This is a genomic window from Streptomyces polyasparticus, assembly GCF_014493765.1.
GTDB lineage: Bacteria > Actinomycetota > Actinomycetes > Streptomycetales > Streptomycetaceae > Streptomyces > Streptomyces polyasparticus.
The window spans coordinates 115,027-307,337 of sequence record NZ_JACTVJ010000002.1 but is presented as its reverse complement, the minus strand read 5'-3'; the positions used below and the strand labels follow the sequence as shown (position 1 = coordinate 307,337).

Sequence of the window (192,311 nt, the reverse complement as noted above, 5' to 3'; positions counted from 1 at the left end):
GTGGCGCCTGCGGGTCCGTTCGGGCTGGGTGGGTGGCGCCTGCGGGTCCGTTCGGGCTGGGTGGGTGGCGCCTGCGGGTCCGTTCGGGCTGGGTGGGTGGCGCCTGCGGTCTCGTTGCCGAGTGCGGGCCGGTTGCGCCTGCGGCGGGCGGATTTCCCCTACCCGCCCCTTCCCGAAACCGGGGGCTTCGCCCCTTGCCCCCACTGGGGGCTGCGCCCCCAGACCCCGCCTGCTCAAACGCCGCAGGGGCTGAAGTGGAGCTGAAATGCTCACCCCTTCTCCAGGTACTGCTCCCGCTCCTTGTCCACCAACGCATCCAGCGCCGTCCGCAGCTCCGGGTAGTGGGCCAGCTCCGGGTCCTTGGAGACCAGAGTGACCGCTTCCTCGCGGGCTTCCGCGATGACCTCCTCGTCCTCGATCACCGCGAGGACGCGCAGCGAGGAGCGGACGCCCGACTGGGCCTGGCCGAGGACGTCGCCCTCGCGGCGTTGCTCCAGGTCGATGCGGGAGAGTTCGAAGCCGTCGAGGGTCGAGGCGACTGCGCTCAGGCGGCCGCGGGCAGGGCTCGCCTCCGGCATCTCCGTGACGAGGAGGCACAGGCCCGGGGCCGAGCCACGGCCCACGCGCCCGCGCAGCTGGTGGAGCTGGGAGACGCCGAAACGGTCGGCGTCCATGATCACCATGGCGGTGGCGTTCGGCACGTTCACGCCCACCTCGATGACGGTCGTGGCGACCAGCACGTCGACCTCGCCCGCGGCGAAGCGGCGCATCACGGCGTCCTTGTCGTCCGGTGCCATCCGGCCGTGCAGGATCTCCACCTTCAGCCCCGCGAGCGGTCCCGCTGCCAGCTGCTCGGCCACCTCGACGACGGCGAGGGGCGGACGCTTCTCGGCCTCGTCCTCCGCGGACTTCTTCTTGGCGCTCGCCTTGTCGTCGAGGTCGTCGCCGATGCGCGGGCAGACCACGTACGCCTGGTGCCCGTTCTCCACCTCCTCGCGCACGCGCTCCCAGGCGCGCGCGAGGAAGTGCGGTTTGTCGGCGGCGGGCACGACGTGGGTGGCGATCGGCGAGCGCCCGGCGGGGAGTTGGTCGAGAACCGAGGTCTCCAGGTCGCCGAAGACGGTCATCGCGACCGTGCGCGGGATCGGGGTCGCGGTCATGACCAGGAGATGCGGGGGCTGCTTGCCCTTGCTGCGCAAGGCGTCGCGCTGCTCCACGCCGAAGCGGTGCTGCTCGTCGACCACGACCAGACCCAGATCGTGGAACTGCACCTTGTCCTCGATCAGCGCATGCGTGCCGATCACGATCCCGGCCTCGCCGGTGGCCAGGTCGAGCAGGGCCTGACGGCGGCCGGCCGCGCCCATGGAGCCGGTGAGCAGGACCACCTTGGTGGCGTGCTCCGTGCCGCCGAGCATGCCTCCCTCGGCCAGCTCGCCCATCATCTCGGTCACCGAACGGTGGTGCTGCTGGGCGAGCACCTCGGTGGGCGCCAGCATCGCGGCCTGTCCCCCGGCGTCCACGACGGCGAGCATCGCGCGCAGGGCCACCATGGTCTTGCCGGAGCCGACCTCGCCCTGCAGCAGCCGGTGCATCGGGTGCTCGGTGGCGAGGTCGTCGAAGATCTCCTTGGAGACCTTCTCCTGGCCCTCGGTCAGCGTGAACGGGAGCTTCGCGTCGAAGGCGTCGAGCAGCCCGCCCGGCTGCGGCCTGCGGGCGACGGCCGGGAGCTGGGTCTCCGCGTACCGCCTGCGGGCCAGCGCGACCTGCAGGACGAAGGCCTCGTCCCACTTGAGACGGTCCTTGGCCTCGGCGATGTCGCCCTTGCCGTGCGGCCGGTGGATCTTGAGCAGCGCTTCGGGGAGCGTGACGAGACCGCGTCCGTCGCGCAGCGAACGGGGCAGCGGGTCGACCGCCTCCTTGGCGCTCGGCAGCACCGCGTCCACGGCCTTGGCGATCTTCCAGGACTCCAGCTTGGCCGTGGCCGGATAGATCGGGATCAGGGCTCCGGCCCAGCTGTCCACCGCCTCCGAGCTGTCGCCGCGCAGCAACTCGTATGCGGGATGGGCCAGTTGGAGCTTGCGGTTGAAGGCCGATACCTTGCCCGCGAACATCGCGCGGGTGCCGGGCAGCAGGTCCTTGTGCGGCTTGTGGATGCCCCGGCCGAAGAACACCAGCTGGAGCTGGCCGCTGCCGTCGGTGATGGTCACTTCGAGGCGCTGGCCGCGCCCGTTGTTGAACTTCAGGATGCGGGCGGTGGCGACCTGGGCGACGACCGTCACATGCTCGTCCAGCGGCAGGTCGGACAGCGCGGTGAGCTCACCCCGCTCCGCGTACCGCCGCGGATAGTGGTGGAGCAGATCCCCGACGGTGTGCAGGTCGAGATGCTCGGCCATCACCTTCGCGGTGGCGGGGCCGAGCAGTTTCTTCAGCGGTTCTTCGAGCACGGGCACGCGGTCCATTGCACACCACGGGACTGACAGGCGGGGCGACCTGTGGACAACTCCGGTCCAGGTGCCGTGCCCGGCGGGGCTATTCGACCCCGATCAGGAGCAATGCCGACTTCCGCCCGCCGCGGTACACCACGGTGTCCACCGCGAGATACGCCTCGCGTACGTGCTCTTCGAGCGTCGCGGCCACGTCCTCGGGGACCTCGTCGCCGACCACCAGGGTCACCATCTCGCCGCCCGCGGACAGCATCCGGTCGAGGACGGAACGGGCGGTGACCGTGAGGTCCGCGCCGATCACGGCCACGTCCCCGTCGATCAGGCCGAGCATGTCCCCGGCCTGGCAGATGCCGGCCATGGTCCACGACTGGCGTTCCGCCACGGCCAGTTCGCCGTAGCGGGTCGCGCCGGCCGCGGCCGTCATCGCGACCACGTCCTCGTCGAAGCGCCGCTCGGGTTCGTGCACGGCGAGCGCCGCGATGCCCTGGACCGCCGAGCGGGTCGGGATCAGGGCCACCCGTACCCCTTCGGTGCGCGCCTGCTCCGCGGCCGCGGCGGCGGTGTGCCGCAGATCGGCGTCATTGGGAAGCAGCACCACCTCACGCGCGTGCGCGCGCCGGACCGCCTCGACCAGCTCACCGCTCGCGGGCGGCTCCCCCGGGCGTGCGAGCACGGTGGTGGCGCCGGCTTCCGCGTACAGACCGGCCAGGCCCTCGCCCGGTACGACGGCCACGATCGCGCGCTGCGCCTTCTCGCGCTGCGGAGCCACGAAGCCCGCGCTGTGCGCGTCCTCGGCCCCGAAGTGCGTGATGCGGATGCGGTACGGGCGTCCGGCCTCCACTCCCGCCTCGACCGCGGCACCCGCGTCGTCCACATGGACATGGACGTTCCACAGACCGTCGCCGCCGACCACGACCAGGGAGTCGCCGAGCGCGTCGAGGCGGGTCTTCAGGCGTTCGACCCGTGCGTCGTCCTCGGCCTCCAGGAGGTAGATCACCTCGAAGGCGGGCCCGCCGGAGGGTTCCGGACCGCAGACCTCGGCCGGCGTCCCGAGCGGGCCGCCCTCCGCGTGCACGCGAGCGCCGGAGTCCACCGGTCCGTACGCGGCGACCACCTGTCCCGACACCGCCTCCACGAGCGCACCGAGCACCGCGACCAGGCCGCGTCCGCCGGCGTCCACGACGCCCGCGCGCCCGAGCACGGCCAGCTGTCCCGGCGTCCGCTCCAGCGCGGCACAGGCCCCGTCGTACGCGGCCCTGACCACGGCGGAGCAGTCGTCCGGGGCTTCCCCGGCAGCCTCGGCGGCAGCGGTCGCCACGGAGAGCACCGTGCCTTCCACGGGGTGGGCGACCGCCTGGTAGCCGGACGCCGCCGCGTGCCGCAGGGCTTCCTTCAGGCGCCGGGCCCGCGCCTCGGATGCTTCTCCCGCCTCGGAAGGCTCGGAGGTCCCGGAAGGCTCGGAAGTCCCGGAGGTCTCGGACGCCCCGTGAGAAAGGTCACCCTCCCCCGCGAGCACCTGCGACATCCCCCGCAGCAGCTGCGCCAGGATCGTCCCGGAATTGCCCCGCGCCCCGATCAGGGCGCCGTGCGCCATCGCCCGTACCGCCTCGGCGAGCGAAGGCCCATCGGGAGAACCGGCCGCCTCGTGCGCGGCGAAGATCGCCTCCACGGCGCCGGCCGCCGATTCCACGGTCAGATAGAGGTTCGTGCCCGTGTCCGCGTCGGCCACGGGATAGACGTTGATGGCGTCGATCTCCTCGCGCGCCCGCCCGAGGGCGTCCAGCGCGAGTCCGCACCAGCCGCGCACCACGAGTGCGTCGGGGGTCTGCGGCACTGTGCCTCCTGTGAGCAGCGGGATCATTCGCAGACTAGTGCTGCCCGGTGCCGAGGAGGACCAAGGACCGGAGCTGGGGCCGGGCGGGACATGGTAGTTTTCTTGTACCGACGCAGCCGATGTATGCTGCTTCGGTTGCCCGATTCGAATCGGGCCATTCCCTGGCAGTGCCACTCAGATCCTTCGCGGAACTCGACTCGGCATGGCCGGGTTTCAACCGTAAGAGCATCTGAAGTCTTTGGAGTGACCCGTGGCTGCCAACTGCGACGTCTGTGGCAAGGGCCCGGGCTTCGGCAACAACATCTCGCACTCGCACCGCCGTACGCCGCGCCGCTGGAACCCGAACATCCAGCGCGTTCGTACCGTGGTCGGCGGGACGCCGAAGCGCGTGAACGCTTGCACCTCGTGCATCAAGGCCGGCAAGGTCTCGCGCTAATCGCAGCGCGGCCACCTAGCTGGTTGCTGCAAGAAGCCGGTCCACCTCGGGTGGACCGGCTTCTTGCTGTTCGGTGACACCTTTCCGTGATACGTGAAGGGGGCCTGAGCGCACCCGCTCAGGCCCCCTTCACGTATGCTCACGCTTCGCGCAGCCGCCACGCATGGTCGACCGGACCGATACCCGCACCCAGCGCGAACCCCGCCGCGATCGCCCCCGTCACATAGTCCTTGGCGGCCGTCACCGCCTCCGGTACGTCCAGCCCCTTCGCCAGACCCGCCGCGATCGCGCTGGCCAGGGTGCAGCCGGTGCCGTGGGTGTGGCGGTTGTCGTGGCGCGGGGCGCGCAGCCACAGTTCCTCGGAGCCGTCCGTGAGGAGATCGACGGCCTCGCCCGTCAGATGGCCGCCCTTGATCAGAGCCCACCGGGGGCCGAACTCCAGCAGAGCCGCCGCGGCCCGCCGCAGATCACCTTCGCCGCGGACCTGTACGCCCGTGAGCTGGGCCACCTCGTCCAGGTTGGGCGTGGCGACGGTGGCGACCGGCAGCAGCTTCGTCCGTACGGAATCGAGCGCCGCCTCCGCGAGGAGCGAGTCGCCGTGCTTGGACACACCCACCGGGTCGACCACCGCCGGCGCGTCCGTGCCGGCCAGCAACTCCGCGACCGCCTCGACCAGTTCGGGCGAGGCCAGCATGCCGGTCTTCACGGCCTGTACGCCGATGTCGTCGACGACGCTGCGGTACTGGGCGCGTACCGCTTCGACCGGAAGTTCCCAAACCCCTTGGACGCCCAGGGAGTTCTGCGCGGTGACGGCGGTGAGCACGCTCATCCCGTGCGTACCGAGCGCGAGCATCGTCTTGAGGTCGGCCTGGATGCCGGCGCCACCGCCGGAGTCCGAGCCCGCGACGGTGAGCACCAAGGGCGGCCGAGTCACGACTCGTCGTCCCCGCCGAAGTGGTCCCAGCCCTTGCTCGTCCAGGGCGCGCCGTCGACGGTCACCTGCGGAAGCGCGGAGGGGTTGAGCACCTCGCCGATGACCTTCCAGCGGGCCGGCAGCTTCACGTCCGCGGGGAAGGTGGCCACGATCGCGTGGTCCTCGCCGCCGTTGAGCACCCACTGCATCGGGTCGACGCCGACGGCCTGGCCGATGTCGTTCATCTGCGAAGGCACGTCCATCGCACCGGACTTGATGTCGATACGGACCTTGCTGGCCTCGGCGATATGGCCGAGGTCGGCGATCAGTCCGTCGCTCACGTCGGACATCGCGGTCGCCCCGAGCCCGGCCGCCGCGGGACCCGCGTGGTACGGGGGCTCCGGGCGGCGGTGCGCCTCGACGAACGCGCGCGGCGAGCGGAAGCCCCGCGAAAGGACCGCGTGGCCTGCGGCGGACCAGCCGAGCCAGCCCGTGTACGCGACGACATCGCCGGGCTGTGCGCCGCCGCGTGTCACCGGTTCGTGGTTGCGCAGATCGCCAAGTGCCGTGATCGACACGGTGATCGTGTCACCGCGTACGACATCGCCGCCCACCACGGCCGCGCCCGCGACCTGGCATTCGTCGCGCAGGCCGTCCATCAACTCCGTTGCCCACGTGACCGGGAGGTCCGCGGGGACCACAAGTCCGAGCAGGAGCGCGGTCGGTACGGCGCCCATCGCGGCGATGTCGGCGAGGTTCTGCGCGGCCGCCTTGCGGCCGACGTCGTAGGCCGTGGACCAGTCGCGGCGGAAGTGCCGCCCTTCGAGCAGGATGTCGGTGCTCGCCACGACCCTGCGGTCCGGCGCGGACACGACCGCGGCGTCGTCGCCGGGCCCGATCCTGACCGCCGGAGTGGTCGTGAGCCGGGAGGTGAGCTCTCTGATGAGCCCGAACTCGCCGAGCTCCCCCACGGTGCCCTTCATCCCATCGCCCTTTCTGCGCCATTGCCCTTGCGGTAGCGGGCCCCATCGGCCGCGGGTACCGTCAACGAATACGTCAACTTCTTGTGTGCGCACCCCGAGGCACGCACAGGTGCACCGTCCCCGGCATACGTACCTGCGGCCCCGCGGGTCTCCCCGCGGGATGCGGCAACGCGATACCGTGGCGTCCCTTTCCCCCGCATGATCCCCGCGATCCCCGCGTTGATCCTCGTGGCCGCCCTGGAGGTTCCGTGGTACAGGCGTACATCCTGATCCAGACCGAGGTCGGCAAGGCGTCGACCGTCGCCGAACTCATCGGCAAGATCCCCGGCGTGCTCCAGGCCGAGGACGTCACCGGTCCCTACGATGTCATCGTCCGCGCGCAGGCGGACACCGTGGACGACCTCGGTCGCATGGTGGTTGCCAAAGTCCAGCAAGTGGACGGCATCACCCGCACCCTGACCTGCCCGGTCGTGCACTTGTAGTCCCCGTCTACGCTTGGCCGGTGAACTTCTTCCTTCGCCGGCTCGTCCCACTCCCCGCCCTCGGCGTACTGCTGTTCGCCACAGGCTGCTCATGGACGGACGACGCGGTGACGGTCTCGGTTCCCTCCCCCGACTCCCGGACGTCCGGCCACTGCCGGAAACTGCACGAGGCACTGCCCGAGCAGCTGGACGGCCTCGACCGGAGCGATCCCGAGCCGGACTCGGAGTTCACCGCGGGGTGGGGAGGCTCGGCGATCATACTGCGCTGCGGAGTCACGCAACCCCCGAAGATGCAGGAGCCGAACCCGCCGACCACCACCGTGGACGGCCTCGGCTGGCTCATAGAGGAACCGGGGGACGGTTCGTACCGGTTTACGAGCGCTCTGCGCGAGGCCTATGTCGAGGTCACCATCAGCAAGGAGCACGCGAAGCAGGGTGCGGGCTCGCTCGTGGACCTCGGGCGCGTGGTCAAGAAGACCGTGCCCGAAGGCGTCGCCACCTGACAGGACAGAAAGCCGGGCTCCGCACCATGTGCGGAGCCCGGCTTTCGTGTGGGGCGTGCGTGACGGCTAGCGCAGCCCGGTGGAGCGCCGCAGCGCCGCCTGCACCAGGCGGTCCACCAGCTCCGGGTACGAGACGCCGCTCTCCTGCCACATGCGCGGGTACATGGAGATGGGCGTGAAGCCGGGCATCGTGTTGATCTCGTTGATCACGAACTCGCCGTCCTCGGTGAGGAAGAAGTCCGCGCGCACGAGGCCCTCGCAGCTGGCCGCGTCGAAGGCCGCGACCGCGAGGCGCTGCACCTCGGCGGTCTGCTCGGGGGTCAGCGGCGCCGGCACGAGGCCGGAGGCCGAGTCGATGTACTTGGCCTCGAAGTCGTAGAACTCGTGGTCGGTGACCGGCGGGATCTCCGCGGGCACGCTGGCGCGCGGGCCGTCCTCGAACTCCAGGACGCCGCACTCGATCTCGCGCCCGCGAAGCAGCGCCTCGACGAGGAACTTCGGGTCGTGGCGCCGGGCCTCCTCGATGGCCTCGTCCAGGCCGTCGAAGGAGTCGACCTTGGTGATGCCGAAGGAGGAGCCCGCGCGGGCCGGCTTGATGAAGAGCGGCCAGCCGTGCTCACCGGCGAACTCGGCGATCTTCTGACGGGCGTCGGCCCTGTCGTGCTCCCACTCGCGCGGGCGGATCACCAGGTACGGGCCGACGGGCAGGCCGAAGGAGGTGAAGACGCGCTTCATGTACTCCTTGTCCTGGCCGACCGCGGAGGCCAGGACGCCGGAGCCCACGTAGGGCGTTCCGGAGAGCTCGAGGAGTCCTTGGAGGGTGCCGTCCTCGCCGTACGGACCGTGCAGCATCGGGAAGACGACGTCGACCTCGCCGAGCGCCTTGGGCACGCTGCCCGGCTCGGTGTAGACGACCTCGCGGTTGGCGGGGTCGACCGGCAGGATGACGCCGCCCTCGCTGTTCTCGGCGACCTGTTCGACGGTCGGCACCTTGCGGTCGGCGATGGCCATCCGCTCGGGTTCGTCGGCGGTCAGCATCCACCGGCCGTCCGAGGTGATGCCGATCGGCAGCACGTCGTACTTGGTGCGGTCGATGGCGTTCAGGACCGCACCGGCCGTGACGACCGAGATGCCGTGCTCGGAGCTGCGTCCGCCGAACACGACGGCCACACGCGGCTTGCGTACATTCCCGCCGTTCCCACCGGAGGAGGCGGGGACGGGGCTCTGGGAGGAGGTCTCGCTGCTCATATCGCGTTGAGACTACCTTGCGTGACCGCGCCCCTGGGAGCCCCGGCGCGCAGGCCCTGCCGGTGTCACGGACCGTGACGCCGCTATGACATGGAGGTCAGTGGCGCTCGGCCTTCGCGGTGCGCGACATGAGTTCCTTGACGGCGACCAGCGGCGGCTTCCCGTTGTGCACGATGTCCACGACGGTGTCCGTGATCGGCATCTCGACCCCGTGCCGCCGGGCCAGATCGGCAACGGATTCACAGGACTTGACGCCTTCGGCGGTCTGCTTGGTGACCGCGATGGTCTCCTCGAGGGTCATGCCCTTGCCGAGGTTCGTACCGAAGGTGTGGTTGCGCGACAACGGCGAGGAGCAGGTGGCCACGAGGTCGCCCAGACCCGCGAGTCCGGAGAACGTGAGCGGGTCGGCGCCCATCGCGAGCCCGAGCCGGGCGGTCTCGGCGAGGCCGCGGGTGATCAGCGAGCCCTTGGTGTTGTCGCCCAGGCCCATGCCGTCCGCGATACCAACGGCGAGACCGATCACGTTCTTGACGGCGCCGCCGAGTTCGCAGCCGACGACATCGGTTTCGGTGTACGGGCGGAAGTACGGGGTGTGGCAGGCAGCCTGGAGCCGCTTGGCGACCGCTTCGTCGCTGCAGGCCACGACCGCTGCCGCGGGCTGCCGTGCGGCGATCTCGCGGGCCAGGTTGGGGCCGGTGACGATGGCGATGCGCTCGGCGGGTGCCTTGGTGACATCCGCGATGACCTCGCTCATGCGCATGGCCGTGCCGAGCTCGACGCCCTTCATCAGCGAGACGAGAACGGTGTCGGGGGCGAGCACCGGCGTCCACCGCGTCAGGTTGGCGCGCAGGGTCTGCGAGGGCACCGCGAGCACCGTGAAGTCGGCGTCCGCCGCGGCTTCGGCGGCATCCGTCGTCGCCTTTACCCGCTCGGGGAGTTCGACGTCCGGGAGGTAGTCGGGGTTCCTGCGCGTGGAGTTGATGGCCTCGGCGAGCTCGGGCCTGCGCCCCCAGAGCGTCACCTCGCAGCCCGCGTCCGCGAGCACCATCGCGAAGGCCGTCCCCCACGAACCCGTACCGAAAACGGCCGCCTTCACCGGTGCACTCACTTCTTCTCGCCCTCACCTTCGCGTTCGGCCAGCTTGCGGCGCTGCTCGATCCGCGCCAGACGCGGGTCGTACGGCTTCTCGGGGGCCTTCTCGCCGCGCAGCTCCTCGAGCAGTGCGGTGATGTGGCGCATGATGACCTCCGTTGCCTCCTGCAGGAGTTCGGGGGTCATCTCCCGGTCGTAGAAGGCCGAAAGGTCCACCGGCGGACCGGCGAGCACACGGCTGGTCTTGCGCGGGAAGAGGTCGGGCTTCTTCGCGTACGGCGGGAGCAGTTCGTTGGCGCCCCACTGCGCGACGGGAATCACCGGGCACTTGGTCTGCAGCGCGACCCGGGCGGCGCCGGTCTTCGCGGTCATCGGCCACTGGTCCGGGTCACGGGTGATCGTGCCCTCCGGATAGAAGGCGACGCATTCCCCGCGCTCGACGGCGTCGATGGCGGCGCGAAAGGCGCTCAGCGCATCGGTGGACTCGCGGTAGACGGGGATCTGTCCGGTCTCCCGCATCATCAAGCCGACAAAACCACTCTTGAAAAGCCCGTGCTTGGCAAGGAAACGCGGCACACGTCCGGTGTTGTACTGATAGTGCGCGTATGCCAATGGGTCGACATGCGAATTGTGGTTCACCGCGGTGATAAATCCGCCCTCGGCCGGAATGTGTTCCATCCCGCGCCAGTCCCGCTTCAGGAGAACAATCAGCGGCGGTTTGGCGATGACCGCCGCAAGGCGGTACCAGAAGCCGATTCTGCGGCGGGGCACTCGGACACCTTCCTCTACGGACCTGTGCATGCTCGGGTGGGCGGCCGCACAAGTGTCGCCCCAGGTCCCCGGTCTGTCGAGAACACCGTACGCCCACGTCCCCGAGCGCACCGCCCCTGCATGGGCCCCTCGGGGCCCGCTCCGGCGGACCCCGGGCCAGAATGGGCGCGATGCGCACCGACAACGGCCGGCCCACGCCGCTCGCGTGGACCCTGGTCATACCCCTGAAGCCCCTGGCGCGGGCGAAGAGCAGGCTTGTGGGGCCGTTCGCCCGGCAGGAGACGACGCCCTTGCGCCCTTCGCTGGCCCTGGCGTTCGCCCAGGACACAGTGGCGGCGGTGGCGGCCTGTCCCGCCGTACGGGATGTGGTGGTCGTCACGGACGACGAGCTGGCCGGAAGGGAACTCGGGGCGCTCGGCGCCCTGATCGTGCGCGACGAACCCGCCACCGGCCTGAACGCCGCGCTCAGGCACGGGGAGCGGGCCGTGCGGGCCCTGCGGCCCGAAGCGGCCGTTGCGGCCCTCAACGCCGATCTGCCGGCACTGCGCCCGGAAGAATTGACCGCGGTACTCGACAATGCGGCCCAATTTCCGCGGGCATTTCTCGCGGATGCCGCCGGAATCGGTACGACGCTGCTCTCGGCCGCCCCCGGAACGGAACTGGCCCCGGCTTTCGGCGGCGCCTCACGCGCCCGCCACACGGCGTCGGGAGCGGTCGAGATCGCTCTCGCCGGGGTCGAGAGCGTCCGTCAGGACGTGGACACCTGGGAGGACCTCGAAGCCGCCCACCGGCTTGGCCTCGGGCCGCGCAGCGCCGAGATGTTCAGAAGGTCTGCAGAGTCACCAGCGTGATCCGCCGGCTCCCGCCTTCGCCCTCGACCTCGATCCGTACGCGCTGACCCGGCCTGAGCAGCCTGAGCCCGCCGGCGTCGAAGGCCTCTGCGGGGAAGTCGAGGGGGGTGCCGTCGTCGAGGAGGACACTGCCGCTGCGGGTCTCGGAGTCGTACGTGTACGCGGTGGCCTGCATGCCCGCAGCGTATCGGCCCGCGAACGCACCGCGGGCCGGTCCCCCCTTGGAGGGGAACCGGCCCGGCGCGTGAGTGAGCCCTGCAGAGGGCGGCGGCATCCAGCTGCGCCGCCGCTCGTCACTTCTTCCTGGCGGTGGCCTTCTTGGCGGTGGTCTTGCGCGCCGTCGACTTCTTGGCGGGCGCCTTCTTCGCCACGGCCTTCTTGGCGGGGGCGGTCTTCTTCGCCGTCGCCTTCTTGGCCGGAGCCGCCTTCTTGGCGACGGTCTTCTTGGCCGTGGCCGCCTTCTTGGCGACGGTCTTCTTGGCCGTCGTCTTCTTGGCGGTGGCCTTCTTGGCGACCGTCTTCTTCGCGGTGGTCTTCTTCGCCGCGGTCTTCTTGGCGGGGGTGGCCTTCTTCGCCGTGGTCTTCTTGGCGGTGGCCTTCTTGGCCGCAGCCTTCTTGACCGTCGCGGAAGCGCCGCCGGACAGGCTGCCCTTGGGCGCCTTCTTGACCGCCACGTCGTTCTTCGGGAGCTTCTTGGAGCCGCTCACGAGGTCCTTGAAGCCCTGGCCCGCGCGGAAGCGCGGCACCGAGGTCTTCTTGACCCGCACGCGCTCACCCGTCTGCGGGTTGCGGGCGTAACGGGCCGGACGGTCGACCTTCTCGAACGAGCCGAAGCCCGTGACCGATACGCGGTCACCGTTGACCACGGCACGGACGATGGCGTCCAGTACGGCGTCGACGGCGTCGGAGGCCTGCTGACGGCCACCGACCTTGTCGGCAATCGCTTCTACGAGCTGCGCCTTGTTCACGTCTTCCCCTTCGGAGACATTGCCGGAACGAATCTGTTCTGGCTTTTTCGCACGTTAGGCAGATATATACCGCAAATCAAACACGAAACGGGCGAATCACCCACGTGCCGCAGCGAACTGGGCCTTCAACCGCAGCAAACTGGGGGCTTCAAGGAGTTCCGTCCGTGGATCCGCCATCGGATAAGGCCCTTGCGTCCAGCTCATCCATGAACTGCCCAAGGCGTCTTGCCGCATCGGCGAGATCGTGTTTGGCCGCGGCCGTAATGACCAGCAGCTTCCGGGTCAGCGCCATCCGTACGCTCTCCGGTACTTGCAGTTCACGCACCTTGCGGTGCGCCTCTTTCAGCTGGTCCGCGACCTCGCCGTAGAGCTCGAGTTGGCGATCGCGTTCCATGCACCGATTGTGCCATCTGGCCTGAGTTGTCGCCTCACGAGGTCTCAGCGTGCCGCGCAGAAGGGGATTTCGGGACGGCCGCACCCCTGAAGTCGCCTCTCGCGCGGGGCCCTCGGCACGTACGGCGGCGGGCGCCAACTCGCCCTGGTGCAGGTGGACTTGCCGCCCTCGGGGCCCAAAACGCCGAACCGCGGCCTGCACGCAGACCGCGGTTCGGAAAAGTTGCCGGGCTCACTTGCCCGAATGGCGCATCACACCTGGACGGTGCGCGGCTTGTAGGCGGGGCGGTCCGCCTCGTACGCCGCGATGTCGCCCTCGTTCTGCAGGGTGATGGAGATGTCGTCCAGGCCGTTCAGGAGCCGCCAGCGGGCGTTCTCGTCCAACTCGAAGTCGGCGGTGATGCCCTCGGCGAGAACCTGGCGTTCCCGCAGGTCGACGGTGATTTCGGCGGTCGGGTCCTGCTCGGTGAGCTCCCAGAGCGCGTCCACGACCTTCTGGTCGAGCACCACGGTCAGGAGGCCGTTCTTCAGCGAGTTGCCGCGGAAGATGTCTGCGAAGCGGGAGGAGATGACCGTCTTGAAGCCGTAGTTCTGCAGGGCCCAGACGGCGTGTTCACGGGAGGATCCGGTGCCGAAGTCGGGTCCGGCGACCAGGACCGTGGCGCCCACGCGCTCCTCCTTGTTGAGGATGAACTCCGGGTCCTTGCGCCAGGCCTCGAACAGGCCGTCCTCGAAGCCGTCCCTGGTCACCTTCTTGAGCCAGTGGGCGGGGATGATCTGGTCGGTGTCGACGTTGCTGCGGCGCAGCGGCACGGCCCGGCCGGTGTGCGTGGTGAATGCTTCCATGGCTGATCAGACTCCAGCGGGCGTACGGGCGTCGGCTTCGGACAGGTCGGCGGGCGAGGCCAAGTGGCCCAGTACCGCGGTGGCGGCGGCGACCTGGGGCGAGACCAGGTGGGTGCGGCCGCCCTTGCCCTGCCGGCCTTCGAAGTTGCGGTTGGAGGTGGACGCGGAGCGCTCGCCGGGGGCGAGTTGGTCGGGGTTCATGCCCAGACACATCGAGCAGCCCGCGTGCCGCCATTCGGCGCCGGCCTCCTTGAAGACCTTGTCCAGGCCCTCGGATACGGCCTGCAGGCCCACGCGAGCGGAGCCGGGCACGACCAGCATCCGTACGCCGTCGGCGATTTTGCGGCCTTCGACGATCGCGGCGGCCGCGCGCAGGTCCTCGATACGGCCGTTGGTGCAGGAGCCGACGAAGACGGTGTCGACCTTGATGTCGCGCAGCGGCTGGCCGGCCTCAAGACCCATGTACTCCAGGGCCTTCTCGGCCGCCAGGCGCTCCGAAGCGTCTTCGTACGAAGCAGGGTCGGGGACGCTGGCCGACAGGGGGGCACCCTGGCCGGGGTTGGTGCCCCAGGTGACGAACGGGGCCAGTTCCTCCGCCTTGATGACGACCTCGGCGTCGAATTCCGCGTCCTCGTCGGTCTTCAGGGTCTTCCAGTACGCCACGGCGGCGTCCCAGTCCTCGCCCTTCGGGGCGTGGTCGCGGCCCTTGATGTACTCGAAGGTGGTCTCGTCGGGGGCGATCATGCCCGCGCGGGCGCCGGCCTCGATCGACATGTTGCAGATGGTCATGCGGGCTTCCATCGAGAGCTTCTCGATGGCGGGGCCGCGGTATTCGAGGATGTAGCCCTGGCCGCCGCCGGTGCCGATCCTGGCGATGATGGCCAGGATCAGGTCCTTCGCCGTGACGCCCTCGGGCAGTTCGTCGCCCTCGACCGTGATGGCCATCGTCTTCGGGCGGGCCAGCGGCAGCGTCTGCGTGGCGAGTACGTGCTCGACCTGCGAGGTGCCGATGCCGAACGCCAGGGCGCCGAAGGCACCGTGGGTGGAGGTGTGCGAGTCGCCGCAGACCACGGTGGTGCCCGGCTGGGTCAGACCCAGCTGCGGTCCCACCACGTGGACGACGCCCTGCTCGACGTCGCCGAGCGAGTGCAGCCGTACGCCGAAGTCCGCGCAGTTCTTGCGCAGCGTCTCCAGCTGGGCGCGCGAGACCGGGTCGGCGATCGGCTTGTCGATGTCGAGGGTGGGGGTGTTGTGGTCCTCGGTGGCGATGGTGAGGTCGAGCCTGCGCACCTGGCGGCCGCTCTTGCGCAGGCCGTCGAAGGCCTGCGGGCTGGTCACCTCGTGCAGCAGGTGCAGATCGATGTAGAGGAGGTCGGGCTCGCCCTCGGCGCGCCGGACGACGTGGTCGTCCCAGACCTTCTCCGCGAGTGTCCTACCCATCGCTTTCCCTCCGGCCGGCGGTGTGCGCCCGGCTCAACTAGAGATGTATGACGGCTACGTCCGTTCCCCACGTACCGGACGTCGGCCGTCTGACCCGCCGAGTCCTGAGTGACCGCGGGCCGTCGTCCGTACAGGGTGGCAAGTTCCCGGAAAAATTGAACTTGCGTTTCACAGAGTGAGACGCGAATATCGACGCATGGACAACTCTAGCGGCGTCGGCGTTCTCGACAAGGCGGCTCTGGTCTTGAGCGCTCTGGAGTCCGGTCCGGCCACCCTGGCAGGGCTGGTCGCGGCCACCGGACTGGCACGACCCACGGCACACCGCCTTGCCGTGGCCCTTGAGCACCACCGCATGGTGGCGCGTGACATGCAGGGCCGTTTCATTCTCGGCCCCCGGCTCTCCGAGCTCGCGGCCGCGGCCGGCGAGGACCGTCTGCTCGCGACGGCGGGCCCGGTGCTCACGCACCTGCGGGACGTGACGGGCGAGAGCGCCCAGCTCTACCGCCGCCAGGGCGACATGCGCATCTGTGTCGCCGCGGCCGAGCGTCTGTCCGGCCTGCGGGACACCGTCCCGGTCGGCTCCACGCTCACCATGAAGGCCGGCTCCTCGGCCCAGATCCTGATGGCCTGGGAGGAGCCCGAGCGCCTGCACCGCGGCCTCCAGGGCGCCCGCTTCACGGCCACGGCGCTCTCCGGCGTACGCCGCCGGGGCTGGGCCCAGTCGATCGGCGAGCGCGAGCCGGGCGTGGCCTCGGTCTCGGCGCCGGTGCGCGGCCCGTCCAACCGCGTGGTCGCAGCCGTCTCGGTCTCCGGACCGATCGAGCGCCTGACCCGCCACCCGGGCCGTATGCACGCCCAGGCCGTCATCGACGCGGCCGCCCGGCTCTCCGAAGCGCTGCGCCGCTCGGGCTGAGTCCGCTCCCCTACGCGAGGAAGGTCCGCCTCAACGCCGCGGCGGACCCTCCGAGTCGGCGCCCCACCGTCCATGGGGCGCCCCTGCTTCCCGTACGAACTCGACAGACGAAAAACCCTTACGCCACCTTCAGCCGGTCGGCCGCGCGGTCTCCGCGACGGCCGACCGGCTGAGTGCCGTATGCGGCCCCGAGTCCGAACTCCGGCATGTTCACGTAGATGTTCTCGTAGCGGCCCGCGGGCACCAGATACGTCTCGTGCCAAATGCCCGCCGCAGCACCGGCGTTGCGCGCGCTGCGGTTGTACGCGGTCCACGCCGGCCGGTGCTTCCTGCCGGTGTCCTTGGCGTACTCGAGGAGCTTCTCCTTCGACTCCCAGTACTGCACGACCGTGAAGAGCCGCGGCCCGCCGAGCATCAGCCGGTAGCCGAGCAGCCCGGACTCCTTGTCCTCGGACAGCTCGCGCAGCATCTTCGGCATGGCGAGGAACACCGGCAGCCAACTCCGCACCTTGCGCAGCTTGTTGATCCGCATCCCGATGAGGAAGACGACGACATCGCCCTCGGCGGCGGCGACCCTGCGCTCGGCGATCACTTCGGTGCTCATGGGGCTCCCCTTCCCACTCATTGGATAGCGCCACTATCCATGTTTAGATAGTCGCACTCTCCAACGGAAGGCGCAAGGGGAATGAAACTCGCGGAGCTGAGCGAGCGCAGCGGCGTCTCGACGGCCACGATCAAGTACTACCTGCGCGAGGGGCTGCTCCAGCCGGGCCGCCGGGTCACGGCCACGCAGGCCGAGTACGGCGAGGAGCATCTGCGCCGGCTGCGGCTGGTGCGTGCGCTGATCCAGGTGGGCCGGGTCCCGGTGAGCACGACCCGCGAGGTGCTCTCCGCGCTCGGCGACGAATCCCTCGACCAGCACAGCCGGATCGGCGTCGCGGTCGAGGCACTCCCCCACGCGCCGCTACCCGTCGAGGACGATCCGGCTACCGAGCGCGCGCGACACGAGGTGGCGAAGCTCCTCGACCGGCTCGACTGGGACGACTCCCGTGGTTCCGGGCCGAGTTCACCGGCGTACGGCACGCTGGTGACGGCGGTGGCGGCGCTGACCCGGCTCGGATACCCATGCGGGGTCGAGGAGTTGCTGCCGTACGCCCGCGCGGTGTCCCAACTGTCGGTGACGGAGCTGGACTTGGTGGCGCGCTTCCCCGAGGAGGAGCGGGTGGAGGCGGCCGTCGCGCTCACGGTGCTCTACGAGCCCGTGCTGCTCAGCCTGCGCCGGCTCGCGGAAACGGATGAATCGGGGCGCCGCTTTATGAATACGGAGTAAAGCGAAGAACAAGCCCAAAAGGAAAAGGCTCCCTTCCCGGAGGAAAGGAGCCTTTTCTCATTGCGTACCCCCGACCGGATTCGAACCGGCGCTACCGCCTTGAGAGGGCGGCGTGCTAGGCCGCTACACAACGGGGGCTTGCGATACTGCAGTTACTGCGCTGGGCTACCAGGACTCGAACCTAGAACAAAGGAACCAGAAACCTTCGTGTTGCCAATTACACCATAGCCCACTGGTGGTCTAGACCACCTGAGTACCCCCGACCGGATTCGAACCGGCGCTACCGCCTTGAGAGGGCGGCGTGCTAGGCCGCTACACAACGGGGGCCCTAGCGATCCTGCATTGAGATCAGGGGGAGCTACCCACACTGTCCTCACGGGAAGGATCTGTACCCCCGACCGGATTCGAACCGGCGCTACCGCCTTGAGAGGGCGGCGTGCTAGGCCGCTACACAACGGGGGCCTTGCGGATCAAGATCCGCGGGTTGCAGATGAGCTCTGCGAGCTGGCCTACCTGGACTCGAACCAAGACTAACGGAACCAGAAACCGTCGTGCTGCCAATTACACCATAGGCCAACAAAACGCAACCCCCGTAAGGGATCTTGTTCTGTGGTGTGCGTCTCCCGCCGGGCTTTCCCCCTGCGAGCGGCGCAGGAAGAACATTACCCGAAGGAGTCCGGCGCTCCAAAACGGGTATTGCCCGCGAGCACGGCCGGGAGCTGGTCGAGGCCGGTGATGCGGACGAGTTCGGGCCGGCCGCCCAGTCCGGTGCGATCCAGCCAGATGCCGGTCAGGCCCGCCTCGACCGCTCCGCGCGCGTCCGTGTCGGGCTGGTCCCCCACGTACGCCACCTCGTGCGGTGCGAGCCCCAGGGCGTCACAGGCCGCGTGGAAGGCGGCCGCCTCGGGCTTGGCGACGCCCAGTTCGGCCGCGCACAGGACGGCCTCGAAGCGGTCGCGTACGCCGAGGGTGCGGAGCTTGTGGTCCTGGTTGACGAGCGAGGAGTTGGACAGGATGCCGTGCCGGTAGGTGCCGGCGAGGGCGTCGAGCGCGGGGATCGTGTCGGGGAAGAGAGCCCAGGCCGACTTGAAGTGATGGAGGTAACGCTCGAACCACGCGTCGGCCTCGGCGTCGGAGAGTGCCTGTCCGGTGAAGTCGCGCGCACGGTCGCGCCGCTGCCCCTGGAAGTCCACCAGGCCCTCTTCGAAACGCCTCCAGTGCTCGCGGGTGATCCGCTTCCAGTCGTCCAGGGTGCGGGTGGTCAGGCCCTCGGCCGCGAGATGGGCCTGCAGGCCGACGGTGTCGGCCGAGGCGTAGTCGAAGATCGTGTCGTCGATGTCCCAGACGATGGCCTTGAGCATCGGGCTCCCGTCCTCGGTGGCAGGGATTCGAACGTATGCGAAAAGGCCCGGAGACCGTGATGGTTTCCGGGCCTTTTGGCGACCTATCGCTTATGCGGCCTGCCGTACGCGATGCGCTTTACGCGGCGAGCTCCGCCAGGGCGGCTTACGCGGTGAGCTTCGCCAGGGCCGCGTCGATACGGGCCAGCGAGGCGTCCTTGCCGAGGATCTCCAAGGACTCGAAGAGCGGCAGACCGACCGTGCGGCCGGTGACGGCGACGCGGACCGGGGCCTGGGCCTTGCCGAGCTTGAGGCCGTGCTCCTCGCCGGCGGCCAGGACCGCGTTCTTGAGGGACTCCGGGTCCGACCAGTCGGCGGCGTCGAGCTTCGCGCGGGCCGTGGTGAGCAGCGCGGCCGGGTCGCCCTTCATCGCCTTGGTCCAGGAGGCCTCGTCCTCGACCGGCTCCTTGAGGAACAGGAAGTCGACGTTGGCCGTGATGTCCGAGAGGACCTGCACGCGGGTCTGGGCGTGCGGGGCGATGGCCTCCCACTTGGCCTGGTCGAAGTCCTCGGGCGCCCAGTTGGCGTGCGGGGCCTTCAGCCAGGGCTCACAGGCGGCCGTGAAGGCCTTCACGTCGAGCATGCGAATGTGGTCGGCGTTGATCGCCTCGGCCTTCTTGAGGTCGAAGCGGGCCGGGTTCGCGTTGACGTCCGCGATGTCGAACTTCTCGATCAGGTCCTGGACCGAGAAAACGTCCTGGTCGGCCGAGAAGGACCAGCCCAGGAGGGACAGGTAGTTGAGCAGGCCCTCGGGCAGGAAGCCGCGCTCGCGGTACAGGTTGAGGCTGGCCTGCGGGTCGCGCTTGGAGAGCTTCTTGTTGCCCTCGCCCATGACGTACGGGAGGTGGCCGAAGGCCGGGATCGTCTTGGCGACGCCCAGCTCGATCAGCGCCTTGTACAGGGCGATCTGGCGCGGGGTGGAGGAGAGCAGGTCCTCGCCGCGCAGGACGTGGGTGATCTCCATCAGGGCGTCGTCGATCGGGTTGACGAGCGTGTAGAGCGGGGCACCGTTGGCGCGCAGGATGCCGTAGTCGCTGAGGTTCTCCGGCTGGACGGTGATCTCACCGCGCACCAGGTCGGTGAAGGTGGTGGCCTCGTCGGGCATGCGGAAGCGCACGATGTGGCTCCGACCCTCGGCCTCGTACGCCTGCTTCTGCTCGTCCGTGAGCGTGCGGCACTGGCCGTCGTAACCGGAGGGCTTGCCGGCGGCGCGGGCGGCCTCGCGGCGGGCGTCCAGCTCTTCGGTGGTGCAGTAGCAGGGGTACGCGTAGCCGGCGGCCTGCAGCTTCTCGGCGACGTCCCTGTAGATGTCCATCCGCTGCGACTGGCGGTAGGGGGCGTGCGGGCCGCCCACTTCCGGGCCCTCGTCCCAGGTCAGGCCGAGCCAGCGCATCGAGTCGAGGAGCTGCTCGTACGACTCCTCGGAGTCGCGCGCGGCGTCGGTGTCCTCGATACGGAAGACCATGGTGCCGCCGTTGTGCCGGGCGAAGGCCCAGTTGAACAGGGCGGTGCGGACCAGACCCACGTGCGGGTTGCCGGTCGGCGAGGGACAGAAACGGACGCGGACAGAGGCGTCCGGAGTGTTAGCCACGCTTGATCACCTTGTTGGTGAGAGTGCCGATGCCTTGGATGGTGACGGCGACCTCGTCGCCGACGTTGAGGGGACCGACGCCCGCGGGGGTGCCGGTCAGGATGACGTCGCCCGGGAGCAGGGTCATCGCCTCGGTGATGTTGACGATCAGATCCTCGATGGAGTGGATCATCTGGCTCGTCGAGCCGAGCTGACGCTGTTCGCCGTTGACCGTGCACTGGATGGCGAGGTCGCTCGGGTCGAGCTCCGTCTCCACCCAGGGGCCGATCGGGCAGGAGCTGTCGAAGCCCTTGGCCCGGGCCCACTGCTTCTCGCGCTGCTGCACGTCACGGGCGGTGATGTCATTGGCGCAGGTGTAGCCGAAGATGACGTCCTTGACGCGTTCGCGCGGGACCTCGCGGCACATGCGGCCGATGACGACGGCGAGCTCGGCCTCGTGGTGCAGCTCGCTGGAGAAGCTCGGGTACTCGATGGGGTCGCCGTCGCCGACCATCGACGTGGTCGGCTTGAAGAACGCCCACGGGGCGTCCGGGACCTCGTTGCCGAGCTCCTTGGCGTGGTCCGCGTAATTGCGGCCGAACGCGACGATCTTGTTGCCGATCACCGGCGGCAGCAGGCGGACCTTGCTCAGCGGGACCTTGACGCCGCTGAGCTCGAAGTCCGCGTACGGGATGCCCTTGATGATGTCGAGCACCGGGCCCTCGGGGCCCTCCTCGACCGCGCCGAAGGCGACATTGCCGTCGATGGAGAATCTGGCGATGCGCACGGAAGCCTCTTGATTCCTGCTGGGGATCCTCGACCCGGGGGTATGGGCCCCGGGTCGTCAGTCACTGAGGCTTCAGGCTAACGCGATCAGGCCTTCGCGACCGCGCCGGCGACGGTGATGACGACCGGCTCGGGGGTGGCCGGTGCGTTCTGCAGAACCGTGCGGCGGGGGTTGGCCGTGTTGGTGGGCAGCTCCGTGGTGTGCTCGGCGGGCTGCAGGCCGTCCAGCTCCGTCGCGTCCGCGAGGTGCACGAGGGTGGTGCGGCGCGGGTTGGCTATACGGAGCATCGGGCTCGTCGCGTTCACAGTCTTCACGGCTGGACTGACCTCTGGTCTCTGCTGGTGCGGTTACCTACCTGTGCGACCGCTTGTCGAACAGGCCATCCCTGTAAAGCGTCAGGCTAAACATCCACATTCCCCGCACTGCCGGTATCCGGCCTTGATCAGCGTGTGAGTTTGCTCACCAGGGAGCGGACGAATCGGTCATAACGGAGCGTCAACTCAGGGCCAAAGAACGGACATTACATAGCTGAACCCATCATTCCGATTCTGATCATGGCGACTGGGACACCCCCGCCCCGTAAGCAATTGCTAAGGAAATGTCCGCTATGCAGCAGATCCCGCTCTACGCCTGGTGACACGACCCTCACACGGCGTCACGCAGGTCACAGGCCGATACCTGGCCCTTGTTGGAGATCCGGCACTGTGCTGGAATTCCCGGGACCGCCGCGGATATGAGCCGGCGCGCATGGCGCAACAACAGCGTCGAGCGGCGGCGGGAGAAGGGGGAGACGCGCCGGTCACTGACGACCACCGGGGCTTCCTCGCCCCAAAACGCCGACACCGTCCCGCCGTTCACGCGGGGGGACGCCTGGTCCAGAGGTTGCGACGCTAGTGCAGGGACGTTTCAAGAGGGATGGCTCGGGCTCTGCCCAGGGCCGCCAGACCGGAGGGGTGGCCGAGCCGGAGCTGCGCGCCGGGACCGGCCCCACCACAGGCAACTCCGCACCCCCGCACGCCTCGGGTTCCTCACCGGCCGGTGATGCCGAGCGCCCCACGGGAGGTGCTGCGGCAGGCGGTGCGACCGCCCCTGCCCCGCTGGGGGAACGAAAGGGCCCCGGACCGCGAATAGCCCTGCGCAACTGGCGTATCTCCACGCGACTCGTCTCGCTGCTCGCACTGCCCGTGGTCGCGGCCACGTCGCTCGGCGCGCTGCGGATCAACGAGTCGATGAACGAGATCGAGCAGCTCGACAACATGAAGCTGCTCACGGAGATGACCAAGAGCGCGACCGAGCTGGCGAACGCGCTCCAGGAGGAGCGCGACAAGTCGGCGGGACCGCTGTCCACCGATACCTCCGTCAAGGCGACCGAGATCGTCGGCCTGCACGACCGGACGCAGTCCGAGCAGGAGCAGTTCCTCAAGGCCACGCTGGACTTCAACGAGAACCGCAGCGACCCCGCGCTGCGCGCGATCCGGCAGGACCTGACGCAGATCGCCGGCCAGCTGGCGCGCCTCAAGGACATCCGCAGGGAGGCGTACCAAGGGGACGCCCCCAGCTCTCAGACGATCCAGCGCTACAACCGTCTGATCGAGCAGCTCCTCGACCTCTCCCGTGACATGGCGCTCGCGACGAGCAACCCGGAGATCATCCAGCGCACGCGCATCCTCGCGGCCTTCTCGTCCGCCAAGGAGTACGCCTCCATCCAGCGCGCCGTCATCGCGGCCGCGCTGCCGGACAACGACAGCAAGCGCGGCGAGATCTCCGAGACCGACCGCCTCTACGGCTACGCGGCCTTCGACAGCGAGTCGGCCGCGCGCAGCAGTGTGACGCGGGCCTACGAGGACGCCGGCGGCGACGCCGGTGAGCTGATGCGGACCTTGCAGAACGGCCCGGCGGACATCAAGGAGTCCGAGTCGTACGCGAAGCGCGTCCTCGAGAGCTCCAGTGGCATCAAGACCGAGGAGCCGCGCTCCTACAAGGACTGGACCGACCAGGCCGACACCAAGCTCGGCCAGATGCGTCTCATCGAGACGTCGCTCCTCAACGAGATGGAGCAGGAGGCCCGTAACCTCCGTAACGAGTCCGAGCAGTCCGCCATCCTCAACGGTGCGGTCATCCTGCTCGTCCTCGGCATCTCGCTGATCGGCGCCTTCGTCGTGGCGCGGTCCATGATCCGCTCGCTGCGCCGGCTGCAGGACACCGCGACCCGGGTCGCCCAGGACCGGCTGCCAGAGCTGGTCAAGCAGCTCTCCGAGGCCGACCCGCAGGACGTCGACACCTCCGTCGAGTCCGTCGGTGTGCACTCGCGGGACGAGATCGGCCAGGTGGCCGCGGCCTTCGACGACGTGCACCGCGAGGCCGTCCGCCTCGCCGCCGAGCAGGCGCTTCTGCGAGGCAACGTCAACGCGATGTTCACCAACCTCTCGCGCCGTTCGCAGGGCCTCATCCAGCGCCAGCTCTCGCTCATCTCCGAGCTGGAGTCGCGCGAGGCCGACCCGGACCAGCTGTCCTCGCTGTTCAAGCTCGACCACCTCGCGACCCGCATGCGCCGTAACGGTGAGAACCTCCTCGTTCTCGCCGGTGAAGAGCCCGGCCGCCGCTGGACCCGCCCCGTCCCGCTGGTCGACGTGCTCCGCGCCGCCGCCTCCGAGGTGGAGCAGTACGAGCGCATCGAACTGGCCGCCGTGCCCTCGACCGAGGTCGCGGGACGCGTGGTCAACGACCTCGTGCACCTGCTCGCCGAGCTGCTCGAGAACGCCACCTCGTTCTCCTCGCCGCAGACCAAGGTCAAGGTCACCGGTCACGCGCTGCCCGACGGCCGCGTCCTGATCGAGATCCACGACACCGGTATCGGTCTCTCGCCCGAGGACCTCGCGGCGATCAACGAGCGGCTCGCGTCGCCGCCCACCGTGGACGTCTCGGTCTCGCGCCGCATGGGTCTGTTCGTGGTCGGCCGTCTGTCGCAGCGTCACGGCATCCGTATCCAGCTGCGTCCTTCGGACTCCGGCGGTACGACCGCGCTCGTCATGCTGCCCGTCGATGTCGCCCAGGGCGGCAAGAAGGGCCCGTCCTCGCCGGGTACCGGTGCGGGCGGCGGCATCGCCCAGGCGGCCGCCGGTGCGGCTGCCGCGCGTCAGCAGACGGCGGGCAACCAGTCCGCGGGACGGCTCGCCGCTCCCCCGCAGCGCAGCCAGGTCGCGGGCTCCGGTCCGCGGGCGGCGCTTCCGGGACGCGACGGCGGTCCGGCCGCACCCCGGCCGAACACCCCGCAGGGCAACCCCCAGCAGGGCAACGCCTTCGGCGGCCCCTCGCAGGGCGGCCAGCAGCAAGGCAACGGCTTCGGCGGCGGCCAGCAGGGCAACAGCTTCGGCGGCCAGCGCGGTGGCGCGCAGGGCGGCCGCGGCGGCAACGCCCCGCAGCAGCCCGCCGCTCCCCAGCAGCAGCCGCAGCGCGCCCGCGGGGACAACCGTCCCCAGGACGGCCGTCAGCTGCCGCCCATGGGCGGACCGCGTGCCGAGCTGCCCGGTGGCAACCCCCAGGGCCGTACGCCGAGTTGGGGCAAGGACATTCCGCAGGAGCACCCGCGCGGGCACGAGGAGCCGGAGTCCCCGGGCCTCTTCGGCCGTCCCGCCGCGGGCCAGGGCGACCGGCAGGGCTCGCAGGGCCCCGGCTCCACGGCCCAGTTCGACCGGCCCGACTTCAACGGTCCGCGCCCGGCCGGGATACCCAACCCGCCCGCGCCGGTGCGCCCCCAGGCGCCGCAGCGGCCGCAGGGTCCGGAGAGCACCGGCCAGTTCGCTCAGCCCGGCATGCCCGAGCGTCCGCAGGCGCCGCAGGGCGGCCCCGGTCAGCGGGACACCGCCGACTTCGCCGTACCGCGTCCGCCGGCCCCGCGCCCGGTGCAGCCGCAGCAGCCCGTGCAGCCGCCGGCTCCCGCCCGTCCGCAGCAGTCCGACAACGACACCTGGGCGCTGCCGCCGGCGAGCGGTCCGGGTGACGGCCGTACTCCGCTGTACGACACGCTGGAGACGAACTGGTTCCAGCAGCAGGGTCAGCAGCAGAACCAGGCTCCGCAGCAGCCGCAGGCTCCGCAGCAGTCGCAGCAGCAGTCACCTCTGCCGCCGCGTCCGCAGCAGGCGCCGGCCCAGAGCGCCACATGGCGCAACTCCCCCAATGACGAGCTCGGCCGACAGGCCGAGCGGGTGCGTCAGCCCTCCGCGGGCGGCGTCACCACTTCCGGTCTGCCGCGCCGTGTGCCCCGCGCCAACCTCGTGGCGGGCACGGCCGAACAGCAGCAGCACCAGGGCGGCCCGCAGGTCTCCCGTCGTCCCGACGACGTTCGCGGGCGGCTCACGAATCTGCGGCGCGGCATTCAGCAGGGCCGGCAGGCGGGCTCCGGTGACACCGGCAGCTTCCCCAGCCCCTCTCACCAGCAGGAGCGATAGTTGAGTCCGATGAGCCAGGCGGCACAGAACCTGAACTGGTTGATCACCAACTTCGTGGACAACACCCCCGGGGTGTCGCACACGGTGGTGGTCTCCGCCGACGGACTGCTGCTCGCCCTGTCCGAGGGTTTCCCGCGTGACCGCGCCGATCAGCTGGCGGCGGTCGCATCGGGCCTCACTTCGCTGACCGCGGGTGCGTCGAGGATCTTCGAGGGCGGCGAAGTCGCCCAGACCGTGGTGGAGATGGAGCGCGGCTTCCTCTTCCTCATGTCGATTTCCGACGGCTCGTCCCTCGCCGTTCTCGCCCACCCCGACGCCGACATCGGCCTCATCGGGTACGAGATGGCGCTGCTCGTCGACCGCGCGGGCACGGTCCTCACCCCGGATCTGCGCGCGGAACTGCAAGGCAGCCTGCTGCACTGACGGCCGCCTGGTCCCTACGAACCGATTCCGTCCGGCCGCCCCCGCGATCCCCCCACCGGCCACATCAGACGGCACCGACAACTTGCTGTCCCGCCCGGAGGATTCATGACCCCGCCCACCGCCTCTCACGATCCGTACGGCGCCCAGGCCGACTACGGCATGGAGGCCGAGCAGCCGCTGGTGCGCCCGTACGCGATGACGGGCGGCCGGACCCGGCCGCGCTACCAGCTGGCCATCGAGGCCCTGGTGAGCACCACGGCCGATCCGATGCAGCTGCAGGGTCTGCTCCCCGAGCACCAGCGCATCTGTCATCTGTGCCGTGAGGTCAAGTCGGTGGCGGAGGTCTCCGCGCTGCTCTCCATGCCGCTCGGGGTGGCCCGGATCCTGGTCGCCGACCTGGCCGAGGCCGGGTTCGTGGCCATCCACCAGCCCGGCGGCGACGAGAACGCCGGCGGCCAGCCTGACGTAACACTGCTCGAGAGGGTGCTCAGTGGACTTCGCAAGCTCTGACGGCGAGGCCGTACGTTCCACCACCAGCGCGAAGATCGTGGTGGCGGGCGGCTTCGGCGTGGGCAAGACCACGTTCGTCGGCTCCGTCTCGGAGATCAACCCGCTGCGTACCGAGGCCGTGATGACCTCGGCATCGGCCGGGATCGACGACCTCACGCACACCGGGAACAAGACGACCACCACGGTCGCCATGGACTTCGGCCGTATCACCCTGGACCAGGACCTGATCCTGTACCTCTTCGGTACGCCCGGTCAGGACCGCTTCTGGTTCATGTGGGACGACCTGGTCAAGGGTGCGATCGGCGCCGTGGTCCTCGTGGACACGCGCCGCCTCGCGGACTGCTTCCCGGCCGTGGACTACTTCGAGAACTCGGGGCTGCCGTTCGTCATCGCCCTGAACGGCTTCGAGGGGCACCAGCCGTACCAGCCGGACGAGGTGCGCGAAGCGCTGCAGATCGGTCCGGACACCCCGATCATCATGACCGACGCGCGACACCGTGCAGATGCGAAGTCCGCGCTGATCACGCTGGTCGAGCATGCGCTGATGGCACGTCTGAAGTAGTCGCGTACGGGCGCCAAGTGGTCCTGGACATACGGAAGTTGCCGTAAGTTGTCTAGGGACTTGTGTGTGCATGCTGTGTCGTTTGACACGATCCGCCCGTGTGTTCATAACGTTTCGACAGAGAATTCCGGGCCCACCGACACCGCATGCTGTCACTCGGTACCGCTGCGCTCACAAGAGCCCCGCCTTTTGGCGGGGCTCGCTCTTTATGACCGTTTTATCTGAGGCACACATCACCCGGAATCAATTCTTCCGAACGTTTGGAATCGCCTGCGCTGACGTGCTGGAATGCGCTGAACTGCCCAGTAGTACCGGGCTGGACGCACTGCCCCGAACCCGGGCTGGAAGACGACAGCGGCACAGCGTAGGTGCCGACGCCGAGAGGTTGTTGGTCGAGTGAGGCGAAGCAAGAACAGTCCCGAGCCGTCGGCACGGGGCAACTTCACCCCGCCCCAGCGGGAGGCCATGGCTCCCGCGCCCATGCCGGGCCCCGACCCCGCGCCGTCCGGCGGCGGGGGACGGATGTCCCCGCGCAACTGGCGTGTGCCCGTACGCCTGAACGCGATTCTCCTCATACCCGCGCTCGTCGCCCTCGTCATGGGCGGCTTCCAGGTGAAGGGCTCCATCGACACCTGGTCCGAGGCGCAGGACGCGGAGAAGACGGCGCTCGTCGTGCGCGCGGCCGCGGACTACAGCCAGGCACTGCTCAACGAGCGTGACCTGTCCGCACCCGACCTGCTGCTCCGCAAGGGCGAGACCGAAGAGGTCAAGACGCTGCGCGAAGCCACCTCCGAGGCCAAGAAGAAGTTCGACGCCGCCGTCGCGGACATGCCGCAGAACCAGGGTCTCGAGCGGCGCCTCAAGCTCTTCAAGGCCAATGAGAGCAACCTCGCGGACATCCGCGACAAGGCCTACACCCGGTCCCAGGACCCGCTGAAGACCGAAGAGGCGTACACCGACGTCCAGCACTTCCTGATGGAGTTCGCCAACGAACTCAGCCTCGGGTCGGGCAACGTGACGAGCTACGGCCGTACCGTCTACGCCGTTTCGCTCGCCAAGGCCTCCGCGTCGCTGCAGCGCGCCATCGGTACGCACATGCTCGTGCGCCCCAACCCGAAGGCCCTGCAGGACCAGCTGCGCCAGCTGTCCACCTACCGCTACCTGGAGAGCATCGCCATCGGCGAGTACGTCTCCGGCGGCTCCGAGGCCGACGTGAAGGCGCTCGAGAGCGAGATGGCCAAGCGTCAGAAGGCCACGGGCGTCGAGGCGGACGGCGACACCGGTCTGCAGAGCCGCCAGTACAGCCCGCTGCCGGCGATGGACATCACGCTGACGAAGATGGCCGCGGCCTTCCAGTCCTCCGACCCCAAGGCGGCTCTCGCCGAGGCCGGTATCGACGCCAAGGTCTGGCAGGAGCTCGGCACCGCCAAGATGGACGGCTACGGCGCCGTCGAGACCAAGCTCATCGACAAGGCCGTGTCCGACGCCGCGCAGATCTCCTCCGACGCCGAGCGCGACGCCTACATCAACGGCGCGATCGTCGTCGTGGCCCTGCTCGCCGCGTTCATCATCGCCGGCCTCATGGCCCGCCAGATGTCCCGCTCGATGCGCCGTCTGCGCACCGCCGCCTTCGACGTCGCCGAGCAGCGCCTGCCGATGCTGGTCGACCAGCTCTCGCGCACCGAGCCCGGCCGAGTCGACACCCGGGTGCAGCCCATCCCGATCACGTCCACCGACGAGATCGGCGAGGTCGCCCGCGCCTTCGACCAGGTCCACCGCGAGGCCGTGCGACTGGCCGCCGAACAGGCCCTGCTCCGCGGCAACATCAACGCGATCTTCACCAACCTGTCGCGCCGCAACCAGTCTCTGATCGAGGGCCAGCTGACCCTGATCACCGACCTGGAGAACAACGAGGCCGACCCGGACCAGCTGGAGAACCTCTTCCGCCTGGACCACCTGGCGACCCGTATGCGCCGCAACGGCGAGAACCTCCTGGTCCTCGCCGGCGAGGAGCCCGGCCGCCGCTGGGACCAGCCGGTCCCGCTCGTCGACGTGCTGCGCGCCGCCTCCTCCGAGGTGGAGCAGTACGAGCGCATCGAGCTCACCGGTGTCCCGGAGGCCGAGATCCACGGCCGCGCCGTGACCGACCTCGTGCACCTGCTCGCCGAGCTCCTGGAGAACGCCACCACGTTCTCCTCGCCGCAGACCAAGGTCCGCGTCACCGCGACCCGGCTGCCCGACGGCCGCATCATGATCGAGATCCACGACAAGGGCATCGGCCTCACCGCCGAGGACTTCGCGGACATCAACCACAAGCTGGCCAACCCGCCGACCGTGGACGCCGCGATCTCCCAGCGCATGGGCCTGTTCGTGGTCGGCCGCCTGGCGGACCGGCACGGCGTCCGCGTCCAGCTGCGCCCCTCGGGCGAGCAGGCCGGCACCACCTCGCTCGTCATGCTCCCGGACGTCATCACCCACGGTGGTGGTGGCTCCCAGCTGCCCGAGAGCGAGTTCACCGTCTCGCAGATGATCCCGCAGCAGCCGTCGTACGAGGCCGCCCCGCTGCGCACCGCCGCCGAGCTCGGCTTCGACGACACCCGCTACGAGCCGGGGGCCCTCACCGAGGAAGCCGTACGCGAGCTCGACCCGGTGGGCCGCTCGCTGATGCGCGAGGAGCGCCGCGCGGCGCTCGAGGCGCAGGCCTCCGACGGCGGCCGCCCGCTCTTCCGCGACGAGGTCGGCCAGGACGGCGAGTACGACCAGCAGGGTACGTACGAGCAGAACGGTACGTACGAGCAGGACGGTTCGTACGAGCAGCAGTACGACCGGAACTACGCGCAGGACCAGAACGGCTACGCACAGCAGGACGGCTACGAACCGGCCGTACAGGGTGCGTACGCGAACCAGGACGGTTACCAGGAATCCGGCTATACGGAACCGGGTTACGGCGACCGCAACGGTGCTCCGCAGGACGGCTACGGCGACTACGCCGGCCAGGGCGACTGGCAGAACCAGGGCGGCTACCAGGAGTCGTACGAGGGTGGGTACGGAGCCGAAACGGAATCCGTTCCGGACGCTCCCGCGGGCGACCGCGACCGCGTAGGCTTCGACCGGCAGAGCACCCAGGGCCCCTCGCCGAGCACCGTCCACGAGACCACCGACGCCGGCCTTCCGCGCCGCGGCACCACCGGCGGCGGCAACGGTCAGCAGTGGGGTGCGGGACAGGGCCAGGGCGGTCTGCCGCAGCGTCCGCTCCCCGGCGGCGCACGGACCGACGGTCCGTCGGCCAACGGTGACAGTGCGGGCGGCAGCGGCAGCGACGACTGGCAGTCCGCCAACGACGCTCGCTGGCAGCGCGCCGAGCAGCTGAAGCAGCCGAGGGCGGGCGGGGTCACCCAGTCCGGCCTCCCGCGCCGGGTGCCCCGGGCCAATCTGGTCGAGGGCACCGCGGAGCAGACCCCGCAGGGCGGCCCCCAGGTCTCCCGCGACCCCGAGGAAGTACGGGGCAGGCTGAGCAACCTGCGCCGCGGCGTGCAGCGTGGCCGCGACGCGGGCAGCGGGCCCTCGAACGACAGCAACGGCCAGGGCTTCGGCTCGGGCAGCAGCAACTACAACCAGGAGCGTTAGTGTGAGCCCGATGAGCCAGGCGGCGCAGAACCTGAACTGGTTGATCACCAACTTCGTGGACAACACCCCCGGGGTGTCGCACACGGTGGTGGTCTCCGCCGACGGACTCCTTCTGGCGATGTCCGAAGGCTTTCCGCGCGACCGCGCCGACCAGCTGGCGGCCGTCGCCTCCGGTCTGACCTCGCTGACCGCGGGGGCCTCCCGGATCTTCGAGGGCGGCAGCGTGAACCAGACCGTTGTGGAGATGGAGCGGGGATTCCTGTTCATCATGTCCATCTCGGACGGTTCCTCGCTCGCCGTTCTTGCACACCCCGAGGCGGACATCGGCCTCATTGGGTACGAGATGGCCCTTTTGGTCGACCGCGCGGGTACGGTCCTCACCCCGGACCTGCGTGCGGAGCTCCAGGGGAGCCTTCTCAACTAACAGACAGGCAGTGCGAATTCGCGTCCCGTGGCCTTAAAGTTTCGGGACGCGGCTCCACATGATGGTTCCGGGTAAGTCGGAGGAGGAAAGCACGTGGCAGGTCCCACACCGCGAGACGGTTCAGCATCGGGCAACTGGTCGTACGGCCAGGGCCAGAACGACCCCTCGCAGAACAACCGCTACAACTTCCCCTCCGCGCCCAGCCACCAGGAGCGGTTCGCACCGCCGCAGCGGCCGCGTGACCCTTACGAGCAGCAGCAGGCGCCCCGGATCCAGCCGGTGCAGCCCCCGTCGCGCTCACCCGAGGCCGCACCCGGCCGCGCCGCGCACAACCCTCTGGTCCGCCCGTACGCCATGACGGGCGGCCGGACCCGGCCGCGTTACCAGCTCGCCATCGAGGCACTGGTGCACACGACCGCGCAGCCGCACCAGCTCCAGGGCCAGTTGCCCGAGCATCAGCGGATCTGCAACCTGTGCCACGAGATCAAGTCGGTCGCCGAGATCTCGGCACTTCTCTCCATCCCCCTCGGCGTGGCCCGGATCCTTGTCGCCGACCTGGCGGAGGCCGGCCTTGTGGCCATCCACCAGCCCGGCGGCGACGAGAACGCCGGCGGCCAGCCTGATGTGACACTGCTCGAAAGGGTGCTCAGTGGACTTCGAAAGCTCTAGCGGCGGTGCGGCCCGCTCCACCACCAGCGCGAAAATCGTGGTGGCAGGCGGGTTCGGCGTGGGCAAGACCACGTTCGTGGGCGCCGTCTCGGAGATCAACCCGCTGCGTACCGAGGCCGTGATGACGTCCGCGTCCGCGGGTATCGACGACTTGACCCACACCGGGGACAAGACGACGACGACCGTGGCGATGGACTTCGGCCGTATCACGCTCGACCAGGACCTGATCCTGTACCTCTTCGGTACGCCCGGTCAGGACCGCTTCTGGTTCATGTGGGACGACCTGGTGCGCGGTGCGATCGGTGCGATCGTGCTCGTGGACACCCGTCGTCTGGCGGACTGCTTCCCGGCCGTGGACTACTTCGAGAACTCCGGTCTGCCGTTCGTCATCGCCCTCAACGGCTTCGACGGCCAGCAGCCGTACCAGCCGGACGAGGTCCGCGAGGCGCTGCAGATCGGTCCCGACACCCCGATCATCACGACCGACGCGCGACACCGTGCGGACGCGAAGTCGGCGCTGATCACGCTGGTCGAGCACGCGCTGATGGCGCGGCTTCGGTAGGTCCTGCCGGGCTGATGCCCGTCGGCCCCGTTCCCCTGGTGGGGGACGGGGCCTTTGCTTTTTCTCCTACGGAGCATCTCCTACGGGGACTTCGCGGGCTTCGGGACCGTCAGCGACGCCACCGCACCGAGCACCGCCCCCGCCGCGATCCACCAGAACACCGCCCGAAGACCATCGGCGGTGGCCACCCGCAGCGCCTCGCCGGTGCGGCCGGCAGTGGACCGTCCGGCGACCGCCACAAGGACCGCGAGGCCCCCGCCCGTCGCGGCCTGCAGGACGGTCGAGGCCATGCCCGATGCGGTGCCCTGCTCGTGCGGGGCGATTCCGGAAGCGGCGGCGATCCACATGGTGTTGAAGGTGATCCCGCAGCCGAGGCCGTAGACCGCGACCCCGGCGAGACCGCCCGCGAACGAGCCGTCGGGACCCGTCGCGAGAGCTGTCAGCGCGGCGCCCGCCCCGCCGAGGGCGAAGCCCGCAACGAGCGCCGACCGCGTCCCGATCCGGGCCACGAGCCGCTCCCCCGCCAGGTTCCCCACGGTGATCGACAGGGTCGGCGTGAGGAAGGCGAGGCCGGTGGCGAGCGCCGAATAGCCCAGCACCAGTTGGTAGAAGAGCGTCAGGAAGTACGGGACCGCCTGCAGCGTCGCCCCGAAGGCGAGGATCGCCAGCATCGCGGGACCCAGGCTCCGGTGCCGGAACAGCCGCAGCGGCATCAGCGGTGCGGCCGTGCGCGCCTCCACGGCGGCGAACGCCGCGAGCAGCAGCGCCGCGGCGCCCGCAGCGCCGAGCACCCCCGGCGAGGTCCAGCCCCACTCGGGGCCCTGCGCCACCGCGAACACGAGGAGCGTGATGCCGGCGGTGCTCAGGACGGCGCCCGGGACGTCGAACGTGGCGCGCTCGCCGCCGAGTCGACCGCCGCGCTCTCCGTCTCCCGCTCCCCCGGGCAGCAGCCGGAACGCGCCGGCCGCGCAGAGCGCCACGAGCGGCACGTTCACGTAGAACACGGCCTCCCAGCCGAACGCCCCCGTCAGAACCCCGCCCGCCAGTGCGCCCAGGCTCAGTCCGGCCGCCCCCGACACCGCCCACACGGTGAGCGCCCGGTTGCGCGCCGGGCCTTCGGCGAACAGCGAGGTCACCAGGGAGAGCGTCGCAGGGAACAGCGCGGCGCCGCCGAGCCCCTGGACCACCCGGGCCGCGATCAACAGCTCCGGCGAGGGCGCGAGTCCGCCGAGCAGAGAGCCGGCCCCGTACAGGAGCAGCCCGGTGACGAACACCCGTCTGCGGCCCACGAGGTCCGCGGCCCGTCCGCCGAGCAGCAGGAAGCCGCCGTAGACGACCGCGTACGCGCTCACCACCCACTGCAGCCCGTGCGGCGAGAAGCCCACCTCGGCGGCGATCTCCGGCAGCGCCACGTAGACGATCGTGAAGTCGAGTGCCGTGATCAGGCCGGCCAGGCCGAGCAGCGCGAGGCGCAGGCCCGGCCGTACCGCGGCCGCCGGCGGACGCATGGTCAGCGTCATGGGTCTCCCCTGGTCATCAAGGTGCCGGCGGGCGGATCCCGCCGTCACCGAGAAGCCTCCGCGCAGGGACCGGCGCCACCCAGCCCCGGCCTGTGCGTACTCAAGCCGTGAGCACCCAGGGCCGGATGGGCGGCAGGCGGGATTACGCTCGCCGCTGTGGACTCCCGTACGGAACTGAGCGCCTTCCTGAAGTCCCGGCGTGCGCGGCTCACCCCGGCCGACGTCGGCCTGCCCGACTACGGCAGCACGCGCCGCGTCGCCGGCCTGCGGCGTGAGGAGCTCGCGCGGATCGCAGGCGTCAGCGTCGCGCACTACACGCGCCTGGAGCAGGGCAACACCCGCAGCGTCTCGAGCAGCGTGCTCGACGCCATCAGCCGGGCGCTGCGCCTGGACGCGCACGAGACGGCCTATGTGCACCGGCTCGCCCGGCACCGGCCCGGCAAGGCGGTCGTGGAAACGTACGCGCCGCCGCGGGTCAGGCCCGCCCTGCAGCATCTGCTCGACTCGATGGAGCACACTCCGGGCCTGATCATCGGTCACCACGCGGATGTGGTCGCCTGGAACCGGGCCGCGGCCGCGCTCTTCGCCGACTTCGCCGCGCTGCCGCCGCAGCGGCGCGACTTCTCCCATCTGCACTTCTTCGACGAGGAGTTCCGGGCGCTGCACGGCGCCGGGTGGCGCGAGGTCGCGCATGCGCATGTCGCCCATCTGCGGGCGCTGACCTCACGGGCCCCGGTCTGTCCCGACCTCCTCGCGCACGTCGACCGGATGCGCCGCGACAGCGCCGAGTTCCGGGCGCTGTGGGCCGACCGGGACGTGGTCGTGGTCTCGCACCGGATCTTCCGGCTGCGGCACCCGCTGGTCGGCGCCCTGGAGCTGGAGGCCGAGCGCGTGGAGCTGCCCGGCGACTGCCACCTCACGGGCATGGACCTCTTCACCGCCGCGCCCGGCTCCCCCACCGACGCCGCCCTGCGCCGGCTCGCGGCCTCCACGGACCGCCGCGCCAGCGCCTCGTAACGAGCGAGAAGTCCCACGGGAACGCACACCGCGCCGATTCCTCGTAGCAGCGGAAACGCACGACGTCCCGCACCCCACCAGGGGTACGGGACGTCGGGAAGCGGAGGGGCTCAGCCCTGCCAGGAGTGCGGCGCCCGGAAACCGGGGGTGCGCTCCAGGCGGCGCCAGCCGGCCTTGTCGCGGCCGCGGGACGGGGCCGGCGCCTCGGGGGCGGCGGCCGCGCGGGCCAGCAGGATCGCCGTGATGGCCGCGAGCTCTTCCGGCTCGGCGTGGCCCTTCTCGACGCGGAGGAGGTTCTCGGCAGGAGAGGTCATGGGGTTCGGATCTCCGTAGGTGATCAGGCAGGAAGTCGGAGGCACCGCGTCACTGCGGCGGGTTGCCGTGCTTACGGGACGGCAGGTCGGCGTGCTTGTTGCGCAGCATCGCCAGCGACGAGATGAGCACCGACCGGGTCTCGGACGGGTCGATGACGTCGTCCACGAGGCCGCGCTCGGCCGCGTAGTACGGGTGCATCAGCTCGGCCTTGTACTCCTTGACCATGCGCGCCCGCATCGCCTCCGGGTCCTCGGCCGCCGCGATCTGCCGACGGAAGATGACGTTGGCGGCACCCTCGGCGCCCATCACCGCGATCTCGTTGGTGGGCCAGGCGTAGGTGAGGTCCGCACCGATGGACTGGGAGTCCATGACGATGTAGGCACCTCCGTACGCCTTGCGCAGGATCAGGGAGATCCGGGGCACGGTCGCGTTGCAGTAGGCGTAGAGCAGCTTGGCGCCGTGGCGGATGATCCCACCGTGCTCCTGGTCGACGCCGGGCAGGAAGCCGGGCACGTCCAAAAGGGTGACGATCGGGATGTTGAAGGCGTCGCACATCTGGACGAAGCGCGCGGCCTTCTCGGAGGCCTCGATGTCGAGGACACCCGCCAGGGTCTGCGGCTGGTTGGCGACGATGCCGACCACCTGACCATCCAAACGCGCGAGGGCACAGACGATATTCCGCGCCCAGCGCTCGTGGATCTCGAGGTAGTCGCCGTCGTCGACGAGCTCCTCGATGACCTTGTGCATGTCGTACGGGCGGTTGCCGTCGGCCGGGACGAGGTCCAGGAGGACGTCCGAGCGGCGGTCCGCCGGGTCCTCGGAGTCGACCGTCGGCGGGTTCTCGCGGTTGTTCGAGGGCAGCATCGAGATCAGGTAGCGGACCTCGGCGATGCAGGTCTCCTCGTCGTCGTACGCGAAGTGCGCGACGCCCGAGGTCTCGGCGTGCACATCCGCGCCGCCGAGCCCGTTCTGCGTGATCTCCTCGCCGGTGACCGCCTTCACGACGTCCGGACCGGTGATGAACATCTGCGAGGTCTCACGGACCATGAACACGAAGTCGGTGAGGGCCGGGCTGTAGGCCGCGCCGCCCGCGCACGGGCCGAGCATGACGCTGATCTGCGGGATCACACCGCTGGCCCGGGTGTTGCGCTGGAAGATGCCGCCGTAGCCGGCGAGCGCGGAGACGCCCTCCTGGATACGGGCGCCGGCGCCGTCGTTGAGGGAGACCAGGGGCGCACCGGCCGCGATGGCCATGTCCATGATCTTGTGGATCTTGGTGGCGTGGGCCTCGCCGAGGGCGCCGCCGAAGATCCGGAAGTCGTGCGCGTAGACGAAGACCGTACGGCCCTCGACCGTGCCCCAGCCGGTGATGACACCATCGGTGTAGGGCTTCTTGTTCTCCAGGCCGAACCCGGTGGCCCGGTGCCGGCGCAGCTGCTCGACCTCCTGGAAGGAGCCCGCGTCCAGGAGCAGCTCGATGCGCTCGCGCGCGGTCAGCTTGCCCTTGGCGTGCTGGGCCTCGGTCGCCTTCTCGCTCGGTCCTGCGACGGCCTTGGCACGGATCGCGTGCAGCTCGGCCACGCGTCCGCGGGCGTCGGTGGGCTCGCCGCCCGAGAGAGCAGCCTCATCCAAAACGGTCATGTAGCGACCTTACGAAGGACCCATGGCGAAACGGTCCGTCGACTTCGCACAGTCTCCGGCCCGTTTTCCTGGTAGCCCCGGACAGAAGCCCACTTCAGTGCAGTGCAACCGACTGCTCAAGGGGTGGCCGCGTTGTAGAGGTCACACAATGGCCCTAGGGAGGGTCGGCCCGCGGGCACGTTACGCCATGCGGGTCGCATCGTGGAGCCCTCCGGCGTAGCTGTTGAAACTTAAACCAAATGGGTCTACTGTCGAAGACATCAGGGACCGGCCCCTCCGACCGGCCCGCACCCTCCCGCCCCCGGCAGACCACCGTGGGCGCGTCCCCCAAGGAGCACCGTCATGGGCATCTTCGGCCGCAAGAACGACACCGAGACCACCTCCGCCCCCGCCCCGGTCAACCCGGAGCTGGCCGGCCTGACCGGCGACTACGCGATCGACCCGGCGCACACCTCGCTCGGTTTCACGGCCCGCCACGCGATGGTCACGAACGTCAAGGGCGCCTTCCTCGACTTCGAGGGCGCCCTGCACCTCGACGGCAGCGACCCCGCCCAGTCCACCGCGTCCATCGACGTGAAGATGGAGAGCATCGAGACCGGCCAGGGCGACCGCGACGGCCACCTCAAGAGCGGCGACTTCTTCGATGTGGAGAAGTTCCCGCTGATGACCTTCCGGTCCACCTCCGCCGAGGCGCTCGGCGGCGAGGACTACCGGATCACCGGCGACCTCACCATCAAGGACGTCACCAAGCCGATCACCATCGACCTGGAGTTCAACGGCGCGGCCAAGGACCCCTTCGGCAACGAGCGCGTGGGCTTCGAGGGCAAGGCCGAGCTGCTCCGCTCGGAGTGGGGCCTGACCTGGAACGCGGCCCTGGAGACGGGTGGCGTGCTGGTCTCCGACAAGATCAAGCTGACCTTCGACATCTCGGCGATCCGCCAGGGCTGATCCCCAAACCCTTGCTGCGGCAGGTCGGTTGACGCAGACTCGCGTGATGCTGATCCACTTCCTGACCCAGTCCGCAGACGGCTACATCGAAGGACCGGACGGAGAGTTCGACTGGCCCCACATGGGGCCCGAACTCTCCGCCTACTCGCAGGCACTCGGCGACAAGGCCGACGCGTTCCTGTACGGGCGCAAGGTGTGGGACATGATGTCCGGCTTCTGGCCGAAGGCCGAGGAGTACTCGGACGACCCGCACGATCTGGCCTTCGCCCCCATCTGGCGCGCGATGCCCAAGTACGTCGTCTCGCGCACGCTCGAGAAGGCGGACTGGAACACCGAGGTGATCTCCACGGACGTGGCCGCCGAGGTCGCCGCGCTCAAGGAGGGCGGCAAGCAGATCATGATGTTCGGCGGCAGCGAGCTGGCCACCGAGCTGACCGACGCCGGTCTGATCGACGAGTGGGTCCTGGTGATCAACCCGGTCTTCCTCGGTGGCGGCAAGCCCGCGTACGGCCCGATGGCCGGGCGCACCCGGCTGCGTCAGGTGGAGTCCCGAGTGATGGACGGGAAAGTGACGCTGCTGCGTTTCGTACGCGAGAACGAAGCCGGATAGGTCCGGGCCAAGCTGCACAAGCGGATCACAGCGGTCCTGTTGTCGGCGCCCCCGAGCGGTGACAAATGTGGACGGCATGACGTCCACCGACGAGATCCACCCCTTCCGCATCGACGTACCTCAGGCCGATCTCGACGACCTGAACGACCGTCTCGCCAGGGCCCGTTGGACCGACGACGGGCCCGGCGAGCCGGGTGAGTACGGGACGAGCACCGATCTGGTGCGGCGGCTCGCCACGTACTGGCGCGACGGCTACGACTGGCGCGCATGGGAAGCGAAGATCAACGCCCATCCGCAGTTCACGACGGAGATCGACGGGCAGCGGATTCACTTTCTGCACGTCCGCTCCCTCGAACCGGACGCCTTCCCGCTGATCCTCACGCACGGCTGGCCCGGCTCCTTCGTGGAGTTCCTCAACGTGATCGGGCCGCTCACCGACCCGGCGGCGCACGGCGGCGACCGCGCGGACGCCTTCCATCTGGTGATCCCGTCCCTCCCCGGCTACGGGTTCTCCGGGCCCACCAAGGACAAGGGCTGGGGCATCACCCGTACGACCAAGGCGTGGGCCGAGCTCATGCGCCGGCTCGGCTACGAGCGGTACGGGGCCGTGGGCAACGACGGCGGGTCCTTCATCTCGCCGCAGCTCGGCCGGATCGACCCCGAGCATGTCGCCGGTGTCCATGTCACCCAGGTGTTCTCGTATCCCTCGGGCGATCCCGCGGAGTTCGAGCGGCTCTCGGACTCCGAGCGGGAGGCGATGGGGATCCTGCAGTGGTTCATGGAGAACAAGATCTCCTTCAACACCCTGCAGTCACAGCAGCCGCAGACGCTGGCGCACGCGCTTGCGGACTCGCCGGTGGGGCTGCTCGGCTGGAATGTGCAGCTCTTCGCGGCCGGTACGCCCGGGGAGGTCGTGCCGGACGACGACTTCATCCTCACGAACGTCGCCCTGTACTGGCTTACGGGGACGGCCGGTTCGGCCATGCGCTTCTACTACGAGATGGCGCACGAGGAGGTGCCGACCACGGGTGGGGCGGCTGCGGAGCCGACGACCGTGCCGCTCGGGGTGGCGTCGTTCGAGGGGGACATGCGGCCGTTCCGTACGTTCGCCGAGCGGGATCACGCGAACATTCGGCAGTGGAATCTGTACAAGGAGCCGGGTGGGCATTACGCGGCCCACCTGGAGCCGGAGGTTCTGTCGCGGGACATCCGGGGGTTCTTCCGCGGGTTGCGGTGAGGGGTGCCGGCTCGGGGGGCGGGGTGGGGGCTCCTGCGGCGGGCTCTTCTCCCCGCCCCGCCCCTTCCCGAAACCGGGGCTCTGCCCCGGACCCCGCATCCGAGCTTCGCTCGGATCTGCTCAAGCGCCGCAGGGGCTGATTTAGAAACCCCCGCCGAAGTCGCCGCCGCCCCCGCCGAAATCTCCGCCTCCGCCGAAGTCGCCGCCGCCGAAACCGCCGCCGAAATCGTCCGTGTTGAAGTCCGAGCCGGAGTCGCCCGCGCCGAGGGAAGGGTCGGAGTAGGCGTAGGCGGGGCTGGACATCATCGAGCCGAGCATCGTGCCGACCAGGAGGCCCGGCAGGATGCCGCCGCCGAAGTAGCCGCCCGCCCACGGGCCGTAGGCCGGGCCCGCGTCGTAGTACGGGCGGCGGCCCTGGTCGGTGTCGACGGTGCGGACCGCCGGGTCCTCGCCGTCGTCGATACGGGCCTTGTCGGCCGCGCACACCGGGACGTCACGGGCCGGGCCGCCGGGCGGTGCCCAGGAGACGTCGGCCACGGACGGTCCGTGCCGGGGGTCGAAGAAGCAGGGCAGCCGGCGCTCGGGAAGGGGCCGGCCCTCGCGGCGCGCGGCCAGGACCGCGAGCGAGTAGCGGCCGTCCTCCAGGGCCTGGGTCACGCCCTTGACGTCCTCGGGGCGCTGGGCCGAGGCCATGATGGATTTGGCGGACTCGTACGAGTCGAGACCCCGCTCGTAGTCCTCGCGCATCGCGTCCGTCGCGCCCTTCTCGCCCGGGTGGAAATCGAGGCGTTCGAGCTCCTCGCCGAAGGCCGTGATGTCCTCGTCGACGACCACGCGCAGCTTGTCGAGCGCGGCCCGCTGCTCCTCGGCCTTCTTGCGCTTGTTGCGCCTGACCAGGGCGTATGCCCCGGCGCCACCGGCCACGGCGACCGCGCCGAGGCCGATCAGGGCGCCGGTCGAGACGCCGTCGTCGGCTGCCGCGCCCCAGGAGGCGGGGGCGCTGCCGTTGGCGTCGCGGGTCGCCGCGTTCACGTACGCGTCGAGACCGGCCGTCTCGCCCAGGGTCTGCAGATTGCGGGTCTCGTTCGAGTTCAGCACCGACGGGTCGGCGCGCACCGAGAAGGTGTCGCCGCGCTGGACGCCGTACACACCGGGGTCGCCGACCGCCGCTCGTAGCGCCTTGAAGTCCTTCGACGTGACCGGGAAGTCCGCCGGCAGCACCGCCAGGAACACCGGTTTGCCCGAGTCCTTGATCTGCTGGGCCAGCTTGTCCGCGTCCGCCGACGACAGCTGCCCGGAGGCCGCCGGGTCCACGTACACCGGACTCTTCTCCAGCGCGTTCGCCACAGTCGAGATGTCCGAAGCGGCCGCAGCCCCGGGTGCCGCCGCGAAGGCGGTTCCCAGGGCCAGCAGCAGTCCGGACAGGGCGACCATGATCCGCCTTGTCCCCTTGATCCGCTTCGTAAGCTTTCTCATACTTCGAAGCTAACTCAGCGGGCCGCCCGATGACGGGCCCGAAGGTGCCGGCGTCCGGCAACCGTAAGGACTACTCCGCGGGCTCGACTCCGGCCCGCAGCAGCCCGTAGGTGTACGCATCCTCCAGGGCCTGCCAGGACGCGGCGATCACGTTGGCCGCGACGCCGACCGTGGACCACTCCCCCTGGCCGTCCGCGGTGGAGATCAGGACGCGGGTGGTGGACTCGGTGCCGTGCCCGCCTTCGAGGATGCGAACCTTGTAGTCGACGAGCTCGAACTTCGCGAGCTGCGGATAGATCCGCTCCAGGCCGCGGCGCAGGGCGTTGTCGAGCGCGTTGACCGGGCCGTTCCCCTCACCGGTGGTGACGATCCGCTCGCCCTTGGCCCACAGCTTCACGGTGGCCTCGTTGGCGTGGGTGCCGTCGGGCAGGTCCTCGACGATGGCGCGCCAGGACTCGACCCGGAAGTAACGGCGGGCGCGGCCCTCGACCTCCTCCCGGAGCAGCAGCTCGAAGGAGGCGTCGGCGGCCTCGTACGTGTAGCCCTTGAGCTCGCGCGCCTTGACCCGCTCGACCACGCGGCCGACCAGTTCGCGGTCGTCGCCGAGGTCGACGCCGAGCTCCTTGCCCTTGAGCTCGACGGAGGCGCGGCCCGCCATGTCGGAGACCAGCATGCGCATGGTGTTGCCGACGAGCTCGGGGTCGATGTGCTGGTAGAGGTCCGGGTCGACCTTGATCGCGGAGGCGTGCAGGCCCGCCTTGTGCGCGAAGGCCGAGACACCCACGTACGGCTGGTGCGTGGAGGGGGTCAGGTTGACGACCTCGGCGATCGCGTGCGAGATCCGGGTCATCTCCTTGAGGGAGCCCTCGGGGAGCACCTTCTTGCCGTACTTGAGCTCGAGCGCGGCGACGACCGGGAAGAGGTTGGCATTGCCGACGCGCTCGCCGTAGCCGTTGGCCGTGCACTGGACGTGGGTCGCGCCCGCGTCCACGGCGGCGAGGGTGTTGGCGACCGCGCAGCCGGTGTCGTCCTGGGCGTGGATGCCGAGCCGGGCGCCGGTGTCGGCGAGCACCGTGCCGACGACGGCCTGGACCTGGGCGGGGAGCATGCCGCCGTTGGTGTCGCAGAGGATGACGACCTGGGCGCCCGCCTCATGCGCCGTACGGACGACGGCCTTCGCGTACGCGGGGTTGGCGCGGTAGCCGTCGAAGAAGTGCTCGCAGTCGACGAAGACCGTGCGGCCCTGCTCGCGCAGGTAGGCGACGGTGTCGGCGATCATCGCGAGGTTCTCGTCGAGGGTGGTGCGCAGCGCGAGTTCGACATGGCGGTCGTGGGACTTGGCGACCAGGGTGATCACCGGGGCGCCGGACGCGAGCAGCGCCCTGACCTGCGGGTCGTCCGCGGCCTTGGCGCCGGCCCTGCGGGTGGCGCCGAAGGCCACGAGCTGGGCGTTCTTGAACGTGATCTCCTCGGCGGCGCGCGCGAAGAACTCGGTGTCGCGGGGGTTGGCGCCCGGCCAGCCGCCCTCGATGAAGCCGACGCCGAACTCGTCCAGGTGCCGTGCGATGGTCAGCTTGTCCGCGACGGTGAGGTTGATGCCCTCGCGCTGCGCGCCGTCGCGCAGCGTCGTGTCGAAGACATGGAAGGCGTCGCGCGGGCCGAAGGGCCCGTCGGTATCTCCGTGCTCGACAGAGGAAGCTTCCGTGGCTCGGTTCATGCTGCTGGCTCCTGATTCGGATCTCGGTCTACCGGAAGGACCGGCTCCGCCGTCCTCCTATGATCCCCGGTGCTCCGTGTCCGGCTGCGGGTGGGCCGGAAAACGAAAAAACCCCTCGCGGGTGCGAGAGGTCTGCGCGCGGGTCGAGGACGACGGTGTCCGCCCGTACGTCGGTAGGTACGGGACGGTCACTGCGGACCGGCGCGCCTGCTGCCAATAATCATGGCGAACGAGAGCACGGTCGCAGTCTTGCACAATCCGGGGCGGCCGCCGCGGGTGTCTCAGGATGCGAACGTCCTTGCCGCGGTGCGGGCTTCGGGCCTTGCTGCGGCGCGGGCTCCAGGTTTCCTCGGCGCAGGCGTCAGGCTCCGCAGCTCCGGCCCCAGCCCCCTCCCGCGCCTCAAGGCCCTCTTGTCCCCCACAGGTCCATACCTCCACACTGCTAGCGCTCCACAGATCTGATCTGTACACGACACCCCACATGTCGGGAGGCAGTACGTGAAGCGCACCCTTGCCCTGGCCGCGGCCCTCGCCGCGTTCCCCCTCACCCTCGGCTCCGCCGCCGTCGCGGCGCCCGAACCCACCCCCACCGCCGCGGTCACGGCCGACGCGGAGACGTATCGGCTGAGCAGCACCCTCAAGAGCGAGCTGGGCGCGCGCAGCGCGGGCAGCTATCTCGACGCCGACGGCGAGCTGGTCACGACGGTGACCAGCGAGGCCGACGCCGCCCTCGTCAGGGCCGAGGGCGCGCGGCCCGAACTGGTCACGCGCAGCGGCGCCGAGCTGCGGTCCGCGCAGCAGGCCGTGCTCGACAAGGCCTCCGTGGCCGGTACGTCGGTGGGCATCGACCCCCGGCGCAACCAGGTGGTCGTGGAGGCCGACTCGACCGTCTCGAAGGCGGAGCTCAGACGGCTGCAGCGGGCGGCCGACGCGCAGGACGGTGCGGTACGGGTCGTCCGTATCGCGGGAGTGTTCAAGGAGGAGGTCGCGGGCGGTGACGCGATCTACGGCGGCGGCTACCGCTGCTCGGCCGCCTTCAACGTCTCCTCCGGCTCCACCCGCTACTTCCTCACGGCCGGCCACTGCACCAACGCGGCCACCGAATGGCGCGCCACCAGCGGCGGCCCGGTGATCGGACAGCGCCACGGCACCAGCTACCCGACCAACGACTACGGCATCGTGCGCTACACCGACGGCTCGGCTCCGGCCGGGAACGTCAACCTCTACAACGGCAGCTACCGGGACATCACTTCGGCCGCCGACCCGGTCGTCGGCCAGGCCGTCAGCAAGAGCGGCTCGACGACGAAGGTCACCTCGGGCACGGTCACGGCGACCAACGTCACGGTCAACTACGGCAGCGGCAACATCGCGTACGGGATGGTCCGTACGACGGTCTGCTCCGCGGGCGGCGACAGCGGCGGCGCCCACTTCTCGGGGTCGACCGCGCTCGGCATCCACTCGGGCAGCGGCGGCTGCAGCGACGGGGTCAACGGCTCGGCGATCTTCCAGCCCGTACGTGAGGCGCTCACGGCGTACGGGGTGAATGTGTACTAGGCGGTACCGGGGGTGCCTGCGTCTCGCTTCGTGTGCGCAGGCACCCTACGGCTTGCCCGCCGCCAGGGACTCGTCCAGGAACTCCCGTACGTGGGTGAGGACTTCGGCCCGGTTCGAGCCCGGCAGGCCGACCGCCACATGGACGGACAGACCGTCGAGGAGGGCGCGCAGGCGGATGGCGAAGCGCTCCGGGTCCAGGGCGCGGAACTCGCCGCGCGAGACGCCCTCGGCGAGCAGCGCGACCAGATCGCGGTGCCAGGCGGACTCGATGGCCACCTGGCGGCGGCCCGCTTCGACGGCGGGGTCCGTGTACGGGGAGCGGTTCCAGACCTCCATCCACAAGGTCCAGTGCGGGTCGCGCGGGCCTTCGGGGACGTAGAGGTCGACGTACGCGTCGAGGCGTTCCCGTACGGAGGAGGGGCCCGAGAGCAGGGCGCGCCGCTCCTCGCCGAGGCGGCCCTCGCTCCACTCCAGGGTCTGCAGGAGCAGCTCGTCCTTGGTCTTGAAGTAGTAGAGGAGATGCCCGCTGCTCATCCCGACCGCACGGCCGAGCGCGGCCATGGTCAGCCGGTCGAGCCCACCGTCGGCAACCATGGCCATGGCGGCGGCGAGCACGTCCTCGCGGGGCGGGGCGTGCTTGCGGGAGCGGGCTGAGGGGCTCATGTCGTCCTGGTCGTCTCGGGGGCGGCGCCGACCGGTTCCGCCCCGGTCCGTGCTGCGGGAGTACGCGATCTCGCCGGGCCTAGGATCGTACGATGATCCGCCGCCTCGGATGTGTTCTCGCGCCGCTCCTCGGGGCGTTGGCCGCGCTCTGCGGTGTCGCCCTGGTGTCCCGGATGTGGGCGGCCTGCGATGTCGGCGTCGGCGCGGGGGCGAACGCGGGGGCGCTTCTGCTGCTCGCCGTCCCGCTGTTCCTCGTCACGTCGGCCGGCTCGGCCCTGACCGTGGCCGCGGTCGGGCGGCGCAGCGGGGCCCTGGCCCTCGCCGGGTCCGTGGCTGTCACGCTGCTCGCCATCTGGCTGTTCGTCGCCCTCCTGCACAGCCCCGGAGACTATCCGGCGCCCGTGTGTGCGCCGGACAACCTGCCTCCGTGGTGGCCGGGGTGGCTGCCCGTGTGAGCGGGCGGCTCAGCCCCCGGTCCGCGGCTGCTGCTGCGTGATGCAGTGGATGCCGCCGCCGCCCGCGAAGATCGTGCGGGCGTCGACCGGGGTGACCGTGCGGTCGGGGAAGAGGCGGCGGAAGGTGCCCGCCGCGAGTTCGTCGCGCGGGTCGTCGAAGGCGCAGAGGACGACGCCGCCGTTGCAGAGGTAGTGGTTGATGTAGGAGTAGTCGGCCCAGCCGCCCTCCTCGTCGCGGGTCTTCGTCGGGGCCGGGATCTCGACGACCTCGATACGGCGGCCCTTGGCGTCGGTCTGCGTGCGCAGGAACTCGACGTTCTCGCGGCACAGTTCGTGGTCGGGGTGCGCGGGGTCGGGCTGCGTGTGGGCCACGATCACGCCGGGGCCGGCGAAGGCCGCGACGATGTCGACGTGGCCGAGCGTGCCGAAGCCGTGCGGCGGGTAGTCGGCGGTCAGGCCGCGCTTGAGCCAGATGGCCTTGGTCGTGCCGAGCTTGGCGTGGATCTCCGCCTCGACCTGCTCGCGCGACCAGCCCGGGTTGCGCTCCGGGCCCAGCTGCACCGTCTCGGTGAGCAGCACCGTGCCCTCGCCGTCGACGTGGATGCCGCCGCCCTCGTTCACCAGAGGACTGCTGTGCACGGGTACGCCGGCGAGATCGGCCACGTACGAGGCGATCTTGGAGTCGTGCTCCCAGCTCGCCCAGTCCTGGGCGCCCCAGCCGTTGAACACCCAGTCCACGGCGGCCAGTTCACCGTCCGCGGAGACCACGAACGTCGGGCCGATGTCGCGCATCCACGCGTCGTCCAGCTCACGCTCGACCAGGTCGATGTCCGGGCCGAGCAGGGCGCGGGCGGAGTCCGCCTGGCCTGGGCCGTGCACCACGGTGACCGGTTCGAAGCGGCGAACGGCGCGGGCCACCGATGCCCAGGCCTCGCGGGATTCGGCGAGCTCCTCGGCGGAGGCGAAGGTGGTGTTGGGGCCGGGCCAGGCCATCCAGGTGCGCTCGTGCGGGGCCCATTCGGCGGGCATACGGAAGGTCATCGTTCTCAGCTCACAGGAAGTAGAGGCGGTTCAGGGATACGGAGTCGGCGGGGTCCGAGCGCATGGGCCGGCCGTCGAGGGTGACGAGGCCGCTGCGGGCGTCCACGTCGACGGCGCCGATACGGGAGTTGAGGAGCAGGTCGCCCGGGCCGATGCCGCGCGTGCCGCGCACGCCGACCCTGCGCCTGCGCGTGGGCATCCGGTCGCCTTCCAGCGCGGCGGCCGCCTGCGAGACGAAGGCCACCGAGAGGTCGGCCGCCGTGGCGCCGTGCGCACCGAACTGCGGTCCCAGGACGAGGGGTTCGCAGGTGTCGGTGGCCGCGTTCGGGTCGCCGGTGACCCCGTACGCGGGGAAGCCGGACTTGAGGACGAGCTGGGGCTTCGCGCCGAAGAAGGCCGGCTGCCAGAGCACGATGTCCGCCATCTTTCCGACCTCGATCGAACCGATCTCGTGCGCGAGACCGTGGGCGATCGCCGGGTTGATGGTGAGCTTGGCGATGTAGCGCAGGACGCGCGCGTTGTCGTCGTGCGCGCCGTCGCCCTCCAGCGGGCCGAGCTCCGCCTTCATCTTGCCCGCCATCGCGAACGTACGGCGGACCGTCTCGCCCGCCCGTCCCATGCCCTGCGCGTCGGAGGAGGTGATGCCGATCGCACCCAGGTCGTGCAGGACGTCCTCGGCACCCATCGTGCCGGCGCGGATCCGGTCGCGGGCCATGGCGGCGTCGCCCGGCAGGTCGGTCTTGAGGTCGTGGACCGAGACGATCATCCCGTAGTGCTCGGCGACCGCGTCGCGGCCGAAGGGCAGGGTGGGGTTGGTGGAGGAGCCGATGACGTTCGGGACGCCCGCCATCTTCAGGACGTTGGGGACGTGGCCGCCGCCGCAGCCCTCGATGTGGAAGGCGTGGATGGTGCGGCCGTCGAGCACGCGCAGGGTGTCCTCAACGGACAGGCACTCGTTCAACCCGTCGCTGTGCAGGGCGACTTGGACGTCGTACTCCTCGGCGACCCGCAGCGCCGTGTCGAGCGCGCGGGTGTGCGCGCCCATGTCCTCGTGCACCTTGAAGCCGGAGGCGCCGCCCTCGGCCAGGGCCTCGGTGAGGGGTGCCGGGTCGGAGGACGAACCGCGCGCCAGGAAGCCGATGTTGACCGGCCAGGCGTCGAAGGCGTTGAAGGCGTGCTTGAGGGCCCAGGGCGAGTTGACGCCGACGCCCCACACCGGGCCGAACTCCTGGCCGATGACCGTGGTCACGCCGGAGGCGAGCGAGGCCTCCATGATGCGCGGGGACAGCAGGTGGACGTGGGTGTCGACGGCTCCGGCGGTGGCGATCATGCCCTCGCCGGAGACGATCGAGGTGCCGGTGCCGACCACGACCTCCACGCCGTCGAGCGTGTCGGGGTTGCCCGCCCGCCCGATCGCGTGGATGCGGCCCTCGCGGATGCCGATCGAGGTCTTGCGGATGCCCTGCACGGCGTCGATCACCAGCACATTGCTGATCACGACATCGCAGGTCTCTCTGACGGCGGCCGCCTTGAGATGCAGCCCGTCGCGGGCGGTCTTGCCGAAACCGGCGAGGAACTCGTCGCCGTACGCCTGGGAGTCGGACTCCACGCGCACGACGAGGCCGCTGTCGCCGAGGACGACGCGGTCGCCGGCGCGGGGGCCGTGCGTGGCCGCGTACTCCTGCGGGGTCAGCCGGCGGGCTTCGGCGGGGTGTCCTCCGGGACGGCTCATCGCCCGGCCTCCTCTTCCTTCGGGTCGGCTGCGGGGCCGTGGGTGCCGGTGGCGCCGCGCTCGTCCAGGGGTTCGGCTCCGAGATAGCCGCAGGCGGCGGCGCGGCGCAGCGCCTCCTCGCGGGCGCCGGGCGCGTCGAGCGGCCCGTCGACCAGGCCCGCGAACCCGATCGCGATCCGCTCGCCACCGATCGGCACGAGTCCGATCTCGGCCGACTCGCCGGGCCCGAACCGTACGGACGCCCCGGCCGGGATCGCGAGCCGCATGCCGTACGCCGTGGCGCGGTCGAAGTCGAGCCGCGGGTTGGCCTCGAAGAAGTGGAAGTGCGAGGTGATGCTGACGGGGACGGACGCGGTGTTGCGTACGGGGATACGGACGGCCGGCGCGGGCTCTTCGTGGGCGGGGCCGGGCAGGACCGCACCCGGCGCCTCGGGGCCCAGCGATCCTCCGGCCAGCGGGTCGGAGACCACCGCGAGCCGCGAGCCGTCGTCGAAGACGGCCTCCACATGCACCTCGGTCACCACGTCCGTGACGCCCGGCAGGACGTCGTCAGGACCGAGCACGGACCTGGCCCGCTCGATCGCCTCGGCCAGGCGCAGACCGTCACGGGCCGCCTCGCACACGGTGTCGGCGATCAGCGCGGTGGCCTCGGGGACGTTGAGTCTCAGGCCGCGGGCCCGGCGGGCGCGGGCCAGCTCGGCGGCGCCGAACAGGAGCAGGCGGTCGCGTTCGGTGGGGGTGAGTCGCATGGCCGGGCGCTCCCTCGATCAGGTTTAGAGCTTCACTCTAAACCGACACTTCCATGAACGGAAACATTGACCTGCGAGCTTGATGTCCGTCACATTCTTGGGAGCCGCCGCTTTGAGCGGCACTCAAACCATGCGCCACGACCGCAAGGGGAGCCCGCCCATGCCGATAGAACAGCGCGGAGTCGACACCATCCCGGAGGAGAGGGGGGTACCTCCCCGCTCGAACGAAGTTGAGCGCTAGGGGGAGGGCGAGCGGTCCGCGCGACCTGATCTCGATCCTGCTCGGCTCCAACCTCTGCCTCGGCGTGATCGTCTTCGGCTGGCTGCCGCCGTCCTTCGGGCTCGGCTGGTGGGCGTCGGTGTCGGCGATCGTGGCGGGCACGGCGGTGGGCGTCGCGGTCACCGCACCGCTGGCACTCGTGTCCCTGCGGACGGCGACGAACCTCTCCACGTCGAGCGGCGCGGCCTTCGGTGTACGGGGACGGCTCATCGGCTCCGTCGTAGGGCTGCTTCTGTCCATCGGCTACACGGCGCTGACGCTGTGGATCGGCGGGGACGTCATGATCGGCACGCCGGCGCGGCTGACCGGACTGCCGGACAGCGGCCCGGTGCACGGCCTCGTCTACGCGCTGCTCGCGGGCGCGACCGTGCTCGCGGCGGTCTACGGCTACCAGCCTCCTGCTCCGCCTCTCGAAGGTGCTCGCCCTCGGCATGACGGCCCTGCTCCTGCTCGGACTGTTCGCGTACGCGGGCGAGTTCACCACGGCCGCACCGCCCGACACCCCGTATCTCCTGGGCTCCTTCTGGCCGACCTGGGCCCTGGCCGCAGTCGCGGCGGGGCTCAGCGGACCGGTCGCCTTCATCACCCTCCTCGGCGACTACACCCGCTACATCTCCCCGGCCCGCCACTCCTCCCGCTCGGTCCTGCGGGCCACCTGCGTGGGCCTGACCGTGGGTCTTCTCCTGCCCCAACTCTTCGGCACCTTCACGGCGTTGGCGGCCCGCGCGGGCCTCGACTACGCGGGCCCGCTGGTGGACGCGGCGCCCGGCTGGTACCTGCTGCCGCTGCTGCTCGCGGCGACGGCGGGCTCGGTGGGCAACGCCGGTCTGATGCTGTACTCGATGGGCCTCGACCTGGACGCGATCGTGCCGCGCGCGTCCCGCGTACGGGCGACGGCTCTGGTCGCCGTCGTCGCCACGGGCTTCGTCTTCGCGGGGCACTTCGCCTGGGACGCGCAGTCGGCGATGACCTCGTTCGTGCTGCTGCTCACGGCGGTGGGCACGCCCTGGGCGGTGATCACGCCGATCGCGCACGTCCGGCTCGGCGGCTCCTACGACCCGGAGGCCCTCCAGGTCTTCAACCGGCGCTCGCGGGGCGGGGCTTACTGGTTCCGGTCCGGCTGGGAGCCGCGGGCCGCCTTCGCCTGGGCGGCGGGCGCGGCGGTCGGGCTTGCGGCGGTGTCGACGCCTCTGTACGAGGGGGTGCTGCTGGGGCTGACCGGCGAGGTGGACTGCAGCTTTGTGTTGTCGGGGGTGGTGGGTGGGGTGGTGTACGTGGCGCTGCGGCCGCGCGGCGGTCAGGCCCCCTCGGCTCCTTCGGCCTCCTCGGCCAGCCGCCAGGAGCGCGCCTCGGTGTCGTAGCGGAGGGTGCCGCGGATCAGGTTCAGGTCCAGGGCGGCGAGTTGCCGGTACGCCTCGTCGCCGAGGTCGGGGGTGAGGTGGGCGCGGACGCCGGTTTCGGTGTCCTGCACGGCGACGGGGCGCGACGCCGTCCGCCGGATCGCATCCTTGAGCTTCCGGTACGCGTCGTCGGCGAGCTTGCCGCCGAGGCTGCCGAGGAAGGCGTGCAGGGGGAGGGTGATGAGGATGAGGAGTTCCAGGCTTCTTTGTACGGGGACGGCTTTGACCTGGACGGTGAGACCGAGGCCCTGGAGGGCCTCGACGAGGGGTTGCTCGGTGCCGGGGGCGTCCTGTTCGGGGATGAAGAGGGCGGCTCGGTGCGGGGGCTCGGCTGTCATGTCCGCCTTCCGTCAAGGGGCTCAGGTGAGGTGGAGGAGCAGGACTTTGGTTCCCTCGATGACGGCCAGCAGGCTGCCATCGCGGCTGAAGGCGATAGCTCTCGTCCCCGAACGGGCGTCCGATGACTCCCCGCCCGCAGGCGGAGAGCGGTGCTCCCACGAGTCGATTGCCCTCTGCTCCCCCCATACAGTCGAGAACATTTCATCCCGCATGGCGACCGCCTTCGGCCTCCGCCATACCGTGGCGCCCCAGCGGTGGGCGACCGCGATCGTCAAGCCGTCCGGACCGAAGGCGAGGTCCTGGACCTCGGCCCGCTGCGGAATCTCGATGACCCGCCGCCCCGTGCGGAGGTCACGGATGCATACGGAAGCACCGCTCGCCGTCGCAAGGCGGCCGCCGTCCCGGCTGAAGGCGACGGCTCGCACACTGTCGTCATGGGGCAGCCGCAGCAGTTCACCACCCGATGCCCCATCCCAGACCAGCACCTCGCTGTGGCGGCGCGCAGTCTTGTAGCCCCATTTCGCCTCGCACACCGCCGCGAGCAAGGTGCCGTCCACGGAGAGCGCCAAGGTCTCCACGTGACCGGCGACCTGTAGCGTCCGCGTCCTGTCCCCGGGACCGGTGAGTCTCACCCGGCCGTACTCACCGGTGGCGACGACACGACCGCCGTCGGCCACCGACGCGACGTCGAAGATCCCGCCTGCGGCGAGATCGCGCCTGGTGAGGGAGGCGCCCGTGCCGCAACTCCAGGTGTGCACCGAAGCTCCGGCCACGGCCGCAAGGGCGCCGTCGGCGGCGTCGAAGGCCACCGCGAGGACCCGGTCCTGATACCGGAAGGACGAAGGAGCCGCCTCGGGCACCTGCCCCCCGGGGCGCACTCGGCAGACGCGTTCGCCGGCCTGGTCGACCACCACTGCGACCCGTCCGTGACAGCCGATGGCGAGCAGTCGGGAATCATCACTGAACGCCAGTGAACTGGGGTACTTGACGCCTCCGACCGAGGTCGCACGAGGCTGTCGCGGGCCGATCAGGGTGCGCTTGCGCGGGGAGGACCATGCACCCAGGCCACGCTCCGAGTCGGCACCTGCGAACGTCACGCCATGGAAGAACCGGCTGAAAGCCAAAGCCTTCGAGTCAGCACCTCCGGCCCTCCGGTCACGGAAGTACCGGCCGAGATCTGCCCGTACGGACTCATCGGTCCGCACGGGCCCGGGGCTCACCGGCTCGGTCCCGGTCCCACCGGACTGGGCGCTCACCCCTGCGGCCCGCCCGGCCACCGCGATGTCCCCGACCTCCCCGGCCTCGAACAACACCCCGTCCACTGCCCGCATATGGAGCACAGGCGTCCCCCACTCCAACGTCCCCGGCAGCGCGAGCCGGATCGCCTTCCGCGCCTCCGTCACCGTCGCATCCACCGGCACCCGGTGCGCGAGGCCCTCGTAGAAGGTGCGGCCGAACTCCACCGCCGCACGGTCCGAGATCGCGTACTGCATCGTGAGGGCCGCCGGGACCCCTGCCCGCAGTAGCGCCCCGCCCATGCTGGAGAAGGGATCGCCGGCCGCCGAGCGGCCCGTCTCGCAGGCGTTCAGGACGACCAGGCGCAGGGAGCGATGGTCGTCGAGCATCATCGCGAGGTTCTCGGCGCCCAGTTGATACGTACCGCCGTCCTCGCCCGCGAGCGCGAGGGTGACCTCTTGGGCGACCGGGTCGAAGCCGCCGTGGCCGATGAAGTGCAGGGCATGCCACGGGCCCCGCCGGGTGAGCGCTGTGCGCAGCGCGCGCCAGGTCTCGCCCTCCACCCAGCCGAGTTCGATGAGTCCGGCCCGTCGCAGGTCGGACAGTGCGTCGCCCAGCCGCTCCCGCTCCGACTGGACCGCGAGCGGATCGAGCCCGTCGGGGCGGGCCGCCATGCACAAGATGCGCAAGGGTGCGGCGACGGTCAAAGGCCGCTGAGGCACGGCCAGTTCGGGTCTGCGCACCAGTGCAACCGTCGTACAGACATAGCTGTTCTCGGCGCTGTCGAAGAGGAACTCCCAGGGCAGTCGCGCCAGTTCCGGTGGCCGCACCCGCAGGACCAGGCGTAAGGACCGATCCGCCTCGGCGGCGCGATGGCGGGCTGTCGCGAACAGTGCACGCCCCTCCCCCGCCATGAGGATGTCGAAGAGGATCCGGCCCAGTTCCTGCACCGGCCGCTCCTCGGGCGGCGCACTGCGGCGGACCACCGCCGACGAGGCGAGGATCGCATCGGGGATCCGCGCGCAGAGCATGCGCAGTTCCTGCGCCCCGACAGGCAGCCCCACGTGGTCCGTGCTCGCCTCGGCGCCGTCCGCGGTCCGCAGCGTGACCTGATAGGCGTCGGGTCCCGCGGGCCCTACATCGGCTTGGAAGTCGACCATGCTCATGGCGCCCACCCCCGTCCCCGCCAGGTGCCAAGCCGACTCCACGATCCCACGGCGCCGTCGGACGGGAGGTGCGAACGCCATGGGCAGAATCCGACTCTCGACAGCAGCGTCTACGCGGCACGGGTGGACTCGCCGCGGACTGCGGCCCGCGTCCTTCGCGAAAGCGTTCGCTCCGGGTCTCCTTGACGAATGATCAGCTGCCCCGCGCCCGCCCGTACCAGCCCACCCATGACCGCGAAGCACCCCGGCGCAGGGCGGTAGCCCCCATGCACATCCTCATCGGCATCGCCGGCCTCGCCGTCTTCCTCTCCCTGGCCTTCCTGCCGTCCCGCGATGTGCGGCTCCTTCGCGTCAAGGCTCCGTACATCGGGCTGATGCTCGTCGTCCAGTTCCTGCTCGGGCTGCTCATGCTGAAGACGAGCCTGGGGCAGAGTGCCGTCAACGGGCTCGCGGACGGGTTCGGCAAGCTGCTCGAATACGCGGGTGAGGGCACGTCCTTCGTGTTCGGGGGCCTTGCCGACCCGGACGCCGAGGGCAATGTGCCGTTCCTGCTCAGCGTGCTGATGCCGATCATCTTCGTGTCGGCGCTGATCGGGATCCTGCAGTACCTGCGGGTGCTGCCGCTGATCGTGAAGTACCTCGGCATCGCCTTGTCGAAGGTCACGGGCGCCGGGCGGCTCGAGTCGTTCAACGCGGTGTCGGCCGCGATTCTCGGGCAGTCCGAGAGCTTCATCGCGATCAAGACGCTGCTGCCCACGCTGACGCCGAAGCGTCTGTACATGCTGAGCGCCTCGGCCATGTCCACGGTGTCGATGTCCATCGTCGGCGCGTACATGACGATGATCGAGCCGCGCTATGTCGTGGCCGCGATCGTGCTCAACCTCTTCGGCGGGTTCATCGTCGTCTGGCTGCTCAATCCGTACGAGCTGACGCCGGAGGAGGATGTGGTCGTCACGCCGGCGCGGAAGAAGAAGACCTTCTTCGAGATGCTCGGCGAGTACATCCTGGACGGTGCGAAGGTCGCGGTGACCGTGGCCGCGATGCTGATCGGCTTCGTGGCGCTGATCGCCCTGATCAACGGGATCGTGTCCGGGCTGACCGGCGGGACGTCCTTCCAGGATCTGCTCGGGTATGTCTTCGCGCCGCTCGCGTTCCTCACGGGTGTGCCGTGGGACGAGTGCGTGGACGCGGGGCAGATCATGGCGACGAAGCTGGTGTCGAACGAGTTCGTGGCGATGCTCGCGTTCACGGATTCCAACCCGGGCGGGAAGATCGAGCTCAGTGAGCGGACGACGGCGATCGTGCAGACGTTCCTGGTGTCGTTCGCGAACTTCAGCTCGATCGGGATCATCGCCGGTGCGGTGAAGTCGCTGTCCCCCGAGCACGGGGACCAGATTGCCCGGTTCGGTCTGAAGCTGGTGTACGGGGCGACGTTGGTGTCGTTCATCAGCGCCACGATCGTGGGGTTGATTTCGTAGGCGGGCCCCGGAACGGGGTGTCCGGCTGCCGGGGTATCGGGGCGGAGCCCCGTCCCCCGGGGTGCGGGTGCGTTGCGCCTGCGGCGGGCTTCCCTCCCCGCCCCGCCCCTTCCCGAAACCGGGGCTCCGCCCCGGACCCCGCATCCGAACTTCGTTCGGATCTGCTCAAACGCCGCAGGGCTGAAGGGTCTGCTCGAGCGCCGCAGGGGCTGACATGAAAGGCCGGGCCTCCCCCGCAGGGAGCCCGGCCTTTCATTTACGTACAGCAGATGCCTAGCCCAGCGTGTGCATCCAGCCGTGCTTGTCCTCGGTCGTGCCGCGCTGGATGTCGAGGAGGGCCTCGCGCAGGCGGAGGGTGACCGGGCCGGGCTCGCCGGCGGACTGGGTCCACTCGCCCGCGTTGCACTTGACCGTGCCGACGGGGGTGATCACCGCGGCCGTGCCGCAGGCGAAGACCTCGGTGAGCGAGCCGTTCTGGGCGTCGCGCTGCCACTGGTCGAGGGAGATGCGGCCCTCGGTGGCCTCGTAGCCCAGGTCACGGGCGACCGTGAGGAGGGAGTCGCGGGTGACGCCCTCCAGGATCGAGCCGGTCAGCTCGGGGGTGACGATCTTGTCGCCGTACACGAAGTACAGGTTCATGCCGCCGAGTTCCTCGACCCACTTGTGCTCGACCGCGTCGAGGTAGCAGACCTGGTCGCAGCCCTTGGAGGCGGCCTCGGCCTGCGCGAGCAGCGAGGCGGCGTAGTTGCCGCCGGTCTTGGCCGCACCCATGCCACCGGGGACGGCGCGCACGCGGTCCTCGGAGAGCCAGATCGAGACGGGCTTCACGCCGCCCGCGAAGTACGCGCCGGCGGGCGAGGCGATGACCATGAAGAGGTACTCGTTGGCGGGCTTGACGCCCAGGCCGACCTCGGTCGCGAACATGAACGGGCGCAGGTAGAGGGACTCCTCTCCGCCGTGTGCCGGGACCCAGTCCTTGTCCTGCTGGACGAGCAGGTCACAGGCCTCGATGAAGGTCTCGACGGGCAGCTCGGGCATCGCCAGTCGACGGGCCGAGGCCTGGAAGCGCTTCGCGTTGGACTCGGGGCGGAAGGTGGCGACGGAGCCGTCGGCCTGCCGGTACGCCTTGAGGCCCTCGAAGATCTCCTGCGCATAGTGCAGGGTCATGTTCGCCGGGTCGATCGAGAGCGGTCCGTACTCCACCAGCTGGCCGTCGTGCCAGCCGCGGCCCTCGGTCCACTTGATGGTCACCATGTGGTCGGTGAAGTGGCGGCCGAACCCGGGGTTGGCCAGGATCGCCTCGCGCTCGGCCGCGGAGAGCGGGTGCGAGGAGGGCTTGAGCTCGATCGTGGGCGTCGTCATGAGTGGATGTCCTTCACCGGTTTCGTGTGTGACGGACCGCGCTCACGTCAGGTTTCCCGGACGACTGAAGCAAAACTGCTACCCGCATACCGCGGCCCCACGTTCGATTATCGCTCGTGGACGGGCGTGGGCGAAACGGGTGTGATGCGGCCCAAGGGTTGATGGTGACACCCGGCGGCGGATACGAGAAGCCGCCGGGTGCCCTGTACGGGCGGCCCGGCGGCTTCTGGAGTGCGATGAGCCGTCGGGCTAGCCCGCTACTCGTACGGCGAGCGCGTCGCCGATTTCTTCGGTGGTACGGGGGGCCGTGCCGCGTTCGCCCAGGTCGGCGGCGACCGCTTCCTCGATACGGGCCGCCTCGGCCTCGTATCCGAGGTGGCGGAGCAGCAGCGCGACGGACAGGACCGTGGCGGTCGGGTCGGCCTTGCCCTGGCCCGCGATGTCCGGGGCCGAGCCGTGCACGGGCTCGAACATCGAGGGGAACTCGCCGGACGGGTTGATGTTCCCGGAGGCGGCGACGCCGATGCCGCCGGAGACGGCCGCGGCGAGGTCGGTGATGATGTCGCCGAAGAGGTTGTCGGTGACGATCACGTCGAAGCGGCCCGGGTCGGTGACCAGGTAGATGGTCGCGGCGTCGACGTGGATGTAGTCGGTGGTGACCTCGGGGAACTCCTTGGCCACCTCGTTGAAGACATTGGTCCACAGGTGGCCGGCGAAGGCCAGCACGTTGTTCTTGTGGACCAGCGTCAGCTTCTTGCGCGGGCGGGCCTGGGCGCGGGCGAAGGCGTCACGGACCACGCGCTCGACGCCGAAGGCCGTGTTCACGGAGACCTCGGTGGCGACCTCGTGCGGGGTGCCCTTGCGGATGGTGCCGCCATTGCCCGTGTACGGGCCTTCGGTGCCCTCGCGGACGACCACGAAGTCGATCTCCGGCTGGCCCGCGAGCGGCGTGGCCACACCCGGGAGCAGCTTGCTCGGGCGGAGGTTGACGTGGTGGTCGAAGAGGAAGCGGAGCTTCAGGAGGAAGCCGCGCTCCAGGACGCCCGACGGCACGCTCGGGTCGCCGATCGCGCCGAGCAGGATGGCGTCGTGGCCCTTGAGCTGCTCCACGTCGGTGTCGGTGAGGGTCTCACCGGTGGCGTGGTAGCGCTTGGCGCCGAAGTCGTACTCCTGCGTCTCGAGCTTCACGTCCTGCGGAAGCGCGGCACGGAGGACCTTGAGTCCCTGGGTCACGACCTCCTGGCCGATGCCGTCACCGGGGATCACTGCGAGATTGATGCGTCGAGACATGTTCGTCACCGTACTCGTGGTCCCAGCTGTTGACATGGGGTGTCCAGCATTCGGACGCTCCGGCACCGGGTTGCTCCGCCGCTCCGCGGCGGTGGGAGTTTCCGGGGGCTGACGCCCCCAGACCCCCGGCTCGCGGCTCCCGGCTCCCGGCCCGACAACCCGGCCCCAGCGACGGCCCCGGCTCCCGGCCCTCAGGCCCTCAGGCCCTCAGGCCCTCAGGCCCAACCGACACCCGACGTTCACCTTCCGGACCCGCGGGAGTTGGACGCCGACGGGAAGTTCTCCCGCATGAGCGACACCCCCCGCGTCGGCATCCCCGAACAGCTCGCCCGGCGCATGAGCATGGCCGAGCAGCACGAGTACCTCCGGGCCAGGCACGCCCGTCCGAAGGTCAGCCGGCGTGCGGCGCTCGCCGGCGGCCTGGGTCTCGCCGGCGCCGCGGGCACGGCCGGCGCGTTGGCCGGGACCGGCGGGACCGCGAGCGCCGGACCGGGCTCCGGCGCCGGGCAGGGTCCCGCGCTCCTGACCTCTCCCGCCACCGCCAAGGTCGACGGCGGCCTCGTCGCTCCCTTCGGCCGGCATCTCGCCTTCGGCGCCGATCCCCGGACGCAGATGCGGATCAGCTGGCAGGTCCCGTTCGCGGTCAGGAAGCCGTACGTACGGATCGGCCTCACGCCCTGGGAGCTGAGCCGGAAGTTCGAGGCCGAGGTCCGCGACCTCGGCACGCCCGCCCTGGGCAGGAAACTGCCCGCGGTCGAGCAGTACTACCTGCATGTCGCGCTCGACGGACTGCGCCCCGGCACCACGTACTACTACGGCGTCGGCCACGAGGGCTTCGACCCCACGCGGCCCGAACGCCTCGGCACGCTCGGCAGTTTCCGCACCGCGCCCGCCGCCCCCGAGTCCTTCGTCTTCACGGCCTTCGGCGACCAGGGCGTCAGCCCGCACGCGCTCGCCAACGACCAGGTGATCCTGGGCCAGAACCCGGCCTTCCATCTGCACGCGGGCGACCTCTGCTACGCGGACAGCAGCGGCCGCGGCAAGGAGTCGGACACGTACGACGCGCGCGTCTGGGACACGTTCCTCGCGCAGACCGAGTCCGTCGCGAAGTCCGTGCCGTGGATGGTGACCACCGGCAACCACGACATGGAGGCCTGGTACTCGCCCCATGGCTACGGCGGCCAGAGCGCCCGCTGGTCACTGCCCGACAACGGCTTCGACGCCACGAACGCCCCGGGCGTCTACTCCTTCACCTACGGCAATGTCGGCGTCGTGGCCCTGGACGCCAACGACGTCTCGTACGAGATCCCGGCCAACAAGGGCTACAGCGACGGCCGGCAGACCGCGTGGCTCGACCGGCGGCTGCGGGAGCTGCGCGCGCACGAGGACATCGACTTCCTCGTGGTCTTCTTCCACCACTGCATGTACTCGACGTCCACGCACGGCTCGGACGGCGGGGTGCGTGACGCGTGGCTCGCGCTGTTCACCAAGTACCAGGTCGACCTGGTGATCAACGGCCACAACCATGTGTACGAGCGGACGGACGCCATCAAAAACGGCGAGGTCGGCAAGCGCGTCCCGGTCGGCGGCTCCACGGACCCGACGCGCGACGGCATCGTCTATGTGACGGCGGGCGGGGCGGGCAAGGAGCTGTACGGCTTCCCCGCGGGGGTCAAGGACAGCCACGAGGGCGCGGTGCGCGACCGCGAGTCGGTACTCAGCTTCCACTGGACCGAGGCGCGCCTGCCCGACCCGGACACGGTCGAGTGGTCACGCGTGCGCTACACCGGCTTCTCGTTCCTCGCGGTGGAGGCGAGCGCCGGGGCGCGCCCGCGGCTGAAGGTCTCCGCGCTCGCCGAAACCGGCGAGCGCGTCGACCACTTCGAGATCGCGCGGAGCGCATAGCTCCACGAGTACGTCAGTGACCTGCGGCTCCGCCGTTGTCACGGCGGTCGAGGGCACGCTGGAGGGCTGCGGCGGCGTTCTTGCGCTCGGCTTCGGCGGTCCGCGAAACGTGGCGGACACGGCGGGCGGCGACGGTCGTCTCGGACATGCTGACTCCTCGGGGCATGAATGGAGTACGAAATGAGGGGTTTTCGAGACGCCGGAGTGGCGGGGAACCAGGGCCCGCAGGGGTTGCCTGCATGGGGGCGCGGCTCACAACCGCCGTTCGCTTGATCGAGCGATTCGTTCGGCTCCTACCAAGCTAGGGCAGGTCAGCCGGTCTGTCTCCACAATTACTCGGACTTCCTAGTATCTGAGACGCCAGGCAAAATCCGTCGCCCGTACGTTTGGTTTTCAGGCGGGCGCCACGCTCCGGTCCGCGCGCAGCTCCCTGATCGCGGCACGGACCGCGAGGGTCCCCGCGAGCTCGGGCGTCGTGACGTAGCCGACCTCGCGTGTCGGGCGCCGCGGGCCGAGATCGCGGATCTCCACCGTGGGCGGCGCTCCGGTCAGGGACAGCGCCGGCATGATCGCCATGCCGTGCCCCGCACTCACCATCGCGAGCACGGCTCCGTCGTCCTCGGTCTCCATGCTCGCCCGCGGGATCCATTCCTGGGCGGCCCACCAGTCCCGCGTAGAGGAGGTGCAGGCCTCCGCCCAGTCCACCAGGGGCAGCGACCGCGGGTCGGGGTGTCCGGCCGGGTGCACGAACGAGTAGGGCTCTTCGAGGAGTACGCCGCCCACGAGTCCGGCCGGTATGGGCGAGCTGGTGCCCATCGTGGCGATCGCCAAGTCGGCGCGCCCCGCGGCCACTTCACCGGCGGTGCCGGGGCCCACTTCGCGTACGACCCGTACCTCGGGCTCGAGGCCGGGATGGGCGGCCCGCAGCCGCGCGAGCACCGGGGGCAGCAGATGCAGGGCGGCGCTGCGGAAGGCGGCGATCCGCAGCGGACCTTCGACCACGCCGGCCGTCGCCCCGCGCGCCTCGGCCGCCAGGGCGTCGAGCAGGCGCAGGATCCGGCGGGCGTGTGCCACGACCCGCTCCCCCGCCGCTGTCGGGCGCGCCCCGGTGCGGCCCCGGTCGAAGAGCACCGCGCCGATCTTGCGCTCACTGCCGCGCACCGAGTGCGAGACCGCGGACTGGGTGAGCCCGAGGGCGGCGGCCGCCGCGGAGAAGCCGCGCTCGCGCTCGACGGCCACCAGGATCCGCAGTTCGTGCGGGGCGAGATCGACGGCGGGGCCGACGGCGGAGTCCCGGGCGGTACCGCGGACTGAACTCCCGGCGGATTCTCCGGTGCGCGGGGCGCTGATGGCGTTCTCACCTCGGCGGGTCATGGCGTTCTCACCTCGGCGTATGAGGACTGTTCATGGAAGGGGCGGTGCCATGAGCGCAACCCTCTGCCCGCCGCCCGCATTCCTTCCTACGGTCGCGTCCATGAACGAGACCGCGCTCACCGTGCAGCAGACCGCCCGCCCCACCGGCTTCCCGACCGCCGGCCACTTCCGCTTCGTGGAGTCCGCGCTGCCCGCGCCCGCGCCGGGCGAGCTCCTGGTCGAGAACCTCTACTGGTCCGTGGATCCGTACCACCGGGAGATGATGGACGGCGCCTTCGCCCTGAACGCCCCGCTCGAAGGCCGCACCATCGGCCGTGTCCTGGAGTCACGCGCCCCGGGAATCGCGGCGGGCGAGCTCGTCTTCCACCGCGCGGGCTGGCGTACGCACTCCGCCGTGGCGGCCGAACAGGTCCGTGTGCTCCCGCAGTTCGAGGGTGTCCCGCTCTCCGCGCATCTCGGCATCCTCGGCGGCACCGGACTGACCGCCTACGTCGGGCTGACGCGGATCGCCCGACTGAAGGAGGGGCAGGACGTGTTCGTGTCGGCGGCCGCGGGGGGCGTCGGCACGGCGACGGGACGCCTGGCGCGGCTGCTCGGGGCCCGGCGGCTCGTGGGCAGTGCCGGGTCGGCGGACAAGGTCAAGTACCTGACGGAGGAGGTGGGTTACGACGCCGCCTTCGATTACCACGACGGGCCCGCGGCCGCTCTGCTCTCCGAGGTGGCGCCGGACGGCATCGATCTCTTCGTCGACAACGTGGGCGGGGAGCAGCTGGGCGCGGCGGTCGGGGCACTGCGGCAGTACGGGCGGATCGTGCGCATCGGCACCATCGGGCAGTACAACAAGCCCACGCTCACGCCCGTACCGTTGGATCTCTCCCAGATCGTCGAGAAGAGCCTGCGTATGGAGGGCTTCCTCGTGAGCGACTACCGGTCCGTGCAGGACGAGTTGTACGCGTTCGCGGTGCCGCATCTGCGCAGCGGCCGGATCCGCTCGGACGAGACGGTCGTCGACGGGTTCGGGCGGATCGTGGAGGCGTTCCTGGGGATGATGCGGGGCGAGAACACGGGGAAGATCATTGTGCGGGGCTGACCGCCTGCGTACGCCGCGTGGGACACCGAGGGGCCGTACTCAGAGGGGATTTGAGTACCCGCGCCGTGTCGGCGGCCCCCGCCCCGGCGGCACAGTCACCCCATGAACGGCCTCTACGCTCTCAAGCCCTGGTACGCCGACCGGCTGGCCGGCGCGCGTGCCGCACTCATCCGTCGCCGGGTGTCGCCCGACGCGCTGACCTGGGCGGGTGTGCTGTGTGCGGGCGGCGCCGCGTTGGCACTCGGGCTGCTGCCCGCGCCGTATGCGGCGCTCCCGGTCGCGGTGCTGCTCGCGGCCCGGCTGGCCTTCGCCAACCTGGACGGTGCACTGGCCCGTGACACGGGACGGTGCACACGACACGGCGCCGTGCTCAACGAACTCGGCGACCGGCTGGCGGACTTGGCGATGCTCGCCGGGTTCCTCTTCGTGGCGCCGTTGTGGCTGGTCGCCTGTGCGGCGCTCGCCGCGACGCTGCCGTCCTGGGTGGCCCTCTCGGGTGCGGCGGCTGGGGCGCCGCGGCGCAACAGCGGGCCGCTGGGGAAGACCGAGCGGTGCGCGCTGGCCGTGGTGGCGGCGGCTTCGGGGTGGTACGCGCCCGTGCTCGTCGTGATCGCGGTGGGGTCGGTGGTCACGGCGGGGGTGCGTCTGTCGTGGCTGTGGCGCGTGCTCGGGGATCCGCGGACGGTCGGTTCGACGCTGGTGAAGGACGCGGATCGGGCGGGTGTGCCGAACGGGTCGGGCGCCAAGACCGGTTGGGGCGCGCAGCCCGGCGCCGAGTCCGCCAGGAGCGCGCGATGAGCACGCTCTCACGCACCGTCCCGGTGGTCACCGGCGCCCTCGGCGCCGGCGGTCTGGCCGTCGCCGCGCTGCCCGCCCGGCTGCGGATGCGGTCCGAGCTGCGCCGGCGGTGGCGTACATGGGCGCTCTCGGCGCCGCTGTTCCTCGGGGCGTTCTGGATCGGGGACGCGGGGGTGGCCGTCTTCGCCGCCGCGCTCGGGGTGGTGGCCGTCGCCGAATACGTACGGATGGCCGGGCTCACCCGGCCCGATCAGGCGGTGCTCACCCTCGCCGCCGTGGCCCTGCCCGCGCTCGCGTGGCTCAGCCCTGAGGTGCTCGGTCCGCAACTCGCGCTCGGCGCGCTGCTGTTGGCGGTCGTCCCGGCCGTTCTCCACGGGGACGCGGCGGCCGGCTTCACCCGCGCGAGCCGCACCCTGTTCGCTCTCGCCTGGATCCCGCTCGCGCTCACGGGTCTCGTCCTGCTCGGCGACATCGCGCTCGCGGTGGGTGTGGCCGTGGCGTTCGGCGATGTGGGGGCCTGGTGCGGGGGCACGGCGCTCGGGCGGCGCGGCCCGCTCGCCCGGCCGCTGTCCCCGCTCTCCCCGAACAAGACCTGGGCCGGAGTGGCCGGTTGCGCGGCAGCGACCGCCGGGGCCCTGGCCTCCGTCGGCGCCTTCACGCCTCTGCTGTGGTCGGCCGTGCTCGTCGGCTGTGTGCTCGGCGATCTCCTGGAGTCGATGGTCAAGCGCGAGTCCGGGGTGAAGGACGCGGGCAGCTGGCTGCCCGGTTTCGGCGGCCTGCTCGACCGCATCGACTCCCTGCTCGTGGCCCTGCTGCTCGTGATGGCGGTGACCTTGTGACACGTGATCGTGAAGGCGGCGACCTCAGGACAACGGCCCGTATCCGCATGCGCCGCCGCTGCGTCCGCGCCGGCTGCGCCCATCTCCCGCTCCCGACCCGTCCCACCCGCCTGACCGCCCGCCTCCGCCGCACCCTGTGGCGCGGCGCCCTCACGCTCACGGGCGGGATCCGCCGCACCGGCCGCCTGCCCGAGGGCGGCTGCGTGGTCGTCGCGAACCACACCTCGCACGCCGACACCGCTGCCCTGCTCGCCGCGCTCGATGCCCGGCACGCACCACGGATCGCGGCGGCCGCGGACTACTGGTTCGCGACGCCCTGGCGGCGCCGGATCTGCCGCCGGCTCGCGGCAGGTTTTCCCGTACGGCGCACGGGCGGCGGGCTGGGCGATCTGCTGGCCATGACCGAGGCGCTGCGGTCGGGGCACGCGGTCGTCCTCTTTCCCGAGGGCACCCGTGCGCGGGACGAGTCGCTCGGCACCTTCCACCGGGGCGCGGTACTGCTCGCCCGCGAGGCGAAGGTGCCCCTGGTGCCGGTCGCGCTGCTCGGCACGGGCGAACTCCTGCCCAAGCACGGCAGGTTGCAGCGGACCCGCCTGACCGTCCGCATCGGCACCCCGCTGCCCGCCACGGTCACCCCGGACGAGGCCCGGGATGCCGTGGCGGCTCTGCTGCGGTAGGGCCTGCTCCGCACGGCAGGCCCGCGCTCAGCGCCGTACGAACTTCACCGCGTCCGCGTGGACGCAGCCCGTACCGCTGGCGGTGAGGGAAACGGCTGCCGTGGTGCCGGAGGCGAAGGTCTGCGTGCCGAGGGAGGTCCAACCTGAGCTGCCCGTCCGCTCGTTGAGCGTACTGGTGGTCACCGAGCCGTTGTTGTCGAGCCGGACCGCGGCCGCGGGGTCGCCGTCGGGCGTGGCGGTCTTGCGCAGGAACACCTCGTAGCTGCCGGCCGCCCGCAGCGTGGGACGCCAGGTCGCCTTCGCGCCCGCCGTGCAGGAGTAGACGACGGGCGAGTCCTTGGTCCAGCCGTCGAGCGCGCTGGGCTGCCAGGTGCCCGAGGTGGTGAACCCGTACGCGGCCGGGCCGTCGTTGTCGACGTAGTAGTCGCGCTGCCAGTAGCGGACGTAGTCGAACTGCGCGCTGGACGGCAGCTTGCTCGCGTCGGGCAGCGAGCCGGTGGCGATGCTGGTCAGCCAGACGTTGGTGTAGTCGTGCATCCACTGGCCCGGGGTGTACGGGGCGGTGTACTTGAGCGTCCCGTCGACATAGAACTTCGCCCCGCTCTCCGACCAGTCGATCCCGTACGTGTGCCACTGGCGCAGGTCGAGGCCGGTGTCATAGGTGCCCGAGCCGTAGGTGAGCGGGCCGTGCACGCCGGAGCCCTCCCAGCCGTGCACGTTGTGCATGGTCCTGGTGGGATTGATCGAGTCGGTCTCGAACCCGTCGATCTCTGTGCGCTGTTCGGCCGGGTAGGTGGTGCTGCCGTCGCCGGCCATCAGCCAGAACGAGGTGTGCCAGCCCGCCCCGTCGTTGATCTTCGCGCGGGTCTCGTAGTAGCCGTAGCGCAGCTTCTTCTTGGAGATCACGCCGCCGCCGGTGAAGGACTTACCGCCGTAGCTCTCCTGCTTGAGGTTGATGGTGAGCAGGCCCCCGGACTGTGTGACGTTCTGCGGCCGCTGGGCGCTGTTGGCCTTCACGTCGGTGCGGTGGTTCCACTTCGCGGTGTCCACGGCCGCGGCGGTGAACTCGTCGGCGAACACCTGGGTCCAGCCCGTGCCGGGCGGTCCCGCCGCCTCCGCGGCGGTATCCGCCGCGGAGACCTGCGGCAGAAGCGCTCCGGTCAGGCAGAGCAAGGCGACGCCCATCCGTTGTGCATTTCTCATCCACATAGCGAGCAGAGTCACCACATGTTGCGAGCCGGTCAAGGCTTCGCGCAGAAGGTTTGCAGATTCGACCGTGCACGAGGGTTGACGCCACCCCGGAATCTGAACAACGATCCCGCATGTTGCAAGCTGGATTCACTGGAGCGTGTATGGCATCCGATCAGGGCAACAACCAGAGCGTGGAACGGGCCGCCTCCGTCCTCGGCGTCTTCCTCGACGGTCACCCCGAACTGCGGGTCACCGACGTGGTCAAGGCCACCGGACTCGGCACCTCGACCACCTCGCGGCTGCTGACCACCCTCGAGTCACTGGAGTTCGTCGAACGCGACGCCCTGAGCGGCCTCTACCGCCTGGGCAGCGCGACGATCACTCTCGGCGGCGTCGCGGTCAATCAGCACCCCGTCCACCGGGAGGCACGTCAGCTCGCCCAGGAACTCGCCGCCCGCCTCGGCCTCGGCGTCAACGTCGCGGTCCGGCGCGGCACTTCACTGTTCTATCTGCTCAACTTCGAGGGCCGGCTCGCCCCGCGCAGCACCGTGCTCACCGGCCAGCGCAAGCCGCTGCACGCCACGGGCCTGGGCAAGTGCCTGCTGCTCGGCCTGGGCCCGGCCGAGCGCAGGGAGCTGCTGCCCGAGGAGACCCTGCACGGCTTCACGCCCCGCACCCTCACCTCGCACACCCGGCTCGACGCCGAGCTGGACGAGGTGCACCGGCGCGGATACGCCACCGAGGTCGAGGAGCTGGCGCACGGGCGCTCCTGTGTGGCGGCCCCGGTGCGCAGCCGGTCCGGCGAGATCGTGGCCGCGGTCTCGATCTCGGGTCCGCTGTCCACGGTGGCCCTCGACAGCCGCGAGGAGGAGCTGGCCAGGGCGGTCGTGGAGGCGGCCGACTCGATCAGCGTGGGGCTCGGCTATGTCGGCCCGCTGGGCAATGCCCCGCACACCTTGGAGGGCACGCGGTCATGAGTACTTCCGCACCTCGGCAGAAGCACGGCGGTCGGCTGTCCAACGGCGCGTTCGCGCTGCTGCTCACCGCACCCGGCCTCGCCCTGTTCGCGGCGATCATCGTCTATCCGCTGGTGTCGGCGCTGTTCACCGGCTTCTTCCGGCAGGATCTGCGGCTGCCGGGCCGCGAGTTCGTGGGCCTGGAGAACTTCACGTACTGGCTGGACAGCGGGTTCGGCACGATCCTGAAGCAGACCCTGGTCTTCACGGTGGGCGCCACGATCGTCCCCTTCCTGATCGGCTTCGCGCTCGCCCTCGCGCTCAACTCCGGCCTGAAGGGCAGCGGTTTCCTGCGCGGCCTGTTCCTCTTCCCCTGGGTGATCCCGGGCGTGGTGGTCTCCTTCCTCTGGATGTGGATCTTCAACGCCAACTACGGGGTCCTGAACGGGATCCTGCTCGAACTCGGCTTCATCGAGGAATCGGTCTCCTGGCTCGGCAAGCCGGGCACCGCGATGCTCGCCGTGATCATCACCAAGACCTGGGCGAGCTTCCCCTGGATGATGGTGATGCTGCTCGCCGGTCTGCAGACCGTGCCCAAGGAGCTGCACGAGGCCGCCGCGATGGACGGCGCGGGGGCGATCCGCCGGTTCTTCGCCGTGACCTGGCCGCAGGTGCGCGGGGTCGCCTCGATCGTGCTGCTTCTCGAATTCATCTGGAACTTCCAGCACTTCGACACGATCTACGTCCTGACCGGCGGCGGTCCCGCGGGCGCCACCGAGACCTTCGCGACCGCCGTCTACCAGTCCGCGTTCAAGGGCTTCGACCTCGGCCGGGCCACCGCGCTCGGCGGTCTGTGGATGCTGCTCCTGCTCGTCCTGGTCGCCGCCTATCTCTGGATCACCGAGCGGAAGGGCGACGCCCGATGACCACCACGACCACCACTCCCCTGCCCCGCGACGAGAAGGCCGCCCCCATGGCCATGACCACACCCCGGCCCGCCCGCCGCCGGCTGCGCAAGGACCTGGTGCGCTCGCGGATCGCCGCCTGGAGCGCGGTCCTGGTGATCGGCGCGTTGGGGATGCTGCCGGTCTACTGGCTGCTGGTCACCGCCCTGAGCACACCGGGCCAGGCCTTTCAGTTCCCGCCGAAGCTGATCCCCACCGAGATCACTTTCAGCAACTTCTCCGCGCTCGCGGAGAACGACCAGCTGTTCACGTACCTGGTGAACTCGATGATCGTGGCCACCATCACCGCGGTCCTGAGCGTCGTCGTGGCCACGTACATGGGCTATTCGTTCTCGAAGTTCCGCTACCGCGGCCGCCGTTCGCTGATGCATCTGGTGCTCGCCTCGCAGATGTTCCCGCAGGCGCTGCTCCTGGTGACGCTGTACACGGTGTTCTCCAGCTTCGGGCTCCTGAACACGTACACGGCCCTGGTCCTGTCCTTCACCACGTTCACGATGCCGCTGTGCGTATGGATGCTGAAGGGCATCTTCGACACCATTCCGGACGCCCTGCTCGAAGCGGCGTCCATCGACGGCGCCTCTCGGTGGCGGACCCTGCACTCGATCGTGGCGCCCCTCGCGGCGCCGGGCATGATCGCCGCCGGCCTCTTCGCCTTCGTGCGCGGCTGGAACGACTTCATCTTCGCCCTGACCCTGGCCGACAAGGAGAAGCAGACCCTGCCGCCCGGGCTCGTCTCCACGTACATCGGTGAATTCCAGACCGCCTGGCCCGAGTTGATGGCCGCCTCGCTCGTGGTGTCCGTGCCGGTGGTCGTCGCCTTCATGTTCCTGCAGCGCTATCTCGTCGGCGGGATGACGGCCGGCTCGGTCAAGAGCTGACCCCCGCCCCGCCCCCTCAACTCCCTCCCACTCACCCGCACTTGGAGTCCCCATGACCACCTCTGGCATCAGCAGGCGCAGTGCCCTTCGGATGTTCGGCATCGGCGCGCTCGGTGTGGCCGGCGCCGGAACGCTGGCCGCCTGCGCCCCGTCCGGCGGCAGCAGCTCGTCCAACGGAGGCGACACCAAGGCGAAGGACTTCGCCTTCACCTCCTGGTCGCTCAACGAGGAGGCCGCCAAGCCCGCCGTCGAGAAGATCATCGCGGCCTGGGAGAAGGCCGAGAAGTCGAAGATCCGCACCGTCTCGTACCCGTACAACGAGTATCTGAGCCAGCTCACCCTGAAGCTGGGCGGCGGCGAGACCACCGGGGCCGTCCAGCTCGACATCGCCTGGCTGGGCGCGGTGGCACAGATGGGCAAGCTCGCCGACCTGAGTGCCGCGGCCAAGAAGGGCGGATACACGGACGTCGGTGTCAAGAGCGGTGTGTACGACGGGGTCCAGTACGGGCTGCCGTGGACCACGGGCTCGATCGGTCTGATCGCCAACTCCAAGCTCCTGGAGAAGGCCGGGATCACCGAACACCCGAAGACCACCGAGGAGTTCGAGGCGGCGCTGCGCGAGCTGAAGGGGCTCGGCGGCGGGGTGGTGCCCTATGCGGCGGCGACGAAGGTCGCGCAGCTGAAGGACATCTTCCCGTGGATGCAGACCTTCGGCTGCACGCTTCTGGACGGTGACAAGGTGACGATCGGGGACGACGCCTCCGTGGACGCCGTCACCTGGTACAAGAAGCTGCACGACGCGAAGCTCATCGCCGCCGATGTGGACCGTTTCGACGCGCGGGCGCTGTTCGGGCAGGGCAAGGCGGCGTTCTACGACGACGCGATCATCGGCAAGGGCGCGACCGCGGCCCAGTCGAAGGACAAGACGCTGGCGGACGCGATGCAGCCGGTGACCCGCCCGGTCCTCACGTCCGGTGACACTCCGCGGGCGCTTCTGTGGGGCCATGTGATCGCCGTGGCGAAGGGCGAGGGCCAGGAGGCCGCCACCGAGTTCGCGCTGCACGCCACCTCCGACCGGGCCACGACGGTCGAGTACTTCGAGACGCTCGCGCTGCCGCCGGCCACGACGCAAGGTCTGGCGGACCCGAAGGTCAAGGACGATGCCTTCACCACCGCCTGGACCGAGCAGATCACCAAGACGGCGACGGGCAGCCCCTTCTGGCAGTTCGCGCAGAACGCCCAGATCGAGGAGGCCGTGGCCAAGCAGGTGCAGGCGGTCCTGGTGGGCGGCGCGAAGCCGAAGGACGCGATGAAGCAGGCCGGCAAGGAGGTCGCCGACCTGATCAAGCGGTGAGGTGACGGGCGGCCGAGCACAGGAACTCGGCCGCCCCGCCGGTCAGTTGAGCGGCAGCGGATCTGGGCGGCAACGGACTTGGGCGGCCGCAGAAGCCGCGTTCAGTTGAGCGGTCGCAGAAACCGCCGCTCGTACCGCTTGATGCACTTGGTCCTGCGCGCCAGCTCGAACGCCTCCTGGCAGTCGGGGTCGGCCATGCTGTCGGTCCGGTAGCGCTCGTACGCGGCGAGGCTGGGGAACGAGAACAGCGCGTACGCGATGTCGCTGTCCCCCTCGCTCGGCAGGAAGTAGCCGTGATGGGAGCCGCCGAAACGGCTGACGAGGTCGACCCAGCGCCGGCCGTACTCCTCGAAGTCCTCGATCCGGTCCGGGTCGATCTCGTACCGCAGATGAATCGTGATCATGCGGTGATGATGCCCGTTGCGGCGCCGGAGGTCACCGCCCGTGCGCTGACCGGACGATGAACCTCAGGCCACGCGGACACGCAGGGCGTTCAGGTCGGCTGCGGTGACGCGGGTGGCCAGCAGGTAGAGATCCGCCAGAGCACCCGTGTCGCTGCGACCATGTCCGCGCAGATCGATGCCCCGAGGTACTCACGTGAGTATGCTGATTGGTATGACGACACGTAAGCGCGTAACGGTGACACTGCCGATAGACGTACTCGACGCGGCGAACAACGAGGCGGGCGGGAACCTGTCCGCCTACGCCGCGAAAGCGCTGATGGCGCAAGCAGTCCGTGATTCCGCTGCCCGTCTGACCGCATGGCAGGCCGGGCGCCTGGAGGTCCTCGCAGACCTCGACAGCATGCAGCTCGACGCCCTCGATGCTCTCGACAGGGGGCCTGCGTGAACGAGAACCTCCCGCCACTCAGGCGTGGTCAGGTGTGGGAGATCCCAGGCCGCAGGAGTGCCCACACACTCCTTGTAGTCCAGGCGGATCCCGCCCTGTCGGTGTTCCCGCGTACTGCCGTGACCGTTCTGGTCGACACCACGGGCACGGCTCCCGACACCCTGCTGTCCGCAAAGATCACGGCACCTGTTACGGGCGACGTGATCAGCACGCAGATCATGACGCTGACGGTATCGGCGATCCAGGCCGGCAAGTACCTCGGCATCGCTGGCGGCGAGGAGATGGCCGCGGTGTCGCGCACACTGCGTATCGCCCTGGATCTCACCGAGTAGCAGGCGGCCCCGGGCAACGACACCGCCCCCGTCCAAGTGTGGGGACCGGACGGGGGCGGGGGCTCAGGGGCTACCGGGGGTCTCAGCCCATGTGCGGGTAGCGGTAGTCGGTCGGCGGGACCAGCGTCTCCTTGATGGCGCGGGTCAGCGTCCAGCGCATCAGGTTCTGCGGGGCGCCCGCCTTGTCGTTCGTACCCGAGGCGCGGCCGCCGCCGAAGGGCTGCTGGCCGACGACGGCGCCGGTGGACTTGTCGTTGATGTAGAAGTTGCCCGCGGCGTAGCGGAGCTTCTCCATCGCGTCGGCCGCGGCGGCGCGGTCACCGGCGATGATCGAGCCGGTCAGGGCGTACGCCGAGACGGACTCCATCTGCGCCAGCATCTCCTCGTACGCCTCGTCCTCGTAGACGTGGACGGCGAGGATCGGGCCGAAGTACTCGGTGGTGAAGACCTCGTTGGTCGGGTCCGAGCACTCGATGACGGTCGGGCGGACGAAGTAGCCCACCGAGTCGTCGTAGGTGCCACCGGCGACGATCGTGCAGCTGTCGTCGGCTGCGGCGCGGTCGATCGCGGCCTTGTTCTTCGCGAAGGCGCGGTCGTCGATCACGGCGCCGATGAAGTTCGACAGGTCCGTGACATCGCCCATGGTGATGGCGTCGACCTCGGCCGCGAACTCCTCCTTGAAGCCGTCGTTCCAGATCGAGGCCGGAACGTAGGCGCGCGAGGAGGCCGAGCACTTCTGGCCCTGGAACTCGAAGGAGCCACGGGTCAGGGCAGTCTTCAGGATCGCGCGGTCGGCGGAGGGGTGCGCGACGACGAAGTCCTTGCCGCCGGTCTCGCCGACGATGCGCGGGTACGAGCGGTACTTCTCGATGTTGTTGCCGACCGTCTTCCACAGGTGCTGGAAGGTCTTGGTCGAACCCGTGAAGTGGATGCCCGCGAGCATCGGGTGCTCGAGCGCCACGTCGGAGACGGCGAGGCCGTCACCGGTCACCAGGTTGATGACGCCCTTGGGCAGACCGGCCTCTTCGAGCAGCTGCATGAGCAGCACGGCGGCGTGGGTCTGGGTCGGGGACGGCTTCCAGACGACCACGTTGCCCATGAGGGCGGGGGCGGTCGGCAGGTTGCCCGCGATCGCGGTGAAGTTGAACGGGGTGATCGCGTAGACGAAGCCTTCGAGCGGGCGGTGGTCCAGACGGTTCCAGACACCCGGGGAGTTGGCCGGCGGCTGCTCGGCGAGCAGGTCACGGGCGTACTTGACGTTGAAGCGCCAGAAGTCGACAAGCTCGCACGGGGTGTCGATCTCGGCCTGCTGGGCGGTCTTCGACTGGCCGAGCATCGTGGAGGCGGCCAGCGTCTCGCGCCAGGGTCCGGCGAGCAGCTCGGCGGCGCGCAGGATGATCGCGGCGCGGTCGTCGAAGGACATCGCGCGCCAGGCCGGGGCGGCGGCGAGCGCGGCGTCGATCGCGTCCTGCGCGTCCTGCTGCGTGGCGTTGCGGTACGTGCCGAGGACGGCCTTGTGGTTGTGCGGCTGCACGACCTGGAACGGCTCGCCGCCGCCCATCCGCTTCTCACCGTTGATGGTCATCGGCAGATCGATGGGGTTCTCGGCCAGCTCCTTGAGCTTGGCCTCGAGACGGGCGCGCTCGGGAGAGCCGGGGGCGTAGCCGTGCACCGGCTCGTTGACGGGAGTGGGGACCTGGGTCACAGCGTCCATGAGTTCCTGTACTCCTTTGTGAGGGGTGTCGAGTCGGGCTGGTTCGTCGAGTCGGGGGGCTCAGCCCTTGGTGAGGATGGACCGGGCGAAGAAGAGGAGGTTCGCCGGCTTCTCCGCGAGGCGGCGCATGAAGTAGCCGTACCAGTCGGTGCCGTACGCGGTGTAGACGCGCATCCGGTGGCCTTCGGCGGCGAGGCGCTCCTGCTCCTCGCTGCGGATGCCGTACAGCATCTGGAACTCGTAGTCGTCGAGCTTGCGGCCTGCGCGGCGGGCCAGCTCCTGGGTGATGGCGATCAGGCGCGGGTCGTGGGAGCCGATCATCGGGTACCCGTCGCCCTCCATCAGGATCTTCAGGATGCGGACGTACGCCTTGTCGATCTCGCCCTTGTCCTGGTACGCGACCGAGGCGGGCTCCTTGTAGGCGCCCTTCACGATGCGGACGCGGGAGCCGGCCGCGGAGAGGCGGCGGGCGTCGTCCTCGGTGCGGAACAGGTAGGCCTGGATGACGCATCCGGTCTGCGGGAAGTCCTTCCGCAGCTCCTCGTGGATGGCGAACATCGAGTCGAGGGTGGTGTGGTCCTCGGCGTCCAGGGTGACCGTGGTGCCGATGGCGGCGGCGGCCTCGACGACGGGGCGGACGTTGGCGAGCGCCAGCTCGTGGCCGCCTTCGAGCGCCTGGCCGAACATCGACAGCTTCACGGACATCTCGGCCCTGGTGCCCAGGCCCAGGTCCTTGAGGCGCTCGACGAGCTCCAGATAGGCGTCGCGCGCGGCGTACGACTGCTCGACGGTGGTGATGTCCTCGCCGACGACGTCGAGGGTGACCTCGAGGCCCTTGTCGGCGGTCTCCTGGACGATCGGGATGACCTGGTCGACGCTCTCACCGGCGATGAACCGGGCGACGACCTGCTTGGTGCCCGGGGCAGCCGAGACGAAACGGCGCATCTTGTCACTGCGGGACGCGGCGAGGATCACGGGACCCAGCACGGGGCACCTCCATTTTTTGCGGGGGGTCAGGGGTGCCGCACCAGGAAACGCCAACGTTTCCGTATCGGCACGGAGAACCTCCGTGAAACTTAAGGATCCCGCCGAATCGGGGCCATCTACAGGTGTCACGCATCCGTGGGCCGGATCTCATACATCTGTACGAGATCCAGCTCTATCCAGCCCCTGCGGCGCTTGAGCAGATCCGAGCGAAGCTCGGATGCGGGGGGTCCGGGGGCGAAGCCCTCGGTTTCGGGAAGGGGCGGGGCGGGGAGAAAAGCCCGCCGCAGGCGCCACCCACCCGCAGGGACGGCGTGGTGCCCCAGAATGGGACCCGTGAAAGGCGACTACCAGGACCTCGTGGACGAGCTGTCCGCACTGCTCGGCGCCCCGGCCACCTTGGAGGACCGGGACTTCGGGCTGATCGCCTTCGGCGCGCACGACAGCGACGACGAGATCGAGATGGATCCCGTACGGACCCGGTCGATCCTGACGCGGAAGTCCACCGCCGCCGTCCGCGCCTGGTTCGAGGGCTTCGGGATCGCCCGGGCCACCGAGCCGGTACGCATCCCCGCGGCCCCCGACGCCGGGGTGCTCAGGTCCCGTATCTGCCTTCCCGTACGGCACCGGGGCGTCGTCCACGGATACGTATGGCTCCTGGACACCGAGCCGGGGCCGGGCGCCGACCAGCTGGCCGCCGCCATGGAGGTGACCGAGCGGATCGGGGTGCTGCTCGCGGACGAGGCGAGCGCGGGCGAGGACGTGGCGCGGGAGCTGCGGGCCGTGCTGACCAGCGGCCGCGGCTGGCAGCGCGACATGGCGGTGGCCGCGCTGCGGGCGGCGCTCGGGCCCGGCGCCGACGAGCTGCTCGCCGTCGTCTGTGTGACGCCCTGGCCGGCCTCGGACAGCAAGGCGACCCGGCCGCCCGGCACCGTGGCCGTGTGCACCGTGCCGCCCTCGTCCCCGGAGGAGGGGCCCGCCGCGTTCGCCGCGCTCGTACGGGTGCGGGCCACGGACAACCTCTCCCCCGCCCACACCGTGGCCACGCGCCTGCTGACCTCGGCGTCCGCGGGAGCGGCCGGTATCGGGGGCGTACGGCGCGGGCTCGCCGAGCTGCCGGAGGCCTGGCGGGAGGCGCTGGCCGCGGCCCGTACCGCCGCCGCGCGCCACGGCGGCAAGGGCCCCGCGTCGCCCCGTACGCACGGGTCATCCGGTCCGCACGGAACATCCGGCCCTCACGGAGCATCTGGTCCGCACGACAAGGCGCCCATCGCCGAATGGTCCGCCCTCGGCCCGTACCGCCTGCTGACCGCGTTGCCGGCGGGCGCGGCCCAGGACCCGGCCGTCACGGCGCTCCTGCGTCACCCCGAACTCGCCCACACCGCCGAGGTGTTCCTCGACCACGCGGGCCAGGCGGGCCGCACGGCGGCGGCCCTCGGCATCCACCGCCAGACGCTCTACTACCGCCTCTCGCGCGTGGAGCAGCTCACGTCCCTCGACCTGGACGAGGGCGAGGACCGCCTCCTGCTGCACATGGCCCTCAAGGCGTCCCGCCTGCAGGGCCGCAGTCCCCGCTCCCGCTGACCACGGCACGGGCCGCTGTCAGTGCGGTGCGCTTCACTGTCCGCCATGGAGCTCACGCAACCTGCTGGGGCAACTCGGCCAGGGGGACGGCTACATGCACCTGCCCGCCGAGGTGAACCCGCAGCAGCTGACCGACCTGCTCAGCGACAGATACGGCGCCCCGCGCACCCTCGTCCTCGACGGCTTCACCGACCCGACGGCCGACGAGAGCAGCGGCGCGGCGCTCCTCGTCCCGTTCGAGGGGCGGGCCGTGACGATACGCGCGTGGGCTTACGGGAATCAGTGGGTCGGCACTGGTACGGCGCGGGACGCGGAGGGCGTCGTACGACCGGTCCTCGCGGTCACCCGCAGGACGCTGCCCGAACCCCTCGCGACCGCCCCCGGCGAGGAACCCGACTGGCTGCGGCGGCTCCTCCAGATCACCGGCTGGACCCAGCCCGCCCAGCGGCCGGGGGTGGACTGGGCGGAGGTCGAGTCCCGTCTGGGTCTCGACCTGCCGAGCGACTACAAGCGCATGGTGGAGACGTTCGGCGAGGGCGCGTTCGACGGATATCTGGGCCTGAATCAGGAGCCGTGGTCGCACTGGCGGGAGGAAGGGCTGCTCGCCTGGGCGGGCACGGAGCACGAGGACACCTACTGCTGGCGGATCGACGGTGACGACCCCGACCGCTGGCCCGTCCTGGTCCGCTCCTTCGACGGCGAGGATCTCGTCTTCGCCTGCGGAACAGCGGAGTTCGTCTGCCGCATCCTCGTCGACCGGCACCACCCGTACACGATGGCCCGGTACTTCGACACCCACTGGTTCCTGAGCTACCGGGACGCGTAGCGCGACGGTTTACACCTCGCCGGCCGCCGCCTTGATCACCCTGCGCAGCCCCTCCGTCAGCTCCTGTGCGGTCGGTGCCGTCTCCGGGGCGAAGGAGTACTGGGCGATGAGGCCGGTCATCAACGTCGTCAGGAACTTGCCGAGCGTCGCGGTCTCCTCGTCCGAGACGGTGGACTCCTCCACACCCATCAGCATCGCGATGAAGCCGCGTCCGCCCTCGCTCTGTGCCTTCGCCAAGTAGTCCCGCACCGTGGGCATCTGGTCGCCCATCGCGATGATCTCGATGCTCAGCCGCCACATGGAGTCCGGCTCGCGCACCGTCGTGATGACGTCCGTCCAGACCTCCTCGAACCGTTCGAGCGAGCCGGGCGGTGACGTGAACCCGGCGACCGGGTCCTCCTCCCAGCGCTCGGACGCCGCGCTGATCAGGGCGATGTACGCCTCCGCGAGCAGCACGTCCTTCGAGCCGTAGTGGTAGCCGATGGACGCGAGATTCGTCCCCGACTCCTTGACGATGTCGCGCGCCGTCGTGCGCATGAAGCCCTTGGCCAGCAGACAGCGCTTCGCGCCTTCGAGCAGATCCTCACGGTGTCCCATGCCGGACAGCCTACCCAGAGCGCAGACGCACGTACAAGACGACCGTTTTACACACTCGTACTAGACAAGCGTTTATGACATCCGTACAGTCGCTGTCATGACGAACTCCCCGAGCACCACCCCGGCGCACGGCCCCGCATCCGAGAACGGTTCCGAGCGGGCAACTCGTAAGGAATGGACCGCACTTGGCGTGCTGATGCTGCCGCTGATGCTGGTCTCGATGGACGTCTCGGTCCTCTACTTCGCGATCCCCCAGATCACCGCGGACCTGGAGCCCTCCGGCACCCAGCAGCTGTGGATGTTCGACATCTACGCCTTCGTGCTCGCGGGCCTGCTGATCACGATGGGCTCGCTCGGCGACCGGATCGGCCGGCGCAAGCTGCTGCTCATCGGCGCCACGGCCTTCGGGGCGGCCTCCCTGCTCGCCGCCTACGCCCACACGGCGGAGGCGCTGATCGCGGCCCGCGCCCTGCTCGGCATCGGCGGCGCGACTCTGATGCCCTCCACGATGGCCCTGGTCAGGAACATGTTCCGGAACTCCGCCGAGCGCGCGAAGGCGATCGGCATCTGGTCGGGCGTGATGGTCTCGGGTATCGCGCTCGGCTCCGTGATGAGCGGCATCCTGGTCGAGCACTTCTGGTGGGGCTCGGTCTTCCTGGTCAACCTGCCCGCGATGGTGCTCCTGCTCGTCCTCGCACCGGTCCTGATCCCCGAGTTCAAGGACCCGAACCCGGGCCGCTTCGACTGGATCAGCGTTCCGCTCTCCATGGCCGCGGTGCTGCCGGTCGTCTACGGCCTGAAGGAGATCGCGGCCGAGGGCGTCGAGCTCCCGTACGTGGTGTGGGTGGCGGTCGGCCTGGTCTTCGCCGCCCTGTTCGTCCGGCGGCAGCGGACCAGCGCCTCGCCGATGATCGCGCCGGACCTGTTCCGCGGCCGCAGCGGCTTCGGCTCGGCCGTCACGCTCAACATGGTCTCAACGCTCGCGATGATGGGCTCCGCCTTCTTCACCACGCAGTATCTGCAGTCGGTTCTCGGCAAGTCCGCGCTCGAAGCCGCCCTTTGGGCACTCCTCCCCTCGGTCCTGATCGGCTTCGCGGCCCCGGTGGCGACGATGCTGGTGCAGCGCGGAGTGCACCGGGCGCATGTGGTGGCGTCCGGTTTCCTGGTCTCCACGGCGGGCTTCGGGGTGCTGCTCCTCGCCGGTACGGACTCGCTGTGGACGGTCCTGACGGCGGCGGGCGTGCTGGCGGCCGGCGCCGTGATCGTCGGCTCGCAACTCACGGATCTGGCCCTCGGCGCCGCCCCGGTGGAGAAAGCCGGCAGCGCCTCCTCGCTGATGGAGACGGGCACGGAGTTCGGCGGCGCGATGGGCATGGCGCTGCTCGGCTCGATCGGCACCGCGGTCTACCGGTCGGAGATCCCGTCCTCCGCCCCGGCGGAGGCCCAGGAGACGCTGGGCGGTGCGCTGGCCGTGGCACAGCACCTGCCGGAGCAGGCCGGATCGGCGCTCCTGACCTCGGCCCGCGAGGCCTTCACCAGCGGGATGCACGCGGCGGCGATCGCGGCGATGGTGCTGCTCGTGGGGGCGGCGGCCGCGGCTTCGGTCGCGCTGCGCCGCGTGCGCGTGCCCGAGCCCGCCGCGGCGAGCGACTGCGCGCTGCCGGCCGCGGACGAGGTACGGGTCTGACGCCGACGGAAAGCAGCCACGTGCACGGAATGCGGAACAGGCCGTCCGATTCTCGCTCTTGACGGCCCGTCACACCCGGCACCACGATGCCGTCACGCATCTCGCACAGCTCCAACGCCCTGCGGCCACAGTGGCCGCAGGGCGTCTCGTACGTTTCCGTCCCTGTCCTGCACGGAATCACGGAATCCGAATCGGAGCCCCCACATGAAGCTCTCCGCTCGCGACCGCACCCCTGGCGCCAGACGCCTGGCGGCCTGCACCCTCCTCGCCCTGGGCGGTCTGATCGCCTCCGCCGCTCCCCCGGCGCTCGCCGCACCCGCCGCCCCGGCACCCGCCGCCCTCGCGCCGAGCGCGCTGGCCGCACCCGACATCCCGCTCGCCAACGTCAAGGCGCACCTGTCGCAGTTCTCCTCCATAGCCGCCGCCAACGGCGGCAACCGCGCCCACGGCCGCACGGGATACAAGGCATCGCTCGAGTACGTGAAGGCCAAGCTGGACGCGGCCGGATTCACCACCTCCGTGCAGCAGTTCACGGCGAGCGGAGCCACCGGCTACAACCTCATAGCCGACTGGCCCGGCGGCGACCCGAACTCCGTCCTGATGGCCGGCTCCCACCTCGACAGCGTCAGCTCCGGAGCCGGCATCAACGACAACGGGTCCGGTTCGGCGGCCGTCCTGGAGACCGCGCTCGCCGTCTCGCGCGCGCAGCTGCAGCCGACGAAGCATCTGCGGTTCGCCTGGTGGGGCGCCGAGGAGCTGGGGCTGCTCGGCTCCAAGCACTACGTCAACAACCTGCCGGCCACCGAGCGTGCAAAGGTCTCCGGCTATCTGAACTTCGACATGATCGGCTCGCCGAATCCGGGCTACTTCGTCTACGACGACGACCCGGCCATCGAGAAGACCTTCAAGGACTACTTCACCGGAATCGGCGTACCGACCGAGATCGAGACCGAGGGCGACGGACGCTCCGACCACGCCCCGTTCAAGAGCGCCGGCATCCCCGTCGGCGGCCTGTTCACCGGTGCGAGCAACACCAAGACCAGCGCCCAGGCCCAGAAGTGGGGCGGTACGGCCGGCCAGGCCTTCGACCGCTGCTACCACTCGTCCTGCGACGGTACGGCGAACATCAACGACACCGCCCTTGACCGCAACAGCGACGCGGCGGCGCACGCCATCTGGACGCTGGGCACCGAACCGGCGGTCCCGCCGGGCGACGTCTACGAGAACACCACCGACGTCTCGATCCCCGACAACGGGGCCGCCGTCACCTCCACCATCACCGTCAGCGGCCGTACGGGGAACGCGCCCGCCACCCTCAAGGCCGGCGTGGACATCACGCACACCTGGCGCGGTGACCTGGTCGTCGACCTGGTGGCACCGGACGGCACGGCGTACCGCCTGAAGAGCTCCTCGTCCAACGACTCGGCGGACAACGTGATCGCCACGTACACCGTGAACGCCAGTGCCGAAGTCGCCAACGGCGACTGGAAGTTGCGGGTGCAGGACGTGGCCGCGCAGGACACCGGCCGGATCAACGGCTGGAAGCTGACCTTCTGACCTGTACGCGAAGGGGCCCGGCCCACCGTGACGGTGAGCCGGGCCCCTTCGGCGTACGGACCGGGAAGCCGGCGTAAGAACTACTCGGCCAGGTTGACCGACCGGGCCGAAACCGCCCCGATCTCCTCGGCCAGCTCCGAGAGCACACCGGCCGGCACCGTGTCGTCCACGGTCAGGACGGCGAGCGCCTCGCCGCCCTCCTCGGCGCGCGAGACCTGCATGCCCGCGATGTTGAGCCCGGCCTCGCCGAGCACACGGCCGACGGTGCCGACGACACCCGGGCGGTCGGCGTAACGCAGCACGACCATGTGGTCCGCGAGGGCCAGCTCGATCTCGTGCTCGCCGATGCCGACGATCTTCTGGTGGTGCTTGGGGCCGGCCAGCGTGCCGGACACGGACACCTCGTCGCCGCCCGAGAGCGTGCCGCGGACGGTGACCACATTGCGATGGTCCGGCGACTCGGACGAAGTGGTCAGGCGCACCTCGACACCGCGCTCCTGCGCGAACAGCGGGGCGTTCACGTACGACACGGTCTCGTCGACGACGTCCTCGAACACGCCCTTGAGCGCGGAGAGTTCGAGCACCTTGACGTCGTGCTGGGTGATCTCGCCGCAGACCTCGACGTCGAGGCGGACGGCCACCTCGCCGGCGAGGGCGGTGAAGATCCGGCCCAGCTTCTCGGCGAGCGGCAGACCCGGGCGTACGTCCTCGGCGATGACCCCGCCCTGGACGTTCACCGCGTCCGGCACCAGCTCGCCGGCGAGCGCGAGGCGCACCGACTTGGCGACGGCGATACCGGCCTTCTCCTGGGCCTCGTCCGTGGAGGCGCCGAGGTGCGGGGTGCAGACGACCTGGTCGAGCTCGAAGAGCGGGGAGTCCGTGCAGGGCTCCTTCGCGTACACGTCGAGGCCGGCGCCGGCGACGCGGCCCTCCTTGAGCGCGGAGTACAGCGCGGTCTCGTCGACGATCCCGCCGCGCGCGGCATTGACGATCCGCACGCTCGGCTTGACCTTGTGCAGCGCCTCGTCGCCGATGAGACCCAGGGTCTCGGGGGTCTTGGGCAGGTGCACGGTGATGAAGTCGGCGACCTCGAGCAGCTCGTCGAGGGTCAGGAGCTTCACGCCCATCTGCGCGGCGCGCGCGGGCTGTACGTAGGGGTCGTACGCCACGATCTTCATGCCGAAGGCCGACATGCGCTGGGCGACCAGGACACCGATCCGGCCGAGGCCGACGACGCCGAGGGTCTTCTCGCTGAGCTCGACGCCGGTGTACTTCGAGCGCTTCCACTCACCGTTCTTGAGCGCGGTGTTGGCCTGCGGGATGTTGCGCGCGGTGGCGACGAGCAGACCGCAGGCGAGCTCGGCGGCGGTCACGATGTTGGAGGTCGGTGCGTTGACGACCATGACGCCGGCCTTGGTGGCGGACGAGACGTCGACGTTGTCCAGACCGACACCGGCGCGGGCGACGACCTTCAGCTTCTTGGCGGCGGCGATGGCCTCGGCGTCGACCTTGGTGGCCGAGCGGATGAGGATGGCGTCGACCTCGGCGATGGCGGGCAGCAGCTCGGCCCGGTCGGCGCCGTTGCAGTGGCGGATCTCGAAGTCCGGACCGAGCGCGTCGACGGTCGCGGGCGACAGCTCTTCAGCGATGAGTACGACAGGTTTGCCGGTGGCAGCAGTGCTCACGTGTGTCCTCGCATGTTCCAGTGCAGGCGGCCGTCCCGTGGCCGCAGGCGGTGGATGAGCCGCGTAGAAGACGCACGACGCTGTGGGCCTGACGCGTATGTAGTTGAGCAGTGTAGTGGGGACTTAGGTCCCCAAATCCGCCAGAGCGTAAGGATCACTCGGACGTGGCTGGACAGCGTGTCCAGTTCTTGTACGAAGGGGCCGGACCCTTAAGGTCCGGCCCCGTCCGCAACAGGTCTTACGCCTCGGTGTCGACCCAGCTCATGAGCTTGCGCAGCTCCTTGCCGGTGGTCTCCAGGAGGTGGTTCTCGTCCTGCTTCTTGTACTCGTTGTACTTCGGCAGGCCGGCCTCGTACTCCTTCATCCAGTTGTTGGCGAAGGTGCCGTCCTGGATCTCGCCCAGGACCTTCTTCATCTCGGCCTTGGTCTGGTCCGTGATGATCCGCGGGCCGGTGACGTAGTCGCCCCACTCGGCGGTCTCGGAGATCGACCAGCGCATCTTCTCCAGGCCGCCCTCGTACATGAGGTCGACGATGAGCTTCAGCTCGTGCAGGCACTCGAAGTACGCGATCTCGGGCTGGTAGCCGGCCTCGACCAGCGTCTCGAAGCCCGCCTTGACCAGCGCGGAGGCGCCACCGCAGAGGACGGCCTGCTCACCGAACAGGTCGGTCTCGGTCTCCTCGGTGAAGGTGGTCTTGATGACGCCGGCGCGGGTGCCGCCGATGCCCTTGGCGTAGGAGAGGGCGAGCGCGAAGGCGTTGCCGGAGGCGTCCTGCTCGACGGCCGCGATACACGGAACGCCGCGGCCCTCCTCGAACTGACGGCGCACGAGGTGGCCCGGGCCCTTCGGGGCGACCATGCAGACGTCGACGTTCGCCGGGGGCTTGATGAAGTCGAAGCGGATGTTCAGGCCGTGGCCGAAGAACAGGGCGTCGCCGTCCTTGAGGTTGTCCTTGATGGACTCCTCGTAGACCTTGGCCTGGATCGGGTCCGGGACGAGGATCATGATGACGTCGGCCTCGGCGGCGGCCTCCGCGGGCGTCACCACGCGCAGGCCCTCTTCCTCGGCCTTCGCCTTGGACTTGGAGCCCTCGTGCAGACCGACGCGGACGTCGACGCCCGAGTCGCGCAGCGACAGCGCGTGGGCGTGGCCCTGGCTGCCGTATCCGATGACCGCGACCTTGCGGCCCTGGATGATGGACAGGTCGGCATCGGCGTCGTAGAACAGCTCGGCCACTTGGGATCTCTCCTTGCAGAATGCGGGTCTTCGCGGGGCGCCCCGGTTCGCACTCACAGTACGCGGGGCGTGGGTTTTTGGGATTTGCAGTCTCGGAATGCGGGCCTTAGGTCCCGGTGGTCGATGACCTAGGGCCCGCTTCCGATCGAGTTCTTCTACGGGCTGACCGGATCCGCCCGTACGGAATGACTCAGGCCGAGCGGTCCAGGGCCCGCAGCGAGCGGTCCGTGATGGAGCGCGAGCCGCGGCCGATGGCGATCGTGCCGGACTGGACGAGCTCCTTGATGCCGAACGGCTCCAGCATCTTGAGCATGGCCTCCAGCTTGTCGCTGGACCCGGTGGCCTCGATCGTGACGGCCTCGGGCGAGACGTCCACGGTCTTGGCGCGGAACAGCTGCACGATCTCGACGATCTGCGAGCGGGTCTCGTTGTCGGCGCGCACCTTCACCAGAACGAGTTCACGGGCGACGGCCGCGCCGGGCTCCAGCTCGACGATCTTCAGCACGTTGACGAGCTTGTTGAGCTGCTTGGTGACCTGCTCGAGCGGCAGGTCCTCGACGTTCACCACGATGGTGATACGGGAGATGTCGGGGTGCTCGGTGACACCCACCGCGAGCGAGTCGATGTTGAAGCCGCGGCGCGAGAACAGCGCGGCGATCCGGGCGAGGATGCCGGGGGTGTTCTCCACGAGAACGGAGAGCGTGTGCTTGGACATGGGTGAAGTTCCTTTATCCCTCTCTGCGTTCTCAGTCGTCCGCGCCGTCGCCGAAGTCCGGCCGGACGTCGCGGGCCGCCATGACCTCGTCGTTGGAGGTGCCGGCGGCGACCATCGGCCACACCTGGGCGTCCTCGTGGACGATGAAGTCGATGACGACGGGACGGTCGTTGATCTCGTTCGCCTTCTGGATGACGGCGTCGAGCTCGGCCGGGTCCTCACAGCGCAGGGCCACACAGCCCATGGCCTCGGACAGCTTCACGAAGTCGGGGACGCGGGTGCCCTTGCGCTCGCCCTCGCTGGCGCCGATCTGGGAGCCCGGGCTGTGGCCCGTCTTCTCGGCGTGCAGCACGGTGTTGGAGTAGCGGCCGTCGTAGAAGAGGTTCTGCCACTGGCGGACCATGCCGAGGGCGCCGTTGTTGATGATGGCGACCTTGATCGGGATGTTGTTCAGCGCGCAGGTGACCAGCTCCTGGTTGGTCATCTGGAAGCAGCCGTCGCCGTCGATCGCCCAGACCGTACGGGTCGGCTGGCCGGCCTTGGCGCCCATCGCGGCCGGGACCGCGTAGCCCATGGTTCCGGCGCCGCCGGAGTTGAGCCAGGTCGCGGGCTGCTCGTAGTCGATGAAGTGCGCGGCCCACATCTGGTGCTGGCCGACGCCCGCGGCGAAGATCGTGTCCTTCGGGGCGAGCTTGCCGATCCGCTCGATGACCTGCTGCGGGGCGAGCGAGCCGTCCTCGGGCTGGTCGTAGCTGAGCGGGTAGGTCTCGCGCCAGCGGTTGAGGTCCTCCCACCAGGCGCTGTAGTCACCGGAGTTGCCCTCGGCGGCCTCGGCCTGGATGGCCTGGATCAGATCGGCGATGACCTCGCGGGCGTCGCCCACGATCGGCACGTCGGCCGTGCGGTTCTTGCCGATCTCGGCGGGGTCGATGTCGGCGTGCACGACCTTCGCGTACGGGGCGAAGGAGTCCAGCTTGCCGGTGACGCGGTCGTCGAAGCGGGCGCCGAGGGCGACGATCAGGTCGGCCTTCTGCAGCGCGGTGACGGCGGTGACCGCACCGTGCATGCCCGGCATTCCCACGTGCAGCGGGTGGCTGTCGGGGAATGCGCCCAGTGCCATCAGGGTGGTGGTGACGGGCGCCTGGGTGAGTTCGGCGAGGACCTTCAGCTCGGCCGTGGCGTGGGCCTTGAGGACACCGCCGCCGACGTAGAGGATCGGGCGCTTGGCCTGGGTGATCAGCTTCGCGGCCTCGCGGATCTGCTTGGCGTGCGGCTTGGTCACCGGGCGGTAGCCGGGCAGGTCGGTCTGCGGCGGCCAGCTGAAGGTGGTCTTCGCCTGGAGCGCGTCCTTGGCGATGTCGACGAGGACGGGGCCCGGACGTCCGGTCGAGGCGATGTGGAAGGCCTCGGCGATGGTGTGCGGGATGTCCTCGGCCTTGGTGACCAGGAAGTTGTGCTTCGTGATCGGCATGGTGATGCCCACGATGTCGGCTTCCTGGAAGGCGTCGGTGCCGATCGCCTTGGAGGAGACCTGGCCGGTGATGGCGACCAGCGGGACCGAGTCCATGTGCGCGTCGGCGATCGGGGTCACCAGGTTGGTGGCGCCCGGGCCCGATGTCGCCATGCAGACGCCGACCTTGCCGGTGGCCTGCGCGTAACCCGTTGCGGCGTGGCCTGCGCCCTGCTCGTGGCGGACCAGGATGTGCCGGACCTTCGTGGAGTCCATCAGCGGGTCGTAGGCGGGCATGATCGCACCGCCGGGGATACCGAATACCGTCTCGGCCCCGACTTCCTCGAGCGAACGGATGAGGGACTGCGCGCCCGTGAGGTGCTCGACGGTGGCGGTCGGCTGCTGTCCAGAGGATCGGGGCCGCGGCTGCGGATGGGCCCCGGTGGCCTGCTCGGTCATCGGCGTCTCTTCTCGATGCTGAGGGTGGTTATGCGAGGTATGTCGAACTTACTGGCGGTGCCTGTGCAACAAAAAACCCCTCGTGCCCGGAGGCAAGCGAGGGGAGCGCGTCGGTGCGTTCGCTGAGCGTTTCTGGGGCTCAGCTTCAGCCGACGCGCTTTCCAAGTACGAGAATTCGGGTGCGCATGGCACTGACCCTCTCTCCAGCGCCTGGGCACTGTCAAGTGGGTGGGACGGCCGTCTCATTATGTGAGCGGACAACTGTCCCTCCTGCGAACACCGGCTCGATCGGACCGTGCGGCAACGGGTAGTGCCCGGCGGCCAGCGCGCGCCGCAGCCGGTACTCGTCGAGCGGTCCGGAGAAGGCCATGCCCTGTCCATGAGTACAGCCCATGGCGCGCAGCGCGACCACCTGCTCGGGCAGATCGACGCCCTCGGCCACGGACTGCAGGCCGAGATCACCCGCGATCTTCAGGAGGCCGCTGGTGATCTTGTGCAGTCTGGCCGACTCGACCACTCCCTCGACCAGGGAGCGGTCGAGTTTCAGTACGTCGACGGGGAGGCGGCGCAGTGCGGTGATGGCCGCATAGCCGTTGCCGAAGCCGTCCAGGGAGATGCGGACGCCGAGGCGGTGCAGGGCGGTCAGGCGGCGCTCAAGCTCGTCGAGCGGGATCCGCGGATCGTGGTCGGCGAGCTCGATGACCAGCGCGCCCGAGGGCAGTCCATGCCTGGTCAGGAGCGCTTCCACCGTGCCGAGCGGCATGGACCGGTCGAGCAGCCGCGCCGCGCTGATCCGTACGGACACGGGCACCGCATGGCCGGTGGCGCCGCGCTCGGCGGCCTGCTCCACGGCTTCCTCGAGCAGCCAGCGGCCGAGCTCGGCGGTGCGGTCGTTGTCCTCGGAGACCCGCAGGAACTCCGCCGGCGTGAACAGGATCCCCTGCGCACTGCGCCAGCGCGCCTGGGCTGCGACCGCGGTGATACGTCCGGTGTCCAGGCGTACGACCGGCTGGTGCAGGAGCGCGAACTCGCCCTCGTGCAGGGCCGATCGCAGCCTGGTGGCGAGCTCGGCCTTGCGGACGACCTCGGCCTTCATCTGGGGTGCGAACAGCACCACGCGGCCCTTGCCCGCGGCCTTCGCGCGGTACATCGCCAGGTCCGCGTTGCGCAGCAGATCGCCTGCCGTGATGCCCGGTTCGGCGAAGGCCACACCGATCGAGGCGGCCACACGGACATTGCTGCCGTCCACCTCGTACGGCTGCGAGAGCGTGAGCCTGAGGCGGTCGGCGAGCTCCTGGATATGGCGCTCGCGGGCGGCGCCGTCCCGGCTGCCGTCGCCCACGATCAGGGCCGCGAACTCGTCGCCGCCGAGGCGGGCGGCGGTGTCCCCTTGCCGTACGGATTCATCGAGGCGGCGGGCGGCTTGGACGAGGAGGTCGTCGCCCGCCTGATGGCCGAGCCGGTCATTGACCGCCTTGAAGCCGTCGAGGTCGATGAAGAGCACGGCGGTGCCGCGGTCGGTGGCCCGCCGGCCGTGCAGGGCCTGGCCCACGCGCTTGGTGAACAGGGCGCGGTTGGGCAGGTCGGTGAGGGGGTCGTGCTCGGCATTGTGCTGCAACTGGGCCTGCAGACGGACCCGTTCGGTCACGTCGCGGCTGTTGAAGAGCAGGCCGCCGCCCTGGTGGCGGTTGACCGTGGACTCCACATTGAGCCAGTCGCCCGTGCCGGACTTGAAGCGGCACTCGATCCGCGTGGTGGGCTCCTCGAGCGGGCTCGCCGTGAGGAAGCGGCGGATCTCGTGCGCCACCCGGCCGAGGTCCTCGGGGTGGATGAGATCGGCGAGCTCGGTGCCCTTGAGCTCCTCCGCACTGCGCCCCCAGACACCGGAGGCCGCCGGGCTGACGTAGTGCAGTATGCCGCTGGGCGCGGCGATCATGATCACATCGCTGGAGCCCTGGACCAGGGAGCGGAAGTGGTTCTCCTTCTGGGCCAGTTCCTGGGTGAGCGTCATGTTGTCGAGGAGCATGATGGCCTGGCGCACGACCAGGGCGAGCACCACCGTGCAGGCCGTGAAGAGCACGACGCGGTCGACGCTGCGGCCGTCGAGGGTGTTGTAGAGGATCCCCAACGTGCAGACGGCGGCGGCCAGATAGGGCGTGAGCGCGGAGATCGAGCCGCCGATGCCGCGCTGCTGGCTGCTGCGCCGCACCACACGCGGATACTCCGGGGCCTGCCCGGGACGGGTCGACACCCAGGGTGCGTACGCGAGGAGCAGGGAGCCCGCGAACCAGCCGGCGTCGAGCAGCTCGCCCGAGCGGTAGGTCTCCTTGAGCAGCGGCGAGGTGAACAGCGCGTCGCACATCACGGTCAGTGCGAGAGCGGCGATCGCGGTGTTGATGGCCGAGCGGTTGGCGGAGGAGCGCCGGAAGTGCAGCGCGAGCACCATGCTCACGAGCACGATGTCGAGCAGCGGATACGCGAGGTCGAGCGCCGCGTGCGGGACGGTGCGGCCGTCCACCTGGGAGTTGTGCGCGAGGGCCAGGCTCCACGACAGCGTGAGCAGCGAGCCGCCGATCAGCCAGGAGTCGAGGGCGAGGCAGACCCAGCCGGCGCGCGTGACGGGCCTCTTGGCGAGGACGAGCAGGCCGACGATCGCGGGCGGCGCGAAGCACAGGAAGAACACATCGGCGATGCTGGGGCTCGGCACCTCGATGCCGAGCACCACCTCGTACCAGCCCCATACGGCGTTGCCGAGCGCGGCCATCGCGGACGAGAGGGCGAAAAGGAGCCAGGCGGGTCGAAAACGGCTCTCCTGGCTGCGTCCGTAGAGGAAGCAGGAGACGGCGGCCGTGGCGGCGGCGGCGCTCAGGCCGAAGTCGCCCATGATCAGAGCGAGTTGGGGCGAGCCCCAGCCGAGGGCGGAGCCGATCGCATAACCCGCGCAGAGCAGCGCGAGCACCAACTGGGACATCAGGCCCGCCCTGCCGCCCCATGGTGCGACACGACGGTTCATCAGCACCCCCGGGGAGCTCACCGGGCCGCCCGGACCGGCCTCGTCGGCCGCGGCGGCCGGGTGCTCGCATCCGGCGTCCGGCTCGCCCGTCTGCGGCCCGTCGGCGCATGCGAGGGCCGTCGTCGGCGGTCCTGCCGCGTAGGAATGATCGTCCATAGGCCGTGCATCGCCCGTCGCCCCCCTCGCAGTTCGGTGCCTTCCGTGTGTCCCCGGCGTCTCCGGCACACGCTGTGCTCTCCCGGGCGGATTCACTGTCCTCTCCCGGTGGTTTCCCGGCGCCGAACGGTCCACGGCGCAGCCCCAGTCGGGACGATACACCAGTCTCGTCACTCAGGGACATAGTTCCTCTACGCTCCGTGACGACCAGCGGCGCAACCGGCACCCGGTGCACGGAAAATGTTGCAGAGCGTACCGAGGTGGGGGCGCTCCGTACGACTCGGGTGCAGTGTGTCCGAACTTCGGTGGCTGTATGGGGTGTTCGGGGGACTTGGGGCGCGCGGGGTGCCGGTTGCGCCTGCTACGCGGTGGACTCGGCGGTCTCCGTGGTGAGCACGACGTTGTCCAGGGGCTCCCCTGCGGCGAACTTGGTGAGCTGACCGGCGAGCAGCCGCTTCGCGCGCGGCTCGAACGCCGAGGTGGAGCCGCCGACATGAGGGCTGATCAGCAGGTTCGGGGCATGCCACAGCGGGTGCCCCGCGGGCAGCGGCTCGGGGTCGGTGACGTCGACCGCGGCCCTGATGCGGCCCGTCTCCAGCTCCGCGAGCAGCGCCTTGGTGTCGACCACGGCGCCGCGGGCGACGTTCACCAGGAGTGCGCCGTCCTTCATGCGCGCGAGAAAGTCCGCACCGGCCAGGTGCCTGGTGGCTTCCGTCAGGGGCGTGGAGAGGATCACCACGTCGGCCTCGGGAAGCAGGCGGGGCAGCTCGCCGAGCGGATGCACGGGGCCGCGCTCCGTGGTGCGTGCGGAGCGCGCGACGCGCGCCACCCGCGCGCACTCGAAGGGCGCGAGCCGGTCCTCGATGGCGGCGCCGATCGAGCCGTAGCCGACGATCAGGACGGACTTGTCGGCGAGCGCCGGATAGAACCCGGACCGCCACTCCTCCTGCTGCTGCCCCTGGACGAAGCCGGGGATACCCCGCAGCGAGGCGAGGACGAGTGCGAGCGTCAGCTCCGCGGTGGAGGCCTCGTGGACCCCCCTGGCGTTGCACAGGCGTACGCCGGGACGCAGTGCGCCGAGCCCGCCCTGCACATGGTCGACGCCCGCGGAGAGGGTATGCACGACCTGGACGGATGCCATCGCGGGCATCGGCCGTACGGCGATCTCGGGGCCCTTCATATAGGGGACGACATAGAAAGCGCAGTCGGCGGGATCGGCCGGGAAGTCCGGGTCGCCGTCCCAGAAGTGGTAGTTCAGGCCCTGCGGCAGGCCTGCGATCTCGTCGGCGGGAAACGGGAGCCATACGTCTGCGGTCATGGTCAGGAGGCTAATCGGCTCGGGGCCGCGGGAGGCGGGCGGGAGGCGGGGGGTTAGTTTGGGGGCCGTCGGTCGAAGGGGAGGCACAGCCAGGTGGAGCGCAGGACGGTCGGCGCGGCGGCACTCGAAGTCGGCGCGATCGGACTCGGCTGTATGCCGATGAGCTGGGCGTACACCGCTTCACAGCAGTACGGCGACGAGTCGTTGCGGGCCGTGCACACCGCGCTCGACGCGGGGGTGTCACTGCTCGACACGGCGGACATGTACGGACCGTTCACCAACGAGCTGCTGCTCGGGCGGGTGTTGAAGGAGCGTCGGGCGGACGCCTTCGTGTCGACGAAGGTCGGGCTGCTCGTCGGCGAGCAGCACATCGTCGCCAACGGCCGCCCCTCCTATGTGAAGCGGGCCTGCGATGCCTCGCTGCGCCGCCTGGGGACCGATGTGATCGACCTCTACCAGCTGCATCGCGCCGACCCCGAGGTCCCCGTCGAGGAGACCTGGGGGGCGATGGCGGAGCTGGTGACCGCGGGCAAGGTGCGCTCGCTCGGGCTGTGCGCGGTGGGGGCGCGGGCCGGACGGCGGCCCGGGGCGCGGCTGCACGACGCGACGATCCGTCAACTGGAGCGCGTACAGCAGGTGTTCCCGGTGAGCGCGGTCGAGGCCGAGCTGTCGGTGTGGTCGCCCGAGGCGCTGGACGCGCTGCTTCCGTGGTGTGCGGCGAGGGGTGTGGGGTTCCTGGCGGCGATGCCGCTCGGGAACGGGTTCCTCACCGGGACGCTGACTCCGGGTTCCGGTTTCGAATCGGACGACGTACGGGCCAGGCATCCCCGGTTCACCGCCGAGATGATGGCCGCGAACCAGCCGATCGTCGCCGGTCTGCGGCGGATCGCCGAGCGGCACGAGGCCACGCCGGCGCAGGTGGCGCTGGCGTGGGTGCTCAGCCGTGGGCGCGATGTCGTACCGGTGCCGGGGACGAAGCGGGCGGCCTGGGCGGCGGAGAACGCCGGGGCCGCGGGGGTGCGGCTGACCGGGGGCGACCTGCGGGAGATCGCGGAGCTGCCGTCCGGGGTGGGGTCCTGGGAGTGAGGCTCCGGGCGTTCCTGGGAGTGAGGCCCCGGACGTTCCTGGGATTGAGGCGCCGGAAGTAAGGGATCGGGCGGGCCCTTGTGAGGCGGCTGTTCGGGTTCGGGATCGGTCGCCGGTTGTGGGAACCCGGGCGGCGTGATCGGTGTATGAACGGTAGGAACTCGATCGCCGAAGGGACCTCCGCTGTGCAACGAACCGCAGTACCCGCCGTGTTGGCCGCCGCAGTGCTGCTGCTGTCCGCCTGTTCGGGAGACGGCGACGATCCGCCCGCCAAGGAGAGCAACTCCGCGTCGAGTCCGGGGAAGGCCGGTGAGTCCTCGCGTCCCGCCGACCCGGATCTGCCGCCGGCCAAGGGCTCGGCGAAGGTGGTCAAGACCCTCGCCAAGGATCTCAAGTCGCCCTGGGGCCTTGCCGCGCTGCCCGACGGAGACCTGCTCGTCTCCTCGCGCGACGAGGCCACGATCACCCGGATCGACGCGGAGAGCGGCAAGAAGACCGAGGTCGGACCGGTGCCGGGGGTGGCGCCCGAAGGCGAGGGCGGACTGATGGGGCTGGCTCTCTCCCCCTCGTACGCCTCGGACCACTATGTGTACGCGTACTTCACGACCGCGTCGGACAACCGCATCGCGCGGTTCCAGTACGACGAGAAGAAGCCGGCCGGCAGCCGGCTGGGCGCTCCGGACACGGTGCTCAGGGGCATCCCCAAGGGGACGAACCACAATGGCGGGCGGATCGCCTTCGGCCCGGACAAGATGCTGTACGCGGGCACGGGCGAGACCGGCGACACCGGGCTCTCCCAGGACAAGTCCTCGCTCGGCGGCAAGATTCTGCGGATGACGCCCGAAGGCGAGCCGGCGCCGGGCAATCCGGCGGCGGACTCGGTGGTGTACTCCTGGGGCCACCGCAATGTGCAGGGCCTCGCCTTCGACAAGGAACAGCGCCTGTGGGCGGCCGAGTTCGGCCAGGACACCTGGGACGAGCTGAATCAGATCGGCCCCGGCAAGAACTACGGCTGGCCCGACGTCGAGGGCAAGGGCGACGAGGGCTCGGAGTTCGTCGATCCCGTCGAGCAGTGGTCGACGAGCGACGCCTCCCCCAGCGGCATCGCGTGGGCCGAGGGCTCGATCTGGATGGCGGGCCTGCGCGGGGAACGCCTGTGGCGCATCCCGCTGGACGGCGCCAAGTCCCTGGCCGAACCGCAGGCCTTCCTCGAGGGCGAGTACGGCCGCCTGCGCACGGTGCTCCCCGCAGGCGGAAACCGTCTGTACGTCGTGACCAGCGAGACGGATGGGCGGGGGTCTGCTGAGGGTGGGGACGACCGGGTGTTGGTGGTGGAGGTGGAGTGAGAGGGGCTGGTTGAGGGGGGTGTCCGTCCTCGTGCCCCTGGCCGCCGCCGAGGGCTTTGCGGCGGGGCTGGTCGTGCTGGGTGCGGGCCTCGTCGCCGTTACGCGGAGTCCTGGTCTTCCGTCTGGGCCGGGACGCGGATGACGACCTTGCCCGAGGTGAGGTCTATCGGGCCCCGGCCGGGGTCGCCGTCATTGAGGTCGACCTTGGTGAGCTCGAGGCGCCTGCGCTCCTCGTCGGTGTGCTTGCGTCCGGGGTTGAAGAGCTCCTCGATCAGGTTGAACATCTGGCCCTCCTCGGGCTCGCCTGTGTCCACCCAACGAACTCCGGACCGCCGAAATTCCCGGGAGCACGGTCGGCGATGAGTTTCGCCGCCTCAAGCCGTCCTACCTGGTGAAGTCTCATTCTTGGCGAAATGCCCGAATCCGAAGTGAAGGTTTCTGGATTCCGGGATCCCCGGAAAGGCGGTTTCCACGATGGACAAGCAGTTCGAGGCGACCCTGCAGAAGAGCCCGGCCAAGGGCGGCTGGACCTATGTCGTATGGCCCGAGTCGGCCACGTTCTTCGGCACGCGCGGCCTGGTCAAAGTGCGTGGCACGATCGACGGTCATCCGTTCCGCAGCTCGTTCATGGCGATGGGCGACGGCACGCACAAGCTGCCGGTGAAGGCGGACGTGCGCAAGGCGATCGGGAAGGAGGAAGGGGACTCCGTGACCGTGCGTCTGGAGGAGCGGCTGGAGACCTGAGACCGCGGCGGGCCGGGGCCTGCGCCCCGGCCTCAGCCCGCAGACGACGGCCTCAGCCTTCCGGCAACCCCGGCCCCAGCCCTCCGGCAACCCCGGCCCCAGCCCTCCGCCCCGCCTCAGCCCGCGAACAACCGCAGCCGGTGCGCGAGCGCCGCCGCCTCCCCGCGGCCGGCGACGCCCAGCTTGGCCAGGATGTTGGAGACGTGGACGCTGGCCGTCTTCGGTGAGATGAACAGGGACTCGGCTATCTGACGGTTGGTGTGGCCCTGGGCCACCAGAGCGAGCACGTCACGTTCACGGCTGGTGAGGCCGAAGGTCTCCAAGGGATCGTCCGCGGCCCGATCCGGGACCGGGACGGTCGCATGGCCCTCCAGGGCGAGACGGGCGCGCTGGGCGAGCAGCGAGATGTCCTCGAGGAGGGGCTTCGCGGACAGCGGTTCCGCCACCTTGCGGGCCGCAAGGAGCAGGTCGGCGGCGCGGGCACGGGTCTCTTCGTCGCCTCCGGCGGACAGCAGCGACTCCGCATGGCGGTAGCGGACGCGGGCCAGACCGAACGGGCGCTCACAGGCCTCGAAAAGCTCGGCCACCTCGGCCCAGTCCTCGGGGGTCGCCCGGTCCTCGGCCCGCAGCAGCTCCGCACGGACCCACCGCTCGTACCCCTGCCACACCGGCACGGGCGTGGCCACGGTCTTCGCGGCGCGGCGGATGATGTCGATCGCCTTGGCCCGGCCGGGCTCGGCGGCGGGCAGACCGCGGGCGTCCGCCTCCGCCGTCGCCCCCACCAGGAGCAGCGGCCAGGCATAGCGCTGGGTGCCGGGGGCGAGCCCCTGCTCCAGGATCTGCGCCAACTCGGCGCGCAGATCCGCGATCCGGCCCTCCCCCGCCGCCACCCCCAGCGAGAGGCGGGCGATCGGGAGGGCGTACTGCGGCTGCGGGGCATGGCTGCCGTACAGCCTGCGGGCCTCGGCGAGATGGGCGGCAGCGGCATCCCACTCGCCGCGGTACAGCGCGAGCCGGGACAGCCGTTCGCTGGCCCCCACCCTCGGCTTGGCGCCGGTGGTGGTGCAGCCGACCTGGGCGACGGCGTCCACCGCCTCGTCCCACAGCCCGTAACTGACCAGTGATTCCGCGAGGTTGGCCCAGACCCAGCCCTCGCCGTCGGACAGACCGTAGCGCCGGCAGAACGCGATGCCCTCGCGGGCGTACGCGATGGCCTCGGCCGAGCGTCCGACGCTCTCGAGCGCGTGCGGCAGGTTGACATGCACCCGGGCGAGATCCCTGGTGAGGTGGCCGCCGGCGATCCGGTCGCGGACGGTCAGCATGCGGGCGATGCCCTTCTCGATGTCGCCGGACTCCACGAGCAGTCCGGCGAGGGTGAGCTGGGCATTGGCCTCGATGTCCTCGGCACCGACCATCCGGGCGTACTCCACGGCCCGTTCGGCCGCGAGCAACGCCTCCGGGCCGGGGGAATGCAGCGCGCCCCAGCTCGCGTGGTGGGTGAGGATCTCGGCGTGCACCGCCGACGGTTCGTGCCCCCGAAGCAGCTCCTCGGCGCGGGTGATCTCCGCCCGGCCGTCGCCGCGTCCCAGGGAGGACATCAGCCAGCCCTTCTGGTTCCAGAACCAGGCCTGGCGCAGCGGATCGGAGTCCTCGTCCAGGAGCCGCAGGGCGCGCTTGGTGATCTTCAGCGCGCGCTCGCGTTCGCCGCAGAAGCGGCCGGCGACCGCCGCTTCCGCCATCAGGTCCAGGTACTGCAGGGGCTTGGTCGCGGGGTCGCAGCCGCAGGGCGGGTACGCCTCCGTGAAGTCCACGGGCCGCAGCGTCGAGCGGACCTCGTCGCCGGCCAGGTCCCAGAGCTCCATGGCCCGTTCGAGCAGCCGCAGTTGCTCCGCGAAGGCATAGCGCCGGCGCGCCGCGACCGCCGCCGTGAGCGTGGCGGGCAGCGCCTTGTTCGCGTCCTTCGCGCTGTACCAGTAGCTGGCCAGGCGCGGGGCGTGCTCGTCGGCGCGGATCAGGGTGGGGTCGGCCTCGAGGGCCTCCGCATAGCGGCGGTTGAGGCGGGAGCGCTCGCCGGGCAGCAGATCGTCGCTGATGGCCTCGCGTACGAGCGAGTGCCGGAAGCGGTAGCCGTCGCCGTCGGGTGCGGCGAGCAGGATGTTGGCGCCGACGGCCGCGCGCAGGGCCTCGATCAGTGCGTCCTCGCCGAGTCCGGCGACGGCGGCGAGCAGCTCGTACTCGACCGTGGAGCCGCCCTCGGCGACCACACGGACCACGCGCTGCGCATGCTCGGGCAGCGCCTCCACCCGTACGAGCAGCAGGTCGCGCAGGGTCTCCGGCATGACGTGGTCGCAGTCGTCCCCGGAGCAGGCGAGCTCCTCGACGAAGAAGGCATTGCCGTCGGAGCGCTCGAACACCCGATCCACCAGGGCCTCTTCGGGCGTGGCCGCGAGAATCCCGGCGAGCTGCCGGCGCACCTCGCCGCGGGTGAAGCGGGAGAGCTCGATGCGCCGCAGGGTGCGCAGCCGGTCGAGTTCGGCGAGCAGCGGGCGCAGCGGGTGGCGGCGGTGGATGTCGTCGGAGCGGTACGAGGCGATGACGACCAGGCGGCCGCTGCGCAGCGTACGGAAGAGATAGGTGAGGAGATGGCGGGTGGAGGCATCCGCCCAGTGGAGGTCTTCGAGGACGAGCACGACGGGCCGCTCGGCGGCCACCCGTTCCAGGAGGCGCACGGTGAGCTCGAAGAGGCGCGCCATACTCTCCTCCTCGCCCTCCTGGGCACGGAGCGGAGTGCCGCGGCCCGGTGCCGACAACTCGGGGAGCAGCCGCGCGAGTTGTTCCTCCTGGCCGGCCGCGGCGGCGGCCAGCTCGTCGGGGAGCTGGCGGAGCAGGGAGCGCAAAGCGGCGGAGAACGGGGCGAACGGGAGTCCCTCCGCGCCGATTTCGACGCATCCGCCCAGCGCCACGACGGCGTGTTCCTTCACCGCGCCGGCACAGAACTCCTCCAGGAGCCTGGTCTTGCCCACGCCCGCCTCGCCGGCGAGCAGCAATGCCTGTGGCTCGCCGGCGGTGGCGCGGGCGAGCGCTTCCTTCAATACGGTCAATTCCCCTGCGCGGCCTACGAACACGGGGCTGACGGACCTGGTCTCCACAGCGCCGAGCATCGCACGCAGGTCCGACAGCGCGGGACCCTCCATGGGCATGACCCCTGTCACCTGCGGTGATACCGCGTTCTCACGTTCCCACGCAGAAGCCCCGCGGTCGGGCCCGTGCTCCGGGCCGGCCGCGGGGCCGGTGTCTGCTGTCGTGCTCATCCGCGTACTCCCCGCCGCTCAGGCGGCGCGTGCGAACCGGAACCTGCGGGCCGCGTGGCTCACCCGCCCCTCGCCATCCTGGTGTGCATGACGGCCCGAGCGGCGGGCCTTGCGGGCCTCGGAGGCCTTGCGACCCTGAGCGGCCTCGCGGAGGAGGTCGGCCTGGCGCAGCTGCTGCATCTCGTACTCGAACATGGTGTTCCCCTTGGGAGTCAGTGGCCGGTTTCCCGGCCTCTCGGCGGCCGGTTTTCGTTTCCGGCCTCTCGCTCTCTGCGATGTCTCAACTCTCTCGTCCCAGGGGGGTCCGCCACATCGGGAGAACGCCGCATCTCCAGGTCCCGGATGCCTTAGGCCTCGGCCTCAGACGCCTTAGACGGGCCTGAGCCCCCTGGATCCGTGGGGATTCAGGGGGCTCAGAGGGCCTTAGGGGGCAGTATGCGGCGGCCTCAGGCGAGTTACGAGGTGGAAGGCAGCCCCATGAAGAGGTCCAGGTACTTGGCCACGGCGAGGAGCAGCCCGATGACGCCGAGCGCCACACCGGCCCAGGCGACGGACTTGACCCACGGTGCCTGGACGACCCGGCCCGGCGCACCGAACGCGGGCCGGGCGAGCACGAACGCGCCGACCAGCAGGGCGAGCAGCGCGAAGGCGCCGCCCACCAGGGCGGTGGCGTGCCAGGCGTTCCCGTACACGGCCTCGACCTGCTTGGCGACACTGGCGGTGCTGGAGGTCTCCAGCTGGCCGACCAGGGAGGCGCGCGCGGAGGCGATGGTGCCGACCCAGCTGCCGGTGAGCGCGACGATGCCGAGCCCCGCGGAGACGACGGCCGCGGCGCCCTGGCCCACGCCCGGGGCGGCCGGGGTCTCCTGCTCGGCGGGGTGGTCGAGGTGCTCGGCGTCGTCGTCGGCAGCGTCCTCCGCCGTGCCGTCAGCCGCCACGGACGCCTCGGCGGACGCCTCGACGCCCTCCTCCGCGTCCGCCTCGACGACCGCCTCGTCCCGCTGGTCCTGCGTCCCGTCCTGCTGGTCCTTCGTCGCGGCGTCCGTCTCGCGCTTCTCGATCTCAGTACTCATGAACCGCACGCTAGGTGCCGCGTCTGAGAGCTTCCTTAACGCTCCCCGCTCAGCTCCACCTCGGAGACGCCGGCCGCCCGCTGTCCGGGCACCACCACACCGCGGCACTCCGGCGGCTCGATGCTGATCCGCGGCAGGATCCGGTCCAGCCACTTCGGCAGCCACCAGTTCGCACCGCCCAGCAGGTGCATCAGCGCGGGCACGAGCAGCGTGCGCAGCACGAACGCGTCCAGGGCGACCGCCGCGGCCAGCGCGATGCCGAACATCGCGATCACCCGGTCCCCGCTGAGCACGAACGCCAGGAACACCGAAATCATGATCACCGCGGCCGAGTTGATCACCCGGCTGGTCTCCGCGAGGCCCACGCGGACCGCACGCCGGTTGTCGCCGGTCTCCAGCCACTCCTCGTACATCCGGCTGACCAGGAAGACCTGGTAGTCCATGGAGAGCCCGAAGAGCACCGAGACCATGATGACCGGCAGGAAGGGCTCGATCGGGCCCGCGCGCCCGAGCCCCATCAGCTCGCTCCCCCAGCCCCACTGGAAGATCGCGACCACGACACCGAAGGCCGAGGCCACGGCGGCCACGTTCATGGCGGCGGCCTTGAGCGGTATCCCGATCGAGCGGAACGCGAGCAGCAGCAGGACGCACCCGAGGCCGATGACCACGCCCACGAACAGGGGCAGCTTGTCGACGATGACCTCGGCGAAGTCGTCGTAACTGGCGGTGATGCCGCCCACGTACACGTCGAGCGAGGTGCCCTGCTCCGCCTTCGGCAGGATTTTCGTGCGCAGCTCGTCGACGAGCGCGCTGGTGGCGGCGGACTGCGGCGCGGAGTCCGGGGAGACCGTCAGCAGCCCGATGGAGCCGGTTTCGTCGTACGTCACCGGCGAGACGGCCGCCACGTTCTTGGTGCCGTGCAGTGTCTCGGCAAGGTGGTCGAGCGCCAGTTTGTCCTCGGCGCCGTGTACGTCGGCGACGATCGTCAGCGGGCCGTTCACGCCGGGACCGAACCCGTCGGCAAGGAGGTCGTACGCCTGCCGGGTCGTCGAGGACTGGGGGTTGTTGCCCTGGTCGGAGGTGCCGAGGCGGAGCGAGAGCGTGGGCAGCGCGAGCGCGGCCATGAGCACGAGCGCGAGGGCGCCGAGCAGCTTGGGCCGCTTCTCGACGAAGGCCGACCAGCGGGCCGCGAATCCGGTGGGCAGTTCGGGCGCGGGTCCGTGCTCGGCGAGCCGGACCCGCTCACGCCGGCTCAGGGCGCGGGTGCCGATGTACGACAGGAGCGCGGGCAGCAGCGTCACCGAGGCCGCGACCGTGAGCACCACGGTCAGGGAGGCCGCGATCGCGACACCGTTGAGGAAGTCGAGGCGCAGGATCAGCATGCCGAGCAGGGCTATGCAGACGGTCGCGCCGGCGAAGACGACCGCACGCCCGGTGGTGGCGACGGCCGTGCGGGCGGCCTCGTCCACGGGCAGTCCGCGCTTCAGGCCGCGGCGGTGGCGGGTCACGATGAACAGGGCGTAATCGATGCCTACGCCGAGCCCGACCAGCATGCCCAGCATCGGCGCGAAGTCGGCGACCGTCATCACATGGCCGAGCAGCACGATCCCCGCGTACGCGGTGCCGACGCTGACCAGGGCGGTCGCGATCGGAAGGAGGGAGGCGGCGAGCGAGCCGAAGGCGAGGAAGAGCACCACGGCCGCGACGACCACGCCGACGATCTCGGCGGTGTGCCCGCCCTTCGCCTCGGTGAGGCCGATCGCGGAGCCGCCGAGTTCGACCTGGAGTCCGTCGGCGGCGGCCGCCTTGGCGGTACGGACCAGCTCCTGCGCCTCGCCCTTGTCGACGTCGGCCGCGGCGTGGTCGAAGGTGACGACGGCGTACGCGGTGTGCGCGTCCTTGCTGATCTGCCCGGCGCCCGCGGCGTGGTACGGGCTGACGACCGAGGAGATGCCGGGAAGTTCGGCGACCTTGTCGAGGGTCTTGGTCATCGTCTGCTGGACGTCCGCCGCGTTCACGGTGGAGCCGGTCGTGTGCCAGACGATGGTGTCGGTGTCGCCGCCGAGATGCGCGAAGCCCTCTTCGAGCAGGGCGGCGGCGCGGCCGGACTCGGTGCCGGGGACCTCGTAGTCGTTGGAGTAGGCCGTGCCCGCCACGGCGGCCGCGGCGCCGACGCCCACCAGGGTGGCGAGCCAGAGCAGTACGGCGGCCAGTCGGTGCGTGATGCACCACCGTGCGAGTGCTGCCACGGAGCTGCTCCCTGGTGCTTGGTGATCTGCGTACGGGAACAGCCCATGCGGAACTCGTGCCCTGCCGGGGCCCAGCGGGCCCTTGATGCGCTCACTCTTGCACCCGAAAAAGATCCATTGTCCGTTTCGTGGCCATCGTCACAGGAGCCCCTCGGGGCTCGCGCCGTTGGTCCCGGGCGCCGCGGGACTGGTCCCGGGCGCCACGGGAAACAGGCCACGACGGCCCGGGACCAAGGTGCGGAGAGCGGGGTCGGCTCAGGACCGAGGAGCGGAATCCGGGGTCAGCCGGAGACGCTCGCGCGCCCGTTCTCCACGTGTCCCATCAGACGGCGCCGGAAGCCCTCGTCGCCCGCAGCCGTGATCTCCAGGTCGTACCAGCCGTGCGCGTCGCCCGCCCGGTGCTCGAAGGTGCGGCTGCGTCCCGGCCGTACGGTGATCTCGCGCGGGCGCTGCTCGCCGTACGCGAGCGGGCGCACGGTGAAGGTCAGCGGCGCGTCCCCGCTGTTGCGCAGCGTGAGGCGCAGCCCGCGCGAGTCCACCTCCGTGGTCACACCCGCACCACCCGCCGCCCGCCCCGCGAACTCACGGCGGAAGCCGTTGGGCCCGGTGACCGTGAACGCATACCGGTCCCCGGCCAGCGGCACCTCCCACAGCGCCCGGTCCTCGACGTCGGTGTGCTGCGGCGCGGCGAACTCCCCCGCGTACGGATAAAGGGCGAGCGGCACGCTGGAGCGCCCGCTGTTCGTGAGCCGGAGCCGGAAGACCCCGCCGCGTACGGAGCCGTACGCGTCCGGCTGGTACGGCAGCGCGCGGGCCGGGCGGCGGCCCGGCTCCTGCTCGGGCATCTTCTGGTCGGCCGGCGGCTCGGGCCGCCAGCGCCCGGTGAACGGCGGGATCGCACCCGGCTGCTCGACCTCCGGCTGGCGGCGGCCGCGCTTGAAGTCGAACGCGCCCGTGAGATCGCCCGTGACGCGGCGCCGCCAGGTCCCGATGTTGGGCTCCTCGATCCCCGTCCACTTCTCCAGGAAACGGATCACCGAGGTGTGGTCGAAGACCTCGGAGGAGACGTAGCCGCCCACCGACCACGGCGAGATCACCAGCATCGGCACCCGGATCCCGAGCCCGGTCGGCAGGCCCTGCCAGTACTCCTCGGGGTCGCCGGCGGGCGGCACCGGCGGCGGTACGTGGTCGAAGAAGCCGTCGTTCTCGTCGTAGTTGATGAAGACGACGGTGTGCCGCCACACCTCGGGGTGGGAGGCCAGCGCGTCGAGCACCTTGTAGACGAGGGTCGCGCTGTGGATGGGCGAGGAGGTGCCGGGGTGCTCGGAGTCGATCGCGGAGGGCACGAGGTAGGACACCTCGGGCAGCTCACCGGCGGCCACATCGTGCGCGAACGTCTCGGCGAGCTTTCCGGTGGGCACCCTGCGCAGCGCGCGCTCGAACAGCGAACGCTCGCTCTCCGTCAGGGTCTTGACACCCTCTTCCAACGTGCTGAGCAGCCGGGCACGCTCGGCCTCGTCCGCCGTGTCCCGCACCTTGGCGTAGAACGCCTCCATGTACGTGAACCCGGTCCCCGCGAGGACCTTGCGCGCGATCGCCTTGAAGGTGGCGAAGAACTCGATCTGGTTGTCGGTGAAGTTCTCCCACTCCGTGTACGTCTTCCAGCTGCGGCCGGCCTGCTCCAGGCGCTCCGGGTACGTGGTCCAGCCGTAACCGGGGTGCGTGCCCTCGGCGTACGCACCGTTGCCCACCGCCCGGTTGCCGTTCGCCTCGTATCCGGTCTTCCCGCTCCACAGGTGGTTGCGGTTGGGGCTGGTCGAGGTGTGGATCGACGAGTGGTAGGCGTCGCAGACCGTGAAGGTGTCCGCGAGCTCGTAGTGCAGCGGGATGTCCTCGCGCGTGTAGTACGCCATCGTGGCGGCGGACTTGGCGCTGATCCAGTTGTCCATCCAGCCGTCGCGCCAGGCCTTGCCGCCGCCCGTCCAGTCGTGGTTCAGATCGCCGATGTACTGCAGATCCTTCTGCTGCGCCGCGGCCGCGTCCCGTACGGGGAAGGGCAGCACGGTGCGCAGCAACGAGGGCTGCTCGAACACGCTCTTGCCGGTGGGCAGTTGGACGGCGTTGCGGTCCCCGAAGCCGCGGACACCGCGCAGGGAGCCGAAGTAGTGGTCGAAGGACCGGTTCTCCTGCATCAGGATCACCACATGCTTGACGGCCTTGAGACCGCCGGACGGCGGCTCGTGCGCCAGGGCCCGGGCGAGCGAGGGCGGCAGCAGGGAACCCGCGGCGGCCGCGCCCAACGCGCCCCCGCCGAGGGCGAGCAGGCGTCTGCGGGATAGGTCCGAGGGCGCGGACCCGGACGGCGCGGACGCAGAGGGCGCGGACTCAGAGGACGTCGACGAGGACAAGGTGGCTGACCTCCTGATCGGGGCTGGTGTACGTCACCGGGGCCACAGGGGCACCGAACGGGGACGTTAGGCCGCGACGGTGGCGAGGAGAAGTCACGGGCACGTATTGACAGTGAACGCCCAAGCCCCCGGTGGAGTCGTCGGTGAACAACCCAAGCCCCCCGGTGGAGTCGTCGGTGAACGCCCAAGGCCGCCGGTGGAGTTGTCAGTGGCGGCTGGCAGGCTCGTACGCATGGAACTCACCGGACCCGCCGCCGCACTCGCCACCCTCGTCGGACCGCCGCCCGCCCCCGCTCCCGCGGTCGACTGGGCGGCCGTCGAGGCCTGGCTCGAAGTCCCGCTGCCGGCCGACTACAAGGCGGTCTTCTCGGCGTACGGTCCGGTGGAGATAGGGGATCCGGCGGGTGTCCGGGTGCGGCTGCTCGGACCGTGCGTGAGCTCGGACGGGCGCTTCGACTACGGGAGCTGGCTGGTGGAGACGCACCGGCATTCGGCGATACGTCCGCGCATGTTCACCCGGGAGCAGCGGGAGTTCCTGCCGCGGGAGGGCGGTCTGCTGGTCTTCGGCGAGACCTCGTCGGGCGACCAGCTCTTCTGGGACACGTCGGTGTCGAAGGATCCGGACGAGTGGCCGGTGGTGCTGCTGACCACGCGTGTGGCGGCGCATGTGGACGAGCCGTGGGTCGCGTACGAGGTGCCGCTCCTGGAGCTGCTGTCGGCGGCGATACGTGGCGGGGTGCCCAACCCGGGTGAGCCGGGCGGACTGCTCGGGCCGCTCGGGCGCGAGGTGCGGGTGTTCGAACCGCTGGCGCGGGCGGGGTCGTGGGCTCCCCCGGCGCCCGGCGTGCACGCCGACGCGCGGCAGCACGCGGCGCTCACGCGGGGGGAAGGTCTGGAGGCCGTGCTCGCGCTGGTCCCGCCGCCGCTCACGCCGTATGTGGGCGAGGGGAGTTGGGAGGAGGTCTTCGAGCGGATCGGCACACGGCTGCCGGCCGACTTCATCCAGCTCTCGGAGCGGTACGGGGCTGGGATCTGGAGCTGGTGGCTGCGCCTGCCTGCGCCTCTCGATCCACAACCGAACGGGCTGGCCGCCGAGGTCGGCTGGATGCTCGACGGATATCGACGGCTCAGGAGCGGACACCCGGACGGCATGCCGCTGCCCACCTGGCCCGAGCCGGGTGGGTTCCTGCCGTTCACGTCGACGATCGACGGAGATCAGGTCGGCTGGTGCACGGAGGGTGATCCCGACGAGTGGCGCGTCGCGGTATACCCACGGCACTCGGAACCGGGACCGCCCTTGCCCGGGAACTTCACGCAGACCCTGCTGAACTGGCTGCGCGGCGGCCGAGGAGACGGCGAGGCGTTCCGTGGGCTCCCGCGCAACCGTGACCCACTGGACGTGATGTTCTTCCAGCCCCACACGCCGTCGCCCGACCCGAGCTGACACGAAAGGGGCGGCGCCCCGAGCCTGAACCCGGAGCGCCGCCCACCTCGATCAACCGAACCGTCAGCCCTCGACGCCCAGTTCCTTGAGGATCAGCTCCTTCACGCGGGCCGCGTCCGCCTGGCCGCGGGTGGCCTTCATGACCGCGCCCACGAGCGCGCCCACGGCCGCGACCTTGCCGCCGCGAATCTTGTCCGCGATGGCCGCGTTGCCCGCGATGGCCTCCTGGACCGCCGTGGTCAGCGCGCCGTCGTCCGAGACGACCTTCAGGCCGCGCTTGTCGACGACCTCGTCCGGAGTGCCCTCGCCCTTCAGGACACCGTCGATGACCTGACGGGCCAGCTTGTCGTTGAGGTCACCCGAGGCGACGAGCTCGCAGACCCGGGCGACCTGCGCCGGGGTGATGTCGAGCTCTTCCAGCGACTTGCCCGACTCGTTGGCGTTGCGGGCCAGTTCGCCCATCCACCACTTGCGGGCCTGGTCCGACGGGGCGCCGGCCTCGACCGTGGCGACGATCGAGTCCACCGCGCCCGCGTTGAGGATCGACTGCATGTCGAACTCGCTGACGCCCCACTCCTCACGGAGCCGGTTGCGGCGTACGCGCGGCATCTCGGGCAGACCGGCGCGCAGCTCCTCGACCCACTCACGGGCGGGGGCGACGGGCACCAGGTCGGGCTCCGGGAAGTACCGGTAGTCCTCGGCGTTGTCCTTGATACGGCCTGAGGTCGTGGAGCCGTCTTCCTCGTGGAAGTGCCGGGTCTCCTGGACGATCTTGCCGCCGTCCTTCAGAACCGCCGCGTGCCGCTGGATCTCGAAGCGCGCGGCGCGCTCGACGGACCGCAGCGAGTTCACGTTCTTCGTCTCCGAACGCGTACCGAACTCCTTGGTCCCGTTGGGACGCAGGGAGAGGTTCACGTCGCAGCGCATCTGGCCCTTGTCCATGCGGGCCTCGGAGACGCCGAGCGCCTTGATGACCTCGCGCAGCTCGGCCACGTACGCCTTGGCGACCTCGGGGGCGCGCTCGCCCGCACCCTCGATCGGCTTGGTGACGATCTCGATGAGGGGGATGCCGGCGCGGTTGTAGTCGAGCAGGGAGTGCGAGGCGCCGTGGATACGGCCCGTCGCGCCACCGACGTGCGTGGACTTGCCGGTGTCCTCCTCCATGTGGGCGCGCTCGATCTCCACGCGGAAGATCTCGCCGTCCTCCAGCTGTACGTCGAGGTAGCCGTTGAAGGCGATGGGCTCGTCGTACTGGGAGGTCTGGAAGTTCTTCGGCATGTCCGGATAGAAGTAGTTCTTCCGGGCGAAGCGGCACCACTCGGCGATCTCGCAGTTGAGCGCGAGGCCGATCTTGATGGCCGACTCGACGCCGATCTCGTTCACGACCGGCAGCGCGCCGGGCAGACCGAGACAGGTCGGGCAGGTCTGGGAGTTGGCGTCCTGCTTCAGCTCCGTGGAGCAGCCGCAGAACATCTTGGTCTTGGTGCCGAGTTCGACATGGACCTCAAGGCCCATGACCGGGTCGTACGACGCCAACGCGTCCTCGTACGACAGAAGTTCGGTGGTCACGGTAAAACTTTCCCTCTCAGCCAAGGAGGACGTCGTCGTCGCCGAGGCGCTTCAGTTCACGCAGGAGCAGCGCCACGCCGGTGACGATCGCGGCGGCCGAGACCGCGGCGTCGACGAGCCGGAGCGTGTCGTGCTCGGTGCGCGCCTTCCTCGCCTGCTTGATGACGCTCAGCGCGCCGAAGGCGGTGGTCCCGATCGACAGGTACGTACCGGTCTTGGACTTCTTGAATCCCTTGGCCTTGTTCATGGCACTCACAGCGACGGAGCCTCCTCGAGGAGCGGGTGTCCCCACTTCTGGACGAACGCAGCTTCGACCGCCGCGCCCACCTTGTACAGACGATCGTCCTTCATGGCGGGCGCGATGATCTGCAGACCGACCGGCAGACCGTCCTCCGGCGCCAGGCCGCAGGGCAGCGACATGGCGGCGTTGCCGGCCAGGTTGGTCGGGATGGTGCACAGGTCCGCGAGGTACATCGCCATCGGGTCGTCGGCGCGCTCGCCGATCGGGAAGGCCGTCGTCGGGGTCGTCGGGGAGACGATGACGTCGACCTGCTCGAAGGCGGCCTCGAACTCGCGGGTGATGAGGGTGCGGACCTTCTGGGCACTGCCGTAGTACGCGTCGTAGTAGCCGGAGCTCAGGGCGTACGTGCCGAGGATGATGCGGCGCTTGACCTCGTCGCCGAAGCCGGCCTCGCGGGTGAGCGCGGTGACGTCCTCGGCGGACTTGGTGCCGTCGTCGCCGACGCGCAGGCCGTAGCGCATGGCGTCGAACCGGGCGAGGTTCGAGGAGCACTCGGAGGGCGCGATCAGGTAGTACGCGGAGAGCGCCAGGTCGAAGGTCGGGCAGTCCAGCTCGACGATCTCGGCGCCGAGCTCCTTGAGCAGCTCGACCGACTCGTCGAACCGCTGCACGACGCCGGCCTGGTAGCCCTCGCCGCGGAACTGCTTGACGACACCGACGCGCATGCCCTCTACGGAGCCGTTGCGTGCGGCCTCGACGACCGGCGGGACCGGGGCGTCGATGGAGGTGGAGTCGAGCGGGTCGTGGCCGCCGATCACCTCGTGCAGGAGGGCCGCGTCCAGGACCGTACGGGCGCAGGGGCCGCCCTGGTCGAGGGAGCTCGAGAAGGCGACCATGCCGTAGCGCGAGACGCCGCCGTAGGTGGGCTTGACGCCGACCGTGCCGGTGACGGCGGCGGGCTGGCGGATGGAGCCGCCGGTGTCCGTGCCGATCGCGAGCGGGGCCTGGTAAGCGGCGAGCGCGGCGCTGGAGCCGCCGCCCGAGCCGCCGGGGATGCGGGTGAGGTCCCACGGGTTGCCCGTCGGGCCGTACGCGCTGTTCTCGGTGGAGGACCCCATGGCGAACTCGTCCATGTTGGTCTTGCCGAGGATCACCACGTCGGCGGCCTTCAGCTTCTTCGTGAGGGTCGCGTCGTACGGCGGGATCCAGCCCTCGAGGATCTTGGAGCCGACCGTGGTCGGGATGCCCTCGGTGGTGAAGATGTCCTTCAGCGCGAGCGGGACGCCGGCGAGGGGGCCGAGCTTCTCGCCCGCCGCCCGCTTGGCGTCGACGGCGCGCGCCTGCGCGAGGGCGCCCTCGCGGTCGACGTACAGGAAGGCGTGCACCTTCTCGTCGACGGCCTCGATGCGGGCCAGGTGGGCCTCGGTGACCTCTACTGCGGTGAGCTCGCCGTCCTTGATCTTCTGGGCGATCTCGGCGGCGGTGAGCTTGATGATGTCCGTCATGGTGGGTTAGTCCTCCCCCAGGATCTGCGGCACCTTGAAACGCTGCTGCTCCTGGGCCGGGGCGCCGGAGAGCGCCTGCTCGGGGGTGAGCGACGGACGGACCTCGTCCTTGCGCATGACGTTCGTCAGCGGCAGCGGGTGCGAAGTCGGCGGTACGTCTTGGTCGGCGACCTCACTGACGCGGGCGACCGCGCCGATGATGTCGTCGAGCTGGCCTGCGAAGTGGTCGAGCTCTTCGGGCTTCAGCTCCAGACGCGCCAGCCGGGCGAGGTGGGCGACCTCCTCGCGCGTGATGCCAGGCATGCGGATCCTCACGGGGTGCGTGTTCTTTGTTTGGGGCAATCCTATGGGGCTCGGAGCCCTGCCCGTGAAACGGTTTCCCCCGGGGCGTACCGGGGCCCGCCGCGGCGTGCTCTTCCGACGGCGTTCACGGGGGCGCCGCCCCCCGGTCCCCCGCTGGCGGCTTTGCCCCCAGACCCCCTGCTTCCTGCCGCCTGCCGCTTTGTGTCCTGCTTCCCGTCGGTGTGCTTTGCCGCCTGCGGTTCGTCTTCTGGGGCGGTGCCGGGGTGGGGTACCTGGTTTTCGGGCAATGTGGTCCGGTACCGAGGGACTCGCGTCGTTGCTAACGGACCGCCCGAAAACCAGGCACCCCACCCCGTCCCCTCCGGCCGGTTCCGCGGCTGCGGGTCGGGTGGGCTTCTGTCCCAGCGGTGTGCGGCTGCGGGCTGGGGGGCTTCTGCCGCAGCGGGTCCCGGCTGTGGGTCGGGTGGGGCTTCTGCCACAGCTGGTCCCGACTGCAAGCCGACGGGCTTCAGCCACAGCAGGGCGCGGCTGCAGGCCGGGGGGCTTCTGCCACAGCAGGACGTGACTGCAGGCCGAGGGGCTTGAGCCCCAGCAGGGCGCGGCTGCAGGCCGAGGGGCTTGAGCCCCAGCAGGGCGCGGCTGCAGGCCGAGGGGCTTCTGCCACAGCAGGACGTGACTGCGGGCCGAGGGGCTTCTGCCACAGCGGGACGTGACTGCAGGCGAGTGGGGCCTCCCCAGCATCCGGTGTGCGGCTGCAGGCGGGGCCCCTCCGCACCCCCAACCCCGTGAACACCCACGCACCCCCTGCGCCCCCAACTCCGCCTGCGCACTCGCGCCTCCCACGCCGACTGTGCTGGGTGAACCGGCTGTGCTGGGTGCGCCGGCTGTGCTAGGTGCGCCGGCTGTGCTAGGTGCGCTGGACGGAGCGTCCAACTCCAGCCCGTCCGGCGTTTGAGGACGAGCGCCGTTCAGGCGCGACAAGGGGGCAAGGGGCGAAGCCCCAAAGAGGCCCACCCACCCGGGTGCTCACAAGAGCCGGGGCTCAGCCCCACGTTGACCCACCCACCCCGGGTGCCCACCCGCCCTGCTTGCCCACCCACCCCGGGACCCACCCGCCCCGGGTGCCCACCCACCCTGCTTGCCCACCCACCCTGGGTGCCCACCCACCCCGGGGGTCCGGGGGCGAAGCCCACGGTTTCGGGAAGGGGCGGGTAGGGGAAATCCGCCCGCCGCAGGCGCAGCGCACCCGCAGACGGCTGCGAACCCCAGGCGGAACGCACCCGGGTAACCGCGCCCCACCCGCAGGCGCCGGAACCCAGACGGAACGCACGCCGCCGAGCCACCGCAGCCACCCGCACGCGCCGGCGGCAGACGGCAGGCCGGAGCTTAGGGAACGACCGAGCTGGACGGGACGTCGCCCGCGTCGGACGGAGGCGGGCCCGCCTCGAGCTCGGCGGGGCGCTGCCACCCACGGGAGCCTCGGGCCAGGAGCCACGCCGTCGTCTCCTCCGCCGGCATCGCCGCCGCGACCAGCCACCCCTGGACCGCATCGCAGCCGAGGTCACGCAGCCGCTCCCAGGTCTCGTCGTCCTCGACGCCCTCCGCGACGACGACGAGGTTGAGCGAGTGGGCGAGGTCGACCGTGCAGCGGACGATCTCCGCGTCCTCGGGGTCGACCGCGAGGCGGGCCACGAAGGAGCGGTCGATCTTGAGCTCGCTCACCGGGAGGCGGCGCAGGTGGACGAGGGAGGAGTAGCCCGTGCCGAAGTCGTCGAGGGACATCTTGACGCCGTGGGCGGTGAGGCCCGCCAGGGTGTCGGCCGCACGCTGCGGGTCCTCGAGGAGTACGTGCTCCGTGATCTCCAACTGCAGGGCGCCCGCGGGCACTCCGTGCCGGGCCAGGCGCGCGGCCACCGCACCGGCGAAGCCCGGGGTGTGGACGTCGCGAGGCGAGACGTTCACCGCGACGGGGACCTTCAGACCCTGCGCGTGCCAGCGCGCGACCTGCGCGAGCGCCGTGTCGAGCACGTACTCCGTGAGGTGGGGCATGAGCCCCGATGACTCGGCGATCGCAATGAACTCGTCCGGCGGGACCTTGCCCCGCTCGGGGTGCACCCAGCGCACCAGCGCTTCGAGGCCCGCCACCTGGCCGTCGAAGCGGACCTTCGGCTGGTAGTGCAGTTCGACGTCGCCCGCGTCGAGCGCGCGGCGCAGATCGCCCAACAGGCCGAGCCGGTCGGGGGTGTTGGAGTCGCGCTTCGACTCGTAGACCTCGACGCCCGTACGGTCCACCTTGGCCTGGTACATCGCCACATCCGCACGGCGCAGCAGACCTTCGGCGTCGAGTGCGTGGTCCGGATAGACCGCGAGGCCCGCGCTCGCCTCCAGGACGAGGGTGAGGCCGTCGAGGTCGAGGGGCGAGGAGAGCTCGGCGACCAGGACGCGCGCGATGCGCTTGGCCGTCGTGGTCGAGTCGCAGGTGGGAAGAAGGACGGCGAACTCGTCGCCGCCGAGACGCGCCGCCTCCGCGCCCTTCGGCAGGGCGAGTTGGAGGCGGTCGGCGATCTGGAGCAGCAGCCGGTCACCGGCGAGATGCCCGAGCGTGTCATTGACCGAACGGAAGCGGTCGAGGTCGATCAGGATGAGGGCGGAACGCGCACCCATCCGTTCGGCATCGTCCAGCGCCGCCCAGGTCCGCTCCAACAGCCACTGCCGGTTGGGCAGTCCGGTCAGCGGATCGCGCAACTGCTCCTCGGCCCGCGCCCGCGCGATCCACAGGGTGGAGTCGAGCGCCACGAGCGGGATCGCGAAGAGCGGAAGCAGTACGGGCATCGCGACGGCGACCACGCAGATCAGGGGCGCGATCCCGAGCAGCGCCACCCCGACGAGCCCTTGGCGGACCATGGCCGTACGGGCGACGGTGGGCAGTCCGGCGGCATGCGGGGCGTGCACGTACCAGAGCAGCAGACGGGTGACGACCAGATAGGCGCCCGCGACCAGCGCGACCTCGGGGAACGCCCACAGGTCCCACTCCTCGGGCGTCCAGGGCTTCTCCACGGTCGGCACCTCGCCGAACGCCGCCATGACCAGGGCGCCCGCACCGATGCCGAGCACGTCGACCGCGCCGTGCAGGAGCCCCTGGCGCCAGCGCCGTCTGCGGGCCGCGCCGACCAGGATGATCACGGTGAGGCTGACCATGCCGGCCGGGACCCAGCCGTAGAGCAGCAGGACCGCAAGGGTGAGGGCGGCACCGGAACCGGTACCGCCCCACCACCGTTCACGGCCGAGCGCGACCAGATGGCCGACGATCACGCCGACGAGCACGGCGAGCGCCCAGCCGACGGTGGAACCCGGGAAGAGCGCGTGGGCCCCGGTCAGTGCGCTGTACACACCCGCGCCGAGCACGACCGCGGCGACGGCCACCACGGCGGTGGGCAGCGCGGGCACCAAAAGCCCGGGCAGCCGTGACACCGGATCGGCGCTCTCGGTCGGTTTCATTCCCGTCCCTCTCACAGCCGGCGGTGCCCACGCCACGCGGCTCCTGTCAAAAAGTCACCGCGTCCGAAACCCATTCCCGCACTCCTGATGAGCGGGGGATGCCCCATCCGCAACTGGACACGGCAGGCGCACACCTCAACAGTAGGCCGCAGAAGGCTTCCACGGGCAGCGGTCGAGCACGGTTGCCCGAATGCGACCCGGCCACCCGTATGCATCTGGTATGCGCCGAACGGGTGGCCTTCAACCGCTACTCGGGTACCGGAAGTGCAACTTCCTGTGCGGCCTCCGGGCCCTGTTCGAGCAGGACGGCGAAGCCTTCCTCGTTCAGAACCGGCACCTTCAGCTGCATGGCCTTGTCGTATTTCGAACCGGGGTTGTCACCCACCACAACGAAGGATGTCTTCTTCGAAACGGAACCGGTCACCTTCGCGCCACGCGTCTGCAGCGCCTCTTTTGCGCCATCACGCGTGTGGTGTTCGAGCGTGCCGGTGACGACCACGGTGAGTCCTTCGAGCGGGCGCGGCCCCTCGTCCTCGCCGCCCTCCTCCTCCATACGGACCCCGGCCGCGCGCCACTTGCGCAGGATCTCGCGGTGCCAGTCCTCGGCGAACCACTCCTTGAGCGCGGCGGCGATCGTCGGGCCGACCCCGTCCGTGTTCGCCAGCTCCTCCTCGCTCGCCTGCTCGATCCGCTCCAGGGAGCGGAACTGCTGGGCGAGGGCCTGGGCGGCGACCGGTCCCACGTGGCGGATGGAGAGCCCGTTGATGATCCGCGCGAGCGGACTCTCCTTGGCCTTCGCGATGTTCTCCAGGAGCGCGACCGCGTTCTTCTTCGGCTCGCCCTTCTGGTTGGCGAAGACCGTGACGATCTTCTCCTCGCCGGTCTTCGGATCGCGCTTGGGCAGTCCGCTGTCCTTGTCGAGGACATACGCCTTGATGGGGAGCAGGTCCTCCATCGTGAGGTCGAACAGATCGCCCTCGTCCACCAGCGGCGGGGTCGCGGGCTCCAGCGGTCCGGTGAGCGCGGCGGCGACGACTCCGCCGAAGAGCTCGATGTCCAGGCACTCGCGCCCGGCGAGGTAGGTGACGCGCTCCCTCAACTGGGCGGGACACGTCCGCGCGTTGGGGCAGCGCAGATCGATGTCGCCGTCCTTCATCGGGCGCAACGCCGTGCCGCACTCCGGGCACTCGGCGGGCATCACGAACTCCCGCTCGCTGCCGTCGCGCAGATCCACCACCGGACCGAGGATCTCGGGGATCACATCGCCGGCCTTGCGCAGCACGACCGTGTCACCGATCAGCACACCCTTGGCCTTGACGACCTCCTGATTGTGCAGCGTGGCGAACTCGACCTCGGAGCCCGCCACATGGACCGGCTCCACCTGCGCGTACGGGGTCACACGGCCGGTGCGTCCGACGCCGACGAGGATGTCGACGAGCTTGGTGTTGACCTCCTCCGGCGGATACTTCCAGGCGATCGCCCAGCGCGGAGCACGCGCCGTGGAGCCGAGCCGTCCCTGCAGCGGGATCTCGTCCAGCTTGACGACCACGCCGTCGATCTCGTGCTCCACGGAGTGCCGGTGCTCTCCGAAGTACGCGATGAACTCCCGTACGCCTTCCAGGTCTTCCACGACCTTGTTGTGCTGCGCCGTCGGCATGCCCCACTCCTTGAGCAGGTCATACGCCTGGGAGAGCCGGGTGATCTCCAGCCCCTCGCGGGCGCCGATGCCGTGCACGACCATGCGCAGCGGGAGCGTGGCCGTCACCTTCGGGTCCTTCTGGCGCAGGGAACCGGAGGCGGAATTGCGGGGGTTGGCATACGGCTCCTGGCCGGCGGCCAGCCGTCGCGCGTTGAGCTCCTCGAACTTCTCCATCGGGAAGTAGACCTCGCCGCGGATCTCCACGAGGTCCGGGACGCGGTCGCCCTTGAGGCGGTCGGGGATGTCGGAGATCGTCCGTACGTTGGGCGTGATGTCCTCGCCCTCACGACCATTGCCCCGCGTGGCCGCGCGGGTCAACCGCCCCTTCTCGTACGTGAGGTTGACGGCGAGCCCGTCGACTTTGAGCTCGCACAGGAAGTGGTAGTCGGTGGTGCCGACGTCATTGGCCACGCGCTGGGCCCAGGCCGCCAGTTCCGCATCGTCGAAGGCATTGTCCAGGGACAGCATCCGCTCGCGGTGCGTGACCGTGGCGAAGTCCGTCTCATAGTCACCGGCGACCTTCTGGGTCGGCGAATCGGGCGTACGGAGCTCCGGATACTCGTTCTCCAGCGCCTCGAGCGACCGGAGCAGCTTGTCGAACTCCGCGTCGCTGACGACCGGCTGGTCCTTGACGTAGTACCGGAAGCGGTGCTCCTCGACCTGCTCCGCGATCTGCGCGTGCTGCTCGCGCGCCTCGCTGGGCACCGATGACGTGCCGCCTGCCTGCTCCGAGCCGACCATCGTGTGTCCTCCCACGTCTTTGTCCCCGTTGGTCTGTCGTGTCGTCACCGCGGGCCCCGTCACTCAGGGTTGTCCGCGAGCGAGCGCGCCGCAGCGACGCAGTGGGCGAGCGCCTTGCGGGCATACGAGGGCGACGCCCCCGCGAGACCGCACGACGGCGTGACCACGACCGCATCCGCGAGCAAGCCCGGATTCAGGCCGAGCCTGCGCCACAGCGTCCTGACACCCATGACGTTACTGGCAGGGTCCGACAATGCGGCGTCGGTGGACGGCACGACTCCCGCGAAGAGTTTCAGGCCCGCCTCGACGCCTTCGCCGATCGGTTCCTCGTCACGCTCGGTGAGGAGTGCGGCGTCGAAGGAGACCCCGGCCACGCCAGCGCGGCGCAGCAGCGCGAAGGGGACGTCGGGGGCGCAGGTGTGGACGATCGAGGGTCCGTCGTGGGCCTCGATCAGACCGCGCAGGGCGGACTCGACGAGCTGGCGGTCGACGGCGCGGTGCGTGCGGTAACCGCTCGCGCTCTTGATCTGCCCGCGCAGGACGGCCGTGAGCGAGGGCTCGTCGAGCTGGAGGACGATGTCGGCGCCGGGGATACGGCGGCGTACGTCCGCGAGATGCTGGGTGAGGCCCTCGCGCAGCGAGCCGGCGATGTCGCGGCAGGCGCCCGGGTCGGAGAGCGCGGACTCGCCGTTGCGCAGTTCGACCGCGGCGGCGAGCGTCCAGGGACCGACGGCCTGGATCTTCACCGGGCCCTCGTATCCCTGGGTGAACTCCTCCAGGGCGTCGAGGTCTTCGCCGAGCCAGGACCAGGCGCGCTTGGTGTCGCGTCCGGGGCGGTCGCCGAAGCGCCAGCCGCTGGGCTCGACCCGTGCGTACATCTCGACGAGGAGGCCGAGGGTGCGGCCGATCATGTCGGCGCCCGGGCCGCGGGCGGGGAGCTCCGGCAGGAACGGGAAGTTCTCCACGGCGCCCGTGGCGACTTTGGCGGCCTCTCTCGCGTCGCCGCCCGGCATCGAGCCGACGCCGGTGGCCGGCCCCCAGGTGATGGTGCGCTTTTCGTTCACCACGGAAGGGTAAGTGGTGGGGCGGCTTGGGGTGGTGCGGGTGGGTGGGCGGTGGTGCGGGTGGGTTGGGTGCGGGCGGGTGGGTGGGTGGGGGTGGTGCGGGTGGGTTGGGTGCGGGCGCGTGGGGTGCGGGCTCGCCTGCAGCGGGCCTTCCCTCCCCCACCCCGCCCCTTCCCGAAACTGGGGCGCTGCCCCAACCCCCGCTTCAGCCCCGCCGACGCATGAGCCGACCTTTCAGCCCCGCCACCGCATGAGGCGACCTTTCAGCCCCGCCAACCCATGAGTCGGTCCTTCAGCTCCTCCGGCGTTTAAGGAGACCTTTAAGCTCCTCCGGCGTTTGAGGAGACCTTTAAGCCCCTCCGGCGTTTGAGGAGATCCGAACGAAGTTCGGATGCGGGGGCTGGGGCAGCGCCCCAGTTTCGGGAAGGGGCGGGGTGGGGGAAGAAGGAGGCTTGGGCGCGCACACAGGTGCCGACCGTAGGCGGGGGCTGCGCCCCCTGCACCCCGCTAGCGGGCGAGACCTCGCGCCCAAGGACGGCAAGGCGGGCCGGAACCCCGCGCCCGAGGACGACGAGGCGGGCCAGGGCCTCACGTCCGAGGACACGACGAGGCGAGCCGGGACCCCGCGCCCATGGACGACGAGGCGGGGCCGGGACCCCGCACCCAAGGACGACGAGACAGGCCAGAACCCCACACCCGAGGACGACGAGGCGGACCGGGGCCCCGCGCCCAAGGACGACGAGACAGGTCAGGACCTCACGTCCGAGGACACGACGAGGCGAGCCGGAACCCCGCGCCCAAGAACGGCGAGGCGGGCCAGAACCCCGCGCCCGAGGACGACAAGGCGGCCCAGAACCCCGCACCCATGAACACCGAGACGGGCCAGGACCTCACGTCCGAGGGCACGACGAGGCGGGCCAGAACCCCACGGACGACGCGGTGGGCCAGGACCCCACGCCCGAGGACGACAAGGCGGGCCGGAACTCCGCGCCCAAGAACGACGAGGCGGGCCAGAACTCCGCACCCAAGGACGCCGAGGCGGACCGGGACCCCACGTCCAAAGACGACAAGGCGGGCCAGAACCTACCGCCCCGGTCGCACCGACAGATCCGTGATCTCCGCGTCCCGCGGGAGGTCGATCGCTGTGAGGATCGCCGTCGCGACCGACTCGGGGTCGATCCAGCGGGACGGCTCGTACTCCTTGCCCTCCTGCTGGTGGACCTTCGCCTGCATCGGGCTGGTGGTGCGGCCCGGGTAGACCGTCGTCACGCGCAGCCCGTTGGGCTTCTCCTCGGCGCGCAGCGAGTCCGCGAGGGCCTTGAGGCCGTGCTTCGACGCGGCGTACGCCGACCACTCGGCGTGCGCCGCGAGACCCGCGCCCGAGTTGACGAAGAGCACATGGCCCTGGGTGACGCGCAGTTGGGGCAGGAAGTGGCGGGTGAGCTCGGCCGGGGCGATCAGGTTGACCTCCAGCTGCTGCCGCCAGATCTTCGTCGTGAGGTCGCCGACCGGGCCGAGGTCGACGATGCCGGCGATGTGCAGGAGCGTGTCCACGCGGTCCGGCAGCGACTGGTGCGAGAAGGCCCAGGAGAGGCGGTCGGGCTCGGCGAGGTCGCCGACGAGGGTCTGCGCGCCCGGGTAACGGTCGGCGAGTTCCTTGGCGCGGCCGGCGTTGCGGGCGAGCAGTACGAGCTCGTCGCCGCGCGCGTGCAGCCGCTGCGCGACGGCAGCTCCGATGCCCGAGCCCGCTCCGGTGATCACATGGGTAGCCATGGGGCCATGCTGCCAGCACGGCGGAAAGGCCCGCCCCGGCACCCCGGGGTAAGGCCCGCCCCGGCGCCCCAGGGTACGGAGAAAGGCACAGAGCGCCCGGCGTACGGTTGACGCATGAACATCTGCGTCTTCCTCTCCGCCGCCGACCTGGACGAGCGCTACACCGGCCCCGCCCGCGAGTTCGCCGAACTCCTGGGAAAGGGCGGGCACACCCTGGTGTGGGGCGGGTCGGACGTCGGTCTGATGAAGGTCGTGGCCGACGGAGTGCAGCGGGCGGGCGGGCGGCTCCTCGGCGTCTCCGTCGACTTCCTCGCCGCGAAGGCGCGCCCGGTGACCGCACCGGACGAGATGGTCGTCACGCGGGATCTCGCCGAGCGCAAGGCGCAGCTCCTGGAGAAGGCCGACGCCGTCGTGATCATGGTCGGCGGCACGGGCACGCTCGACGAGGCCACCGAGATCCTCGAGCTGAAGAAGCACGGCAGGACCACGAAGCCGGTCGTCCTGCTCAACACCGCAGGTTTCTACGACGGGTTGAAGGAGCAGTTCCGCCGTATGGAGGACGAGGGCTTCCTGCCGGTCCCGCTCACCGAGCTGGTGTTCTTCGCCGAGGAGCCGGTGGGCGCGCTGGCGTATCTGGAGGAGTCCCGGGGCGTCGCCTGAGCCGGGAAGAACGCGGGCGCCGGCGGCGCTGTACCTGATCCGGACACCCAGGAGGGCAGCAGCAGTGACCCGAGGACACACGATCACCGTCGAACAGGGCACCCAGCGGGTACGCGTCGTGCACAACGGCCAGGTCGTCGCCGAGAGCAGCCGCCCCCTCGTACTGCGCGAGACCGGCTGTCCCGTGCGCTACTACCTGCCGGCCGCCGATGTCCGCACGGATCTTCTGACCCCGTCCGAGACCCATACGTACTGCCCGTTCAAGGGCACCGCGTCCTACTGGTCGCTGCCGGGCGAGGAGGACACGGTCTGGGCCTATCCCGACCCGAAGCCGGAGGTCGCGGGGATCAAGGACCACCTCTGCTTCTACAACACCGAGGAAATCCCGGCTGGTTGAGCGACCGGAACGGCCGGCCGAACGGCGAGTCGAGCGGCCGGCCGAACGGCGAGTCGAAGATTTTTTCCGTACGGCGATGAGTTCTGCGGACGGACGCGGTCTGCCCTTCATGGACACCCTTGGAAAAGTTCTGTCCCGCGACGGAACCCCCATCGCCTACGAGCGTTTCGGCTCGGACGGCCCGGTCGTGGTCCTCGTCAGCGGGGCCCTGTGCACCGGCACCACGGAGGACCGGCCGCTCGCCGAGCGGCTCGCGGCGCTGGGCTGCATCGCGGTCACGTACGACCGCAGAGGCCGGGGCCACAGCGGTGACACCCTGCCGTACGCGGTCGCCAGAGAGGTCGACGATCTCAGGGCGCTGATCGAGGAGCTGGGCGGGCGCGCGGCGCTGCACGGCAATTCGTCGGGCGCCGTGCTCGCCTTCGAGGCGGCGGCGAGCGGGCTGCCGGTGACCCATGTGTCGGGGTACGAACCGCCGTTGACGCTCGACGCTATCGGGGTCGCCGACCGCCAGGAGCAGGCGGACCGGCTGCGGGCGCTGCTCGCCGACGACCGGCGGGACGCCGCCGTCGAGCACTTCATCTCGGGCACGGGCGCGCCGCCCGAGATCATCGAGCAGCTGCGGCGCTCACCCCTGTGGGCCGAGTGGGAGGCGCTCGCCCCGACGATCGCGTACGACTATGCGGTGCTCGGCGACAGCCTGGTGCCGGTCGACCGGATCTCGCAGATCGACGCCCCGCTGCTCGTGGTCAACGGTTCGGCCAGCTTCGAGTGGATGGGCGGCTCGGCGGCCCTGGTGGCCCGTTCGGCGCGCGCGGGCCGGCATCTGACCCTGGAGGGACAGACGCACATGGTGGACCCGGATGTGCTTGCGCCGGTGCTCGCGGGGTTCTATGCGAACGCCTAGGAGTCCACGTCGATACGTGAACTCCCAGGCGTACGAAGGAAGTTGACCGGACCGAGGCCGCTCGGTCCGACGCCGCTCAGACCGTCGCCGTCGCGCGCGTGGTGGTCGCGATCGTCGCGGAGCCCACGACCCTCGTGCCGTCGTACAGGACGACCGCCTGGCCGGGGGCCACACCGCGTACGGCCTCGTCGAACGTGACGCGCAGCTCGCCGTCCACGAGCTCCGCCGTCACCGGCGTCTCGTCGCCGTGCGCCCGCAGCTGGGCGGTGTAGCGGCCCTCCCCCACGGGCGCGGTGCCGCACCAGCGGGGCTTGATCGCGGTCAGCGCGGTGACGTCCAGCGCGTCCACGGGACCGACCGTGACCGTGTTGTTCACGGGCGAGATGTCGAGCACATAGCGCGGCTTGCCGTCCGGCGCGGGCCTGCCGATCCTGAGGCCCTTGCGCTGGCCGATGGTGAAGCCGTACGCGCCCTCGTGCGTGCCGACCTTCTCGCCCGACTCGTCGACGATGTCGCCCTCGGCCTTGCCGAGCCGGCCGGCGAGGAAGCCCTGGGTGTCGCCGTCGGCGATGAAGCAGATGTCGTGGCTGTCGGGCTTCTTGGCGACCGCGAGCCCCCGGCGCTCGGCCTCGGCCCGGATCTCGTCCTTGGTGGTGACGGTGTCGCCGAGCGGGAAGAGTGCGTGCGCCAGCTGCTTGTCGTCCAGGACGCCGAGCACGTACGACTGGTCCTTGGCCATGTCGGAGGCGCGGTGCAGCTCGCGCGTGCCGTCCTCGCGGGTGATCACCTGCGCGTAGTGGCCGGTGGCCACGGCGTCGAAGCCGAGCGCGAGCGCCTTGTCGAGCAGCGCGGAGAACTTGATCTTCTCGTTGCAGCGCAGACACGGGTTGGGGGTGCGCCCCGCCTCGTACTCGGCGATGAAGTCCTCGACCACGTCCTCGCGGAAGCGCTCGGCGAGATCCCATACGTAGAAGGGGATGCCGATCACGTCGGCGGCGCGGCGGGCGTCGCGGGAGTCCTCGATGGTGCAGCAGCCGCGGGCGCCGGTGCGGAAGGACTGCGGGTTGGCCGAGAGCGCCAGATGGACCCCGGTCACGTCGTGGCCCGCCTCGGCGGCGCGGGCGGCGGCGACGGCGGAGTCGACCCCGCCGGACATGGCGGCGAGGACACGGAGGCGGCGGGGCTCGGCAGGAGTCTCAGTCATAACCCTTCAAGAGTAAGCCGGAACCAATGGGGCTCCTCCACCCGTTTGTCTGTACGGAGATCAATGCACAACGGGGGTGGCCGTGGGAGAGGACCGAGCCGAGGGCGTCAAGCGCCGAGGCCTGCTTGTCGGGGCGGGGACGGCCGTCGCTGCGGGCATCACGGCGCTGGCGTTCCGCGAGGAGCTCGGGCGCCTGTGGTGGAAGATCCCGGGCGTGGACAAGCAGCGCACCGAGGGCGAGGTGGACCAGCCCGGCGCGCGCTGGGTGGCGGCCTCCGCGGGGAATCTGCGGATCGCGGACCGGCCCGCGGACTATGAGATCGACCGGATCGTCGTCCATGTCACGCAGGGCAGCTACGAGACGGCGATCCGTGTCTTCAAGGACCCGCTGCACGCGGCGGCCGCGCACTATGTGATCCGCGCCAGGGACGGTCAGATCACGCAGATGGCGCGGGAGCTCGATGTGGCCTTCCACGCGGGCAACCGGGAGTACAACGAGCGCAGCGTCGGCATCGAGCACGAAGGCTTCGTCGACAAGCCGTCGTCGTTCACGAAGGTGATGTACGAGTCGTCGGCGCGGCTGGCGGCGGACATCTGCGAGCGTTACGAGATCCCGATCGACCGCAAGCACATCGTCGGGCACAACGAGGTGCCGGGCGCCACGCACACCGATCCGGGGCCGCACTGGGACTGGGACCGGTACATGGAGCTGGTGCGCAGGGCCGCGAACCGCCCCAAGTCGACGACCGCGGCTCGGTGACCTGCCTCAGCTGAGCCCGGCCGCCCGGGCGCGCTCCACCGCCGGGCCGATCGCCTTCGCCAGCTCGTCGATGTCGGCGCGGGTCGAGGTGTGGCCGAGCGAGAAGCGCAGGGTGCCGCGGGCCAGGTCGGGGTCGGTGCCGGTGGCGAGCAGCACGTGGCTGGGCTGGGCGATGCCGGCCGTGCAGGCGGAGCCGGTCGAGCAGGAGATGCCCTGGGCGTCGAGCAGCAGGAGCAGCGAGTCGCCTTCGCAGCCCGGGAAGGTGAAGTGGGCGTTGGCGGGCAGCCGGTGCTCCGGGTCGCCGCCGAGGATCGCGTCGGGGACGGCCTCGCGTACGGCGTCGATGAGCGCGTCGCGCAGGCCGCCGATCTCCTCGGCGAACCGCTCGCGGTGCTCGACGGCGCTCCGCGCGGCCACCGCGAAGGCGGCCGCGGCGGGCACGTCGAGGGTGCCGGAGCGCACCTGGCGCTCCTGGCCGCCGCCGTGCAGCACGGGCACGGGGCTCTGGTCGCGCCCCAGGAGCAGGGCGCCGATGCCGTACGGGCCGCCGATCTTGTGGCTGCTCACCGTCATCGCGGCGAGCCCGGAGGCGGCGAAGCCCACGTCGAGCTGGCCGAAGGCCTGGACCGCGTCGGAATGCAGCGGGACGCCGAACTCCGCGGCCACGTCCGCGAGTTCACGTACCGGCAGGACGGTGCCGATCTCGTTGTTGGCCCACATCACGGTGGCGAGCGCCACGTCGTCGGGGTTGCGCCCGATGGCCTCGCGCAGCGCCTCCGGGTGGACCCGGCCGTACGCGTCCACCGGCAGGTATTCGACCGTCGCGCCCTCGTGCTCGGCCAGCCAGTGCACGGCGTCGAGCACGGCGTGGTGCTCGACGGGGCTCGACAGGACGCGGGTGCGGGCCGGGTCGGCGTCGCGGCGGGCCCAGTACAGGCCCTTCACCGCGAGGTTGTCGGCCTCGGTGCCGCCGGAGGTGAAGACCACCTCGCTGGGCCGCGCACCGAGCGCCTCGGCGAGCGTCTCGCGCGCCTCCTCGACGGTGCGGCGGGCCTGGCGTCCGGCGGCGTGCAGGGCGGAGGCGTTGCCGACGACTTGGAGTTGCGCCGTCATCGCCTCGATCGCTTCGGGAAGCATCGGGGTCGTGGCGGCGTGGTCGAGGTAGGCCATGGTGGGTCGATTCTACGAGGCGCTGGGTGGGGGCTCGTCCGGCGCAACGTTGCGTGGGGGGGCGGTTGTCCGGCTTGTAGGGGTGGGTCGGGTGCGGTTGACCGGCTTGTGCGGGTGGGTGGAGGTGCGGAGGGAGCCGATCAGCCCGCGAGGCCCAGCGCCTCGCGTACCCCCGGGCTGAGGCGCACCGCGTTGTCCTCGTCCCCGACAGTCCTGCCCCCGTCGACCTCGTACCAGCCCTGGACGCTGCTGACCAGGTAGTAGCGACCGTCCTCGCCCAGGGAGAGCAGCAGGACGTACTCCTCGCCGGCCGTGAGCGGGGCCGTCTCGGGGCCGGTGCCCGGGGTCGAGTACGCGACCTCGATCGGCGAGTCCGGTGCGCGGCCCTTGCCGGTGGCGAGCACCCGGGCCGGGGCCACCGTCGTCGCGTCGTCGACCGGGCGCCCGGCGCCGAGCCGTACCCGGAGCACCACGTCCGCGGCGCGTTCCAGCTCGGCGGTGGTCCCGTAGTACGGCTCGTCGGCCATGACGCCTCCGCCGCCGGGACCGCCCTCCCCTGGACCGTCGCCGCCACGTAGACCGAAGAAGAGCGCCGCGGCGATCACCGCGGCGGCCGCGCTGACGGCCAGTGCGAGGCGGGGGCCGCGTGCGGGAGCCCGGCGGGCGGGCGCCGTGTCCGGTCCGACCAGCGCGGCGAGTTCGCGGGCGGCGCGGTCCGACAGCGGGCCGGCCGGCGGCGGGACCGGATTGGCGTTCCGGATCAGGGACTTGACGCGCATCACACCAGCTCCCGGGAGAGTTCGTAGGCGGCACGGAACGCCTTGCGCGCACGGTGCAGCCGCACCCACACCGCGGACGCGCTGCAGCCGAGCAGTTCACCGGCCTCCGCGGCGCCGAGCCCGTCCCAGTAGGTGAGCTGCAGCACCTCCCGGTGGGCGGACGGCAGCCGGTCGAGCGCGTCGAGCACGGCGTCGTCCTGCGCCGAGGCGGGAGCGCGCCCGCAGGCGTCGGCGACGGCACGGTGCAGCTCGGTCAGGCGGGCGAGCGAGCGGTGGTGGTTGCTCAGCAGATTGCGCGCGGTGACGAAGAGCCAGCCGGTGCCCACGTCCTGGCCGGCCGCCATCCGCTCCCACGCGGTGCGGAAGACCTCGGCGGTCAGCTCCTCGGCCGCCGCGCGGTCGCCCGTACGGCGGTGCACATAGGCGCACACCCGCGGCTGGTCACGGTGGTACAGGGCCGTGAACCGCGCGGCGCGCTCCCGGTCGCCCCTGGTCCTGGAGGTCTTCACACCTCTATATGTCAGGGACCGGGCGCATCCTTACAGACCGCGGCCAGGAAAGATTTCCCGCGCTCAGCGCCCCAGCGGCGTCCGGGCCAGCTGCCGCGACTGTGCGACGAGCCGGTCCGCGCTGTCCCAGACCTCCGCGTCCTCCTCCAGGAAGCCGCCGGCCAGATTGCGCGTGGAGATGGCGATACGGAGCGGTCCGGGGGCCGGGCGGCAGCGCACGTGCACCGTGAGTTCGACGGTCGGGACCCAGCCCTGGATGCCGAGTTCGAAGGCGGTGGGCGGCAGGGCGTCCACGGCGAGCAGCAGCGAGAGCGGGTCCGCGTCACGGCCGTCCGCGAGGCCGAACCACGAGCGCATCTCGCCCTTGCCGGAGGGAGCGCCGAGCGCCCAGCCGAGCGTGGCCGGGTCCAGCTTCAGCCAGAGCCGGTCGGTGATCGCCGTGCTGCCCTTGATCGGGGTGGGCGCGTCCTGCGGCCCGAAGCACTGGTCGACCGGCGGGATCGTGGGCAGGGCGGCGGAGGTGCGCACATCGTCGGGGAGCGCGTCCAGATCGCCGTACGAGGCGAGCACGCGGATCCGTTCCACCTCGCGGCCCTCCTCGTCGTGCTGGAAGAGCGAGGCCTGGCCGGTGGAGAGGGTGCGGCCGGTGCGGACCGTCTCGGTGCGGATGACCGCAGGGCCCGGCTGGGACGCGGTGAGGTAGTGCGCGGAGACCGTGAAGGGGTCCGCGTGCGGCAGCGCCTGGCCGAGCGCGCGTCCGACGACGGCGAGCAGATAGCCGCCGTTGACCGCGTTGATGATGGTCCAGCCGGCGGAGAGTTCCGCGCCATAGACCCCGGGCTCGCGCAAGGTCACCGCGGTGTCGCGATCGAACTCGCTGTCGCCGATGGTGGCCTGTGCCGACGTTCCCTGAGTCATGCAGTGCACGGTACATCAGCTTGCTACTGAGCGGTAGCTTTGTGCTTCCGTCCGCCCATCCTAGGCCGCCGCTTCCTCGCTGGCGTGCGACCGCCGGTTCCACGCCCGCGGCGCCCGCCAGTGGTAGCGCATGGCGAGCAGGCGGAGGACGAACGCCGTGATGACCGCGGCCGCCGAGGTGTAGGCGTTCAACGCGTCGTAGCGGATGCAGAGCACGACGATGCCCGCGCCGACCATCGCGGGAACGGCATACAGGTCGCGGTCCCAGCGGAGCAGCGAGGGGACCTCGTTGGCGAGCACGTCACGCAGCACACCGCCGCCCACGGCGGTCGCGAGCCCGAGGGCCGCGGAGGCGGTGAGGCCGAGCCCGTACTCGTACGCCTTGGTGGTGCCCGTGACGCAGAAGAGCCCGAGCCCCGCGGCGTCGAAGGTGTTGACGGCGCCGTTGATGCGCTCGACCTGGGGGTGCAGGAAGAAGACGAGGGTGGCGGCGAACAGCGGCGTGGTGAAGTAGCCGAGGTCCGTGAAGGCGGCGGGCGGGACGGCGCCGATGATCAGGTCGCGCAGCAGGCCTCCGCCGAGCGCGGTGACCTCGGCGAGGACCGCGATGCCGAAGACATCGAAGTTCTTGCGTACGGCAAGGAGGGCGCCGGAGATCGCGAAGACGAAGATCCCGGCGATGTCGAGGCCGTGTTGGACGGAGGGGGAGAACAGGTCGTGCAGCACGGTTCATTCTGACGTGCGCACCACCTCGTCCTGCGTGGGCGCCCCCGCCAGCCGTTCGGTGTCGGTGGGCTGCTGGTCCTGCGCGTTCTCCGGGTGGTGGCAGGCGACCCGGTGGGCCGGGGCCAGTTCGAGGAGCGGGGGCTCGGTCGTCTTGCAGACGGTCGTCGCCTTCCAGCAGCGGGTGTGGAAGCGGCAGCCGGACGGCGGGCTGATCGGGGACGGTACGTCGCCGCGCAGCAGGATCCGGGAGGTGCGGGCCGCCCGGCGCTTGGGGTCGGGGACCGGGACCGCGGAGAGCAACGCCTTGGTGTACGGGTGCATCGGGGTCTCGTACAGCGGCTGCCGGTCGGACAGTTCGACGATCTTGCCGAGGTACATCACCGCGATGCGGTCGGAGACGTGGCGGATCACGGACAGGTCGTGGGCGATGATCACGTACGTGAGGCCGAGCTCGTCCTGGAGGTCGTCGAGCAGATTGACCACCTGGGCCTGGATGGAGACGTCGAGCGCCGAGACCGGTTCATCGGCGACCACGAGGCGCGGTTTGAGCGCCAGGGCGCGCGCGATGCCGATGCGCTGACGCTGGCCGCCGGAGAACTCGTGCGGATAGCGGTTGTAGTGCTCGGGGTTGAGGCCGACCAGCGAGAGCAGCTCCTGCACGCTCTTCTTCACACCGCCCTCGGGGGTCACCCGCTGCAGCCGGAAGGGCGCGCCGACGATCGTGCCGATCGTGTGCCGGGGGTTCAGCGAGGAGTACGGATCCTGGAAGATCATCTGGACGTCTTTGCGCAGCGGGCGCATCTGGCCCACGGACAGATGCGTGATGTCCTTGCCCTCGAACTCGACCCGCCCGCCCGTCGGTTCGAGCAGCCGGGTGATCAGCCGGCCCATGGTGGACTTGCCGCAGCCGGACTCCCCCACGACGCCCAGGGTCTCGCCGGGGCGTACGTCGAAGGAGATGCCGTCGACCGCCTGCACGGCGCCGACCGTGCGCTGGAGCACCCCCTTCTTGATCGGGAAGTGCTTCACCAGGCCGTCCACCTTGAGCAGGGGCTCCACCGGATCCGGGGACTTCGTCAGATCGCTCACAGCTTCGGCTCGACCTCCTCGGTCCAGATCCGGGTCCGTTCCTCCTGCGGGAGATGGCAGGCGGTGAAGTGGCCGGTGCCGACCTCGCGCAGCTCGGGCCGGACGGTGCGGGTCACGTTGTCCTCGGGTACGTCGGCGTACGGGCAGCGCGGGTGGAAGGGGCAGCCGTCGGGGACGTTGATGAGGCTCGGCGGGGTCCCGCGGACCGGGATGAGGCGTTCGGTCTGCTCGCGGTCGATGCGCGGCATCGAGCCCAACAGGCCCCAGGTGTACGGGTGTTGGGGAGCCGCGAAGACCTGCTCGGCCGTGCCGCGCTCGACGCAGCGGCCCGCGTACATCACCAGGAGGTCGTCGGCGATCTCGGCGACCACGCCCAGATCGTGGGTGATGACGATGACCGCGGAGCCGAACTCCTTCTGCAGATCGCGGATCAAGTCCAGGATCTGCGCCTGCACGGTGACGTCGAGCGCGGTGGTCGGCTCGTCGGCGATCAGCAGCTCGGGGTTGTTGACCAGGGCCATCGCGATCATCGCGCGCTGGCGCATACCGCCGGAGAACTCATGCGGATAGCTCGAGTACCGCTTGGCCGGTTCGGGGATGCCGACGCGGTCCAGCATGTCGACGGCCCGCGCCTTGGCGACCTTCTTCGCAACGGGGTGGTGCACGCGATAGGCCTCGGTGATCTGCGCGCCCACCGTGTAGTACGGGTGCAGCGCGGAGAGCGGGTCCTGGAAGATCATGGCCATCCTGCGGCCGCGCTGGCGGCGGACGAAGTCCTCGCTCGATCCGATCAACTCGTCGTTGTCCAGCCATACTTCACCGGTGATCCGGGCCCGCTGCGAACGGTGCAGGCCCATGATGCCCAGCGAGGTCACCGACTTGCCGGACCCGGATTCGCCCACGATGCCCAGGGTCCGCCCCCGGCGCAGGTCGAAGGAGATCCCGTCGACGGATCTGACCAGGCCGTCGTCCGTATCGAAGTGGATGCGCAGATCCCGTACCGACAGGAAGACGTCCTTCTGTGTCCGCGGACCCGGTACGGACGGACGGCCCACCTGGGATTCGAGTTCGCTCACGAGTACCTCACCCTGGGGTCGATGGCCGCGTACAGGAGGTCCACGATCAGGTTGCAGAAGACGATGAAGAACGCGGCGACCAGGGTCACGCCCATCACGATGGGCAGATCACTGTCCTTGACGGCCTGGACCGCGTAGGCGCCCATTCCCTGCAGCGAGAAGACCTGCTCGGTGATGATCGCGCCGCCGACCAGCAGGCCGAAGTCCATGCCGAAGATGGTGACGATCGGGGTGAGTGCCGCGCGCAGGCCGTGCTTGACGACGACCTTGGACTCCCGCAGGCCCTTGGCGCGGGCCGTACGGATGTAGTCCTCGCCCATCGTCTCCAGCATTCCGGCGCGCGTGAGCCGGGCGTAGAGCGCCGAGTAGAGGAAGGCGAGCGAGCACCACGGGATGATCAGGTTCCAGAACCATTCGCCGGGGTCCTCGGTGATCGGGATGTAGTCCACGCTCTCCCAGATCGGCCACTGCGAGGTGAACAGCGCCAGACCGAGCAGACCGGTGAAGAAGATCGGCAGCGAGACGCCGAGCAGCGCTACGGCCATCGCGAGCCGGTCGATGAACGAGCCGCGTTTGAGGGCCGAGACGACCCCGATGGTGACACCGGAGATCACCCACAGGACGGCCGCACCGACCGCGAGCGACAGCGTGACCGGGATGCGCTGGGTGATCTCGGGCCAGACCTCGATGTGGCTGCGGAAGGAGTAGCCGAAGCAGGGGGCGTCGCACTTGGAGGCGTCGGGGCCGAATTTGTACTCGGCGCCCACGAAAATCGCCTTGATGAAGTCGTAGTACTGCACGATCAGGGGCTGGTCGAGGCCCAGGTTCTTCTTGACGGCCGCGACCGAGTCGGGGTTGGCGTCCTTGCCGACGTACTGCACGGCCAGCTCGTCGATCGACTGCCCGCCGAGCCTGGGCACGAGGAAGAAGATCGCGAAGGTGACGGCGCTCACCACGAGGAGCAGCATCATCGCGGCGAACAGACGGCGGATGAGATAGGCGGTCACAGTGGGGCGGCGCAATGTCCGCCGGACCGGGTGCGCCCGGTCCGGCGGACATCGAGGCCTTCACCTGCCTTTCGGAAATCCCTTGCCCGGATGGGGATTCGGCGCCTGTGGTGCCGGCCGGCCTAGTTCTTGTTCGTGCTGATCAGCAAGTAGTCGTACATCCCCAGATAGGCCTGGGTGACGGTGACGTTGGCTGCCGAGTCCGGGCGGTAGAGCAGGTTCTTGCGGTAGATCAGCGGGACCGCGGAGGCCGTCTCCATGACGAGCTTGTCGACCTCGCCCCACTTCTTGGTGCGCTCGGCGGCGTCGGTCATCCCGATGCCGTCGCTCAGGCCCTGGTTGACCTTGGGGTCGTCCAGTTCCTGGATGTTGTTGCCACCGGAGGGCTTGATCGCCGCACCGTTGACGATCTGGTCGAGGAAGCCGAAGCCGGTCGGCCAGTCGGCGCCCCAGGCCGTCATCATCAGACCGAGCTTGTGCTCATGGACGTAGCTCGGGTTGCCGGCGAAGTTGGTGAAGTACTTGCCGGAGGGGAACTGCTTGATCTCGGCCTTGATCCCGACCTTCTCCAGGGAGGCCTTGATGGCGGTGGCCATGGCGATCTCGTCCGGACGGTCGGCGCGCGCCGACAGGTTGGTGGTGAAGCCGTTCGGCTGCTTGCACGCGGCCAGGTGCTCCTTGGCCTTGGCCTCGTCGCCCTTGTTGCCGTCGGTCGCGTACATGTCGAACTTCGCATAGCCGTTGACCGAGGGCGGCAGCATCGTCGAGGCCACGTCACCCTTGGTGTCGCCGCCGAGCGCCTGCTGCACGGAGGCCTTGTCGACCGCGTACTGGACGGCCTTGCGGCACTCGATGTTGTCGAAGGGCGCCACCTTCGTCGAGATCGCCAGATACGACAGCGCTCCCGCGTACGGGTTGTCCGTCTGGTCCTTCTCCGATGCCTTGAGGACCTTCGGCTGGTTCTTGGACTGCACACCGGTGCCGGCCGCGTCGACGGTGATCCGGTCGTTGAGCAGATGCTGGTCGACGGTGGTCGGGTTGACCTTGAACTTGATCTCGATCCGGTCGGGCAGCGCGGGACGGATCGGGTCGGTGCTCTTGTCCCACTGGTCGTTGCGCACGAGGACCGCGCTGCGGCCCTCGTTGTACGACTCGAACTTGTAGGGGCCCGAGGAGACGATGTTCTGGACGTAGGCCGCGCCCTTGTCCTTGGCCCGGGGCACCGGCATGGTCTGGTTGAACGTCGCCAGATAGTCGAAGTCCGCGAAGGGCTTGGCGAGTTTGAAGACGATCGTGTGGTCGTCCGGGGTCTGGATGGACGCGATGCCCTCGGGGTTCTTGTCCTTGTACGGCCCCTTGTACTTGTCGCCGCCCTCCAGATACGCCTTGAAGTACGTGGGCCCGTTGGACAGCGCCTCCGGTGCGAAGTTGGAGCGCTCCACGGCGTACTTGACGTCCTTCGAGGTGACCTCGGTACCGTCCTCGAACTTCACGCCCTTGCGCAGCTTGTACGTCCAGGTCTTCGCGTCCGCGCTCGGCTGGCCCAGGGACTCGGCGAGGTCGGGCACGAGCTCCAGGCCCTCGGCGCCGGCGGCCGGCTTGAAGCTGACGAGTGAACGCCCGTACAGACGCGAGAAGTTCTGCACCCAGCCGTAGTAGTTGTTGCCGGGGTCGAGCGAGTCCGGAACGTCGGAGTGCTCGAAGGTGACCGTGCCGCCCTTCTTCGAGGACGGGTTCACGATCGATTCGAGTGCGGCGTCGGCGGCGGCCTTCTTGCCGTTCTTGTTGTTGTTGTCGCCGTCACCGTCGTCCGAGTCGCCACATGCCGACGCGGTCAGCGCCAGCGCGAGCGCCGTCGCGAGGACGGCCGAGACTTTTTTGGTCTTCATGCTGAGGCTGCCTCCTGAATTCGATGCCGACGGATGCGTACGGCACGGGAGTGCTTGCTGCGGGAACTACTTGCTCCGGGGATCCAGGGCGTCGCGCAGCCCGTCTCCGAGGAGGTTGAAGGCCAGGACCGTGATGAAGATCGCGAGTCCGGGCACGAACATGTACTGCAGATCGGACTCATAGCGGTCCGCCGCGTCGGTGAGCATGCCGCCCCACGAGGCCTGCGGCGGGGCGATGCCCACGCCGAGGAAGCTGAGGGCGGCCTCGAACAGGATGTTCGTGGGGATCAGCAGCGTCGCGTACACCAGGATCGGCGCGACCAGGTTGGGCATCAGCTCGCGGAAGATGATGAACGGGCCGCGCGCGCCGAGCGAACGCGAGGCCTCCACGAACTCGCGCTCGCGCAGGCTCATCGTCTGGGCACGGACGATCCTGCCGATGTACGGCCAGGCGAAGAAGCCGATGACGAAGATCAACACCGCGATACGGAGGGGCAGTCCGGTCAGTCCCCAGAAGCCGTCCTGCACGGAGGCCGACAGGGAGATCGCGAACAGGAGCAGCGGGAAGGCGAGGAAGGTGTCCATCAGCCTGCTGACGACACTGTCGACCCAGCCGCCGTAGTACCCCGCCATCACTCCGAGGATCACACCGATCAGCACCGAGACCAGGGTGGCGCCGACCGCCACGAGCAGCGAGACCCAGGAACCCTCGATCACCCGGGCGAGCAGATCGCGCCCGAAGCCGGGGTCGACACCGAGCGGATGATCCCAACTCATGCCGCCCCAGGCCCCTTTGGGTGCCTGCAGGGCCGGGTCGACGAGGTCCTGGTTGAGCTTGTTGGGGTCCAGGTCGAAGATCGCCTGAATGGGCTTGGACAGCGCCGCCATCAGCACCAGACAGACCACGACGACGCCTCCCGCCATCGCCGCCTTGTCCCGTTTGAACCGGGTCCACGCGATCTGGCCGAGCGAGCGCCCTTCGATCTGACTCCGTCCGGCTCCTGCGAGCACGGCTTCCGGCTGCGCCTCGGCGCTCGCCGCTGTGGTCTCAATCGGTGCAGTCACGTGCGTCGGACCTCCAGACCCAGAGGGTTTGGCCTGATAGCTCGCCTGCCTTCCGGGAGTCTTCAACGTGATCTAGATCACGCACCAGTGGTCGACCAGGAAGTTTGCGGAACCGTAATTCCTGTGCTGGCAGCACCGGTTGGGCGGATAGGTGCCATGAGCAGCCAAAAGCCCCCGGGAAATGTCCCGGGGGCTTCTGGGGGGCCGGTTGGGGCCGGCGTGGTGCGGTTCTGTTACGCACCTTGTGCGGTGGAGTCCTTGGCGGGTTCTGTCGAGTCGGTTTCGGCCGCCTCGGCTTCGGACGGCTTGATCTCGTCCGTTTCGGTCGCTGCCGCCTCGGTCTCGACCGCCTCGGTCTCAGCCGCTTCGGTCTCAGCCGCTTCGGCTTCTACCGCTTCGGTCTCGGCCGCCTCGGTCTCGACAGCCTCTTCCGCGGATTCCGCTTCGGGAGCCTGACCGGCCTCGGCATCGGTGGCGGCCTCGGCCTCGGCATCGGTGGCCGCGCCCTCGGACACAGCTGCCTTCGGTGCCGCGGCCTCGGCCTCGGCCGCCTTGGCGGCTGCGGCCTCGATGCCCGCTTCCTCCGTACGGGCCGCCGGAACGACGGCCGCGTGGTTGGCGCCGATCTGGAGCAGGCCGGAGTCGATGTCCTCCACGAAGTGGCAGGCCACACGGTGGCCCTCGCCGACCTCCCGCAGCTGCGGACGGTCCTCCTTGCACTTCGGCTGCGCCCAGGGGCAGCGCGTGTGGAAGCGGCAGCCGGACGGCGGGTTGGCGGGCGAGGGCAGGTCGCCCGTGAGCAGGATGCGCTCGCGGGCCTCCTCGACCGTCGGGTCCGGGATCGGCACCGCCGACATCAGCGCCTTCGTGTACGGGTGCTTGGGCTCCGCATACAGCGAGTCGCTGGGCGCCTCCTCCACGAGCGAGCCCAGGTACATCACGCCGATGACATCGGAGATGTGCCGGACCACCGCGAGGTCGTGGGCGATGACGACGTACGTCAGGCCCAGTTCCTCCTGGAGCTCGTCGAGCAGGTTGACCACCTGCGCCTGGATGGACACGTCGAGCGCGGACACCGGCTCGTCGCAGATGATCACATCCGGTTCCAGGACCAGGGCGCGCGCGATGCCGATGCGCTGACGCTGACCGCCCGAGAACTCGTGCGGGTAGCGCGACAGCGCGTTGGACGGCAGGCCCACCTTGGCGAGGATCGCGCGGATCTTCTCGCGGCGCTCCGCCTGGTCGGCACCGATGCCGTGCGCGGCCATGCCCTCGGAGAGGATCGACTCGATATTCTGACGCGGGTTGAGGCTGCCGAGCGGGTCCTGGAAGACCATCTGGAGCCGGCGCCGCATCGTGCGCATCTCCTTGTCGGGCAGCGAGGCCAAGTCGGTCCCGTCCAGGACGACTTCACCACTGGTGATGTCGACCAGGCGAAGGACCGCGCGGCCCAGCGTCGTCTTGCCGCAGCCCGACTCACCCACCAGGCCGTAGGTCTGACCGGCCTCGACCTTCAGGGAGATGCCGTCGACCGCATAGACGTGTCCGACCGTACGGTCGAAGATCAGGCCCTTCTTGATGGGGAAGTGGACCTTGACGTCGTTCAGTTCAAGGAGGCTCATGCGCTCGTCCCTCCATGCGCCGTCGCGGTGACGTCGGGGGTGTCCAGGGTCGCGATCTCGACCGGCTCCCTGACGGGGTTGACGCACCGGACCTGGTGGCCGGCCGCGGCGGGCTCGGTCAGGGCGGGAGTGCCGGTCAGGCACTCCATCGTGTAGTAGTCGCAGCGGGGCGCGAAGGCACAGCCGTCGGCCCAGGCGATGCGGTCGTTGATGGAACCGCGGATCGGCTTGAGCGGCTCGCCCCGCGGCGCGTCCAGGCGCGGGATCGATTCGAGCAGGCCGTGCGCGTACGGGTGCATGGGGTGGGCGAACAGCTCGTGGCGGTCCGCGGATTCCACCACCTTGCCCGCGTAGAGCACATTGACCTGGTCGCACAGGCCGGCGACGACACCCAGGTCGTGGGTGATCATCAGGAGCGCGGTGCCCTCCTCGTCCACCAGCTCCTTGAGGAGCTCCAGGATCTGCGCCTGGATGGTGACGTCGAGCGCGGTGGTCGGCTCGTCCGCGATAAGAAGGCGCGGGGCACACGCAACAGCCATGGCGATCAGCGCACGCTGGCGCATACCGCCGGAGAGCTGGTGCGGGTACTCCTTGAGCCGGCGGGTCGGGTCCGGGATGCCCACGCGGTCGAGCAGATGCGCCGCTTCCTTGCGGGCGGCTTCGCCCTTGAGGCCGCGGTGCCGCTGCAGGATCTCGGTGACCTGGACGCCGATCGGCACGACCGGGTTCAGCGAGGACAGCGGGTCCTGGAAGATCATCGCGAGCTGGCTGCCGCGCATGTCCCGCAGTTCGCGCTGGCTCATGGTGAGCAGGTTGGTGCCGTCGAAGTCGGCGCGCCCGCCGAGCTCGACGCCCTTGCTCGGCAGCAGACCCATGAGGGCGAGCGAGGTCACGGACTTGCCGCAGCCCGATTCGCCCACGAGGCCTACCACTTGACCCTGGTCGACGTCGAAGGAGACGCCGTCGACCGCCTTGGACGCGCGCCCGCGGCCGCCGAAGGTGACGGTGAGTTCGTCAACTGAGAGCAGTGCCATGGCAGATCAGCCTCGCAACTTCGGGTCGAGCGCTTCGCGCATGGCCTCGCCGAGGAGCGTGAAGCCGAGGGCGGTGATGATGATGCCGACCGCCGGATAGACGGACATCATCGGCGCGTTGTCGAAGAACCGCTGGGCCTGGGTGAGCATCGCGCCCCACTCCGGCGCGGACTGGTCCGGGCTGCCGAGACCGAGATAGGACAGGGCGGCCGCTTCGATGATCGCGGTCGCGAGGCTGAGCGTCGCCTGCACGATCACCGGGGACAGCGAGTTGGGCAGGATGTTCGTCATGACGATGCGCCGCTTGCGGATGCCGAGCGACCGCGCCGCCAGGACGTACTCCTTGTTGCCCTGCGCCAGCATCGAGCCGCGCAGCAGCCGGGCGAAGATGGGGATCTGTACGACACCGACGGCGATCATCACGGTGGTGAGCGACTGACCGAGCACGGCCGCGATGGACACGGCCAGGAGCAGCGAGGGCAGCGCCAGCATGATGTCGGTGACACGCATGACGAAGGTGTCGAAGCGCTTGCCGTTCCGGCCGCCGAGCGTGGCGGCCGCACCGGAGACACCACCGATGATCGCGCCGATGACCAGGCCGATCAGCATGGAGACCACACCGACGAGAAGAGTCTGCCGGGCACCGACCAGGAACCTTGAGAACTGGTCACGGCCGAGGTGATCGAGACCGAACCAGTTCTCGCCGCGCGGTCCGACGAACTCCCCCTTGTTGATGAGGACTTCGTCGCGCCAGATCTGTGCGGCCGGGTTGTGCGGGGCGAACCATGGACCGACGACCGCCAGGACGACGAAGACGGCGATGACCACGGCGCCGATGACTCCGGCCTTGCTGCGCCGCAACCGGCCCCATGCCTCGCGCCAGAGGCTGTTACCACTGCTGGACTCGTGCGTGGCCGTCAGCTCGGCAAGACGGTCGATCTTGCTGGTGTTCGGGGTGACGAGACTCATCAGTTCACCCGCACTCTCGGGTCGATGATGCTGTAGGCGAGATCGACCAGGAGGTTGATCAGGACGAAGACAATGGTGATCAGCATGATGAAGCCGACGAGTACGGGGTAGTCGCGGCCGCCGATGGCGTCGTAGAGGAACTTGCCGATGCCCTCGAAGGAGAACACCGACTCAGTCAGGACGGCGCCCGAGAGCAGTGCACCGGTGAGCAGGCCGACCGCGGTGACCACGGGGAGCAGCGCGTTGCGCAGCACGTGCCGGCCGCGCACGACGCGGGCCTCCAGGCCCTTGGACTCGGCGGTGCGCACGTAGTCCTCGCCGAGGACCTCCAGGACGCTGGCGCGGGTCATCCGGACGATGACGACGAGCGGAATGGAGGCGAGGGTGACGGACGGCAGGATCAGGTGCCTGAACGCGTCCCACGTGGCGTCGAACTCGCCGGTGAGCAGCCCGTCGAGCATGGCGAGTCCGGTGACCTCGGTGGCGTTGATACCGGTCTCCAGGCGCCCGTAGCTCGGCAGCAGGCCGAGCTTCACGGCGAAGATCCCCTTGAGGATCAGCGCGAGGAAGAACACCGGAATGCAGATGCCGACCAGCGATACGGAGACCGCGGTGATGTCGAGCCAGCCGCCGCGCCGGCGAGCGGCGAGATAGCCGAGCGGGATGCCCACGACGATCGCGATGAGGATCGCCATCAGGGAGAGCTCGACCGTGGCGGGGAAGCGCAGGGTGAACTCGTCCCAGACCGGCTGCCCGGTCTGGATCGAGGTGCCGAGATCGCCCTGGACCATGCGCTTGAGGAAGCGCCAGTACTGGACATACACAGGCTGGTCGAGACCGAGCAGCTTGTTGATCGCGGCCTTCTTCTCCTCCGTGGCCCGCTCGCCCAGGATCGCTGAGGCGGGTCCGCCGGGAAGCCGGTTCAACCACAGGAAGAGGAGAACCGACAAGCCGAGGAGGGTGGGAATGAGCTGGAGCAGTCTTCGTATGACGAGTCTCAGCACCCCGCAGCCCCTTTCTTGTTTCTTGCTGTTTCGCTCACGTGCTGACGGGTGTGGCGCTACGGGCCCGCCCGGCCACGGTGGTGCTCATGTGGCCGGGCGGGACCGTACTGCCAAGTGATGTGGTGCTGTGCTTACTTGAAGGAGACCTCGGCGAAGTTCTCCTGCGTCAGCGGGGAGACCTTCGGCGGGTTGACGTTCTTGCCGAAGGCGATCGACGGCGGGGAGTGCGAGATCGGCACGCCCGGGATGAACTCCATGATGGCCTCGTTCGCGGCCTTGTAGGCGTCCACGCGGCCGGCCGGGTCGACGACCTTGGACGAGGCGTTCACCGCGTCGAAGACCTTGTCGTTCTTGAAGCCCCACTGCTTGTCGTACTTGGCGAACCAGGTACCGATGAAGTTGAAGCCGTCGTTGAAGTCACCGGTCCAGCCGAGCAGGTACGCGTCACACGCACCGGTCTTGGTGGCGTCCAGGTAGTCCGGGTTCCACTTCATCGGCTTCGGGTTGACCTTGACGCCGGCCTTCTCCAGGTCGGACTTGACCGACTCGAAGATGTCCTGCGGGGCCGGCATGTACGGCCGGGTGACCTCGGTCGGGTAGCAGAAGTTCAGCTTGAGACCGGACTCGCCCGCGTCCTTGAGAAGCGACTTGGCCTTGTCGGTGTCGAAGGCGTACTCGGTCACCTTGTCCGAGAAGCCGGCGACGGTGTCGGGCATGAACTGGTTCGCGACCTTGCCGCCCTCGGGCAGCTGGGTCTTGACGATGGACTCGCGGTTGATCGCGTGCGAGATCGCCTGACGCACCTCGAGCTTCTCGAGGGCCTTGTTCTTCTCCTGGGTGAAGCCCAGGTAGAGCAGGTTGAAGACGTCACGCGTCGGAACCTGGAAACCGGCCTGCTCCAGCGTCTTCACATCGGCGGGGGCGACCAGGTCGTACCCGTCGATGTCGCCCGCCTGGAGCGCCTGGCGGCGGCCGTCCTCGGTGTCGATCGTACGGAAGACCAAGTTCTTGACCTTGGCCTTGTCACCCCAGTAGCCGTCGAAGGCCTCAAGGGTGATTTCCTTGTTGCCCTTGTTCCAGCTCTTGAGCTTGTACGGACCCGTGCCCGCGAGAATGCCAGGCTTCTGGCTGTACTCGGGGTAGGTGATCGCGTCACCTTCGGCCGTGGCCTGCTGCTTGTCCATCTCCTTGAGTGACTTCGGAGAGTGGATCGCGAACGGCGCCAGCGAGAAGGCACCCGGCAGGTTCGCCGAGGCCTCGTTGACCTCGATGACCGCGGTGTTCTCGTCCTTGGCGGTGCAGGACTTGTAGTTCGACTTGGGGAGCTCGGGGTCCTCGTTCTTCGCGAAGCCGCCGAACATGTACTGCCAGTACTCCGAGAACGCGGAGGACTGGTAGCCGCCCTTGAGGTTGTACCAGTGGTCGTAGTTGGCGCACACGGCGGCGGCGTTGAACTTGTCGCCGTCGTGGAACTCGACACCCTTGCGAAGGTTGAAGGTCCACACCTTGCCGGTCGCGTCGCTCGACCACTTCTCGGCGAGGCCGCCGACCATCTTCGTGCCGCCGGGCTCGTGCTCGATCAGCGCCTCGAAGGCCTGACGCGTGACGCGGAAGGTCTCGCCGTCACTCGCGAGGGACGGGTCCAGCGAACTCGGGTCACCAGGGGCACCGAACACGAAAGTGTCCTTGCCCTTGCCCTCGTCGCCGCCCTTGTCACGGTCGCTACCGCAAGCAGTGACGACCAGCGTGGCCGCGACGGCCGCCGTGGCCATGCGCGCGCCACGGGATTTCAGTATTCGCATTGCTCCACCCCTGAGTTCGGCGAATGCCGGGAGATCATGAACTTCGCCGCACACTACAGTCACCGCTCACGGCGGAGAATGGTCCGCATAGCGGTGATACCTAGATGAGACCCAGGGACCCAACAAATCGCCTCGGTACGGGACATGGCGCCCCAACCGGCCCACTCACCCCGCGATGGGGTCTATTCGCCGCCGATGCTCGCGCTCAGCCAACGGGCGGATACCCGTAGCCACCGCCGCCCGCCGGGCCGTGTGCCTCGCGGTCGTAGAACGGGCGCGAGTTGGCGCGCAGCCACATCGTGACCGGGTCGTACTCGTCGGACATCGCGACGGTGGAGACCGGCAGGCCGTCCGGGACGGAGGCGATGGACTGCTGCATCATCACGCGCACCGAGTCGACCGCGCCGGGCGAGGTGTCGTACACGTCGAGGCCGATCGCCAAGTACGGGGCGCCGAGGGCGGGTTGGACCCAGGCGCGGCGCAGGGAGCGGACCGCGGGGGTGCGATGCGCGTTCTGGCTGAGCTGCGCGTAGAACTGCGCGATGTCGATGGTGGGCTCGGAGAGCCGCAGGGGTCCGGCGGGCACCTTCGCGAGGCCGGTGGCGATACGGCGCAGATCGAGCCACGGGACGCCGACGCCGCCGCCGGGGGCGTGCGGATTGAGCCACAGGCCGTAGTGGTCGGGGTAGAGGGTGTGGGCGACGTCGAGTCCGGAGACGACTTCGTGCGCCCGGTTCCAGCCGGAGGCGGCGAGCTCCTGGGCGGAGGTCACACAGGGGGCGTACGAGAAACCGTCGATCTCCATGTTCCCGTACTGGGCGTCGGGCGAGCCCGCCTGGCCGTGCCAGAGCAGCATCCAGATCCGGCCATCGGTGACGGCCTGGAGCAGCGCCTCGTACGCGTCGTACCGCCCGGGTGTCACCTGGCGCAGCATGTGCTCGACCTGCCCGGCCGCAGCCGTGCCCGACGCACTCACTCTTGACCGCCCCTTCGCCCCGTTTTCCTTCACCCCGCACCGTTACGTCCGTCAACGAGACGTACCGGCCCGGGCTATGTAACCAGCTTATGCGGCACTTCTGACACCGACTTGACGGTCCCCGTGACTTATTCGCCCGCCGGTTTTCCGTACCGCATTCCGCAGCGCCCGCAGCCGTACGGAATCACTGGACGTGCTCGCGCCGGTAGAAGGGGCGGACCTTCGCGGTCATCCAGTCGCCGACCGGGTCCTGGGCGACGTCGAGGAGCACCAGGTTCACCGGCCAGGGCGGTGCGCTGCGGCCGAGCGCGCGGCCGAGCGCGTCCATCGGGAGGTTGCGGTCCGCGCCCTCCCAGTGCGAGAGCTCGACGCCGACGAACAGCACGGGGTCGGCGGTCTCGATCGCGGCGAGGGCCCGGCGGGCGGACAGGACCACGCCGGTGGCCTCGAACTCCTCGGAGGCGGCCCGCAGGAAGTCGACGGGGTCCTCCTTCCAGTCGGGTTCGCGCAGGCGTACGCGGCCGCCGCTCGCCGGTCCGTCGAGCGGGGTGCGTCCCGCCCGGCACAGTTCGGCGACCGCGGCGGGCGGCAGCGGGATGCCGACCGCGCCGTCGGGGTTCACGACCAGGCCGGCCTGCGGCGGCAGACCCCGCGCGAAGTCCACGGCGGGCGCGACGGTGTACGCCATGGCCGGGCCGGTGACCTGCACGAGCTGCTGCTGCGAGCTGAAGACCGGGACGTAGGCCTGGCCGTCGAGTTCGAGCGTGGGCACGTCCAGGTTCAGACTGCCGCGCCCTCCCCCGTTCGGCAGCGGCACCCAGACGAAGCTGCGGCCGAGCACCTCCAGGATGCGGCCGGCCGCGGCGGGCCCGGCGCCGAGCGAGGCCGCGAGGACCTGTTCCAGCTCGTTGGCGGGCCAGCCCTGCGGATGGCCGTACGCATCCGTCATGCCCTGCTCGGGAATGTCGCCCATCGTCCGCCCCACCTGCTCACTTCCTGTGTACGCCCCGCGCGTACGGCTCCTCGGCACGCCCCGCGCGTACGGCTTCCCTGCACACCTCGCGCGTACGGCTTCCCGGTACGTCTCGCGTACGACTCCGGAACACCGCCGCACGCGCGGCCTCGACCCTAACGCCGTAGCCCACCCGGCCGCCCCGTACACCCGGATGGCCACGCTGCGCTCCCGTCTGGTTGCGGTGCGTGTACGCCGCTTCAAGGGTGGCCGTAACAAGCGCCGGGCCTCCGGCGACCAGTGTCGAGAGGACTTTCCATGACGGCGCACCGGGCCAAGAAGGCACCGCGCGGATGGCGCGGGACGCTGCCGCTGGCGGTCGGCGCTTGTGCCTGTGCGCTGGCGCTCGGGCTGCCGGGCAGTGCGGTGGCCCAGGCCTCCGGGCCCCTGACGGGCCAGGAGGACCCGCCGCCCTCCGCCGGTTCGCCCGCGATTCCCGCACGCCCCGACATGCCCAGGAATCCCTCGCTTCCTTCGCTGCCCGAGCGGCCGGGGATGCCGGAGAAGCCTCGGCAGCCCGTCGGGCCCGCCGCACCGGACGTGCCGGAGGTGCCCTCGGCGCCGCGCGATCTCGAGGACCTGATGGAGGCCGTGGACGGCCTGAGCAACTCCTGGCTCACCAGCCTCGGGGCGGTCGATCCCTTCTGGATGGCGGAGATCGACCGCGAGATCGAGACCGTGCTCGGTGAGGACACGGGCGGCAAGGAGGCCGACGACTGGCCGGTCGGGCCCGCGCGGATCAAGCTCAAGAAGGAGATCCAGCGGCTGCAGGAGGCCGCCCTGAACGGTGATGCCCTCACCGCGGCGGACGCCAAGACGAAGATCCCGAAGCTCACCGACGATCTGCTGCAGGCCGCGGGCCTGGGCTCGTTCCTCGACCAGCTGCCCCCGCCGCCGGAGCCGGACCTCGACGCGACGGCGGAGTCGGACGGGACCGATCCGACGGACTCGACCGACTCGACCGACTCGGCGGACGAGACGGACGAGACCGAAGACGTCGGTGCGACCGAAGAGACCGAGCCGACCGACGAGACCGAGCCGACCGACGAGACGGGTGCGACACCGGACGAGGGCGACACCTCGGCCGACCCCTCCGCTCCGGCGCAGCCGTCCGTACCGCCGGTGCTGCCGCCGCCCGTGCCGTCCCTGCCGACCACACCGCCCACGATCCCGGGCTGGCCGCCGGCACCGACCACCTCACCGGCCGCGATCCCCGCCTGGCCGGCCGCCCCGGCCACCCCGCCGGCCGCGATCCCCGGCTGGCCGCCGGCGCCGACCGCCTCCCCCGCCGCGTTCCCCGGGTTCCCGCCCGCCCCGCCGGCCGCGATCCCCGGGCTGCCCTCGCTGCCGCCCGCCCCCGCCGCGATCCCCGGCCTCCCGGCCTTCCCGCCCGCTCCCGCCGCGATCCCCGGGCTGCCCCTCTTCCCGCCGTCGCCGTTCGGCGGGCTGCCGAAGTTCCCGTGATCCGGGTGCGGTCCCGGCCGGCCCGTTCAGGCCGGTCCTGCCGGGGCCGCGCTCCTGCTTGTTCCCTCCGCTCACCCCACTGAAGATCCCCGCTCACCCCTGAAAGGCACACTCCCCATGCGACTCAACAGAACCGTCACCGCGCTCGCCGTCACCGTCGCCCTCTCCGCCGGCACCGTCGCCGGCGCGGCCCCCGTCTTCGCTTCCGAAGCCGCGCCGGTCGCCAACGTCCGTATCGACACCGACGAGGAGCTGCAGGTCGAGCGCAGCCTCGACAAGCTGTACGCGGCGATCGACGAGGCCGCCAGGAGCGGCGCCGAGGGCACGTACGACGAGGCCCAGCGGCTCGCTGTCGACAAGGCGGTCATGGAGCTGATCGCGGCGACGAAGAAGGTCGACGCGCCCGCCGAGGCCCAGGCGAAGCCGGCCAAGGAGCAGGCCCCGGAGCCGCCGGTGCCCGGCGATGCGCCCAAGAAGCTGGACAAGGAGGCCGCGCTCGCGGACGCCAAGAAGAAGCTGGAGGCCGAGGTCAAGGTCATCCTGGACGCGGCCGCCAAGGGTGACCTGGTGAAGCTGGGCGCCTCCGTGGAGGTCGCGACCAAGGTGGTCGTCGAGCTCCTCGTCACGGTCGGGCTCGGCCCGCTCCTCGGGCAGCTCGGGCTCGGCAACGTCACGGCGCTGCTTCCCGGTCTGACGGACGCACTCCTCAAGCCCGGCACCCCGCCGGCCGGTCTGCCGACGGGCGGTCTGCCGCAGCTCCCGCTGCCGCTGCCGCTGCCCGTTCCGGGCCTGCCCACGGGCGGTCTGCCCACCGGTCTGCCGACGGGTGGTCTGCCGCTTCCGCTGCCGATGCCGTTCGGCAAGTAGCCCTCAACACAGCGCACCCCGCCCCGCCTCTCAAGGCGGGGCGGGGTGCGCTGTGTTGAGGCAAGGATTCAGGCCGTACGGAACCCCACCACATCCAGACCGCCGGCCGACTCCCGGTCGAGCAGCACCACCGAGGCGCACCCCGGCGGCAGCTCTCCCTTCTCGGCGTCGCGGACCAGGCGGCCCACCGCGCCGCGGTGGCGCGTGAAGGCGTAGCGGGAGACCCCGCGGCCGCGGTCACGCTGGCCGGCCAGGGCCGTGGAGGGTTCGACGTCGAGCAGCAGCAGGTGCAGCGAGGTGCCGCGGCGTCGGGCCTCGCGGGAGAGCCAGCGCCGGACCCAGGCCTGGGTGCCGCAGTCGTGCACGACGGCCTCGGCACCGGAGCGCAGGGTGCGGCGCAGGCGGGCGTAGTGGGCGATCCGCACCAGGGGCCGGTAGACCGCGTACGGCAGGAAGCGCGGCATGAAGCCGGCCCAGCGGTCGCGGGAGTCCTGGGAGTCGAGGCGGGGTGCGCGCACCGCGCGCTGGATCAGGGTGGTCTTGCCGCTGCCTGGCAGACCGGAGACGACGACCAGGTCACCGGGGCCGAAGAGCAGCCGATCGGGGCCGGTCCTGCCGCGCAGGTCGCGGACGACGGCCCGCTCACCGTCGCGTACGGCGGCCCGCCCGTCCTCGCGTACGACGGCGAGCCGTCTGGCCGGTCCTGCCTGCTGCGGAATCGCCACGCCATTGCTGACGTAAGCGCTGCTGTGCTGCACGGTGATCGTCCTCCCCCTCGGTCGACTGGGGCCTGCCCTCCACGGATCCGGTTATCCCTTCCCAGCCGACTCCATCGGGGCCGAGAGGCAGTCCTCGCACTCTGCCCTCCGAGTGTAAAGAGTCGGTAATACGCGTGAACCGGCTTTGCCACGACCTCATTCCGCATCCGCTTCGCGAGCGGCTCCTCACATCCGTCGTACGGGCGCCGGTGGACGTGCAATGATGTGCGCGCCAACTGCATACAGGCCGTTCGAAGCCACGCGGGAGAGTCCTGGACAGCATGTGTCCGGGCGCCGAAGGAGCAAGCCCCTCCCTTGAATCTCTCAGGCCCCGCACCGCGTGGACGAGGCAACTCTGAAAAGCGAACCGTCGCCCTCCGGGCCCGCGGTTCCACCCAAGGTGCAAGCCGCATCCCGCGTCACGCGGGAGCGTGGTGAACCTCTCAGGTTTATGACAGATGGGGAGGATCATCCTCACCAGTCATGCCCTGGGAGCCCTTCTGATGAGCAACGCCCCCCGCCTCACCGCCCTCGACGCCCTGCACCGGTCGCTCGGCGCCACGATGACCGACTTCGCCGGCTGGGACATGCCGCTGCGGTACGGCAGCGAGCGCGACGAGCACAACGCCGTACGCACCAAGGCCGGTCTCTTCGACCTCTCCCACATGGGCGAGATCGCGGTCACCGGACCCGAGGCCGCCAAGCTGCTCGACTACGCCCTGGTCGGCAACATGGGCTCGATCGGTGTCGGCCGCGCCCGCTACACCATGATCTGCCAGGCCGACGGCGGCATCCTCGACGACCTGATCGTCTACCGCCTCGCCGACCAGGAGTACATGGTCGTCGCCAACGCCTCCAACGCGCAGGTCGTGCTCGACGCCCTGACCGAGCGCCAGGCCGGCTTCGACGCCGTCGTCCGCGACGACCGCGACGCGTACGCGCTGCTCGCCGTGCAGGGACCGCACTCCCCCGCGATCCTCAAGGCGATCACCGACGCCGACCTCGACGGCCTGAAGTACTACGCCGGTCTGCCGGGCACCGTCGCCGGTGTCCCCGCGCTGATCGCCCGTACCGGCTACACCGGTGAGGACGGCTTCGAGCTCTTCCTCAAGCCCGAGCACGCCGAGACGGTCTGGACGGCGCTGACCGAGGCGGGCCAGGAGTACGGCCTGGTCCCGTGCGGTCTGTCCTGCCGCGACACCCTGCGCCTTGAGGCGGGCATGCCGCTGTACGGGCATGAGCTGACCACCTCGCTGACCCCGTTCGACGCGGGTCTGGGCCGGGTCGTGAAGTTCGAGAAGGAGGGCGACTTCGTGGGCCGCGAGGCGCTGCAGGCGGCCGCCGAGCGCGCCGAGCAGAACCCGCCGCGCAAGCTCGTCGGCCTGATCGCCGAGGGCCGCCGCGTCCCGCGCGCCGAGATGCAGGTCGTCGCCGACGGCGAGGTCATCGGCTCCGTCACCTCCGGCGCCCCGTCCCCGACGCTCGGCAAGCCGATCGCCATGGCGTACGTGGACGCCGCGCACGCCGAGCCCGGTACAAAGGGCGTGGGCGTGGACATCCGCGGCACGCACGAGCCGTACGAGGTCGTCGCCCTGCCGTTCTACAAGCGCCAGAAGTAAGCCACACAAGCCTCTGCGGCAACTCCGTAACCCCTCATCCCCAGCACTTTCTCGCGTACAGGAGAATTCAGGCCATGAGCAACCCCAAGGAACTGCGGTACAGCAAGGAGCACGAGTGGCTGTCGGCCGCCGAGGACGGCGTGGCGACGGTCGGCATCACGGAGCACGCGGCGAACGCGCTCGGCGACGTGGTCTTCGTGCAGCTCCCCGAGGTCGGTGACACCGTCACCGCCGGTGAGTCCTGTGGCGAGCTGGAGTCGACCAAGTCGGTCTCCGAGCTGTACGCCCCGGTCAGCGGCGAGGTCGTCGAGGCCAACCAGGACGTCGTGGACGACCCGGGACTCGTCAACTCGGCCCCGTTCGAGGGCGGTTGGCTGTTCAAGGTGCGCGTCACCGCCGAGCAGGACGGCCTGATGTCCGCCGACGAGTACACCGAGTTCTCCGGAAGCTGAGGCGCTGCACGTATGTCTTCTCTGAACACCTCGCTGCATGAGCTCGACCCGGACATCGCCGCCGCGGTCGACGCCGAGCTGAAGCGCCAGCAGTCCACGCTGGAGATGATCGCCTCGGAGAACTTCGCTCCGGTCGCGGTCATGGAGGCGCAGGGCTCGGTCCTCACCAACAAGTACGCCGAGGGCTACCCGGGCCGCCGCTACTACGGCGGCTGCGAGCACGTGGACGTCGCCGAGCAGATCGCGATCGACCGTGTGAAGGAGCTGTTCGGCGCCGAGTACGCCAATGTGCAGCCGCACTCGGGCGCCTCGGCCAACCAGGCCGCGCTGTTCGCGATCGCCTCGCCCGGCGACACGATCCTCGGCCTGGACCTGGCGCACGGCGGTCACCTGACCCACGGCATGCGCCTGAACTTCTCCGGCAAGCAGTTCAACGTGGTCCCGTACCACGTGGACGACGCCGGCCTGGTCGACATGGCCGAGGTCGAGCGGCTCGCCAAGGAGCACCGCCCGAAGGTGATCATCGCCGGCTGGTCGGCGTACCCGCGTCACCTGGACTTCGCCGAGTTCCGCCGGATCGCGGACGAGGTCGAGGCGCTGCTCTGGGTCGACATGGCGCACTTCGCCGGTCTGGTGGCGGCGGGTCTGCACCCCAACCCCGTCCCGTTCGCGGACGTGGTCACCTCCACCACGCACAAGACCCTCGGCGGTCCGCGCGGCGGCATCATCCTGTCGCGCGACAAGACCTTCGCGAAGAAGCTCAACTCGGCGGTCTTCCCGGGCTTCCAGGGCGGCCCCCTGGAGCACGTGATCGCGGCCAAGGCGGTCTCCTTCAAGGTCGCCGCCTCGGCGGAGTTCAAGGAGCGCCAGGAGCGGACGATCGAGGGTGCGCGCATCCTCGCCGAGCGTCTGACCTCCGAGGACGCGCGCGCGGCGGGCGTCAACGTGCTGTCCGGCGGTACGGATGTCCACCTGGTCCTCGTCGACCTGCGCGACTCCGAGCTCGACGGCCAGCAGGCCGAGGACCGGCTCCACGAGGTCGGCATCACGGTCAACCGCAACGCGGTCCCGAACGACCCGCGCCCGCCGATGGTGACCTCGGGTCTGCGCATCGGTACGCCGGCGCTCGCGACCCGTGGCTTCGACGCCGAGGACTTCCGTGAGGTCGCGGACGTCATCGCCGAGGCGCTGAAGCCTTCGTACGACGTGGAGTCCCTGAAGGCACGGGTGTCGGCCCTCGCCGACAAGCACCCGCTGTACCCCGCGCTGTAAAACGCACGTACGGAAGGGCCCGGCCTGTGGTTATCCACAGGCCGGGCCCTTTGGCGTGACTTACGACCCCCATATACCGGGCGAAGAGCAGCACTGTCCGCAGATGAGCGCAAATACGGTCGGGATAAGGAAATTTCACGATCCAGCAGGACGGTGCGCAACCCATGGATATGAGCGCGGGCAACCGCAAGGGGCTCAGCCTCTTCGCCCTCATCATGATCGGGCTCGGTTCGATCTTCGGCTCCGGATGGCTCTTCGGCGCGGGCACCGCGGCGTCGGTGGCCGGACCCGCCGCGATCATCGCCTGGGTCATCGGCGCCGTCTTCATCGGCATGATCGCCATGTCGTACGCGGAGGTCGGCGCGGCCTATCCGCTGCCGGGCTCCATGGCGCGCTTCGGCTCGATCTCGCACGGCCCCGTGCTCGGCTTCATGACGGGCTGGGCGTGCTGGATCGCGATCGCCGCGCTGATCCCGATCGAGTCCATCGCCTCCACCCAGTACATGGCGTCCTGGAACTTCGGCTGGGCCAAGGGCCTGGTCGAGGACGGCGGTCTGACCACCGCCGGCATGGGCATGGCCTTCGTCCTGACCGTGGTCCTGTGGCTGACCTGCTACTGGTCGGTGGCCGTGCTCGCCAAGGCGAACAACATGCTCACCCTGGTGAAGTTCGCCATCCCGGTGCTCGCCGTGGCCGCGCTGATCGCCTCCGGCTTCCACACCTCCAACTTCACCGACCACGGCGGCTTCGCGCCCAACGGCTGGTCGGCCGTGATGACCGCGGTCACCACCTCCGGTGTGGTCTTCGCCTTCAACGGCTTCCAGGCCGTGGTCAACCTCGGCGGCGCCGCCAAGAACCCGGGCCGCGCGATCCCGCTCGCTCTGCTCGGCGCGCTCTCGCTCGGCCTCGTGATCTACCTGGCCCTGCAGGTGGCCTTCCTCGGCGCCGTACCGCCGGAGCAGCTCGCCGCGAACGGCGGCTGGCACGGCATCAACTTCGCCTCGCCGTTCGCCGACCTCGCCAAGATCCTCGCCCTGCACTGGGTCGTGATGATGCTGCAGTTCGGCGCCTTCATCTCGCCGTCCGGTGCCAACATCGGCAATGTCTCCTCGGCCTCGTACATGGCCGCGAACCTCGCCCAGTCGGGCTTCTTCCCGAAGAAGATCCGCGAGTTCCACCCGAAGTACGGCAACGCGCGTCCCGCGATGTGGCTGAACCTGGCCTTCGCCCTGGTGCTGCTCTTCACCGTGGGCCACAGCTGGGAGGCCCTGGCCGCGGTCGTCTCCGCCGCCATGGTGGTCTCGTACCTCATCGGCCCGATCGCCGTCGGTGTCTTCCGCGAGACCAAGCCCGAGCTGCCGCGTCCGTTCCGGCTGCCGGCCGCGCGCATCCTGTGCCCGCTGACCTTCGCCTTCGCGGCCTGCGCCCTGTACTGGACGAAGTGGCCGGACACCGGCAAGGTCGTCGTCCTCACGCTGATCGCCGCCCCGATCGCGGCCGTGGTCCTGAAGCGCAAGGGCGCGAACCTGCGCGAGCAGTTCGCCCCGGCCTGGTGGCTGATCACCTTCCTGCTGTGGCTGGGCTTCCTCTCGGCGATCGGCGGCGAGGAGTTCGGCGGCTACGGCTGGATCCCGGGCGGCGTGGCGATCGCGCTGGTCGGCGTCTCGGCCCTCGGCTTCTACTTCTGGGCCGTACGGGCCGGCATCAAGGCCCACATGGCGGGGCTGCCGGGTCCGGACCCGGTGTTGGACGCCCCGGCCGAGGAACCCGTTGTCCCGGAGGCTGCCGGTGAGCGTGAGCTCGCCAAGGCCTGACCCTCAGGACCCTCAGGTGTGACCTGATGGTCACCTCCCGGCAGACGAGCCCGGCGCCGGACCGCGTTAGGCTCGTCTGTCGGACACAATCCGTACATACGCACCCCTGGTGCACCCCGTACCACCGCAGCACCACCCCGCACGACCGCACCCCTCGTACACCCCACGAGCAGACAAGGGAGTCCGCCACCGTGGCAATCTCCGTCTTCGACCTCTTCTCCATCGGCATCGGCCCGTCCTCCTCGCACACGGTCGGTCCGATGCGGGCGGCCCGTATGTTCGTGGGCCGGCTGAAGAAGGACGGTCTGCTCGCCCAGACCGCCTCCGTGCGCGCCGAGCTCTTCGGTTCGCTCGGCGCCACGGGCCACGGCCACGGCACCCCCAAGGCGGTGCTGCTCGGCCTGGAGGGCCACTCCCCCCGTACGGTCGACGTGGAGACCGCGGACGACGAGGTCGAGCGCATCCGCCAGAGCGGCAAGCTGCGGCTGATGGGCGCGGAGATAGGCGATGCGCATGTCATCGACTTCGACGAGCCGAACCAGCTGATCCTGCACCGCCGCCGCTCGCTGCCGTACCACGCGAACGGCATGACGCTCTTCGCGTACGACGCGACCGGCGCCCCGCTCCTGGAGAAGACCTACTACTCGGTGGGCGGCGGCTTCGTCGTGGACGAGGACGCGGTCGGCGAGGACCGGATCAAGCTGGACGACACCGTCCTGAAGTACCCGTTCCGCTCGGGCGACGAGATGCTGCGTCTGGCCCGCGAGACGGGCCTGTCCATCTCCTCGCTGATGCTGGAGAACGAGAAGGCCTGGCGTACGGAGGAGGAGATCCGCGAGGGTCTGCTCGAGATCTGGCGCGTCATGCAGGCCTGTGTCTCGCGCGGCATGTCCCGCGAGGGCATCCTGCCGGGCGGCCTGCGCGTCAAGCGCCGCGCCGCCGCGCAGGCCCGCCAGCTGCGTGCCGAGGGCGACCCGATGCTGCACCGCGGCGAGTGGACCACGATCTACGCGATGGCGGTGAACGAGGAGAACGCGGCCGGCGGCCGTGTGGTGACCGCTCCGACGAACGGCGCGGCGGGCGTGCTCCCGGCCGTCCTGCACCACTACATGAACTTCGTGCCGGGCGCGGACGAGGACGGCGTGGTCCGCTTCCTGCTCGCCGCCGGCGCCATCGGCATGCTCTTCAAGGAGAACGCCTCCATCTCCGGCGCCGAGGTCGGCTGCCAGGGCGAGGTCGGCTCGGCCTGCTCGATGGCGGCCGGCGCCCTCGCCGAGGTCCTGGGCGGCTCCCCGGAGCAGGTCGAGAACGCGGCCGAGATCGGCATGGAGCACAACCTCGGCCTCACCTGCGACCCGGTCGGCGGCCTCGTGCAGATCCCGTGCATCGAGCGCAACGGCATGGCCGCGGTCAAGGCCGTCACCGCCGCGAAGATGGCGATGCGCGGCGACGGCTCGCACAAGGTCTCCCTCGACAAGGTCATCAAGACCATGAAGGAGACGGGCGCGGACATGAAGGTCAAGTACAAGGAGACGGCTCGGGGCGGGCTCGCGGTCAACGTGATCGAGTGCTGATCAAATACGCCTGAGCTGCAGCTCTATCCGTCTTACACAGTGTCGACTGTCGCTCTGTTGATCGGGCCCGCGCTCCCCGGACACTCTCCGGGCGGGATGGATTCTCCCCAGAGACTCCCCGGGAGACGCGCTGAAACGGCCGGTGTCCCGCCCTGTTTTCCGGGGCGGGACACCGGCCGCGGCTCGTTGAGCGTTGCTGTCAACAGTCCTCGTGCCCCAGCCCTCCGAATGCTTCACGATCCCGTGATGTGCCTACCCGTGCCTGCGCAGGCAGCCCGGCCACCCTGCCCCTCGAACTTCTTCGGCGCCCCCCGCACAGCGCCCACATCCCGGTAGCGGCCTCGGACGTGAAGCCGAACGTGCGGGCCGCTGCATTCCCGCGGCAGCGGCCCGCCGCCCGGCAGCTGGATCGCTGCCGTGAAGCCCGCCCGCTCCGCGCCTAGGCGCCGTGGGGGAACGAAGCGCCGTCCGGTCTTCAGGGCGGGGAACTTCTACCTCCTTTGTACGCCCGCCGCACCGACATATGCCTCAGACAACTGGCCCCGGCATGGGGCCAACTGGCCCGAATCGCCGGCGTGCCATCCCTACTGCCAACCACCCCGAGCCGGCGCAGAGACCGCGAAGGTTCGCCGAACAGCAGATCGCTCGCATCGATGCCGTCGTCCGCGCACCCGCTCAAAGCCGGGTGGTTCCGGCGCCCAGCGTGCTCAAGTATGTGATTGCTTCCTGGTTGTCGCTCTCTATCGCATAGTTCACGACACTGCGGCCTCGCTTGTCCTGAGCCTTCGGATCGGCTCCGGCCATCACGAGCCGCCGCAGGACGGCGACGCTTGCGAAGCCGGCCGCGACCATCAACGCGGTATGCCCCCAGCGATCGGCGCTGTCCACTTCTGCGCCGGCACCCAGAAGTACGCCGACAGCGCCGCCGTGATCATTCCGCGCCGCCTCAAGAAGAGCACTGGCTCCGTCGTCATTGCGAGCGTTCACGTCGGCGCCGCGATCGATCAGGGCAGCCACCAGGTCATCGAAACCCCCTTGGGCGGCAGCAATACGGCAGGGCGGCCGCTGGATCGCGTCAAGCGCAGCGCCGTACTCGCGCTTGTCCACCAGACCAGTCAATTCTGCGGAGTGCACGGTCAACTCCCCTTCCGATCGGGCCAGGCGCGGGAAACCGAGGTCACTTGCCGGACGGCCCGGACCACGGAGCGTGGCAGCCGAGCCGTACGTGGCCGTCCGGGGTGCGGTACAGGCGCAGGCCGTCCACAGCATTGGAGTTGCCGGACAGCGCATCGATACCCGGTGAGCGCCCGTTCGGCTGGAGGGTGTTGTCCCGGCCCACCGCCAACCAGGCCGGAGCCCCGGCCGTCCCCTGGCCGTCATAATCGGTGACCACGACCGTGATGCGCGAGTGATCGGCGGTGATCTGGAGCCGGTAACTGGTAGCTGTGCTGTGCCCGACGACGTAGTGCGCGGCAACACGGGCCGCGTCCTCCATGTGTTTGACCAGCCAGACCGGGGCGCCGATCGTGGTGAGTGCCGCACCGGCCATCTCGCCCACGGTCTGATTGGTGCCCGGAAGGCGGCGCTTTTCCAGCGTCAGCGAAAGAGTGGCCCCACCGAAACCGCCTGTTCGTGAATCTCGTTCAGGATACGAGGCAGAGCCCCCACCTGGATGGCATTTCCCATTGACGCCTCCCCTGCGTCGGCGGGCACATGCGAACGGGGACGCAGGCCGCAGGGGTGGGGCCAGTTCAACACCCCGGCGGCCTGCGTGAAAACCCATTCGGGCCAGGGTCTGGGGCGCCACCGTCGAACCTAGGGCGCATCACCCTGCGCGTCCAGAGCACCTCGGGCCGGACCATTCCCGCAGCCCCAACTCGGCGGCATGCGCTTGCCCTTGACTCCCGATCCATGTCAAGCCGTCATGTTGGCATTCACCCCAACGGGGGCATCACCGGCCGTGAGAACCGTTTCTTCGGCCCCCTCGCCATAGCCCTCCCCATACGCTCACCCCACGCTGTCACCCCGGACCCCGGTGGCCCCTGTCCGATCCGACCACCGGCCCCGAAGTCAGGGCCGTCCGTACTGAGGATGGCGCCATGATCGACGGTGTTCCCCCCAACACGGGCCACCTGCGCACCTACCGGGTCCGCGAGCACACCATCGTGGAATTCCACGGCGACATCGACATCGAAGCCGCGCTGACCATCGGGCCCTACCTGTACGCGGTGACCACCCCGCCCGAGACCCTGCTCGTCATCGACCTCACCCCAGTGACCTTCTTCGACTGCTCCGGCCTCGCCCTGCTCTGCCGCACAGACCGCCGCCTCCAAGAACGTGGCGGGGAGCTCCTTTTGGTCTGTCCCCATCCGCTCACCCTGCGAATACTCCGCGTCCTTCGGCTCACTGAACGGTTCAGTCCGACCAGAACCCTGGACGACGCCCTGCGTGAACGCAGCCCCGCCCGCGAGTAGAGGCACAGCTGCGCCCCGTGGTCGGCCTGCTGAGCGCAGGGACTTCCTTGCGAAGGCCGCGTAGTGTCGAAGTACGAGGAGCGGTGCCCGGACCTGGGGAACCGACGGCCGCCGCCGGGGGCTTCGAGCCCGCGCCGGCGACGGCCGTGAGGTGCGGGGACATGGCGGCTCCCCTCCACCGAGATCCTCGCACCGATCGTCCTCATCAGCGCCCGGGGTGCGCGGGAGTCCGCCCCGCCGAGGTCCACGGGGAGGACGATGCGGCGGAACTCCGGGCGCGGGGCTGTCTCGTTCTTGGCTCTGACAAGAATTTCGTAGCTGTTGATCGGCTGGGTCTGGTGGCTGATCGAGCAGGATGCGGTGGCGGAGGCGTGCGCGTCCGGCGCGTCCGCAGGTCTGCCGCTTGAGGAGTTTGATCTTGTTGTTGGCGCCTTCGGTCCCGGTCGTTGTGCGTTGTGCGCGGCGGCCGTTGTGTGCTCCGCGCGCCTCTCACGCCCCCAGATCCCCGAGCCACCGATGCCCGGGATGCACGAGGTCCAGCCACCGCCTGAGTGCTTCTCGTCGGGTGCGGTCCAGCGCCGGCAGCACCCCGTCGAAGTCCGCCTCGTCCTTCGGGCGTGGCGCCTTCGCCTTGAAGAGCAGCACCAACTCCGGCACCAGGTAAGGGATCCCGTCCGCCGTGCGCTCGACGATCGCGCCGTACGGCAGCCGCAGCCGGTCGTCCCGCCGGCAGATCCACGTCCCGCCTTCGTGCGGCTCGCGGAAGACGTCGAACAGGAACCGGCCGCTCGGCCGGTCCCGTACCCAAGTCTGGTGCGTGGCCGCCAGCGCCTCTGCGCCGCCCTCCGGCCAGAGCCGCCCCGAGCCCACCGCGTCGAACGCGTACTCGGGGAATCGGTCCCGGATCTCCGGGAAGCCGCCTACGGGCACCGCGATCTCCAAGTCGCCGTGCGGCCGCGACTGCTCCCCGCGGAACAGGTCCAGCGCCCACCCGGCAGCAACACACCAGGGCGCCTCGACCCCCTCAAGCCGCTCCGCGACCTGCTCCGGCCGCCAGGCGTCCGCCCAGCGGGCCGCCCGTTCCTGCTCGTCGAGAACTACGCCGTCCGGCAGCGGGGGTTCGGTCATCGTCCCGTCCGTTTCACGTGCAGGTGCGCGCCAGGCGGGCCAGGCCCGCGCGGATGCGGTCCGGGCCCAACTCCGGCAGGAGAGCCGTCACTTGTTCGGCGGCCAAGGGGGCGAGGAGGGCGTGGGCCGAGTAGGCGGGGTCCTCGGCTTCGGGCAGCAGGATCGTGAGGTGGTGGTGCCAGAAGCGGTAGGCGCCGACGCGGTAGCGGGCGCCCGGGGACGAGGTCTCCGACATCCGGACCAGGGCGAGGTGGTCCAGGAGGTAGTCGAGGTAGGCCTCGACGAAGGCGACGCGGCGTTCGGCGTCCGGCGCTCCGGGGCCCAGGGGCGGCGGGCCGGACAGGATCGCTTCCTGCAGGGCGCGTTCGCGGGCGTCCAGGAGTGCGGTGGCGAGACCGGACTTGTCGCCGAAGCGGCGGAAGAGGGTGCCCTTGCCGACGCCCGCCTCCTTGGCGACCTGGTCGAGCGAGACGGCCTCGACGCCGTGCTCGGCGAACAGTCGGGACGCGGCCTCCAGGACGGCGGCGCGGTTGCGGGCCGCGTCGGCGCGCTCCTTGGGCGGCCGCGTCCGCAGGAGCTCCAAGGACACCGGCTCCACAGACACCGACTGCGAAGCACTCGTAAGCGACGGCCCCGAAGGCATTGCGGAAGCGGACCGCGGTCCGTTACGGTCGGAAGGCATAACCGGACTGTAGTCCCCTTCACTCGGAGGTTCCACATGGCCGCGCTCATCTCCCGCGACGAACTGAAGGCCGCGATCGACGCGGGCACCGTCACCGTCGTCGACGCACTCGGCGGCGAGTACTACGCCAAGCAGCATCTGCCCGGCGCCGTCCCGCTCGCGCCGGCCGAGGTCGACGCCCGGGCCGCGGAGCTGCTCCCGGACCGGGACGCCGCCATCGTCACGTACTGCTCCAACCCGGCCTGCGCGAACAGCACGCAGATCGCGGACCGCCTGACCGCTCTCGGGTACACCGATGTCCGCAAGTACCGCGAGGGCATCGAGGACTGGACCGCGGCCGGGCTGCCCACCGAGTCCGTGTGACCGGTGCACTCCGGCACACTCGCCCCGGGCGTCAGGGAGCCGAGACCGCCAGCGTGTCCCAGGTCCCGGTGATGTTCGTGTAGCCGCCGGCCAGGCAGCCGGTCACGGCGGTGGCGATGTTGCCGGACACATCCCAGGAAGCGGTGGCGTGCACCTGGCCGCCGGTGAACGCGCCCTGCGTGATCAGCCCGGAGAAGACCACGCCCGTCCAGGTCAGCTTCACGGTGCCCACGAAGTAGCTCTGCGCGTCAGGGAGGCCGATGCCGTCCCAGGTCAGGGTCCCGTGCATCGCGCCGTTCGGGATGCCGAACGCAGGGATGCAGGAGCCCTTGCCGGAGCCCTGGAAGCCGGCGGTGACGGAGAAGATCTGGGCGCCCGGCGTCGTGGTGCGGCAGCCGGTCGACAGACCGCTGCCGGACCACGACTGCTGGCGGTCGCCGACCACCGAGAGGCCCGGCTGCAGGGAGAGGCCCGCGACTCCGCCGGCGCACCGCACCTCGGCAGGAGCCGGGGCCCCGGCCGCGCGGACCGCGGGTGCGGGCGGACCGGGCGGTGCCGCGGCCGTCAGCAGACCGACCAGTGCCGCGGCTGCCGGCAGCCCTGCCGTACGACGGCGTAATCCCCGCATGGCACTCCTCGGTTCCTCCGGTGGTGCGTTCCGGTACGAGTGTTGGCCGCGCGCCCGCCGGCGGCCTCTTCACTCGGCCGTACGGGGTACAGGGGGTGTCAGTGCGCCCCAGTAGTCTTCCCGCCACCGCACCCCGACCGGGAGGAACACCGCAGTGTCTGGCCTGTCCGCTTTCCCCCTGCCCTTCGAGGCATCCCGCTCCGTGCTGTTCGCAACTCCCCTGACGCTGCGGGAGCTTGAGATGATGCAGTGCAGCGCCCAGCTGCGGGCGAAGCCCGGCTGGTTCGAGAAGAGGAACGATCCGGGCATCGTCGCCAAGTGGACCGAAGAGGCGGTGGCGCAGGGACTCACCGAGGCGCAGGTGCGGTACGTGCTCGACGAACTCGCGCACTACGCGTCCATACGCGACCCGCACACCGGCGTCGAGGTCTCCGCCGTCGACGGGGTGTGGCAGTCGGACACTCTGGTGGACGAGGACCTCAACTCCCGGCTGCGCAAGGCCGTCCGGGTGCTCGAGGACGTGCCCGAGGACGAGCGGGACTGGCATCCCGGGTCCGGCGGACAGGTGCTCGACCTGGTGCATCCCTCCCTCTTCTGCCTGGTGCGCGGGGTCAGCGGCGCCCCGGAAGAGGCTTGGCGCAATCCGACGAGCCAGTCCTCTCGGCACGAGTTCTCGGAGAAATTCCAGTGGCTGCCCGCGGACGTGGAGGTCGGCGCCGACGGCGAGGCCGCCTTCCTCTCGTATGTGAACAACGTCCACCCGGAGCGGCATGGCGAACTCACCGCCGTACTGCCGGAGTTGTTCGCGCGTATGCGCCCGCTCTTCGAGAATGTGCTCACCGATCTGCGCCACCCGCGGCCGCTGCGGATCGAGGCCGATCCGTACGGGTGGTACGACGCGGTGGAACCGGAGTACCCGGACGAGGACGACTTCAGCGACGAAGAGGCCTACGAAGCGGCCGTCCTCGCCCATGAGGAGGCGATGGACGACTGGTGGCGCGATCGCCGGCCGGTCGTCCCCGACGCCCCCGCCTTCACCCCGCCCGAGGTGCCCGAGGACTTCGCCCGGGTCGATCTGCGCGGCCGGCGCCTCCAGGTCATCGTCAAGCTCGCCACCATCCACCTCACGCCGGACAAGCCGGAGTACAGCGGTGGCTCCTGGCATGTCGAGGGGATGCTCAACGAGCGGATCGTCTCGACCGGCCTCTACTACTGGGACAGCGAGAACATCACCGAGAGCCGGCTGGGCTTCCGGACGGCGCTCGACGAGCCGCAGTACGAGCAGAACGACGACAACGGCATGCGTGAGGTCTACGGCCTGGAGAACGAGGAGGCGCTGAACCAGGTCCTCGGCTCGGCAGCGACCCCCGCGGGCCGCTGCCTCGCGTTCCCCAATGTGCTGCAGCACCGTGTGAGCCCGTTCCGGCTCGCGGACCCCGCGCGGCCGGGGCATCGCAAGATTCTCGCGTTCTTCCTGGTCGACCCGTCGGAAAGGATCGTCTCGACCTCCGATGTGCCGCCGCAGCAGCCCTGGGCGGCCACCTCGACCATGACGCTGGAGGAGGCCAAGGGCTACCGCGAACAGCTCATGCAGGAGAGGAAGTTCTTCGTCGACGAGCACAACGAGCAGCTCTACGAGCGGGAGTTCTCCCTCTGCGAGCACTGAGGGTCAGGAGGAGGGCCAGTCCACCTCACGCTCCAGCCGTACGTCGGTGACGCTCACGCCCTCCGGAGCGCCGAACGCCTCGACCATCACGCCGTTGCCGATGCCGGTCACCTGCACGGCCAGGTGACCGGCGCCGACGCGCAGGTCGATCCGTACCACCGGCTCTCCGGAGAAGTCCGGCATGCGGTGGATCCGTGCGGCCGGATATCTCAGCGTCGTCAGCTTGTCGCGCAGGGCCTCGTACGAGGCGAGGTCCGTGCCCGAGAAGGCCTTGTGGATACGGCTCCGGTGGCGCTGCGCGGCGCACTCCTCGTCCCAGGTCAGCGCGACGGGGTCGACGGTGGACGTCAGGGCCGTGCCCGAGGTGGCGGTGGACGTCACGGCCGTGCCCGAAGTGGCGGTGGACGTCACGGCCGTGCCCGAAGTGGCGGTGGGAAAGGAGAGCGAGCAGGACTGCGCGATGAGGTCCGCGAGTTCGAGGAAGCGGAACTCCGCGTCATCGGTGACCGTGACGGCGCCGGCAGGGGCGGCGGTGGCGTGCTGCGCGCCGGGGCCGGTGAGCAGGAAGGCGCCGAGCGCGGCCGCCACCAGGGACTTCTTCGCAAGGAGTGTTGATCGCATGCCCGTACGATGCGGCTTCGCGGACCGTCTTCACATGAGTAGCCGTACTCAGTGCGTCTGCGTATCCGCTCAGCCGCCTGCGCCCAACACCCCTGACTGACGGCCTACTTGGTCGCCCCCTGCGCGAACCCGTTGTAGATGTAGCGCTGCAGGAAGAGGAAGACGAGCAGGGTCGGCACGATCACCAGGATCGCCCCGGCCGAGATGTTCTCCCAGTGCGCGCCGAAGGGACCCTTGAAGCGGAACAGCGCGGTGGAGATCGTGCCCTTGTCCTCGGAGGGCATGTAGAGGAACGGGATGTAGAAGTCGTTGTACGTCGTGATGCCCTTGACGATGACGACGGTGGCGATCGCCGGCTTGAGCAGCGGCAGGATGATCTTGCGGTAGATGGTGAAGGTGTTCGCGCCGTCGAGCCGGGCCGCCTCGTCGAGCGAGGTCGGGATCCCGCGGATGAACTGCAGGAAGATGTAGATCGACACGATGTCCGTGCCCATGTAGAGCAGGATCGGCGCCCAGCGCGTGTCCACCAGACCGAAGCTGTTGACCACTTGGAAGGTCGCGACCTGGGTGGTGACGCTCGGCACCAGCGTGGCGATCAGGAAGAGGGCCATGACCGTCTTCTTGAGCCGGAAGTCGAAGCGGTCGATCGCGTACGCCGTCATCGAGCCGATCAGGACGGTGCCGGTGATCGAGAACAGCAGGATGAACGCCGTGTTCCCGAACGCCGTGAGCATCTTGCCGTCGTGGAACGCGGTCACGTAGTTGGCGAAGTTGAACCAGTTGGACGGCAGGCTCAGCGCGCCGCCGTCGGCCACCTCGCGGGAGGTCTTCAGCGAGGTGAGGAAGACGACGGCCAGCGGCACGAGCACCACGAGCGAGGCGACGACCAGCGAGAGGTACGTCAGGGCCGTGCCGAGGCGGGGCCGGCGCGCCGCGGCGCCGGTGCGTTGCCTGCGCACCGCGGTTCGGGCGCGCCGGTCGGGAGTCAGCGTGGTCATACCAGGTCCACCTTGTCGTCGGGCACGATCCGTCGCTGGAGCCAGGTGACCGCCAGGATGATCAGGAGCAGCACGACGGCGCAGGCCGAGGCCAGGCCCGTCTTGTTGAACTGGAAGGCGAGCTTCACCGTCTGGATGACGAAGGTCTGGGTGCCGGTGGCGCCGCCGGTCATGATGTACGGGATCTCGAAGACGGCCAGCGAGCCGGAGATCGCCAGGATGACGCTGAGGCTCAGGACGGGCCGGATGCTCGGCGCGATGATGTGCCGGAACTGCTGCCAGCGGCTCGCGCCGTCCAGCTGGGCCGCCTCGTAGAGCTCACCGGGGATCGACTGGATCGCGCCCAGGAAGAGCACGAAGTTGAGCCCGGTGAACCGCCATACGGACACCCCCGCGAGCGAGGTGTTGGCGGACTCGGGGTCACCGAGCCAGGCGCGGTCCCCGTCGGCGCCGAACCACGACAGGATCGAGTCGAGCGTGCCGCCGTCCTGGAAGAAGTAGAGGAAGACGAACCCGATGGCGACACCGTTGATCAGGTAGGGGAAGAACAGGATCCCCTTGAAGAGATTGCGGAAGCGCAGGTCGAAGCTGAGGACCGTGGCGAAGTAGAGCGCGATCACGATCTGCACGGCCGACGCCGCGAGGTAGTAGAGGCTGACGAAGAACACCCTGAACAGCTCGGGCCGGGTGAACAGTTGGATGTAGTTGTCCAGGCCGGTGTGGTTCCGGTCGGGGCTCACCCCGTCCCAGTCCGTGAAGCTGTAATAGATCATGTTGCCCACGGGGACATACGTGAACGTGATCAGGAGCGCCAGCGGCGCCAGCAGGAACAGCCACGGCGTGATCCGCCGCAGCGGATGATCACGCCAGGAACGGGTGGGCGGTGCCTTGCGCCGCGCCCCGCGCCGCTGCGCCGGTGCGGGCCGGCGCAGCGGCGCGGGCGGCGCCTTGGACGTGGTGTCGGTCATGGTCGGACGGCCTCTCGTGATCCGCTTCGAACGTCGTGCGGGCGTGGGGCCCGGCCCCCCCTCGGGGAGGGCCGTGCCCCACGCGCGTGTCCGGTTCAGTTGCCGGTGATCGCGGCTCGGTTGCCGGTGATCGCGGTCCAGTTGCCGGCGATCGCCGCTCAGCTGCCGGCGATCGCGGCCGCGTCGGCCCAGCGCTTGTCCAGCTCGGCGAAGTAGTCCTGCAGGGAACCCTTCTCCGCGCCACGGGCGATGTCGATCAGCTTCTGGCGGTAGTCCGGCTTGGCGAGACCGATCTCGGAGGCGTTGTCGATGGCGTTGACCTGCTCCGTCTTGGCCTCGGAACGCTCCACGAAGGTGACATCGTTGTCCTCGAACGGCTTGACGACCTCGGGCATCCCCGCGGACTTCAGGGCCGGAACCCCGCCCTCCTTCGCGGCGAAACCGGACTTCTCCGTGAACCAGTCGATCCACGCACGGGCGGCTTCCTTGTTCTCCGAGTGGGTGTTCACGGCGAGCTGGTAGTCGGAGAGCATGGTGGCGCAGAACTTCCCGTCCTTCTGCACCGGGAAGGGCATGAAGCCGATGTCGTCCGGGTTCTCGCCCAGCCTGGTGGCCTCGGCGCGCATCTGGTTCACGGCCCAGGAGCCGAGCAGCATGCTGCCGATCTCGCCCTTCGCCAACTGGGCCTTGGAGCCTTCCCAGTTGGTGGTGGCGGGGTCCTTCTCGGACAGCTTGCGGTGGACGATGTCGTACAGGAGCGTGTCGATGACGTTGAGGTCGCCGCCCTTGGCCCACGGCTTGTCGGAGCCGGCCAGGCTGTCGGAGGCCCCCACGTCACAGCTGACCGAGCCGATGCTGTTGGTCCAGGGGCTGCTCAGCGGCCAGCCGTCCTTGAAGTTCGTGTAGTACGGCGCGGCACCGGTCTTCGCCTTGATCTTCTCCAGGCCGGCGAGGAACTCGGCGGGGGTGGTGGGCCACTCGGTGACGCCGGCCTTCTCCCAGACGGCCTTGTTGTAGACGAGACCGTTGACGGTGCCGAAGTTGGCTATGCCGTACGTCTTGCCCTTCACATCGCTCTTGCCGGTGAAGCGGTACTTGCCCTCCATGTCCTTCGTGTCGCCGAGCGGCGCGAAGAACTTGGGGTAGTCGCCCTTGGCGACCACGCCGGGGATCAGCAGGACGTCACCGTAGTCCTCGGTGTTCATCCTGATCTTGACCTCTCCCTCGTAGTCGGTGAGGCCCTGGAACTTCACCTTCACCTTGGGATAGATCTTGTTGAACTCGGCGGCGTACTTGTCCATCGTGTCGTCCTGCACGAGGTCCGTACGGTTGGTGAGCACGGTGATCGTGCCCGACACCTTGTCCGGATCCTTGGGAGCGGTGGCCGCCTCCCCCGACGAGGCTCCCCCGCCACCACCACACCCCGCGACGGTCAGCAGCGCGGTGGCAAGCAGCACCGCACTCAGCGGCTTCCTCCTCATATGCCCAACTCCTTCCAAGGGTTACGGCTCAGGCCCCAGCGGCTGACGGCACTATGTCAGCGATGTGTGAACCGGTAAAGCGCCGATTTCCTTCGCGATACCCAATCGTTACCGGCCCCTCGCCCTGCCTGCGGGCCTCGCGGCGGCCAACTGCGCAGCTGTGTGCGCCGATGATCGCTTCTGAGGACTGGACCGGTTAATCACCCGGGAGTTAGGTTGACGGGCGTCACCCACCACCGGGGCTTGCGCCTGTCCGAAGAGGAGCCGCTGATGAAGGACGTCGTCCAGCTGACCGAAGGCTGGCAGCTCAGTCACGACGGGACGTTGCTCGAAGCCCGCGTGCCCGGCTGCGTCCACTCGGATCTGCTCACCGCGGGGATCATCCCCGACCCCTTCATCGGCACGCACGAGAAGGATGTGGCCTGGGTCGGACGGCAGCCCTGGACCTATCAACGGCCGCTCTCCTACGAGGAGTCGGCCGCGAGCGGGCACGAGCGCACCGACCTGGTCTTCGACGGCCTGGACACCGCGGCGCGCATCACGCTGGACGGAGTGGAGCTCGGCAGGACCCGCAACCAGCACCGCTCGTACCGCTTCGATGTCACCGGCCGCAGCGGCGCGTTGGACGTCACCTTCACCTCCGCGTACGAAGAGGCGGAAGCCGTACGCCGGTTGACGGGCGACCGGCCGAATGTCTATCCCGAGCCGTTCCAGTACATCCGCAAGATGGCGGCCAACTTCGGCTGGGACTGGGGCCCGACGGTGGTCACGGCCGGCATCTGGCGTCCGGTCCGCCTGGAGCGCTGGTCCACGGCCCGGCTCGCGCGGGTGCGCCCGCTGGTGACCGTGGACGGTACGCGCGGGCGGGTCGAGCTGCGCGTCGACCTGGAGCGCACCGCCGCCGGAACGGACCGGCCGCTGCTCGCGCAGGCCACGGTGGCGGGCGTGACCGCCCGCGCGGAGGTCGGCGGCGATGAGGCCACGGTCGTGCTCGACGTACCGGACGTAAGGCTGTGGTGGCCGCGCGGACACGGCGAACAGCCGCTGTACGAGCTGGAGTTGACTCTCCTCGATGGTGACGCACCCCTGGACACGTGGCAGCGCCGCATCGGCTTCCGTACGGTCGAGCTCGACCGGTCCGCCGACGAGCACGGCACCGGTTTCACCTTCGTCGTCAACGGCGAGCGGATCTTCGTCCGCGGTGTGAACTGGATCCCGGACGACGTCCTGCCCTCGCGCGTCACGTCCGAGCGCTACCGCCACCGCCTGGAGCAGACCGCCGCGGCCCATGTGGACCTCGTACGGGTCTGGGGCGGCGGCATCTACGAGGACGAGGCCTTCTACGACACCTGCGACGAACTCGGCCTGATGGTCTGGCAGGACTTCCTCTTCGCCTGCGCCGCCTACCCCGAGGAGCAGCCGCTGCGCGGCGAGATCGAGGCCGAGGCGCGCGAGAACGTCGTACGGCTCATGCCGCACCCCAGCCTCGTGCTGTGGAACGGCAACAACGAGAACCTGTGGGGCTTTCGCGACTGGGACTGGGAGCAGCCGCTCGCCGGTGACTCCTGGGGCGAGGGCTACTACCTCGGGGTGCTGCCCCGGGTGGTCGCCGAGCTCGACCCCACGCGTGCGTACAGCGCGGGCAGTCCCTGGTCGGGCTCCTGGGACCACCACCCCAACGACCCGGACCACGGCACGCACCACTCGTGGGAGGCGTGGAACCGGCGGGACTTCACCGAGTACCTCGCCGACGTGCCGCGGTTCGTCGCCGAGTTCGGCTGGCAGGCGCCTCCCGCGCTGGCCACCCTGCGCCGCGCGCTGCCCGGCGAGAAGCTCGCGCCCGACTCCCCCGGCATGCTGCACCACCAGAAGGCCGAGGACGGCAACGGCAAGCTGAACCGCGGTGTCGCACGTCATTTCGCGCTGCCCGAGGGCGACTTCGACCGCTGGCACTACCTCACGCAGGTCGTCCAGGCCCGTGCCGTCGCCACCGGCATCGAGCACTGGCGCGCCCACTGGCCGCGCTGCGCCGGCACGGTCGTCTGGCAGATCAACGACTGCTGGCCGGTCAGCTCCTGGTCCGCGATCGACGGCGACGGCCGCCTCAAGCCGCTCCACCACGAGCTGCGCCGGGTGTACGCCGACCGCCTTCTGACGTTCCAACAAGGGCCGGACGGACCCGAGTTGACGCTCTCCAACCTGGGTGCCGAGCCGTGGACCACCGATGTCACGCTGCGCCTGCTGCGCACCGACGGCACCCTCTCCGCCCGCGTCTCGCTGGGGCTCACCGTGCCCGCCCGCGAGGTGCTCCGGCTGCCGGTGCCGCCCGAGGTGCGGCCGGCGGACGGGGCCACGAAGGAGTACCTGGTGGCCGACAGCGAGGAGCTGCGGGCGGTCCATCTGCCCGTACCGGACAAGGAGTTCGCGTATCCGCAGCCGCGCTTCGACATCGCTGTCGAGACCGTGGGCGGCGACCCGGACACGGTGGACGTGGAGGTGATCTCGCACACGCTCGTCCGAGATCTGCTCCTTCAGGCCGACCGCGTGGCCCCCCACGCGACGGCCGACCGGGGCCTGGTCACCCTGCTGCCCGGGGAGCGCACACGCATCCGGGTACGGGGGGCCGCGGGCGTCGGCGCCAACGCGATCCGCGCGGCCCTGTTCTGCGTGGAACCCGCGTGAGCGCTCCCGCCCAGCGCATCACCATCAAGGAGGTCGCGGCGGCGGCCGGGGTGTCCAAGGGCGCGGTGTCCATCGCGTTCAACCACAAGCCCGGTCTGTCCGAGGCCACCCGGGAGCGGATCTTCACCGTGGCACGGGAGTTGGGTTGGGCGCCCAACTCCTCCGCCCGGAGCCTGTCCACACGGCGGGCCGACACCGTCGGTCTCGCGCTGTGCCGGCCGGCGCGGCTGCTCGGGCTCGAACCGTTCTACATGGACTTCATCTCCGGGATCGAGAGCGTCCTCGCCGAGCGGTCCTGCTCCCTGCTGCTCCGGCTCGTGAGCAGTCTGGACGAGGAGATCGCGCTGCAGGAGACGTGGTGGCGCGAACGCCAGGTGGGCGGGTCCATCCTGGTCGACTTCCACCGGGACGACCCGCGGATCGGTCCGCTCAAGGAGCTCGGCATCCCGGCGGTCGCGGTCGGGCACCCCGATCTCACCGGCGGGATCCCGTCGATCTGGACGGACGACGCGGCAGCGGTGGCGGAGGCGGTGCGCTATCTGGCCGCGCTCGGCCATCGCCGCATCGCCCGGGTCGGCGGCCCCGCCGGCCTCGGGCACAGCGCCATCCGGGAGCGGGCCTTCCAGGACACCCTCGGTGAGCTGGGTCTGCAGCCGACTCCCCCGGTCACCACGGGATTCGCGGGCGAGGAAGGAGCGCGCGCCACCCGCTCGCTGCTGCTGCGGCGCGAGCGGCCGACCGCGATCGTCTACGACAACGACATCATGGCGGTCGCCGGTCTCGGGGTGGCCGCCGAGATGGGGGTCGCGGTCCCGGACGAACTGTCGCTGCTCGCCTGGGACGACTCCCAGCTGTGCCGGCTCACGCATCCCACGCTCTCGGCGATGAGCCACGACGTGCACGGGTTCGGGGCGGAGGTGGCGCGCGAACTGTTCGACGTGATCGCCGGCCGTCCGGTGCGGCCGCGGCCGGTGATGACCCCGTCGCTGACACCGCGTGCTTCCACGGGGGTGCCGCGCGCGGTCGCGGGGTGACAGGTGCGTGGCGGTCTCGGTCGGTACGAGTTGCTCAGGCCGTACGCGGCCGTCCTCAGCTGGTACGGGCGGCTTCTCATCCCGTACGCGGCGGCCTCAGCCGGTACCGGCGGCTTCTCATCCCGTACGCGGCGGCCTCAGCCGGTACGAGTGGTTTCTCATCCCGTACGCGGCGGCGCCGCGGTGCTCGCGCGGGGCAGCAGGCGGGCGGCGGGCACCTGGCTGTGCGTCACGTGCTGCTTGTCGACCGCGGCCAGGAGCATCCGGGCCGCGTGGGCACCGTACTCCCCGATGTCCCGGGTGAGCGCGGTGAGTTGGGGCCGTACGGCCTGCGTGAAGGGTGAGTCGTCCCAGGCCACGAGGGACAGGTCCCGGGGGACCTCCATGCCGAGCTCCTGCGCGACCGAGAGGCCCGCGAGCGCCATGATGTCGTTGTCATAGATGATCGCCGTGGGGCGTTCGGGCGCGATGAGCAGCCTGCGCGTGGCGCGTGCGCCCTCGTCGCCGGAGTAGTCCGTGTGCACCACGACGGGCCCGGGCAGCCCGGCCTCGCGGCAGCTGTCCTCGAACGCGGCATCCCTTTCGGCCGTGTGCGCGAGCTGCGGCAGTCCGGCCACGCGGGCGATGGCGCGGTGCCCGAGAGCGGCGAGATAGGCGACGGTCTCGCGCATGCTCGCCCCGTCGTCGGACCAGACGGAGGGCACGGCGCCGGCGGCCCCCGGCGGACCCAGGACCACCGCCGGCAGATCCATGGCTTCGAGCGCCGGCACGCGGGCGTCCGCCACGTGCAGATCCACGAGCAGGGCCCCGTCCACCCGGCCCTCGCCCCACCAGCGGCGGTACAGCTCGATCTCGTCCTCGTGGCTGGTGACGATCTGCAGCATCAACGCGATGGAGCGCGGAGCGAGTTCGGACTCGATCCCCCCGACCAGCTCCATGAAGAACGGCTCCACCCCGAGGGTGCGCGCGGGCCGGCACACGGCCAGGCCGACGGCGCGCGCCTGCGCACCGTTGAGGGCACGCGCGGCACTGCTGGGCCGCCAGCCCACCTCGGCGGCGATCGCCTTGATCCGCGCCCGGGTCTGCTCGGAGACGCCGGGCTGGTCGTTGAGTGCGTAGGAGACCGCGACCTTGGAGACTCCCGCCTGGCGCGCGATGTCCGCGATCGTCGGCCTCTTCATGCGCCCTCCCGCTGTACCGGTTCCGCACCTCAGCGGCCGACCTTACCGGTCGGCCGCCGAGGTCGCTCATCCGGTCACTGAACGGGGAGTCAGTCCGTGGCGCAGGCGGCGCCGTCCAGCTGGAAGGACGCCGGCGCCGCAGTGCCGCCGGTGGTGGAGGCGCTGAGGCCGAAGCTCACCGAGCCGCCCGCCGGGATGGTGCGGGTCCAGGACTCGGGAGTGACACGGACCTGTTTGCCGTCCTGGGCCGCCTTGGCGTTCCAGATCGAGGTGATCCTCTCCTCGCCGCGGAACGCGAAGCCCAGCTGCCAGCCTTCCATGGCCTTCGCGGAGGTGTTGCGGACGGTGACCTCGGCGTTGAACCCGGTGCCCCAGTCGTGCAGGCGGTATGCGACGGCGCAGGCGCCGGTGCCCGGCTCGCCAGGCTCTTCCGGCTCCTCGCCACCCCCGCCGTCGCCGAAGACGCCGGCTTCCTTGGCGGTGGCCTTGATGCCGTCGGCTCCGTCGAACAGGCGCCGGCCCCAGGCGGAGGGGCTGTTCGCGTCGAAGTTCTGTACGAGGTCGAGGTACTCCACTCCGCCGCCGTTGCCGCTCCAGGACCAGCCCAGATAGCCGAGGTCCAGGGAGCGGGCGGTGGCCATGATGGCGTCCTCGTCCGGATTGCCGTCCGAGTGCATGTCGCCGAACTCGCCGACGACGATGGCCAGTTGGGCGCTGACGTAGCGGCCCAGGTAGTCGCTCACCTCGGCCGGGGTGTCGTAGACGCCGTACATGTGGATGTCGAACAGGATGTTGCGGTCCGGGTCGGCGGCCATGACCTCGGCCGCGTTGTCGCGCATGGTGAAGGACCAGTCCTGGCCCCAGTTGGGGGCGTCGACCATCAGCGTGTGGTCGAAGCCGGCCGTCCGCAGCCTTCCGATCGCGGCCTTGGTGTCGGCGGTCCAGGCCGTGTAGTTCGTGTTCCCGTAGGGCTCGTTGCCGATGTTGACCAGGACGTACTTCTCCTGGCCCACGACGGCATCCTTGACGCTCAGCCAGTAGTCCACGGCCTTTGACAACGATGTCGCGGCGCCTGCCTCGCCGTAGCCCGTCGTGTCATGGGCCTCGAGGACGCAGATCAGGCGGTTCTGCTTGCACTCGTCGACCACGTGGGCGACATCGGCGGTGTCGTTCTTGGTCCACTGGTCGCCCGTACTCAGCACGACGCGCACGGAGTTGGCGCCCTTGGCCTTGATGTCCGCGAGCGCCTGGTCGGTGCGGTCGGGGTACCAGGTGTGCGCGTGATTGACCCCGCGCATCACGAAGTCCTGGTTGTTGGCGTCGAGGAGCCGGCCACCGGCGACATGGAAGCCGGGGATTTCGGCGGCCTGCACGGACGGGACGGCGGCTTCGGCTGCCCGCGTGGCGGATCCGGTGGATCCGGCACCCCCTGCGGACCCGGCGACCCCGGCAGATCCGGCGGCCTGCGCGGACGGCGCGACCGTCAGCGGTACGGCGCAGGCTGCCAGCAGGGCGGCACAGGCGGTTGCGGCTCGTGTTCGTCTCATCTACTGCTCCTGGTTCGATCGGTGCGCGCCGGTCCGTGGGCAGCCGATGGCGGCAGCCCTGGGCGCGACGCGGCATCAGGGGCGGTACGGGCCGTGCCCGCTCAACCGGGACACGGCAGGCCAAGGCCGTCGGCTCGGCGCCGGCCGGCCGCCACCCGGGGTGCGTCGGACACCCCGGGGCGGCGGCATGACCGAGCGGTACGCGGGGAGCCGGCCGGTACGCGCCCGGCCTGCTGCACGGCAGGCCGGGTACCGGTTCGCAGGCTTCCGCTCGGCGACGGCCCCGACATTAGGGGGCACGGTTCCTCAGCACAATGCTTTCTACCGAACCGGTTAAGCGGCTTCGCGAAGGCCAGTTCGCGGCGCACGAACCCGCCTAGCCCCGGACCCTGACACCCGCCGCGGACCGGCCGGCCGAAGTCCGTGCCGCCGCAGCCCGTCCGGCCGACGCCCGTGCCGCCGCGGCCGCCCCCACGAGGCCCGCGTCCTGGGCGAGGGCCGCGGGCCCGACCCGCAGTCCGCGGACGAAGTCCAGCGTGGCGTAGGAGTCGAGATGGCGCCGCAGCGGGGCGAACAGGACGTCGCCGGCCTGCGCCACGCCGCCGCCGATGACGACCGCTTCGATCTCGACCAGGGTGGCGGTGGCGGCTATGGCCGCCGCGAGGGCCTGTGCCGCACGGTCGAACGCCCCGAGTGCCGCCGGGTCACCCTGTGTTGCGGCCGCCGCGACCGCCGCCGCCGTGGCCTCCTCGCCCCGCGGCCGCACCCAGCCTGCCGCCACCGCCTGCCGGGCGATCGCGGTTCCGCTCGCCAGCCCTTCGACACAGCCGCGCCCGCCGCACGGGCAGGGGGCTCCGTCGAGATCGACACTGATGTGGCCGATGTGGCCCGCGTTGCCGGAACGCCCCTGGTGCAGGCGGCCGTTGAGGACCAGGCCGCCGCCCACGCCCGTCGAGACCACCATGCACAGCGCGTGGTCGACATCGCGCGCGGCGCCCCTCCAGTGTTCCGCCGCGGTCATCGCCACGGCGTCCCCGACCAGGACCGGTTCGATGCCGGCGAGGAGCGAGGGATACGAGCGCACCTCGGCCACCAGCGGAAAGTCCCGCCACGCAGGGATGTTGACCGGGCTGACGGTGCCTTGCGCCGTGTTCACCGGGCCAGCGCTCGCGATCCCCAGGCCGTGGATGCCGCTCCAGCCGGGCTCCTTGGCCAGGCCGTCGAGCACTGCGTCGACCGCCCCCATCAGGACGCGGGCCGATTCGCGTGCGGGAGTCGGGTGCTGGACGCGCCGCACCACCCGCCCCTCCTCGTCGACGAGCGCCCCCGCGATCTTCGTACCGCCGATGTCCAATGCCGCGTACATGACCCTCCCTCTCCCGGCGCGAGGCGAAGCCGCGCACCGCGGAACCGTGACAGTTTCCGAGAGGATACTTAACCGCTTAAGTTCAGGGAGGGGGACACCGGATCCGGCGCTTCGCAGCGCGGGCGGGGCACACCGTACCCGGCAACCTTCCCCGCGGCGGCGGCGACTGACCTTCGAGCCCCCGCCCATGAACCCCACCCCCCGAAAGAGCACCCCCCACTCTCGAAGGAGCCGCCCCCACATGACCGCCACCCACACGGCCCGCCACGCCCGGCGCCTGCGCAAGCGTTTCGTGCTGCCCGCCGCCGGGGCCGCCCTCGCCGCGGCCGCCGCGCTCGTGCCCGGGAGCGCGAGCGCCGCCTATCCGAACCCCGGTGTCCTGACCGGGGACATCGCGGTGCACGACCCGTCGATGGTGAAGACGCCGAGCGGATACGTCCTGTACTCCACGCACAACGGGATCGAGGCCCGCACCTCCACCGACCGCACGCACTTCAAGCGGGCGGGCTCGGCGTTCACCAACCTGCCGTCCTGGTGGGCGACCTACTCGAAGGACAGGAGCCCCTGGGCGCCGGACGTGTCGTACCACGGCGGCAAGTACCTGATGTACTACGCGGTCTCCAGTTTCGGCTCCACCCATTCCGCGATCGGCTTCGCCAGCTCGCCCAGCGGACAGCCCGGCACCTGGACCGACCACGGCATCGTGCACTCCACGACGACGTCGAGCGGCTACAACGCCATCGACCCGAACCTCTTCGTGGACCGCGACGGCAAGTGGTGGATGTCCCTCGGCAGTTGGTCATCGGGGATCAAGATGATCCGGCTCGACCCCTCGACCGGCAAGCAGTACGCGGGCGACCGGACCCTCTACTCGATCGCGGCCCGGCCCACCGGCTCGAAGGCCGTCGAGGGTCCGGCCGTCGTACGGCGCGGCGCCTACTACTACCTCTTCGCCTCGTACGACGTGTGCTGCGCCGGCGTGAACTCCACGTACAAGATCAAGGTGGGACGGGCCGGCTCGCCCACCGGCCCGTACATCGACAAGAACGGTGTCCGGATGACCGCGGGCGGCGGCTCGGAGGTGCTCGCCACGCACGGCCGGTACATCGGGCCCGGCGGACAGTCCGTGCTCCCCGACAGCGACGGCGACCTGCTCGTCTACCACTACTACGACGGCCAGGACAACGGCGCCCCGAAGCTGGGCGTGAACCTCCTGAACTGGAGCGGGGGCTGGCCCACCGCGTACTGACGGGCGCACCGCCGCCCCGTCGGCGCACCGCACGGAAAAGTGTTATCCGGGCGCCTCGCGCTCCGTCTCCTTCTTCGGATGTGCGCCCCCTCGCCCGTCCGAAGAAGGAGACCCCGCACCATGCACGACCGACCCGCGCACCGCGCCCCGTCCCGTGTCCCGCGCCGCCTGCCTGCTCGCCGCCGCGGCGCTCACTCTGTCCCTGGCGGGCGCGCCGCCCGCCCGTGCTGCCGGGGGCAGCGGCGACCTCACGGCCGACGTGCTCGCGGGCCGTGACGTACGGCTGACCGGTGACGCGGTGGTCCGGCTGCCTGGCGGCACCCACACGTACCGGGGTGTGTTCTCCGGTGAGGGCACGCTGCGGATCGCGGGCACCGGCACGCTCGTCCTGGTCCGCGACAGCGACTTCACGCTGCCGAAGGCGCGGCAGCGGCAGCGGGTACGGGTGCAGGGCGGCAACCATCCGTACGTCACCGTGCACCACCCCGACTCGCCGGCCGTCACCGTCGAGCGGGGCGCGACGCTCCAGTACGGGGACGGCGGCACGGCCGGACAGATCGCGCACTACCCGTACAACACACCGGCCTACCGGCAAAACCAGAACAACATCCGCGTCGACGGGACCCTGCGCCTGTCGCTGACGAGCGCGTACAACCTCGGCACGATCAGCGGCTCCGGGCTCCTGACCCAGCCGCGCTTCCTGTGGGGCCGATGGGATCTGTCCGGCACCCACCCCGACTTCACCGGCACCATCGACAACGGGACCCAACTCAACGCCGGTGCGCCCGAGTTCGCCACGTCGCTGCCCGGTGTCCGCAAGATCCTCAACCAGGGGACGTGGACGGTCGACACCCCGCTCGGCCAGACCGTCACACAGCGCATGGACTTCTACCAGCGCGAGTACGGCAGCGACATCAACGTCCAGTCGCGGCCGGGCAGCAAGGTGGTGCTCACCGGCCAGTACAGCTGGGCCGACGGCGGCAGCGACAGGAACCCGACCCTCAGCGATCCGGCGCTCAACTGGCGTCCCGCGCACAAGAACATCAACAAGCGGGGCACCAACATCAAGGGTGCCAACCTGCAGTGGGGCGACGGGACGACGGACAAGATCTTCATGCCCGGTACGGCCGAGACGGTCTACATCAACCTCCTTGCGGCGCGCGAGCGTTCACGCCTGACGTTCGCGTACAACGGGCCCGTCACGCTCGGCGCCCCGATCGGCGGCGGCGTCTTCCACGACACGCTCTCCGCGCCCGGCCAGGGCGACATCGTGATCAAGGGCGTGCGGGGCAATGACGTCACCTTCGCCGCGCGGCAGTACTACGACGGCACGACGACGGTGGAGAAGGGTGCCGTGCTGCGGCTCGGCAGCGGCAAGGCGGGCGGTGACAGCGAGCTCTACCAGGGCGGTTCGCGGTACGGGCTGACCACCGACGGGACGCTGATCGCGCAGAACACGGACAAGCCGCTCACCCTGTCCGCGATAGGCGGCTCCGGGGCGCTCGCGCAGGCGGGCCGGGCGCCGCTGCGACTGACGGGCGCGGCCACGTACACCGGGACGACCACGGTGCGGCGCGGCGCCCTCGAACTGCACCGCGGCACCCTCGCCGCCAGCCGCGCGGTACGTCTCACGGGCAAGGAGGCCCGCCTCGATCTGACCCGGGCCGGGGACCAGACGCTGCGCTCGCTCGACGCGGTGGCCGGCAGCGAGGTGATCTGGGGCGGAAAGGGGCGGCTGACGCTGCGCGGGACGGGCAAGGGTGTCGCCGGAACGCTGCGTGGCGGCGAGCTGTACAACTCCGGCGCCCTGCAAGGGTCGTTCATCCTGCACGGGGACTTCCGGCAGGCGAAGAGCGGCGAGCTGACCGTGCGTGCGGGGGACACACCGCCCAAGGTGAGCGGGGAGGTGTCCCTGGCCGGGCGCCTCGTCGTGCGGCCGCCGAAGGGCGAGGCGCCGGACGAGCCGGTGCTGCTCGCCCTCGCGGGCGAGCGGCCCGCCACCGGCGCCTTCACCGGCCTGCGGGAGGGCGCCCGGGTCACGGTGGCGTCGGCCGAGTACCGGCTCACGTACCGGGGTGGTGACGGCAACGACGTCGCGCTCGTCCGGGAGTCCGCGAGCGCGAAGCCGGGGGCGGCGCGCGAGGCCGTGGCGGCGAGCGGGCCGGTGTCCGAGGCCGACGGGTCCGGGTCGTGGCTCTGGACGGCGGCGGGTGCGGCCGGCGCGGCGGTGGTGCTGGTGCTCGCGGCGCTGCTGATCAGGCGGCGCACCGTACGGGAGGCGCCGGCGGCGGGGCGGCATCGGGCGCGCTGAGGAGAGGGGGCAACTCCCGTACGGGCAGGAGGCGTTCGGTCACCAGACGGTCAGCTCCGCCCCGCATCGAGCCAGCGCTCGGCTCCGCCCCGCCCCGCCCGGAACCGACGCTCACCCCCACCCCGACGTCAGCCGCGTCTTCAGCGCCAGGTGGACCTGAAGCGCCCGGTCGCCGTGGCGCCAGTCGGCGCCCAGGAGGGCAGAGATGCGGTCGATGCGCTGGTAGAGGGTGTTGACGTGCACGTACAGGTCCGCGGCCGTGCGCGCGAGGTTGCCGTCGCACGCGAAGTACGCGAGCGCCGTACCGGCGAGATCGCTGCCGCGGGCGGCGTCGTGGTCGAGCAGCGGGCCGATCGTGCGGCGCACGAAACGGTCGAGCTCGGCCCGCTCCGCACGGCCGATCAGCAGGCCGTGGATGCCGAGGTCGTCCCGGCAGGCGCCCTCGCCCACGCGGTCGAGCGCCACCAGGGCGTCCACGCAGCGGGCCGCGTCACGGTGGGCGTCGGCCACACCGGAAGCGCCCGGCGCGGCGCTCTCCGCGCCCACCGTCACGGCTCCCGAAACGGCCGCGGTCTCCGAGACCCCCGCCCCCAGCGCCGCCGCCAGCCTGCGGGCGGCCCGCCCCGGATCCGCGGAGCCGTCGGCCGAAGCGTCCGGGCCCGGATACACCGAGCCGGGATCCGCCGGGCCCGGCTCCACCGGCAGCACCACCACCGCGTCACCTCCCGACTCCCCCGCGATCCCGCCGTGGCGGACGGCGTACGCGCCCGCCAGATCCGCGATCCTCCTTCTTCGCGCGGCGTCCTCGGCCCGCGCCACCAGGACGATGTGCTGGCGGTGCAGATCCAGGCCGACGAGCGCCGCGCGGCGCGTGAGGCCTTCGGGGTCGCGGTGCGGGGCGCCGAGGAGTTCGTCGAGGAGTTCGCCGCGCAGCCGCTGCTCGGCCGCGGCGACCCCGCGTTCGTGCAGGAGCATCAGCGCCACGGCCTGGGCCGCGCGTTCCAGGGCGTGCACATCGGAGGCGTCGAGACCGCCCCGTACGAACAGCAGCGTGCCCAGGTGTTCGTCGGCGGCAATGACGGGGGTGGCGCAGGCCTGGCCCCGGGTCGCGGAGGCACGCCGGGTGCGCGAGGCGTTCAACTCCCGTACGAAATCGGCGGGTTGAGGCGGCTCCTCGCCCGCGGACGCCACCGGGCGGCCGTCCGCGTCCAGGACGGAGACACTGCCGCGCAGCACCTCCGCGAGCGCCTGGGCGAGCTCCGCGGGACCGCCGCCGTCGAGGGCGACCGCGGTCAGCCGCTCGTGGACGGTGGCCGCCTTGCGGACCTCCTCGAAGAGCGTGGCGTTCTCGATGGCGAGGGCCGCATGGTGGGCGAGCGAGATGAGCAGCTCGACCTCGGCGGGCGAGAACGGGCGCACGCGCCGGTTGGCGGCGAACAGCACCCCGTACACCTGGTCCCTGAACTTCAGCGGCACCCCCTGGATGGCGACCAGGCCCTCGGCCCCGATCACCGAGTCCACGTAGTCGGAGTGCGCGAAGCGTTCGTCGTTGGGGTAGTCCGCCGTGTGGTACGGCTGGGCGGTCTTGGCGACCAGGCCGCCGAGGCCCGTGCCGACCGCGAGCCGGCCGGTCTTGAAGGCCTCCGTGGTGATGCCCTCGGTGACATGCACGTAGGTGTCGCCCTGCTCCGGGTCGTACAGGAGCAGATACGCGACATCCGTGCCGACCAGGGTGCGGGCGCGGCGGACGATCGCCTGGAGCACATCGGGCAGGGCGCGCAGCGAGGCGAGGTCGCCGGCCGTCTCGTAGAGCGCGGCCAGGGCGGCCTCGCGGCTGCGGTGCGCGGCGAGGCGGGCGCGGATCTCCAGGGCGTCGCCGACCAGGGGCGCGGCCGCGCCGCTCGCGCGCAGGGCCTCCTCGTCGGCCTCTTCGCACAGGAGCCGCAGGAGTGCGCCGTCGGCGGCGGGCGTGGTGCTCACCCGGCAGTGATACCGCACGGGCCCCGCTCCCGGTACGGCGATGTGGCGACCGTCACGCGACGTGGCGGATCTCCACTCCTGCCCCTGAGGAGGTGTGGATGTTCTCCATGGCGGCGGGGGCCGCGCCCCGCGACCGTTGGCTCTGCGACACCGACTCCGGCGTTCCGCCCTCGTTCCCTGGAGCCTTCCGTGAACCTCGTCCGTCTGCTCACCGACACCGCCGCCCGCCATCCGGACCGCCCGGCCCTGCGGCTCGGCGGCAAGGCGCTCACGTATGCCCGGCTCGACCGCGACTCCGCACGGGCCGCCTCGTATCTGCTCGCGTACGGGCTCGAACCCGGCGACCGCGTGGGGCTCAGCCTGCCGAACGTGCCCGAGTTCGCCGTCCTCTACTACGGCATCCTGCGTGCCGGCGGCATCGTCGTCCCGATGAATCCGCTGCTCAAGGAGCGTGAGCGGGAGCATCTGATCGCGGATTCACGGGCGTTGATCACCCTCGGCGCCGACCGGGACTGGGGCGCCGAACTCGCCCCGCACGCACCGCTGGAGAAGGTCGTGGAGCGCTCCGGCGAGGACACCGCCGTGCTGATCTACACCTCCGGCACCACGGGCAAGCCCAAGGGCGCCGAGCTGACGCACGCCAATCTGCTGCGCAACGTCGAGGCCACCAACTCCTCGCTGCTGCGCCTGACCGAGCACGACGTGCTCTTCGGCGGCCTGCCGCTGTTCCACTCCTTCGGCCAGACCTGCGTCCTCAACTGCGCGGTCGCCGCGGGCGCGAGCGTGACGCTGCTTCCGCGGTTCGACGCGGGCGAGGCCCTCGATCTGCTCGTACGGGACGCGGTGACCGTATGGGCGGGGGTGCCGACGATGTTCGGCGCGCTGCTTGCGCATCCGTCGCTCGGGCCCGCGCACCGGGGGCGGCTGCGGCTCGCGGCCTCCGGCGGCGCCTCGCTGCCGGTGGAGATCCTGCACGCCTTCGAGGAGGCCTTCGGCTGCCCGCTCCTCGAGGGGTACGGCCTTTCGGAGACGTCTCCGGTCGCCTCGTTCAACCGGCTCGAAGGCCCGCGCAGGCCGGGCACCATCGGGCTGCCGATCGAGGGCGTACGGATCCGTATCCAGGACGAGTCGGGCCGTGAACTGCCCGACGGCCGCACGGGCGAGGTCGCGATCAGCGGCCACAACGTGATGAAGGGCTACTGGAACCGGCCCGAGGACACCGCCGAGGTGCTGCGCGACGGCTGGCTGCGCACCGGTGACCTCGGGGTGCGGGAGGCGGACGGGCTCTTCCGGATCGTCGGCCGCAAGAAGGAGCTGATCATCCGCGGTGGTTTCAACGTCTATCCGCGGGAGATCGAGGAGATCCTGTACGAGCATCCTGCCGTGGCCGAGGCGGCCGTACTCGGCACGCCCCACCCGGAGTTGGGCGAGGAGGTCACCGCCGTGGTCGCCCTGAAGTCCGGCCGCGCCACGGTGACACGCCCCGACGAGCTCCTCGCCTTCGTCAAGGCACGCGTGGCCCCGTACAAGTACCCGCGCGTGGTGGCGATCGCCGACGCGCTGCCCAAGGGGCCTACCGGGAAGATCCTCAAGCGGGAGATCGAGCCGCCGGTCCTGACCCCCCACAGCCTGGAGGAGAGCGTCCGATGAGACTCGCCACCCTGGCCCGCAGCGCCCTCACCGCGGCCCTCGCACTCGTGGCCGTGACGGCCGCGCCCGCAGAGGCCGCCTTCGAACCTCCGCTGCCCGCGCTCAACATCACGGACACGTACGTCACCGGCATCTCGTCCGGCGGGTTCATGGCCTCGCAGCTGCAGATCGCGTACTCGGGGACGTTCCAGGGCGCGGCGGTGTTCGCGGCGGGCCCGTACTACTGCGGGCAGGGCAGCATCCTGCACGGTCTTGCCGAGTGCACCGGGCTCGCGTCCACGGATCCGGCGGGCATCGTGGCCACGGCGCGGCGGTGGTCGGAGCAGGGGAAGATCGACCCGGTCTCCCGGCTCGCGGGCAAGCCTGTCTACACGTACCACGGGACGAAGGACCCGCTCGTGACCGACCGCGTGAGTGACGAAGGGGTGCAGGTCCACCGGGAGTTGGGGGCGCGGATCGCGTATCACGACACGGATCCCGCGGGGCACGGCTGGCCGCGGCCCGACGGTGCGCTGCCGTGCGGGACGACCTTCTTCCCGTTCCTGATCGACTGCGGCAACGATCCGCAGGGCGAGCTGCTCACGCACTGGCTGGGCGCGGACGCGGTGCGGCCGCCGGCCGGCGCGCAGAGCGGGACGCTGAGCGAGCACGACCAGGACCGCTACACGCCGGGCGGCTGGGCGCAGTTCTACAGCCTGGGCAGCAAGAGCTTCCTGTACACGCCCAAGTCCTGTGCGGCGGGGGTGGCTTGCAAGCTGGTGGTCGCGCTGCACGGGTGCCTGAGCGACAACAAGTTCGTCGGCGACCGCTTCGCCCGCGAGTCCTATCTCAACGAGTACGCGGACACCAACGACCTCGTGATCCTCTATCCGCAGACCGACATCAGCGTGGCGCGCGGCAATCCGCAGGGGTGCTGGGACTGGTGGGGATACACGGGCGGGGACTATGCGCAGAAGTCGGCGCCCCAGATGCGCATGATCATGAACGAGGTGCGGGCGCTCGGGGGCGGCGCGCGCTGAGGCCTGCGAGGGAACATCTCTCCTGGAACGCCTCTGCTACGGGAAAAGCTCACTGCGACAAGGGAGTTACCGATGAACAAGCCGGCCGAGCTCGATCTTCCCGTCGACGGCGGCACCCTGCGGGTGCTGCGCTTCGGCGAGGGACCGAAGGTCGCCGTGGCGGTGCACGGGATCACCGCGTCCGGGATGTCGTACAGCGGGGTGGCCCGGGCGCTGCCCGCGGACTGGACGCTGTTCGCGGTCGATCTGCGCGGACGCGGCGGCAGCACCGATACGCCCGGTCCGTACGGGATGGAGCAGCACGCCGCCGATGTCTGCGCGGTGGCCGAACACTGGGGCGGCGGGGGCGAGGTGGCGCTCGCCGGGCACTCGATGGGGGCGTATGTGGCGCTGCGGGCGGCGGTGCGCAGGCCGGAGCTGTTCGCGCGGCTGCTCATGATCGACGGCGGGCTTCCGCTGCCGGTGCCCGAGGGAGCGGACCCCGACGCGGTGCTCGACGCGACGCTGGGTCCCGCGATCGCCCGGCTCGCGATGACGTATCCGGACGATGCCGCGTATGTGGACTTCTTCCGCGCGCACCCGGCGCTCGGCCCGTACTGGAGCGAGGACATCGAGGCGTATGTGCGCTACGACCTGATGGGGCCCGCGGGTGCGCGGCGGTCGCGGGCGCGGGAGGAGGCGGCGCGTACGGACGGGCGTGAACTGCTCACGGAGCAGGCGGAGTTCGCGAAAAACCTGGCCGAGCTGTCGGTGCCGGCCCGGCTCCTGTACGCGCCGCGCGGGCTGTTCGACACCGCGCCCGGGATGCTGCCGGAGCCGCTGGTAGGGCGGTTCGCGGGCGACGGGGCGGCGCACCTCGCCGTGGAGCAGGTCCCGGACTGCAACCACTACACGATCTTGATGGGCGAGCCGGCGGGGGTGGTGGCTGAGCGGCTGGGTGGGTGAGTGGGCGAGTGGGCGAGTGGCTGAGCCAGTGGGCCACACGGTGGCCGAGTGGCAAAGTGGCTGAGCCACTCGCCCACCTCACGGTCCGCGACTGGGCGGCTGGGTGGCAAAGTGGCTCAGCCACTCGCCCACCCCCGGACCACGGCTGGGCGACCGGGCGGCCCAGTGGCTCAGCCACCCAGCCGCCCCGCCCCCACCAGCCGCTCCGCCGCCCCGTCCAGGAGCGTCTCCAGGACCGTCGGGTACGCGCTGCGGTTCATGCGCTCCGCCAACAGCCGCGCCGTGGCGGCGATATGCGGATGGGTCGCGGCGGGCAGCCGCGCATACGTCGAGTTCCACATCCGCTCGTCCCGCTCCCGCGCCTCGTCCTTCAGCGCCAGCGCCCCCGCGTCCAGCGCCGCGAACGCCAGCGCCAGGTCGATGAACGCGTGGTAGACCGCCACCGCGTCGACGTCCGGAAAGCCCGCGCCGCGCAGGATCCCGAGGATCGTCTCGTCCACCTCGATCTCGCGCGGCCGCCCGGTGACCCGGCTCGCCGTGAGCACCGCAGCCTGCGGATGCGCGAGATACGAGGCGTGGATCGCCAGACCCAGGGCGCGCAGATCCGCACGCCACTCCCCCGTCGCCCGCCACGTGTCCAGGGCCCGCCCCATCAGCTCCTCGCCGATCGCCCGCGTCAGCCCGTCGAGCCCGGCGAAGTACCGGTACACGGTGCTGGGATCGGTACCGAGCGCCGCGCCCAGACGCCGCGCGGTCAGGCCCGCGCTCCCGTGCTCGTGCAGCATCCGCAGCGCCGTCTCGACGATCAGCGCCTCCGAGAGCACCTGCCCCTGGCGGGTCGGGCGCCGCCTGCGCCGTTCCGCCTCGGGAACCACCTTCTTCGCCATCGAGCAGCACCTTCCGGGGACACGGGCCCTTATGCCAACGCCGTAGACATTAAGCCACTCCATGCCGTTGCATCGGCTCACCCCCGGGCGAACGGTCCGGACCCTCCGGGCGACCGTCCGGAGGGAGCTTTCGTCGAGAGGCAAGGTCATGCGTGTACTCCTCGTGGGCGCGGGCGGCGTGGGCACCGCCGTCACCCGTATCGCGGCCCGGCGCGACTTCCTGACGCACATGGTGGTGGCGGACTACGACCTGTCCCGCGCCGAAGCGGCCGTCGCCGCGCTCGGCGAGGAGCAGCAAGCCCGGTTCAGCGCCTTCCGCCTGGACGCCTCCGACCAGGAGGCCGTCCGCCGGGCCCTGACGGAGGAGCACTGCGACGTCCTCCTGAACGCCACCGACCCGCGCTTCGTGATGCCCCTGTTCGACGCCGCGCTCGCCGCCGGCACGCACTACCTCGACATGGCGATGTCGCTCTCCGCGCCGCACGCCACGGCACCGTACGAGAACTGCGGAGTGAAGCTCGGCGACGAGCAGTTCGCGAAGGCCGCCGAATGGGAGGCCGCGGGGCGCCTCGCCCTGTGCGGCATGGGTGTGGAGCCGGGTCTCTCCGACGTCTTCGCCCGGTACGCGGCCGATGAACTCTTCGACGAGATCGAGGAGATCGGCGTACGCGACGGCGCGAACCTCACCGTCGAGGGCTACGACTTCGCCCCGTCCTTCTCCATCTGGACCACGATCGAGGAGTGCCTCAACCCGCCGGTCGTCTACGAGAAGGACCGCGGCTGGTTCACGACCGCGCCGTTCAGCGAGCCGGAGGTCTTCGAGTTCCCCGAGGGCATCGGCCCGGTGGAGTGCGTGAACGTGGAGCACGAGGAGGTGCTCCTCATCCCCCGCTGGGTGGACGCGCGCCGCGTGACGTTCAAGTACGGGCTCGGCGACGACTTCATCGCCAAGCTGAAGACCCTGCACGAGCTGGGCCTCGACTCCACCACGAAGGTCGCCGTCCCCGGTCCGGACGGCCGCAAGGTCGAGGTCTCCCCTCGCGATGTCGTCGCCGCCTGCCTGCCCGACCCGGCGACGCTGGGCGACCGTATGAAGGGCAAGACCTGCGCGGGCACTTGGGTCAAGGGCACCAAGGACGGGGCCGCACGGGAGGTGTACCTGTACCACGTGGTCGACAACGAGTGGTCGATGCGCGAGTACGGCTCCCAGGCCGTGGTCTGGCAGACCGCCGTCAACCCGGTCGTCGCCCTCGAACTGATCGCCACCGGCGTCTGGAAGAGCTCCGGCGTCCTCGGCCCCGAGGCCCTCGCACCCCGGCCGTTCCTCGACCTCCTCACCGCATACGGCTCCCCGTGGGGCCTGCGCGAGGAGCGCTGACCGCCGTTCCGACACCGATGGTCACCGGCTCACCCGCGCCGCCTCGAGCCGGTACCCCATCCCCCGTATCGCGTCGATCGTGCAGGAACTGCCGCCGTCCTGGCGCAGTTTGTTGCGGACGCGGCGGACATGGACGGTGAGCGTATTGCTGTCCAGGGTGTCCGTGCCCCACAGGGCGCGGCTCAGTTCCGCGCGCGGCACCACCCGGCCGACGTGCTCCATGAGGTAGCGGAGCACCATGAACTCCCGTACGGGCAGCTTCAGTTGGCGCCCGCGTACATGGACGTGAAAGCCCACCGGGTCCAGCTCGATGTCGCCGACCACGAGCGGCACGGGCACGGGCGCGCGGCCCCGGGGCAGCAGCGGCACGATCTCCTCGATGCGGTACGGGCGGGCCACATAGGCCACCGCCCCCGCATCCAGCGCCGCCGTGGCCTCCGCCGTGCCGTCCGCGCCGGCGGCGACCACGACCGGCACAGGGTGCAGCCGGGCGACCAGCTCCGTGACCCGCGCGCAGTCCACCACCGGCAGCGGGGCACCGAGCAGCAGGGCGGCGGGCCTGCGGGCGCCGGCCTGGAGCAGGGCCTCGGCGCCGTCGTGGCAGACGACGGTGGTCACTCCGGCCGCCTCGAAGCGGGCGGCGGCCGCGGCGGCCAGGTCGGCGTCCGGGTCGGAGAGCAGGAGGTCGGGCGGCCGGACGCCGTCCCGTCCGTTCTCATCGTGGGTCACGCGTGGTCCTCCTTCGGACGGGCCACGTACCGTGCTGTGTGCGGGAGTTGTGCCTCGACGGCGGCAACGGGGGCCTCAGCCGAAGCGGCCCGAGATGTAGTCCTCCGTACGACGGTCGGACGGGTTGGAGAAGATCCGCTCGGTCTCGTCGTACTCGACGAGCCGGCCGTGGCGTTCGCCCTTGTCGTCGACGTCCGCGGTGAAGAAGGCGGTGCGGTGCGAGACGCGGGCCGCCTGCTGCATGTTGTGCGTGACGATGACGATCGTGAACTCCTCGGCCAGCTTCTCCATGAGGTCCTCGATCTTCGCCGTGGCGATCGGGTCGAGGGCCGAGCAGGGCTCGTCCATCAGGACCACCTCGGGCTTCACCGCGATGGTGCGGGCGATGCACAGGCGCTGCTGCTGCCCGCCGGACAGGGCGAGCGCGGAGGACTTGAGCTTGTCCTTGACCTCGTCCCACAGGGCGGCGTGCGTGAGGGTCTCCTCGACCAGGTCGTCGAGGTTGCCCTTGAAGCCGCCGACGCGGGGCCCGTACGCGATGTTGTCGTAGATGGACTTGGGGAACGGGTTGGGCTTCTGGAAGACCATCCCGATGCGCCGGCGGACCTCGATCGGGTCGACCTCGCGGCCGTACAGATCCTCGTCGTGGTAGCGGATCTTGCCGACCACGCGGGCCGTGGGGATGAGGTCGTTCATGCGGTTGAAGCAGCGCAGGACGGTCGACTTGCCGCAGCCCGACGGTCCGATCAGCGCGGTGATCTGCCGGTGCCCGACGGTCAGGTTCACATCGCGCACCGCTTCGTGGCTGCCGTAGTAGACGGAGAGGCTCCCGACCTCGAAGACCGGGGCTTCCAGCGACGGTGCGCTGCGGAAGGACACCTGGGGGCTCTTGATTCCGCCGGGGGCCTCGGAGGGTGCGCCGGGTGCGCTCATGTCGGTCCTCTGCTGGGCGGGAAGGTGGGCGTCGGGGCGGCTGGTCGGATCGCTCATGGGATCACCACCTGCGGGCGTAGCGGTTGCGGAGCCAGATCGCGGCCGCGTTCATCACGAGCAGGATCACGAGCAGCAGCAGGATGGCCGCTGCGGCCAGGTGGTGGAACTCGGTGCGGGACTGGCTGATCCAGTTGTAGATCTGGACCGGGAGCACGGTGTACGAGCTGTCCAGGCCTTCGGGGTTGAACATGACGAAGGTGACCGCGCCGAGCATGATGACGGGCGCCGCCTCGCCGATCGCGCGGGACAGCGCGAGGATCGACCCGGTGGCCATGCCCGGTACGGCGGCGGGCAGGACCTGGCGCCAGACGGTCTGCCACTGGGTCGCGCCGAGGGCGAGCGAAGCGTGCCGGATCGACTGCGGTACGGCACGGATCGCCTCGCGGGACGCGATGATCACCACGGGCAGAACGAGCAGGGAGAGCGTCAGGGCCGCGGTCAGGACCGTGGTGCCGAGGGCGAGTTGGCGGGCGAGCAGACCGAGTCCGAGGATGCCGTAGATGATCGAGGGCACCGCGGCGAGGTTCTGGATGTTCAGCTCGATCAGCCGGTTGTACCAGCGCTCCTGATCGGCGTACTCCTCCAGGTAGATCGCCGCCATGATGCCGGTGGGCAGACAGAACAGCGCGGTGAAGGAGATCACCCAGATCGTGCCGAAGATCGCGGACTGGGCGCCGGCGTTCTCGGGGCGGCGGATGGAGGGGAAGTTGTTCCACAGCCGGGAGTCCAGCCGCGGCCAGGCCTCGCCGACCACGTAGGCGAGCAGTGCGATCAGGAAGACGATGCCGACGGAGAGGCAGGCGAGCAGCAGCCAGCGGAAGAGGCTCTCGCCGGGGCGCCAGCGCGGCCCGGCGAGCATCGGCCGGCCCGGTGCCGGGGCCCCGACTTCCTTGACGGGGGCGGTCATTCGTACACCTCCCGGTACTTGCGGACGAGCCGGATGGCGATCAGGTTCATCACGAAGGTCGCCAGGAAGAGCAGCGCGCCCACCGCGAAGATCGTGTTGTACTCGATGGAGTCCACCGGGACGTCACCGGACGCGGCGCGCGCGATGAACGCGGTCATGGTCTCCATCTCCATGAACGGGTTGAAGCGCAGTCCGGTGCTCACGCCCGCCGCGATCAGCACGATCATGGTTTCGCCGACGGCCCGTGAGATGCCGAGCACGCAGGCGGCGACGATGCCGGACAGCGCGGCGGGGACGACGACGCGCACGGAGACCGTGCGCTTGCCGGAGCCGAGCGCGAAGGCGCCCTCGCGCAGCGCGTGCGGTACGGCGGACAGGGCGTCCTCGGTGAGCGAGGCGATCGTCGGCACGATCATGACGCCCATCACGAGACCGGCGGCGAGACCGCTGCGGACTTCCAGGGCCCAGGCCTCCGGCAGGATGTCCTGCAGCTGGGGTGTGATGAAGGCGAGTGCGAAGAAGCCGTACACCACGGTGGGGATCCCGGCGAGGACCTCCAGGCTGGGCTTGAGCAGCTGGCGTACGCGCGGCCTGGCGTACTCGCTGAGGTAGATCGCCGCGCCGAGACCGACGGGCACGGCGATCAGCAGGGCGATGCCGGTGATCACGAAGGTGGCCGCCACCAGGGGCAGCACACCGAACTTCTTGTCGGAGAACAGCGGCGTCCAGTCGGTGCCGGTGAGGAACTCCGAGATGCTGACCTGCCGGAAGAAGTCCACGGCCGGAGGGATGAGGGAGATGACGATTCCCACCGTGGTGGCCACGGACACGAGGGCCGCCGCCATCAACAGCCCCTTGATCACGGCTTCGCCGTAACGCGGGCGAGTCCGCCGCAGGGACCGGTTGGGGGTCCCTGCGACGGACTTGGGTGCGGAGGTGCTCACTTGGAGGCTGCCTTCAGCTTGTCCAGGGCTGCCTTCAGTTCCTCCTCCTGCTTGTCGTTGAGGGGGATGAACTGGGCGTCCTCGGCGATCTCCTTGTGGTTCTCGACGTAGAACTCGACGAAGTCGACCACCTCGGGCCGCTTCAGCGACTTGGCCGAGGGATAGATGAACAGCTGCCGGCCCAGCGGCTTGTACGAGCCGTCCTGCGTCGTCGCCACGCTCGGCTTCACACAGCCCTCGCCGCCGTCGACGTCGAGCAGCTTCAGCTTGTCCTTGTTCTCCTCGTAGTACGAGAAGCCGAAGTAGCCCAGGCCGCCCTTGGATCCGGACACGCCGGTGACGAGCACGTTGTCGTCCTCGCTCGCGCTGTAGTCGGTACGCGACGCGCCCTCCTCACCGTTGATCTCGTCGGTGAAGTAGTCGAAGGTGCCCGAGTCGGTGCCGGGGCCGAACAGCTTCAGCGGCTCGTCGGGGAACTTCGGGTCGACCTCCTTCCAGCTCTTGACCTTGGAGTCCGGCTCCCAGATCTTCTTCAGCTGGTCGGTGGTCAGGCAGTCCACCCAGTCGTTGTCCTTGTGGACCACGACGCTCAGCGCGTCGTTGGCGACGGCGAACTGCTCGTACGTGACGCCGTTCTCCTCGCAGGTCTTGATCTCCTCGTCCTTGATCGGACGGGAGGCGTCGGAGATGTCGGTCTCGCCGACGCAGAACTTCTTGAAACCGCCGCCGGTGCCCGAAGTACCCACGGTGACCTTCACCTTGGGCTGCTCCTCGGCGTAGAACTCCGAGGCGGCACTGGTCAGCGGGGCGACGGTGCTGGAACCGTCGATCTTCACCGAGCCCGACAGCTGATCGCCGCCGCCGGAGCCGTTGTCACCGCTGTTCCCGCCGTCACCGCCGCAGGCGCTCGCGGCGAGGATCACAGCAGCGGTGAGGGCCAGTGGAGCCTTTGCCCGGCGCAACGAAGTGGAAGTGTTCACGACTGACGACCCTCGCGTCGGCCGGGTCGGTGCCCGGCGGCGTGGACCGGCGCCCCTGTGGGGGTGGGCTCGCGGTCAGGACACCAAGGATGGAAGTCCTCTTCGGTGAACCCGGGGTGTACGCGCGCGCGGAAGGATATGAACGGCTGCGCTCAACTGCAGAACCGGATCGGATGGCAGGTGAACAGCGGTGCGTGGCAAGGCAGTTGGGGCCGGTGGAGCACATGGGAAGCGCGCCGGTGCACCCCCGCGGGGCACCGGCGCGCCGACTGCCTCAGGCCTTGTTCAGGTGGCCCCAGAACTCGTCGAAGGAGAGCTTCTTGTCCCCGTTGAGGTCCTGGGCGCGTATGACGGCCTCGGCCACCGACTCGGTGACGTTCCAGTCGCCGCCCTGCGCGAGCGCCGTCTTGAACTCGGCGGCGGTGATGAAACCGTCGCCGTCCGTGTCGATCCGCTGGAACTGCGCGCGTGCCGCCTCGATGTCCGCCATGGCTTCCACCCCTTCTTGGTACTGAACTGACCGGGTCAGATTAACTACCCGGCTGTACGGGGAGAGCGATGGGTCCGTCGCAGGAAGAGCGAGGGTCCGTCAGCGGCCGAGCTCGGCTTCGAGCGCCGCCACCACCCAGGCGAACTCCTCTCGGTACTGCGGCGACTCCTCCAGACCGCGCACCCGGGCGATCAGATCCCGCAGCCGGGACACGTCGGCCTGGCTCGCGGACAGCATCCGCTCGAGCACCTCGCCGCGGTCCGCGTCCCCGAGCAGCTCACCGAGGACGTCCCGCGCCTCCTGCGACGCGGGCGCGATGCCCCGGCCTCGTGCGTCACCGGCGAGGTGGACGAGCCGGCTCATGAACCACAGCGAGGTCCCGGGCGGCGTCTTCGGCGTCCGTCCCGCGGCGTTGAACTCGATCACCTTGCGCATGCCGCGGCGGAACTCCGGGTCCTGCAGCAGCTCCGCCATCTCCACCCAGGCGTCGACCTGGTCGACGGTCGGATCGTCCGGCAGGTCCGGAATGCCGAACTGCAGCCGCGTACGGATATCGGGGTCGGTGGTGTCGAGCCCGCCGAACACCTCCGCCGTGAACGTGTCGATGATGCGCTTGCGCTCGGCGGCCGACAGGCGTGCCAGCTTGTTCATCAGGGTCATCTCCTCCGCGGACGAACCGCGCTTGGCGACGGTCGTGAGGACGGCCCGGGTCACCTTGAGGCTCCGGATCTGTGCGTCGAGCGCGCTCACATGCCGCGCCGCCACCTGCGCCACGGTGATCTCGCCGCCGACCACCGCCCGTACGTCGTCCAGGCCGAGGCCCAGGTCGCGCAGGGTGCGGATGAGTTCGAGGCGGGCCACCGACGCGGCGTCGTAGAGCCGGTAGTTGCCCGGTGAGCGGTCGACCACCGGCAGGGCGCCGGCGTCCGACCAGTAGCGGATGGTGCGCACCGGAAGCCCGGTGCGGCTGGCGAGCTGACCGATGGTGAGCAGCTCGGGGCCGTCGTGGATCATGGGGAGGAGTCTGTGCCTTCCAGTGGGTGGAGACTCAAGTGGTCGTTTCCGTACGACGACACCATGGGGGTCACGAAGATGAGCGACGCACTCGCCGAGGTACTGTCCGCCGCCGCGGCCGGCCGTTTCCCCGCGCCGGACGGCAGCACCACGATCCTGCCGCAGCCCAGTCCGCGCGAGGCCGGGGTGCTCGCCTTCACGGCCCATTCGGTGGTCTTCACCGACGAGGACCCCGACTGGGTGCGCGAGACCCTCGCGTCCCTGGACTGCGACGCGCTCGCGGCCACGATGAACCCGCTGTTCCTCGCGGCGTTCATGGAGCGGACGGGACGGCGCACGGACACCATCGACCTGATGACGGTGGCGACCCCGCTCAGCGGTGAACTCCCGCTCGCCCTGCGGGAGATCGAGGACCAGGACCATCCGCGGGTGGCCTACGCCCGCAAGCGCCGCGACGATGTGCGCGTCTGGGCGGCCGACGGCGGGATGCTCGCGCTCGGGCGCGGTCTCGCCGGGCGCTGGGAGGTGTCGGTCGAGGTCGACGAGGAGGTCCGCCACCGCGGGCTCGGGCGGAAGCTCGCGCTGGCCGCGCGGCATCTCGTACCGGCGGATTCCGTGCTGTGGGCGCAGCAGTCGCCGGGCAACGCGCGCAGTGTGCGGACGTTCCAGGCGGCGGGGTACAAGGCCGTGGCCTCGGAGGTGCTGCTCTACGCGCCGTGATGTACCCCGACATGAAAAGAAACCGGGTGCGGGCGCCTCCGAGTAGCGCCCGCACCCGGTGATCCGGGGACCGGTGAGGTCAGCGGAAGATGCCCGTGTGGCCGAGGGAGTACCGCCCCGGCTGCGGGTAGATCGCGAGTCCGTGCGGGCCGCCGCCGACGGGGATACGGGCCAGCTGGACGCCGCTGTGCGTGTCGATGGCGTACACCTCGTTGTCGTAACGCCCCGAGAGCCACAGCACGTTGCCGTCCGCCGAGACGCCGCCCATGTCCGGGGAGCCGCCGTCGGGCAGCCACCACTTCTTGGTGAGCTTGTTCTTGGCGAAGTCGAAGACGGAGATGGAGCCCTCGCCGCGGTTGGGGATGAACATCTCCTTGGAGTCGCGGGAGATGTACAGACCGTGGCAGCCCTTGCCGGTGGGCATGAGCTTGGGCGTCGTGAACTTCTCGCCGTCGAGGACCCACATGCCGTGCGCCATCATGTCGGCGATGTAGAAGGTCTTGCCGTCCGGCGAGATCTTCACGTCCTGCGGCATGGCGCCCTCGAAGGGCAGCTTCATCTGGCCGACGACCTTCATCTTCTCCGTGTCGACCTTGAGCAGTTCGGCGGAGAACTCGCAGGACACGATGAAGTAGCGCCCGTCGAGCGAGAAGTCGGCGTGGTTCACGCCGTAGCAGCTCACCGGCTCGGTGTGCTGGCGCTTCATGGTCTGCGGATCGCGGAAGACCAGCTCGCGGTCGAGCGAGGCCATCACGATGGCGCTCTTGCCGTTCGGCGTGAAGTAGAGGTTGTACGGGTCGTGCACCTCGACGTCCGGCGCCTTGCGCTTGGCGGTCAGCGGGTCGAGCGGGGTGAGCGTGTGGCCGCGGTTGTTGTTCACCCAGAGGGTCTTCATGTCCCAGGACGGCACGACGTGCTGGGGCTGCGTACCGGTCTCGATGGTGTCGACCACCTGGAAGGAGTTGGGGTCGATCACCGAGACCGTGTTGGAGTTGGTGTTCGGGACGTAGACCCGCTCCTTGACCTTCTTCATGAACGGCGACAGGTTGTTCGGCCGGTTCGCCGCGTAGATGTCCTTCGGGTTCTCCACCGGCGGCATCCCCGGCAGCCCGTACACCGGCTTGGGTCCTGCCGGCTTGAGCGCGGCCTGCTGGGCGGCGGACTTCTTCTCCTGTACGGACTGCTCGGGCGAGCCGCAGGCGGCGAGGACCGTACAGGCGGCGAGCACTCCGCCGGCGAGCAGCCGGGTTTTGGGGGAGGTCTTGATCCCGTTTTTGCGGGAGGCCGAGATGAGGCGGGGGGTCGTCATGAGGTCAGCAGCTCCGTGGTGGTCACCGCGGTCAGACCGCGGCGGGCGAGTTCTTCCAGGACGGCCGGGAGCGCGGCGACCGTGTCCGCGTACCCGAAGTGCAGACTCACCACGGAACCGCCGCGCACCGTGCCGGTGATGTTGCGGACCACGGCCTGGGGGCCGGGCGAGGTGAAGTCCAGGGAGTCCGTGTCGTACGACAGGACGTGGGGGTAGCCGGCCCGGCGGGCCAGCTTCTGTACGAGCGGGCTCGCGGCCTGCGTACGGGAGGGCCTGAACCAGGTGCCGATCGAACCGGTCAGCCGGCGCAGGCGGTCCGCGCAGCCGGTGATCTCGGCGAACGCCTCGGCCTCGGGGAGCGCGTTGATGTCGAGGTGGCGCAGAGTGTGGTTGCCCAGTTCATGGCCGCCGTCGAGGATGCGGCGGGCGAGCTCCGGGTAGCGGTCGAGCCAGCTGCCGACGGCGAGCACGGTGATCCGGGCACCGGCCTGCTCGGCCTGGGCGAGCAGCTGCCGGGCGATCCTGGGATCGCCCTGGCCGTGGAAGGTGAGCGCGACGCGCGGCTTGTTGCGCGGGCCGTGCTCGATCTGCGCGGGCAGCCCCGGGAAGCGGCGCGGTCCGGGTGCCGGGGGCGGGGCGGAGGGCCGCGGCTCGGGCGCCGTCGGGCGGCCCGGCGGGTCGGCCGAGCAGGCGGCGGCGAGCGGGCCGGCGAGGGCCAGCAGGGCAGCGGCGCGCAGAGCACCGCGGCGGTCGGTGGTCACGGCGCCCATTTAAAGGGGCTATCGCATAAAAGGTAATGATTGACCCAATTCGGGACTGTCGCGGGTCGCTGCCCCCGCAGTCCGCGCCTCGGGCCCACGAGCCGCCGATGCGTTAGCAGAACACTCATTTAGCCCTTGTTTACAAGGTCAGTGCTCCACATCACCAAAGATTAATCTTCGAATCGTCATGATTTATTCCTGAATGTCCGAGTAAGGACCTTTGGCTTGGAGACCGCCCGTCTGCCATAGTCGGAGGTACGCGATGCCCATTGACCCGAGCACTCGCCCATTCGACCGCGGATCACACCCCCCGAAGGTCCGCGGTGCACGCAGAAGCCCCCAGGGCGCCGTCACCCCCGGCGCGATGGGGGCTTCTGCATGTCCGCACGTCAGCGTCGGAACCTCCGCACGTCAGCCGCGGGTGATCTCGTACGTGGAGGTCGTCTGGCTGCCCTCGTTCGCGACGAGCAGTAGCGGCTCGCGCGTGGGCGAGGCGGTCGCCGGCACGAAGCTGACGCCCTCGGGCGAGGCGTCGCCCGCGGTACGGGTCCAGCCCTCGAAGCGGGGCGCGCGCGGGTCCGTGATGTCGAAGGTCATCACGCCGCCGGTGCGCTCGAGGAGCACGAAGGCATACGTACGGCCGTCGATCTCGCCGACCGTCAGCCCCTCGGCCTCCGGGCCCTTGTTGTCGCTGCGCTTGTCGAAGTCGCCCTCGCCTTCGGCGTTGAAGTTCGCCGGGTCGATCTTCGCCGTGAGCTGTTCGAGCAGATCGCCGCTGTCCCAGACGAGGCGGCCCTCGGTGTCGCGGACCGAGAAGGAGCGTCCGCCGGCCGCGTACAGCGGGCCGCCGGGCTTCGCGGGAGCCGAGGCGAGCACGTCGAGGCGGCCCATCGCCTTCGGATCGAGCAGCGCCGGGTCGAAGCCCTCCGGCAGCAGCGCGGGGTCGAGGTCGGCGAGACGGGTCATGTCCTCGTAGTCGCCGTACTCGCGGGCATCGCCTTCGTTCGCGACCACGTAGTACGTACGGCCGTGGTGCTCGAACGCGGCGGCCGCGTCCGGCATGTAGACGCCGAGCAGCGGACGCGTGGCGATGTTGATCGCGCCGTCCTTGTCGCTGGTGTCCAGGCCGTTGCCCGGCTTCGAGTGGTCCTTGTGGCCGAGGCCCGCGAGGCCGGTGACGCGGGCGGTGCGCAGGTCGACGGTGGCGACGGCGTTGTTCTCCTGCAGGGTCACGTACGCCTTGCGGGAGTGCTTGTCGACGGTGATGTACTCCGGCTCCAGGTCCTGGGCGACGCTCGCGCCCGGGCCGCTGATCCGGACACTCGGATCGAGGCGGCGGTGGTTGTACGCGCGGAAGTCCGCGGTCCGCGCGCTCGCCCGGGACCAGCCGCGCGAGAGGTCGACGAGGGTGACGCTGCCCTCGGGGTCGGTGTCGCCCGCCGCGTAGCCGCTGGGCTCGCCCTCATTGGCGACGAGGAGGGTGTCGCCGTCCTTGCTGAAGGTGACCATGTCGGGGCCGTGGCCCGCGGGGACGGCCCTGAGTACCCCGCCGTCGGGGCGCATCAGGACGACCTGGCCGCGCGCGGCGGCGTCCGCGGTCTCGACGGCGACCGCTATGAGGCCGTCGTACGCGGCGACGCTGGTGACCGCGCCGTCGCCGTACGCGGAGAGGTCGACGGTGCGCACCCGGCGGGGATGCGCGGGATCGCGGACGTCGACGATGTCGAGCGTGAGGGTGTCGGCGCCGGTGACGAAGGCGCGGCGGGACTTCCTGTCGTACGCGACGATCTCGGCGGCCTGCGAGGTGAAGGTCGACAGATGTCTCAGCTCGATGCCCCTGCTGTGCGCCTGGCTTCTGTCCGCGCCGGTCGCGGCTTCGGGTGAGGCGGAGGTGGCGGGGGCCGCCACTGCGGTGAGGGACGAGACGAGAAGGGCGGCCATGGAGACGCGGGCCGCGCGCCGGCTGATACGCATGGCCCGCATCGTGCAGTCGGCGGCTGAACCGCGGGGGAACTGCGGGTGACCGAGCGGGGGTTGATCAGCGGTCGGAGATGCGCATCTCGAACCAGGTGGTCTTGCCGCGCGGCAGCAGGTCCACACCCCAGCGGTCGGAGAGCTTGTCGACCAGGAAGAGACCGCGGCCGCTGGTGTCCATCTCGTGGACGGGCATCAGACAGGGCAGTCCGCGCGAGGGATCGCGGACCTCGACCCGGATCCAGCCGCGCCGGCGCAGCATCCGTAAGCCGAAGCTGCGGGCGCCGGTGTGCCGTACGGCGTTGCCGACGAGTTCGGAGACGAGCAGCACGACCGCCTCGGCGACCTGAGGGGAGAGGCCCCAGTGGCGCAGGACGACGAGCTGGGCGAGCCGGCGGGCGGTGCCCGCGGACTCGGGGCGCGACGGGAGCGGGACCTCGTCCTCCGTCGGGTTGCCGAACAACTCCAGGGCTTTCAGGGCCCGTTCGTCCTCGACGGCAGGAGACCACCGCGGCACGGTCGCGCTGCCGTGCCCCCGCGTCTGTTCGCTGCTCTCCAGCCCCGCCATGCCCCCATCATGGCCTCAGGCAGGGCTCGTTGGAGCCCTTACGCGAGAAGTCACCTCACGGAACGGATGGTTCCGCGGGGCGCTTTCGGCATATGCCTACGGCACTTAAGGCGCCGTTGCGCCCGGGATGACCTGCGATGACGCCCTGCTCTCGGGAGATCACCGAGAGTTCTGGCCAAGGCATGCTTAAGGTGCTCTTAAGGTTCACATAAGCCAGAAGTGAGGGCGGGCGGCGTCAACCGCCCGCCCTCGGGTTCACTGCACCACGACGTTGTCACCGGACGAAGTCGAGGGCCCGGTCGTCGAGTTGCCGTAGTACACCCAGCGCCAGGTGCCGGTCTTGGACGCCGTCACGGTCGTCCTGAGCGTCCCCGCACTGTCCGCGTAGACCTTCTTCACGGTGGTGTACGAGGTGGCTCCCGCGGCCTTGAACTGCAGGCTGACGTGGCGGCCGCCGTAGTTGGCGTACTTGTTGGTGTCCCAGTTGGCGCGCGTGACCTTACCGCTGACGGTGATGGTCTTGCCCTTGGTCGCCGGCTCCGGGGAGGCGTTGACGGTGAGGCGGGAGTTGCGCTTGACGTAGACGGTGAGGCCCTCGTCGTCGGTGTCGCCGCCACCGCCCTCGAAGTACACAGTGGCCTTGACCTTCCAGGCGCCTGCCTCCGAGTTCCGCATGTCCCACTCGCTCGGGTTGAAGTACATCCACTCGTTGAAATCGCAGATGCTCGAGCTCACCCTGATGCATTCGGTGGTCTCGATGGCGTGATACAGCTCCTCCCCCGACGTGCGGTAAAGGATTACCTGCGGCGCCCACTTCCACTTGCGAGTGGTCTCCATCCGGAAGGAGGCGGTCGCCGTGACCTCCTTCGACACCCCGATCACGATCGGCTTGCCGCCGTTCACCTTGACCCGGCTGAACGCGACGTCACCCTCGGCCGCTCCGGCCGGCACCGCGGCCACTGCCGTGAACACCGCGGTCGCACCGGCGGCCACAGCCGCTCTCCAGACCTTCTTCCCCACCCTGATCCCCATCTCGTACGAGGGCATGAATGCCGACAGGCGCCGGATGTACGCCGGCGCCTGTCAGACGTACGAGATCCACAGGGAGTTGTAAGCCCATGGATCACGGTTCGGGCTCAGACGAACTTCGCCTTCCCCGGCCCCTCCTCCACAAAGCTGCGCATCCCGCGCTCGCGGTCCTCCGTGGCGAACAGGGCGGAGAACCAGGTGCGTTCGATGGCCAGGCCCGTGTCGATGTCCGCCTCCAGGCCGCGGTCGATCGACTCCTTCGCGGCGCGCAGCGCGATCGCCGGGCCCTGGGCGAGCTTCGCGGCCCAGGTGTGCGCCTGCTCGTAGACCTCGGCGGCGGGCACCACGCGGTCGACCAGGCCCAGTTGGAGCGCCTCGTCGGACTTGACCATACGGCCGGTGAAGATCAGGTCCTTGGCGCGCGAGGGACCGATCAGGCGCGACAGACGCTGGGTGCCGCCGGCGCCGGGGATCAGGCCGAGCAGTATTTCGGGCTGGCCGAGCTTGGCGCTGTCGGCGGCGATGCGGTAGTCGGCGCAGAGGGCCAGCTCGCAGCCGCCGCCGAGCGCATAGCCGGTGACGGCGGCGACGACGGGCTTGGGGATACGGGCGACGGCGGTGAACGCGTCCTGCAGGTCGCGGGCACGAAGGACCATCGCGGTGTGGTCCATCGCCTGCATCTCCTTGATGTCCGCACCGGCCGCGAACACCTTCTCGCCGCCGTAGAGGACGACGGCCCGGATGTCGTCACGGGCGGTCACCTCCTCGGCGACCACCTTGAGGCGGTCCTGGAGGGCGACGTCGAGTGCGTTCATCGGCGGGCGGTCGAGACGGATGGTGCCGACGCCTGCGGTGACTTCGAGATGGAGGGTCATGTACGGAGGTTAGCGGCCGTTCACGCACGGGGGCCCGGTGCTGTTGGTCACAGCACCGGGCCCTCGTTCAGGTCAGGAGCGGGCGGTCACTTCTCCCACTTGTCCCACGCCAGGTTCCAGGCGTTGAGGCCGTTGAACCAGGAGATGGTGTCGTCCTTCGAGTTCTTGATCGTGACGACGTCGCCGATCATCGACTGGTCGTAGAACCAGGCGGCCGGGGTCTTGCCGTCGTAGCCGCCGCGGACGTCGCGGATGCCGACGCAGCCGTGGCTGACGTTGGCGGAGCCGAAGGTGGACGACGAGGCCCAGTAGTTGCCGTGTATGAAGGTGCCCGAGGCGGACAGGCGCATCGCGTGCGGCACGTCCTTGATGTCGTACTCGCCCTCGCCCTCGGAATTCGTGAAGCCGACCGTGGCGCCGTTCATCCGGGTCACCTTGTGCTTCTCGGTGATGACCATCTGGCCGTTCCACGAGGGGGTGGCCGGG

At 70.2% G+C, this 192,311-nt stretch carries 167 protein-coding genes, 5 tRNA genes, 1 pseudogene and 1 riboswitch (1 of these 174 running past the window's edge); of the genes and pseudogenes, 64 read left to right on the top strand and 109 right to left on the bottom strand.

Annotated features, from left to right (window positions below; translation table 11 throughout):
- Positions 1-269 precede the first annotated feature (269 nt).
- Both recG and H9Y04_RS03435 read right to left on the bottom strand, forming a co-directional pair.
- Entirely contained in the window at positions 270-2,459 is a 2,190-nt protein-coding gene (recG, locus tag H9Y04_RS03440; protein WP_187812115.1) for an ATP-dependent DNA helicase RecG, read from the bottom strand.
- Between the two features lie 70 nt (positions 2,460-2,529).
- Positions 2,530-4,305 carry a DAK2 domain-containing protein gene (locus H9Y04_RS03435; protein WP_187812114.1) on the bottom strand — a complete coding sequence of 592 codons (1,776 nt, stop codon included), beginning with the start codon at positions 4,303-4,305 and terminating at the stop codon, positions 2,530-2,532.
- A 223-nt stretch (positions 4,306-4,528) separates the two neighbouring features.
- Between H9Y04_RS03435 and rpmB the strand changes: the two genes are divergently transcribed.
- Positions 4,529-4,714, top strand: coding sequence for a 50S ribosomal protein L28 (rpmB, locus tag H9Y04_RS03430; protein ID WP_004924906.1), 186 nt, complete (start codon positions 4,529-4,531; stop codon positions 4,712-4,714).
- A gap of 139 nt (positions 4,715-4,853) precedes the next feature.
- Here rpmB and thiD read toward each other — a convergent pair whose 3' ends face one another.
- Together thiD and H9Y04_RS03420 are read right to left on the bottom strand one after the other, a co-directional pair.
- Positions 4,854-5,648 (bottom strand): bifunctional hydroxymethylpyrimidine kinase/phosphomethylpyrimidine kinase, encoded by a 795-nt coding sequence (thiD, locus tag H9Y04_RS03425; protein ID WP_187812113.1) that lies wholly within the window; start codon positions 5,646-5,648, stop codon positions 4,854-4,856.
- Positions 5,645-6,610, bottom strand: coding sequence for a thiamine-phosphate kinase (locus tag H9Y04_RS03420; protein ID WP_187812112.1), 966 nt, complete (start codon positions 6,608-6,610; stop codon positions 5,645-5,647). Before H9Y04_RS03420 ends, thiD begins: the two co-directional genes overlap by 4 nt.
- 248 nt (positions 6,611-6,858) lie before the next feature.
- On the opposite strand from H9Y04_RS03420, the gene H9Y04_RS03415 reads away from it, so the two are divergent.
- Positions 6,859-7,092, top strand: coding sequence for an Lrp/AsnC family transcriptional regulator (locus H9Y04_RS03415; RefSeq protein ID WP_187812111.1), 234 nt, complete (start codon positions 6,859-6,861; stop codon positions 7,090-7,092).
- Positions 7,093-7,112: 20 nt separating this feature from the next.
- On the top strand, positions 7,113-7,595 hold the full coding sequence (locus tag H9Y04_RS03410; protein ID WP_187812110.1) for a DUF3515 domain-containing protein: 483 nt from the start codon (positions 7,113-7,115) through the stop codon (positions 7,593-7,595).
- A gap of 66 nt (positions 7,596-7,661) precedes the next feature.
- On the opposite strand, the gene H9Y04_RS03405 is transcribed toward H9Y04_RS03410, so the two are convergent.
- From H9Y04_RS03405 to H9Y04_RS03395, 3 genes are all read right to left on the bottom strand, one after another.
- Positions 7,662-8,843, bottom strand: a complete 1,182-nt coding sequence (locus tag H9Y04_RS03405; RefSeq protein WP_187812109.1) for a D-alanine--D-alanine ligase family protein — start codon at positions 8,841-8,843, stop codon at positions 7,662-7,664.
- Positions 8,844-8,940: 97 nt separating this feature from the next.
- Positions 8,941-9,951, bottom strand: coding sequence for an NAD(P)H-dependent glycerol-3-phosphate dehydrogenase (locus tag H9Y04_RS03400; RefSeq protein ID WP_187812108.1), 1,011 nt, complete (start codon positions 9,949-9,951; stop codon positions 8,941-8,943).
- Positions 9,948-10,706, bottom strand: a complete 759-nt coding sequence (locus H9Y04_RS03395) for a lysophospholipid acyltransferase family protein (RefSeq protein WP_187812107.1) — start codon at positions 10,704-10,706, stop codon at positions 9,948-9,950. The genes H9Y04_RS03400 and H9Y04_RS03395 overlap by 4 nt, the downstream gene beginning before the upstream one ends.
- A 170-nt stretch (positions 10,707-10,876) precedes the next feature.
- Here H9Y04_RS03395 and cofC point away from each other — a divergent pair, with 170 nt between their 5' ends.
- Positions 10,877-11,557, top strand: coding sequence for a 2-phospho-L-lactate guanylyltransferase (gene cofC, locus H9Y04_RS03390; protein WP_187812106.1), 681 nt, complete (start codon positions 10,877-10,879; stop codon positions 11,555-11,557).
- Here the strand turns inward: cofC and H9Y04_RS03385 are convergent.
- The 5 genes from H9Y04_RS03385 to leuC form a co-directional block, all read right to left on the bottom strand.
- Positions 11,529-11,732 carry a hypothetical protein gene (locus H9Y04_RS03385; protein ID WP_187812105.1) on the bottom strand — a complete coding sequence of 68 codons (204 nt, stop codon included), beginning with the start codon at positions 11,730-11,732 and terminating at the stop codon, positions 11,529-11,531. The genes cofC and H9Y04_RS03385 overlap by 29 nt on opposite strands.
- A gap of 118 nt (positions 11,733-11,850) precedes the next feature.
- Positions 11,851-12,525 (bottom strand): HU family DNA-binding protein, encoded by a 675-nt coding sequence (locus H9Y04_RS03380; RefSeq protein ID WP_187812104.1) that lies wholly within the window; start codon positions 12,523-12,525, stop codon positions 11,851-11,853.
- A 148-nt stretch (positions 12,526-12,673) separates the two neighbouring features.
- On the bottom strand, positions 12,674-12,919 hold the full coding sequence (locus tag H9Y04_RS03375) for an SCO5555 family protein (RefSeq protein ID WP_187812103.1): 246 nt from the start codon (positions 12,917-12,919) through the stop codon (positions 12,674-12,676).
- A gap of 251 nt (positions 12,920-13,170) precedes the next feature.
- Positions 13,171-13,764, bottom strand: a complete 594-nt coding sequence (leuD, locus tag H9Y04_RS03370; RefSeq protein ID WP_187812102.1) for a 3-isopropylmalate dehydratase small subunit — start codon at positions 13,762-13,764, stop codon at positions 13,171-13,173.
- 6 nt (positions 13,765-13,770) lie between these two features.
- Positions 13,771-15,204 (bottom strand): 3-isopropylmalate dehydratase large subunit, encoded by a 1,434-nt coding sequence (gene leuC / locus H9Y04_RS03365; protein ID WP_187812101.1) that lies wholly within the window; start codon positions 15,202-15,204, stop codon positions 13,771-13,773.
- A 196-nt stretch (positions 15,205-15,400) separates the two neighbouring features.
- Here leuC and ndgR point away from each other — a divergent pair, with 196 nt between their 5' ends.
- Entirely contained in the window at positions 15,401-16,117 is a 717-nt protein-coding gene (gene ndgR, locus H9Y04_RS03360) for an IclR family transcriptional regulator NdgR (RefSeq protein WP_147988306.1), read from the top strand.
- A gap of 118 nt (positions 16,118-16,235) precedes the next feature.
- Here ndgR and H9Y04_RS03355 read toward each other — a convergent pair whose 3' ends face one another.
- Positions 16,236-16,721, bottom strand: coding sequence for a DUF4188 domain-containing protein (locus H9Y04_RS03355; protein ID WP_187812100.1), 486 nt, complete (start codon positions 16,719-16,721; stop codon positions 16,236-16,238).
- An 81-nt stretch (positions 16,722-16,802) separates the two neighbouring features.
- Here H9Y04_RS03355 and H9Y04_RS03350 point away from each other — a divergent pair, with 81 nt between their 5' ends.
- Positions 16,803-17,447, top strand: a complete 645-nt coding sequence (locus H9Y04_RS03350; RefSeq protein WP_187812099.1) for a MerR family transcriptional regulator — start codon at positions 16,803-16,805, stop codon at positions 17,445-17,447.
- A gap of 65 nt (positions 17,448-17,512) precedes the next feature.
- Here the strand turns inward: H9Y04_RS03350 and H9Y04_RS03345 are convergent.
- From H9Y04_RS03345 to H9Y04_RS03305, 9 genes are all read right to left on the bottom strand, one after another.
- Positions 17,513-17,585, bottom strand: a tRNA-Glu gene (locus H9Y04_RS03345).
- Between the two features lie 22 nt (positions 17,586-17,607).
- Positions 17,608-17,679 (bottom strand) — tRNA-Gln (locus H9Y04_RS03340).
- 22 nt (positions 17,680-17,701) lie between these two features.
- Positions 17,702-17,774: transfer RNA gene (locus tag H9Y04_RS03335), tRNA-Glu, on the bottom strand.
- 62 nt (positions 17,775-17,836) lie between these two features.
- Positions 17,837-17,909 (bottom strand) — tRNA-Glu (locus tag H9Y04_RS03330).
- Positions 17,910-17,951: 42 nt separating this feature from the next.
- Positions 17,952-18,023 (bottom strand) — tRNA-Gln (locus H9Y04_RS03325).
- 86 nt (positions 18,024-18,109) lie between these two features.
- On the bottom strand, positions 18,110-18,808 hold the full coding sequence (locus H9Y04_RS03320; RefSeq protein WP_187812098.1) for an HAD family hydrolase: 699 nt from the start codon (positions 18,806-18,808) through the stop codon (positions 18,110-18,112).
- 145 nt (positions 18,809-18,953) lie between these two features.
- On the bottom strand, positions 18,954-20,438 hold the full coding sequence (gltX, locus tag H9Y04_RS03315; RefSeq protein WP_187812097.1) for a glutamate--tRNA ligase: 1,485 nt from the start codon (positions 20,436-20,438) through the stop codon (positions 18,954-18,956).
- Positions 20,431-21,204 (bottom strand): fumarylacetoacetate hydrolase family protein, encoded by a 774-nt coding sequence (locus H9Y04_RS03310; protein WP_187812096.1) that lies wholly within the window; start codon positions 21,202-21,204, stop codon positions 20,431-20,433. Before H9Y04_RS03310 ends, gltX begins: the two co-directional genes overlap by 8 nt.
- 86 nt (positions 21,205-21,290) lie before the next feature.
- Complete coding sequence (locus H9Y04_RS03305; protein ID WP_438818068.1) at positions 21,291-21,518, bottom strand: hypothetical protein; 228 nt, start codon at positions 21,516-21,518, stop codon at positions 21,291-21,293.
- Positions 21,519-22,097: 579 nt separating this feature from the next.
- Between H9Y04_RS03305 and H9Y04_RS03300 the strand changes: the two genes are divergently transcribed.
- The 8 genes from H9Y04_RS03300 (at position 22,098) to H9Y04_RS03265 (ending at position 32,429) form a co-directional block, all read left to right on the top strand.
- Complete coding sequence (locus H9Y04_RS03300) at positions 22,098-25,652, top strand: sensor histidine kinase (RefSeq protein ID WP_187812095.1); 3,555 nt, start codon at positions 22,098-22,100, stop codon at positions 25,650-25,652.
- A gap of 9 nt (positions 25,653-25,661) precedes the next feature.
- Positions 25,662-26,075, top strand: coding sequence for a roadblock/LC7 domain-containing protein (locus tag H9Y04_RS03295; protein ID WP_187812094.1), 414 nt, complete (start codon positions 25,662-25,664; stop codon positions 26,073-26,075).
- A gap of 105 nt (positions 26,076-26,180) precedes the next feature.
- Positions 26,181-26,585: a DUF742 domain-containing protein gene (locus H9Y04_RS03290; RefSeq protein WP_187812093.1), complete on the top strand. Its 405-nt coding sequence runs from the start codon at positions 26,181-26,183 to the stop codon at positions 26,583-26,585.
- Entirely contained in the window at positions 26,566-27,147 is a 582-nt protein-coding gene (locus H9Y04_RS03285) for a GTP-binding protein (protein WP_187812092.1), read from the top strand. Before H9Y04_RS03290 ends, H9Y04_RS03285 begins: the two co-directional genes overlap by 20 nt.
- 396 nt (positions 27,148-27,543) lie before the next feature.
- The gene (locus H9Y04_RS03280; protein WP_438818067.1) at positions 27,544-30,774 is read left to right on the top strand and encodes a sensor histidine kinase; all 3,231 of its coding nucleotides are present in this window, start codon (positions 27,544-27,546) and stop codon (positions 30,772-30,774) included.
- Positions 30,775-30,784: 10 nt separating this feature from the next.
- Positions 30,785-31,198 (top strand): roadblock/LC7 domain-containing protein, encoded by a 414-nt coding sequence (locus tag H9Y04_RS03275; protein WP_004983065.1) that lies wholly within the window; start codon positions 30,785-30,787, stop codon positions 31,196-31,198.
- A 93-nt stretch (positions 31,199-31,291) separates the two neighbouring features.
- Complete coding sequence (locus tag H9Y04_RS03270; RefSeq protein ID WP_187812090.1) at positions 31,292-31,867, top strand: DUF742 domain-containing protein; 576 nt, start codon at positions 31,292-31,294, stop codon at positions 31,865-31,867.
- A complete protein-coding gene (locus tag H9Y04_RS03265; protein ID WP_093607982.1) occupies positions 31,848-32,429 on the top strand; it encodes a GTP-binding protein in 582 nt (193 codons plus the stop codon). The genes H9Y04_RS03270 and H9Y04_RS03265 overlap by 20 nt, the downstream gene beginning before the upstream one ends.
- Before the next feature lie 80 nt (positions 32,430-32,509).
- Here H9Y04_RS03265 and H9Y04_RS03260 read toward each other — a convergent pair whose 3' ends face one another.
- Positions 32,510-33,949: an MFS transporter gene (locus tag H9Y04_RS03260; RefSeq protein ID WP_236070555.1), complete on the bottom strand. Its 1,440-nt coding sequence runs from the start codon at positions 33,947-33,949 to the stop codon at positions 32,510-32,512.
- 156 nt (positions 33,950-34,105) lie between these two features.
- On the opposite strand from H9Y04_RS03260, the gene H9Y04_RS03255 reads away from it, so the two are divergent.
- Positions 34,106-34,966: a helix-turn-helix domain-containing protein gene (locus H9Y04_RS03255; protein WP_308800846.1), complete on the top strand. Its 861-nt coding sequence runs from the start codon at positions 34,106-34,108 to the stop codon at positions 34,964-34,966.
- 110 nt (positions 34,967-35,076) lie between these two features.
- Here the strand turns inward: H9Y04_RS03255 and H9Y04_RS03250 are convergent, their stop codons facing one another.
- Both H9Y04_RS03250 and H9Y04_RS03245 read right to left on the bottom strand, forming a co-directional pair.
- Positions 35,077-35,280 (bottom strand): acyl-CoA carboxylase subunit epsilon, encoded by a 204-nt coding sequence (locus tag H9Y04_RS03250; RefSeq protein WP_165332558.1) that lies wholly within the window; start codon positions 35,278-35,280, stop codon positions 35,077-35,079.
- Between the two features lie 49 nt (positions 35,281-35,329).
- Positions 35,330-36,922: an acyl-CoA carboxylase subunit beta gene (locus H9Y04_RS03245; RefSeq protein WP_187812089.1), complete on the bottom strand. Its 1,593-nt coding sequence runs from the start codon at positions 36,920-36,922 to the stop codon at positions 35,330-35,332.
- A 342-nt stretch (positions 36,923-37,264) separates the two neighbouring features.
- Between H9Y04_RS03245 and H9Y04_RS03240 the strand changes: the two genes are divergently transcribed.
- The 3 genes from H9Y04_RS03240 to H9Y04_RS03230 all read left to right on the top strand — a co-directional run bounded on the left by H9Y04_RS03240 (position 37,265) and on the right by H9Y04_RS03230 (position 39,717).
- A complete protein-coding gene (locus H9Y04_RS03240) occupies positions 37,265-37,870 on the top strand; it encodes a YceI family protein (RefSeq protein WP_187812088.1) in 606 nt (201 codons plus the stop codon).
- Between the two features lie 46 nt (positions 37,871-37,916).
- Positions 37,917-38,480, top strand: a complete 564-nt coding sequence (locus tag H9Y04_RS03235; RefSeq protein WP_187812087.1) for a dihydrofolate reductase family protein — start codon at positions 37,917-37,919, stop codon at positions 38,478-38,480.
- Positions 38,481-38,556: 76 nt separating this feature from the next.
- Complete coding sequence (locus H9Y04_RS03230; protein ID WP_187812086.1) at positions 38,557-39,717, top strand: epoxide hydrolase family protein; 1,161 nt, start codon at positions 38,557-38,559, stop codon at positions 39,715-39,717.
- A gap of 141 nt (positions 39,718-39,858) precedes the next feature.
- On the opposite strand, the gene H9Y04_RS03225 is transcribed toward H9Y04_RS03230, so the two are convergent.
- Both H9Y04_RS03225 and cimA read right to left on the bottom strand, forming a co-directional pair.
- Positions 39,859-41,193 carry a hypothetical protein gene (locus H9Y04_RS03225; RefSeq protein ID WP_187812085.1) on the bottom strand — a complete coding sequence of 445 codons (1,335 nt, stop codon included), beginning with the start codon at positions 41,191-41,193 and terminating at the stop codon, positions 39,859-39,861.
- A 70-nt stretch (positions 41,194-41,263) separates the two neighbouring features.
- On the bottom strand, positions 41,264-42,910 hold the full coding sequence (gene cimA / locus H9Y04_RS03220) for a citramalate synthase (RefSeq protein ID WP_236070554.1): 1,647 nt from the start codon (positions 42,908-42,910) through the stop codon (positions 41,264-41,266).
- A gap of 498 nt (positions 42,911-43,408) precedes the next feature.
- Here cimA and H9Y04_RS03215 point away from each other — a divergent pair, with 498 nt between their 5' ends.
- Complete coding sequence (locus H9Y04_RS03215) at positions 43,409-44,464, top strand: S1 family peptidase (protein ID WP_187812084.1); 1,056 nt, start codon at positions 43,409-43,411, stop codon at positions 44,462-44,464.
- A gap of 45 nt (positions 44,465-44,509) precedes the next feature.
- Here the strand turns inward: H9Y04_RS03215 and H9Y04_RS03210 are convergent, their stop codons facing one another.
- Positions 44,510-45,127 (bottom strand): TetR/AcrR family transcriptional regulator, encoded by a 618-nt coding sequence (locus tag H9Y04_RS03210; RefSeq protein WP_187812083.1) that lies wholly within the window; start codon positions 45,125-45,127, stop codon positions 44,510-44,512.
- Between the two features lie 92 nt (positions 45,128-45,219).
- On the opposite strand from H9Y04_RS03210, the gene H9Y04_RS03205 reads away from it, so the two are divergent.
- On the top strand, positions 45,220-45,582 hold the full coding sequence (locus H9Y04_RS03205) for a hypothetical protein (RefSeq protein ID WP_187812082.1): 363 nt from the start codon (positions 45,220-45,222) through the stop codon (positions 45,580-45,582).
- Between the two features lie 9 nt (positions 45,583-45,591).
- Here H9Y04_RS03205 and H9Y04_RS03200 read toward each other — a convergent pair whose 3' ends face one another.
- The 3 genes from H9Y04_RS03200 to ureA are packed head-to-tail and all read right to left on the bottom strand — an operon-like array spanning position 45,592 to position 49,104.
- Positions 45,592-46,623, bottom strand: a complete 1,032-nt coding sequence (locus tag H9Y04_RS03200; protein ID WP_187812081.1) for an agmatine deiminase family protein — start codon at positions 46,621-46,623, stop codon at positions 45,592-45,594.
- A 10-nt stretch (positions 46,624-46,633) separates the two neighbouring features.
- Positions 46,634-48,355, bottom strand: coding sequence for an urease subunit alpha (locus tag H9Y04_RS03195; protein ID WP_187812080.1), 1,722 nt, complete (start codon positions 48,353-48,355; stop codon positions 46,634-46,636).
- Entirely contained in the window at positions 48,352-49,104 is a 753-nt protein-coding gene (gene ureA / locus H9Y04_RS03190; RefSeq protein WP_236070553.1) for an urease subunit gamma, read from the bottom strand. The genes H9Y04_RS03195 and ureA overlap by 4 nt, the downstream gene beginning before the upstream one ends.
- 160 nt (positions 49,105-49,264) lie before the next feature.
- On the opposite strand from ureA, the pseudogene H9Y04_RS03185 reads away from it, so the two are divergent.
- Positions 49,265-50,745 (top strand): annotated as a pseudogene (locus H9Y04_RS03185) (cytosine permease).
- On the opposite strand, the gene H9Y04_RS03180 reads toward H9Y04_RS03185, so the two are convergent.
- Positions 50,682-51,122, bottom strand: a complete 441-nt coding sequence (locus H9Y04_RS03180) for a hypothetical protein (protein WP_187812079.1) — start codon at positions 51,120-51,122, stop codon at positions 50,682-50,684. The pseudogene H9Y04_RS03185 and the gene H9Y04_RS03180 sit on opposite strands and share 64 nt — an antisense overlap.
- A gap of 21 nt (positions 51,123-51,143) precedes the next feature.
- A complete protein-coding gene (locus H9Y04_RS03175) occupies positions 51,144-53,525 on the bottom strand; it encodes a CHAT domain-containing WD40 repeat protein (protein ID WP_187812078.1) in 2,382 nt (793 codons plus the stop codon).
- 266 nt (positions 53,526-53,791) lie between these two features.
- Here H9Y04_RS03175 and H9Y04_RS03170 point away from each other — a divergent pair, with 266 nt between their 5' ends.
- The gene (locus H9Y04_RS03170; RefSeq protein ID WP_187812077.1) at positions 53,792-55,003 is read left to right on the top strand and encodes a NupC/NupG family nucleoside CNT transporter; all 1,212 of its coding nucleotides are present in this window, start codon (positions 53,792-53,794) and stop codon (positions 55,001-55,003) included.
- A gap of 273 nt (positions 55,004-55,276) precedes the next feature.
- Here the strand turns inward: H9Y04_RS03170 and H9Y04_RS03165 are convergent, their stop codons facing one another.
- Positions 55,277-56,365, bottom strand: a complete 1,089-nt coding sequence (locus H9Y04_RS03165) for a branched-chain amino acid aminotransferase (protein WP_187812076.1) — start codon at positions 56,363-56,365, stop codon at positions 55,277-55,279.
- 249 nt (positions 56,366-56,614) lie between these two features.
- The gene (locus H9Y04_RS03160; protein WP_187812075.1) at positions 56,615-57,655 is read right to left on the bottom strand and encodes a 3-isopropylmalate dehydrogenase; all 1,041 of its coding nucleotides are present in this window, start codon (positions 57,653-57,655) and stop codon (positions 56,615-56,617) included.
- A gap of 288 nt (positions 57,656-57,943) precedes the next feature.
- Between H9Y04_RS03160 and H9Y04_RS03155 the strand changes: the two genes are divergently transcribed.
- Positions 57,944-59,560 carry a purple acid phosphatase family protein gene (locus H9Y04_RS03155; protein WP_187812074.1) on the top strand — a complete coding sequence of 539 codons (1,617 nt, stop codon included), beginning with the start codon at positions 57,944-57,946 and terminating at the stop codon, positions 59,558-59,560.
- Positions 59,561-59,573: 13 nt separating this feature from the next.
- On the opposite strand, the gene H9Y04_RS47450 is transcribed toward H9Y04_RS03155, so the two are convergent.
- Both H9Y04_RS47450 and H9Y04_RS03150 read right to left on the bottom strand, forming a co-directional pair.
- Entirely contained in the window at positions 59,574-59,708 is a 135-nt protein-coding gene (locus H9Y04_RS47450) for a hypothetical protein (RefSeq protein WP_093607997.1), read from the bottom strand.
- A gap of 245 nt (positions 59,709-59,953) precedes the next feature.
- The gene (locus H9Y04_RS03150; protein ID WP_187812073.1) at positions 59,954-60,934 is read right to left on the bottom strand and encodes a LysR family transcriptional regulator; all 981 of its coding nucleotides are present in this window, start codon (positions 60,932-60,934) and stop codon (positions 59,954-59,956) included.
- Positions 60,935-61,034: 100 nt separating this feature from the next.
- Here H9Y04_RS03150 and H9Y04_RS03145 point away from each other — a divergent pair, with 100 nt between their 5' ends.
- From H9Y04_RS03145 to H9Y04_RS03130, 4 genes are all read left to right on the top strand, one after another.
- Complete coding sequence (locus H9Y04_RS03145) at positions 61,035-62,024, top strand: NADP-dependent oxidoreductase (RefSeq protein ID WP_187812072.1); 990 nt, start codon at positions 61,035-61,037, stop codon at positions 62,022-62,024.
- Positions 62,025-62,126: 102 nt separating this feature from the next.
- On the top strand, positions 62,127-62,822 hold the full coding sequence (locus tag H9Y04_RS03140) for a CDP-alcohol phosphatidyltransferase family protein (protein ID WP_236070552.1): 696 nt from the start codon (positions 62,127-62,129) through the stop codon (positions 62,820-62,822).
- On the top strand, positions 62,819-63,661 hold the full coding sequence (locus tag H9Y04_RS03135) for a phosphatidate cytidylyltransferase (RefSeq protein WP_187812071.1): 843 nt from the start codon (positions 62,819-62,821) through the stop codon (positions 63,659-63,661). Before H9Y04_RS03140 ends, H9Y04_RS03135 begins: the two co-directional genes overlap by 4 nt.
- Positions 63,658-64,338 carry a lysophospholipid acyltransferase family protein gene (locus H9Y04_RS03130; RefSeq protein WP_308800845.1) on the top strand — a complete coding sequence of 227 codons (681 nt, stop codon included), beginning with the start codon at positions 63,658-63,660 and terminating at the stop codon, positions 64,336-64,338. Before H9Y04_RS03135 ends, H9Y04_RS03130 begins: the two co-directional genes overlap by 4 nt.
- Before the next feature lie 27 nt (positions 64,339-64,365).
- On the opposite strand, the gene H9Y04_RS03125 is transcribed toward H9Y04_RS03130, so the two are convergent.
- Positions 64,366-65,541, bottom strand: coding sequence for a glycoside hydrolase family 16 protein (locus H9Y04_RS03125; RefSeq protein ID WP_236070551.1), 1,176 nt, complete (start codon positions 65,539-65,541; stop codon positions 64,366-64,368).
- Between the two features lie 149 nt (positions 65,542-65,690).
- Between H9Y04_RS03125 and H9Y04_RS03120 the strand changes: the two genes are divergently transcribed.
- From H9Y04_RS03120 to H9Y04_RS03105, 4 genes are read left to right on the top strand one after another with little or no spacing between them, the layout of a single operon-like run.
- Positions 65,691-66,506, top strand: coding sequence for an IclR family transcriptional regulator (locus H9Y04_RS03120; RefSeq protein ID WP_187812069.1), 816 nt, complete (start codon positions 65,691-65,693; stop codon positions 66,504-66,506).
- Complete coding sequence (locus H9Y04_RS03115) at positions 66,503-67,411, top strand: carbohydrate ABC transporter permease (protein WP_187812068.1); 909 nt, start codon at positions 66,503-66,505, stop codon at positions 67,409-67,411. Before H9Y04_RS03120 ends, H9Y04_RS03115 begins: the two co-directional genes overlap by 4 nt.
- On the top strand, positions 67,408-68,328 hold the full coding sequence (locus H9Y04_RS03110) for a carbohydrate ABC transporter permease (RefSeq protein WP_187812067.1): 921 nt from the start codon (positions 67,408-67,410) through the stop codon (positions 68,326-68,328). Before H9Y04_RS03115 ends, H9Y04_RS03110 begins: the two co-directional genes overlap by 4 nt.
- Positions 68,329-68,380: 52 nt before the next feature.
- Entirely contained in the window at positions 68,381-69,682 is a 1,302-nt protein-coding gene (locus H9Y04_RS03105; protein ID WP_187812066.1) for a sugar ABC transporter substrate-binding protein, read from the top strand.
- Between the two features lie 101 nt (positions 69,683-69,783).
- Here the strand turns inward: H9Y04_RS03105 and H9Y04_RS03100 are convergent, their stop codons facing one another.
- A complete protein-coding gene (locus tag H9Y04_RS03100) occupies positions 69,784-70,086 on the bottom strand; it encodes an NIPSNAP family protein (RefSeq protein WP_052579674.1) in 303 nt (100 codons plus the stop codon).
- Between the two features lie 211 nt (positions 70,087-70,297).
- Here H9Y04_RS03100 and H9Y04_RS03095 point away from each other — a divergent pair, with 211 nt between their 5' ends.
- Both H9Y04_RS03095 and H9Y04_RS03090 read left to right on the top strand, forming a co-directional pair.
- Positions 70,298-70,531: a type II toxin-antitoxin system CcdA family antitoxin gene (locus H9Y04_RS03095; protein ID WP_187812065.1), complete on the top strand. Its 234-nt coding sequence runs from the start codon at positions 70,298-70,300 to the stop codon at positions 70,529-70,531.
- A 119-nt stretch (positions 70,532-70,650) separates the two neighbouring features.
- Positions 70,651-70,863, top strand: a complete 213-nt coding sequence (locus tag H9Y04_RS03090) for a hypothetical protein (RefSeq protein WP_187812064.1) — start codon at positions 70,651-70,653, stop codon at positions 70,861-70,863.
- An 82-nt stretch (positions 70,864-70,945) separates the two neighbouring features.
- Here the strand turns inward: H9Y04_RS03090 and pruA are convergent, their stop codons facing one another.
- On the bottom strand, positions 70,946-72,577 hold the full coding sequence (gene pruA / locus H9Y04_RS03085) for an L-glutamate gamma-semialdehyde dehydrogenase (RefSeq protein WP_187812063.1): 1,632 nt from the start codon (positions 72,575-72,577) through the stop codon (positions 70,946-70,948).
- A 60-nt stretch (positions 72,578-72,637) separates the two neighbouring features.
- Positions 72,638-73,564: a proline dehydrogenase family protein gene (locus tag H9Y04_RS03080; RefSeq protein ID WP_187812062.1), complete on the bottom strand. Its 927-nt coding sequence runs from the start codon at positions 73,562-73,564 to the stop codon at positions 72,638-72,640.
- Between the two features lie 333 nt (positions 73,565-73,897).
- Between H9Y04_RS03080 and H9Y04_RS03075 the strand changes: the two genes are divergently transcribed.
- Positions 73,898-75,145, top strand: a complete 1,248-nt coding sequence (locus tag H9Y04_RS03075) for a PucR family transcriptional regulator (RefSeq protein WP_187812061.1) — start codon at positions 73,898-73,900, stop codon at positions 75,143-75,145.
- Between the two features lie 94 nt (positions 75,146-75,239).
- Positions 75,240-75,971, top strand: coding sequence for an SMI1/KNR4 family protein (locus H9Y04_RS03070; RefSeq protein ID WP_236070550.1), 732 nt, complete (start codon positions 75,240-75,242; stop codon positions 75,969-75,971).
- Positions 75,972-75,980: 9 nt separating this feature from the next.
- Here H9Y04_RS03070 and H9Y04_RS03065 read toward each other — a convergent pair whose 3' ends face one another.
- A complete protein-coding gene (locus H9Y04_RS03065; protein WP_187812060.1) occupies positions 75,981-76,568 on the bottom strand; it encodes a TetR/AcrR family transcriptional regulator in 588 nt (195 codons plus the stop codon).
- 79 nt (positions 76,569-76,647) lie between these two features.
- On the opposite strand from H9Y04_RS03065, the gene H9Y04_RS03060 reads away from it, so the two are divergent.
- Both H9Y04_RS03060 and H9Y04_RS03055 read left to right on the top strand, forming a co-directional pair.
- The gene (locus H9Y04_RS03060) at positions 76,648-78,255 is read left to right on the top strand and encodes an MFS transporter (RefSeq protein WP_308800851.1); all 1,608 of its coding nucleotides are present in this window, start codon (positions 76,648-76,650) and stop codon (positions 78,253-78,255) included.
- A gap of 204 nt (positions 78,256-78,459) precedes the next feature.
- Positions 78,460-79,812: a M28 family peptidase gene (locus H9Y04_RS03055; RefSeq protein WP_187812058.1), complete on the top strand. Its 1,353-nt coding sequence runs from the start codon at positions 78,460-78,462 to the stop codon at positions 79,810-79,812.
- 80 nt (positions 79,813-79,892) lie between these two features.
- Here the strand turns inward: H9Y04_RS03055 and serA are convergent, their stop codons facing one another.
- The 6 genes from serA to H9Y04_RS03025 form a co-directional block, all read right to left on the bottom strand.
- A complete protein-coding gene (gene serA / locus H9Y04_RS03050) occupies positions 79,893-81,497 on the bottom strand; it encodes a phosphoglycerate dehydrogenase (RefSeq protein WP_187812057.1) in 1,605 nt (534 codons plus the stop codon).
- Between the two features lie 238 nt (positions 81,498-81,735).
- Positions 81,736-82,734 carry a ketol-acid reductoisomerase gene (ilvC, locus tag H9Y04_RS03045; RefSeq protein ID WP_187812056.1) on the bottom strand — a complete coding sequence of 333 codons (999 nt, stop codon included), beginning with the start codon at positions 82,732-82,734 and terminating at the stop codon, positions 81,736-81,738.
- A gap of 190 nt (positions 82,735-82,924) precedes the next feature.
- Positions 82,925-83,449, bottom strand: a complete 525-nt coding sequence (gene ilvN / locus H9Y04_RS03040; RefSeq protein ID WP_165335652.1) for an acetolactate synthase small subunit — start codon at positions 83,447-83,449, stop codon at positions 82,925-82,927.
- A gap of 31 nt (positions 83,450-83,480) precedes the next feature.
- Positions 83,481-85,358: an acetolactate synthase large subunit gene (locus tag H9Y04_RS03035; protein WP_187812055.1), complete on the bottom strand. Its 1,878-nt coding sequence runs from the start codon at positions 85,356-85,358 to the stop codon at positions 83,481-83,483.
- A gap of 220 nt (positions 85,359-85,578) precedes the next feature.
- The gene (locus tag H9Y04_RS03030; protein ID WP_187812141.1) at positions 85,579-88,371 is read right to left on the bottom strand and encodes a putative bifunctional diguanylate cyclase/phosphodiesterase; all 2,793 of its coding nucleotides are present in this window, start codon (positions 88,369-88,371) and stop codon (positions 85,579-85,581) included.
- A 517-nt stretch (positions 88,372-88,888) separates the two neighbouring features.
- Positions 88,889-89,845 carry a 2-hydroxyacid dehydrogenase gene (locus H9Y04_RS03025; protein WP_187812054.1) on the bottom strand — a complete coding sequence of 319 codons (957 nt, stop codon included), beginning with the start codon at positions 89,843-89,845 and terminating at the stop codon, positions 88,889-88,891.
- A 93-nt stretch (positions 89,846-89,938) separates the two neighbouring features.
- Between H9Y04_RS03025 and H9Y04_RS03020 the strand changes: the two genes are divergently transcribed.
- Together H9Y04_RS03020 and H9Y04_RS03015 are read left to right on the top strand one after the other, a co-directional pair.
- Positions 89,939-90,931, top strand: a complete 993-nt coding sequence (locus H9Y04_RS03020) for an aldo/keto reductase (RefSeq protein WP_187812053.1) — start codon at positions 89,939-89,941, stop codon at positions 90,929-90,931.
- 146 nt (positions 90,932-91,077) lie between these two features.
- Positions 91,078-92,277 (top strand): PQQ-dependent sugar dehydrogenase, encoded by a 1,200-nt coding sequence (locus H9Y04_RS03015; protein WP_187812052.1) that lies wholly within the window; start codon positions 91,078-91,080, stop codon positions 92,275-92,277.
- 98 nt (positions 92,278-92,375) lie between these two features.
- Here the strand turns inward: H9Y04_RS03015 and H9Y04_RS03010 are convergent, their stop codons facing one another.
- Entirely contained in the window at positions 92,376-92,561 is a 186-nt protein-coding gene (locus tag H9Y04_RS03010; RefSeq protein WP_187812140.1) for a DUF6191 domain-containing protein, read from the bottom strand.
- 190 nt (positions 92,562-92,751) lie between these two features.
- Between H9Y04_RS03010 and H9Y04_RS03005 the strand changes: the two genes are divergently transcribed.
- A complete protein-coding gene (locus H9Y04_RS03005; RefSeq protein ID WP_187812051.1) occupies positions 92,752-93,021 on the top strand; it encodes a DUF1905 domain-containing protein in 270 nt (89 codons plus the stop codon).
- 116 nt (positions 93,022-93,137) lie between these two features.
- Here H9Y04_RS03005 and H9Y04_RS03000 read toward each other — a convergent pair whose 3' ends face one another.
- The 5 genes from H9Y04_RS03000 to H9Y04_RS02980 form a co-directional block, all read right to left on the bottom strand.
- Positions 93,138-96,332: a helix-turn-helix transcriptional regulator gene (locus tag H9Y04_RS03000; protein ID WP_438818066.1), complete on the bottom strand. Its 3,195-nt coding sequence runs from the start codon at positions 96,330-96,332 to the stop codon at positions 93,138-93,140.
- Positions 96,333-96,350: 18 nt separating this feature from the next.
- Positions 96,351-96,527 carry a hypothetical protein gene (locus H9Y04_RS02995; protein WP_187812050.1) on the bottom strand — a complete coding sequence of 59 codons (177 nt, stop codon included), beginning with the start codon at positions 96,525-96,527 and terminating at the stop codon, positions 96,351-96,353.
- 260 nt (positions 96,528-96,787) lie between these two features.
- Complete coding sequence (locus tag H9Y04_RS02990; protein ID WP_187812049.1) at positions 96,788-97,405, bottom strand: hypothetical protein; 618 nt, start codon at positions 97,403-97,405, stop codon at positions 96,788-96,790.
- 35 nt (positions 97,406-97,440) lie between these two features.
- Positions 97,441-99,654 (bottom strand): MMPL family transporter, encoded by a 2,214-nt coding sequence (locus H9Y04_RS02985; RefSeq protein ID WP_187812048.1) that lies wholly within the window; start codon positions 99,652-99,654, stop codon positions 97,441-97,443.
- A gap of 281 nt (positions 99,655-99,935) precedes the next feature.
- Entirely contained in the window at positions 99,936-101,978 is a 2,043-nt protein-coding gene (locus H9Y04_RS02980) for a phosphocholine-specific phospholipase C (RefSeq protein ID WP_236070570.1), read from the bottom strand.
- A gap of 316 nt (positions 101,979-102,294) precedes the next feature.
- On the opposite strand from H9Y04_RS02980, the gene H9Y04_RS02975 reads away from it, so the two are divergent.
- Positions 102,295-103,506, top strand: a complete 1,212-nt coding sequence (locus H9Y04_RS02975) for an SMI1/KNR4 family protein (RefSeq protein ID WP_187812046.1) — start codon at positions 102,295-102,297, stop codon at positions 103,504-103,506.
- 63 nt (positions 103,507-103,569) lie between these two features.
- Here H9Y04_RS02975 and gatB read toward each other — a convergent pair whose 3' ends face one another.
- The 8 genes from gatB to H9Y04_RS02935 all read right to left on the bottom strand — a co-directional run bounded on the left by gatB (position 103,570) and on the right by H9Y04_RS02935 (position 115,899).
- Complete coding sequence (gatB, locus tag H9Y04_RS02970; RefSeq protein ID WP_214660777.1) at positions 103,570-105,099, bottom strand: Asp-tRNA(Asn)/Glu-tRNA(Gln) amidotransferase subunit GatB; 1,530 nt, start codon at positions 105,097-105,099, stop codon at positions 103,570-103,572.
- Positions 105,092-105,322 (bottom strand): hypothetical protein, encoded by a 231-nt coding sequence (locus tag H9Y04_RS02965; RefSeq protein ID WP_187812138.1) that lies wholly within the window; start codon positions 105,320-105,322, stop codon positions 105,092-105,094. The genes gatB and H9Y04_RS02965 overlap by 8 nt, the downstream gene beginning before the upstream one ends.
- 5 nt (positions 105,323-105,327) lie before the next feature.
- The gene (gene gatA / locus H9Y04_RS02960; protein WP_187812044.1) at positions 105,328-106,821 is read right to left on the bottom strand and encodes an Asp-tRNA(Asn)/Glu-tRNA(Gln) amidotransferase subunit GatA; all 1,494 of its coding nucleotides are present in this window, start codon (positions 106,819-106,821) and stop codon (positions 105,328-105,330) included.
- Between the two features lie 6 nt (positions 106,822-106,827).
- The gene (gatC, locus tag H9Y04_RS02955; protein WP_016432511.1) at positions 106,828-107,124 is read right to left on the bottom strand and encodes an Asp-tRNA(Asn)/Glu-tRNA(Gln) amidotransferase subunit GatC; all 297 of its coding nucleotides are present in this window, start codon (positions 107,122-107,124) and stop codon (positions 106,828-106,830) included.
- A gap of 1,386 nt (positions 107,125-108,510) precedes the next feature.
- On the bottom strand, positions 108,511-110,622 hold the full coding sequence (locus H9Y04_RS02950; RefSeq protein WP_187812043.1) for a putative bifunctional diguanylate cyclase/phosphodiesterase: 2,112 nt from the start codon (positions 110,620-110,622) through the stop codon (positions 108,511-108,513).
- Between the two features lie 247 nt (positions 110,623-110,869).
- A complete protein-coding gene (gene ligA, locus H9Y04_RS02945; protein ID WP_187812137.1) occupies positions 110,870-113,062 on the bottom strand; it encodes an NAD-dependent DNA ligase LigA in 2,193 nt (730 codons plus the stop codon).
- Positions 113,063-113,121: 59 nt separating this feature from the next.
- Positions 113,122-114,075, bottom strand: coding sequence for a methionine synthase (locus H9Y04_RS02940; protein ID WP_236070568.1), 954 nt, complete (start codon positions 114,073-114,075; stop codon positions 113,122-113,124).
- 1,134 nt (positions 114,076-115,209) lie between these two features.
- Entirely contained in the window at positions 115,210-115,899 is a 690-nt protein-coding gene (locus H9Y04_RS02935) for an SDR family oxidoreductase (protein ID WP_187812041.1), read from the bottom strand.
- Between the two features lie 114 nt (positions 115,900-116,013).
- On the opposite strand from H9Y04_RS02935, the gene H9Y04_RS02930 reads away from it, so the two are divergent.
- The 3 genes from H9Y04_RS02930 (at position 116,014) to H9Y04_RS02920 (ending at position 117,863) form a co-directional block, all read left to right on the top strand.
- Entirely contained in the window at positions 116,014-116,559 is a 546-nt protein-coding gene (locus tag H9Y04_RS02930) for an LOG family protein (RefSeq protein WP_187812040.1), read from the top strand.
- Positions 116,560-116,623: 64 nt separating this feature from the next.
- On the top strand, positions 116,624-116,956 hold the full coding sequence (locus H9Y04_RS02925; protein ID WP_187812039.1) for a DUF427 domain-containing protein: 333 nt from the start codon (positions 116,624-116,626) through the stop codon (positions 116,954-116,956).
- 76 nt (positions 116,957-117,032) lie between these two features.
- Positions 117,033-117,863, top strand: coding sequence for an alpha/beta fold hydrolase (locus H9Y04_RS02920; protein WP_236070549.1), 831 nt, complete (start codon positions 117,033-117,035; stop codon positions 117,861-117,863).
- A 76-nt stretch (positions 117,864-117,939) separates the two neighbouring features.
- On the opposite strand, the gene mnmA is transcribed toward H9Y04_RS02920, so the two are convergent.
- Positions 117,940-119,067, bottom strand: a complete 1,128-nt coding sequence (gene mnmA, locus H9Y04_RS02915; RefSeq protein ID WP_187812038.1) for a tRNA 2-thiouridine(34) synthase MnmA — start codon at positions 119,065-119,067, stop codon at positions 117,940-117,942.
- Positions 119,068-119,143: 76 nt separating this feature from the next.
- Here mnmA and H9Y04_RS02910 point away from each other — a divergent pair, with 76 nt between their 5' ends.
- Positions 119,144-119,827: an N-acetylmuramoyl-L-alanine amidase gene (locus tag H9Y04_RS02910; RefSeq protein ID WP_438818065.1), complete on the top strand. Its 684-nt coding sequence runs from the start codon at positions 119,144-119,146 to the stop codon at positions 119,825-119,827.
- A gap of 6 nt (positions 119,828-119,833) precedes the next feature.
- Here the strand turns inward: H9Y04_RS02910 and H9Y04_RS02905 are convergent, their stop codons facing one another.
- The 17 genes from H9Y04_RS02905 to H9Y04_RS02825 form a co-directional block, all read right to left on the bottom strand.
- A complete protein-coding gene (locus H9Y04_RS02905) occupies positions 119,834-120,997 on the bottom strand; it encodes a cysteine desulfurase family protein (RefSeq protein WP_187812037.1) in 1,164 nt (387 codons plus the stop codon).
- 140 nt (positions 120,998-121,137) lie between these two features.
- Positions 121,138-121,776 (bottom strand): hypothetical protein, encoded by a 639-nt coding sequence (locus tag H9Y04_RS02900; protein ID WP_236070548.1) that lies wholly within the window; start codon positions 121,774-121,776, stop codon positions 121,138-121,140.
- On the bottom strand, positions 121,776-122,285 hold the full coding sequence (locus H9Y04_RS02895; RefSeq protein WP_187812036.1) for an RNA polymerase sigma factor: 510 nt from the start codon (positions 122,283-122,285) through the stop codon (positions 121,776-121,778). The genes H9Y04_RS02900 and H9Y04_RS02895 overlap by 1 nt, the downstream gene beginning before the upstream one ends.
- 63 nt (positions 122,286-122,348) lie before the next feature.
- Positions 122,349-123,203 (bottom strand): thioesterase family protein, encoded by an 855-nt coding sequence (locus H9Y04_RS02890; RefSeq protein ID WP_187812035.1) that lies wholly within the window; start codon positions 123,201-123,203, stop codon positions 122,349-122,351.
- A gap of 60 nt (positions 123,204-123,263) precedes the next feature.
- Complete coding sequence (locus H9Y04_RS02885; RefSeq protein WP_187812034.1) at positions 123,264-123,929, bottom strand: trimeric intracellular cation channel family protein; 666 nt, start codon at positions 123,927-123,929, stop codon at positions 123,264-123,266.
- Positions 123,930-123,932: 3 nt separating this feature from the next.
- Positions 123,933-125,018, bottom strand: coding sequence for an ABC transporter ATP-binding protein (locus H9Y04_RS02880; protein WP_308800843.1), 1,086 nt, complete (start codon positions 125,016-125,018; stop codon positions 123,933-123,935).
- Positions 125,015-126,073 carry an ABC transporter ATP-binding protein gene (locus H9Y04_RS02875; RefSeq protein ID WP_308800850.1) on the bottom strand — a complete coding sequence of 353 codons (1,059 nt, stop codon included), beginning with the start codon at positions 126,071-126,073 and terminating at the stop codon, positions 125,015-125,017. The genes H9Y04_RS02880 and H9Y04_RS02875 overlap by 4 nt, the downstream gene beginning before the upstream one ends.
- A 17-nt stretch (positions 126,074-126,090) precedes the next feature.
- Positions 126,091-127,101 carry an ABC transporter permease gene (locus tag H9Y04_RS02870; RefSeq protein WP_187812032.1) on the bottom strand — a complete coding sequence of 337 codons (1,011 nt, stop codon included), beginning with the start codon at positions 127,099-127,101 and terminating at the stop codon, positions 126,091-126,093.
- Between the two features lie 122 nt (positions 127,102-127,223).
- Positions 127,224-128,990, bottom strand: coding sequence for an ABC transporter substrate-binding protein (locus tag H9Y04_RS02865; protein WP_187812031.1), 1,767 nt, complete (start codon positions 128,988-128,990; stop codon positions 127,224-127,226).
- A 66-nt stretch (positions 128,991-129,056) separates the two neighbouring features.
- Positions 129,057-130,055 (bottom strand): ABC transporter permease, encoded by a 999-nt coding sequence (locus H9Y04_RS02860; protein WP_187812030.1) that lies wholly within the window; start codon positions 130,053-130,055, stop codon positions 129,057-129,059.
- Positions 130,056-130,288: 233 nt separating this feature from the next.
- The gene (locus H9Y04_RS02855; protein ID WP_187812029.1) at positions 130,289-131,677 is read right to left on the bottom strand and encodes an ABC transporter ATP-binding protein; all 1,389 of its coding nucleotides are present in this window, start codon (positions 131,675-131,677) and stop codon (positions 130,289-130,291) included.
- The gene (locus H9Y04_RS02850) at positions 131,674-132,711 is read right to left on the bottom strand and encodes an ABC transporter ATP-binding protein (RefSeq protein ID WP_236070547.1); all 1,038 of its coding nucleotides are present in this window, start codon (positions 132,709-132,711) and stop codon (positions 131,674-131,676) included. The genes H9Y04_RS02855 and H9Y04_RS02850 overlap by 4 nt, the downstream gene beginning before the upstream one ends.
- A 6-nt stretch (positions 132,712-132,717) precedes the next feature.
- Complete coding sequence (locus H9Y04_RS02845) at positions 132,718-133,680, bottom strand: ABC transporter permease (RefSeq protein ID WP_187812028.1); 963 nt, start codon at positions 133,678-133,680, stop codon at positions 132,718-132,720.
- Complete coding sequence (locus H9Y04_RS02840) at positions 133,680-134,684, bottom strand: ABC transporter permease (protein ID WP_187812027.1); 1,005 nt, start codon at positions 134,682-134,684, stop codon at positions 133,680-133,682. The genes H9Y04_RS02845 and H9Y04_RS02840 overlap by 1 nt, the downstream gene beginning before the upstream one ends.
- Before the next feature lie 131 nt (positions 134,685-134,815).
- Entirely contained in the window at positions 134,816-136,486 is a 1,671-nt protein-coding gene (locus H9Y04_RS02835; protein WP_187812026.1) for an ABC transporter substrate-binding protein, read from the bottom strand.
- A gap of 205 nt (positions 136,487-136,691) precedes the next feature.
- The gene (locus tag H9Y04_RS02830; protein ID WP_187812025.1) at positions 136,692-137,462 is read right to left on the bottom strand and encodes an enhanced serine sensitivity protein SseB C-terminal domain-containing protein; all 771 of its coding nucleotides are present in this window, start codon (positions 137,460-137,462) and stop codon (positions 136,692-136,694) included.
- A 184-nt stretch (positions 137,463-137,646) separates the two neighbouring features.
- Positions 137,647-138,435: an enhanced serine sensitivity protein SseB gene (locus H9Y04_RS02825; protein ID WP_236070546.1), complete on the bottom strand. Its 789-nt coding sequence runs from the start codon at positions 138,433-138,435 to the stop codon at positions 137,647-137,649.
- A 297-nt stretch (positions 138,436-138,732) separates the two neighbouring features.
- On the opposite strand from H9Y04_RS02825, the gene H9Y04_RS02820 reads away from it, so the two are divergent.
- Both H9Y04_RS02820 and H9Y04_RS02815 read left to right on the top strand, forming a co-directional pair.
- Positions 138,733-139,938 carry a hypothetical protein gene (locus H9Y04_RS02820; protein WP_187812024.1) on the top strand — a complete coding sequence of 402 codons (1,206 nt, stop codon included), beginning with the start codon at positions 138,733-138,735 and terminating at the stop codon, positions 139,936-139,938.
- Between the two features lie 117 nt (positions 139,939-140,055).
- A complete protein-coding gene (locus H9Y04_RS02815; RefSeq protein ID WP_187812023.1) occupies positions 140,056-140,805 on the top strand; it encodes a prolipoprotein diacylglyceryl transferase in 750 nt (249 codons plus the stop codon).
- A 68-nt stretch (positions 140,806-140,873) separates the two neighbouring features.
- Here the strand turns inward: H9Y04_RS02815 and H9Y04_RS02810 are convergent, their stop codons facing one another.
- On the bottom strand, positions 140,874-141,569 hold the full coding sequence (locus H9Y04_RS02810) for an AAA family ATPase (RefSeq protein WP_187812131.1): 696 nt from the start codon (positions 141,567-141,569) through the stop codon (positions 140,874-140,876).
- Between the two features lie 246 nt (positions 141,570-141,815).
- Positions 141,816-141,912, top strand: a riboswitch (glycine riboswitch).
- 154 nt (positions 141,913-142,066) lie between these two features.
- On the opposite strand from H9Y04_RS02810, the gene gcvT reads away from it, so the two are divergent.
- The 5 genes from gcvT (at position 142,067) to H9Y04_RS02785 (ending at position 148,294) form a co-directional block, all read left to right on the top strand.
- Positions 142,067-143,182 carry a glycine cleavage system aminomethyltransferase GcvT gene (gene gcvT, locus H9Y04_RS02805; RefSeq protein WP_187812022.1) on the top strand — a complete coding sequence of 372 codons (1,116 nt, stop codon included), beginning with the start codon at positions 142,067-142,069 and terminating at the stop codon, positions 143,180-143,182.
- Positions 143,183-143,256: 74 nt separating this feature from the next.
- A complete protein-coding gene (gene gcvH, locus H9Y04_RS02800; protein ID WP_187812021.1) occupies positions 143,257-143,634 on the top strand; it encodes a glycine cleavage system protein GcvH in 378 nt (125 codons plus the stop codon).
- Positions 143,635-143,646: 12 nt separating this feature from the next.
- On the top strand, positions 143,647-144,906 hold the full coding sequence (gene glyA, locus H9Y04_RS02795; protein ID WP_214660775.1) for a serine hydroxymethyltransferase: 1,260 nt from the start codon (positions 143,647-143,649) through the stop codon (positions 144,904-144,906).
- A 164-nt stretch (positions 144,907-145,070) separates the two neighbouring features.
- Positions 145,071-146,720 carry an APC family permease gene (locus tag H9Y04_RS02790; RefSeq protein WP_187812020.1) on the top strand — a complete coding sequence of 550 codons (1,650 nt, stop codon included), beginning with the start codon at positions 145,071-145,073 and terminating at the stop codon, positions 146,718-146,720.
- Between the two features lie 191 nt (positions 146,721-146,911).
- Positions 146,912-148,294 (top strand): L-serine ammonia-lyase, encoded by a 1,383-nt coding sequence (locus H9Y04_RS02785; RefSeq protein WP_187812019.1) that lies wholly within the window; start codon positions 146,912-146,914, stop codon positions 148,292-148,294.
- A gap of 675 nt (positions 148,295-148,969) precedes the next feature.
- On the opposite strand, the gene H9Y04_RS02780 is transcribed toward H9Y04_RS02785, so the two are convergent.
- Together H9Y04_RS02780 and H9Y04_RS02775 are read right to left on the bottom strand one after the other, a co-directional pair.
- Positions 148,970-149,428: an ankyrin repeat domain-containing protein gene (locus H9Y04_RS02780; protein WP_187812018.1), complete on the bottom strand. Its 459-nt coding sequence runs from the start codon at positions 149,426-149,428 to the stop codon at positions 148,970-148,972.
- A 43-nt stretch (positions 149,429-149,471) separates the two neighbouring features.
- A complete protein-coding gene (locus H9Y04_RS02775) occupies positions 149,472-149,852 on the bottom strand; it encodes a hypothetical protein (RefSeq protein WP_214660774.1) in 381 nt (126 codons plus the stop codon).
- A gap of 541 nt (positions 149,853-150,393) precedes the next feature.
- Between H9Y04_RS02775 and H9Y04_RS02770 the strand changes: the two genes are divergently transcribed.
- Entirely contained in the window at positions 150,394-150,768 is a 375-nt protein-coding gene (locus tag H9Y04_RS02770) for an STAS domain-containing protein (protein ID WP_187812016.1), read from the top strand.
- A gap of 489 nt (positions 150,769-151,257) precedes the next feature.
- Here the strand turns inward: H9Y04_RS02770 and H9Y04_RS02765 are convergent, their stop codons facing one another.
- Together H9Y04_RS02765 and H9Y04_RS02760 are read right to left on the bottom strand one after the other, a co-directional pair.
- Positions 151,258-151,896: a nucleotidyltransferase domain-containing protein gene (locus tag H9Y04_RS02765; RefSeq protein WP_187812015.1), complete on the bottom strand. Its 639-nt coding sequence runs from the start codon at positions 151,894-151,896 to the stop codon at positions 151,258-151,260.
- A gap of 13 nt (positions 151,897-151,909) precedes the next feature.
- Entirely contained in the window at positions 151,910-152,485 is a 576-nt protein-coding gene (locus tag H9Y04_RS02760) for a TetR/AcrR family transcriptional regulator (RefSeq protein WP_308800841.1), read from the bottom strand.
- A gap of 129 nt (positions 152,486-152,614) precedes the next feature.
- Here H9Y04_RS02760 and H9Y04_RS02755 point away from each other — a divergent pair, with 129 nt between their 5' ends.
- On the top strand, positions 152,615-152,941 hold the full coding sequence (locus tag H9Y04_RS02755; protein ID WP_187812013.1) for a rhodanese-like domain-containing protein: 327 nt from the start codon (positions 152,615-152,617) through the stop codon (positions 152,939-152,941).
- 31 nt (positions 152,942-152,972) lie between these two features.
- On the opposite strand, the gene H9Y04_RS02750 is transcribed toward H9Y04_RS02755, so the two are convergent.
- On the bottom strand, positions 152,973-153,569 hold the full coding sequence (locus H9Y04_RS02750; RefSeq protein ID WP_187812012.1) for a hypothetical protein: 597 nt from the start codon (positions 153,567-153,569) through the stop codon (positions 152,973-152,975).
- Between the two features lie 154 nt (positions 153,570-153,723).
- On the opposite strand from H9Y04_RS02750, the gene H9Y04_RS02745 reads away from it, so the two are divergent.
- On the top strand, positions 153,724-155,235 hold the full coding sequence (locus H9Y04_RS02745) for a DUF4246 domain-containing protein (RefSeq protein WP_187812011.1): 1,512 nt from the start codon (positions 153,724-153,726) through the stop codon (positions 155,233-155,235).
- A 3-nt stretch (positions 155,236-155,238) separates the two neighbouring features.
- On the opposite strand, the gene H9Y04_RS02740 is transcribed toward H9Y04_RS02745, so the two are convergent.
- From H9Y04_RS02740 to H9Y04_RS02725, 4 genes are all read right to left on the bottom strand, one after another.
- Positions 155,239-155,856 carry a hypothetical protein gene (locus H9Y04_RS02740; protein WP_187812010.1) on the bottom strand — a complete coding sequence of 206 codons (618 nt, stop codon included), beginning with the start codon at positions 155,854-155,856 and terminating at the stop codon, positions 155,239-155,241.
- 104 nt (positions 155,857-155,960) lie between these two features.
- Positions 155,961-156,854, bottom strand: a complete 894-nt coding sequence (locus tag H9Y04_RS02735) for a carbohydrate ABC transporter permease (protein WP_236070543.1) — start codon at positions 156,852-156,854, stop codon at positions 155,961-155,963.
- Positions 156,851-157,822: a carbohydrate ABC transporter permease gene (locus H9Y04_RS02730; protein ID WP_187812009.1), complete on the bottom strand. Its 972-nt coding sequence runs from the start codon at positions 157,820-157,822 to the stop codon at positions 156,851-156,853. The genes H9Y04_RS02735 and H9Y04_RS02730 overlap by 4 nt, the downstream gene beginning before the upstream one ends.
- A gap of 158 nt (positions 157,823-157,980) precedes the next feature.
- On the bottom strand, positions 157,981-159,303 hold the full coding sequence (locus tag H9Y04_RS02725) for an ABC transporter substrate-binding protein (protein WP_187812008.1): 1,323 nt from the start codon (positions 159,301-159,303) through the stop codon (positions 157,981-157,983).
- A gap of 270 nt (positions 159,304-159,573) precedes the next feature.
- Between H9Y04_RS02725 and H9Y04_RS02720 the strand changes: the two genes are divergently transcribed.
- Both H9Y04_RS02720 and H9Y04_RS02715 read left to right on the top strand, forming a co-directional pair.
- Positions 159,574-161,985 (top strand): glycoside hydrolase family 2 protein, encoded by a 2,412-nt coding sequence (locus H9Y04_RS02720; RefSeq protein WP_187812007.1) that lies wholly within the window; start codon positions 159,574-159,576, stop codon positions 161,983-161,985.
- A complete protein-coding gene (locus H9Y04_RS02715; RefSeq protein ID WP_187812006.1) occupies positions 161,982-163,019 on the top strand; it encodes a LacI family DNA-binding transcriptional regulator in 1,038 nt (345 codons plus the stop codon). Before H9Y04_RS02720 ends, H9Y04_RS02715 begins: the two co-directional genes overlap by 4 nt.
- A 158-nt stretch (positions 163,020-163,177) precedes the next feature.
- Here H9Y04_RS02715 and H9Y04_RS02710 read toward each other — a convergent pair whose 3' ends face one another.
- The 3 genes from H9Y04_RS02710 to H9Y04_RS02700 form a co-directional block, all read right to left on the bottom strand.
- Positions 163,178-164,200: a LacI family DNA-binding transcriptional regulator gene (locus tag H9Y04_RS02710; RefSeq protein WP_187812005.1), complete on the bottom strand. Its 1,023-nt coding sequence runs from the start codon at positions 164,198-164,200 to the stop codon at positions 163,178-163,180.
- A gap of 89 nt (positions 164,201-164,289) precedes the next feature.
- Positions 164,290-165,747, bottom strand: a complete 1,458-nt coding sequence (locus tag H9Y04_RS02705) for a cellulase family glycosylhydrolase (RefSeq protein WP_187812004.1) — start codon at positions 165,745-165,747, stop codon at positions 164,290-164,292.
- A gap of 376 nt (positions 165,748-166,123) precedes the next feature.
- Complete coding sequence (locus tag H9Y04_RS02700; RefSeq protein ID WP_187812003.1) at positions 166,124-167,113, bottom strand: ROK family protein; 990 nt, start codon at positions 167,111-167,113, stop codon at positions 166,124-166,126.
- Positions 167,114-167,354: 241 nt separating this feature from the next.
- Here H9Y04_RS02700 and H9Y04_RS02695 point away from each other — a divergent pair, with 241 nt between their 5' ends.
- Both H9Y04_RS02695 and H9Y04_RS02690 read left to right on the top strand, forming a co-directional pair.
- A complete protein-coding gene (locus H9Y04_RS02695; RefSeq protein WP_236070542.1) occupies positions 167,355-168,362 on the top strand; it encodes an arabinan endo-1,5-alpha-L-arabinosidase in 1,008 nt (335 codons plus the stop codon).
- A gap of 154 nt (positions 168,363-168,516) precedes the next feature.
- On the top strand, positions 168,517-170,673 hold the full coding sequence (locus H9Y04_RS02690; protein WP_308800840.1) for an autotransporter: 2,157 nt from the start codon (positions 168,517-168,519) through the stop codon (positions 170,671-170,673).
- Between the two features lie 111 nt (positions 170,674-170,784).
- On the opposite strand, the gene H9Y04_RS02685 is transcribed toward H9Y04_RS02690, so the two are convergent.
- On the bottom strand, positions 170,785-172,653 hold the full coding sequence (locus H9Y04_RS02685) for a helix-turn-helix domain-containing protein (RefSeq protein ID WP_308800839.1): 1,869 nt from the start codon (positions 172,651-172,653) through the stop codon (positions 170,785-170,787).
- Positions 172,654-172,842: 189 nt separating this feature from the next.
- Between H9Y04_RS02685 and H9Y04_RS02680 the strand changes: the two genes are divergently transcribed.
- From H9Y04_RS02680 to H9Y04_RS02670, 3 genes are all read left to right on the top strand, one after another.
- The gene (locus tag H9Y04_RS02680) at positions 172,843-174,303 is read left to right on the top strand and encodes a long-chain-fatty-acid--CoA ligase (protein ID WP_187812000.1); all 1,461 of its coding nucleotides are present in this window, start codon (positions 172,843-172,845) and stop codon (positions 174,301-174,303) included.
- Positions 174,300-175,322, top strand: a complete 1,023-nt coding sequence (locus H9Y04_RS02675; protein ID WP_187811999.1) for an extracellular catalytic domain type 2 short-chain-length polyhydroxyalkanoate depolymerase — start codon at positions 174,300-174,302, stop codon at positions 175,320-175,322. The genes H9Y04_RS02680 and H9Y04_RS02675 overlap by 4 nt, the downstream gene beginning before the upstream one ends.
- A gap of 72 nt (positions 175,323-175,394) precedes the next feature.
- A complete protein-coding gene (locus H9Y04_RS02670) occupies positions 175,395-176,267 on the top strand; it encodes an alpha/beta hydrolase (protein WP_187811998.1) in 873 nt (290 codons plus the stop codon).
- A 170-nt stretch (positions 176,268-176,437) separates the two neighbouring features.
- Here the strand turns inward: H9Y04_RS02670 and H9Y04_RS02665 are convergent, their stop codons facing one another.
- A complete protein-coding gene (locus H9Y04_RS02665; RefSeq protein ID WP_187811997.1) occupies positions 176,438-177,154 on the bottom strand; it encodes a TetR/AcrR family transcriptional regulator in 717 nt (238 codons plus the stop codon).
- A 148-nt stretch (positions 177,155-177,302) separates the two neighbouring features.
- On the opposite strand from H9Y04_RS02665, the gene H9Y04_RS02660 reads away from it, so the two are divergent.
- The gene (locus H9Y04_RS02660) at positions 177,303-178,532 is read left to right on the top strand and encodes a saccharopine dehydrogenase family protein (RefSeq protein ID WP_187811996.1); all 1,230 of its coding nucleotides are present in this window, start codon (positions 177,303-177,305) and stop codon (positions 178,530-178,532) included.
- A 21-nt stretch (positions 178,533-178,553) separates the two neighbouring features.
- Here the strand turns inward: H9Y04_RS02660 and H9Y04_RS02655 are convergent, their stop codons facing one another.
- The 7 genes from H9Y04_RS02655 to H9Y04_RS02625 all read right to left on the bottom strand — a co-directional run bounded on the left by H9Y04_RS02655 (position 178,554) and on the right by H9Y04_RS02625 (position 184,589).
- Positions 178,554-179,261 (bottom strand): response regulator transcription factor, encoded by a 708-nt coding sequence (locus H9Y04_RS02655; RefSeq protein ID WP_187811995.1) that lies wholly within the window; start codon positions 179,259-179,261, stop codon positions 178,554-178,556.
- A gap of 75 nt (positions 179,262-179,336) precedes the next feature.
- Positions 179,337-180,194 carry a phosphate ABC transporter ATP-binding protein PstB gene (gene pstB / locus H9Y04_RS02650; protein WP_187812127.1) on the bottom strand — a complete coding sequence of 286 codons (858 nt, stop codon included), beginning with the start codon at positions 180,192-180,194 and terminating at the stop codon, positions 179,337-179,339.
- 61 nt (positions 180,195-180,255) lie between these two features.
- Positions 180,256-181,161, bottom strand: coding sequence for a phosphate ABC transporter permease PstA (gene pstA / locus H9Y04_RS02645; RefSeq protein WP_187811994.1), 906 nt, complete (start codon positions 181,159-181,161; stop codon positions 180,256-180,258).
- Positions 181,158-182,105: a phosphate ABC transporter permease subunit PstC gene (pstC, locus tag H9Y04_RS02640; RefSeq protein ID WP_187811993.1), complete on the bottom strand. Its 948-nt coding sequence runs from the start codon at positions 182,103-182,105 to the stop codon at positions 181,158-181,160. The genes pstA and pstC overlap by 4 nt, the downstream gene beginning before the upstream one ends.
- Complete coding sequence (locus H9Y04_RS02635; protein ID WP_187811992.1) at positions 182,102-183,085, bottom strand: PstS family phosphate ABC transporter substrate-binding protein; 984 nt, start codon at positions 183,083-183,085, stop codon at positions 182,102-182,104. The genes pstC and H9Y04_RS02635 overlap by 4 nt, the downstream gene beginning before the upstream one ends.
- 274 nt (positions 183,086-183,359) lie before the next feature.
- On the bottom strand, positions 183,360-183,575 hold the full coding sequence (locus H9Y04_RS02630; protein ID WP_187811991.1) for an EF-hand domain-containing protein: 216 nt from the start codon (positions 183,573-183,575) through the stop codon (positions 183,360-183,362).
- Positions 183,576-183,674: 99 nt separating this feature from the next.
- On the bottom strand, positions 183,675-184,589 hold the full coding sequence (locus tag H9Y04_RS02625; RefSeq protein ID WP_187811990.1) for a helix-turn-helix domain-containing protein: 915 nt from the start codon (positions 184,587-184,589) through the stop codon (positions 183,675-183,677).
- A 78-nt stretch (positions 184,590-184,667) separates the two neighbouring features.
- On the opposite strand from H9Y04_RS02625, the gene H9Y04_RS02620 reads away from it, so the two are divergent.
- The gene (locus H9Y04_RS02620) at positions 184,668-185,309 is read left to right on the top strand and encodes a GNAT family N-acetyltransferase (RefSeq protein ID WP_187812126.1); all 642 of its coding nucleotides are present in this window, start codon (positions 184,668-184,670) and stop codon (positions 185,307-185,309) included.
- A gap of 79 nt (positions 185,310-185,388) precedes the next feature.
- Here H9Y04_RS02620 and H9Y04_RS02615 read toward each other — a convergent pair whose 3' ends face one another.
- The 7 genes from H9Y04_RS02615 to H9Y04_RS02585 form a co-directional block, all read right to left on the bottom strand.
- Positions 185,389-186,618, bottom strand: coding sequence for a YncE family protein (locus H9Y04_RS02615; protein ID WP_187811989.1), 1,230 nt, complete (start codon positions 186,616-186,618; stop codon positions 185,389-185,391).
- A complete protein-coding gene (locus tag H9Y04_RS02610; RefSeq protein ID WP_438818064.1) occupies positions 186,615-187,379 on the bottom strand; it encodes a polysaccharide deacetylase family protein in 765 nt (254 codons plus the stop codon). The genes H9Y04_RS02615 and H9Y04_RS02610 overlap by 4 nt, the downstream gene beginning before the upstream one ends.
- 411 nt (positions 187,380-187,790) lie before the next feature.
- Positions 187,791-189,353 (bottom strand): choice-of-anchor I family protein, encoded by a 1,563-nt coding sequence (locus tag H9Y04_RS02605; protein ID WP_187811987.1) that lies wholly within the window; start codon positions 189,351-189,353, stop codon positions 187,791-187,793.
- A 64-nt stretch (positions 189,354-189,417) separates the two neighbouring features.
- Positions 189,418-189,921 carry an ATP-binding protein gene (locus tag H9Y04_RS02600; RefSeq protein ID WP_187811986.1) on the bottom strand — a complete coding sequence of 168 codons (504 nt, stop codon included), beginning with the start codon at positions 189,919-189,921 and terminating at the stop codon, positions 189,418-189,420.
- Between the two features lie 255 nt (positions 189,922-190,176).
- Complete coding sequence (locus H9Y04_RS02595; RefSeq protein ID WP_187812125.1) at positions 190,177-190,941, bottom strand: hypothetical protein; 765 nt, start codon at positions 190,939-190,941, stop codon at positions 190,177-190,179.
- 116 nt (positions 190,942-191,057) lie between these two features.
- Positions 191,058-191,825: an enoyl-CoA hydratase/isomerase family protein gene (locus H9Y04_RS02590; protein ID WP_187811985.1), complete on the bottom strand. Its 768-nt coding sequence runs from the start codon at positions 191,823-191,825 to the stop codon at positions 191,058-191,060.
- An 86-nt stretch (positions 191,826-191,911) separates the two neighbouring features.
- Positions 191,912-192,311, bottom strand: the 3' portion of a protein-coding gene (locus tag H9Y04_RS02585; RefSeq protein ID WP_187811984.1) for a L,D-transpeptidase. Its footprint extends 863 nt past the window's final position; only the last 400 of its 1,263 coding nucleotides appear in the window; its start codon lies beyond the right edge, outside the window — the gene reads right to left on this strand; its stop codon occupies positions 191,912-191,914.

Bases quoted from the DNA above. Each gene is read 5' to 3' on its own strand.
- recG (WP_187812115.1), bottom strand. From the start codon at position 2,459: ATGGACCGCGTGCCCGTGCTCGAAGAACCGCTGAAGAAACTGCTCGGC.
- H9Y04_RS03435 (WP_187812114.1), bottom strand. From the start codon at position 4,305: ATGATCCCGCTGCTCACAGGAGGCACAGTGCCGCAGACCCCCGACGCA.
- H9Y04_RS03420 (WP_187812112.1), bottom strand. From the start codon at position 6,610: ATGAAGGGCACCGTGGGGGAGCTCGGCGAGTTCGGGCTCATCAGAGAG.
- H9Y04_RS03405 (WP_187812109.1), bottom strand. From the start codon at position 8,843: ATGAGCAGCGAGACCTCCTCCCAGAGCCCCGTCCCCGCCTCCTCCGGT.
- cofC (WP_187812106.1), top strand. From the start codon at position 10,877: ATGCGCACCGACAACGGCCGGCCCACGCCGCTCGCGTGGACCCTGGTC.
- H9Y04_RS03385 (WP_187812105.1), bottom strand. From the start codon at position 11,732: ATGCAGGCCACCGCGTACACGTACGACTCCGAGACCCGCAGCGGCAGT.
- H9Y04_RS03375 (WP_187812103.1), bottom strand. From the start codon at position 12,919: ATGGAACGCGATCGCCAACTCGAGCTCTACGGCGAGGTCGCGGACCAG.
- leuD (WP_187812102.1), bottom strand. From the start codon at position 13,764: ATGGAAGCATTCACCACGCACACCGGCCGGGCCGTGCCGCTGCGCCGC.
- leuC (WP_187812101.1), bottom strand. From the start codon at position 15,204: ATGGGTAGGACACTCGCGGAGAAGGTCTGGGACGACCACGTCGTCCGG.
- ndgR (WP_147988306.1), top strand. From the start codon at position 15,401: ATGGACAACTCTAGCGGCGTCGGCGTTCTCGACAAGGCGGCTCTGGTC.
- H9Y04_RS03355 (WP_187812100.1), bottom strand. From the start codon at position 16,721: ATGAGCACCGAAGTGATCGCCGAGCGCAGGGTCGCCGCCGCCGAGGGC.
- H9Y04_RS03350 (WP_187812099.1), top strand. From the start codon at position 16,803: ATGAAACTCGCGGAGCTGAGCGAGCGCAGCGGCGTCTCGACGGCCACG.
- H9Y04_RS03320 (WP_187812098.1), bottom strand. From the start codon at position 18,808: ATGCTCAAGGCCATCGTCTGGGACATCGACGACACGATCTTCGACTAC.
- H9Y04_RS03295 (WP_187812094.1), top strand. From the start codon at position 25,662: ATGAGCCAGGCGGCACAGAACCTGAACTGGTTGATCACCAACTTCGTG.
- H9Y04_RS03290 (WP_187812093.1), top strand. From the start codon at position 26,181: ATGACCCCGCCCACCGCCTCTCACGATCCGTACGGCGCCCAGGCCGAC.
- H9Y04_RS03275 (WP_004983065.1), top strand. From the start codon at position 30,785: ATGAGCCAGGCGGCGCAGAACCTGAACTGGTTGATCACCAACTTCGTG.
- H9Y04_RS03260 (WP_236070555.1), bottom strand. From the start codon at position 33,949: ATGACGCTGACCATGCGTCCGCCGGCGGCCGCGGTACGGCCGGGCCTG.
- H9Y04_RS03250 (WP_165332558.1), bottom strand. From the start codon at position 35,280: ATGACCTCTCCTGCCGAGAACCTCCTCCGCGTCGAGAAGGGCCACGCC.
- H9Y04_RS03245 (WP_187812089.1), bottom strand. From the start codon at position 36,922: ATGACCGTTTTGGATGAGGCTGCTCTCTCGGGCGGCGAGCCCACCGAC.
- H9Y04_RS03240 (WP_187812088.1), top strand. From the start codon at position 37,265: ATGGGCATCTTCGGCCGCAAGAACGACACCGAGACCACCTCCGCCCCC.
- H9Y04_RS03235 (WP_187812087.1), top strand. From the start codon at position 37,917: ATGCTGATCCACTTCCTGACCCAGTCCGCAGACGGCTACATCGAAGGA.
- H9Y04_RS03230 (WP_187812086.1), top strand. From the start codon at position 38,557: ATGACGTCCACCGACGAGATCCACCCCTTCCGCATCGACGTACCTCAG.
- H9Y04_RS03225 (WP_187812085.1), bottom strand. From the start codon at position 41,193: ATGAGAAAGCTTACGAAGCGGATCAAGGGGACAAGGCGGATCATGGTC.
- cimA (WP_236070554.1), bottom strand. From the start codon at position 42,910: ATGAACCGAGCCACGGAAGCTTCCTCTGTCGAGCACGGAGATACCGAC.
- H9Y04_RS03210 (WP_187812083.1), bottom strand. From the start codon at position 45,127: ATGAGCCCCTCAGCCCGCTCCCGCAAGCACGCCCCGCCCCGCGAGGAC.
- H9Y04_RS03205 (WP_187812082.1), top strand. From the start codon at position 45,220: ATGATCCGCCGCCTCGGATGTGTTCTCGCGCCGCTCCTCGGGGCGTTG.
- H9Y04_RS03200 (WP_187812081.1), bottom strand. From the start codon at position 46,623: ATGACCTTCCGTATGCCCGCCGAATGGGCCCCGCACGAGCGCACCTGG.
- H9Y04_RS03195 (WP_187812080.1), bottom strand. From the start codon at position 48,355: ATGAGCCGTCCCGGAGGACACCCCGCCGAAGCCCGCCGGCTGACCCCG.
- ureA (WP_236070553.1), bottom strand. From the start codon at position 49,104: ATGCGACTCACCCCCACCGAACGCGACCGCCTGCTCCTGTTCGGCGCC.
- H9Y04_RS03180 (WP_187812079.1), bottom strand. From the start codon at position 51,122: ATGACAGCCGAGCCCCCGCACCGAGCCGCCCTCTTCATCCCCGAACAG.
- H9Y04_RS03175 (WP_187812078.1), bottom strand. From the start codon at position 53,525: ATGAGCATGGTCGACTTCCAAGCCGATGTAGGGCCCGCGGGACCCGAC.
- H9Y04_RS03170 (WP_187812077.1), top strand. From the start codon at position 53,792: ATGCACATCCTCATCGGCATCGCCGGCCTCGCCGTCTTCCTCTCCCTG.
- H9Y04_RS03165 (WP_187812076.1), bottom strand. From the start codon at position 56,365: ATGACGACGCCCACGATCGAGCTCAAGCCCTCCTCGCACCCGCTCTCC.
- H9Y04_RS03160 (WP_187812075.1), bottom strand. From the start codon at position 57,655: ATGTCTCGACGCATCAATCTCGCAGTGATCCCCGGTGACGGCATCGGC.
- H9Y04_RS03155 (WP_187812074.1), top strand. From the start codon at position 57,944: ATGAGCGACACCCCCCGCGTCGGCATCCCCGAACAGCTCGCCCGGCGC.
- H9Y04_RS47450 (WP_093607997.1), bottom strand. From the start codon at position 59,708: ATGTCCGAGACGACCGTCGCCGCCCGCCGTGTCCGCCACGTTTCGCGG.
- H9Y04_RS03150 (WP_187812073.1), bottom strand. From the start codon at position 60,934: ATGACCCGCCGAGGTGAGAACGCCATCAGCGCCCCGCGCACCGGAGAA.
- H9Y04_RS03145 (WP_187812072.1), top strand. From the start codon at position 61,035: ATGAACGAGACCGCGCTCACCGTGCAGCAGACCGCCCGCCCCACCGGC.
- H9Y04_RS03140 (WP_236070552.1), top strand. From the start codon at position 62,127: ATGAACGGCCTCTACGCTCTCAAGCCCTGGTACGCCGACCGGCTGGCC.
- H9Y04_RS03135 (WP_187812071.1), top strand. From the start codon at position 62,819: ATGAGCACGCTCTCACGCACCGTCCCGGTGGTCACCGGCGCCCTCGGC.
- H9Y04_RS03125 (WP_236070551.1), bottom strand. From the start codon at position 65,541: ATGAGAAATGCACAACGGATGGGCGTCGCCTTGCTCTGCCTGACCGGA.
- H9Y04_RS03120 (WP_187812069.1), top strand. From the start codon at position 65,691: ATGGCATCCGATCAGGGCAACAACCAGAGCGTGGAACGGGCCGCCTCC.
- H9Y04_RS03115 (WP_187812068.1), top strand. From the start codon at position 66,503: ATGAGTACTTCCGCACCTCGGCAGAAGCACGGCGGTCGGCTGTCCAAC.
- H9Y04_RS03110 (WP_187812067.1), top strand. From the start codon at position 67,408: ATGACCACCACGACCACCACTCCCCTGCCCCGCGACGAGAAGGCCGCC.
- H9Y04_RS03105 (WP_187812066.1), top strand. From the start codon at position 68,381: ATGACCACCTCTGGCATCAGCAGGCGCAGTGCCCTTCGGATGTTCGGC.
- H9Y04_RS03100 (WP_052579674.1), bottom strand. From the start codon at position 70,086: ATGATCACGATTCATCTGCGGTACGAGATCGACCCGGACCGGATCGAG.
- H9Y04_RS03095 (WP_187812065.1), top strand. From the start codon at position 70,298: ATGACGACACGTAAGCGCGTAACGGTGACACTGCCGATAGACGTACTC.
- pruA (WP_187812063.1), bottom strand. From the start codon at position 72,577: ATGGACGCTGTGACCCAGGTCCCCACTCCCGTCAACGAGCCGGTGCAC.
- H9Y04_RS03070 (WP_236070550.1), top strand. From the start codon at position 75,240: ATGCACCTGCCCGCCGAGGTGAACCCGCAGCAGCTGACCGACCTGCTC.
- H9Y04_RS03065 (WP_187812060.1), bottom strand. From the start codon at position 76,568: ATGGGACACCGTGAGGATCTGCTCGAAGGCGCGAAGCGCTGTCTGCTG.
- H9Y04_RS03055 (WP_187812058.1), top strand. From the start codon at position 78,460: ATGAAGCTCTCCGCTCGCGACCGCACCCCTGGCGCCAGACGCCTGGCG.
- ilvN (WP_165335652.1), bottom strand. From the start codon at position 83,449: ATGTCCAAGCACACGCTCTCCGTTCTCGTGGAGAACACCCCCGGCATC.
- H9Y04_RS03035 (WP_187812055.1), bottom strand. From the start codon at position 85,358: ATGACCGAGCAGGCCACCGGGGCCCATCCGCAGCCGCGGCCCCGATCC.
- H9Y04_RS03030 (WP_187812141.1), bottom strand. From the start codon at position 88,371: ATGAACCGTCGTGTCGCACCATGGGGCGGCAGGGCGGGCCTGATGTCC.
- H9Y04_RS03025 (WP_187812054.1), bottom strand. From the start codon at position 89,845: ATGACCGCAGACGTATGGCTCCCGTTTCCCGCCGACGAGATCGCAGGC.
- H9Y04_RS03015 (WP_187812052.1), top strand. From the start codon at position 91,078: ATGAACGGTAGGAACTCGATCGCCGAAGGGACCTCCGCTGTGCAACGA.
- H9Y04_RS03010 (WP_187812140.1), bottom strand. From the start codon at position 92,561: ATGTTCAACCTGATCGAGGAGCTCTTCAACCCCGGACGCAAGCACACC.
- H9Y04_RS03005 (WP_187812051.1), top strand. From the start codon at position 92,752: ATGGACAAGCAGTTCGAGGCGACCCTGCAGAAGAGCCCGGCCAAGGGC.
- H9Y04_RS03000 (WP_438818066.1), bottom strand. From the start codon at position 96,332: ATGAGCACGACAGCAGACACCGGCCCCGCGGCCGGCCCGGAGCACGGG.
- H9Y04_RS02995 (WP_187812050.1), bottom strand. From the start codon at position 96,527: ATGTTCGAGTACGAGATGCAGCAGCTGCGCCAGGCCGACCTCCTCCGC.
- H9Y04_RS02990 (WP_187812049.1), bottom strand. From the start codon at position 97,405: ATGAGTACTGAGATCGAGAAGCGCGAGACGGACGCCGCGACGAAGGAC.
- H9Y04_RS02975 (WP_187812046.1), top strand. From the start codon at position 102,295: ATGGAACTCACCGGACCCGCCGCCGCACTCGCCACCCTCGTCGGACCG.
- H9Y04_RS02965 (WP_187812138.1), bottom strand. From the start codon at position 105,322: ATGAACAAGGCCAAGGGATTCAAGAAGTCCAAGACCGGTACGTACCTG.
- gatA (WP_187812044.1), bottom strand. From the start codon at position 106,821: ATGACGGACATCATCAAGCTCACCGCCGCCGAGATCGCCCAGAAGATC.
- gatC (WP_016432511.1), bottom strand. From the start codon at position 107,124: ATGCCTGGCATCACGCGCGAGGAGGTCGCCCACCTCGCCCGGCTGGCG.
- H9Y04_RS02950 (WP_187812043.1), bottom strand. From the start codon at position 110,622: ATGAAACCGACCGAGAGCGCCGATCCGGTGTCACGGCTGCCCGGGCTT.
- ligA (WP_187812137.1), bottom strand. From the start codon at position 113,062: ATGGTCGGCTCGGAGCAGGCAGGCGGCACGTCATCGGTGCCCAGCGAG.
- H9Y04_RS02940 (WP_236070568.1), bottom strand. From the start codon at position 114,075: ATGCCGGGCGGCGACGCGAGAGAGGCCGCCAAAGTCGCCACGGGCGCC.
- H9Y04_RS02935 (WP_187812041.1), bottom strand. From the start codon at position 115,899: ATGGCTACCCATGTGATCACCGGAGCGGGCTCGGGCATCGGAGCTGCC.
- H9Y04_RS02930 (WP_187812040.1), top strand. From the start codon at position 116,014: ATGAACATCTGCGTCTTCCTCTCCGCCGCCGACCTGGACGAGCGCTAC.
- H9Y04_RS02920 (WP_236070549.1), top strand. From the start codon at position 117,033: ATGAGTTCTGCGGACGGACGCGGTCTGCCCTTCATGGACACCCTTGGA.
- mnmA (WP_187812038.1), bottom strand. From the start codon at position 119,067: ATGACTGAGACTCCTGCCGAGCCCCGCCGCCTCCGTGTCCTCGCCGCC.
- H9Y04_RS02905 (WP_187812037.1), bottom strand. From the start codon at position 120,997: ATGGCCTACCTCGACCACGCCGCCACGACCCCGATGCTTCCCGAAGCG.
- H9Y04_RS02900 (WP_236070548.1), bottom strand. From the start codon at position 121,776: ATGCGCGTCAAGTCCCTGATCCGGAACGCCAATCCGGTCCCGCCGCCG.
- H9Y04_RS02890 (WP_187812035.1), bottom strand. From the start codon at position 123,203: ATGACTCAGGGAACGTCGGCACAGGCCACCATCGGCGACAGCGAGTTC.
- H9Y04_RS02865 (WP_187812031.1), bottom strand. From the start codon at position 128,990: ATGAAGACCAAAAAAGTCTCGGCCGTCCTCGCGACGGCGCTCGCGCTG.
- H9Y04_RS02855 (WP_187812029.1), bottom strand. From the start codon at position 131,677: ATGAGCCTCCTTGAACTGAACGACGTCAAGGTCCACTTCCCCATCAAG.
- H9Y04_RS02850 (WP_236070547.1), bottom strand. From the start codon at position 132,711: ATGGCACTGCTCTCAGTTGACGAACTCACCGTCACCTTCGGCGGCCGC.
- H9Y04_RS02845 (WP_187812028.1), bottom strand. From the start codon at position 133,680: ATGAGTCTCGTCACCCCGAACACCAGCAAGATCGACCGTCTTGCCGAG.
- H9Y04_RS02835 (WP_187812026.1), bottom strand. From the start codon at position 136,486: ATGCGAATACTGAAATCCCGTGGCGCGCGCATGGCCACGGCGGCCGTC.
- H9Y04_RS02825 (WP_236070546.1), bottom strand. From the start codon at position 138,435: ATGGGCGACATTCCCGAGCAGGGCATGACGGATGCGTACGGCCATCCG.
- H9Y04_RS02820 (WP_187812024.1), top strand. From the start codon at position 138,733: ATGACGGCGCACCGGGCCAAGAAGGCACCGCGCGGATGGCGCGGGACG.
- H9Y04_RS02815 (WP_187812023.1), top strand. From the start codon at position 140,056: ATGCGACTCAACAGAACCGTCACCGCGCTCGCCGTCACCGTCGCCCTC.
- gcvT (WP_187812022.1), top strand. From the start codon at position 142,067: ATGAGCAACGCCCCCCGCCTCACCGCCCTCGACGCCCTGCACCGGTCG.
- gcvH (WP_187812021.1), top strand. From the start codon at position 143,257: ATGAGCAACCCCAAGGAACTGCGGTACAGCAAGGAGCACGAGTGGCTG.
- glyA (WP_214660775.1), top strand. From the start codon at position 143,647: ATGTCTTCTCTGAACACCTCGCTGCATGAGCTCGACCCGGACATCGCC.
- H9Y04_RS02790 (WP_187812020.1), top strand. From the start codon at position 145,071: ATGGATATGAGCGCGGGCAACCGCAAGGGGCTCAGCCTCTTCGCCCTC.
- H9Y04_RS02770 (WP_187812016.1), top strand. From the start codon at position 150,394: ATGATCGACGGTGTTCCCCCCAACACGGGCCACCTGCGCACCTACCGG.
- H9Y04_RS02765 (WP_187812015.1), bottom strand. From the start codon at position 151,896: ATGACCGAACCCCCGCTGCCGGACGGCGTAGTTCTCGACGAGCAGGAA.
- H9Y04_RS02755 (WP_187812013.1), top strand. From the start codon at position 152,615: ATGGCCGCGCTCATCTCCCGCGACGAACTGAAGGCCGCGATCGACGCG.
- H9Y04_RS02750 (WP_187812012.1), bottom strand. From the start codon at position 153,569: ATGCGGGGATTACGCCGTCGTACGGCAGGGCTGCCGGCAGCCGCGGCA.
- H9Y04_RS02740 (WP_187812010.1), bottom strand. From the start codon at position 155,856: ATGCGATCAACACTCCTTGCGAAGAAGTCCCTGGTGGCGGCCGCGCTC.
- H9Y04_RS02735 (WP_236070543.1), bottom strand. From the start codon at position 156,854: ATGACCACGCTGACTCCCGACCGGCGCGCCCGAACCGCGGTGCGCAGG.
- H9Y04_RS02730 (WP_187812009.1), bottom strand. From the start codon at position 157,822: ATGACCGACACCACGTCCAAGGCGCCGCCCGCGCCGCTGCGCCGGCCC.
- H9Y04_RS02725 (WP_187812008.1), bottom strand. From the start codon at position 159,303: ATGAGGAGGAAGCCGCTGAGTGCGGTGCTGCTTGCCACCGCGCTGCTG.
- H9Y04_RS02720 (WP_187812007.1), top strand. From the start codon at position 159,574: ATGAAGGACGTCGTCCAGCTGACCGAAGGCTGGCAGCTCAGTCACGAC.
- H9Y04_RS02710 (WP_187812005.1), bottom strand. From the start codon at position 164,200: ATGAAGAGGCCGACGATCGCGGACATCGCGCGCCAGGCGGGAGTCTCC.
- H9Y04_RS02705 (WP_187812004.1), bottom strand. From the start codon at position 165,747: ATGAGACGAACACGAGCCGCAACCGCCTGTGCCGCCCTGCTGGCAGCC.
- H9Y04_RS02700 (WP_187812003.1), bottom strand. From the start codon at position 167,113: ATGTACGCGGCATTGGACATCGGCGGTACGAAGATCGCGGGGGCGCTC.
- H9Y04_RS02695 (WP_236070542.1), top strand. From the start codon at position 167,355: ATGACCGCCACCCACACGGCCCGCCACGCCCGGCGCCTGCGCAAGCGT.
- H9Y04_RS02675 (WP_187811999.1), top strand. From the start codon at position 174,300: ATGAGACTCGCCACCCTGGCCCGCAGCGCCCTCACCGCGGCCCTCGCA.
- H9Y04_RS02670 (WP_187811998.1), top strand. From the start codon at position 175,395: ATGAACAAGCCGGCCGAGCTCGATCTTCCCGTCGACGGCGGCACCCTG.
- H9Y04_RS02665 (WP_187811997.1), bottom strand. From the start codon at position 177,154: ATGGCGAAGAAGGTGGTTCCCGAGGCGGAACGGCGCAGGCGGCGCCCG.
- H9Y04_RS02660 (WP_187811996.1), top strand. From the start codon at position 177,303: ATGCGTGTACTCCTCGTGGGCGCGGGCGGCGTGGGCACCGCCGTCACC.
- pstB (WP_187812127.1), bottom strand. From the start codon at position 180,194: ATGAGCGCACCCGGCGCACCCTCCGAGGCCCCCGGCGGAATCAAGAGC.
- pstA (WP_187811994.1), bottom strand. From the start codon at position 181,161: ATGACCGCCCCCGTCAAGGAAGTCGGGGCCCCGGCACCGGGCCGGCCG.
- H9Y04_RS02630 (WP_187811991.1), bottom strand. From the start codon at position 183,575: ATGGCGGACATCGAGGCGGCACGCGCGCAGTTCCAGCGGATCGACACG.
- H9Y04_RS02625 (WP_187811990.1), bottom strand. From the start codon at position 184,589: ATGATCCACGACGGCCCCGAGCTGCTCACCATCGGTCAGCTCGCCAGC.
- H9Y04_RS02620 (WP_187812126.1), top strand. From the start codon at position 184,668: ATGAGCGACGCACTCGCCGAGGTACTGTCCGCCGCCGCGGCCGGCCGT.
- H9Y04_RS02615 (WP_187811989.1), bottom strand. From the start codon at position 186,618: ATGACGACCCCCCGCCTCATCTCGGCCTCCCGCAAAAACGGGATCAAG.
- H9Y04_RS02605 (WP_187811987.1), bottom strand. From the start codon at position 189,353: ATGCGTATCAGCCGGCGCGCGGCCCGCGTCTCCATGGCCGCCCTTCTC.
- H9Y04_RS02600 (WP_187811986.1), bottom strand. From the start codon at position 189,921: ATGGCGGGGCTGGAGAGCAGCGAACAGACGCGGGGGCACGGCAGCGCG.
- H9Y04_RS02590 (WP_187811985.1), bottom strand. From the start codon at position 191,825: ATGACCCTCCATCTCGAAGTCACCGCAGGCGTCGGCACCATCCGTCTC.